This window comes from Spirochaeta isovalerica (assembly GCF_014207565.1).
Taxonomy (GTDB): domain Bacteria; phylum Spirochaetota; class Spirochaetia; order DSM-2461; family DSM-2461; genus Spirochaeta_F; species Spirochaeta_F isovalerica.
In genome coordinates, this window is the sequence record NZ_JACHGJ010000004.1 from 57,672 (window position 1) to 288,357 (window position 230,686).

220 protein-coding genes (2 of these 220 only partly in view) are annotated in these 230,686 nt (G+C 46.2%); 47 read left to right on the forward strand and 173 right to left on the reverse strand.

Annotation, left to right across the window (positions count from 1 at the left end):
- The 3 genes in view from HNR50_RS11680 to HNR50_RS11690 are tightly spaced (at most 5 nt apart) and all read left to right on the forward strand, a layout consistent with a single transcriptional unit that may run on beyond the window.
- Positions 1–720, forward strand: partial view of an aldo/keto reductase gene (locus HNR50_RS11680; RefSeq protein ID WP_184746956.1) — the 3' portion only. The gene continues 303 nt to the left of window position 1, outside the view; only the last 720 of its 1,023 coding nucleotides appear in the window; its start codon lies off the left edge, out of view; its stop codon occupies positions 718–720.
- Entirely contained in the window at positions 717–1,550 is an 834-nt protein-coding gene (locus HNR50_RS11685) for an amidohydrolase family protein (protein WP_221439864.1), read from the forward strand. The genes HNR50_RS11680 and HNR50_RS11685 overlap by 4 nt, the downstream gene beginning before the upstream one ends.
- 5 nt (positions 1,551–1,555) lie before the next feature.
- Positions 1,556–2,572, forward strand: coding sequence for a zinc-binding alcohol dehydrogenase family protein (locus HNR50_RS11690; RefSeq protein ID WP_184746957.1), 1,017 nt, complete (start codon positions 1,556–1,558; stop codon positions 2,570–2,572).
- Between the two features lie 71 nt (positions 2,573–2,643).
- Here the strand turns inward: HNR50_RS11690 and HNR50_RS11695 are convergent, their stop codons facing one another.
- The 10 genes from HNR50_RS11695 to HNR50_RS11740 all read right to left on the reverse strand — a co-directional run bounded on the left by HNR50_RS11695 (position 2,644) and on the right by HNR50_RS11740 (position 15,704).
- On the reverse strand, positions 2,644–3,750 hold the full coding sequence (locus HNR50_RS11695; RefSeq protein WP_246434000.1) for an ABC transporter substrate-binding protein: 1,107 nt from the start codon (positions 3,748–3,750) through the stop codon (positions 2,644–2,646).
- Between the two features lie 68 nt (positions 3,751–3,818).
- Complete coding sequence (locus HNR50_RS11700) at positions 3,819–5,024, reverse strand: ABC transporter permease (RefSeq protein ID WP_184746958.1); 1,206 nt, start codon at positions 5,022–5,024, stop codon at positions 3,819–3,821.
- A 3-nt stretch (positions 5,025–5,027) separates the two neighbouring features.
- Positions 5,028–6,536 (reverse strand): sugar ABC transporter ATP-binding protein, encoded by a 1,509-nt coding sequence (locus HNR50_RS11705; RefSeq protein ID WP_184746959.1) that lies wholly within the window; start codon positions 6,534–6,536, stop codon positions 5,028–5,030.
- A 103-nt stretch (positions 6,537–6,639) separates the two neighbouring features.
- The gene (locus HNR50_RS11710; RefSeq protein WP_184746960.1) at positions 6,640–7,623 is read right to left on the reverse strand and encodes a substrate-binding domain-containing protein; all 984 of its coding nucleotides are present in this window, start codon (positions 7,621–7,623) and stop codon (positions 6,640–6,642) included.
- A 1-nt stretch (position 7,624) separates the two neighbouring features.
- Positions 7,625–9,403 (reverse strand): cache domain-containing sensor histidine kinase, encoded by a 1,779-nt coding sequence (locus tag HNR50_RS11715; RefSeq protein ID WP_184746961.1) that lies wholly within the window; start codon positions 9,401–9,403, stop codon positions 7,625–7,627.
- The gene (locus HNR50_RS11720) at positions 9,400–10,965 is read right to left on the reverse strand and encodes a response regulator (protein ID WP_184746962.1); all 1,566 of its coding nucleotides are present in this window, start codon (positions 10,963–10,965) and stop codon (positions 9,400–9,402) included. The genes HNR50_RS11715 and HNR50_RS11720 overlap by 4 nt, the downstream gene beginning before the upstream one ends.
- 81 nt (positions 10,966–11,046) lie before the next feature.
- Positions 11,047–11,952 (reverse strand): arginase family protein, encoded by a 906-nt coding sequence (locus HNR50_RS11725; protein ID WP_184746963.1) that lies wholly within the window; start codon positions 11,950–11,952, stop codon positions 11,047–11,049.
- 54 nt (positions 11,953–12,006) lie between these two features.
- A complete protein-coding gene (locus HNR50_RS11730) occupies positions 12,007–12,903 on the reverse strand; it encodes a GNAT family N-acetyltransferase (RefSeq protein WP_184746964.1) in 897 nt (298 codons plus the stop codon).
- A gap of 60 nt (positions 12,904–12,963) precedes the next feature.
- Positions 12,964–14,460, reverse strand: coding sequence for an HDOD domain-containing protein (locus HNR50_RS11735; protein ID WP_184746965.1), 1,497 nt, complete (start codon positions 14,458–14,460; stop codon positions 12,964–12,966).
- Positions 14,451–15,704: a GGDEF domain-containing response regulator gene (locus HNR50_RS11740; protein ID WP_184746966.1), complete on the reverse strand. Its 1,254-nt coding sequence runs from the start codon at positions 15,702–15,704 to the stop codon at positions 14,451–14,453. The genes HNR50_RS11735 and HNR50_RS11740 overlap by 10 nt, the downstream gene beginning before the upstream one ends.
- Before the next feature lie 123 nt (positions 15,705–15,827).
- Between HNR50_RS11740 and HNR50_RS11745 the strand changes: the two genes are divergently transcribed.
- Positions 15,828–16,883, forward strand: coding sequence for an A/G-specific adenine glycosylase (locus tag HNR50_RS11745; RefSeq protein WP_184746967.1), 1,056 nt, complete (start codon positions 15,828–15,830; stop codon positions 16,881–16,883).
- Here the strand turns inward: HNR50_RS11745 and HNR50_RS11750 are convergent, their stop codons facing one another.
- From HNR50_RS11750 to HNR50_RS11775, 6 genes are read right to left on the reverse strand one after another with little or no spacing between them, the layout of a single operon-like run.
- Positions 16,884–17,861, reverse strand: coding sequence for a DHH family phosphoesterase (locus HNR50_RS11750; protein WP_184746968.1), 978 nt, complete (start codon positions 17,859–17,861; stop codon positions 16,884–16,886). It lies immediately after the preceding gene.
- A 44-nt stretch (positions 17,862–17,905) separates the two neighbouring features.
- Entirely contained in the window at positions 17,906–19,201 is a 1,296-nt protein-coding gene (locus HNR50_RS11755; RefSeq protein WP_184746969.1) for a hypothetical protein, read from the reverse strand.
- Positions 19,198–19,953 carry an outer membrane lipoprotein-sorting protein gene (locus HNR50_RS11760; protein WP_184746970.1) on the reverse strand — a complete coding sequence of 252 codons (756 nt, stop codon included), beginning with the start codon at positions 19,951–19,953 and terminating at the stop codon, positions 19,198–19,200. Before HNR50_RS11760 ends, HNR50_RS11755 begins: the two co-directional genes overlap by 4 nt.
- Before the next feature lie 38 nt (positions 19,954–19,991).
- Positions 19,992–22,757 carry an MMPL family transporter gene (locus HNR50_RS11765; RefSeq protein ID WP_184746971.1) on the reverse strand — a complete coding sequence of 922 codons (2,766 nt, stop codon included), beginning with the start codon at positions 22,755–22,757 and terminating at the stop codon, positions 19,992–19,994.
- Between the two features lie 11 nt (positions 22,758–22,768).
- Positions 22,769–23,068, reverse strand: a complete 300-nt coding sequence (locus HNR50_RS11770; RefSeq protein ID WP_184746972.1) for a transcriptional regulator — start codon at positions 23,066–23,068, stop codon at positions 22,769–22,771.
- Positions 23,061–23,672: a hypothetical protein gene (locus tag HNR50_RS11775; protein ID WP_184746973.1), complete on the reverse strand. Its 612-nt coding sequence runs from the start codon at positions 23,670–23,672 to the stop codon at positions 23,061–23,063. Before HNR50_RS11775 ends, HNR50_RS11770 begins: the two co-directional genes overlap by 8 nt.
- 260 nt (positions 23,673–23,932) lie before the next feature.
- On the opposite strand from HNR50_RS11775, the gene HNR50_RS11780 reads away from it, so the two are divergent.
- The 6 genes from HNR50_RS11780 (at position 23,933) to HNR50_RS11805 (ending at position 28,763) form a co-directional block, all read left to right on the forward strand.
- The gene (locus HNR50_RS11780; RefSeq protein WP_221439865.1) at positions 23,933–24,457 is read left to right on the forward strand and encodes a 2-oxoacid:acceptor oxidoreductase family protein; all 525 of its coding nucleotides are present in this window, start codon (positions 23,933–23,935) and stop codon (positions 24,455–24,457) included.
- Positions 24,444–24,749 carry a 4Fe-4S binding protein gene (locus HNR50_RS11785; RefSeq protein WP_221439866.1) on the forward strand — a complete coding sequence of 102 codons (306 nt, stop codon included), beginning with the start codon at positions 24,444–24,446 and terminating at the stop codon, positions 24,747–24,749. The genes HNR50_RS11780 and HNR50_RS11785 overlap by 14 nt, the downstream gene beginning before the upstream one ends.
- Positions 24,746–25,918 carry a transketolase C-terminal domain-containing protein gene (locus tag HNR50_RS11790; RefSeq protein WP_184746974.1) on the forward strand — a complete coding sequence of 391 codons (1,173 nt, stop codon included), beginning with the start codon at positions 24,746–24,748 and terminating at the stop codon, positions 25,916–25,918. The genes HNR50_RS11785 and HNR50_RS11790 overlap by 4 nt, the downstream gene beginning before the upstream one ends.
- Positions 25,915–26,808, forward strand: a complete 894-nt coding sequence (locus tag HNR50_RS11795) for a thiamine pyrophosphate-dependent enzyme (protein WP_184746975.1) — start codon at positions 25,915–25,917, stop codon at positions 26,806–26,808. The genes HNR50_RS11790 and HNR50_RS11795 overlap by 4 nt, the downstream gene beginning before the upstream one ends.
- Positions 26,809–26,869: 61 nt before the next feature.
- Positions 26,870–27,517 carry a GntR family transcriptional regulator gene (locus HNR50_RS11800; protein ID WP_184746976.1) on the forward strand — a complete coding sequence of 216 codons (648 nt, stop codon included), beginning with the start codon at positions 26,870–26,872 and terminating at the stop codon, positions 27,515–27,517.
- 64 nt (positions 27,518–27,581) lie between these two features.
- Positions 27,582–28,763 carry an aminotransferase-like domain-containing protein gene (locus tag HNR50_RS11805; RefSeq protein WP_184746977.1) on the forward strand — a complete coding sequence of 394 codons (1,182 nt, stop codon included), beginning with the start codon at positions 27,582–27,584 and terminating at the stop codon, positions 28,761–28,763.
- Between the two features lie 105 nt (positions 28,764–28,868).
- On the opposite strand, the gene pcp is transcribed toward HNR50_RS11805, so the two are convergent.
- From pcp to HNR50_RS11840, 7 genes are all read right to left on the reverse strand, one after another.
- Positions 28,869–29,510: a pyroglutamyl-peptidase I gene (gene pcp / locus HNR50_RS11810; RefSeq protein ID WP_184746978.1), complete on the reverse strand. Its 642-nt coding sequence runs from the start codon at positions 29,508–29,510 to the stop codon at positions 28,869–28,871.
- Positions 29,511–29,596: 86 nt separating this feature from the next.
- Complete coding sequence (locus HNR50_RS11815; RefSeq protein WP_184746979.1) at positions 29,597–30,625, reverse strand: sugar kinase; 1,029 nt, start codon at positions 30,623–30,625, stop codon at positions 29,597–29,599.
- On the reverse strand, positions 30,622–31,275 hold the full coding sequence (locus HNR50_RS11820) for a bifunctional 4-hydroxy-2-oxoglutarate aldolase/2-dehydro-3-deoxy-phosphogluconate aldolase (protein WP_184746980.1): 654 nt from the start codon (positions 31,273–31,275) through the stop codon (positions 30,622–30,624). The genes HNR50_RS11815 and HNR50_RS11820 overlap by 4 nt, the downstream gene beginning before the upstream one ends.
- The gene (locus tag HNR50_RS11825; RefSeq protein WP_184746981.1) at positions 31,268–32,053 is read right to left on the reverse strand and encodes an IclR family transcriptional regulator; all 786 of its coding nucleotides are present in this window, start codon (positions 32,051–32,053) and stop codon (positions 31,268–31,270) included. The genes HNR50_RS11820 and HNR50_RS11825 overlap by 8 nt, the downstream gene beginning before the upstream one ends.
- Before the next feature lie 127 nt (positions 32,054–32,180).
- The gene (locus tag HNR50_RS11830) at positions 32,181–33,548 is read right to left on the reverse strand and encodes a POTRA domain-containing protein (RefSeq protein ID WP_184746982.1); all 1,368 of its coding nucleotides are present in this window, start codon (positions 33,546–33,548) and stop codon (positions 32,181–32,183) included.
- Between the two features lie 87 nt (positions 33,549–33,635).
- Complete coding sequence (locus tag HNR50_RS11835; protein ID WP_184746983.1) at positions 33,636–34,577, reverse strand: aldose 1-epimerase; 942 nt, start codon at positions 34,575–34,577, stop codon at positions 33,636–33,638.
- A 49-nt stretch (positions 34,578–34,626) separates the two neighbouring features.
- Complete coding sequence (locus HNR50_RS11840) at positions 34,627–35,916, reverse strand: BamA/TamA family outer membrane protein (RefSeq protein WP_184746984.1); 1,290 nt, start codon at positions 35,914–35,916, stop codon at positions 34,627–34,629.
- A gap of 200 nt (positions 35,917–36,116) precedes the next feature.
- Between HNR50_RS11840 and HNR50_RS11845 the strand changes: the two genes are divergently transcribed.
- From HNR50_RS11845 to HNR50_RS11865, 5 genes are all read left to right on the forward strand, one after another.
- A complete protein-coding gene (locus tag HNR50_RS11845; RefSeq protein WP_184746985.1) occupies positions 36,117–37,301 on the forward strand; it encodes a M20 metallopeptidase family protein in 1,185 nt (394 codons plus the stop codon).
- Between the two features lie 33 nt (positions 37,302–37,334).
- Positions 37,335–38,081 carry a lysophospholipid acyltransferase family protein gene (locus tag HNR50_RS11850; RefSeq protein ID WP_184746986.1) on the forward strand — a complete coding sequence of 249 codons (747 nt, stop codon included), beginning with the start codon at positions 37,335–37,337 and terminating at the stop codon, positions 38,079–38,081.
- A 299-nt stretch (positions 38,082–38,380) separates the two neighbouring features.
- Positions 38,381–40,246 (forward strand): ribosomal protection-like ABC-F family protein, encoded by a 1,866-nt coding sequence (gene abc-f, locus HNR50_RS11855; protein ID WP_184746987.1) that lies wholly within the window; start codon positions 38,381–38,383, stop codon positions 40,244–40,246.
- Positions 40,247–40,483: 237 nt separating this feature from the next.
- Positions 40,484–40,762 carry a type II toxin-antitoxin system Phd/YefM family antitoxin gene (locus HNR50_RS11860; protein WP_184746988.1) on the forward strand — a complete coding sequence of 93 codons (279 nt, stop codon included), beginning with the start codon at positions 40,484–40,486 and terminating at the stop codon, positions 40,760–40,762.
- Complete coding sequence (locus tag HNR50_RS11865; RefSeq protein WP_184746989.1) at positions 40,752–41,063, forward strand: type II toxin-antitoxin system RelE/ParE family toxin; 312 nt, start codon at positions 40,752–40,754, stop codon at positions 41,061–41,063. The genes HNR50_RS11860 and HNR50_RS11865 overlap by 11 nt, the downstream gene beginning before the upstream one ends.
- A gap of 35 nt (positions 41,064–41,098) precedes the next feature.
- Here the strand turns inward: HNR50_RS11865 and HNR50_RS11870 are convergent, their stop codons facing one another.
- From HNR50_RS11870 to HNR50_RS11885, 4 genes are all read right to left on the reverse strand, one after another.
- Positions 41,099–42,871, reverse strand: a complete 1,773-nt coding sequence (locus tag HNR50_RS11870; RefSeq protein WP_184746990.1) for an NADH-dependent [FeFe] hydrogenase, group A6 — start codon at positions 42,869–42,871, stop codon at positions 41,099–41,101.
- Positions 42,868–46,002, reverse strand: a complete 3,135-nt coding sequence (nuoF, locus tag HNR50_RS11875) for an NADH-quinone oxidoreductase subunit NuoF (RefSeq protein WP_184746991.1) — start codon at positions 46,000–46,002, stop codon at positions 42,868–42,870. The genes HNR50_RS11870 and nuoF overlap by 4 nt, the downstream gene beginning before the upstream one ends.
- The gene (nuoE, locus tag HNR50_RS11880) at positions 45,999–46,499 is read right to left on the reverse strand and encodes an NADH-quinone oxidoreductase subunit NuoE (protein WP_184746992.1); all 501 of its coding nucleotides are present in this window, start codon (positions 46,497–46,499) and stop codon (positions 45,999–46,001) included. Before nuoE ends, nuoF begins: the two co-directional genes overlap by 4 nt.
- Positions 46,500–46,756: 257 nt before the next feature.
- Positions 46,757–48,463, reverse strand: coding sequence for a hypothetical protein (locus tag HNR50_RS11885; RefSeq protein ID WP_184746993.1), 1,707 nt, complete (start codon positions 48,461–48,463; stop codon positions 46,757–46,759).
- Between the two features lie 72 nt (positions 48,464–48,535).
- On the opposite strand from HNR50_RS11885, the gene HNR50_RS11890 reads away from it, so the two are divergent.
- Positions 48,536–49,240, forward strand: coding sequence for an ABC transporter ATP-binding protein (locus tag HNR50_RS11890; protein ID WP_184746994.1), 705 nt, complete (start codon positions 48,536–48,538; stop codon positions 49,238–49,240).
- On the opposite strand, the gene HNR50_RS11895 is transcribed toward HNR50_RS11890, so the two are convergent.
- The 7 genes from HNR50_RS11895 to HNR50_RS22735 all read right to left on the reverse strand — a co-directional run bounded on the left by HNR50_RS11895 (position 49,237) and on the right by HNR50_RS22735 (position 57,142).
- Positions 49,237–50,493 (reverse strand): hypothetical protein, encoded by a 1,257-nt coding sequence (locus HNR50_RS11895; RefSeq protein WP_184746995.1) that lies wholly within the window; start codon positions 50,491–50,493, stop codon positions 49,237–49,239. The genes HNR50_RS11890 and HNR50_RS11895 overlap by 4 nt on opposite strands.
- On the reverse strand, positions 50,490–51,254 hold the full coding sequence (locus HNR50_RS11900) for an outer membrane lipoprotein-sorting protein (RefSeq protein ID WP_184746996.1): 765 nt from the start codon (positions 51,252–51,254) through the stop codon (positions 50,490–50,492). Before HNR50_RS11900 ends, HNR50_RS11895 begins: the two co-directional genes overlap by 4 nt.
- A gap of 20 nt (positions 51,255–51,274) precedes the next feature.
- A complete protein-coding gene (locus HNR50_RS11905) occupies positions 51,275–52,576 on the reverse strand; it encodes an ABC transporter permease (RefSeq protein ID WP_184746997.1) in 1,302 nt (433 codons plus the stop codon).
- A gap of 3 nt (positions 52,577–52,579) precedes the next feature.
- Positions 52,580–53,947 carry an ABC transporter permease gene (locus HNR50_RS11910; RefSeq protein ID WP_184746998.1) on the reverse strand — a complete coding sequence of 456 codons (1,368 nt, stop codon included), beginning with the start codon at positions 53,945–53,947 and terminating at the stop codon, positions 52,580–52,582.
- A gap of 98 nt (positions 53,948–54,045) precedes the next feature.
- Positions 54,046–55,050: an NAD-dependent epimerase/dehydratase family protein gene (locus HNR50_RS11915; protein WP_221439867.1), complete on the reverse strand. Its 1,005-nt coding sequence runs from the start codon at positions 55,048–55,050 to the stop codon at positions 54,046–54,048.
- A 41-nt stretch (positions 55,051–55,091) separates the two neighbouring features.
- Positions 55,092–56,075, reverse strand: a complete 984-nt coding sequence (locus tag HNR50_RS11920) for a metallophosphoesterase (protein ID WP_184746999.1) — start codon at positions 56,073–56,075, stop codon at positions 55,092–55,094.
- On the reverse strand, positions 56,075–57,142 hold the full coding sequence (locus tag HNR50_RS22735) for an alkaline phosphatase (protein ID WP_221439868.1): 1,068 nt from the start codon (positions 57,140–57,142) through the stop codon (positions 56,075–56,077). The genes HNR50_RS11920 and HNR50_RS22735 overlap by 1 nt, the downstream gene beginning before the upstream one ends.
- A gap of 159 nt (positions 57,143–57,301) precedes the next feature.
- Here HNR50_RS22735 and HNR50_RS11930 point away from each other — a divergent pair, with 159 nt between their 5' ends.
- Positions 57,302–58,471, forward strand: a complete 1,170-nt coding sequence (locus tag HNR50_RS11930; RefSeq protein ID WP_184747000.1) for an ATP-binding protein — start codon at positions 57,302–57,304, stop codon at positions 58,469–58,471.
- Between the two features lie 8 nt (positions 58,472–58,479).
- Here HNR50_RS11930 and HNR50_RS11935 read toward each other — a convergent pair whose 3' ends face one another.
- A complete protein-coding gene (locus HNR50_RS11935) occupies positions 58,480–59,253 on the reverse strand; it encodes a hypothetical protein (RefSeq protein ID WP_184747001.1) in 774 nt (257 codons plus the stop codon).
- A gap of 3 nt (positions 59,254–59,256) precedes the next feature.
- Entirely contained in the window at positions 59,257–60,327 is a 1,071-nt protein-coding gene (locus tag HNR50_RS11940) for a WD40/YVTN/BNR-like repeat-containing protein (protein WP_184747002.1), read from the reverse strand.
- 176 nt (positions 60,328–60,503) lie between these two features.
- Between HNR50_RS11940 and HNR50_RS11945 the strand changes: the two genes are divergently transcribed.
- On the forward strand, positions 60,504–61,427 hold the full coding sequence (locus HNR50_RS11945; protein WP_184747003.1) for a glycosyltransferase family protein: 924 nt from the start codon (positions 60,504–60,506) through the stop codon (positions 61,425–61,427).
- A gap of 5 nt (positions 61,428–61,432) precedes the next feature.
- Here the strand turns inward: HNR50_RS11945 and HNR50_RS11950 are convergent, their stop codons facing one another.
- The 18 genes from HNR50_RS11950 to HNR50_RS12035 form a co-directional block, all read right to left on the reverse strand.
- A complete protein-coding gene (locus HNR50_RS11950) occupies positions 61,433–62,701 on the reverse strand; it encodes a CDP-glycerol glycerophosphotransferase family protein (protein WP_184747004.1) in 1,269 nt (422 codons plus the stop codon).
- 21 nt (positions 62,702–62,722) lie between these two features.
- Complete coding sequence (locus tag HNR50_RS11955; protein WP_184747005.1) at positions 62,723–64,366, reverse strand: CDP-glycerol glycerophosphotransferase family protein; 1,644 nt, start codon at positions 64,364–64,366, stop codon at positions 62,723–62,725.
- Positions 64,367–64,828, reverse strand: coding sequence for a glycerol-3-phosphate cytidylyltransferase (gene tagD / locus HNR50_RS11960; RefSeq protein WP_184747006.1), 462 nt, complete (start codon positions 64,826–64,828; stop codon positions 64,367–64,369).
- Between the two features lie 8 nt (positions 64,829–64,836).
- Positions 64,837–66,471: a CDP-glycerol glycerophosphotransferase family protein gene (locus HNR50_RS11965; protein ID WP_184747007.1), complete on the reverse strand. Its 1,635-nt coding sequence runs from the start codon at positions 66,469–66,471 to the stop codon at positions 64,837–64,839.
- Positions 66,472–66,506: 35 nt separating this feature from the next.
- Positions 66,507–66,926 carry an FAD synthase family protein gene (locus tag HNR50_RS11970; protein WP_184747008.1) on the reverse strand — a complete coding sequence of 140 codons (420 nt, stop codon included), beginning with the start codon at positions 66,924–66,926 and terminating at the stop codon, positions 66,507–66,509.
- A gap of 2 nt (positions 66,927–66,928) precedes the next feature.
- Positions 66,929–68,146: a DUF362 domain-containing protein gene (locus HNR50_RS11975; protein ID WP_184747009.1), complete on the reverse strand. Its 1,218-nt coding sequence runs from the start codon at positions 68,144–68,146 to the stop codon at positions 66,929–66,931.
- Between the two features lie 9 nt (positions 68,147–68,155).
- A complete protein-coding gene (locus tag HNR50_RS11980; protein WP_184747010.1) occupies positions 68,156–69,205 on the reverse strand; it encodes an asparagine synthase-related protein in 1,050 nt (349 codons plus the stop codon).
- Between the two features lie 37 nt (positions 69,206–69,242).
- Positions 69,243–70,706 carry an ABC transporter ATP-binding protein gene (locus HNR50_RS11985; protein WP_184747011.1) on the reverse strand — a complete coding sequence of 488 codons (1,464 nt, stop codon included), beginning with the start codon at positions 70,704–70,706 and terminating at the stop codon, positions 69,243–69,245.
- Entirely contained in the window at positions 70,707–71,483 is a 777-nt protein-coding gene (locus HNR50_RS11990) for an ABC transporter permease (protein WP_184747012.1), read from the reverse strand. It abuts the gene before it with no gap.
- Positions 71,484–71,501: 18 nt separating this feature from the next.
- Entirely contained in the window at positions 71,502–72,665 is a 1,164-nt protein-coding gene (locus HNR50_RS11995) for a CDP-glycerol glycerophosphotransferase family protein (RefSeq protein ID WP_184747013.1), read from the reverse strand.
- Positions 72,658–73,335, reverse strand: a complete 678-nt coding sequence (locus HNR50_RS12000) for a LicD family protein (protein WP_184747014.1) — start codon at positions 73,333–73,335, stop codon at positions 72,658–72,660. Before HNR50_RS12000 ends, HNR50_RS11995 begins: the two co-directional genes overlap by 8 nt.
- Before the next feature lie 22 nt (positions 73,336–73,357).
- On the reverse strand, positions 73,358–74,524 hold the full coding sequence (locus tag HNR50_RS12005; RefSeq protein ID WP_184747015.1) for a nucleotide sugar dehydrogenase: 1,167 nt from the start codon (positions 74,522–74,524) through the stop codon (positions 73,358–73,360).
- A gap of 9 nt (positions 74,525–74,533) precedes the next feature.
- On the reverse strand, positions 74,534–75,604 hold the full coding sequence (rfbB, locus tag HNR50_RS12010) for a dTDP-glucose 4,6-dehydratase (RefSeq protein ID WP_184747016.1): 1,071 nt from the start codon (positions 75,602–75,604) through the stop codon (positions 74,534–74,536).
- Positions 75,605–75,640: 36 nt separating this feature from the next.
- A complete protein-coding gene (locus HNR50_RS12015; RefSeq protein ID WP_184747017.1) occupies positions 75,641–76,765 on the reverse strand; it encodes an ATP-binding protein in 1,125 nt (374 codons plus the stop codon).
- A gap of 132 nt (positions 76,766–76,897) precedes the next feature.
- Complete coding sequence (gene rfbD / locus HNR50_RS12020) at positions 76,898–77,773, reverse strand: dTDP-4-dehydrorhamnose reductase (RefSeq protein ID WP_184747018.1); 876 nt, start codon at positions 77,771–77,773, stop codon at positions 76,898–76,900.
- Complete coding sequence (gene rfbC / locus HNR50_RS12025) at positions 77,770–78,321, reverse strand: dTDP-4-dehydrorhamnose 3,5-epimerase (RefSeq protein ID WP_184747019.1); 552 nt, start codon at positions 78,319–78,321, stop codon at positions 77,770–77,772. The genes rfbD and rfbC overlap by 4 nt, the downstream gene beginning before the upstream one ends.
- A complete protein-coding gene (gene rfbA, locus HNR50_RS12030; protein WP_184747020.1) occupies positions 78,305–79,195 on the reverse strand; it encodes a glucose-1-phosphate thymidylyltransferase RfbA in 891 nt (296 codons plus the stop codon). The genes rfbC and rfbA overlap by 17 nt, the downstream gene beginning before the upstream one ends.
- A gap of 68 nt (positions 79,196–79,263) precedes the next feature.
- Positions 79,264–79,782, reverse strand: coding sequence for a winged helix-turn-helix transcriptional regulator (locus HNR50_RS12035; RefSeq protein ID WP_184747021.1), 519 nt, complete (start codon positions 79,780–79,782; stop codon positions 79,264–79,266).
- A 181-nt stretch (positions 79,783–79,963) separates the two neighbouring features.
- Here HNR50_RS12035 and loaP point away from each other — a divergent pair, with 181 nt between their 5' ends.
- Positions 79,964–80,473 (forward strand): antiterminator LoaP, encoded by a 510-nt coding sequence (gene loaP / locus HNR50_RS12040; protein ID WP_184747022.1) that lies wholly within the window; start codon positions 79,964–79,966, stop codon positions 80,471–80,473.
- A gap of 38 nt (positions 80,474–80,511) precedes the next feature.
- Complete coding sequence (gene thiI / locus HNR50_RS12045; protein WP_184747023.1) at positions 80,512–81,690, forward strand: tRNA uracil 4-sulfurtransferase ThiI; 1,179 nt, start codon at positions 80,512–80,514, stop codon at positions 81,688–81,690.
- 30 nt (positions 81,691–81,720) lie between these two features.
- Here the strand turns inward: thiI and HNR50_RS12050 are convergent, their stop codons facing one another.
- The 8 genes from HNR50_RS12050 to HNR50_RS12085 all read right to left on the reverse strand — a co-directional run bounded on the left by HNR50_RS12050 (position 81,721) and on the right by HNR50_RS12085 (position 91,068).
- Positions 81,721–81,927 carry an FmdB family zinc ribbon protein gene (locus tag HNR50_RS12050; protein WP_184747024.1) on the reverse strand — a complete coding sequence of 69 codons (207 nt, stop codon included), beginning with the start codon at positions 81,925–81,927 and terminating at the stop codon, positions 81,721–81,723.
- Positions 81,928–82,028: 101 nt separating this feature from the next.
- The gene (locus tag HNR50_RS12055) at positions 82,029–82,616 is read right to left on the reverse strand and encodes a Uma2 family endonuclease (protein ID WP_184747025.1); all 588 of its coding nucleotides are present in this window, start codon (positions 82,614–82,616) and stop codon (positions 82,029–82,031) included.
- Positions 82,617–82,667: 51 nt separating this feature from the next.
- Positions 82,668–83,432, reverse strand: coding sequence for an imidazole glycerol phosphate synthase subunit HisF (hisF, locus tag HNR50_RS12060; protein WP_184747026.1), 765 nt, complete (start codon positions 83,430–83,432; stop codon positions 82,668–82,670).
- A gap of 16 nt (positions 83,433–83,448) precedes the next feature.
- Positions 83,449–84,051 carry an imidazole glycerol phosphate synthase subunit HisH gene (hisH, locus tag HNR50_RS12065; protein ID WP_184747027.1) on the reverse strand — a complete coding sequence of 201 codons (603 nt, stop codon included), beginning with the start codon at positions 84,049–84,051 and terminating at the stop codon, positions 83,449–83,451.
- A gap of 95 nt (positions 84,052–84,146) precedes the next feature.
- Positions 84,147–85,052, reverse strand: a complete 906-nt coding sequence (locus HNR50_RS12070) for a hypothetical protein (RefSeq protein ID WP_184747028.1) — start codon at positions 85,050–85,052, stop codon at positions 84,147–84,149.
- Between the two features lie 60 nt (positions 85,053–85,112).
- Positions 85,113–88,241, reverse strand: coding sequence for an isoleucine--tRNA ligase (ileS, locus tag HNR50_RS12075; protein WP_184747029.1), 3,129 nt, complete (start codon positions 88,239–88,241; stop codon positions 85,113–85,115).
- 117 nt (positions 88,242–88,358) lie between these two features.
- The gene (locus tag HNR50_RS12080; protein ID WP_184747030.1) at positions 88,359–89,300 is read right to left on the reverse strand and encodes a DMT family transporter; all 942 of its coding nucleotides are present in this window, start codon (positions 89,298–89,300) and stop codon (positions 88,359–88,361) included.
- A complete protein-coding gene (locus HNR50_RS12085; RefSeq protein ID WP_184747031.1) occupies positions 89,284–91,068 on the reverse strand; it encodes an aminopeptidase P family protein in 1,785 nt (594 codons plus the stop codon). Before HNR50_RS12085 ends, HNR50_RS12080 begins: the two co-directional genes overlap by 17 nt.
- Positions 91,069–91,342: 274 nt before the next feature.
- On the opposite strand from HNR50_RS12085, the gene HNR50_RS12090 reads away from it, so the two are divergent.
- Positions 91,343–92,398, forward strand: a complete 1,056-nt coding sequence (locus HNR50_RS12090; RefSeq protein WP_184747032.1) for a mannose-1-phosphate guanylyltransferase — start codon at positions 91,343–91,345, stop codon at positions 92,396–92,398.
- Between the two features lie 250 nt (positions 92,399–92,648).
- Here the strand turns inward: HNR50_RS12090 and HNR50_RS12095 are convergent, their stop codons facing one another.
- The 9 genes from HNR50_RS12095 to HNR50_RS12135 form a co-directional block, all read right to left on the reverse strand.
- On the reverse strand, positions 92,649–93,434 hold the full coding sequence (locus HNR50_RS12095; RefSeq protein WP_184747033.1) for a hypothetical protein: 786 nt from the start codon (positions 93,432–93,434) through the stop codon (positions 92,649–92,651).
- Positions 93,434–95,503 carry a sodium-translocating pyrophosphatase gene (locus tag HNR50_RS12100; RefSeq protein WP_184747200.1) on the reverse strand — a complete coding sequence of 690 codons (2,070 nt, stop codon included), beginning with the start codon at positions 95,501–95,503 and terminating at the stop codon, positions 93,434–93,436. Before HNR50_RS12100 ends, HNR50_RS12095 begins: the two co-directional genes overlap by 1 nt.
- 115 nt (positions 95,504–95,618) lie before the next feature.
- On the reverse strand, positions 95,619–96,605 hold the full coding sequence (gene cmoB, locus HNR50_RS12105) for a tRNA 5-methoxyuridine(34)/uridine 5-oxyacetic acid(34) synthase CmoB (RefSeq protein WP_184747034.1): 987 nt from the start codon (positions 96,603–96,605) through the stop codon (positions 95,619–95,621).
- A complete protein-coding gene (cmoA, locus tag HNR50_RS12110; protein WP_184747035.1) occupies positions 96,605–97,381 on the reverse strand; it encodes a carboxy-S-adenosyl-L-methionine synthase CmoA in 777 nt (258 codons plus the stop codon). The genes cmoB and cmoA overlap by 1 nt, the downstream gene beginning before the upstream one ends.
- 30 nt (positions 97,382–97,411) lie before the next feature.
- Entirely contained in the window at positions 97,412–98,143 is a 732-nt protein-coding gene (locus tag HNR50_RS12115; RefSeq protein ID WP_184747036.1) for a flavin reductase family protein, read from the reverse strand.
- Complete coding sequence (locus HNR50_RS12120; protein ID WP_184747037.1) at positions 98,136–99,014, reverse strand: YitT family protein; 879 nt, start codon at positions 99,012–99,014, stop codon at positions 98,136–98,138. The genes HNR50_RS12115 and HNR50_RS12120 overlap by 8 nt, the downstream gene beginning before the upstream one ends.
- Positions 99,015–99,869 (reverse strand): co-chaperone DjlA, encoded by an 855-nt coding sequence (gene djlA, locus HNR50_RS12125; RefSeq protein WP_184747038.1) that lies wholly within the window; start codon positions 99,867–99,869, stop codon positions 99,015–99,017. It lies immediately after the preceding gene.
- A 58-nt stretch (positions 99,870–99,927) separates the two neighbouring features.
- Positions 99,928–101,709 (reverse strand): YgiQ family radical SAM protein, encoded by a 1,782-nt coding sequence (locus HNR50_RS12130; protein WP_184747039.1) that lies wholly within the window; start codon positions 101,707–101,709, stop codon positions 99,928–99,930.
- Between the two features lie 80 nt (positions 101,710–101,789).
- Complete coding sequence (locus HNR50_RS12135) at positions 101,790–102,422, reverse strand: hypothetical protein (RefSeq protein WP_184747040.1); 633 nt, start codon at positions 102,420–102,422, stop codon at positions 101,790–101,792.
- Positions 102,423–102,644: 222 nt separating this feature from the next.
- Here HNR50_RS12135 and HNR50_RS12140 point away from each other — a divergent pair, with 222 nt between their 5' ends.
- Positions 102,645–103,067 (forward strand): thioesterase family protein, encoded by a 423-nt coding sequence (locus HNR50_RS12140; protein WP_184747041.1) that lies wholly within the window; start codon positions 102,645–102,647, stop codon positions 103,065–103,067.
- A 1-nt stretch (position 103,068) separates the two neighbouring features.
- Here the strand turns inward: HNR50_RS12140 and HNR50_RS12145 are convergent, their stop codons facing one another.
- Positions 103,069–104,469 (reverse strand): adenylate/guanylate cyclase domain-containing protein, encoded by a 1,401-nt coding sequence (locus HNR50_RS12145; protein ID WP_184747042.1) that lies wholly within the window; start codon positions 104,467–104,469, stop codon positions 103,069–103,071.
- A 128-nt stretch (positions 104,470–104,597) separates the two neighbouring features.
- Here HNR50_RS12145 and HNR50_RS12150 point away from each other — a divergent pair, with 128 nt between their 5' ends.
- The gene (locus tag HNR50_RS12150; protein ID WP_184747043.1) at positions 104,598–105,746 is read left to right on the forward strand and encodes a nucleotide-binding protein; all 1,149 of its coding nucleotides are present in this window, start codon (positions 104,598–104,600) and stop codon (positions 105,744–105,746) included.
- Here HNR50_RS12150 and HNR50_RS12155 read toward each other — a convergent pair.
- Entirely contained in the window at positions 105,743–106,300 is a 558-nt protein-coding gene (locus tag HNR50_RS12155) for a transposase (protein ID WP_184747044.1), read from the reverse strand. The genes HNR50_RS12150 and HNR50_RS12155 overlap by 4 nt on opposite strands.
- 119 nt (positions 106,301–106,419) lie before the next feature.
- On the opposite strand from HNR50_RS12155, the gene HNR50_RS12160 reads away from it, so the two are divergent.
- Complete coding sequence (locus HNR50_RS12160) at positions 106,420–107,259, forward strand: DnaJ domain-containing protein (protein WP_184747045.1); 840 nt, start codon at positions 106,420–106,422, stop codon at positions 107,257–107,259.
- A 62-nt stretch (positions 107,260–107,321) separates the two neighbouring features.
- On the opposite strand, the gene HNR50_RS12165 is transcribed toward HNR50_RS12160, so the two are convergent.
- The 6 genes from HNR50_RS12165 to HNR50_RS12190 form a co-directional block, all read right to left on the reverse strand.
- Positions 107,322–109,958: a putative PEP-binding protein gene (locus HNR50_RS12165; RefSeq protein WP_184747046.1), complete on the reverse strand. Its 2,637-nt coding sequence runs from the start codon at positions 109,956–109,958 to the stop codon at positions 107,322–107,324.
- A 15-nt stretch (positions 109,959–109,973) separates the two neighbouring features.
- Entirely contained in the window at positions 109,974–110,915 is a 942-nt protein-coding gene (locus tag HNR50_RS12170; RefSeq protein ID WP_184747047.1) for a hypothetical protein, read from the reverse strand.
- Positions 110,916–110,918: 3 nt separating this feature from the next.
- On the reverse strand, positions 110,919–112,910 hold the full coding sequence (gene cfpA, locus HNR50_RS12175; RefSeq protein ID WP_184747048.1) for a cytoplasmic filament protein CfpA: 1,992 nt from the start codon (positions 112,908–112,910) through the stop codon (positions 110,919–110,921).
- 127 nt (positions 112,911–113,037) lie between these two features.
- Positions 113,038–115,752: a prolipoprotein diacylglyceryl transferase gene (locus HNR50_RS12180; protein WP_184747049.1), complete on the reverse strand. Its 2,715-nt coding sequence runs from the start codon at positions 115,750–115,752 to the stop codon at positions 113,038–113,040.
- Positions 115,753–115,776: 24 nt separating this feature from the next.
- A complete protein-coding gene (locus HNR50_RS12185; RefSeq protein ID WP_184747050.1) occupies positions 115,777–117,288 on the reverse strand; it encodes an LA2681 family HEPN domain-containing protein in 1,512 nt (503 codons plus the stop codon).
- A gap of 56 nt (positions 117,289–117,344) precedes the next feature.
- On the reverse strand, positions 117,345–119,234 hold the full coding sequence (locus HNR50_RS12190) for a putative glycoside hydrolase (RefSeq protein WP_184747051.1): 1,890 nt from the start codon (positions 119,232–119,234) through the stop codon (positions 117,345–117,347).
- 92 nt (positions 119,235–119,326) lie between these two features.
- Between HNR50_RS12190 and HNR50_RS12195 the strand changes: the two genes are divergently transcribed.
- Positions 119,327–120,109 (forward strand): M15 family metallopeptidase, encoded by a 783-nt coding sequence (locus HNR50_RS12195; RefSeq protein ID WP_184747052.1) that lies wholly within the window; start codon positions 119,327–119,329, stop codon positions 120,107–120,109.
- Here HNR50_RS12195 and HNR50_RS12200 read toward each other — a convergent pair.
- The 20 genes from HNR50_RS12200 to HNR50_RS12295 form a co-directional block, all read right to left on the reverse strand.
- On the reverse strand, positions 120,092–121,798 hold the full coding sequence (locus HNR50_RS12200; RefSeq protein ID WP_184747053.1) for an ATP-binding protein: 1,707 nt from the start codon (positions 121,796–121,798) through the stop codon (positions 120,092–120,094). The genes HNR50_RS12195 and HNR50_RS12200 overlap by 18 nt on opposite strands.
- Before the next feature lie 90 nt (positions 121,799–121,888).
- Entirely contained in the window at positions 121,889–122,944 is a 1,056-nt protein-coding gene (locus HNR50_RS12205) for a PASTA domain-containing protein (RefSeq protein WP_184747054.1), read from the reverse strand.
- Positions 122,941–123,891: a methionyl-tRNA formyltransferase gene (fmt, locus tag HNR50_RS12210; RefSeq protein ID WP_184747055.1), complete on the reverse strand. Its 951-nt coding sequence runs from the start codon at positions 123,889–123,891 to the stop codon at positions 122,941–122,943. The genes HNR50_RS12205 and fmt overlap by 4 nt, the downstream gene beginning before the upstream one ends.
- Positions 123,888–124,388 (reverse strand): peptide deformylase, encoded by a 501-nt coding sequence (gene def / locus HNR50_RS12215; protein ID WP_184747056.1) that lies wholly within the window; start codon positions 124,386–124,388, stop codon positions 123,888–123,890. Before def ends, fmt begins: the two co-directional genes overlap by 4 nt.
- A gap of 168 nt (positions 124,389–124,556) precedes the next feature.
- Positions 124,557–125,918 (reverse strand): HAMP domain-containing sensor histidine kinase, encoded by a 1,362-nt coding sequence (locus HNR50_RS12220; RefSeq protein ID WP_184747057.1) that lies wholly within the window; start codon positions 125,916–125,918, stop codon positions 124,557–124,559.
- A complete protein-coding gene (locus HNR50_RS12225) occupies positions 125,912–126,589 on the reverse strand; it encodes a response regulator transcription factor (RefSeq protein ID WP_184747058.1) in 678 nt (225 codons plus the stop codon). The genes HNR50_RS12220 and HNR50_RS12225 overlap by 7 nt, the downstream gene beginning before the upstream one ends.
- The gene (locus tag HNR50_RS12230) at positions 126,586–127,068 is read right to left on the reverse strand and encodes a hypothetical protein (RefSeq protein WP_184747059.1); all 483 of its coding nucleotides are present in this window, start codon (positions 127,066–127,068) and stop codon (positions 126,586–126,588) included. Before HNR50_RS12230 ends, HNR50_RS12225 begins: the two co-directional genes overlap by 4 nt.
- Positions 127,069–127,112: 44 nt before the next feature.
- Positions 127,113–127,538, reverse strand: coding sequence for a hypothetical protein (locus HNR50_RS12235; protein ID WP_184747060.1), 426 nt, complete (start codon positions 127,536–127,538; stop codon positions 127,113–127,115).
- Between the two features lie 64 nt (positions 127,539–127,602).
- The gene (gene priA, locus HNR50_RS12240) at positions 127,603–129,558 is read right to left on the reverse strand and encodes a replication restart helicase PriA (protein WP_184747061.1); all 1,956 of its coding nucleotides are present in this window, start codon (positions 129,556–129,558) and stop codon (positions 127,603–127,605) included.
- Positions 129,548–130,171, reverse strand: coding sequence for a uracil-DNA glycosylase family protein (locus tag HNR50_RS12245; RefSeq protein ID WP_184747062.1), 624 nt, complete (start codon positions 130,169–130,171; stop codon positions 129,548–129,550). The genes priA and HNR50_RS12245 overlap by 11 nt, the downstream gene beginning before the upstream one ends.
- Complete coding sequence (truA, locus tag HNR50_RS12250; protein WP_221439869.1) at positions 130,146–130,913, reverse strand: tRNA pseudouridine(38-40) synthase TruA; 768 nt, start codon at positions 130,911–130,913, stop codon at positions 130,146–130,148. Before truA ends, HNR50_RS12245 begins: the two co-directional genes overlap by 26 nt.
- Positions 130,897–131,754, reverse strand: a complete 858-nt coding sequence (locus tag HNR50_RS12255) for a DUF2225 domain-containing protein (RefSeq protein WP_184747063.1) — start codon at positions 131,752–131,754, stop codon at positions 130,897–130,899. Before HNR50_RS12255 ends, truA begins: the two co-directional genes overlap by 17 nt.
- A complete protein-coding gene (gene acpS, locus HNR50_RS12260) occupies positions 131,747–132,130 on the reverse strand; it encodes a holo-ACP synthase (protein ID WP_184747064.1) in 384 nt (127 codons plus the stop codon). The genes HNR50_RS12255 and acpS overlap by 8 nt, the downstream gene beginning before the upstream one ends.
- Positions 132,127–133,092, reverse strand: a complete 966-nt coding sequence (locus HNR50_RS12265; protein WP_184747065.1) for a CdaR family protein — start codon at positions 133,090–133,092, stop codon at positions 132,127–132,129. Before HNR50_RS12265 ends, acpS begins: the two co-directional genes overlap by 4 nt.
- Positions 133,092–133,883 carry a diadenylate cyclase CdaA gene (gene cdaA / locus HNR50_RS12270; protein WP_184747066.1) on the reverse strand — a complete coding sequence of 264 codons (792 nt, stop codon included), beginning with the start codon at positions 133,881–133,883 and terminating at the stop codon, positions 133,092–133,094. Before cdaA ends, HNR50_RS12265 begins: the two co-directional genes overlap by 1 nt.
- Complete coding sequence (gene folP, locus HNR50_RS12275; protein WP_184747067.1) at positions 133,880–134,701, reverse strand: dihydropteroate synthase; 822 nt, start codon at positions 134,699–134,701, stop codon at positions 133,880–133,882. The genes cdaA and folP overlap by 4 nt, the downstream gene beginning before the upstream one ends.
- Before the next feature lie 3 nt (positions 134,702–134,704).
- Complete coding sequence (locus HNR50_RS12280) at positions 134,705–136,636, reverse strand: DNA topoisomerase IV subunit A (protein ID WP_184747068.1); 1,932 nt, start codon at positions 136,634–136,636, stop codon at positions 134,705–134,707.
- Positions 136,636–138,435 (reverse strand): DNA topoisomerase IV subunit B, encoded by a 1,800-nt coding sequence (locus HNR50_RS12285; protein WP_184747069.1) that lies wholly within the window; start codon positions 138,433–138,435, stop codon positions 136,636–136,638. Before HNR50_RS12285 ends, HNR50_RS12280 begins: the two co-directional genes overlap by 1 nt.
- 127 nt (positions 138,436–138,562) lie before the next feature.
- Complete coding sequence (locus HNR50_RS12290) at positions 138,563–139,813, reverse strand: hypothetical protein (protein ID WP_184747070.1); 1,251 nt, start codon at positions 139,811–139,813, stop codon at positions 138,563–138,565.
- 83 nt (positions 139,814–139,896) lie between these two features.
- On the reverse strand, positions 139,897–140,886 hold the full coding sequence (locus tag HNR50_RS12295; protein WP_184747071.1) for an alpha/beta fold hydrolase: 990 nt from the start codon (positions 140,884–140,886) through the stop codon (positions 139,897–139,899).
- Between the two features lie 192 nt (positions 140,887–141,078).
- Between HNR50_RS12295 and HNR50_RS12300 the strand changes: the two genes are divergently transcribed.
- Positions 141,079–142,413, forward strand: coding sequence for an acetate kinase (locus HNR50_RS12300; protein ID WP_184747072.1), 1,335 nt, complete (start codon positions 141,079–141,081; stop codon positions 142,411–142,413).
- Positions 142,414–142,459: 46 nt separating this feature from the next.
- On the opposite strand, the gene HNR50_RS12305 is transcribed toward HNR50_RS12300, so the two are convergent.
- A complete protein-coding gene (locus tag HNR50_RS12305) occupies positions 142,460–143,005 on the reverse strand; it encodes a DJ-1 family glyoxalase III (RefSeq protein ID WP_184747073.1) in 546 nt (181 codons plus the stop codon).
- 55 nt (positions 143,006–143,060) lie between these two features.
- Between HNR50_RS12305 and pgeF the strand changes: the two genes are divergently transcribed.
- Positions 143,061–143,867 (forward strand): peptidoglycan editing factor PgeF, encoded by an 807-nt coding sequence (pgeF, locus tag HNR50_RS12310; protein ID WP_184747074.1) that lies wholly within the window; start codon positions 143,061–143,063, stop codon positions 143,865–143,867.
- 50 nt (positions 143,868–143,917) lie between these two features.
- On the opposite strand, the gene HNR50_RS12315 is transcribed toward pgeF, so the two are convergent.
- From HNR50_RS12315 to murC, 7 genes are all read right to left on the reverse strand, one after another.
- Positions 143,918–145,681 carry a DEAD/DEAH box helicase gene (locus HNR50_RS12315; RefSeq protein WP_184747075.1) on the reverse strand — a complete coding sequence of 588 codons (1,764 nt, stop codon included), beginning with the start codon at positions 145,679–145,681 and terminating at the stop codon, positions 143,918–143,920.
- Positions 145,682–145,756: 75 nt separating this feature from the next.
- Positions 145,757–147,691: a 1-deoxy-D-xylulose-5-phosphate synthase gene (gene dxs / locus HNR50_RS12320; protein WP_184747076.1), complete on the reverse strand. Its 1,935-nt coding sequence runs from the start codon at positions 147,689–147,691 to the stop codon at positions 145,757–145,759.
- Positions 147,692–148,131: 440 nt separating this feature from the next.
- Entirely contained in the window at positions 148,132–149,013 is an 882-nt protein-coding gene (gene miaA, locus HNR50_RS12325; protein WP_184747202.1) for a tRNA (adenosine(37)-N6)-dimethylallyltransferase MiaA, read from the reverse strand.
- Positions 149,014–149,029: 16 nt separating this feature from the next.
- Entirely contained in the window at positions 149,030–149,236 is a 207-nt protein-coding gene (gene rpoZ / locus HNR50_RS12330; protein WP_184747077.1) for a DNA-directed RNA polymerase subunit omega, read from the reverse strand.
- Between the two features lie 58 nt (positions 149,237–149,294).
- Complete coding sequence (gene cmk, locus HNR50_RS12335) at positions 149,295–149,864, reverse strand: (d)CMP kinase (RefSeq protein WP_184747078.1); 570 nt, start codon at positions 149,862–149,864, stop codon at positions 149,295–149,297.
- Positions 149,854–150,720, reverse strand: a complete 867-nt coding sequence (locus HNR50_RS12340) for a YicC/YloC family endoribonuclease (protein WP_184747079.1) — start codon at positions 150,718–150,720, stop codon at positions 149,854–149,856. Before HNR50_RS12340 ends, cmk begins: the two co-directional genes overlap by 11 nt.
- A complete protein-coding gene (murC, locus tag HNR50_RS12345; protein ID WP_184747080.1) occupies positions 150,717–152,165 on the reverse strand; it encodes a UDP-N-acetylmuramate--L-alanine ligase in 1,449 nt (482 codons plus the stop codon). Before murC ends, HNR50_RS12340 begins: the two co-directional genes overlap by 4 nt.
- A 54-nt stretch (positions 152,166–152,219) precedes the next feature.
- Between murC and HNR50_RS12350 the strand changes: the two genes are divergently transcribed.
- Together HNR50_RS12350 and HNR50_RS12355 are read left to right on the forward strand one after the other, a co-directional pair.
- Positions 152,220–153,482 (forward strand): YihY/virulence factor BrkB family protein, encoded by a 1,263-nt coding sequence (locus tag HNR50_RS12350; RefSeq protein ID WP_184747081.1) that lies wholly within the window; start codon positions 152,220–152,222, stop codon positions 153,480–153,482.
- Positions 153,454–154,980: a DNA methyltransferase family protein gene (locus HNR50_RS12355; RefSeq protein ID WP_184747082.1), complete on the forward strand. Its 1,527-nt coding sequence runs from the start codon at positions 153,454–153,456 to the stop codon at positions 154,978–154,980. The genes HNR50_RS12350 and HNR50_RS12355 overlap by 29 nt, the downstream gene beginning before the upstream one ends.
- On the opposite strand, the gene HNR50_RS12360 is transcribed toward HNR50_RS12355, so the two are convergent.
- The 4 genes from HNR50_RS12360 to clpS all read right to left on the reverse strand — a co-directional run bounded on the left by HNR50_RS12360 (position 154,964) and on the right by clpS (position 159,348).
- Positions 154,964–155,923: a tetratricopeptide repeat protein gene (locus HNR50_RS12360; protein ID WP_184747083.1), complete on the reverse strand. Its 960-nt coding sequence runs from the start codon at positions 155,921–155,923 to the stop codon at positions 154,964–154,966. The genes HNR50_RS12355 and HNR50_RS12360 overlap by 17 nt on opposite strands.
- Positions 155,924–156,015: 92 nt before the next feature.
- Complete coding sequence (gene aat / locus HNR50_RS12365) at positions 156,016–156,750, reverse strand: leucyl/phenylalanyl-tRNA--protein transferase (protein ID WP_184747084.1); 735 nt, start codon at positions 156,748–156,750, stop codon at positions 156,016–156,018.
- Positions 156,747–159,041 (reverse strand): ATP-dependent Clp protease ATP-binding subunit ClpA, encoded by a 2,295-nt coding sequence (gene clpA, locus HNR50_RS12370; protein ID WP_184747085.1) that lies wholly within the window; start codon positions 159,039–159,041, stop codon positions 156,747–156,749. Before clpA ends, aat begins: the two co-directional genes overlap by 4 nt.
- 1 nt (position 159,042) lies before the next feature.
- Entirely contained in the window at positions 159,043–159,348 is a 306-nt protein-coding gene (clpS, locus tag HNR50_RS12375; RefSeq protein WP_184747086.1) for an ATP-dependent Clp protease adapter ClpS, read from the reverse strand.
- A 110-nt stretch (positions 159,349–159,458) separates the two neighbouring features.
- Between clpS and HNR50_RS12380 the strand changes: the two genes are divergently transcribed.
- The gene (locus tag HNR50_RS12380; protein WP_184747087.1) at positions 159,459–160,127 is read left to right on the forward strand and encodes a hypothetical protein; all 669 of its coding nucleotides are present in this window, start codon (positions 159,459–159,461) and stop codon (positions 160,125–160,127) included.
- Here the strand turns inward: HNR50_RS12380 and HNR50_RS12385 are convergent.
- The 17 genes from HNR50_RS12385 to HNR50_RS12465 all read right to left on the reverse strand — a co-directional run bounded on the left by HNR50_RS12385 (position 160,111) and on the right by HNR50_RS12465 (position 173,584).
- On the reverse strand, positions 160,111–160,419 hold the full coding sequence (locus HNR50_RS12385; RefSeq protein WP_184747088.1) for a CxxCxxCC domain-containing protein: 309 nt from the start codon (positions 160,417–160,419) through the stop codon (positions 160,111–160,113). The genes HNR50_RS12380 and HNR50_RS12385 overlap by 17 nt on opposite strands.
- Positions 160,420–160,436: 17 nt before the next feature.
- Positions 160,437–162,455, reverse strand: a complete 2,019-nt coding sequence (locus tag HNR50_RS12390) for a tetratricopeptide repeat protein (protein WP_184747089.1) — start codon at positions 162,453–162,455, stop codon at positions 160,437–160,439.
- A 20-nt stretch (positions 162,456–162,475) separates the two neighbouring features.
- Positions 162,476–163,144 (reverse strand): tetratricopeptide repeat protein, encoded by a 669-nt coding sequence (locus HNR50_RS12395; RefSeq protein WP_184747090.1) that lies wholly within the window; start codon positions 163,142–163,144, stop codon positions 162,476–162,478.
- Complete coding sequence (gene surE / locus HNR50_RS12400) at positions 163,141–163,893, reverse strand: 5'/3'-nucleotidase SurE (protein ID WP_184747091.1); 753 nt, start codon at positions 163,891–163,893, stop codon at positions 163,141–163,143. The genes HNR50_RS12395 and surE overlap by 4 nt, the downstream gene beginning before the upstream one ends.
- A gap of 3 nt (positions 163,894–163,896) precedes the next feature.
- Positions 163,897–165,057 (reverse strand): galactokinase, encoded by a 1,161-nt coding sequence (galK, locus tag HNR50_RS12405; RefSeq protein WP_184747092.1) that lies wholly within the window; start codon positions 165,055–165,057, stop codon positions 163,897–163,899.
- Between the two features lie 332 nt (positions 165,058–165,389).
- Positions 165,390–165,599: a 50S ribosomal protein L31 gene (rpmE, locus tag HNR50_RS12410; RefSeq protein ID WP_184747093.1), complete on the reverse strand. Its 210-nt coding sequence runs from the start codon at positions 165,597–165,599 to the stop codon at positions 165,390–165,392.
- A 45-nt stretch (positions 165,600–165,644) separates the two neighbouring features.
- Complete coding sequence (gene rho, locus HNR50_RS12415) at positions 165,645–167,420, reverse strand: transcription termination factor Rho (RefSeq protein ID WP_184747094.1); 1,776 nt, start codon at positions 167,418–167,420, stop codon at positions 165,645–165,647.
- A 134-nt stretch (positions 167,421–167,554) separates the two neighbouring features.
- Positions 167,555–168,049, reverse strand: a complete 495-nt coding sequence (locus HNR50_RS12420) for a CinA family protein (protein ID WP_343060180.1) — start codon at positions 168,047–168,049, stop codon at positions 167,555–167,557.
- On the reverse strand, positions 168,042–168,431 hold the full coding sequence (locus tag HNR50_RS12425) for a bactofilin family protein (RefSeq protein WP_184747096.1): 390 nt from the start codon (positions 168,429–168,431) through the stop codon (positions 168,042–168,044). The genes HNR50_RS12420 and HNR50_RS12425 overlap by 8 nt, the downstream gene beginning before the upstream one ends.
- 33 nt (positions 168,432–168,464) lie before the next feature.
- Positions 168,465–168,686, reverse strand: a complete 222-nt coding sequence (locus HNR50_RS12430; protein WP_184747097.1) for a tetratricopeptide repeat protein — start codon at positions 168,684–168,686, stop codon at positions 168,465–168,467.
- Positions 168,687–168,696: 10 nt separating this feature from the next.
- Complete coding sequence (locus HNR50_RS12435) at positions 168,697–169,434, reverse strand: response regulator transcription factor (protein ID WP_184747098.1); 738 nt, start codon at positions 169,432–169,434, stop codon at positions 168,697–168,699.
- A gap of 132 nt (positions 169,435–169,566) precedes the next feature.
- Positions 169,567–169,884: an HU family DNA-binding protein gene (locus tag HNR50_RS12440; RefSeq protein ID WP_184747099.1), complete on the reverse strand. Its 318-nt coding sequence runs from the start codon at positions 169,882–169,884 to the stop codon at positions 169,567–169,569.
- A gap of 26 nt (positions 169,885–169,910) precedes the next feature.
- Positions 169,911–170,177, reverse strand: a complete 267-nt coding sequence (gene rpsT / locus HNR50_RS12445) for a 30S ribosomal protein S20 (RefSeq protein ID WP_184747100.1) — start codon at positions 170,175–170,177, stop codon at positions 169,911–169,913.
- A 529-nt stretch (positions 170,178–170,706) separates the two neighbouring features.
- The gene (locus HNR50_RS12450) at positions 170,707–171,600 is read right to left on the reverse strand and encodes a PSP1 domain-containing protein (protein WP_246434001.1); all 894 of its coding nucleotides are present in this window, start codon (positions 171,598–171,600) and stop codon (positions 170,707–170,709) included.
- Between the two features lie 12 nt (positions 171,601–171,612).
- Positions 171,613–172,113: a DUF327 family protein gene (locus HNR50_RS12455; RefSeq protein ID WP_184747101.1), complete on the reverse strand. Its 501-nt coding sequence runs from the start codon at positions 172,111–172,113 to the stop codon at positions 171,613–171,615.
- Positions 172,101–172,562 carry a bactofilin family protein gene (locus HNR50_RS12460; protein ID WP_184747102.1) on the reverse strand — a complete coding sequence of 154 codons (462 nt, stop codon included), beginning with the start codon at positions 172,560–172,562 and terminating at the stop codon, positions 172,101–172,103. Before HNR50_RS12460 ends, HNR50_RS12455 begins: the two co-directional genes overlap by 13 nt.
- Entirely contained in the window at positions 172,562–173,584 is a 1,023-nt protein-coding gene (locus tag HNR50_RS12465) for a M23 family metallopeptidase (RefSeq protein ID WP_184747103.1), read from the reverse strand. Before HNR50_RS12465 ends, HNR50_RS12460 begins: the two co-directional genes overlap by 1 nt.
- A gap of 209 nt (positions 173,585–173,793) precedes the next feature.
- Between HNR50_RS12465 and HNR50_RS12470 the strand changes: the two genes are divergently transcribed.
- From HNR50_RS12470 to HNR50_RS12480, 3 genes are read left to right on the forward strand one after another with little or no spacing between them, the layout of a single operon-like run.
- Positions 173,794–174,576 carry a TatD family hydrolase gene (locus tag HNR50_RS12470; RefSeq protein WP_184747104.1) on the forward strand — a complete coding sequence of 261 codons (783 nt, stop codon included), beginning with the start codon at positions 173,794–173,796 and terminating at the stop codon, positions 174,574–174,576.
- The gene (dusB, locus tag HNR50_RS12475) at positions 174,566–175,561 is read left to right on the forward strand and encodes a tRNA dihydrouridine synthase DusB (RefSeq protein ID WP_184747105.1); all 996 of its coding nucleotides are present in this window, start codon (positions 174,566–174,568) and stop codon (positions 175,559–175,561) included. Before HNR50_RS12470 ends, dusB begins: the two co-directional genes overlap by 11 nt.
- A 48-nt stretch (positions 175,562–175,609) precedes the next feature.
- Positions 175,610–175,951 carry a TraR/DksA family transcriptional regulator gene (locus HNR50_RS12480; RefSeq protein WP_184747106.1) on the forward strand — a complete coding sequence of 114 codons (342 nt, stop codon included), beginning with the start codon at positions 175,610–175,612 and terminating at the stop codon, positions 175,949–175,951.
- A gap of 73 nt (positions 175,952–176,024) precedes the next feature.
- On the opposite strand, the gene HNR50_RS12485 is transcribed toward HNR50_RS12480, so the two are convergent.
- The 3 genes from HNR50_RS12485 to leuA form a co-directional block, all read right to left on the reverse strand.
- Entirely contained in the window at positions 176,025–176,528 is a 504-nt protein-coding gene (locus HNR50_RS12485; RefSeq protein WP_184747107.1) for an NUDIX domain-containing protein, read from the reverse strand.
- A 163-nt stretch (positions 176,529–176,691) separates the two neighbouring features.
- Positions 176,692–177,753, reverse strand: a complete 1,062-nt coding sequence (leuB, locus tag HNR50_RS12490) for a 3-isopropylmalate dehydrogenase (RefSeq protein WP_184747108.1) — start codon at positions 177,751–177,753, stop codon at positions 176,692–176,694.
- A gap of 23 nt (positions 177,754–177,776) precedes the next feature.
- A complete protein-coding gene (gene leuA, locus HNR50_RS12495) occupies positions 177,777–179,468 on the reverse strand; it encodes a 2-isopropylmalate synthase (protein WP_184747109.1) in 1,692 nt (563 codons plus the stop codon).
- A 338-nt stretch (positions 179,469–179,806) separates the two neighbouring features.
- Between leuA and HNR50_RS12500 the strand changes: the two genes are divergently transcribed.
- Together HNR50_RS12500 and HNR50_RS12505 are read left to right on the forward strand one after the other, a co-directional pair.
- Positions 179,807–180,115, forward strand: coding sequence for a hypothetical protein (locus HNR50_RS12500; protein ID WP_184747110.1), 309 nt, complete (start codon positions 179,807–179,809; stop codon positions 180,113–180,115).
- 6 nt (positions 180,116–180,121) lie between these two features.
- Positions 180,122–180,700 (forward strand): CPBP family intramembrane glutamic endopeptidase, encoded by a 579-nt coding sequence (locus HNR50_RS12505; RefSeq protein ID WP_184747111.1) that lies wholly within the window; start codon positions 180,122–180,124, stop codon positions 180,698–180,700.
- Between the two features lie 134 nt (positions 180,701–180,834).
- Here HNR50_RS12505 and rlmB read toward each other — a convergent pair whose 3' ends face one another.
- A complete protein-coding gene (rlmB, locus tag HNR50_RS12510) occupies positions 180,835–181,566 on the reverse strand; it encodes a 23S rRNA (guanosine(2251)-2'-O)-methyltransferase RlmB (RefSeq protein ID WP_184747112.1) in 732 nt (243 codons plus the stop codon).
- Entirely contained in the window at positions 181,563–181,979 is a 417-nt protein-coding gene (locus HNR50_RS12515) for a hypothetical protein (protein ID WP_184747113.1), read from the reverse strand. Before HNR50_RS12515 ends, rlmB begins: the two co-directional genes overlap by 4 nt.
- 103 nt (positions 181,980–182,082) lie before the next feature.
- On the opposite strand from HNR50_RS12515, the gene HNR50_RS12520 reads away from it, so the two are divergent.
- From HNR50_RS12520 to HNR50_RS12540, 5 genes are read left to right on the forward strand one after another with little or no spacing between them, the layout of a single operon-like run.
- Entirely contained in the window at positions 182,083–182,352 is a 270-nt protein-coding gene (locus tag HNR50_RS12520) for an autorepressor SdpR family transcription factor (protein WP_184747114.1), read from the forward strand.
- Positions 182,342–182,980 (forward strand): SdpI family protein, encoded by a 639-nt coding sequence (locus HNR50_RS12525; protein WP_184747115.1) that lies wholly within the window; start codon positions 182,342–182,344, stop codon positions 182,978–182,980. Before HNR50_RS12520 ends, HNR50_RS12525 begins: the two co-directional genes overlap by 11 nt.
- On the forward strand, positions 182,977–183,429 hold the full coding sequence (dtd, locus tag HNR50_RS12530; RefSeq protein ID WP_184747116.1) for a D-aminoacyl-tRNA deacylase: 453 nt from the start codon (positions 182,977–182,979) through the stop codon (positions 183,427–183,429). Before HNR50_RS12525 ends, dtd begins: the two co-directional genes overlap by 4 nt.
- A gap of 2 nt (positions 183,430–183,431) precedes the next feature.
- A complete protein-coding gene (amrS, locus tag HNR50_RS12535) occupies positions 183,432–184,448 on the forward strand; it encodes an AmmeMemoRadiSam system radical SAM enzyme (protein ID WP_184747117.1) in 1,017 nt (338 codons plus the stop codon).
- Positions 184,449–184,500: 52 nt separating this feature from the next.
- A complete protein-coding gene (locus HNR50_RS12540; protein ID WP_184747118.1) occupies positions 184,501–184,683 on the forward strand; it encodes a hypothetical protein in 183 nt (60 codons plus the stop codon).
- Here the strand turns inward: HNR50_RS12540 and HNR50_RS12545 are convergent.
- From HNR50_RS12545 to HNR50_RS12580, 8 genes are all read right to left on the reverse strand, one after another.
- Positions 184,673–185,164: an arsinothricin resistance N-acetyltransferase ArsN1 family B gene (locus tag HNR50_RS12545; RefSeq protein WP_184747119.1), complete on the reverse strand. Its 492-nt coding sequence runs from the start codon at positions 185,162–185,164 to the stop codon at positions 184,673–184,675. The two genes, HNR50_RS12540 and HNR50_RS12545, sit on opposite strands and share 11 nt — an antisense overlap.
- A gap of 21 nt (positions 185,165–185,185) precedes the next feature.
- Positions 185,186–185,533: a hypothetical protein gene (locus HNR50_RS12550; RefSeq protein ID WP_184747120.1), complete on the reverse strand. Its 348-nt coding sequence runs from the start codon at positions 185,531–185,533 to the stop codon at positions 185,186–185,188.
- Positions 185,534–185,716: 183 nt separating this feature from the next.
- Positions 185,717–186,571: a 5-oxoprolinase subunit C family protein gene (locus tag HNR50_RS12555; protein ID WP_184747121.1), complete on the reverse strand. Its 855-nt coding sequence runs from the start codon at positions 186,569–186,571 to the stop codon at positions 185,717–185,719.
- Positions 186,552–187,271 carry a LamB/YcsF family protein gene (locus HNR50_RS12560; RefSeq protein ID WP_184747122.1) on the reverse strand — a complete coding sequence of 240 codons (720 nt, stop codon included), beginning with the start codon at positions 187,269–187,271 and terminating at the stop codon, positions 186,552–186,554. Before HNR50_RS12560 ends, HNR50_RS12555 begins: the two co-directional genes overlap by 20 nt.
- The gene (locus HNR50_RS12565; RefSeq protein WP_184747123.1) at positions 187,268–187,906 is read right to left on the reverse strand and encodes a 5-oxoprolinase subunit B family protein; all 639 of its coding nucleotides are present in this window, start codon (positions 187,904–187,906) and stop codon (positions 187,268–187,270) included. Before HNR50_RS12565 ends, HNR50_RS12560 begins: the two co-directional genes overlap by 4 nt.
- Positions 187,907–187,928: 22 nt before the next feature.
- Complete coding sequence (locus HNR50_RS12570; RefSeq protein ID WP_184747124.1) at positions 187,929–188,657, reverse strand: hypothetical protein; 729 nt, start codon at positions 188,655–188,657, stop codon at positions 187,929–187,931.
- Positions 188,647–189,486, reverse strand: a complete 840-nt coding sequence (locus HNR50_RS12575) for a 4Fe-4S binding protein (RefSeq protein WP_184747125.1) — start codon at positions 189,484–189,486, stop codon at positions 188,647–188,649. Before HNR50_RS12575 ends, HNR50_RS12570 begins: the two co-directional genes overlap by 11 nt.
- Positions 189,487–189,617: 131 nt before the next feature.
- Positions 189,618–191,327 carry an ABC-ATPase domain-containing protein gene (locus HNR50_RS12580; protein WP_184747126.1) on the reverse strand — a complete coding sequence of 570 codons (1,710 nt, stop codon included), beginning with the start codon at positions 191,325–191,327 and terminating at the stop codon, positions 189,618–189,620.
- 224 nt (positions 191,328–191,551) lie between these two features.
- Between HNR50_RS12580 and HNR50_RS12585 the strand changes: the two genes are divergently transcribed.
- Positions 191,552–192,889 carry an FAD-dependent oxidoreductase gene (locus HNR50_RS12585; protein WP_184747127.1) on the forward strand — a complete coding sequence of 446 codons (1,338 nt, stop codon included), beginning with the start codon at positions 191,552–191,554 and terminating at the stop codon, positions 192,887–192,889.
- 66 nt (positions 192,890–192,955) lie between these two features.
- Here HNR50_RS12585 and HNR50_RS12590 read toward each other — a convergent pair whose 3' ends face one another.
- From HNR50_RS12590 to HNR50_RS12635, 10 genes are all read right to left on the reverse strand, one after another.
- Positions 192,956–193,810 (reverse strand): hypothetical protein, encoded by an 855-nt coding sequence (locus tag HNR50_RS12590; protein WP_184747128.1) that lies wholly within the window; start codon positions 193,808–193,810, stop codon positions 192,956–192,958.
- A 2-nt stretch (positions 193,811–193,812) separates the two neighbouring features.
- Complete coding sequence (locus HNR50_RS12595; protein WP_184747129.1) at positions 193,813–194,718, reverse strand: carbohydrate ABC transporter permease; 906 nt, start codon at positions 194,716–194,718, stop codon at positions 193,813–193,815.
- A 13-nt stretch (positions 194,719–194,731) separates the two neighbouring features.
- Complete coding sequence (locus HNR50_RS12600; RefSeq protein WP_184747130.1) at positions 194,732–195,568, reverse strand: carbohydrate ABC transporter permease; 837 nt, start codon at positions 195,566–195,568, stop codon at positions 194,732–194,734.
- 63 nt (positions 195,569–195,631) lie between these two features.
- Positions 195,632–196,915 (reverse strand): ABC transporter substrate-binding protein, encoded by a 1,284-nt coding sequence (locus HNR50_RS12605; protein ID WP_184747131.1) that lies wholly within the window; start codon positions 196,913–196,915, stop codon positions 195,632–195,634.
- A 358-nt stretch (positions 196,916–197,273) separates the two neighbouring features.
- Positions 197,274–198,065 (reverse strand): 2-oxo acid dehydrogenase subunit E2, encoded by a 792-nt coding sequence (locus HNR50_RS12610; protein ID WP_184747132.1) that lies wholly within the window; start codon positions 198,063–198,065, stop codon positions 197,274–197,276.
- 6 nt (positions 198,066–198,071) lie between these two features.
- Entirely contained in the window at positions 198,072–198,902 is an 831-nt protein-coding gene (locus HNR50_RS12615; protein WP_184747133.1) for an MBL fold metallo-hydrolase, read from the reverse strand.
- A complete protein-coding gene (gene fliB / locus HNR50_RS12620; protein ID WP_184747134.1) occupies positions 198,899–200,041 on the reverse strand; it encodes a flagellin lysine-N-methylase in 1,143 nt (380 codons plus the stop codon). Before fliB ends, HNR50_RS12615 begins: the two co-directional genes overlap by 4 nt.
- Positions 200,042–200,150: 109 nt before the next feature.
- Positions 200,151–200,318, reverse strand: coding sequence for a DUF3024 domain-containing protein (locus HNR50_RS22840; protein WP_184747204.1), 168 nt, complete (start codon positions 200,316–200,318; stop codon positions 200,151–200,153).
- Between the two features lie 139 nt (positions 200,319–200,457).
- Complete coding sequence (locus HNR50_RS12630; RefSeq protein ID WP_184747135.1) at positions 200,458–201,435, reverse strand: SH3 domain-containing protein; 978 nt, start codon at positions 201,433–201,435, stop codon at positions 200,458–200,460.
- A 13-nt stretch (positions 201,436–201,448) separates the two neighbouring features.
- On the reverse strand, positions 201,449–202,168 hold the full coding sequence (locus HNR50_RS12635) for an RHS repeat-associated core domain-containing protein (RefSeq protein ID WP_246434002.1): 720 nt from the start codon (positions 202,166–202,168) through the stop codon (positions 201,449–201,451).
- 389 nt (positions 202,169–202,557) lie between these two features.
- Here HNR50_RS12635 and HNR50_RS12640 point away from each other — a divergent pair, with 389 nt between their 5' ends.
- Positions 202,558–202,824 carry a type II toxin-antitoxin system TacA family antitoxin gene (locus tag HNR50_RS12640; protein ID WP_184747136.1) on the forward strand — a complete coding sequence of 89 codons (267 nt, stop codon included), beginning with the start codon at positions 202,558–202,560 and terminating at the stop codon, positions 202,822–202,824.
- A 7-nt stretch (positions 202,825–202,831) separates the two neighbouring features.
- Entirely contained in the window at positions 202,832–203,335 is a 504-nt protein-coding gene (locus HNR50_RS12645; RefSeq protein WP_184747137.1) for a GNAT family N-acetyltransferase, read from the forward strand.
- A gap of 168 nt (positions 203,336–203,503) precedes the next feature.
- Here HNR50_RS12645 and HNR50_RS12650 read toward each other — a convergent pair whose 3' ends face one another.
- The 8 genes from HNR50_RS12650 to HNR50_RS12685 form a co-directional block, all read right to left on the reverse strand.
- Positions 203,504–204,298, reverse strand: a complete 795-nt coding sequence (locus tag HNR50_RS12650; protein WP_184747138.1) for an NADase-type glycan-binding domain-containing protein — start codon at positions 204,296–204,298, stop codon at positions 203,504–203,506.
- An 18-nt stretch (positions 204,299–204,316) separates the two neighbouring features.
- On the reverse strand, positions 204,317–205,168 hold the full coding sequence (locus HNR50_RS12655; RefSeq protein WP_184747139.1) for an RHS repeat-associated core domain-containing protein: 852 nt from the start codon (positions 205,166–205,168) through the stop codon (positions 204,317–204,319).
- Positions 205,169–205,204: 36 nt separating this feature from the next.
- Positions 205,205–206,176 carry a tyrosine-type recombinase/integrase gene (locus tag HNR50_RS12660; RefSeq protein WP_184747140.1) on the reverse strand — a complete coding sequence of 324 codons (972 nt, stop codon included), beginning with the start codon at positions 206,174–206,176 and terminating at the stop codon, positions 205,205–205,207.
- Positions 206,173–207,090, reverse strand: a complete 918-nt coding sequence (locus tag HNR50_RS12665; RefSeq protein ID WP_184747141.1) for a tyrosine-type recombinase/integrase — start codon at positions 207,088–207,090, stop codon at positions 206,173–206,175. The genes HNR50_RS12660 and HNR50_RS12665 overlap by 4 nt, the downstream gene beginning before the upstream one ends.
- Before the next feature lie 187 nt (positions 207,091–207,277).
- The gene (locus HNR50_RS12670) at positions 207,278–209,932 is read right to left on the reverse strand and encodes a CHC2 zinc finger domain-containing protein (protein ID WP_184747142.1); all 2,655 of its coding nucleotides are present in this window, start codon (positions 209,930–209,932) and stop codon (positions 207,278–207,280) included.
- The gene (locus HNR50_RS12675; RefSeq protein ID WP_184747143.1) at positions 209,929–210,693 is read right to left on the reverse strand and encodes a ParA family protein; all 765 of its coding nucleotides are present in this window, start codon (positions 210,691–210,693) and stop codon (positions 209,929–209,931) included. The genes HNR50_RS12670 and HNR50_RS12675 overlap by 4 nt, the downstream gene beginning before the upstream one ends.
- Positions 210,690–210,941, reverse strand: coding sequence for a hypothetical protein (locus HNR50_RS12680; RefSeq protein WP_184747144.1), 252 nt, complete (start codon positions 210,939–210,941; stop codon positions 210,690–210,692). The genes HNR50_RS12675 and HNR50_RS12680 overlap by 4 nt, the downstream gene beginning before the upstream one ends.
- Positions 210,938–211,228, reverse strand: a complete 291-nt coding sequence (locus tag HNR50_RS12685) for a hypothetical protein (protein WP_184747145.1) — start codon at positions 211,226–211,228, stop codon at positions 210,938–210,940. Before HNR50_RS12685 ends, HNR50_RS12680 begins: the two co-directional genes overlap by 4 nt.
- Before the next feature lie 293 nt (positions 211,229–211,521).
- On the opposite strand from HNR50_RS12685, the gene HNR50_RS12690 reads away from it, so the two are divergent.
- Positions 211,522–211,869 (forward strand): helix-turn-helix domain-containing protein, encoded by a 348-nt coding sequence (locus tag HNR50_RS12690; RefSeq protein WP_184747146.1) that lies wholly within the window; start codon positions 211,522–211,524, stop codon positions 211,867–211,869.
- Positions 211,862–212,395: a hypothetical protein gene (locus HNR50_RS12695; protein WP_184747147.1), complete on the forward strand. Its 534-nt coding sequence runs from the start codon at positions 211,862–211,864 to the stop codon at positions 212,393–212,395. Before HNR50_RS12690 ends, HNR50_RS12695 begins: the two co-directional genes overlap by 8 nt.
- Positions 212,396–212,404: 9 nt before the next feature.
- Here the strand turns inward: HNR50_RS12695 and HNR50_RS12700 are convergent, their stop codons facing one another.
- From HNR50_RS12700 to HNR50_RS12745, 10 genes are all read right to left on the reverse strand, one after another.
- Positions 212,405–212,776, reverse strand: a complete 372-nt coding sequence (locus HNR50_RS12700; RefSeq protein ID WP_184747148.1) for a hypothetical protein — start codon at positions 212,774–212,776, stop codon at positions 212,405–212,407.
- A gap of 5 nt (positions 212,777–212,781) precedes the next feature.
- Positions 212,782–213,033 carry a hypothetical protein gene (locus HNR50_RS12705; protein ID WP_184747149.1) on the reverse strand — a complete coding sequence of 84 codons (252 nt, stop codon included), beginning with the start codon at positions 213,031–213,033 and terminating at the stop codon, positions 212,782–212,784.
- A gap of 592 nt (positions 213,034–213,625) precedes the next feature.
- Positions 213,626–213,946 carry a hypothetical protein gene (locus HNR50_RS12710; protein WP_184747150.1) on the reverse strand — a complete coding sequence of 107 codons (321 nt, stop codon included), beginning with the start codon at positions 213,944–213,946 and terminating at the stop codon, positions 213,626–213,628.
- A 92-nt stretch (positions 213,947–214,038) separates the two neighbouring features.
- Positions 214,039–214,968 (reverse strand): RHS repeat-associated core domain-containing protein, encoded by a 930-nt coding sequence (locus tag HNR50_RS12715; RefSeq protein ID WP_184747151.1) that lies wholly within the window; start codon positions 214,966–214,968, stop codon positions 214,039–214,041.
- Between the two features lie 36 nt (positions 214,969–215,004).
- The gene (locus HNR50_RS12720; protein WP_184747140.1) at positions 215,005–215,976 is read right to left on the reverse strand and encodes a tyrosine-type recombinase/integrase; all 972 of its coding nucleotides are present in this window, start codon (positions 215,974–215,976) and stop codon (positions 215,005–215,007) included.
- Positions 215,973–216,890 carry a tyrosine-type recombinase/integrase gene (locus tag HNR50_RS12725; RefSeq protein WP_184747141.1) on the reverse strand — a complete coding sequence of 306 codons (918 nt, stop codon included), beginning with the start codon at positions 216,888–216,890 and terminating at the stop codon, positions 215,973–215,975. The genes HNR50_RS12720 and HNR50_RS12725 overlap by 4 nt, the downstream gene beginning before the upstream one ends.
- 187 nt (positions 216,891–217,077) lie before the next feature.
- A complete protein-coding gene (locus HNR50_RS12730; protein ID WP_184747142.1) occupies positions 217,078–219,732 on the reverse strand; it encodes a CHC2 zinc finger domain-containing protein in 2,655 nt (884 codons plus the stop codon).
- On the reverse strand, positions 219,729–220,493 hold the full coding sequence (locus HNR50_RS12735) for a ParA family protein (RefSeq protein WP_184747143.1): 765 nt from the start codon (positions 220,491–220,493) through the stop codon (positions 219,729–219,731). The genes HNR50_RS12730 and HNR50_RS12735 overlap by 4 nt, the downstream gene beginning before the upstream one ends.
- Positions 220,490–220,741 (reverse strand): hypothetical protein, encoded by a 252-nt coding sequence (locus HNR50_RS12740; protein WP_184747144.1) that lies wholly within the window; start codon positions 220,739–220,741, stop codon positions 220,490–220,492. Before HNR50_RS12740 ends, HNR50_RS12735 begins: the two co-directional genes overlap by 4 nt.
- Positions 220,738–221,028, reverse strand: a complete 291-nt coding sequence (locus HNR50_RS12745; RefSeq protein WP_184747145.1) for a hypothetical protein — start codon at positions 221,026–221,028, stop codon at positions 220,738–220,740. Before HNR50_RS12745 ends, HNR50_RS12740 begins: the two co-directional genes overlap by 4 nt.
- Before the next feature lie 293 nt (positions 221,029–221,321).
- Between HNR50_RS12745 and HNR50_RS12750 the strand changes: the two genes are divergently transcribed.
- On the forward strand, positions 221,322–221,669 hold the full coding sequence (locus HNR50_RS12750) for a helix-turn-helix domain-containing protein (RefSeq protein WP_184747146.1): 348 nt from the start codon (positions 221,322–221,324) through the stop codon (positions 221,667–221,669).
- Complete coding sequence (locus tag HNR50_RS12755; RefSeq protein WP_184747147.1) at positions 221,662–222,195, forward strand: hypothetical protein; 534 nt, start codon at positions 221,662–221,664, stop codon at positions 222,193–222,195. The genes HNR50_RS12750 and HNR50_RS12755 overlap by 8 nt, the downstream gene beginning before the upstream one ends.
- A 9-nt stretch (positions 222,196–222,204) precedes the next feature.
- On the opposite strand, the gene HNR50_RS12760 is transcribed toward HNR50_RS12755, so the two are convergent.
- From HNR50_RS12760 to HNR50_RS12775, 4 genes are all read right to left on the reverse strand, one after another.
- Positions 222,205–222,576: a hypothetical protein gene (locus HNR50_RS12760; RefSeq protein ID WP_184747148.1), complete on the reverse strand. Its 372-nt coding sequence runs from the start codon at positions 222,574–222,576 to the stop codon at positions 222,205–222,207.
- A gap of 5 nt (positions 222,577–222,581) precedes the next feature.
- Positions 222,582–222,833, reverse strand: a complete 252-nt coding sequence (locus HNR50_RS12765) for a hypothetical protein (protein WP_184747149.1) — start codon at positions 222,831–222,833, stop codon at positions 222,582–222,584.
- A gap of 592 nt (positions 222,834–223,425) precedes the next feature.
- The gene (locus HNR50_RS12770) at positions 223,426–223,746 is read right to left on the reverse strand and encodes a hypothetical protein (RefSeq protein WP_184747150.1); all 321 of its coding nucleotides are present in this window, start codon (positions 223,744–223,746) and stop codon (positions 223,426–223,428) included.
- Positions 223,747–223,838: 92 nt separating this feature from the next.
- A protein-coding gene (locus HNR50_RS12775) for a SpvB/TcaC N-terminal domain-containing protein (protein ID WP_184747152.1) crosses the window boundary here: on the reverse strand, positions 223,839–230,686 show its 3' portion. 3,307 nt of this gene lie beyond the right edge of the window; 6,848 of the gene's 10,155 nt are visible here — the last part of the coding sequence; its start codon lies off the right edge, out of view; it ends in the stop codon at positions 223,839–223,841.

Genomic DNA, 230,686 nt, shown 5'->3' on the forward strand with positions numbered 1-230,686 from the left:
AAATCTCTGCAATACGATGCGGAACAATCCATAGGGAAAACAGGGATCCATGATTGCTGGAAACAGGGCAATGAACTTCTCGGAGCCCCTTACAAAGCCGATCTGGTATCGGTTCACGACCCCGATGAATACCTCGATGGAGCATCAACGGAGGCGGAGAAAGCAAAACGTCACGAAGATATTATTCAGGCATATCAGACCCTTTCGGAGCTGAAGAAAGCCGGAGAGGTAAAAGCCATAGGCATAGGTTCAAAGAACTGGAAGGTTATCAGAAGTCTTGCCGCGGAAATCGATTTCGACTGGGTCATGTTTGCCAATAGCTTTACCATTTACTCCCACCCTTCGGAACTTGTCGATCTTATTGATGAATTATCAAAAGAAGGCGTAGCCATAGTCAATTCCGCTGTTTTCCATTCGGGTTTCCTTGCAGGCTCATCATACTTCGATTACAGGGAAGTGAGCCGGGAAGAAGAACCCCGTCTCTATGAATGGCGGGACCGCTTTTTCAAAATATGCCAGGGCTATGATGTAAAACCCGTTGATGCCTCAATCGAATTCGGTCTGATGCTTCCCGGAATCGACGGGATTTCACTGAACACGACTAATCCCGAACGGGTAGACCAGAACCTTGCTTCGATCAGCCGCTCGGCCCCTGCGGAATTCTGGAGAGAAATGAAAAAGGCCGATCTGATAAAAATTGCGCCGGAGGATTTCCTGTGAAAAAGATAATCGATGCCCACCACCATCTCTGGCAGTATAACAACAGGGAATTCGGCTGGATAGACGAATCCATGTCTGTTCTGAGAAACAACTTTTCCATGGAGGATTTCAGAAAAGAGACCGCTTTTGCCTCAGAAGTGAAATCCATCGTCGTACAGGCTCGCCAGAGTCTCGAAGAGACCGAATGGCTTTTATCCCTTTCGGAATCGGATAATACAATTGCCGGTGTCGTGGGATGGGTTCCTTTGCGCAGCCCCGTAATCCGGGACCATCTGGACCGTATGAAAAACAGGGGCGGGCTGACCGGTGTGCGCCATGTGATTCAGGACGAACCGGATCGGGATTTCATGCTAAGAAATGATTTTAACAATGGGGTTTCCGCTTTGAAGGATTTCAACCTGACCTATGACATTCTCGTAAAGGAAAAACAACTTCCCGAAACGGTGGCTTTTGTTAAAAAACACGGAAATCAGCCCTTTGTCATCGACCATATAGCCAAGCCGGATATAAAAAACCGCTCATTCGATTATTGGGCTCGTTATATGGGAGAACTGGCCTCTTTCCCCAATGTCAGCTGCAAACTGTCGGGCCTGGTCACTGAAGCAGATTGGACGAAATGGTCCCCTGAAGATTTGAAGCCCTATATAGAGAGGATGCTGGAACTGTTCAGCCCCCGCCGGCTGATGTTCGGAAGCGACTGGCCGGTCTGCCTGGTGGCAGGAGGTTACGAAAAGTGGTTTAAAACCCTGGATTCCTTTCTGTCTGAATTATCGGAATCGGAAAGAGAAGGCATATACAGCGGTAATGCCGCGGAATTTTACGGAGTATAGAGAAAATGAAAGTTGTAAAAATCGACGAGCCCTATAAGATATCGCTTAGAGAAATGGATGTTCCGGCGAAGAAGCCGGGAGAAGCACAAATCCGGATAAAGCGGATCGGACTTTGCGGTACCGATCTGAGAAGCTACAGGGGACAGAATCCCATTGTGCAGTATCCGATTATTTTCGGCCATGAAATCGGCGGGGAACTGATGGAGGAAGCGACAATCAGCGGCATGAAATATCCTGCCGGAACAGTCGTCACCGTCAATCCCTATACCAATTGCGGGACATGCCCTTCCTGCCGGAGAGGAAGAGCCTATGCCTGCCAGTTCAATGAAACACTGGGAAATCAGAGAGACGGAGCGGCATTCGAGTACATGACCATCATGACAGAAAAAGTGTACCCCCTCCCGGGACTGAGTCTCGATGATGCAGTATGCGTAGAGCCTTTGAGCGTGGGATTTCACGCTTCGCGAAGAGGCGAAATAACATCGGGGGACAAAGTCGTGGTTATGGGTACGGGGATGATCGGCCTGGGAGCCGTCATCGGTGCGGCGGCTCGAGGCGCTGAAGTCATAGCGGTCGATCTCGACGATGATAAGCTGGAAACAGCCAGGATATGCGGAGCCGCTCATGTGATTAACACATCGAAACTTGAACTGGAAGCGGAAGTGGCGAAACTCACCGGAGGAGAGGGCGCCGATGTGGTAATCGAAGCTATCGGGTTACCTGCCACCTATCGGGCGGCTATCGATATTGTCGCTTTTACAGGAAGGGTCGTGTATATCGGTTATGCCAAAGAGGATGTTCCCTTTACAACCAAGTATTTCGTTGCTAAGGAACTGGATATCCGGGGATCGAGAAATGCGGCTCCGGAGGATTTTTCAGCTGTCATTGAAACTCTTAAAAGCGGTTCCGTTCCCGTTGAAAAGATTATTACCCACAGATACCCCCTACAGGAAGCCGATGCGGCTTTCAAGAGGTGGGCTGAGAATCCCGGCAATGTCATAAAAATGATTCTGGAAGCTTAATTTATCCCTTAAAAAAGGAAAGGCTGCCCCCAACACCGGGGCAGCCTTTTTTATCAGATCTTAATCAGATATCAATCGTAAAGGAGTCCTTTGATATCATCGTTGTCCATATTGGTTTTGTCATAGAATTTCGCACCGGTGTCGACATCCATAACGGGTTCGCCTTTGTAGGCTTTGAAAGCAAGCTCGACAGCTTTGAAACCGATCTGGTAGGGGTCCTGAGTGATGGAACCGAGGAAATACTGGTTTCTTACAGCGTTTTTCTGTCCTTCACCGGCATCGAAACCGATTACAACCAGTCCGGCATATTTAGCAGGAAGATCGGCACCGTCGTTCGTTGCGGCGAGAAGACCTTTTACCGTTGCTTCGTTGGAACAGAAGATACCGAGAACGCTATCATCAGCGACTTTGTTGAGAACGGCTGTTGCCGCTGCGGCAGAGTCGGTGGCGGAAGCGGAAGCGGGAACGACCATTTCGATCATGACTTTGTTGCCGCCTGTGGGGTTGCTGCTGTCTACATAAGCGGGGTTACCCATCACTTTGATGTCATTCATGGAAAGAGAAGATTTTTCAGCAATTAGTTTAACCATTGTGTCTCTGAATCCTCTACCGCGGCTGAGGAGAGATTCCCCGGCGGCGTCCTGGTTCATAACAACGATTTTTACAGGATTGGCTGCTGTAGCGGCTTCGATGTCCGATTTGATAACACTGAACATTTTTTCAGCGGCGAGACCGGCCGCGTTGTAGTTGTCTGTAGAAGCATTCGCATAGATGGAACCTTTGGGAGCGTTGGGAACACCGGAGTCGAAACCGATAACGGGAATGCCTTTGCTCAGAGTCTGGGAAAGCTGATCCATTACGGAGTTTGTATCGAGTGCCGCCAGAGCAATCGCCACGGGATTCTTAGCCATAGCGTTGTTGAGCATTTCGACCTGATCCTGAACATCGCTTTCCGAAGCGGGCCCTTCAAATGTGATATCAACACCATACTGATCGGCTGCCGCGTTGGCGCCTTTCTTTACCTGCTGCCAGAAGTCGTGCTGCTCTCCTTTAGATACAACGGCGATGTAGGGAGTGTCTCCTGCGCCGCCCTGCTGACCACCGGCGAAAACCGGCAGAGCTACAGCCATCATAACCAGAGCCAGAACCAATACACTTACATTTCTCAAAGATTTCATCAAAAATCCTCCTATTATTTACCCGGAACGTACGTTCCGGATTATTCACATATTCATTCAGTTGCCGATCAATCTTCGGCAAGACCTTGTTTCAGTTTTTTTTCTTCCTCTTTCAGCTTCTTGTAAACCTCATTCATTTCTTTCCTGGCCGCTGCGATTTCCGCTTTGATGCTCTCGGACTCAGGGGAATCGGCACCTTGAAGAGAGTTTTTCAAGGATTTTATCTTCTCGGTCATCTCACTCCTGTAGAGATCGGATTTAGCGGGAATTTTCACCTGGGATGCTTTTTTGTTCCTGTAGATATCGAGGAGTACCGCGCCGATAACCACGACTCCCGTAAAGAAAGTCTGGTAGTGGGCCTGAAGATCCATGGAAGGCAGACCGGTTCGCAGAACGCTCATGATATAAACACCGATCAATGTACCGAATACCGAACCGACACCACCGGAAAGAGAGGTTCCTCCGATGACTGCTCCGGCGATGGCATATAATTCAAATCCCTGCCCCTGTGCGGGCATAACCGTTGTGTAAACCGCGGCGAAGGCTATGCCGCCGATACCGGCGAGAAATCCGCTGACAACATAGGCCATCATTTCCCATTTGCGCACATTGACCCCCGAGAGTCTGGCGGCTTCTTTGTTGCTGCCTATGGCGAAAATATAGCGCCCCATTTTTGTTCTCGTAAGAATCAGCCATGCCAGAAGGGTTACGACGAGGAGAACCAGCGCTCCGGTCGGGAAAGAGGCTCCGTCTTCGTTGATATGTTTGAAAATGCTTTTAAACCATCCGTCAGCGTTTGATCTGGTGGGGAATGTGGCGCTCCGGACATTGGAGACGATAGACCCCACGCCCATGGAAATCATCATGGTTCCCAAAGTGGCGATAAAAGGCGGCAGATTGAGGCGGGAAACCATAATGCCGTTGAAAAAACCGAATGCCGTGGCAATAATCAGAATAAGAATGAGAGAGAGCCACATCGGCCAGCCCCATGACTTGTATGCCGTTCCGCCGATGATGGCGGCGCACATCATAACCGTACCGACAGAGAGGTCGATTCCTCCGGTTATGATGACAAAAGTTACGCCGATCGCGATAAATCCGATGTAGTAGGATGAATCGAGAATATTAATCAGCGTGGAGTAGGAAAAGAAATTCCGTCCGAAAAGTCCGAAAAATATATAGAGAATGACCAGAGCGGCAGGGGCCAGAAATTTCTGCAGGCCGATGTCTCTGAAATTCTCAAATAAAGTCTTGTTGTCGTTGCTATAACTCATTTATCAATTCTCCTGATTCCGCATTGTTGCGTATTTCATGATCGTTTCCTGGCTGGCTTCGCTGATATCCAGCTCTCCGGTTATCCTTCCTTCGCACATGACCAGAACCCTGTCGCTCATGCGGAGGATCTCCGGCAGTTCCGATGAGATCATGATGATTGATTTCCCCTCTTTAACCAGTTCATTCATCAGCGTGTAGATTTCGCTTTTGGCTCCTACATCGATACCCCTGGTCGGTTCATCAAAAATGAGGATGTCGCTGTCTTTGATCAACCATTTGGCAATGACCACTTTCTGCTGATTACCCCCTGAGAGGTTCTTCAGAAGCTGTTCCAGCGTGGGCGTTTTGACTTTAAGTTTATCTACATAATCTCTTGTGACATCATCGATTTTGCTTCTGTCTATCATCATGCCCGCCTGAAAATCGTCATAGGAAGCCAGAACGGCATTTTCCTTTACGCTCAGATTGACGGCCAACCCGTAACGCTTACGGTCTTCAGAGAGGTAACCGATGCCATGGGAAACAGCATCCATAGGTCCGTGGATTTTCACGGTCTGCCCGTGAATCTCGATATGGCCGCTTTCGATCCTGTCCGCTCCGAAAAGGGCACGGGCGGTTTCCGTTCTTCCGGCTCCCATCAGTCCGGCAAACCCCAGGATCTCACCTTTTTTGAGGGAAAAACTTACATCATTTACCATTTTCCCCGCATTGAGGTGTTCCACTTTAAGCACGGTTTCCGCGTCGGCGGGAACATTGTTGGCTGTCTTGGGCTTCTCATAGATGACACGACCGACCATCATATTGATGATCTCTTCTTTGGTCAGATCTTTGGTCAGACCGGTTCCCACATATTCGCCGTCACGCATAACCGTAACGCGATTGGTTATTCTGTTGATTTCATCCATTCTGTGGGAGATATAGATCATGGCGACGCCTTTCGAAGCCAGATCTCTCATAATGTTGAAAAGCTCATTGATTTCCGTTTCGGTCAGGGCCGCCGTGGGCTCGTCGAGAATCAGAATTTTCAGATCGTGGGAAACGGCTTTGGCGATCTCCACCATCTGCTGTTTACCTACGGTGAGCCGCCCCAGTTTGGCCGTGGGATCGATATCCATATTCAGCCTGTCCAGCAGCTCGGCGGTTCTTCTGTTCAGAGCTTTATCATCGAGAAGGATGCCTGATCTACCGACCGATTCCCTGCCGATAAAAATATTCTGGGCCACTGTGAGGTGTTCCATCATGTTCAATTCCTGATGGATGATACCGATACCTTTTTTCAGAGCGTGCTTGGGACTGGTGGGATTGAATATCTTTCCATCCAGCCGGATCTCCCCGGAATCTTTCGGGAAAATACCGGTGAGAGCTTTCATCAGAGTCGATTTTCCGGCTCCGTTCTCACCGACCAGGGCGTGTATCTCTCCGGGAAACAGATCGAAGTTGACTTCCTTGAGAGCGTGAACCCCCGTAAAACGCTTGTCGATATTCCTCATTGTAAGGATTTCTTCTTTCAAACTTAAACTCCTGTTAAAGATGACAAGAAAATTATCCCACGGGATTTTCTATGGCGTAATCGAGGATATTGCGGAGAATGTTGAATATTTTACGGAATATTTTCTACTGGCCGAAGGGAAAGAGCAGTTCCTGGTACTCCCGTCGGAACATATTGTCTCTGGTTATGAGAATCGAGCCCGTATCGACAAAAGGCGTTGTGGACTCTCCGGAAAGGTACTGAACAGCTGTTTTTACAGCAAGATATCCCATATTATAGGGTCTTTGAACCACTGTGGCTTTTAAAATGCCCGACTCAAGATAGGAAAGCTCCTGAATGGCATTGTCAAAACCGACGGCTATAACCTTATCGCTGAGCCCCAATTCCTCTATGGCTTTAGTTACGCCGAGAGTGGAAACCTCGTTGAGCGCGACGATTCCTCCGAGATTCTCGTTCTTTAACAGTTCCAGGGAAATTTTATAGGCTTTTTCCTGTTCAACATCGCAGAACCAGGTCCCGATTATGTTCATCCCTTCCAGAGCGGCCCGGACTCCCGCCTCACGGTCAATAGCTGTGGCCGTCTCCCGGATATGACTGACGATAGCCAGTTCTTTCCGGGGATTGCCTTCCATGAGCCTTTTCATTTCCTCTCCGGCTTTTTTTCCCGCCTCTATATTATCTGTGGCGATAAATGAAACGGGAATATCCGAATCGACGCCCGAATCGACGGTAATGACGGGGATATCCAGCTTATTGGCCCGCTTTATCGGTTCTACAAGTTTTTTAAAATCTGTTGCGGCTACGATAAGCATAGGCGGGGACAATTCTATGGCCCTGTTGATAATATCGATCTGGTCGTTGATTTCCTTTTCAAAACGAGGTCCTGTCACGACAACCTGGACGCCGAATTCCCGGGCCGCCTCATCGATTCCCCGGTTTACCACATCCCAGAAATCCATTGGTTCCCCATCGAGGGATTTGAGAATTATACGGATCGGGCTGTCCAGTTCGAGGCTTTTCTGAGTGTTCCTTCCGTAGAAGAGAGAGAGAATCAGAAACAGAGCCAATGCGGCCATAAGACTGATCAGCAGCAGATACCAGTTTTTCACATCAAGCCTCCCATTCCTTCAAAGGAAGTCGGATCGTCATGATCGTTCCCGAGGAAAGAGAACTCTCACAGGACAGGCCGTACTGAGGACCGAAATAGAGTCTGATCCTCTGATGGACATTTCTCAACCCCATTCCCTGCCGGGAGAGCTTGGGCCGGTTTTCCGGTGCCGTTTCAATACCGCTGATCAAATCCTCCAGCTCCATGGGGGTCATCCCCGCCCCGTTGTCCTTCACTGTTATAATGATATTTTCATCCCGGGCGTATCCGCTGATATGGATAAAGCCCTTCCCTTCCGATTCTTTAATACCGTGATAGATGGCATTCTCCACAAGGGGCTGCAGGGTAATTTTCAGAATGGGATAGTCGTGAAGTTCCGGATCGATATCGATAAGATAGGTAAATTTATCCTGATACCTCATTCCCTGAATGGTGAGATAAGACTGAACATGGGCGACCTCGTCGCGAATGGTAATGATCTCCTGTCCTTTGCTGATGCTTATGCGAAAGAGCTTGGAAAGAGCCGAAGTCATTTTAACGACTTCCCGGTTCTGCCCCATCTCCCCCATCCAGATAATGGAATCCAGAGTGTTGTAGAGAAAATGAGGATTTATCTGGGCCTGCAGAGCCTTGAGGTCGCTCTTACGCTTCAGTTCCTGTTCCCTCGTATTGGCGGCGACAAGCTCCCTTATGCGGCCGACCATAATATCGTAATCCCTCGCCAGCTCCCGGATCTCTTCGGTGGCTTTAATTTCCCCGACCAGATGAAACTCTCCTTTTTCCACGGTCTTCATTATATCCTGCAGGCGATGCATGGGTTTGGTAATACCCGAGGAGATGCGGTTTGTCGCCAGTCCCACTACGAGAAATAGTATAAGCCCTATAAAACCGTATGTGATCTGAACGTATTTCCAGTCGGTGATCATATCGCTGTCGTGGGATACTCCGACGATATGCCAGTCCGTCAATCCCGAAGTTTCAACCATGAAATATCGGTCGCCCTCTTTGAAGGCCCGCCCCTGATGGCTGCCCAGAAGAGCCAGGATTTCTCCGACGGGCTCTGTCCGAAGGTTGCTGTAGACAAGCTGCTGAGTGGGATGGAAAACATAATTCCCGTCGCGGTCAAGAATGAAGTCATATCCTTTGGCCCCCACGACCAGAGACCGGCAGAGCTCTTCGATCCTGTTGAATTTCAAATCCACGAGCAGCACGCCCAGCGATTCGCCGGTCCACTCGGAAATGATCTCCCTGCTGAGCGAAACGACCCAGGTATACCGTCCGGCCATGATATTCTGAACATAAGAGGAAGAAACGTAGGTCTGCCCGTTCCTCTCCAGAGCCCCCCGGAACCAGTCCATATCAAGGACGGAAACCCAGGGATTGACCTCCGCCTCGAGTTCTCCGGAGAGTACGGTTCCGTCGTGATAGACAATGAGGATATCGGAAATATCCTCGCGGGCTTTTATATAGTTGTTCAAGCTCTTCCTGATCTGCTCAGTCTCTCCCGGGTCGACAAATCCGTCATTCTCGAGAAAGTTCTGAATATCTCGGTCTCCCGATATTGAGCGGGTAATCCTCTCGACACTGCTGATATAGGAATCGATCTGAACGACAAGCTGCCGGAGAAGCGTGTGGTTATTCTCGAGAGTGGAAGAGCGGACCGTATCCATGGTAAAACGGAAAAAAACCATCTGCATAATAAAAATGGCGGCAAATACCATAATGGTAAAAATGGTGTAGATGCGGGCTTCCAGAGTTCCCGGAACGAAATTGATCTTCATGATTCCAGTTTCCTCCGGTATTCCATAGCCGTCAGACCGGTCTGCTTGCGGAAGATAAGAGAGAAGTACCTCGCATCCTGGTATCCTACTTTCTCTGCTATTTCATAGGCTTTCAGATCAGTACTCTTAAGCAGCTTCTTCGCTTCCTCAACGCGATAGGACGTCAGATATTCCACAAAAGTCTGTCCCGTTCCCTCTTTGAAGAGAAAACTGAACTGGCTTGTGGAAAGATACAGCTCGTTACACATATCCTGCAGAGAGAAACGGCTGTCGCTGTAACGTGCGGCGATGATATCCCGGGCCTTGTCCATTCTGGAAAGGATGGCATCATTCCGCCGTCTTTCGATTTTGCTCTCGATATCATTTATCATGGAAGCAAAGGCATCGCGTGCCGACTTGAGGGTGGGATAATAACCGGGCTTGTGAGGGAATGTATCATCATCGGGAGAGAGAAGCCCCATCTCCTTGAGAAAATTGTATATGACCATATGAATTCTTGTGTAGTAGGAAAAAACATCGTCCCGGGAAAGGTACTGCTCTTCGATAAATGAGAAAATAGTATCAAGAGCTTTCAGGGAGTCCTCTTTTCTTCCCTCTTTAAGTGCTTCCAGAAGAATATCGAGTTTCGCATAAAAAAGCTCCGGCGTAATCTGCCGGGAATCGCGCACATCTTCGATAAATACGATTCGGGTCAGGCCCAGTATTCTGGAGTACTCCACAGCGCCCATGGCTCCGCGGTGCGATTCGGGGAGCCATTCAACGGAATTGACCAGTTCACCGCATCCCGCATAAATCTGCTCCTTTTCCCGTCCTCCCGTATACTGGAAAATCTTCTCCAGAACCGTTCGGGTCCGCTGTTGGAGCTCCGTGTCACTGATTCCCTGAAAGATAATTACTATATTCTCATTGAGATTGAAAAAGACTTCGTCCGCTTCCTCAGTCAGGGCTTTTATCTGCTCCTGAAGAGTGAGCCTCTCGAGCTCATCCCAGCTTTCAGGTACGGAAATTAGCGAAACCTTGTAAAATGCTCCCAGATCGTTCCACTGAAAATACTCCCGGCGTTTCGCTAAGTCATCGCCGGATAGCCGGCCCGAAATAAGCCTGTTGAAAAACCGCTCCTTGAGGAGAGGAAAACTCCTTTTCAGCTTTTCACGCATCTCCTCCTGGCGAATCTCCTTTTCCCTTCTGGCTTCAAGCTCCTCCCGGACAGTCCCGAGCACATGACTAAGTTCTTCAGCTGTAATGGGCTTGAGAAGGAATTCCCGAACCTGGCTCTGAACGGCTTGTCTGGCATATTCGAAATCATCATAACCGGTCAGGAGAAGGACCGTTATGGAAGGATATTGCTCGGAAAGCACTTTGCTGAGAGTCAAACCATCCATCTTGGGCATATTGATATCGGTAATGACAACATCGACAGGGTTATCATGAATGTAATTCAGGGCTTCCCGTCCGTTTTCGAACATACCGGCCAGATCGAATCCGTTCGCACCCCAGGAGACGCATTGGGAAATGCCGTTGCGTATTATGGCTTCATCATCTACAAAGATCAATCGGAACATCTGGTAATTATATATATGAGATTTGCAAAAAGAAAAGCAAAAAGCTCCAATCACGGAGAGTCACATACTTTCTCTTCCTTTTTATTTCCCCTTGGATGATTGATTAAGAACGCCTCCCATAATATCAATGGCGAGTCTGGCGGCCGTTTTGGCCGTAATTCCTGCCGGATCGGTTTCGCCCGAGAGTTCGACAATATCGCACGAAGAGAGATGGGGGGCTATTCGGTTGACCAGATACAGGAGTTCCCGGCTGCTCAAACCACCCGGTTCGGGGTTCTCGACACCGGGAACCTCACAGCCGTTCATGACATCGAGATCCAGGGACATATACAGGGGATTTCCGTCAATGAGTTTTTCCATTTCACTCCGGACAAAGCCGATTCCTTTTTCCAGAATATCGTCCGGGGAGATCACTTTAAGTTTTTTATCTTGTATATAATCGACTTCCTCGGCTTCGGGAACACGGATTCCGATAAGTAATGTCCTCTCCTGATCAATAAGGTTTTCATCGACCAGCCTTCTGAGAACCGCCGCATGGGAATAAGGATTGCCGTCGACCTGATCGACCGTATCGGGGTGGGCGTCGAAATAGATAAGTCCGGGCGGGCGGCCGCACTTTGACACGATGGCTTTGATAAGGGGATAGGTGATCGAATGATCCCCTCCCAGAGTGAGCAGAAAGCGATCCCATGAATCAGCGGGACATTTCCCGGCTATTTCTGCTATCAATTCCGCTCCGCTTAATCCGTCGAGAGGAATATCTCCCAGATCACAGATTTTTCCGGAATGATCGAACTGATAGCCGGCCGATGTTCTGAGAGTGTTCCAGGTATGGGAGGCGATCCGGATTTGTTCCGGCCCTTTTTCCGCCCCCAGACGTCCCGTTCCTCCGCCGGCTGAGGTCGGCAGCCCCCAGACGGCAATTGCGCTTTCTTCAAATGAAATGTTTTCCGCTCCGGCGATCTGCAGGTCTATGTTTCTTTTCATATTCCGCTCCTACGAGTCAGTATGATGGGTAACCGGAACGAGGAGCAAGGAAAATTACAGTTTTTTGACCCAGAAGCTGTACTGAGGCAGCGGTGAGAAACCGATTGAATAGTAAAACTGCTGGTCCGAGCCCACATAGGCTTTTTTCGCCCCCAGGGCGGCGCAGCGCTTTATCCCCTCCAGCACCGCAGCTTTACCGCAGCCCCTGAGCCTGTAATCCGGATCGGTGGCGACCGGTTCGACCAGGCAGTAGTCGGACCCCGGTTCATACCACATGCCGCAATAGGAAGCGAAATTGCCATCGGGAGCCACCACGGCGATCTTCAGGTCCAGATCGTTGTGAGGTCCGGAAAGACTTGTCCGGCGGCTTTGAATCTGTTCCTCTGTTTCGGGCGGTTCACCCTCATGATTGAAACCGCGCCACAGCACTCGATTGTATTTGTAAATATCATGGTTTTCGGAAAGAGATGTTACGGAATAACCTTCGGGAAGTGTGTATGCCAGGGATGAAATGCCGATGGGAAATACCGAGTTCCCCTCTTTCTCAACAGAGGCTCTGTAGCCGCTTTCCAGTGCGAGATATTGAAACTCCTCATCAGTGTCCTGTATGAGAATTTTCAGCTCTCCCCCTTCATGCAAATTGGCTTCGCTATAGCGGAGCATATCCTCGCGGAGAAAATCGTATGAGGGATCGATGATAAAATATGCCCGCCCCGGCTCATCTTCATAAGTGACAAGAGCGACAATTTCATTATTCTCTTCCCAGATTCCGATCGTTGAGAGTTTCGTCTTATCCATATAAGGCAGGGAGAATATCCACTCCCACCTTTCCCAGGTGAAATCTGTTACGGTCATTTCCCGGCGGTTAACCCTTATGAGAAAGTCGCGGACTCTGTTAAAATCGCCGGTGAATCCCGGCTGCTCCGTATAGTGTCTGAAAGTTATAGCCATAATTTCATTGTCAGGCCGGTGAGGATTTGAGACAAGTTACAGTTCAGTTAAAACTGAAATCTACATAAGAAGACCTTCATTTTTCAACTCTTCAATCAGCAGTGAAAAGTTTTTCTTATCTTCCAGTCTGAAAAAAGAGAGGACCATGTGATTTATATCATCAAAATCTCTTTCTCCCGACTCATAGTGAAAAATCTCATTGGCCAGATAAACCGTAAAAACAAGAGCTCTGTATTCTTCTTCAACTTCCAGCGGGAGATGATGATACCTGATGGCCTTTACGAGTTTTTCCGGAAAATCCCACTTTTCAGCGACCTGGGCTCCGATTAGCGTATGGTTGTATCCTTCTGTCAACTCGTCGAGAAGAGACATGGGGATATGCTTGTCCCGGCATAAATCGGAAATTCGTTTTTCCAGCTCTCGGTTTAATCCGGCGACTATGATTCGTCCCAAATCATGAAGAAGCGAAGCGATATAGACATCTTCGGCTATCTTGCCGATCTTCATATGTCTGGCTATAAAACTGCCGATTAGAGCGACCATAAAGGAGTGCTGACTGATTTCATTGACAATCTCCTCTTTGTAACGCTGGCGCATTATTTTTGTCATTCCGTAATTGTAAAGTATGGATTTGACACCCAGCATACCCATTACCCGGACGGCCGAAGCGACATCGGTAATCTCGTTCCTGGTTCTGTAAACCGGCGAATTGGCTATGCGCAGAATTTCCGCAGAGAGAATGGGATCGGAATTAACAGCTTCGGCTATAGTACTGAAATTGCAGTCGGGATTGCTCAGCTCCCGCTGTAAAGTCTGAATATTGGCGGGAAACTGAGGCATCTGATCCAGCTCCGACGCTATGGTATCGGCGATCATCAGACTCTGGTCGACCGAAAGAAGATTGAGTGGGATATTCAGTCTGGTAACGCTTCCCCCATCGGTGTTTTCAAAGGAGATGGCTTTCTGATCGAGGTTCACTTTTCGAAGCATGAGCAGAACTATGATCAAACCGAATCCCGCACCTTCGGTCGAGTCAAAACCGTAAGTGAAAACTTCTCCCAGATTTTCAAATTTCTTTGCCATATCCATCCGCTCACCGATTCTTTCCAGTTCCTTCTCGACAAAAGAGGTCGGACTGGTAACTTCGATGGTGAAAAAATGATCGGAGATGATAAAACGGATAGCCACAAAGATGTTTCGTTTAATGTGTTCCTCTTCCATCGGCCTGAAATCAAGAAAAACTTCTTCCTTGAAATTTTTCATGGCCTCTTCATACTGGTCCGGATTATATATGTCCAGCCCTTTCATTTCAAAATAGATTCTCTTGGAGTTGGCTTTACTGGCATTGGTGGACAGCTCGTTTACAACATATTCCAGATGGGAGTGGAGATGATCCTGATTAATAATTTCAAGTATGTTCTTCAACACCTTGGAACAGAAGAGATCGGTTTCACGGCTCGTATAGGGAAAAATAAAGGAAAGCTCTTTTTTTTCTTCTATCTCTTTTCTTATTTCTTCTATGTCGACGTCTTTTATCTCGGAATATATTACAGACAAACCCTGTTCTTCCCCTTCTCTTTCGCTTCATACAGTTTGGCATCGGCTGCATTGATCATATCGGTCAGACTGTTTTTCTTCTCTATGCACAGACCGAAACTGGCCGTTACGGAAATTTTCTTTCCTTCATGACTGAAGTCGTAATCCTCTATTTTCGTCCTCACAGATTCGAATAGGAGAATCGCATCTTTGGGATCCATGTTATTTCCGATTATACAGAATTCCTCTCCGCCATAACGGGTGAGGATATCGGTGGATCTCAGGCTCCCCTGAAAGATTCTAGCCAGCGTTTTTATGACATAATCCCCCGCATCGTGACCGAATGTATCATTTATCATTTTAAAATTATCGATATCGATCATGGCTACCGTAATATAGCTCCCCGTGCGCCTGGCCGTATTGAATAAAAGTTCCCCTGTGTCGAAAAGATACCGCCTGTTATGTATTCCCGTCAGGTGATCGATAAGCGCCACTTCCCGGAGAGACTCGAAGTTTTCTATAAGCCTGATATTCTGATTGATACGGGTATAGAGAAGTTCGCTGACAAATGGCTTTGTGATAAAGTCATTGGCCCCGTACTTGATAAACTTGATAAGCATGGCATGGCTGCCCTTTGCGGAAATGCCTATTATAGCCAGTTTTTCCATGGGAAAATTCTTTCTGGCTTTGGTGGTGAATTCAAATCCGTCGCAAACCGGCATCTGGTAATCGACAAGGGCGAGCTTTATGTCGGGTGTTTTCTCCAGAATCTCCAGGGCGACAAGACCGTTTTCAGCCTCATAAACCTTGTACTGGTGAACATCGAGCAGCCCTTTCAGATGCTTCCGGCTCACAGTGGAATCATCGATGACCAGAACGCCTATATCCCTGTTTTTGTTGAAACGGTTGATCATTCCGAGAATGTAGCCGACGGAATGCGAACCTTCCTTTATAACGTAATCAATGACTTTTTTTGACCAGATGACCTCCTGAATATCAGGAGAGAAGGTCGAAGTCATAACCAGCGAGGGGATATTGTGGGAGAGGCATAAATCAACAATGGCGCCGTCCATGGCATCGGGAAGATGGTAATCGAGAATGGCCATGATGATTTCACCGCTTTCGACATGGGTCGGGAGACCGACCTCGGCCTCTCTGTAACTCTTGAACCAGATGACCTGAAATCCCAGCGAGTGACTGATGCTGTGCTTGAGCAGTTTGCCGTAAAACTCGCTTCCTTCTACTATGATGATTTTATGACTCATATACCTATATCTTATTGTTTTTTTGCGGCCAATACAAAGGATAGGCGCTTTTTTTGTTAGCCTTTTCTTTGTTTTTGTCTTTTTTTCCAGTATATTGACATAAGTACAAAATAGAGGGAAAAAATGACAACAGAACTGAACGCTGCAGCCCTTCTGGAATGGTTTGACAGGGAAAAACGGGATTTCCCCTGGAGCCGGGAGAAAACGCCCTACAGGGTGTGGATCTCCGAGATTATGCTTCAACAGACTGTTGCATCAACTGTTATCCCTTATTTTGAAAAATGGTGCAGGGACTATCCCGGTATCAGTGATCTGTCCGAAACGCCGATAGAAGAAGCCATGTCCCGCTGGGAGGGTCTCGGATATTACAGCCGCTGCCGGAATATCCATAAAGCGGCCGGATATCTGATGGAAAAGTGCAATGGCGTGCTCCCCTCTGATTATGAAGGGTTGAGACTGGTTCCCGGTATCGGTGATTACACGGCCAGGGCCATTCTCAGCATTGCCTATGGTAAGCCCTATCCGGTTCTCGATGCCAATGTCAGGAGGATTCTCCAACGGCTGGAAGGCAGGAAAGACTGGAAAAAAGCCGATGACGGAAGGGTTCTGAAAGAGCTGGAGAAGATAATTCCGGTGAATCGTCCAGGTGATTTCAATGAAGCGATGATGCAGCTTGGCCAACAGATCTGTTCGACAGGATCACCTCTATGCGGTCAATGCCCGCTTTCGGCAAACTGCAGAGCGCTGGAACAAGGAATAACTGCCGAAATACCGGCAAAGAAGGTTAAAAAGATAAAGATGAGCGAGAAAACGGTTCTTTTATTCCATTCAGAAGGGAAAATCCTCATGAGGAAGAAAAAGAAAGGGCTATTCCACGATTTGTGGTTACTCCCCACAGTGGAAGAGGACAGCTGCGAACGGATGAAGCGCATAAACAGCGAATGGTCTTTTCTCAATACGCAACTTCTGACTCAGCGGAATCATTTTTATACGGACAACAAAGACACACTTTCCCCCTGCCTGATCACTTCGGAGGAAATAGATCTCTCCCATATGACGCCGGGAGATGACGACACGTACGAACACAAATGGATTGAAGTCTCCGAACTGGACAAATATCCCTGCCCCTCTGTCTACAGAAAGATTCTCGATGAGGTTATTGAGTATCTGCAGCCCTGATCAGCGGTAGGAGTTTTCCACGAAACTGATGGCGCGGTGGCGCACGAAAGTATGGAGGCTTTTGTTTTTATCAAGATTTTTCATAGGGAGAAAACCGCCCGCCATGCTCTCGTGCCCTCCGCCGAATCCCACACCTTCAAGAATATTCCTGACAAGTCCGTTAGCTTTGATATTGTTATTAATGCTCCGGGTGGAGAATTTGATGCCCCCTTCCCGCGGAGAGTAAGCGACGACCACATTGACTCCCGCGATCGTCACGACGATATCGCTTGAAGCCCCCAGAAGGGAATCGTTCCCGCTCTCGAGAAAGAGAAATCCTATCTCACCGTATACCTCTACATTGTCAAAGGCTCTGGCGTAATCTTTCAGATCCTGCTGGCTGATCTGGTTTCCCTTCAGCGCCGTAATCAGTTCGATATCCGAATGGGTATAAAGATTGTAGAACATGTTGATATCCAGTTCGGAAACCCCTCTGGTCAGATTATCGGTATCCATAAAAATCCCGTAGAGCAGAGCCGTGGCGACAGCTTTGGGTATGGGGATGTCATTCTCGATAAAATATTCGGTAATGATGGTAGAACAGGCGCCGACTTCGGGACGGACATCGACCAGCCTGTATCCGTTGTCGCCGCCCCATTCATGATGGTCGATGACCGCCACTTCGTCGGTGACAAGATCGGTCATATTGGAATTGCCCTTCTGGCCGTCCACCAGTACCGTCCAGTCTTCCGCTCCCAGGGTTGAGACATTTTCCGCCAGGGACAGCTGTATATTGAACAGCTCCAGCATCTTGGAGGAATTGGCCTTTTCAATTTCGTTTTCGTAGACAATCTCCGCATGGACCCCCCGGGTTTCCAGAAGATATTTGAGGCCGAAAGAGGAAGCTATGGCATCGGGATCGGGAACATTGTGGGGTTGAATAAAGACCTCATCGGGTGCCTTTTTCAGCAGTTCAACCAGTTCATCGAGTTTTGTCATGATTTTTCTCCTCTTAATAATTGTAGACCGCGGATTCATCAGCTTCAATAACTGTATGTAAAGACAGTACTGATGATATGCTTAACCGGCAGCGCCGAAACTTCAGAGAAACCATCATTGTAAAGATCGAACAATCCGCTGTATTCAATCCGTCCGGAAAAATTCCCTGAAAAATTATAGGAAACCGATGGAAGAATCATGAGAGCTCCCGAATCAGGGGAGAAAATGGCTGTCAGATTCAGATCCGTATTGATGGAATACAGTGGCTGCATTAGCGAAAGCATAATGTAGTGCCGGGCGAAATATCCGCTTCGGTACATAGACATAAGATCCGTTGTGGGACTCAGCGCCATAGCCGCTTCGATTTCGTTTCTTTCATCATTATCGTACCCCTCTCCATTGTAGAAATACTCCACAACAGCGTACAGTTCACTTGGAAATGTGTATTCCACTCCCGCAAGAGCGGAGAAAATCCATTCTGTTTTCCTGCTGAGGTCGGTTCCGTCAACAAAATTGTTCCGGCTTCCCTTCCGGACCGCCGCTTCTCCGTAGAATCCCAGACCGAACAGATCGGCCAGAAATCCGGCTCCCAGAGACGGAACATAGGCATCGCTGCCTTCCGCCGCGTCATAATCGTACAATCCTGTCAGTTTCACCTCGAAGCCCGGCAGATAGAAAGTCAGTTCCCCTCCCCCCTTTATCTCTTCGAAATCGATTCCCGAAGCCAGCAGATCATCGGGAAGAATTCCGTAGACTTTCAGATTGGCGATATAACCGAAATCCGCCGAGAAAGCCAGAGCGTCGACACCGCGAAGCGCCGTGTCGGGATCAGAGGGATCCTTAAGCGGATTGGCGAAATCTATGGGGTTCCAGCCGTAGCCGTAGCCGGTGAGCATGCTCTGTCTTCCTACAATGAGAGAGACAGAATCGCCCAAAGCCACATTGGCGGAAAACCTCATGATATCGAGAGAGAAAATGGTATCGCCTGCCAGAGCTATGACCTCACCGGTTGCGGCCAGCGTCACGGAGTCAGGATCCGGGAAAGTATCGGAATTATACGCACTTGCCATCAAGGCCTGACCGATGGGATACTCCTTCAGACTGAACCAGGCGGAGAATGTTGTTTTCTCATCTCCCGCATCGAACCGGGCAATGAGCGATGTGTTCATGGAGAGGTCTTTCATCTCCATCATATTGCCGGGGTTGAGAAGACTGTCGAAATCGCCGTCGGTAATATTGGCGGAAAAGCCGATTTCCGCTGTCCCTGAGAATTCAGCTTGAGCCGCGGCGGGTATAAGAAACAGCAGAGCTGTCACCGAAATCGCAAATATCTTTTTCATCGGATCGTCTCCAGATAGCGGGTCGTAAACATGCGGTCCTGCACTTTGGGACTGTCCACTTCGAACTCTTCGATCACCACCTCGGTCCGGGAGGGTTTCGTATGGTTGAACATGGTGTAGGCGAAGGGGTAATCCTTTCCGTTCACCGTCCTGTAATCATAGAAACTCATGCTTTTGATATTGGCGCCGCTTTCGTAGTAATCGATTTTCATATAGCGGTACGTATCTTTTGTGATGTAAACCACCATTTTCTCGTAGGGCGCATCGGAACCGGAAGCGGTCAGCTCGATGACATGGCAGAGATCCCCTTCGACCTTTTCCTCGCCTATAAGCCGGGAAGTGTATTTTTCGGCGAGGCCCGATCCTCCCTCTCCCATATCGGCATAGGAGAAATCGGAACCGCCCGCTGAATTCTTTTTGGCGGAGCTGCTCAATTTTCGGACCCGTCCCGTCGAACTGAAACGGACCCAGAGATCGTCTTCGATCATCAGATTGGCCGTCCCCTTCATGCGGCGCGGTTCTACATAAATGGAGAGGGAATAGCTCTTTCCGTCCTTCTCCATTGTATAACCTTCTATCTTCTGCACAGGCTGAGCCTCATCGGACAGATAGACAGTCATGGTGCTGGTGCTGTATATTCTGTTTCCCTTGAACGCTTCATCAGCCCGGTTGACGATTTCATCGGCGCTCTGCCCGTAAAGGCCGGCGGCCGTTATCAGCAATGCAAATAGAATCAGCTGTAATTTATTCATTTTTTTCTCCTTTGGTCAGGTTGCATGGTCGGGAAGAATTACTTTTTCCGTAAAGACCATGGTTTGAAATTGAGATTCAGTTTTTCGCTCAAAAGAATGAGCATGCCCGGATGAAACAGCACTGAGAAAAGGAACGCTATGGCCATGGCTATGGGTAGGATTATCCCCGTGCTTCTCATGGCACGCATGGGCGATGGTATAAAGGAACCGAATCCCACCATGGTCGTCAGTGTCGTAATGAGCAGCGCCGTTCCTGTTTTCCCGATAACGGTCTTCATCTTCCCTTTACCCTCCAGCAGATAGCGGTGATTGATATGCACCGCGTCATCGACGCCGATTCCTATAAGCAGAGGCACGACTATGATATTGAGAAAGTCAAACTTGATCCCCGTCACAGCCATGAATCCGAAAAGAGTGAGAAAAGAGAGCAGAAGGGAAGTCATGGTCAGGACAACAAGTTTGATATTGCGGAAGTCCAGAAGAAGAATGAGAGACACAACGATAATAGCCACTATAGCCGAGAGAACCCCGTCTTTTTCCGCCATGAAAGAAAGCTGGTCCCCGGCGAGAAGCATGCCTGTCCCCCTGTCGGTTACGGTGTTCATCTGCTGCTGATAAATTGTCCGGAAATCGCCTTCCCAGGGGTTTTCCGTGGGAATGACATTGAGGAGGTAACTGGATTTATCCTTTGAGATATAGGAATCGCGCAGATTCGCCGGAAGCATATCGAAGGAAACCGGTTCGTCCGACGCCATTGCTTCGAGTTTTCCCTTCAGGAGCGGAACAAGAGTGCTCTGCAGCGCTTCCAGCCCCGCGGCATCCCCCTCGCCCGACTCGAGTGTGGCGAACAGCCTGTCGAAATTACTCTCGCCGATTTTGTCGCCCTCCGCACTGACACCGGTAACCGTTCCTATGGTGTTGAGCAGTTTGTGCATATTGCCGAGATAAGCCAGGTCGCCCATCTCCATCATATTCATTTCCAGGCGGTAGAGTTCTTCAAGCAGTCCCTCGCTGTCGACCCGGTCTGCAGGTTTCTCACTGTCCAACTCTGAAGCAAAATCGCGGATTAAAGCCCCCCGTCTCGCACCTTCTTCAGGCGGAACATAGTAATCGCCTATGGAATCGACCATTTTCACCGAGGAGAGATCCTCGAGCCTGTCGCTCAGATCCTTTACCTCGGCGGGATCGTGGGAAATGATGGATAGGGAGTCGGGTGCCATGCCGAACTCGTCAACCAGCACATCCTGAAGCTCGATCGATTCAAGCCCTTCGGCTTCCATCTTCATCAGGTTTGTTTCAAGTGAAACTCCGGGAGCTTTCAGGGCAAAAAAGAGTCCCATGGCCAGCATCAGCCCTGAAATCAGCAAAGGAGCTTTTACCAGCAAAGCTCCGATTCCCGATGCGGCATCGGACCGGATATTGATCTTTTTGAACAGGCTGTGCTCGCCTTTACCCTTTTTGACTCTTCTGTACTCCCGGAACCCCAGCATGGGAGGAATGATGAGAAGCATGGCGAGAAGTTCGCAGACAATTCCCATACCGGCGACCAGACCGAGCTCCCGGATCATCTGGGTTTCGGCAATGACAAGGGCGAAAAATGCGGCGGCTGTTGTCAGTCCCCCGGTTAGAATTCCCGAACCGCTTTTCTCGATAGCATGGCGGATGGCATCGTAGAAATCCAGCCCGGCATCCCTTTCCTGCCTGTAGGCTGTGAGAAGATGGATTGCGAAGTCGATACCCAGCCCCATCAGTGCCACCAGATACATGGCCGTCATCATATTGAGTTTTCTGATGACGAAGCCGCTCATTCCCATAGTCCAGAGTATCCCGATAATAAGGGGAACACCTGAAATAAGGGGAACGGAAAACATGCGGAAGGTTAGGATCATCAGTATGAGAATGGCGGCAAGCGCCAGAACAGAGGAAAGGACTATCCCCTGCTCGCCCGTCACCATTTCATCGCGACCGACGACGAGTATTCCCGTCAGCCCGGTCTTAATCCCCAGGTCGTTGCCGACATCCTTCACCGCGTCCTCAATGGAATTGACGTAGGGTGCCAGATAGAAATAATCATTCATGGAGAAGGTCGGTTCAATTAAGGCGATCCCCATCCTGTTGTCTTTGCTGAGAATATAGGTTTCCCCGAAAAGCCAGTTATCGAGCGCTGCATCCACCTCGGAAGAGGAGACGCTCCCGCCTCTGGCCGACCGGTCCAGGACTCCCAATAGCTGATCCAGTCCCCGGAACATCCCTACAGCCATCTGCTGGTCATCGGAAAGCTTGTCTCCGTCTCCTGCATACTCTCTCTCGAAATCATCATTCACAGCGGTTAGGAGAGGAACGAGATTCAGATCTCCGTACATGCGGGAGAAGCGCTTTATGTCTTTTTCCTCAGTAAACATAAGACCGTGTTTCTTAAAGAAATCCAGATCGGTCTTCCCCGTAACCCTAACGACGGAATCGCTGAACTGCTCTTCAGACAGTCTGGCGACAATGGCATCGATCCCCATCTTCACCTGTTTTTCCGCCTCGACGGGATCTTCTATATCCCTGGCATCGACAACGGCCAGAATGGAGGACGCCGCTGGAAAATCCTCTATGATTTTCTTCATATCCTTCACCTGGCTGGTATTCTCAGGCAGCATGGAGTAGAATGTCATATCCGCTTTCAGAATGGACAGCCCGACGCCCATGACCGCTGTGATTCCCAATATAATAAGAAAAGCCTTTCCCCAGTTCCGGGCTGACCACACAGCCCATCTCCCGAGAATCCTTTCCCTGAAATTTTCTTTTTTTTCTTTCATAAACACTCCGTTTAGCGGTTTTCCTTCAACATCTGTTCCAGAAAAGCCAGGTACTCTTTAAAAAGGGATTTCCCCTCTTTCGTTATTTTATAAACTGTCTGAACCGTGCTCCCGGCCAGTTCTTTCCGTTTTTCCACATATCCGGCCTTGATCAGCTTTTCCATATGGGTGTAGATCGAGCCGTCGGTCCCCCCGAGAAGAGATTTGAGCTGGTTGAATGAAACCATTTCATCTTTGTAGAGCACGGTCAGAATGGACAGTCTCGTTTTTTCGAAGAAGACATTGTCAAACCGCGTGTAAAGATCATCCATTACGGCTCCTTTCAATATAATGGACATGAAATCCCGTCAGAATGTAGGCGATCCCGACGGCGATTCCCGCGACAGCCGATCCCTGAAGGGACGAAACCTGATTGATGATAAAGAGAAATCCCATTCCCGTGAGAACCCAGGCTTCTATCATCAAAGACGAATAGGTGATCTGGCTGTACATGAACAGAGGGACGGCTCCGGCCATAAGATAGATCCCCGCATGGGGAATATCGGTCTGCAGAAGGTAGTACATCATGATACAGAGAATGACCATCGGCCCCAGAAATCCTACGGCCAGTTTTGTGAACCGGTTGGAGAGAAGCGGAGCCGACATTTTATCCATCCGCCTCACCCAGCCCACGGTCTCCGTAACGCCGGCCAGAAAAAAAGTCGGAAGCCAGACAGCCAGAAAAAGCGTCATGCGGCTCAGCTCTCTTGAAGCGACCAGATAATAGGAAAGCGCAGACGCCGCTATGATAAGAACACCATATACCCAGTAAACCCAGGTTTCAATAATCCCGTAATCCTCCGCCTGATCCATTACTTTTTTGATTTCAGTCAGATCCTTCAGATAATCTTCGATCTCCCTTTTTTTTTCTTCCATATGACTCCCTACCGGCTTTATCTTTCAAAGTTACTTTGCTTTACAAAGTAACTTCTAATTACAAAGTAAGCCAGATTAAAATGATTGTCAAGATATATATAATTATTTACCGAAGCATAAGCTTAAATGGCGATCCGTTGCTTTTCCTCTGACATGACTGATCTCATCGAAAAACTTGACAGTTATGATTTTCGCTTATAAAATCACTAATATACATGTGATATATTAGATGAATATCAATTTAAAAAGGAAGAAAAAATATGCTGAAAGAGATACGCTGGCACGGTCGCGGCGGTCAGGGAAGCTTCACAGGAGCCAAGCTCCTGGGAACAGCGGCATCGCTTCATGACGATCGGTTCGCCCAGGCTTTTCCTTCATTCGGTCCCGAAAGACGGGGCGCTCCCGTACTGGGTTTCAACAGGATAAGCGACAGACCTATTACCGATAGAAGCGAAATCGGCTTGTGCGATTTTATTATTTTTCTTGATGACACGTTGTGGAGCGACCGGTACTTCGGCGATTTGAAGAAAGATGCCCTGATCCTGATCAACACAGCAGATAAGAACCTTTCCGATGCGAGGATCCGGACCATTGACGCCACAGGCCTGGCTTTGGAAATACTGGGATTGCCCATAGCCAATACAGCCATGCTGGGAGCTCTGGCGGCTCTGTCACGGGAAACGGTTTCCTACAACGCCCTTGTGGAAGCTCTCAAATCTTCCCTGAAAACCTCTGTGCTTGAAAAAAACCTTATTCTTCTGGAGAAAGCCTATGAGAGATTTTAAGATGAGCCCCCGTCCCCAATGGAACAGCTTATCCGATGTCCCCATGGGCTCCAGCTGCTCCTCCTTCCATATATGCGATGCAAATGCCGCCTGGAGAGTTTTCCGACCCGTCATGGATTATTCCCTCTGCATTGGCTGCCATCAATGCTATCTGCTCTGCCCCGACGGAGCCATTCACAAAGAAGACGCGAAAGTTTTCCATATCGATTATGACTTCTGCAAAGGCTGCGGTATCTGCGCTCACCAATGCAAACCCGGAGCCATATCCATGGTAAAGGAGGACCAGGCATGAGCGAATTCGCATTTCTGAACGGAAACGAAGCGGTCGCCTGGGGCGTCCGCCTGTCGCGGCCCCATGTCATAGCCGCCTACCCCATCACTCCTCAGACGAAAGCAGTTGAAAAACTGTCGTCCTTTGTACAGAACGGGGAAATGGACTGCAAATACCTCCATGTGGAATCGGAACACAGCGCCATGGCCTGTTCCATCGGCTCAAGTTCCGTTGGTGCCCGGACCTTTACGGCTACATCCTCCCAGGGGCTGCTCTATATGTCGGAAGGACTGCCCTACGCCTCGGGAGCCCGGCTTCCCATCGTCATGATGAACGCCAACCGGTCCATAGCCACACCCTGGAATATTTACGGGGATCAGATGGACGCCATGCACGTGATCAATTCAGGCTGGGTCCAGCTCTTTGTGGAGGACGCCCAGGAAGCCCTTGATATGGTTATCCAGAGCTTCAAGCTGGCGGAGAACCACGACATCCTGACGCCGGTTATGATCAATGTGGACGGTTTTGTGCTGACACATACCTATGAAAAAGTGGATATACCCGGACAGGAATTGGTGGACAGCTTTCTTCCAGCCATTGAAAAAGCTCCCCATCTGATGAACGATCAGGATCCCATGAGCCTGTGTATTTCCGCGGGAAACCAGCACTACATGGAGTTCAAGATCAAACAGCACAGGGATATGTTCAAAGTGTTCGAACAGCTGGAAAGAATCGATCGGGATTTTGAAAAATCCTTCGGCCGGAGCCACGGAGGCGCTGCTGATGGATACAGGAACGAAGATGCTGATGTGATTCTGGTCACAACCGGGTCTGTGACCGGAACGGCACGGGTTGTCGTGGACTCTCTGCGGGAAAAGGGAATTAAAGCGGGACTGGTGAAACTCAGACTGCTGAGGCCCTTCCCTTCCGATGATCTGTACGAACTGATCGGGAAAGCAAGTGCGGTCGGTATTCTGGACAAGAATATCTCCTTCGGATTCGAAGGAACGGTTTATACCAATGTCAATTCCTCTCTTCTGCAGAAAGGCTACAGGGGACGGACCTTCAATTTCATTGCCGGACTCGGCGGAAGGGATATTACGAAAGAGAATATCGAAGAGATGTTTTCCGCTCTTCTCGAACAGAAAGGGGAAACGGTTCAGTATTTCAATATGGGGTGCGCCTTATGATAAAAAAACTCAACGCCCGGAACATCGATGCAAAGGAATGTTTCTACGGACACAAAGCCTGCGGCGGTTGCGGCGAGAGCCTGGCTCTCAGACTGGCCCTGAAAGTACTGGGAGAGGAAGCGTACCTGTCACTCCCTGCGGGATGTATGGCCGCTGTTTCCTTTATCTATCCCAATATGGCCTTTAAGAATAATGCCGTTATTACGCCTTTCGCTTCTACAGCCGCTGTGGCGACGGGGATTGCGGCGGGCCTGGAAGCGCTCGGAAAAGAAGCGCCCCTCTCCGTGGGATTCGCCGGTGACGGTGGAACCGCCGATATAGGGATCCAGTCCCTTTCCGGAGCGATCGACAGAGGAGAAAAGTTCATCTACATCTGTACGGATAATGAAGCTTATATGAACACTGGTATCCAGAAGAGCGGTCTGACTCCCTTCGGAGCGGCGACGACAACCACTCCAGCGGGCAAGGCCATTCACGGCTGTGTTACCGAAAAGAAAAACATGTTTGAAATAGCAGCAGCCCACGGAATCACCTACGCGGCCACAGCGAGCATCGGTTACCCCGAGGATTTTCTGAATAAAGTGCAGAAGGCCAAGGAATGCGACGGCCCCGCCTATATCCACATCTACACCCCCTGCCCTACCGGCTGGGGGCACGGATCGAAGATCACCGTCGATCTGGCTAAGGAAGTTGTGGATACGGGGCTCTGGTTTCTCGCAGAATATGAAGACGGCGAATTCCGTCTTAACAGAAAACCCGGAGATTTCAAACCTGTAGCCGACCATCTGAAGAGACAGGCCCGGTTCCGCCACTTATCCGATGAAGAAATCAGTCAGATTGAAGTGATGCGCGACCGGAAATGGGAAAAAATGTTGAAAAACTGGGGTTGAACCAAGGTAATATATCAGCAGTATACTTACAATTATTTGTATACGAGATCAGGAGAACCTATTGAAACCGTCCAACACCTACATATTTGAGACTCTGAAAAAAAGAATAATCAATCTTGAAATGAAGCCCGGTGATGCGGTTCAGGAAAAAGAGCTGATTGAGGAATTCGGTGTGAGCCGGACACCCGTAAGGGAAGCCCTGATAAAACTTGGCCAGATCGGTCTGGTGGAAACACGCCCCCGTGTGGGAACTTTTGTCACTCAGATCGATCTGAAGTCAGTTCAGAACGCCTATGAGGTTAAAAAGAATCTGGAGGGACTGGCTGCGGAACTGGCTGCGCGGAGGGCAAAGGATGATCAGATAAAAGAGTTATTTGTCATCATTGAACGATTTTCCGGCTACGATATCGTCCGCGATTACAAACTCTGTATCAATGACGATCAGCGGTTCCATCAGATCGTCCGCCAGGCTTCAGGCAACGAGATGCTTATCGAAATACTCGACCAGCTGAACACCAAAACAGCGCGGTTTCTTCAGTCGATCGAGTACGTTATAGATGATTTTGACTGGTTCTACGAGACTCTGAAAAACATGGCCCACGCCATAGAAGCCAGAGACTCCGAACAGGCGAGGAAAACAACAGAAGAGCACACTCTGAAATTCGTCAATCAGATGTCGCGGCGCTTCTTCGGTTATATGATGCCCTGATGAAACGGGCAGAACTGCCATAGCGAAACGTTGAGCTATGAACCTTGAAAAGGAGGATTTAAAAATGTTTTCAAAAAGAGTGGATGGTGTCAAAGCATCGGAAATCAGGGAAATTCTTAAACTGGCCGCCAGAAATGATATAATTTCTTTCGCCGGCGGGTTACCGGCACCGGAACTGTTTCCCGTGGAAAAGATGAAAGAAGTCTCCCGATATGTACTGGACAATATGGGAGAAGAAGCCCTTCAGTACAGTCCGACAGAAGGTTATGTGCCACTTAGGGATTTTATTGCCGGAAGAATGGCCAAAACAGGATACCCGACAAACCGCGATGAAATCCTTATCATCAGCGGATCTCAGCAGGGGCTCGATTTTGCTGGAAAGATATTTCTTAATCCGGGAGACACGGTTCTCTGCGAAAGTCCGACGTATCTGGGAGCTGTAAATGCTTTCCGTGCCTATGAGGGAAATTTCCGGGAAGTGGATACAGATGATGAAGGGATGATTCCCGAAGATCTTGAAAAAGCTCTTAAAGAGACAGACAATGTCAAGTTCATATATGTTATTCCCGATTTTCAGAATCCCTCCGGGAGGACGTGGTCACTGGAACGTCGAAAAGCTCTCATAGAGTTGGCCGGCAAATACAGAATCCCCGTTGTTGAAGATAATCCCTATGGTGAACTCATCTTCGAAGGAGAAAGACAGCCCTCCATCAAGTCTCTGGATACAGAGGGTCTCGTCATGTTTCTGGGCACCTTTTCAAAGACCTTTGCACCGGGGCTCAGAATCGGGTGGATCTGCGCTTCACCGGAAATTCTCTCCAAATGCATTATGGTGAAACAGAGCTCAGATGTGCAGAGCAGCTCTATCAGCCAGAGAGAAATCGCCGTTTTCATGGAAAAATACGACTTTGAAGAACATGTGGAAACCATAAAAAAGACCTATAAGAAAAGAAGAGATCTTATGATGGAAAGCATAGAAAAATACTTTCCCGAAGAAGCGAAATGGACCTATCCTTCAGGTGGCCTGTTTACATGGGTTGTCGTTCCCGAATCGATCGATACGAAAGAGCTGATGGAGAGAACCCTGGAAGAAACGAAAGTGGCCTATGTACCGGGCGCATCTTTTTTTCCGAACGGTGGTGTACACAACACTCTGAGATTGAATTTCTCCAATATGCCGGAAGATAAAATAGTTGAAGGGATCAGGAGACTGGGCGATCTTCTGAAAAAAGAAATCGCCCTGTAACCTTTTTATGTCAGGTATTTGACTTCCCAACCGCTCTCCCGCAATTCCATGGAGAGCGGTTTCATTTCGATCTGCAGGCAGTCGGTAAACGGCATGTTAATAAAATCAGCAGATCCTGCCCATGGGAACATTCAGATCCGGTTTTCCCGCTATAACTGCTTCCACCATGGCCAGCAGCCCTGTTCTCATCGATTCAAAACTCATGGAAGGAACATCGCCCTTTCCCGCAGCCTGATCCGGCAGGAAAGGCACATGGATAAATCCACCCTTAATTTTGGAATCTCCCGTATTTATCCTGTGAAGAATCCGGTACATGATATGGTTGCAAACAAAAGTGCCGGCTGAAAAGGACAGGGAAGCGGGAATCCCGGCTTCGATAGAAGCCCGAACCATTGCTTTAACCGGCAGGTTGGAAAAATAACCGTCGGGACCATCCTCGGTAATCGGCGAATCAACTGGTTGCCGTCCCCTGTTATCGGGGATTCTGCCGTCATCCAGATTTATCGCTACCCTCTCTACAGATAGTCCCGAACGTCCCCCGGCCTGCCCTACAGCCAGAACAATGTCGGGATTCTCTCTATCCCAGAGGGAATTCAAATTGTGGAATGATTCGCCGAAAGCTGTGGGAAGCTGTGTCTTGACCAGAATATGGCCTTTCAACGAATCGGGAAGCGACCGCACGACTTCCCAGGAGGGGTTGATTTCTTCCCCTCCGAATGGATCGAATCCCGATAATAAAACTTTCATTACCACAGTATATATCCAACGGACGGAACTGTTTATTATTTTTTTCCAGAGGGCTGTCTCATCCGGGACGGGACAGCCTTTCTTTACTACCGCTGGACCCTGCCGGAGCCGTCACCCTTCAGCAGATTCAGGACTTCCGCTTCCGAGACCAGCGCCACATCTCCGGGAATGGAGTGTTTGAGACAGGACGTCGCCACGGCAAACCTGAGAGCTTCCTCATGATATTCGTAAGAAGTCAGTCCGTAAATAAGTCCCGCTGCGAAGGAATCCCCTCCCCCGACACGATCGATGATATTTTTTATCTCGTATTTCTGAGACACGACAAAGTCTTTTCTGTCGTTGAGCACGGCAGACCAGCTGTTGTGATCGGCCGAATGGCTCTCTCTCATTGTGATGGCGATCATTTTCATTTCCGGAAACTTATCGAGCACTTTCTTCGAGATATCTTCGTAGCGGTCCAGACCCAGATCGGCTTTGCTGACATCGGCGTCGGACTCGATTCCCAGAGATTTCTGGCAATCCTCTTCATTGGCGATGGCGACATCGACGAATTTAACCAGCTCGTTCATAACTTCGGGAGCCCTTTTTCCGTATTTCCAGAGCTTCTTTCTGTAATTGAGGTCGCAGGATACGGTTAGACCTCTTTTTTTCGCTTCTTCCACGGCGCGCATGGACAAAGCGGCGGAGGATTCCGATAGAGCGGGAGTGATTCCCGTAATATGAAACCACGATGCTCCGGCGAATACGCCATCCCAGTCAAAATCTTCCGGACCGGCTTCGGCGATGGAAGAACCGGCTCTGTCGTAGACGACATTGGACGGTCTCTGGTTGGCGCCGGTTTCCAGATAATAGACGCCGAGTCGCTCTCCCTGAAAAACGATCTGAGAGGTATCAACGCCCCGCGCTCTGACAGTGTCCCGGGCGCTTCTCCCCAGCGGATTATCAGGAAGAGCCGTGACAAAGGAAGCCTCTTTGCCCAGAAGTGCCAGAGCGGAAGCGACATTGGACTCCCCACCTCCGAAAGTGGCTTCCAGCAGAGGACTCTGAAAAAATCTCTCATTTCCCGGCGATTTTAATCTGAGCATGATTTCGCCCAGGGTAACTATTTTACTCATTTGCTTCTCCATGTTTTAACCAGACCGACCGCTTCGACGCTCAGTTTCTCTATTTCATCAAACTTACCGCTGTTTATCAGATCTCCCTTAACCATCCAGGAACCACCGCAGGCCGCGACATAGGGAGACTCGAGGTAACTGATCAGATTAGAGGCGTTGATCCCCCCGGTAGCCATAAATTTCACTTTACCGTAGGGAGCGCTCATGGCGTTTATCATTTTGATGCCGCCCGAGGCTTCGGCAGGGAAAAACTTGAGAACGTCAAGCCCTCTTTCCAGAGCCGCCTCAATTCCCGATGGATTGTTGACTCCGGGATAGACTGGGATTCCCCTGTCGACACAGTAATCGACGATGCGGGGATTAAATCCGGGGCTGACAATAAAACGGGCGCCCGAATCGACAGCTGATTTCACCTGATCGATGGTCAGGACCGTCCCGGCCCCTGTTAAAACACCGGGAAACTTTTCGCTGATAATTTCGATGGAACGGGCGGCTGCATCGGTCCGGAACGTCACTTCGGCGGCGGGCAGTCCGGCTTTTTCAAGAGCTTCCGCCAGCGGAGAGGCATGCTCGGGGTTATCCAGTTTAATTACCGGAATTATGGCGATCTCCGCCAGTCTGGCTGCAATGTCTCGATACTCATTATTCATATACTTTTCCTCTTTCATATCCCATGGAACGGGAAATCATATCCGTACAGGCTTTAAGCCTCGATTTATAGTTTTCCGATTTGCTCTCAAAATCTCCGAAAAAGGGAATGCTGACCGCACCGGCCGTTTCTCCCAGTGAATTGAAGACCGGCATGGCGATGGCGTAAATGCCTTCCGATTCCTCCTGATGGTCATAGGCGATTTTTTCGACAGCGATGCGGTCGATGACCTCTTCCAGTTTAGCCTTGTCCGCGATCGTATAGGGCGAATAGGACTTCAATACAATAGAAGGCAGTACATTCTGGCGGTAAAGTCTCCCCTCTTCTGTCAGAGCGAGGAGCAGCTTGCCCGCCGCGCCGATATAGGGCGGATAGACCGTACCGGAATCAAGAGTGATTCTCACGGCTTTACGGCTCTCAAAACTGCACAGCGGATAGACAGTATCTCCCCTCATAATGCTCAATTTCACCATTTCATCTATTTCCCGGGCGAGTTCCTTCATATGGGGAGCCGCGAGCGCTGCGACATCAAGCCTTTGATTGACGATATTCCCCAGAGTCAGAAGCTTGGCGCCTAGATTGTACAACCCCGTCAGATGGTCCTGTTCCAGGTAACCCTGTCCTGTCAGCCGGTTGATCATTCTGGAAACGGTTGCTTTGGGAAGCTGGAGTTCCGAAGCGATAACAGACTGGCTCAACCCCTCGGGAGTCCGGGTCAGCAGATCGAAAATAAGATCCATTTTATCGAGAGCCGGAACGGCGCTGTTTTGTTTTTCCATAGCTTATTATGAAAGGGAAAGGATAAAACTGTCAATGTGTTTCATATATTGTTTTGCATTTCATATTTGAAACTAAGGTCAGTGCAAAAAAAAGGCCGGTATTTCCACCAGCCGCATTACTTTACAATTAGATTTTTATTCCCCAGAAATCCTGTCCCGTTTCGGGAAGGGCCCATTGAATATCTATATAGAAATAGAGCCAGGGAATGTTCGGTATGCGGAATCTCAGCCCCGTACCGACAGCCATTTTAGGTGCTGTACTGAAAAGATCAGCTGAATCAATGCCCGCTCTTGCAAGATCAAACCAGGCTACATGCTCCAAAGCGAACCAGTCAACGTTCACATAGGTTACATGAGCCTGGGCTGTCAATGAATAGAATGTAGAACCGTTTATTGTCAAGCCGGGAACTGATCTGTCTCTGGTATTATGAATCGGAATTCTGTAATTATTTTCAAGATTACTTACGCCGTAATTTAAATAACCGGCAAATTCCAACCAATTGAAGGCAAGCCAATGCGCTTCCGCGCCTATAGAGAAATCATGAATAAGGGGTTCAAACGAATTATCTCCCGCTGTTTTTATATCCATTGAATAATCGGCAAAAACTTTCCATCCGTTTTTCTGGAAATAGGAATTTTTAGTCCGGACCTCTCCGTATGTGATGCCTGAGCTCCAATACAAATAGGAATTCGCTCCCATAATTCCATCAAAGCCGACATCGACCAACCCCGTATCTCCGATTTCACTGGAATACCAACCGAATTCAAAGCGGGGATTCCATAATTTATCCCAGTCGGATTTGAATATTGTGTGAAGATCCCATTTACTATCGGAGTACCCGGATAACTTTACGCCATCTTCAGCATCATAGATAACATCGAGGCTTTTCGAGAAGTAAAACCGCCAGAGCCAATCATTAAACCAACGAGTAGGCAGAGAGAAATCTGTTTTAATCTCATGCTCCGCGTTCCCGTCCAAACCGATATTTACAACCTGGCCGAATGTGAACCCGTTAAGCAATGTATCGGGAAGTCCTACCGATCCCCGAATCCTTCGCTTTATGAAATCGTACTGTGAATATTGTTTTTCCTGCTCATAAGCCAAACTCAGATCAACATTGAAACCGAGGAAATTTTCATCAGCCGCTCCCAGCTTGATAGTGCTGGATGAACCGTCAATTGCGACAAGAGGCATAATCAGAAATTGATCCCTGGCCAGTACATGTAAAGTCGTTGTGCCGTCCTCTTCTTCATCCCAGGTGAACTCAACTTTAGAAAAGAGATTTAATCTGTAGAGCTCCTTTTCAGCTTTTTCCAAATCTTCCTGAGTAACAGAATCGCCTTCTTTGAATCCCAGCTTACTCAGGATAATAAAATCTCTGGTCATCCATGTGCCGTCAATAACTATTTTGTCAGCGACCTTCCCTTCTCCTTCCGCCCATAGGGACAGTGCCATTGTTATGAGGAGAATCAGGCATAATATATTTCTTTTCATCTTTTTTCCTCTAACTCCTTTTAAAGAGTGACTACTCGCTCATATATTAAAACAGTTTTCTCTATATGTGAAGAATTATTTTAATTGTCACTTCAATCTTAAAACGACACGACCGCTTTTTGTTTCTCCCGGAGCCAGCACCAGTCTTCCCAGATTTTCAATGTTAAAAGAATTGGTTGCGCCGGTAATCGGTTCGATTGCAATAGAATCGCGTTCGGGAGGGATATACAATTGGACAAAAGGAAATAAAGAAGTATCAAACTCCAGAATCAGCTGCTCCATTCCATTGGATAAAGAGATGGTTCCGTCCACTGAATTGGAAAAAGCGATATCCAGTTCTGAATCATTAATCGCGGCAGGAACAGTAAAATCCAGAGATGTTCCCGAAACGGATTTAATTTCGCCGGTGGGAATAAGCTGCTCATCGACAGCGACATACTTACCTCCCCCGCAAGTTAATATCCAATCATCTACTTTGTCCCCCAGTTTAAAATAAGGATGCCAGCCGAGAGCAACCGGCAATCTCTGAATTCCTGTATTTTTAATGTGATATGCCGTTTCGAATCCTTTTTCAGATAGGCGATAAGTGACATTAAGGTTTATTGAGAAGGGATATCCGGACCAATCTTCATCTGAAATAGAGAAGGAATAGGTTAACTCGGCATAATCGCTTTGAATGAGACAATGAATTTCATCAAAGAATTTATCATAAACAAGACCGTGGATCGAAGAATTATCGGACACTTCATTAATGGGAAGAAAAAAAACGGAATTATTAAAACAATACTTTCCACCGGGAATCCGGTCGTTGAAAGGAAACAGGACTCTTCCCCGATACATGGGGTTGCTTTCAAGCTCCCCGGGAGAATCATATCTCAGGATGTCCTTGACCTCTCCCTTGCCCGTTTTCAGCGCAAGACGGTATATCATTGCTCCCAATTGAGGAATTATATCAACAAATGACCCCTTATCGTTATCGAGTCGCACGACTTTGTATTTTCCCGCAGAGTATTCCGATCTTTTAAACATAGAATTTTTTTTACAGGTTCCGATTTGTTTTGTAAAGAGCCGGACTGATTCAGTAAGTCAATCCGATCATAAAATTGAAGTCATGGTAATTGGAAACCGGATCATATCCGTATTTCCCCTTCAAATCAACACTTCCAACCATAAGAAGAACTTCAGCGCCGAAGCCGATTCTGAACTTGTCGTCAAAGGAATTGTATTCTTCCGTATTCAGGGCTATACCCATATCGACAAAGGGATGAAGCTGTATATGTAATGTGTCAATACTCCATATTTCTATAGCGATGGTATTAAGCCAGAAAAAAGCCAGATCGCCGCTCATGGAACTGTTCAGGACCCCTCTGAGCCTTTCGCCCAATTCAGGAACGAAGTTATTTACCGACCAGAAAATTTCAGCAAGGGAATAATAGTTGAAGATTTTAAAAAACGGGAGATAGACTTTGGCATTTAATGAAAAGGCTGGAACGAATTGAAGCCAATCAGTTCCAGCCTTTTCATTCACGATTTTTAAAATAGAAAGAGAGTTTTTCAAAGAAACAGAATATCCCTTCCGAAAAGACTTTACCCAATCGAGCCGGCTGACTGCGAATCTATTTTCAAGAGTAAAGAAAAAGGGGATTTCATCAACGGAGCCGTTATTCTGAACAGTAACACCCTCAAATATATCATGGTAGTTGTACATATAATTAAAACCGAACCCGGGCGAAAGGAAATAAGTCCAATCCCCTCCCAGATGAAATACTGTTGATAATTTCAAAATACTGGAATAGTTGGAATAATGCTGTTGCAGCTGCAGTTCCTCCTGCAGTTCCGGTTTCGTAACTGCAGTCGTGTCAAACATCTGGGAAAAATCAGCATTGAAAACAACAGGACCTAATTTAATGTTCCTTAATTGCGGAGAAATCTCCCACATCTTCAGACGGATAGATTCGCCGAAGGCGAGATTGGCAATCGCATCAAGGGTAAAATCTGACATGGTTCCGAAAAAGTTGTCATACTCTAATCCCAAACCGGCAGACCATCCATTCGTTCCCACATCGGAATTAGGTAGCATGTAAGGTTTCGGAAGTATGGTCCAACCATCTTCAAGAATAAAAGTAATATGGTAATAATTCTGATTTTCCGTTTCCTCGATAACATATTCCACTGACTTGTAATATCGGGTATTCAGCAATATGACTTTTTGCTTTTCAAGAGTCTCTTCCATATCTTCGTAAGATGGAAAGATATCACCCTCGTTAAGATCAATATAAGCCCGGAGAGAAACTTCATTGGTTTTTTGCTTTTCCAGGAATCGGAATGAAATTTCTTCAATTCCAACCGGCTCGGTCTGAGCAGACAAACAAACTGTAACCCAGAATAAAACAAGCAGAATTAAATATGTACGGTTCATCATCTTGTCCACTAATACCATACCATTGATTCATAAATAGATCGATATAATATATTATTTTACACAGACTGTAAAAGAGATAAGAAACAGTTTTATGAAATTATTATTTCTTTTGTAAAGTCTCCCCTTCTCCTGTATAGTGAATGATTATGAACGATTTCTACAGCATCATGGATGACGAACTGAACAACCTTATCCCCGGGATCAAAGAGCTCAGAAAAGAACTGCACCGCTATCCCGAAATAGCCTGGAGTGAAAAAGAGACGAGGCGGCGGCTTGTCGAGTTTCTCAGCGAATGCGGCATGACCCCTTTTGAAAGCTTTCTGGGAACCGATCTGGTCTATCAGATTAACGGCGAAAAAGACGGGAAGGCACTGCTTCTCAGGTCGGATATGGATGCGCTGAAGCAGAAGGAAAAGGGAAACATCCCATGGAAATCACTCAATGAAGGAGCCGCCCATAATTGTGGACACGACGGACATATGAGCATGCTCTGCGGCGCGGCCCTGCTGATAAACAGAATGGTTAAGAGAGGATATAAACTCCCCCGTCCGGTTCGTTTTGTCTTTCAGCCCGCAGAAGAAATAGAATGCGGGGGATCCGATCTGGTCGATGCGGGAGTCCTGGACGATGTGGGCGAAGTTCTTGCCATTCACGGCTGGCCGGCACTACCGAAAGGGGAAATTTTCTCAAAATCCGGACCCTTCTTCGCCGCTGCCGCGACCTTTGTGACAAAGATAAAAGGGATAGCCACTCACGGGGCACTTCCCATGAACGGATTGAGCCCCTTCCCTTCCGCCGCGAGGATGATCGACGAAATCGAATTGATAGCGGAGCGGTACAGCGGAAGGGCTGTCGTTTCCTCATGCATGATCAACGGCGGTTCCAGCGAAAACATCATTCCCGGAGAGATAGAAATCCGGGGGACTATCCGCTACTACCACAGGGATCATTTCAGCGAGATTCAGGCTCTTTTCGAGAGGGCCGGGCATACCGTTGCAGACCAGACAGCATGCGGAATCAGCACGGAATACATCTCTAAATATAAAATTCCTCTCTATAACAGCGAAGCATTTCTGGATAAACTCTCATCAACTCTGAAAGATGCCAACAGCCAATATAGTGATATTCCCGGCGGTATCAGTTCAACCGAGGCGAAAACGGTTTCGGAAGACTTTTCATTTTATACGGACAAACGCCCCGGCGCGCTGGTTTTGCTGGGACTGGGAGACGATGTCCCTCCTCTCCATGCCCAGAACTTCGACTTTCCCGACGATGTCCTCAGCAAAGGGGTGCTCCTCTTTACCGAAGCAGCTTTTCATTTGCGCTCTTGATACAAAAAGCGGTTTCAATTTATATTTATTTCCATGAAATCTCTATTAACATTTATTCTGACAATTTACGAAGTAACCCTCTTTGTTGCAGTGTGTGTCGTATTTTATCCCATAGCTCTGCTGATCTTTATCTTTACCGCACCCTTTGATAAAAGAAGAACGCTTCTTCACAAGTTCTCCTGTGTCTGGGGCAGCATATACATATGGCTCCAGCCCTTCTGGAAAGTGACCTGGGAAGGAAAGGAAAATATAAAAAAGGATCAGGCTTATGTCTTCGTTTCCAATCACCAGTCTCTTCTCGACATCATCGTTCTCTACGGGATGTTCAAACACTTCAAATGGGTTGCTAAAAACTCCCTGCTGAGAGTACCGTTCGTGGGATGGAATATGGCTCTGAACGACTATATCATCATCAAAAGAAACGATGCGAAAAGCCAGATCGATATGATGAAAAAATCGGAAAAAATGTTGCGCGAAGGCAATTCGGTTATGATCTTCGCGGAAGGGACGCGGTCTATCGACGGCAATCTCGGCACATTCAAGCGCGGCGCTTTCATTATGGCGGAAAAGGCCGAAGTCCCGGTCATTCCCATAGCCCTGGATAATATGTATAAGGCTGTAAAGGGAAAAAGCCTCTGGATAAATAAGGTCACGGATATGAAAGTGAAAGTCTTTCCTCCTCTTAATCCCAAAGATTTTAAGAACACCAAGGAAATTACGGCAAAAGTACAGGAAATCATCAGCGGCCAGCTCGATGAATGGCGTTCTGCAGAAAAATAAAAGTAGAGGAGCGGAGGAGGACTGTTTACTGATAATTGTTTTTTCCCAAGACAGTTTTCAGCTACTGTGATAATTTAATAAGGTATCGGCCCGTTTTCGGCAGATACCTTTTTTTTGAAGTCTAAGGGAGGAGCAAAATGCCATATATGATCAGACGGACTGCAGGATACTCACTCTGGCTGGTCGGTGCAAGCACCTGCTCGCCCATGCCGCCGCAGGAGCTTCAGTCCCTAGGTTAAATCCCAATCTATAACCTGACCCTCTGAAGCTCAGAACGGAACTAAAGAGGAGTCTCTGTAATGATCAATATAATCAATCTGTCAAAATACTACGGCACAGAAACCGTATTTGACAATATCTCTCTAAAAATCAATCCCAACGAAAAAACAGGTCTCGTCGGGCCGAACGGATGCGGAAAAACAACTCTCATAAAAATGATAACCGGCGGGGAAGAACCGTCCCGCGGCAATATAATCGTGGATAAAAACGTCCGGATCGGATATGTCCCCCAGTATATTGAATTCGACGAAGCTCTGTCGGTCAGGGAAGTTATGATGCTTCCCTATCAGTCGCTGTCCACTGAACTGAGGGAGCTCGAAGACAGGATGTCATCGGCGGAAGAAACGAATCTGGAAAAAATACTGAACCGCTATCAGCAGGTCAGAGATGAATATGATGCCATCGAAGGCGATACAGCGGACCTGAGAGCGGAAAAGATTCTCGATTCCCTCGGCCTTGAAGGGCGGCTCGAACAGCCGGTGGAGACGCTATCGGGAGGAGAGAAAAACGTACTGGCCATGGCTAAAGCGCTTTTGCTCAAACCGGATCTTCTGATATTGGACGAACCGGGGAACCATCTGGATTACAAGGGCCTGGCATGGCTGGAACAGTTTCTCTCCGATTACCGGGAAGCGGTGCTTATCGTCAGCCACAACCGATACCTCCTGGACCGGGTCTGCGAGCGGATAATCGCCGTGGAGGGAAATAAGACAAATGACTTTGCCGGCAATTATTCCTACTACAGGATGAACCGGCTTAAATCTCTGGTCAACCAGCAATCCGACTACGTCGCTAATCAGAAGAAACTGAAGCGCATCGAAGCACTTGTAAAAAAATTCCAGCAGATTGCTACGGCCACCTGCGACCCGGCCTGGGGACAGAGACTTAGAGCCATGAAAAGCCGCTACTCCCAGGAAGAGAAAAATGCCGTGGACAGGCCGGAGGTCTTCGAACAGAAAATAAAGATGGATTTCCAGGCGGATAAAACCAAAGCCGATATAGCCTTGCAGATAAACGGCTATTCAAAAGCATTCGGAGAACTGAAGCTTTTTAATGATGCTTCGGCAGAAATTCACTGCGGAGAAAAGGTGGCTCTGATCGGACCGAACGGCTGCGGGAAAACAACTCTCATACGGGATATCGTAAAGGAGGGGAACTGGGACAGCGATATTCTGCGGGTCGGCCCCAGCCTGACGATCGGCTACTGCTCGCAGCATCAGGAAATATTCAATCCCGAAGAAACAATTGAAGATGAAATCCGCGGCCTCGGACAACTGAGCCGCAGCGATGCCTTTAAAATCGTCGCGCCATTCAATTTTACCTGGGAAGATATGGAGAAAAAAACCGGTTCCCTATCGGGAGGTGAAAAAAACAGGCTGCAAATGGCCAGGCTGATCTATCTGAAAACGAATTTTCTCATTCTCGATGAGCCGACCAACCACCTCGACATACTCTCCAGCGAGGCAGTAGAAGAGGCTCTGGCAGATTTTGAAGGAACACTTCTCGTCGTATCCCACGACAGGTATTTTCTGGAAAAAACTGTAGACCGGATTATCGAAGTCAGAGACGGGAAACTGGTCTCCTTCGACGGGAGCTTTTCCCGATGGTGGGCATCAGCCAATCCGGTCCGGCCGAAGTCGAGCGGGCGGATATCAACCAGAGGATCTGACAGACGGGAAGACCGGAAAAACAGTTCCGATAAAGGAGCTGAAGAGGAATTGAAAGTTCTGGAATCGCGGATCGAAACGATGGAAACCGAAAAAAGTGAGTTGGAAAGTTCTATCAATGACGCCTTCACAAAAGGCGATCACAAGAAAGGACGGGAACTGTCGGTCAAACTGGAGAAGCTGAGCCGGCAGCTCGACGAATTGTGGAATAATTTGTAAAACTCTACACCAGCTTCTTCCGGTCTCTTTTGCCATTGAGAATACATAGAGCAGTTACATTGAACTCCACCTCATCGATTGAAAAAAAATGAGGTGGTACTCTATAATTATTTTGGATATACAACATTTCACCAATATCATCATTGTAATTCACAAATCACCCCCAAACCGAATTCAGACAGAATTCAGTTGTATCAATCACAGCACTGTAATATGCTGTAATTGAGGTGTAAAGAAATGAAGATATCACTGAAAGAAGATATTACTTCGCTTTCCTATTTCAAAGCGAATTTCAATCAAATTCTTGAGAAAATGAATCATAACCATCGCCCGATGATCCTGACACAGAATGGAAAATCCGCCGGTGTTTTTATGGATATTGAAACCTGGGAGACTTTGCTCAAAAAAATACAGGTTTTGAAGATGATTAATGAAGGCGAACGCTCTCTTCAGAAGGGAAATGAAGTATCTCTGGAAGCAGCTGAAGAATCTTTGAAAAAAAAGTATGGTCTATAATATCAAGCTTTCTCCTATCGCAGAATCGGATCTCGATTCAATAGTTTCCTATTACCATACGTTAAATCCATCCACCGCTAAACGATATTTCAGAGAGATTTTTATAAAAATCAGATCATTGAAGGATTTCCCTCTCATTGGACGGATTGTTCCGGAATGCATGGATATTTACTATGACAAATACCGTGAATTGATTTATGAGAATTACAGAATCATTTATCGTATTGAAGCAGATGTAATCTACATTATCCGGATTCTCGATGCCAGGATGGATATGGATTTTACAATTTTCGGATTATAAAGGAACTCCTCACCCGGTGGGGGTGAGGAGCTATATCAAACAATGGAGCGCTTTTCGTATTCCGTATGAAGAAGATGATGAGACCTCTCTCCGAGCGGTTCCTTCAGATAATCAGCATAAATCGCTTCTATCGTCGGGTTCTTATGGGACTTGCGTATCGGCTTGCCCTCATCCTCTCTGTAAATCGCGGCGATTCTGGCGCGGCGTTTGGCATCATCGGTAAAACGCGGCTGCCCGCCTCCGCCGATACATCCGCCGGGACAGGTCATGATTTCAACAAAATGCCAGGATTTCTCACCGGACCGAATCAGCTCCATGACTTTCTCCGTATTGCCCAGACCGTGTGCCACAGCCACTTTTACTTCTACGCCGTCGAGGAATTTCCAGGCATCGACAGGATCCGTAATGAGAACCGAAGCCTCTTTGATTCCCTCCAGCCCCGTTATGGGAGCGACATGAAGGTTATCCATGGGGAAATCCCTTCCCGTAACGATTTCGTAAACCGTTCTGAGGGCCGCCTCCATAACGCCCCCCGTATTGGCGAAAATATCCGCCGCTCCCGAAGAGAGACCGAAGGGCGAATCCATGGCCGAGTCGCCCAGGTTGCGGAAGTCGATGCCCATGGAGCGGATCATCTGCCCCAGCTCCCTTGTGGTAAGTACATAATCCACATCGGGAATACCGTTCTGCGTCATCTCGGGACGGGCGGCTTCGAACTTCTTGGCCGTACAGGGCATAACCGAAACGACGACCAGATCTTTCGGATCGACGCCGATCTGTTGGGCATAGTAGCTTTTGGCCAGCGCCCCGAACATCTGCTGGGGCGATTTGCAGGTTGAGAGATTAGGCAGAAAATCGGGATGGAAGTATTCAGCGTATTTTATCCAGCCGGGACTGCAGCTGCTGAACTGAGGCAGGGCCGCCGGTTTTCCATCGACCAGAGTCTGCTTAAGGCGTTTCAAAAGCTCCGATCCCTCTTCCAGAATGGTCAGGTCGGCAGTGAAGTTCGTATCGAACACGCCGTCAAAACCCATGAGCTTCAAAGCCGTTACCATTTTGCCTGTGACCAGAGTTCCCGCTTCGTAGCCGAAACACTCGCCGAGGGCCGCGCGGATAGCCGGCGCGGTCTGAACGACAACGGTTTTTTCAGGATTATCCAGGGCCTGATGAATCTGCTCGATATGGCTTTTCTCGGTGATGGCTCCGACGGGGCAGACCGCCGCGCACTGGCCGCACTGAACGCAGGCAACCGTGTCGAGATCCCTGGTAAAAGCCGGACCTATGACCGTATCGAAACCGCGGTTCTGCGGGAAAAGCGCACCGACATTCTGCACCTCATTACAGACCATAACGCAGCGTCGGCATTTGATGCATTTGCCAGTATCGCGAACAAGGGCGGGCGTCGAGAGATCGAAAACTGAAGGCGGTGTTTCTCCCGCGTACATAGGCTCCCGGAGCCCCAGCATATTGGAGAGGTCCTGCAGTTCGCAGTCATCTCCTCTGTCGCAATATCGGCAATCGCCCACATGTTCGCTCAGCATTAGATCCACAACAGTTTTCCGGGCTTCGCGAACCCGCCTGTTCTCAGTCTGAATGACCATGCCGTCGCGAACAGGAGTCGAGCAGGAGGCCACGAGCGCATTGGCTCCGGCGACTTCCACGACACAGACCCGGCAGGCCCCCTGGGGATGATTTCCCTCGAGATGACAAAGAGTCGGGATGTGAACGCCGATACTCTTCGCCGCTTCCAGAATGGTCAGAGAAGAATCAACCTTATATTCCGTACCGTTGAATGTTATTCCGATCATTTGCTTACCTCCTGATGCTGGCAGACCTTGCCGTAATCGCAGCGAAGACAGCGTTTGGACTGTCGGATCGCGACAGCCTCGTGCCAGGGCTGCTCCACTTCATCGAAATTGTTTTTCCGCCTCTGGGCATCTATCATCTGAATCTGTTCCCTGTGATAAGGAACCGGATCGGAATCGGGGTCGTAACTGGTTTCGATGATCTTATCATCCCTCCAGAAGACATTGTCTTCGCCGGTAAAGAACTGATGGATCGCCACGGCTCCCTTCTCTCCTCCAGCTATGGCCTCGACAACCGATGATGGACCGGTCGTCACATCTCCGCCGGCGAAAACGCGATCCTTACTGGTGCGGCAGTTGACCGGATCGGTAAAGACAAAATTGTTCATACCCAGCTCCAGTTTCTGCTCGTCGATCAACTGCTGATCCAGTCTCTGGCCGGCTGCGATAATCAGCTGATCCGTCTCGATGATATCAGTCTTCTTTCTGTTGACCTGAGGCCGCCTTCTGCCGCTTTTATCGAAATCTCCCAGTTCGACGGGAGAACATTTCAGACCTCTGAGATTGCCATCGCCGTCGCGGATGATTTCAACGGGCTGTGTCAGATCCTTGAGAATGACCCCTTCGCTGAGTGCCGCTTCAATCTCCTCATCGTAGGCGGGCATTTCGCTTCTGGAACGTCTGTAGACAAGGGTGACTTCTTCCGCTCCGAGCCGGATAGCGGTTCTCGCCGCATCGACAGCCGCATTTCCCCCGCCGACCACGACGATCTGATGACCGACCGGAACGGAACCTCGGATATTATACTGCTGGAGGAAAGGAAGGGACTGAACGACGCCCGGCCCTTCTTCGCCCGGCAGGCCGAGAGAAACCGAACCGGCCGCACCGGTGGCCAGGAAGACAGCCTCATAACCCTGAGCTTTCAGGTCATCACAGGAAAAGTCCTTCCCGAGCCGTTTTCCCGTTTCGATATCGACTCCCAGGCCCTCGATCATACGGATTTCTCTGAATAAAGTTTCCCGGGGCAGCCTGTAGGCGGGAATAGCCTGAACAAGCAGACCGCCCGCACGATCTTCTGCTTCGAATATCTTCGGTTTGTATCCCAGTCTGGCCAGAAAATAAGCACAGGAAAGACCGGCCGGACCGGCGCCGATAATGGCGATTTTTCGCTTTGCGTATTCGGCATTTTCCCGAACTTCCGGCAGCTGAACGGTTATCTCCTGATCGACGAGGAACCTTTTGACCCCCCTTACGGAAACCGGTTCGTCTATTGTTGACCGGCGGCATTTCTCCTCGCAGGTGTGAAAACAGACCCTGGCGCAAACAGCAGCGAAAGGATTTCTCTCCCGATGGAGTTTCAAGGCCTCGGCATAGCGCTTTTCGCCTGTGAGCGAAATGAATCCCGGAATATCGACACCGGCGGGACAGGCGCTCTGACAGGGTGCTCTGACAAGATCGGGACAGACGCCGGCGCGGCAGTGCTTATCGCGGATATGTTCCACATACTCGTTTCTGAAATGGCGGATCGTCGACAGAACGGGATTGGGAGCCGTCTGCCCCAGGCCGCAGAGTGCAGTCTGCTGAATCTGATGGCCCAGTTCGACCAGTTTATCGATATCGCCCTCTTCGCCGTCTCCTTCGCAGATCCGGTTCAGGATTTCCAGCATTCTCTTGGTTCCGACCCGGCAGGGGACGCATTTCCCGCAGGATTCCTCCTGTACGAACTCAAGGAAGAAACGAGCCATATCGACCATACAGGTGTCTTCATCCATAACGATAAGGCCGCCTGAACCGATAATGGCTCCCAACTCTTTCAAGGTGTCATAATCGAGGGGGACATTGAGATATTCCCGGGGGATACATCCGCCGGAGGGACCGCCGATCTGTGCAGCCTTGAAGTGTTTCCCTTCCTTCATGCCATCGCCGATATCATAGATAACCTCACCCAGAGGCGTACCGATAGGAATTTCCACCAGACCGGAATTGTTTATGGAACCGGCCAGGGCAAAAACTTTGGTGCCCTTGCTCTTTTCCGAACCGTAAGTGCCGTACCAGGCTGCTCCCCTCTGTATGATGGGAGCGATGTTGGCGTAGGTTTCCACGTTGTTGAGAAGAGTCGGTTTCCCCCAGAGACCTTTCTGAGCCGGAAAAGGCGGTCTCGGCCTGGGCTCTCCCCTCTTCCCTTCAATGGAATTGATAAGCGCGGTTTCCTCACCGCAGACAAAGGCTCCGGACCCCATCCGGATACCGAGGTCGAAGTCAAAACCGGAACCGAGAATATTTTTACCGAGAAGGCCGGCTTCCCTGGCCTGGTAGATCGCCTGATTCAGCCTTTCAACAGCCAAAGGATACTCAACGCGAACATAGACATAGCCCTGGGACGAACCTATGGCGTAACCGGCGATAATCATACCCTCTATAAGGCTGTGAGGATCGCCTTCGAGAACGCTTCTATCCATAAAAGCACCGGGATCGCCCTCGTCGGCATTACAGAGAACGTATTTGATATCACTCTTTTCAAGAGCCGTGAATTCCCATTTTTTACCAGTGGGAAAACCGCCGCCGCCCCGGCCTCTCAACCCGGACTGGATGACCTCTTCGATGACGCAAAGAGGCTTCATCCCCTTTAGAGCCATTGCCAGCCCCTGATAACCATCGTGGCCGATATAGTCATAGATATTGGCGGGATCGACATTGCCGCAATTTCTCAAAACGATCGGAGTCTGTTCCTTGAAAAAGGGGATATCCGGCTGCCTGGCAAAACTCTCTCCGTCCGATACATTCTTCCATGTAAGAGATTCGACTACTCTACCATCTCCGAGATGTTCCTTTACAATAAGATCGATATCTTCATCATGAACATTCTCATAAATGACCGAATCGGGATTGACCTTGAGAACCGGCCCTTTAGAACAGGGTCCGAGGCAGCCTGTGAGCTTGACTGTGGCATCAATACCCGAGTCGGCGATTTTCTTTTCCAGTGATTCCTTGAGAGACAGGGACCCGGAGGCAATACAGCCTCCGCCGCCGCAGACGCAAACCTGCAGCTTCTCTTTTTCATGCTCCCTCTTTTCCCGCTCAAGATCCCGTATTTCCGTTAACTGATTTACAGATGTGATTTTCCTGACTTTCATGAGTGTACCACCTCCACCGATTCTTTGTAGGAACTGAGAATTTCCTTAAGCTTGGAAGGCTTCACCCTCTGGTGGACATCGTCGTTGATCATGACGACAGGCGCCAGGCCGCAGGCGCCGAAACAGCGCCCCACTTCCAGAGAGAACTCTCTGTCTTCGGTCGTTCCCCCCACCGGAATTCCCAGCTGATCCTGCAGGGCTTTGAGAACATCCTTCCCACCGCGGACATAACAAGCGGTTCCCAGGCAAACCCTGATGATGTTCCTTCCCCGGGGAATCGTGGAAAACCAGGAATAAAATGAGACGACTCCCGTCACTTCGCTGTAAGGGATTTTCATGGATGTGGAAATGTGTTTGAGGACAGATTCGGGCAGGTAGCCGAAGAGGTTCTGAGCCGACTGGAGCACGGGGATTAGGGCCCCCTCCACTCCTTCGAAATTGGCGATGATGTGATCAAGACTCTGCATCATTTCCGCTTCGGTTGTTTCTTGGCACATGAAATTACTCCTTCTCGCATTTTTGAGGGGTTATTTCATTTACGCCGGATCGGGGTAATGGACGCAGTAATTTTTGTTTTGGATGGTTTTTTAAATTTTGATAATCTCGATTCGGTGAAATTTCCCCCGCTTGCTTTTTGTTTCTTATTTATAAGATACACCCGAAAAAGCAATAGGGGAATAATTATCTATTATTTTTTATCTATATTGTTTTATGGATAAAAGTTTGGCGAAGTCCAATCGCTGAACCTCAACTTTTAAGGGAATATATGTAATTTCATACCCAAAATATTTCTTCTCATAGTCTTACCTTCAATGGTCTCGAAATTAGTGGTGTAATTGAAGGAATAATCGATTGATACCCAGATAGGGAGATTCTCGAACTCGTAGGCGGCCGCCAAAGTTGCTATATGAATCTTTTCATAAATGCCATCATTCAAAAAGTCTTTAGTCAGATCTTGACTTCTTTCGTAGCTGACATTATCAATAGCTCCATATCCATCTCCATCCACTCCGTTATCACCATGACGGATAAACTGATATTGCAGCATAAAATGGAAATTCATATAAGGCATGGATTCAATGCGAATCAGGAATTCATCTGAGTTCGGTGGCAAATGATAACCCAGGTTCTCATTGTTATTAGTCCAAGTTAGATCAAAAGTATCTCCCTCATCGGAAAAATAGTATTCCTGGGGCCAGTGGTCATAAGTATAGGGTTCAATCCTCGTATACTGAAAGGAAGCCATTGTGAACGGAAGCCAGGGAATTGCCCACTTGGCCCCCCCCTGCGCTGCCCAGGGCATTATAGGATCGGATAACAATCCTTCGTTTGAGGTTATTTCATCCAGGTAGACATTGGCGTAAATTTTAACACCAGCCGGCGGTATTTTAAAAGCCAGAGAGAAATCCATGGAAATATTGTCCTGGTCTCCCGTCAAGCTCTGCCCGATAACCGGAGGCAGAAGAGGATTCAGATAGGCAATTTCAAACCGTTTACCCCAGATAGCTGAAGAGGAAAAGGAAAAATAGATCCAGTTGACCGGAAGAAACTCAAACAACTGAGAGGTCAGCATCTTCTGCGAAATAATATCATCAGATCCGTAGGAATCGGTTCCCTCCATCCAGTTATCCAGCGAGCCGGTACTGAAATACAAATTAAACCAGTCCAGAGGTCTGAAACCGAGGTCTAACCCGGAATAAGGTCTGGCGCTGGCTGATATGGAAAGATTTCCAATGCCATTTCCATGATCCCGACGAACTCTGGCATAATTGAGTTTTATCTTGTTTTCCCTGAAACTGAAATTCAGCTCCGGCATGGTCATAAGAGAGAAACTTGTTCCATCTTCATCACCATCTACCAGTCCTCCGCCATTCAACCCGCTACTGAGAGCAATATAATAGCCATCCGTTGCAATATTTGTGTAGGCGTAGGGAGAAAATGCATCGACATTGACATCGTTGACGCCGACGCTCGCATTCATATCATAGGATCCGTAGGTAGAGAGATCGCCTTCCAGATTGAGTGTGGTAAAATTAGTGCTGTGGATTGTGCCGGAATTGAGATCGCCCCTCAGTTCAAAATCAAAATATATTCCGATTGCAACAGGAAATGTAGCGTCAGGTTCGTTATTAAACTGCACTTTACCCTGTTTTAATACATTTATAGCTGTTATTTCGCGGTCCTGAGGACTATATTTCTTAAGCGCGCTGTCCAGAACAGTCTGTTCCATACGGCTCAGTTCGCTTCTTTTCCGGTCCATCTGGTTTAGATAGTCCAGAATCTCCGCTTTGTAAAAGGGACGCATTTGAGAGAGATTTTCGATGATGCCCCTCATTTCTGCCATTTCAAGGATCTTGTAGACCGACTCATCAACATCTACAGTATTATATGTCTGCCCCTGAATGGTCAGTGAAAATATGATTGAAATAATAAATATTAAGAGTGGTTTTTTGTTTTTCATTTTCCCAATATATCAGATTCGAACAGAAGGAAACAACTATATTAAGTGAAACAATTGTGCTAAAATGCCGCTATGGCAATTATTGAACTGGAAAACGTCAAAAAGAATTATCAACTGGGAAAAACAGAAGTTCCCGCCCTACAGGGGGTAAGCTTTAAAATAGAAAAAGGTGACTTTGTTTCGATCGTCGGACCGTCCGGATCGGGAAAATCGACCATCCTCAATCTGCTTGGATGTATTGATACAGCTTCATCGGGAGTCGTCAAAATAAATGAGACCGCTACATCCGAGCTTACAGATATGGACTTGACCCGGATTCGCCGTCAATCCATCGGATTCATCTTCCAAACCTTTAATCTCCTACCTACATTGAACGTCTATGAAAATATAGAATTCCCCCTACTTCTTAAGAACCGCAAAATATCAAGGCAGGACAAGAAGAAACAGAAAGAGTATATCGATCATTTAGTAGAAGAAGTGGGTTTAACAGGACGGGAAAATCACCGCCCCAGTGAATTGTCGGGAGGACAGAGACAGAGAGTTGCCATAGCCAGGGCGCTGGTTACTCAGCCTCAGATTGTTCTGGCCGATGAACCGACAGCCAATCTGGATAGCAAAACCGGTGAAGAAATTATTGATCTGATGAAGAGAATAAACAGAGAGCTTCAAACCACTTTTATTTTTTCAACCCATGATCAATCTATAATGGAAATCGCCGATCACATAATCCGTCTGAAAGACGGATCAGTTGTGGAAAACAGAAGGAATAATCCTTAAAAATCAGTTTTCAGCTCCAGTTCCAGGGCAAGGGCTATCCTGCGGCCTTCGGGATCTGCATTATTCTGCATAGCCCAGGAATTCTCATTGCCATAGACTATAGGCAACCCTATATTCATTCGCAAATAAGGTAATATTTTCTGAGTCAGACCCAGTGTAACAATCCCGGACCAATCACTGAAATTGTTTTCCACCTGGGCAGCCAGATCGAATTTGGCTCCGAAGGGATTGTCCCACTTCACAGCCAAAGCCGCAATATGCTGATGCCCCGGACCGTCGGCTTTGCCATTCCAACCATAAGGGAATTCATCATAAAGCCCGACATCCCAAATGCTGTCGTCGGGATCATACCAGTCACCGATCCAGCTATAGCGGTATTCTCCATAAAGTTTCACTGAGTCCCATTCCCTGTAGAATCCGGTAACTACAGCTGTCAAATGAAAGGCATCCCGGAAATTGGTTGTGAAATCGATAAAAATATCGGTTTTACCTATAACCTGTTTAAACGATAAAAGAGTGTGAATCCCTTCATTGTAATTGTATTTAACCGCAGGGGTTATCAGGGTTTCACCGAACACAAAATCGACCTTTACGGCATAGGAGAAGTCTTCTATATCAAGGGTATTTCCTGTCATCATTACCAGAGAAAGTCCGGATAATGTGGGGAAAGAGAATCGGGCATTAATATAGGATCCAGAGCTTATAGCAAGCAAATCACCGTTATTGTAGAAACGGGCCTGCCCCCAGGACATATTGTATTTACCAAACCGGGTGAAAAGAAAATCTTTCACAATATAGTCGACGTAGAGCTCTCCGATGGAAGGGATGTCCCAGGCTTCATCTCCATCGCTCCACTCACTGTCATCGATCAAAGCCAGAGGATCGAATCCAGTAAGTAAACTTCCGTAAAGGCTGATCTCCGGAGCGGGACGGGCATTAAAAAAAAGTTTAAGATTACTTTCCAGACCTACCGAAGGTTCCACAGAATCTTCACTAATCTCCCAATCCAGAAGCCCAACGCCACCGATAGCGCTTAGAGAAAAAGTACCGCCGAACTGAATTTTATCGGATTCTTCGAACTGACTGTGCAGATCTTCTTCCGGTTCTTCGACGACTATATCCTCATCCGGTGCGGCAAAAAGATCATCGAGATTATCCATGGGTATATCTTCAGAATCACCTGTGTCTTGGGCAAAAATAGTAAACCCTAGCAGGAAAATCAGAGGAACAATTAAACTTTTCTTCAATCTCATTGATTAACCCTTTCAAGATATTCCTTGGTGAAAAGCGAATCAGGAAGTTCCGATAGAGAAGGCTTGCTAACTGTTATAGTCGTTCTCTCATACTCTGTTTTTCCGTTTATAGTTCTGGATCGCAAATAGTCAAGCATAACCAGATTATAAGGCAACCATTTGTCTTCGAGTTTCTGATATCGGGGAATGGCTGTCACTCTCATCCGCTGCCCCGACAAACTGTAATCTTCCATTTTTCTGATCAAATTATCTTCGGAAACCCATAACTTTACCTTTGGAAAGGAAACTTCATCGTTTAGGGCCTCAAGTTCGAGTACTGTACAATCCCATACTCCAAGTTTTTCTTCATAAGAATTGACGGCTTTGTAATCAAGAGAGAAGTCCGAACGAGTAAAATCGGAAATACGGGCACTGGAATTCTGAAGTCGTTCTTTTGCACTGGTAAATGTGAAGCTTCTCCCAACCGGGTCGTACAACCAAAGGTTGTCATCTATTTTCAGATATCCCTTTCCTTTATCAGCATCGGGTTTGAGAATAAGAATCATGAACTTATCTTCACCGTCACGGCGGAAGATAGTGGCGACGGTCGATTCGGTCGCACCGCCGGGTTCCCGTTTTACAATCGTATATTCAGCGGAAAGATCATCTTCCTGAAAAGAAATAAGCCTGTCAACAGACTCAAGAAGCCGCTGAGCCTCCGATTGTGCGAAGAGTCCTGCGCTAATGGTCAGGAAAAAACATAACCAGATTATCTTTTTCATTACTTTTCCTCGTATATCAATCAATTGTCCACCCGGAACGCTTCAACAGGAGAGAGCTTCGATGCTCTGTCAGCTGGCCCTGCCGCGGCTAAAAGCACAGCAAGCAGCATAAGCAATACCGTAATCAATGCCATGGCTGGATCTATCCGGGGAACCATATGCCCCTGCTCAGTAAAAAGTCCGGCTCCAGGAAGCATGGATATATTAATAACACCAAATAATTTTTTTAACAGATAATAAAGAACAAAACCACCGGCAGAAGCAGCGATATCGAGAAAAAAGGCTTCATAGAGAAACATAGCTCTCACCTCGTTTCTCGTCATTCCCATAGCTCTGAGCGTTCCGATTTCCTTCGTTCTTTCATAGACAAGAACACGGTAGGTATTGAGGATACCCACCATCAATATAAGCATAAAGAGTACCTGAACCAGCCAGGCGACCAGAGTCACAGCATCCATAATGGTCGTTATCTCATCCAGATGGGCATTAAGAGTCAGAGGAGCGAGAACCGGCCCCAGATTCCAGTCGTATTGACTCAGTTCTTCACTCAACTGTCCCTTACTGTACATGCGGGGAAGAACTTCAAAGGAAGCGGATAGATAATCGGTCAGATCATCGACAAAAGCGCTATCATTGACACCGGATTTCGTATATATAGCCAAATCTGTGGCATAATCATCCTCTCTGACGAGAAGATGATTCAAATCGGCTCTGTTCATATAGGCGACATATCCAAAAAGTCCTGTTTCACTGAAAATTCCCTGAACAATAAGTGTTGCCGTATTATACTGACCGGAATCAGTTGTTAAAGCCAACTGTACACCATCCCCAACCCTGGCACCGAGAATATCAGCTGCCGCTTCACTGATAAAAACTCCCTGTCCATTATATTCAAGCATCTGTTCCAGAGAACCCTCTTTGAATTCAAGGGAAGATAGAACATCCTTCTCACCATCAAAATCAATGCCGATCAAACGTCTCTGAACAACTGACTGACCACCGAAAAACAAAGAGGCATCTTTTTTGTAATAAATAGTTCGAGGAGAAATACCAGTTATAGGTAAAGAAGATTCCCGAATATAAGCTTCGACTTCCTCAGCATTAACAAGAGCCTGACCGGATTTTCTCTTTTCATAGCCGGTAATGCTGACGTGACCGGAAAAGTATCGGGCCGCTTTACCTTTAACTGTCTCCAGGGCCCCGAAAGAGATGGAATGTACCAGAGTCATTAGTGAAAAGCCCAGGAGAATGGCAATAAACATAAGTAGATACCGCTTCCACTGTAAAGCGACATTCCGTAATGCAAAAAATAAAACAGTCAATTATCACACCTTATTTATTGCCGATACGGGTTGAACCCGCATGGCGACTGAAACAGGATAAATCCAGGCAAGAGAGCCCATAACCACGGCAATCACTAAATGCCCCAGAAGGCTGGTAAAGGTTATCTGCGGTGTAAGAGAGGTTCCTCCGAACAATGTAATCAGCAGAGAATTGCTCAGCTCAATATGCAGACCTTTTACAATCCCAACAGCAATTATGCCCAGGAATATACCAATCACAGCTCCTCCTATAGTGATAATCATGGATTCCCACATAAAAAGGGCGCGTATAAAATGGGGAGAAGCTCCCATGCTTCTCATAGTTCCGATCTCCCCTGTCCTTTCAAGCACGGAAAAAACCAGTGCATTCATTATGACCAGTACAGCCCCAAGTCCAAGGAAACCAAGCCCTACATAAAAAAGGGTTTGTACGGCAAAAACAATTAAAGCCGTTGAACCGGCAGCTCTTCTCCAGGAGAGGAATTCCGCTTCACCTTCAAAATCGTCAACAATACGGTTGATTTTCCGGTAGAGAGCACTTCTCTTTCCTTCAACCGCTTTCATCAGTATGAAACTCCAGGCTCCCGTATCGGTTTCCACAAGAGTATCTCGAACATCCGTATCAGCCAGATCAGCTTCAAAATCGTCAAAATCAAAATCTTCCAGAGGATCGGCTTCAATATCCATATCCTCCGAGAATAGGGAATCAAAATTGAAGTCATCAACTTCTCCATCTCCGGTAGCTTCATCGGAAATTGAAGAGCCTAATGTATAATCGGCCAGATAACGGACAGTGGTCAGATCGGCAAGGACAACTCTTTCCAGAACTTTCGTATTGCCGGGATATCTGTGTATTCCCAGATAAGGCGCTTTTTTCACTCGGAAACTGTTGCCCGAAGCTATTGTAAAACTGACCGGCTCGCCTCTTTTTAAGGGCCGATTGAGTTCATCTTCAATTTCTTGAGCCAGATCAGAATTGAGAAATACTCCGCTCTGAGAAAGTGCATCAAAATCACCAGAAAGAACGTCAATATCAGTACAGACCTGCCTGTATCCAGCCGGATCTACACCGAAAATCGGAATGTTCTTTTTAAATCCATCAATTTCCATCCTCACCGGGACCGATACGATGGATGTATAGGCTTTAACGGCCGGTTCCTGTTCAATCGCTTCGATAAGTCTGTTGTGAGAGTATAGAGAGGGAATGAGTTCGAGATTACTGATTATGGGGATTTCATTACCGAACAGACTGAAGGCTCCACCGCTTTCCGGACCGATGGCCGCATCACCGGTGAAACTGCCGACGAATGTCCGCTCCAGCCCGCTATTTGTACCCAGAAACAGGGCATTTCCCACAAAGAGAATAGCCATACCCGCCATAATCAACGAGGCTAGAAGAAGACTTTTTTTGTAATTTCGGATTAGATTGCGCCAGGCAAGCTTAAATATCAGATTCAATCAATCCTCGCTTATTCGGAATAGAACAGTACCTGATCCCGTTCCGCATTTTCCAGAAACTCATAGCGGATCGTACGGCTTATCCCCTCTTCCAGGGAAACAGGTGCTTCAAAATCTGTCGATTTCCGGTTTTCTCCGTTAAACAATGTGTCTGAACAGAATTTTTTGATCCGAATTCGGCTTATGGGGAATTTTTTCCCTGTTAAAAAGGCAAGAAAATCAAAAACCGCTCCCCCGGAGTACCCGAGAAAATAGGGCCAATGAATACCAGTCCGGGCTTTCTTCCCGAGAGAGCCCCGCACAAGTTTAACCAATTCATTCATATTAAAATCAGGCTTATCAATATAATTGAAAAGATGTTCACCCGGCTTATTATTCAGATTAAAATGAAGAAAGGCCGCAATATTCTCAACATAGGCCATGGATTTTACATTTTTTCCGCTTCCGATCATGGGGAAAAGGCCGGTAGAGATCTGCTTGAACAGGTTATAGACATTACCCCGGTTTCGTTCTCCGAACACAACAGTAGGCCGAACAATGGTCAAAGATCGTTTTTCCCTGTCTTTTTCCAGCCATTCCCTGTAGACTTTTTCGGCTTCCCATTTGGTGCGGCCGTAATCGTTAAAATAATTGATTTCTCCGGTTTCATCTGTCCCGGGAGTAGCAAAACCGTATACAGCGACGGAACTGGTAAAAATGATGTTTTCGATGGAAAGTTCGTCGCAGAGTGCAACAAGGTTTTCAGCTCCGTTGACGTTCACTTCGTCGTAAAGGCTTTTAGGCGTCACATCATCGCGGTGCTCCGCGGCCAGATTTATTACTGTATGGGTGTCCCGAAGAGCTTCGCGGAAGGAATTGATGTCGCGAATATCCATTTGAATGGTTTGATCGGGGAAGAAAGGTGATATATTTTTATCGAGGATTTGAAATGGAAGTCCTGCGTCAGAAAGACGTCTGCAGAGGCGGGAGCCTATAAATCCCGATCCTCCGATGATTGAGATCATGTTTTTTTTCATTGGATCATATTAGCACAAAGGGTATTTTTTGTCTTTACTCTTCAAGGACCGGGATCGAAGCGGTAGATGAATCGGCTGGTCATGTCGTAGTGTAATGAAAAAGTATGATCCTTCTGGAAAGGAGCAGAGTCATAAGATGTCTGAAAAAATCTGTTTACATCTTTCTCGACAGACAGGGTTTCCACATTAATGCGATTCTGATCGGGATAGAATTGGAGTACACGAAGCCAGCCGTTTCCGCCGTTAGGCTCATTCTGAAAATCAGTGAGGATTTGGTGAACAGAATTTCCATTCAACCCTTTTGAAATGCGAAGTTCGCTATCTGAAACATGACCGCAGAGAACCATAAAAACATTACTGTGTTTCTTAACGAATTTGTCCCAGATCGTCTGTCCATCGGCACCTTCAATATCGTATTTGCCGGAACCGTTATCATACCTATCACCACCACGTTTCATATAGCTGTGGGTCACAACAATTACCCTTGTATCATAATGCTCTGCAATAACACGATTCGCCCATTGCAGTACCTCTTGGCGGGGAAGAAATTCAAGGGACAGAACCATGAAATGGAGGTCCCCGACTGAAAAAAAGGTGTAATTGTTTTCATTCCCCTCTTCGTAATGACCGCCATACCACTCTTTACCAGAAAAACGATCCGGCCCGAAATAGCGATTGAATCGACTGGTATTACGTTTTTTCCCATGAAGGGGATTGTCGTGATTTCCAGGTATAACACTGTAGGGGATATTTGCATCATCAAGAATGGTATGAGCTCTGTCGGCGACACGCCACTGGCGAAACGTGTTGTCATCTGTCAGGTCTCCGAGATGAATGACGAACTGTATATTATTCTCAGCCCGGTTATCTGCAATCCACTGAGTCTGTCTGTAATAGGTTTCGGGGTGGTATTGTGTGTAATATTGGGTGTCGGGGAGGAGGACGATGGAGAAAGGTGTTTCATTACCCCATATCTGAGCAGTTGATATAATTAATGCTATTATAAAGAAAATTTTAGCTTTCATTATTTAATCGAACGGCCTATTAAGAAATCATATATATCCGTATTATCTATTATTGACCCAACTGATCCATTAACTTCGCCCTGGATATAAAAAGGGATATTGACACCGGTATGATAAACAGTGCTCCAGCTAACTGTCGGCAGGTTTCCCTCTCCGTTATCACCGATTACATCCAGACCACCGGTTTCATGATCTGCCGTTACAATAAGAAGGATGTCGTCTCTCTGCCCTACCCACCCCCGAACAGCGGTTACGGCATCCGAAAAGGATTCCATTTCGAATATCATTCTCTGTAAATCGTTGTCATGACAGGCGTGATCGATCCGGGCGCCCTCGATCATAAGAAAAAAACCATTATAATCTGTATCAAGCAATTCAAGGGCTTTGAGCGACATTTCTGCCAGAGTCGGGAACTCCCCCAATCCATCGTAGACATAAGGCATATGGCCATCGCCGAAGAGAGCGCAAACCTGTTCTCCAGAAAGAGAATTCATCTCCACTTCGTTAAAAGCAATAGCATAACCAGAGATAAGCGGCAAATTGCTATCGATTCCGGCAGAAATACCTCCTCCGCCGAACAGGACATCCGGTTTTGTGCGGTTGAATATCTCCACTGCAATATCTTCATAGTTTTCTCTACTGGTATTATGGGAAATAAATGCGGCCGGTGTGGCGTGGGAGATCATGGCTGTCGTTACTATCCCGGTGCTTTTTCCAAGATCCTGATGGGTTTCCAGTGCTGTTTTGTACGAACTGCCGTCACCGGGAATGGCTTTGCTGATTACACCGTTATTGACTTTATGGCCTGTTGCCATGGCGGTGGCAGCGGCTGCCGAGTCGGTTATACTGCTGCTTGCCGACCTTGTGGTAACGGAACCCTGGACTGGAAGATCTTCGAATCCCAGTCTGCCTTCTTCTCCATAGAGGTACAAATTAGCAGCTTTTATTTGTTCATATCCCATTCCGTCACCGATCATTATTATTACCGATTTCGGAGGGTCTATCTGCGTACAGCCGATTAGAAGGAGAAATAATATAAAACAGGAAAAGAAAATTTTTTTATTCACTCTATTGGTAATTATATCACAAGTTTGATTTCTTCATTTTTTGAAGACTATTAAAATTAGAGGATTTTAAGGTTAGTTGAAGAAACTGGAAACTGATCTTTCTATACATTTTCAACATCTTATATTGAATTTGTATACATTAACCCCTATACTTACATTATGAGTAGAAGATATATTCCTCGAAAATCTGAAAAAAATATAAAAAAAGCATCGGAGCAATTTCCCGTTGTCGTGCTGACCGGCCCCCGGCAAACCGGAAAATCTACACTTTTACAGAAACTCTTTCCCGATTATGATTATGTTACATTCGACGATCCAGTCTTAAGAGAAAGCTGTCGTAGTGATCCCTCGACATTTATTGACCGCTTTAACACCCCCTGCATTATTGATGAGATTCAGTATGTTCCGGAAATTCTTCCATACATAAAGATAAAAGTTGATAAAAGGAGGGATATATCAGGGCAGTTTATACTGACGGGATCTCAGATTTTCCCATTAATGAAAGGTATGACAGAAAGCCTTGCGGGCAGGGCGGCTGTTTTTGAACTCTTCGGATTCAGTATGGAGGAATATGACCTTGACGATCCTTCCAGGCTATTTGACAGAATCCTCTGCGGAGGATATCCGGATCCATTAATCCATCAGGTCGACAGGATTAGTTTTTATTCTTCCTATCTGCAAACTTACCTGGAAAGAGATATCAGACAGATTCAAAACGTTCAGGATCTATCAATATTTCTATCCTTCCTGGAGCTACTGGCCGGAAGGGTCGGTAACATCCTAAATCTTTCAGAAATTTCCAAAATTCTGGGAGTGAGCCAACCGACTGTAAAAAGATGGTTATCTCTACTGGAGAGTTCGAGGATTATATATCTGCTGAGGCCTTATTTTAAAAACATCAACAAAAGAATTGTTAAATCACCCAAAATATATTTCACCGATACAGGATTGCTGACCTATATCCTCAGATATCCCGACAGCGCGACTCTGGCTGCAGGACCTGCGAATGGAGCTGTCTTTGAAAACTTCGTAATTATGGAATTTCTTAAACAAAAAGCAGCCAGAAATTCCATGAGTGAGTTCTTCTTTTACAGAGACAATAATCAATCGGAAATTGACCTTATTATCGATTATGGTTTTCGGCAGGAATTATTCGAAATAAAACTAAGCAAAAATCCTCAAAAAAAACAGATTTATCAATTACAGAGATTAAAAAGCTTATTTACAAGTCCCTCTTTGTACCTTATCAGCACATACGAAAACGTTCTTAAATTATCTGACGATGTATCCAATTTGCCTTTTTTCAGAATTCCTGAATTAGCGGAATAATAATTAGATTACAAATCTCCGCCATAGAGATATTTGTAAAATCCGTACGATTTCCGATCTTCTCCATAATCCATTTCAAACCCGAACTCGGTTCCATTAAAGGAAAGGACATAGAAAAGATTATAGTTCTCGGAATTATCCTCCAATCCGGGATTACAATAAAAATAAATATCTTTTTCATCAGCTGCTGTTATTTCTGAAAGCTGTTCCGTTGGTGTGTAAACATCTCCACTTCTCTCTGCAAGATGGAGGGTTACAGTTTCACCAATAGTAAAAGATATATATGTTCCATCCAGTTCAATATGAACAATTTTATCTTCCCCGTTGGGTCCTACCGGATGTAGAGTACAATCAATCTCATTCAATTTGCCTGTTCCAATATTTAAACCCTTTCCTTGATTCAAATACATAGAATTGTGTTCGGGATGGTTGCAATACCCGTCCGGGTAATTATAGAACAAATCATAAGGACCTCCCGGAATGTCGAAAATGTAGAACTGTCCCTGATCATCGGTAATTGTATCTGCAATACTGTAATTAATTGCATCATCGATCCAATCCTCATCTGCAGATGAAGTATTTTGCAGGAAATGGGCCGATTCTACAAAATCCGCAGGAACAAGATAGACATGAACTCCGGGTACTGCAATCCATTCAATGGAATTATCTACTATAACCGGCTGAATGTATTTCCCTTCCAAGATTGTGTCTGAGAAATCACAGGAAAAGATATATAACAAAATGGCAGTAGAGAAAAATAATACAGTTAGTTTTTTAAACACGTTTTAATTCCCTTGAAGTTCTTTAGTCCAACTAGAACCACCATCGGTAGAATGCCAAAGAGAATACCCCTTTTCAAGTGCCCAGATATCTGTTCCGGTTTCTGAATAAAAGATTTCATATTCCGGCCAGCCGGAAGGATTTTCGGTTTCCGGTTTATCAATCTGAGTCCAGGATTCACCCTGATCGTCTGAAATGACGATAGGTTCATCTATCAGATTACCGGAAGCGATAATTATGTCTCCATCATCAAAGATACAAACATCAGTTATTCTGGACAGAGCGGTAATAGTATTGTATTCCCAGGTAGTTCCGCTATCCTCCGAATAACTTATTCCCGGAGACAGGGGATCAATAAGACCGCCGAATTCGGCAATAACAATATGCTCGCCGTCTGCACTGAGTGCCATATCTTCCCATTGCCTGTTTTCCAAAGAAATTTCGTTCCAGAGAGCCCCGCTATTTGAAGATAGCCATAACGGGCCACTATAAGTTAATGCCGCCATTATTCTGCCATTTGATGAGACTCCAATGGAATCGAGATTTCCTCCTCCGAGAATTTTATCAGTCCATGTATAGCCGTAATCAGTAGAAAAATTGACTTCATCAACACGATGAACACCCATTGTCAGTAAAGTAGATCCATCATTGGATAATTGAATATTAGCGTCTCCGTCGTAGCCTTCCCCGTAATCATAAACACGCCATGTTTTGCCAGAGTCGGAAGAAATATACAAGTCCTGACCAGCCACATAGAGATATTCTCCGTTTTCTGAAACACCTACGCCTGTCCAGTATTCCTGTTTTTCCAGGCCGTTTACTGTGTACCAGTCTTCACCACCATTTTCTGACAGATAGAGAAAACTATGGGCAGCTCCCGCCAGAACAATATTGCCATAAGAAGAGAAGGCCATAATATTAAATCCGCCATCAGCTTCTGGAGTTATGGCATTAACCAGAGATTTGTTTCCATTAATCACATAAGGGTTTGATAGATCCGGCGTTTCTATATCACATGAAAGGAATAAAATCCCCAAAAGAAGAAGCAATGGAATGACAGATGAAATAGATTTCATAACATCCTCACTTAATATATGTATCCTTTATTATTATATCTCAATTTTTCACTTTTTCAGCAATATTTATAAAACACAGAATGGAATAATTCTTTACATTTTCCGTAACATAAGACACCATATCTAACAGTACAAAAAGCTTCGTTTATTAACACTAATCAGGAGAACTAAGCATTATGCTCGTTTTAAAAAAAAATGCATCTATCAATTTTACCAGAGCCCTTTCAAAAGATTATGAGCTGGTTCAGCGAAATATTTATGGACTTATTACCAGGAATTTATCCCAAGATCAATATACATATTCAAGGAATACTCCCAGAAAAGGTAAAATCAATATGACGTTGTTTATCAGGGAGCCTGGTGATGTTATAATGTCACATGGTGTCGCCGATAAAAACTATTTCTTAATGAGACATAAAAACGGATCAATGTTAGCCAATAGTTTTAAACATATATTTGTTCCCGGTCCCTGGATGAAAAGGAAACTGCTGGAAAAAAATGATTTGAATTTCAGCGAGGAGAATATTCATATTGTGGGATGGCCCCGTATAGAATTTCTGAATGAATTAAAAAGAAAAATATGGTCTGATGAGAGCGTCAGGATTTTGTGGGCCCCGACTCATGACGGAAGAAGACGGGGAGCTGATAAGGTTTCCACATCCACATATCCGGGATTTCTGGAAGACGCTGAAAAATTGAAAAAAAATTACAGTTTTGAAGAGTCTCTGCATCCGCATAACAAATTAATAAAAACAGTGACAGGTCAACAACTTGTTGACTGTGATGTTGTGATTTCGGATTTCGGGACTATGGTTTATGAGGCCTGGGCTTTAAACAAGCCGGTTATATTTCCCAGATGGATTTTAAAAGATTATATTCAGGAGTTTCTACCAGGCAGCGCGGAAGCCTTTATTATGGAGAATAGAATAGGGTTTCATCCTGATAGTTACGATGAGATGGTAGATATGATTAATTCGGGGTTGAAGTTAACTGATGATGTGAATGAGTTTATGGAGGATTATTTACCTTCGGAACTATATTCCAGTTCAGGAAAAAAGATTGCAGAAACACTGCTACGGTTGGCAGAAAAGACAAGCTAGATATATCAATTTATTTCTTTCCATAAATTATCAAGAACTCTTTTAGAGGCATTTCCATCATCTAAATTAGTGAACTTTTTCTTAAAAATCTGAAAATGACGATCTGAACTTATATCTCTATCTATTGATTTTATTATAGCTTCTACAAGGGCTTCTTCGGTTTGTACAATCGGACCAGGTAGTTCGTTGATATCGAGATAGAAACCTCGAATTTCATCACGATATTCCTCCAGATCATACATATAAAATATAACAGGTTTTTCAACATTAGCAAAATCGAAAAAGACACTGGAATAATCTGTAATCAATAAATCACTTACTAAATAGAGATCGTTTATGTCATCGATATCGGAGACATCAAAAACGAAGCCTTTATAATCATCAAATCTAAAAGAGTTAGCGACAAGATAATGTGCTCGAAAAAGGATTATATATTGATCGGAAAGATGCTTTTGCATCTTATTAAAGTCGGCTTGTAAATTGTAGGTAAAACCGAAACGGGAGGAATATTGGTTATCCCGCCAGGTTGGGGCATATAATATGATTTTCTTATCTTCGGGGATTCCCAGTTTCTGCTTGATTCTTTCCTGTTTTTGAGGAATAAACGAATTGAGAATATCATTTCTAGGATAACCGGTTTCCCAAATTATTTCTTCCCGATTTAAGTTAATCAGATTAAAGGCGGATTTCAATTTCTCTGTTGCAAACGGAGAAGGTGAAATTAAATGAGTTATTATTTCTCCCTCTCTATTGTAGCTTTTAAATATGTCAGTCTCATCATTTATGGCATTTTTGGTAAAATCTAAATCACAACCAATTCTTTTCAGAGGTGTGCCATGCCATGTCTGGATATAAATCTGTTCTTTTTTAGGGAATACATAGGGTGGTACAGCCATATTGAAAATCCAGACTTTTGATGAAGCCAATATTTTATAATATTCTTTAGAATAATACTTTACGACTTTTGTTCTTAAATTATTAAACAGATTTTCAAATAAATTTGGTTCTTCAAAAAACCAAACAAAATTGAAATGTGAAAATCTATGATCTTTGATTATTTCTTCATATATTGCTTTGGGATTACAACTATAGGATCTACCTCTAAAAGAAGAGAAAACCATTAAGTTTTGTTGAATTTTCTGTTTTTGAGTAATACGAAAATACATCTTTTCTTGTTTTCTAAGAATAGTACTGATACTAACCCGTTTAATAAGCTTATTTTTTGATAGAAAACTCTTTAGAATTTTTTTTATACTAAAATTAACTTTAATCATTTTTAAATATCCGATTATTACTTATAAAAGTTCATTAATTGCAGATATAAAACTATCCTTCATTGATATTTCATGTACTCCAAGTGAATAATGTTTTACATCAACCCTCTTTTGAATCATTATATCGTTTTCCTCAATTTTTTGAACAAGAGATAGTAAAGACATATCTTTCTTTAAAATATAACAAGCTTTAGAACTGGGGAACTCAATAGAAGAGAACGAATCAGTTTGGTTAATATTTGTTAGAATAATTGGCTTTTCTGTAAAGAGATAGTCATTAAGAACACTTGAAACATCACTAATCAATAAATCAGATTCATTCATTAATTCATGAATATCAATATCTTCATAAAACTTGAAATTACTGGATTTATCAGAAAGAGCTTTAAATTTTGATAAAATATTCTTTAAATCCTTAATTCTATTTCCAGTGTAAGGATGAGGTTTAAAAATAACTTCAAAGTTGTCCTCAACCAGACCTAATATACCTTCAAATAGATTTTCAGATATTGAGCAGTAATTAACTGAGTCATTGAATCCTTCCCAGGTTGGTGCATATAAAATTTTACCTATTGGACTGCCATCACTTTTCACAATATTGAGTTTATCTTCAAGTTGAGGACGACCAACATACTTAATTGCATCATTATTGATTTTTATTCCGACATTTGAAAAGCGATCATATGCCATTGGACCTGCAAGAAAAAGTAAGTCATAAGCTTTTAAAAATTTACTGATATTAACAGCTTTATCACTTTCTCCATGATTAATAAAAACATGGGACAAATTAAAATATCTTAACAACTGGGCGTTCTTTTGACCATTTGCCGGATAAAATATAGCTTTGACAGACTTAACAATTCCCAAATCAGTATCTTCAACTTTTCTTGAATATAGAATTGGTAAATTTGTATTATTTAGTCCTTTAAGATAATCCGATTCTCTTAACATGATTAATGTTTTAAAAGGCAATTGCTCAAAAAAACACAACCATTGATTCATCTGGTATGAAGATCCTTTCATTCCACTTCCATAAAGAATCAATTGAGGACTATATTGTTTTACTTGTTGTCGAATAAAAGTTTTAGAACCTTCATTCTGTAAATAATTCGTTGTCTTTAAAATATAATTACAAATATTTATAAATATAAATAATAACCAAAGGGAATATACTATTAAAAATATATTTCCATAATGATTAGAATAATAAAAGAAATAGACGATTAATGGTAATCCTAGAAATTCTGTATGAAAAGAAAATACTGACTTTGTATCAACAGATAGTTTTTCTATAAATAATTGAGTCTCTTTTTGTGTTTTGAAAAAGCCTTTATCGAATACTTTTTCCTTTATTCTTGATATAAATCTAATTCCAATAATTGATACTTCATTAAGAAGATAAAAGAATAGAAGTAATAGAAATGTATTATTTTTGTGAGTTACTAGATAAACCATTAAAAAGGAAAACCTAAAGATAAAATCAAATCCATTAGATTTCAGTAAATAGAGAACTTTACCAACTTTTGATTCATTATCTGTTAAATCGATCAAATATTGTATAATCAATGAAAAAGAAATTAATGATGATATTAGAAAAAAATCATCATATCTAATAATAGGTAAAATGGGTAGAATTAATAATAAATATAATATAATTTTTTCCATTTACTCTAAGTCTTTTCTTAAGGTCTCCAAAACATCAAAGGCCTGTTTTAGATCATCTTGTGATATTGTTAATAAATGCTTCAATGATTTTTTCAGTTCCGTAGTTGAGACATTAGGGGTACGCTCAAGGTATACAACTTCACATTTATCTTTTAAAAAGTCAAACTTGCCTTTCCAATCCTCGCCAATTGCAAAGATATCGACATTATACTTTTCAACATCTTCAATCTTTTGTTCCCATCTAGTTTCAGGTATAACTTCATCAACAAATTTTATAGATCTAACTATTTCTGCTCTATGTTTATATGGTATAAGAACCTTCTTTCCTTTTACTGAATTAAATTCATCTGTTGAAACAGCGACTATTAATTTATCCCCTAATTTACTAAGTCTTTTAAGTAATTTTAAATGTCCTATATGAAACATATCGAATGTTCCATATGTTATAATTGTCTTAGCCATAACCAACCTCAGCTTTTTCCATGGGCAAAAATGATATTTTCCCTAGGTATATAATTTTTAATATCATATGATGTTTCATGATCATCAACATCCAGATTCTCAAGCACAGATATGAAATTGTCTTCAATATTACTCAAATGAAAAACATTTTCTCCAAAATAATGCTTTGCAATATCTGATGCAAACGGATTTGGGTTCTCAAAGGCATGTCTTATGGTATCGATAACATTAAAATTATTGTTATTATAGTTAAGCATAATTGCACCTTTCCAGAACGGAACAGCTTTGCTTATGCTTTCATTTTCAGGATCGACATTAAAGGGATTAGTAGCAACAAGAGGCTTACCTGTTGATAAAAAATCTACACTAACACTTGAAACATCGCCAATCAGGAGTGAAGCTTTTGATAAATGCGGATATAGTTTTTCATCTTTATCAAAATAACGGTGTCCTGATTGACTATTTATTGAGATCAATCGCTTAATTTTCTTCATTTCAATTCTGAAATTCTGAGCATATTCTCCTGTATATGGATGAGCCTTAAAGTAGAGTATGAATTCATTGGATTCAATAATATCGCTGACTATCTTGAATCCCATTCTGTAAAGTGACGAATAACAATCTGAATTTCGATGTCCTTCATAAGTTGGAGCATAAAAAATAATTTTCTTTTCTTCACCAGAATCTTTTTTTGACATTTCTGTAAGTTCTTTTAACTGAGGTCTTCCGACTTGATGAATTTTTGAGAGATCCCATCCTGCTTTTTTATATCTTTCTAATGCAGCATTGCCAGCAATGAATATATAATCATAATCTTTTGAAGTGTGTAAGGCGTTTGCTGCTTTATCGCTATCTCCGTGATTCAAATGGATATGTTTGAACTTTCTTAATACGAGAGAAGAAGCATTAAAAACACCATTATTAATATAAAATACTGCCTTTATAGGATTAGTTCCATCTTCTCGATCAAACCCAAGCATATAGGAATGAAGTTTTCCTGTATCGCCTATGAAAATACTTGGTACTTTAAGTGATCTGCAATAATCTAATAATGACTTAGAATATGCTATTACTACAACATTATATTTTTCGTTAATTCTTTCTAAGATCGTTTCCCATTGCTTTAATTGATATGCAGTAGCACTGGACCCTGCACTAAATAATATATAATCGGGTTTATACTCTTTCCTAAATTTTTTAGATATTTTTAAAAGCTGAGACCTATAATACTCTAGCAAAGGAAACTGAATAAGACCGATTACTGTAAGAAATACTATATTCAAAAGTTTAAATAGTTCAATAATGTATGTTAAATTAATTAAATTATTATTTTTTTCAATAAAACATGATGTGATAGCTGTAACAAATAAGAACGGTATAAAATATTTATATGTTAACTTATCTATTCTTCTTTGAAGGAGATAGTATCTTGAATAGTTTAAGTTATCTGCTGAGTATGAATTCAGCAATAAACCACTTTTCCCTAAGTTAATAAATTTATTTCTTCTCATATATTTTATTTTCAGAACAAGATTTACTATGAGAGGCATACATATAAAATAAAAATCACTATTTACTGAAAATGTTCCTATCGTTAATAGAAGGAGTGTATATTTATCAAATATTTTCTTCAATTTTGACATTTAATTGACCTTTATAATTTATTTAAACTTTGAATTTATTTAGACCTTTGATCAACTAGCATTGCATTCAATTTAGTTGATGAGACGCCTTTTGTATATGGAAAATAAATAACTTGAACATTGACGTCTTTCAATTTTCCTTCGATAGTTTGCCACTTCTCTGTATTGTGCCAATCATCCCCTACAAACAAGACATTAAATTTCAATTTTTCCCATTGTTTCAATTTATCCATATCGACCTGAGGAACAACGGCATCTACATATTTAATTGATCTAACAATCTCACACCTTTCATTAAAAGGTATAAAAGTTGATTTTTTTTTATAAACGAGCATAAGCTCATCAGTAGTCACACCAACTATCAATTTATCGCACATGCTTTTTGCATTTCTAAGAAGATTTAGATGACCTATATGAAACAAGTCATAAACACCTGATGTATAACCGATAACCATTATTAAGTCTCCTCGAAATCTTTAAGTAACTTCCAGCTGGTAGGAGTTCTGTAATCAAAATACAATTCATCCTTTTCCAGGATTCTACCTAAATCTGTCTTATTCTGTCCCAAAACTGAAATTTCTGATAAATTCATCTTTTTCTCTTTAACTAAATTCCATAAATATGGTATTTTTTTAATATTAAATCCCATAAGCCTTGATGTTACTAAATCGACCTCGAGCAAATCTTCTCCTGCAATTAAGACTTTAGAATTTTTAGATCTAGGATAAAAAGGTCCATTGACATCTCCACCTATGATACCGTCAACTACTGAAAATGTTTTTCGTTCCCTTATTTTATTGAACGAGTTGTAAAGGTCTACAACCATTCTCCAAATAGTATCATTTCCTGCCCAGGCTCCCCTCTTTTTAATCTTCTTAAATTTATAAACAAACCATTCTTTAAAACTAGAATATTCATCCCCACCAATTGCTGGAAAACCGATTCTCCAATGTACAAGCAAATTTTTATTTGCCTGAGTGCCTACCATACCCTTAAGATTTAGAGTCGTACCCACTTTATGATGTGTTTTCATTTTTGGTATGGAGATGTATACATCAGCATTTGCCAAAGATGCAGAAAATTCATATTCTTGTAAGTCCTTGCTGTGTCGTCTAATTGTCTCGGTTCGATCTGTATAAACTCCACGAAACAGTTTGTTATTTATCTTAAAAAATTTTGAATCCTTTCCAAGATTGACCTTCACGACCCCTTTCGGGTCTCCTTCTTGTTTTACCATCTTATGTTTGATTCCGTAATTTTCCAGATTATCACACCATTCAGGTCTAAGATCGAGAATTTTAACGGTGGTTTTAAGCTCTTCATGCAAACTGGATAAATCTTGAAGTTTCATTAGCTCTTTAAAATCACAATCGATAGAAGGATTATCACCTATGATTATTTCACCGTCCCCATCTAAAGCTACATCAACGTATTTCGCTACGACTTTAATTACCGACGGATGCGTTATAGTTGAGAAAACATCATCAATTTCTTTAGCTGACTGTCTATACTCATGAGCGACCCAATTAGGTTTAATGAAAACAGTATTCCCTTTTTTTATAATATCTTTAAATGGATTTTCCGAATCCAAATTTAATTTATCGCAAAGGCCCAAGAAGGATTCTTCGACAGTTTTTAATGAATAATTATCGCATCCATTATAGGCTACATTCATAACAACTCCTTAATTATTAAAACCATACAGATCCAATAATCTGTCAATATTATATATAAGCCATTTTTGATCACCTCTTAAACTTGAATAATCAAAATTCTCTTTAAACACAGAGCTTGCAGGCTTATTCCAATCTTTAAGCCATACGTCCATAGGACGTGCAAATGCAATTTTCTCAGGAAGGGTCAAATTGGGATAGAGTTCATTATATATATCCCTTAATATATATTTACTTTCTCCATTTCTGATTCTCTGCAAATCTAGAGGTTCGTCCATCTTCAGCAATTCATATGGCTCATAAATATCTAGTCCGGACATCCTTATCGCATTATTAAAGGCTTCAATGACTCCATAGCCATGAACATATTTCAAAAAATTTATGTAGTCATATTCATGGCCTTCAAGGTCATATTTTTTATATATGTAATCAATGCTCTTCGGTTCCTTCAAGACATTTTCTGGATTTATAAAAGAATACCGCTCAATAAATGGATTCATCTCCCAATCTTTGGAAAGTAATTTATCTAAGCCCCCGAATGTTGAATCAGCCCCGTTTCCTAATATCAAACCTTCAACGCCATGACTTCTTGCAACAATTGAAGCTTTGTACAAGGCGACTTCGACAGGATGGAGAATTGATTTTTTATTCATCGTTAAAGCATCGGTATATTTTAAATAATCATTCCATGTTACTTCTACGACATGATGGTTTAAGCCATACACCTTAGCGAATTTAGATGCCATTATCGATTCATCAATAGCACCATCTGCTATAAATTTGATTGTGTATGCATTAGTTCCAACGGGCAAAAAAGCTGCTAAGATAGCTGAATCAATACCACCACTTAGTAAAATACCAGCATTCTGCTTTTCAACTGTTTTGTTTACTTCATTTTTGAGAAAATTCTTTACTTCCAAAGAATTCTTTACTGCTGTTAATTCATGAGATTCATCGTCGACTGGCAATGGTGACAATCCATTTTCCCAGCAATATTTAGAATCAGCAATATAGCGGAATGCTAGACATGAGCTTATGCAAAATTCATTAGATTTAACCATTGAATACCTCTCTTTATTTTTGTTAAATACCTATAAACTAGGACTTTGAATACGGACTTATTACATCTGATGGAATACCATCTAAGACGATCTTACCATTTTCAAACCAGATTGCACGGGTACATACTTTCTCAACAAAAGCCATACTATGCGTAACAACAATAACAGCCTCAGCCTTCTTAATCATCTCCTGCATAGTCAAACTAGCCTTTTTCTGAAAAGCAGCATCACCGGGACTAAGCGCCTCATCAATAATAAACAATTCAGGCTGAACCGCCTGCGCAATACTGAAACCCAAACGGGACTTCATACCGCTTGAAAAACTCTTTACCGTTTTATACTGATGCTTTTCCAAACCGGAAAACTCAATAATCTCGTCCTGTAGGGCCTTAATCTCTTTCCTGGATCGTCCCAGCATTAGCCCATTGAGAATAATATTATCACGGGCAGTCAACTGCCTGTTAAACCCGGAGCCAAGCTGAAGAAGTGCCGAAATCTCACTATTTACCGTAACAGAACCATTATCCGGCTTATAAATCCCGGTTAAAGTCCTGCATAAAGTAGTCTTGCCAGCTCCATTGGAGCCAATAATCCCCAGAATCTCTCCCTGCTTGACAGAAAAACATACATCATCCAAAGCCTTGAAAATTTTACCTTTTGACCGAAAACTGACAGTCAGATTCTTAACATCTACAATAGTCTTGTCACTTTCAATAAGCTTAGTCTGTACAAAATCAATACGGGCTTTTTTCTTTACCGGTTTATATTCGGGAACCTGAGAGCTATATTCCTCTGCGACTTCTTTCGGATCTCCATCCATCCGGACGACTCCGCCATCGATCCAAATGGCCCGGGAGCAGTTCTGCTCAACAAAGTCCATATCGTGAGTCACAATAACAACCATTCTGGCTTTATCGACAAGTTCCTGGATTTTAGCTCCAGACCGCTTCCTGAAATCCATATCTCCCGTAGCCAGAGTCTCATCCAGAACCAGAGTCTCCGGCTCCAGCATGGCGGCTATACTAAACCCCAATCGCGCTTTCATCCCTTTGGAATAGTGTTTAACAGGTTCATCGATAAAATCTCCCAATCCGGAAAACTCATGAATTTCTGCAAAATATTTCTTTACTTCCTTCCGGGTCATCCCCATCATCATACCATTGAGAAAAACATTCTCTCGCCCGGATAGCTCATCATTAAAACCGGCTCCCAGAGAGAGAAGTGCAGAAACATCTCCATTAATATCAATATCACCCTTATCAGGCTTCAATAAACCACCGAGAATCCGGCAGAGAGTTGTTTTCCCGGCGCCATTTGAACCAATTACCCCCAGGATTTCCCCTTCACAGGCAGAAAAACTGATATCGGAAAGAGCCCAGAAGGGATCTTTTTTCCAATCCCCTTTCAGAGTTCTGAACAGGATGGATTTGAAATCATCCCTTTTGCCATCCTCTTTGAAAGATATACCGATATTATTCGCTTCAATAACATTCTGATTCATCTATAAAGCCTTGATAATTCTATGTTCATTTCTCTGATAAAAGAAAAGCATAAGGAAAATAAACAGTAGGGAAGAAACTCCCACATAAGCCAGAGCCATTAAATTAGGTAGCCGATTATACATAAGAATGGAACGGTAGCCATCGAGAATCCAGGCAAATGGATTATATTCAACAACCCAGCTGTATTTTGCCGGCAGCCTATCGGCTTCCCAGATTACCGGAGCGGCATAACGCATTATCCGGGTTATATGACTTATCAAATTCTCAATATCCCTTATAAATACACAAAGATAAGAGATAAGCAGAGCCAATGCCGCCTGAAACAGGACCTGCATCAGCAACACATACGGCAACCAGAGAACTTCCCAACCCGGTATGGTTTGAAATATAACAAGAAAAATAGCAATAACCACCAGACCGAAAAGGAAGTTTATACTCTGAGTTAAAGTTGTTCCAAAACCGAAAATGGCTTTAGGAAGGTATATCTGCGAAATTATCCCGGCGTTTTTTGTAATGGCTTTAGCAGATGATGCCAACGTCGTACTGAAAAAACGGAAAACAACAAGACCAATAACCAGAAAAACCGGATAATTTTCCCCGCCGCGCCCCAGAACGACAGATACCATAAAATAGTAAACCACAACGTTCAATAACGGATCGAGCAGCCACCAAAAATATCCTAAAAAGGAATTTCTATGCTGGGCTTTCAACCCTGAAGTAACCAGATATAACAACAGATCTTTTCGCTTCCAAAGATCCTTCAGATACTTAATCATCTTTCCTCACCTTAACACTCACACACCGACTTTTTCCAGAAGGCTTTTACAGACATTGGATCTATCCGTTTCGATCAGCTTTAAAACAGGAATCCGGAACTTCTGAAGATTTTCCTCACTTTCGAGAATTATTCTTAAATAACCCAGAAGATCGCCAATCGCTGAAACAGCCGGACCGGCGGCAAGTTTCTCAAATGAATCGGTAAAACCGATTTGTATTTCATATTTATCAATATCTTTCGTCCAGAACAAAATTGGCCTGTCGAAAAGTAGATAATCAAAACAAACACTGGAATAATCCGTAATCAAGGCATCAAAAGCACCCAGTACATCATTAACTTCAGGAAAATTTTCGGAACTGAGGACTTTTATGGATTTACTGGATGCAGCTCGTTCATAAACTTCCGCTTTCTCAAAATAGGGGTGCATTCTTATAAAAAGAACAGCATTGTTCTGAAACAGGAAATTGTCGATTGCTTCGAAATTCTCTCCCTCCAGCATCCCCCAATCCAGTTCTTTCACCCATGGTTTCCAGGTCGGCGCATACAAAATTCTAAAATTATCAGAATAATCTTTTAATACATCCCGCTGCTGATTGAGAAGAACCTGGTTCCGCGGCTGCTCATTGACAAGTACGCGTTTTTCAGAAACCCCGGCAAAGTTTGCAATAATCGGTTTAAAATAATCTGAAACTGCCAGGAACCAGGTAAAATTGCCAGTTATCAGTTTGTAGTAAACTCGTTTGACGAAACTGATGTTTTTTTCCAGAAGACCGATGTTCTTCAACGGCGCCCCATGGCCTAAATGAACAACAGTTCTCTTCCAGCGATGCAAAAGACCGCCGACAGGAGTCTCCATTGACGAGGTAAACCAAAAGCCGGCCTTCAATACAAACCACATACCTCTGAAACTTTTTGTTTCAATAAAATAGGGTCCGATCTTGCGATTCAATTCTTCTCTTTTTGCATCATCGTTAATCACATAAAATACATCAAGATCTTTGCGATTTTGTATCAAATACTCAAAAAGGAATTTGGAGTTGAAGTTATAATGTTCGTTTCTGGTTGATGAAAGGATTACTCTCTTTTTGTCAGTGGGAAATGGCCAAAAAAGCAGACCGGGGATAATACCTTTAATTAAAATTCCGAATCTTTTCAGATTATATTGTCTGCTGTTACCCATTGCCGAGAGAGCCTTTCACTTCCGATTCTTTTCTTATACTTCTATCGGTATATGTCCAGTTTCCGTCAGGTATCATATAATCCTCTCCATACGCCTCAAGCAGATATGACTCTTCTTTAGGGCAAAGAAAGGACATTCCTTCCAGTTCACATCTATCCAAAGAAAATGAAGTAAAGCTGTTTTCATACAAAACCATATGACCGGTTTTCCGTATTTCATTCAACAGACCTGTATTTCTGTTGATATTAACATGATCGTAGCAAACTGTTCTTCCCAGTTCCGGATAATGAATAAATATATCAACAATGACTTTTTCTTTAATGTATTTAGCCAGAACTGGATGTTTTTCCGAAGTATTTATCATCAATTTTCTTTTAAAACCATATGATCTGAACAATTTATCAAGTTTATCGAAGTCAGCAATAAAAGCTCCGAGATCGAAGTCATCATCTCCAGGAATTATTCTTCCATTGCGCTTTGCACCGAGAAAAGTTCCAAATGCCAGAAAAAAAAGACCGCCCGCATCAGAAATCGATGACAGGTCTTTTAAAATTCGGTTTTTATTCTTATTAAAGGCTTTCAGTTTCCGGGACTTCAAAAACGGGCCGAAAAGTCTTTTAAAAAAAACAAACAGCCCCAATCGGCTGACAATTAATTTAAGCTTATCCATATCAATACTTTACTATATCAGACTAATCCCGTCTGTACAAATCCCGCGTATAAACTTTCTCCTCAACATCAAAAAGCTCTTCATCCATCCTGTTAGCCAGTATGACTTCCGATCTACGTTTGAACTCATCCAGATTCCGCACAACTTCAGACCGGTAAAATGTATCCTCTACCAAAGCCGGCTCGTAGATAATAACCTGAATTCCTTTAGCTTTGATCCTTTTCATAATCCCCTGAATGGAAGAATCCCGGAAATTATCCGAATCTGTTTTCATGGTCAAACGGTATACACCTACAACCGCAGGATCTCTCTGCCAGATCTGTCTGGCGATATGATCTTTCCTGGTTGTATTGGCATCGACAATGGCACCGATTATATTATTGGGAACGGTGAGATAATTAGCCCTGAGCTGCTTCGTATCTTTTGGTAAGCAATATCCCCCATACCCGAAGGAAGGATTATTATAATGACTTCCTATCCTGGGATCCAACCCTACCCCTTCAATGATCTCTTTCGTATTGAGCCCGTGAGTTTCCGCATAAGTATCCAGTTCATTAAAATACGCGACACGTAGAGCCAGATATGTATTGGAAAACAATTTAACGGCCTCTGCTTCAGTGGAATCTGTAAGAAGTACATCTATATTTTCTTTTACAGCGCCTTCGACCAGAAGAGAAGCAAAAGTCTTCGCTTCTTCTGTTTTAGCGCCGACGACAATTCGTGAGGGATAGAGGTTATCGAACAAAGCCTTCCCTTCCCGCAAAAACTCGGGAGAAAAGATAATGTTTTCTGCTTTGTAACGCTTTTTTATATCCTTTGTGTACCCGACAGGTACTGTCGATTTAATGATCATGGTCGATGTTGGATTTATAGCCAGGACATCTTCAATTACCGTCTCAACCGTGGAAGTATCAAAATAGTTTTCCTCGGGATCGTAATTAGTAGGCGTAGCGATAATGACATAATCGGCTTCTTTATAGGCTTCCTGCTTATCTGTCGTTGCCATGAGATTCAGCTCTCTTTCAGCGAGAAATTGCTCAATCTCTCTATCAACAATGGGAGATTTTTTGTTATTTATCAGTTCAACTTTATCTTTATTGATATCCAGAGCGATGACTTCATTATTCTGAGCGAGGAGCACAGCATTGGCCAGTCCTACATATCCTGTTCCCGCGATTGCAATTTTCATATATCCAAACTATCTCCCGACATAATTCTTATCCATCCAGTTCCGGTATTCCCCGGACTTAATGCTATCCACCCACTCCCGATTCTCGAGATACCACTTCACCGTATGCTTCAAACCTTCATCAAAAGTCACCGACTGTTTCCAGCCCAGTTCACTCTTCAGCTTATCGCAATTGATGGCATAGCGTCTGTCATGACCCGGTCTGTCCTTGATATAAGTAATCAGTTTTTTGTAGTAATCTTTATCTTTCCCTTTTTCGTCAGCGACGATTTCGCAGAGAGAATTGACCAGATGAATATTCTCCCACTCGTTTTCCCCTCCGATATTGTAGGTTTCACCGAGTTTTCCCCTTTGCATAACAGCCCAGACCGCTGAATTGTGATCCTCGACAAACAGCCAGTCACGGATATTTCTACCATCTCCATAGACTGGAAGAGCTTTCTCATCCAGCATATTCTCGATCATGACCGGGATGAGTTTCTCGGGGAACTGATAGGGTCCGTAGTTGTTGGAGCAATTGGTCATGGTAACCGGCAAACCGTATGTGTGAAAATAAGCCATGACCAGATGGTCGGAAGAGGCTTTGCTGGCGGAATAGGGGCTGCGGGGATCATAAGGGGTGTCTTCAAAGAAAAAGCCCGTTTCGCCCAGCGATCCGTACACTTCATCTGTGCTGACATGATGGAACAGCTTGTCTTCCAAATCATCACCCCAGGCATGCCTTGCTACATCCAGAAGAGTAAAAGTCCCTATGATATTGGTATTGATAAACGCTTCGGGACCTTCGATGGAGCGGTCCACATGGCTTTCAGCCGCCAGATGGCACACCGCATCAATCTTATATTTTTCGAAGAGAGATGACACCAGCTCCCTGTCGCAGATATCGCCATTAACAAATACATACTGATCGGGAAAAGCTTCAGCCACATCGTCGAGACTGGCGGCATTGCCCGCATAGGTAAGTTTATCCAGATTGATGATTCTTCCGGTATAACCGCTTTTAACCAATAGGGTTCTGATGAAATTGCTGCCGATGAATCCGGCGCCGCCTGTGATGAGAATGTTTTTGAATTGTCTCATGTTTGTTCCTTTCAGCATTAACTTATAATGGTCTCGCTATCGCCCCATACAGATAAAATCCCTGAAATTCGATCTGTCTATCACTGACGATTCAGCAGAATATGTCTCTGTAAATGTCTTAGGCAGCCGGGTATTCTTCCTGGCGTTCCACTTGAACTCCCAGCCATGGATCTGACCATCCCTCTCTTCAACAAAATCGACTTCCTGTTGCTGCCTGGTCCTCCAGAAGTACATTTTTGAAAAAGTATTCCTGTAAAGATTCTGTTTTACCCTCTCCGAAACCAGAAAATTTTCCCATAACAGGCCTTTGTCTGCACGCAGATCCAGATTGGCAAAGTTTCCGATTACCATATTGCGTATACCGTTATCATAAAAATATATTTTTTTATTCTTCTTGATTTCATTCCGCAGATTCCGGCTGAAACTGCTCAGTCTGAAAACAACATAGCCCTTCTCAAGGACATCGATATAGTGCGCGATTGTATTCTTGTCTACTCCGACCTGAAGGGCAAGTTCGGTGTAATTGACTTCGCTGCCAACCTGCAAAGCCAGAGACTGAACCAGTTTGTCCAGCACTTCCGGTTTCTTTAAACCGGAATAGGCAAGTATATCCCTGTATAAATAACTTGTTGCCAACTCTTTCAGTATTTCCCTTTCTTCACCCGGATGATTCAATACATCAGGATATAATCCGTACAGAAGGCAATTCTCAAGTTTTTGTTCAGCTGCGAGAAAGCCAATGGAGGTTTCTAACTCTTCCCAACTGACAGGCAGTAGTTCGTATTCCCATTTCCGCCCGGTTAATGGTTCATTCAAGGCATTGGACAAATCAAAGGAAGATGATCCGCTTACTAAAAGCCTGACATCATTCAGCTGATCGACGATAATCTTAAGAGTCAAACCGATCCCTGGAATCCTCTGCGCCTCATCGATAAAAACATATTTATGATTGCCGATCAGTGTTTTCAGTTCCTCTGTATTAATGCTGCTTAATACAGACCGGACTGTCGGATCATCACAATCCAAAAAAAGATAATCTTTTCTTTCCAGAAGTTTTTTTATCAGGGTCGTTTTCCCGACCTGCCTAGGACCGGTAACAAGAATGGCTTTTCCGGAAGGAATTTTTTTTAGAATTTCTGACTCAAGATATCGAGCAAACATCAAGTACCCCTAAAAAAACATAACTATTGGTGAATTGATTCACTAATAGTATACACTATCCGGGAAACCCTAGCAAAGATCAATTTTCATCAATCCAGGCCAAGAGAATAAACAGTCGGTAGTTTCTTATTTTCAGATGATATCACGCTCTGTAATTTCTTCTATAAATCTCCGCAATGAAGCCCGCCATTCAGGAGGAATGAAGTGTATTTCAGATTTTACTTTTTCTTTTGACAACAGAGAAAATGCCGGTCTCTTCGCTCGAGTTTGAAATTCAGCTGAAGTACAGGGCGCAATGTCACATTCCGATTCAACCATTCCTTTCTGCCTTCCCAGACGGTATATTTCACAGGCGAAGTCGTACCAGCTGCACTGCCCTTCTCCTGAAAAATGGTAAGTACCGTATTTATTTGATTTATCACTAATAATCCGAAGAATCAATTGAGACAAATCTCCCGTCCAGGTAGGAGAACCGACCTGGTCACTGACAACTTTTATCGAATCCCGTTCATTCATCAGCTTGAGCATAGTATAGACGAAATTAGGCCCGTACTGCCCGTACAGCCAGGCCGTCCGGATAATAAAATGATTTAGGCACTGATCTCTCAGTACCTCTTCCCCGGCCAGCTTACTCTGACCGTAGACTCCGATCGGCCCTGTCGGTGCATCTTCTTTCAAGGCAACAGCCGATGTCCCGTCAAAAACATAATCAGTCGATATGTGAATTATCGGGATATCCCGTACCGCAGCAATTTTAGCGAGATTTTCAACCCCGTCCCGATTGATTTTAAATGCCGAATCCCTGTCATCTTCCGCTTTATCAACAGCTGTATAAGCGGAACAGTTTATAATCCATTCGGGATTATACTTTTCAGCATGTTTTTTTAAAACTTCTGTCTCCAGAATGGATAGTTCTCTGTCCGTGCCTGAATAATCGATTTTTTCAGTATCGAAAAGCCGGCACAGCTCCTGCCCCAGCATACCACCGTTTCCCACGACCCAGATCATCGTAGGGTCTCCAGTTCCGGCAGTGAGGCATCTTTCCCGGAGATCAGCGGAAAATCGATCACCCCTTCCAGAGGCCAGTGAATATTAAGCTCCCGATCATTCCAGATGACTCCCCCATCCGATTCCGGTGCATATTCTTCCGTGCACTTATAGAGGAAATGGGTGTTGTCTTTCAGAGTCAGAAATCCGTGGCCGAACCCCGGCGGTATATACAGCATGGTTCCGTTTTCCTCTGTCAGTTCAATCCCGAAGTGCTTTCCGAATGTGGGAGAACCTTCAATCAGATCCACAGCCACATCCCAGACAGCCCCTTTGACAACCCGAACCAGCTTTCCCTGGGCATGAGGAGCCGATTGAAAATGGATACCCCTCAAAACGCCTCTTGAAGAAAAGGAGTGATTATCCTGAGCAAAACTCTCATGAATCCCGGCTTTGTCAAAATCGCTTTTCTTGTAGGTTTCCATAAAAAAACCGCGATCATCTCCGAATTTTTTCGGCTGAATGATCAGAACACCCGGAATCGGCGTCTCCTTAAACTCGAAAGGCATGGGATTCCTCTCGATCTATCATTTTTAAAAGATATTCGCCATAAGTCGATTTTTTTAATTCATCTGCCAGAACTTTAAGCTGACCGAGACTGATAAATCCCTCTCTATAGGCGATTTCTTCAATACATGCGATTTTCAAACCCTGCCTGGCTTCCAGAACTTCGACATATTGCGAAGCTTCGAGAAGCGATCCGTGGGTTCCCGTATCAAGCCAGGCAAAACCACGGCCCATCAGCTCTACTTTCAGCTTCTTCCGTTCCAGATAAACCTTATTGACATCGGTAATCTCCAGTTCGCCGCGGGGCGAAGGCTTCAGGTTCACAGCGATATCAATCACATCATTATCATAAAAATATAGCCCGACGACGGCGTAGTTTGATTTGGGTTCAGCCGGTTTTTCCTCAAGAGACAGGGCATTACCCTTTTCATCAAAATCAACCACACCATATCTTTCCGGATCGGTCACGTAATATCCGAATACAGTGGCGCCTTCCTGCTGAGATGAGGCTTTTTTAACCATTTTCGCGAAGTCGTGGCCGTAGAAAAGATTGTCTCCCAGAACCAGGGCTACGGAATCATCCCCTACAAAATCTTTACCGATGATAAACGCTTCAGCCAGTCCGTTGGGAGCATCCTGAACTGCGTAGTGAAAGTTCATCCCCAACTGCCTACCGTCTCCCAGAAGCTCCTCAAATCTTGGAGTATCCTGTGGAGTGGAAATTATCAGCACATCCCTGATCCCCGCCAGCATAAGAGTCGACAGAGGATAATAGATCATCGGCTTGTCATAAATGGGCAGCAACTGTTTGCAGATCGATTTTGTCGCCGGATATAACCTCGTACCGGAACCGCCGGCCAGTATGATTCCCTTCATGATGTGCTCCTCATTTTTACGACTAGATTTGGGTCCCGACGCTTTCGAGTCCCCCAAAATATCTATTATTAATAAACAAGACTATTGAGCGAATAGCTGTAAGAATTTTCCACAGGCTGTTTCAACTCATTCTCAGCAAAAACTATATAGCTTTTTTCAGAAATTTCTTCTGTTTTTTCATAAGCAACCCGAAAGGGTATACCCAATTTATAACATTCATGTTCGACAATGAACTCAAGATCGCTGCTGCCGACAAGAACGACTTCATTATATCCGTCAGCTTTTGCTTCGCGGAGTATGCCATTTATGGCTTCACGGTACACGACGACATTCCGGATGGTCCGTTTGAAATATCTCCAGGACTTCTGCCCTATCTGCTCCAGACCTTTTGCCGTCAAGGCATATTGGATATTCCGGTTGTTGACCTTCTTAATCGTAATGAGTCCCTTCTCGGCAAATCTTTTCAGAATGGAATTGGTCATGCCGAGGGACAGACCGATTATGCGGGAGATATCGCGCTGGCTGATATCATCCTTGCCCTGTGAGATAAGTTCGAGAATTTTCAGTTCGTTTTCTGGGTTTTTCATTTATGGTTTTAATTTGGATAGACCTGGTCCATTGACAGGACTACGGAATAGATAGGAAAAACCGACGCGGCCGGAACCTGCTGACGGTATATTGTTCAATCTGTGAACAATCATATCGCATTTTCCAAAACACTTCCAGTTTTTTGTTCACTAAATGAACGATAAAAGATATATTTTATCCATGCATTATTTTGCCCTTCATATCAAAACAGGATCGGAAGAAAAGATCAGAAAAGCCATCGAAGAAGAACTGGGAGATGATCTGAAAGTTTTCTGTCCCATGAGGGAGCTGATGATCCGCAAAAAGGGGAAAACGACCAGACAGCTGAAACCGATGTTCGGCGGATATATTTTCGTGGAATCCGAGGAGATCAGTGCGGCGTCTCTGACAAAGCTCAAGAAAATTCCCGATTTTTTTCAGGTCCTGCCTTCCAACAAGGATATAAAACCCGTTCGTCAGGAAGATATGGAGTTCCTCCGGTCTCTTTTTACGGGCAATCAGATAGCTGCCCTCTCCAAAGCCAAATTCGATGAAAATGACCTTATTCAGATTATTTCGGGCCCTCTGAAAGGCAAGGAAGGCATGATCGTGAAGGTCGACCGACGGAAAGGACGGGCCAAGATCGTTATCAATGCTTTTGACAGAGAGCATTTCGTCGACCTGGGTTTTGAGGTGATGGGCGAAGTTTAACCCTTCATTATTCCCCGCAAATCTGTTATTTTACCCACATGAAAGATCTCTATTTAATCAAAATCGGTGAAATATCCCTGAAAAAAGGGAATAGAAAGATTTTTGAGAAACAGCTCAAAGACAATATAAAGAAAAACCTCAAACCCTATGGCAGCCATGTCAACGTGCGAAGCGGCCGCTTCTATCTTGAAGTGGAAGATGTGCCGGAAGAAGTGGTGACCAAAGTTCTGGCTTCCACTTTCGGCATAGTCGGCTTCTACAAAACCCACAGCTGCGCCAAGGAGCTGGAGCCAATTTCCGAACTGGCAATATCTCTGGCTAAGCAGAACCTGGCTTCAGGATATGGCAATAAATTCAAAGTGGAGACAAGAAGGGTCGATAAAAGCCTCCCCATGGACTCCTATGATTATTCCCGGGAAATCGGAGGGATGATTTTCGAAGCGGTTGAAGGACTGGAAGTCGATGTCCGCAACCCCGACTGGGTTATCCATGTGGAACTGCGGGAGAAAGCCTATGTTTACGGCTACGGTGTTAAGGGACCGGGTGGACTTCCCGTCAGCACGGCGGGACGGGGAACGCTTCTCCTTTCGGGAGGGATAGACTCTCCCGTCGCCGGTTATCTGATGGCGAAAAGGGGACTGAAGCTCGATGCGGTTTATTTCCACACGCCCCCCTACACATCCAACGAAGCTCATGAGAAGGTCAAGGAACTGGCGAAGATTCTCGCACCCTGGTGCAGCGGGATCAATCTCTTTTCTGTTCCTTTCACCGATGTACAGGTTAAAGTGAACCAATCCGTCGAGCCGTCATTTACGACACTTCACGCCAGAGCGGCCATGATGACGATTGCGGAGAAAATCACGAAAGAAAGGGACGGCGGATGTCTGATTACAGGCGAAGCTCTGAGCCAGGTTGCCAGCCAGACAATGGAATCGCTCGCCTTTACAAACAGTTCTGTCACCCTGCCGGTTTTCCGTCCCCTTATCGGAATGGATAAAGAGGAGATAATAAAGATATCGAGAAAGCTCGGCGCTTTCGAAACCTCAACCCTGCCCTACGATGATTGCTGCGCCATGTTTGCGCCGCAGCATCCGGAAACCAGGCCTGATTTTGAGAAAACCAGAGAGATGTTCAACAATATCGATTTCGGTGATCTGCTTGATCAGGCGGTTGCCAATGCAGAACGGACATGGTTCCCGGCTACGGGAAATGACTAAACAAAAAAGCTCCCTCGTCGGGAGCTTTTTTCACTTGGAAGAACTGCCGCTGGTGCTTTTCTTCGAATCGGTAACATAGAATCCACTGCCTTTGAAGATCAGTCCAGATCCTCCGCCAATCATCCGCTTTACTTCTCCGCCGCATTCGGGGCAGACAGAAAGTGGCTCATCTGTCATGGCCTGGAAGTATTCGAAAACATGGCTGCACTGATTGCATTTATAGTCATATGTCGGCATTTTATAGACTCCTGACTCAAGAGATATTCTTAACTGTATTTGGTATTGCTAATATACAAATTTTACAGCTGAGGGGCAAGTGTCAGGAATAAGTATTCTCTTCAGAGGGATTCAAAAAGACCGGAAATATCCAGCTCAAATCCTTTGAGAACAGGGCTTTCCCAGGTCCCGGTTTTTCTAAAGCTGACTGGTGCTTTGAATTTTTCACCTTCCAGCAGGTAGATCATTATGATTTCCGTTTCAGGATTAATGATCCAGTACTCCCTAACCCCCGATTTTTCATAGAGATTCAGTTTGTGGGTTTCATCTTTAAATGATGTGGAAGGACTGAGGATTTCAATGACGAGATCAGGAGCGCCTTTACATCCTGTATCATCCAGTTTGTTCGTATCACAAATGATTGAAAGATCGGGCTGGACAACATTGAAAACGCTTTCCTCGATGTGATTCTCTGTTTCATCCAATCTGACATCAAAGGGTGCGGCATAGACCTGGCATGTTTTACCTTTGAGAAATGTGAATATCTCAGCTGTTAAATAGGCGGAAATAAACTGATGCTTTCTGATCGGTGCGGGGCTCATATCCCAGACTTCGCCGTCAATAATCTCCCACCTCTCCTCATCGGGCCAGGTCAGATAATCGGCATAGGAATATTTTCCCTCTTTCGGTTTCAACTTCGGATCTCCCATATGACCTCCTGATTGAATAACAGGATCAGGAGATCTGCTGCTTCAATTATATCACATTCGCACGGGAATTTTTTGAGTGGTCAGGTGCTTTTTTATATCCTCAACAGTATAATCGCCGAAGTGCACCATCGAGGCGATAAGCGCCGCATCGGCCGATCCTTCTTTGAGAACCGCAGCCAGGTGTTCAGGGCTTCCCGCGCCGCCCGATGCTACGACGGGAATCCCGACCGATCGGGATATCATTTTCGTCAGATTGATTTCGTAACCTGTCTTCATCCCGTCGGCATCGATGGAATTGAGCACGATTTCCCCTGCGCCGAGACTTTCCGCCTGTTTCGCCCAGGCCAGAGCGTCCAGATCCATAGCTTTCCGGCCGCCATTGATAAAGACCCGGTACCCCGAAGGCATGTCAGGATCGGCAGCGGCATCCATCCCCAGAACAATGCACTGGGAACCGAATAGCGACGCGCCTTCTTCAATAATCGAGGGATTGCGCACAGCCGATGAGTTGACGCTGACTTTTTCCGCTCCCGCCAGAATAACATCTTTGATATCATCGAGAGTGGATATGCCTCCGCCGACGGAAAAGGGAATAAAGATCTGTTCGGCCACTTTGCGGACAACATCGATCATGATGCCTCTTTTCTCATGAGAGGCTGTAATATCGTAAAAAACAAGCTCATCGGCGCCGTCGCGGTAGTATTTAGCTGCCATTTCGACAGGATCGCCGACATCAATATTATCTTTGAATTTGATTCCTTTGGTGCATCTGCCTTCTTTTACATCAAGACAGACGACGATTCTTTTCTGAAACATATTTTTTTCCTTTGCCTCAGTAGAGCTCTATAAAGTTCTTCAGGAGCTGCAGTCCCGGTTCCCCGCTTTTTTCCGGGTGAAACTGGCAGGCCAGTATATTGTCTTTTACAGCCGCGGCCGTAAAGGGAATGCCGTACTCGCAGATAGCGGCTACATTTTCATCATTTTCCGAGGCAATATAATAAGAGTGGACAAAATAGAACGATGAGTTCTGCGGAATATCTTTAAAAAGAGGCAGTTCCCTGTATTCGATTGTGTTCCACCCCATGTGAGGCACTTTCAACCCCATATCCGGAGCAAACCGTTTGACTTTACCGGGAATGATCCCCAGACAGGGCGTGTCCCTTTCCTCCGAGTGGTCGAAGACGATCTGAGCTCCGAGACAGATTCCCAGGAGCGGTTTTCCTGAGGAGGCGAATTCTTTAACGGCTTCTCCCAGTCCGGTGGACCGGAGGACTTCCATGGCGGAATAAGCTTCCCCCACACCGGGAAAAATCATTTTATCGCATTTCAGCAGTTTTTCCGGATCGTCGGAGATAAAGAAGTCTCCATGAAGATGAGACAAAGCTGAATCCACGCTTTTCAGGTTTCCCGCTTTGTAATCGACAACTCCGATCATATACCTCTCCTTCCGATTTTGATTCTATGAAAAGATACACTAAATGAGAAAAACGGTAAAGAGCTGATTTTTCTGTGAACAGTTAACCTCTGACCTTATTTCTCGTAGATATCCAGCTTGATAACATTGGAAATCATATCGCTGGCCATTTCCAGAGACAGGTTGAGCCCGCTCAATTCCACATCGTTCCATTGCGTATCGATTTTTATCGTTTTAAGGAACTGCTTGGTGTCGGGGTTTTCCGATGAAACGACGACGCCGAGGATAACCCATTTGAGCGCTGTGGAAAATGGCCTGGTCTTGGTAATGTCCTTCATTCTCACCAGTCCCATGATTTCGTATTCAGGCTCTTCGCCTTCAGCAACAGGTTCAACTTTGTTCATGGATATGTAGAAGAGATCGACCTCGAGGTCAGCCAGATTGGGAGAAAGAGCCGTCAGAACGTCCCGGGACGGCTGGGGATAATAGAGAATGATGTCCGATTCTATGAAATGGTCGCGCACGTCCCTGGGCAGATAGACCGGTACGGGATCGACGCGATTGGTCAGGATTTCATCGATTTTTCCTTCGGAAAAAAGGATTTTCCCTTTTTCGGGAACGATCTGAATACCGGCTTCCGCATTGGTAATGGTCCCCGACTCCCTGTCGGTTTGCGCCCAGTCCTTCGAAACTCTCAGGCCGAGCTTCATCATCCCGCTGTTATATTCCCCTTCGGATATCATATGAATGCCGGGATCAGCCAGGTCCAGGGGATTCTCCAGTCCGAGACAGACCGTATGGCTTCTGTCGATTATGGACTGGAGGTCTTTGTTGTCAATTCCCATCTTCGTAATGGTGCGATTGAACAATTCCCGGTTTCCATCGATGTTGACGTTCAGGAAGACCTTGGAGTCAGCAGGCAGCCAGGTTATGCGCTTGTCAGCCGGCAACAGAGCGGGCATGCTCCTGCAACCGGTAAAAATTACGATGGTCAGAAGAATTATCCCGCTCAGTTTTTTCATGGTAGCTCCCTTTTGGTCAGTTCTTTTAAAGAATAAAGCGGAGCCGGGCTCCGCTGCAAGTTAATTTTTTACAAGAGAGATCATACAGGTTTCGTCACCGCAAGCGGCTTCGACAGCATCATCTTTCTTTTCCCAGGTCCACTTCGATGTCAGCGTTTCCTGCATCAGGTGCTCTTCGAAGGCTTCCACGGCGATTTTTACCGCTTCGGAACCATCAATGGAAAGGCTGATCCGGTCTGTTACGTCCAGATTGCTCTCTTTTCTCAGATTCTGAACTGAACGGACGATGTCTCTTACGATACCTTCGTTTTTCAGTTCCTCGGTAATTTCCGGATCAAGCGCGATGGTCAGAGATCCTTCGTTGAGAACTTTGAGGTTCTCTTTTTCCTGTCTCTGAATCATAAGATGCTCTTCAGTGATGTCGAGGTTTGTATGCTCAGTTCCTTCGAACTCGATATTGAGAGTCGAGCCCTCGAGAACGGTCTGGATCTCATCCATTGTGAGTGTTTCAATTCTCGAAGCGGCGGCTTTCATATCCTTTCCGAGGATTTTTCCGAGCACGCGGAAGTTGGCCTTGGCGGAGTATTCAACCAGGTCTTCTTCGTTTTCACGGAAAAGGACTTCTTTGACATTGAGCTCTTCGCGGATGATATCCACCATCTCGAAAAGGACTTTCTTCTCGTCTTTGTCTCTGGTAACCAGATGCATAGCCTTGAGGGGCTGTCTGGTTTTCAGGTTGTGTATGCTTCTGAGCGCCCGCCCCATGGAAACAGCCTGCTGAGTCAGAGCCATTTTGAGCTCCAGCTCCTCATCTCTCGCCGATGTATCCGCTACGGGATAGTCGCAGAGATGAACCGAATCGGGCATATCATCGGTCTTCAGATTGAGATAAATCTCTTCAGTCACGAAGGGGATGATAGGTGCGGCGATTTTTATAACCGTCATAAGGGCATGGTACAGCGTTCCGTATGCCTGGAACTTGTCTCCGTCGTTTTCCGATTTCCAGAAACGCCTTCTCGACCGTCTGATGTACCAGTTGTTGAGCTGATCGATAAAGGAAACGATCGGACCGATGGCTTTCTGCACTTCATAAGCTTCGAGCTGTTCCGTTACTTCGGCAACCATTTTTTCCGTTTCCGAAAGAATCCACTGGTCGAGGGGATTCTCGGGATTTTCCGGTTTGCCTTCCGGTTTCACCATATCGATATTGGCGTAAGTCACGTAAAAGCTGTAGGCATTCCAGAAAGGAATGATGATGCTTTTGAGAACTTCTTTAACACCGTCATCGGAATATTTCAGGCTCTCGGCCCGAACGCAGGCGGAATTCATCAGGAAAAGCCTGAGAGCATCGGCTCCGAAGTTGCTGATGACAACCATGGGGTCGGTGTAGTTTCTCTCGGACTTGGACATTTTCTTTCCGTCTTCAGCCAGAACCAGTCCGTTGACGATGACGTTGCGGAAGGCCGGTTTGTCGAAGAGCGCCGCGGCCAGAATGGTCAGCGTATAGAACCATCCTCTCGTCTGGTCCAATCCTTCGGAGATGAACTCGGCGGGGAAGTTGGCTTCGAACTTCTCCTTGTTCTCGAAAGGATAGTGGTTCTGCGCGTAAGGCATAGCCCCCGATTCGAACCAGCAGTCCAGAACTTCGGGGATTCTCTTCATTTCGCCGCCGCAGTCGCATTTGAATGTGATATGGTCGACAAAATGCTTGTGGAGGTCGGTCACATCCTGACCGGAACGGTCCTTCAGTTCCTGGCGGCTTCCGATACAATCCGTTTTGCCGCAGTCGGGACATTTCCAGACGGGGATGGGGTTACCCCAGTATCTGTTTCGCGAGATGGCCCATTCTCTGGCATCCTCCAGCCATTTTCCGAATCTCCCCTTCTGCAGATGCGAGGGAACCCAGTTGATGGTATCGTTGGCATCGAGCATTTTCTGCTTGATGCTGGGAACATCGACGAACCAGGAGCTTACGGCTCTGTAGATAAGAGGAGATTTACATCTCCAGCAGTGGGGATAGGAGTGAAGATACTGGTCTCTTTTGATCAGTTTCCCTTCCTCTCTCAGCCTGGTGATGATGTCTTTATCGCAGTCCTTTACGAAACGTCCTTTGTACTCGGGGATTTCACTGGTAAACTGACATTCGTCATCAATAGGACATTTTACATTGATATCTGTTTTCTTCAGAGTGTTGTAGTCGTCTTCACCGAAACCGGGAGCGGTGTGGACCATCCCTGTACCGTCTTCGGTTGTCACGTAGTCGGCCAGATAGACTTTGAAGGCGCCATTATCCGCTTCTTCGGCGAAATAGTCGAAAAGCGGCTCATAGGCCAGGCCTTCAAGTTCCGTTCCCTTGTAACGGGCGACGATCTCGTAATCCTCTTCGCTCTTGTAGTAAGCGGAAAGTCTTTCCTCACCGAGAATGAAGAACTCCTCACCGTCTTTTACCTTGACGTACTCGATGTCCGGTCCGGCAGCCAGCGCCAGGTTGGACGGAAGGGTCCAGGGCGTGGTCGTCCAGGCCAGTAGATAGGTATTATCTTCGCCTTTAACTTTGAACCGGATGGTGATGGCCGGATCGTGAACGTCCTGGTAGCCTCCGAGATTCAGCTCGTGGTTGGACAGAACGGTGGAACAGCGGGGGCAGTAGGGAAGGATTTTATGACCTTCATAAACGAGACCTTTGTCCCAGAGCTGCTTGAACACCCACCAGATGGATTCCATGTAATCGGGATCCATGGTTTTATAGTCATCTTCGAAATCGACCCACCGGCCGAGTCTGTTAATTACGGTTTCCCATTCGTTTGTGTAGCGCAGCACGATCGAGCGGCACTGTTCATTGAACTCGGTTACACCGAATTTCTCAATTTCCGTTTTTCCGGAAATACCGAGTTCCTTCTCCATTTCGTATTCTACAGGAAGTCCATGGCAGTCCCAACCGAAACGGCGTTCCACCTTATTACCTTTCATGGTCTGGTAACGGGGAATGATATCTTTCAATGTACCGGGTACGAAATGCCCGAAATGGGGCAATCCAGTAGCAAATGGAGGTCCGTCGTAGAATACATATTCGGGAGAGCCTTCTCTCTGTTCAATCGACCGCTTGAAAATTCCCTTGTCTTCCCAGAATTTGAGAATGGCTTCTTCCATCTCGGGAAAGTTTACACGCGGGTCTACAGGTTTGTACAAGTTGTCCTCCAAATATGATTATCTAAATCTATCCGCATATAATATTTAAATTTCCAAGATTAGACAAGTCTTAGCGAGATGTTAAACCGGGTATGGATTCCCGCTATTAATGAGAAACTAGGCGGAAATACGCTTTCTTCCGCTGAAGAAAAGAATAACCGATAACCCTATGGCAAACATGCCCGTCAGAGACAGCGGATCGGGTGATTCTCCGGGAATGATGATCCAGCTGAAGACTGCGCCTGCTACGGGAATAATAAATTTCCAGATGCTTAATGTGGGAACGGGAACGCCGCGGTCTTTGAGAAGATAGAACCAGATGGAAAAAGCTGTCGCCGACAGAAAAGCCAGATAGATAAGAGCCGTGAAAAATTCCGGTTCAGGATCAAGGAAGATATCGCTGCGGAAGGTTCCCGAAACCAGCGATGCGAAAAAGAGGATCAGTCCGCCAGTAGATATCTGCAGAGAATTGAGCAGAACCGGATTGATAGGGCTTCTCTTCCTGGCGATGTAGATGCTGGAAAAGGCGCTTGAGATACTCCCCGACAGCATCAGGACGATTCCCAGAATCTCCCTCCTTCCCCCGATCGTAGACAGATCTCCCTTCCCCGCTCCGATAAAAACAATGCCTGATACGGCGATGAGAAAACTGAGGATTCTCCGAAAGGTCAGCCTGTTGCCCTCTCCGGACAGAAAGTAGTGGGCCAGAAGAGCTCCGACAAGAGGAGAGATTCCATTGACGATAGCTCCCGTTGATGCTTCGACCATATCCATGGAGATAAAGAAAAAGGAGTACAGGAGAACCGTCTGCAGAAAAGAAACCGTAAGTATCATCGGCCAGAACTTTTTTATCTCCACAAGGATCCGGGCCGGCGAACCGCAGAGGGGAAGAAGTATTAATCCCGCGAGAAAGAATCTCATTCCGGCAAAAGAAAGAGGATCTGTGTACTGCAGCCCTGTCTTCACGCCGGCGAAAGCTGTCGCCCAGAGGAGACAGGCCGCCACAGCCAGAGGGGCTGTGGGGATTCTGTCAATGAATGATCTAAAGGGTGAACTCAATAGTTCTCCCCTTCAGCCAGCTCTTTTCCTGGTCATCGAGGTAAGGGGCGATTCTGTTGTAGACATCCTGGTTGTAACTGTTGATCCAGCTCCGCTCTTCATCGGTCAGCAGGGAGAGATCGATCAGTTCGGGATCATAGGGGCAGAGGGTCAGAGTTTCGAATTCATAGAAATTTCCGAACTCGGTTTCCCTGTCCTTCTTCACGAGAACCAGGTTTTCAATTCTGATCCCGTGGCTCCCCTCGCGGTAAATTCCCGGTTCATTGGAGATAACCATACCGGGCTCCAGAGCCACATCGATCGGTTTGGGACTGATATTCATAGGGCCTTCATGGACACTGAGGTAATGTCCAACGCCGTGCCCGGTTCCATGTCCGTAGTCGATCCCTTCGCGCCACATATCCATTCTGGCCAGCAGATCGAGCTGATAACCTCGGGTCCCCCGGGGAAATTTGGCCAGAGATAAGGCAATATGCCCTTTCAGGACAAGGGTGTAATCGCGGATTTCCTGCTCCGTCGGATTTCCCAGAGTCAAAGTTCTGGTGATATCAGTCGTTCCGCCGGGATACTGTCCGCCCGAATCGATAAGGAACAGACCGCCCTTCTCGTCAACCGAGAACTGACCTTCTTCATCGGCGCTGTAATGGCAGAGAGCCCCATGAGCCCTGTAGCCGGGAATCGGCGTGAAGCTTTCTCCTGCGAACTCATCGCCCATTTTCCTGAAGGATAGGAGTTTGGCTGCAAGAGACAGTTCCGTTTGACCTGTGAGAGAGTTTTCTTTTATCCATTTTATGAAACGGACCATCGCCGCTCCGTCACGCTCCATGACTTTCCGGAGATTCTCAATCTCCACTTCATTTTTCAGAGCTTTCATCGATGTGGTCGGGTTTGTTTCATATCGCACTTCCGCGCCTTCCCCCAGGGAATTGACCAGACTCACGCTCAGTTTGGAACGGTCGGCCAGAACCAGAGATCCTTTTCCGATTGCCCCGAGAGCTTTTGTGATTTCATCGTAGGGGCGGATGGAAATGCGGTCTTTTTTCAGTGCCTCCTTAACTGGCGCGGCTTTCTTTTCATGAATGAAAAGTTCGGCGCCGTCCATAGTTATGACGGCATAGGAAACAGCGACGGGAATGGTGTCGAGGTCCTTGCCTCTGATATTGAAAAGCCAGCAGATATCTTCCAGAGCGGAGAGGACATGATGGGTCGCTCCGTAACGCGACATGACGTCCCGGAGAGCTTTCAGTTTATCAGCCCGGCTTCTGCCGTTGTACTTCTCATCGTGAAGGAAAAGACTGCCCATTGGCAGAGACGGTCGGTCTTCAGTCCAGATCCCGTCGATCAGTGGCGCTTCAGTTTCCAGGCGTATCCCGGTTTTGCCCAGGAGAGTTTCCAGTTTTTCCGCACTGCCGACCGACAGATTCTTACCGTCCAGACCGACGATCTGTCCTTTCTTCATGTTTTCAGAGAGCCACTGTTCATAGGAGGGGACTCCGGGCATACCGTATTTGAATAATTCTATTCCCGAATCTTTCAGCTCTTCCTCCGCCTGAATATAGTACCGGAAATCGGTCCACAATCCGGCGGTATCCATGGTGACGACCACTGTAGCGGCGCTCCCGGTAAAGCCGGAAATCCACTTGCGGCACTGCCAGTGGGGCGCTACATATTCCGATCCGTGGGGATCTTCCGAAGGGATGATATAGGCCTGAAGCCCCTTCTCCTCCATCTTCATCCGGAGAGCTGAAATTCGTTCGTGAATAGTCATAGTTTTTTACCTCTGTTCGGGAAATTTCCCCCTATAAGGTATACCTAAAAATAACTTTGTTCAACTTTTTCCTAAACCGGAGATTTCCATTGCCGATAGTAATACTGTAGCGGGTCGGAGACTTCCCCTCCCAATCGAATATCCACCCGCTGATCTACGAAGTTCCGGTCCCCGCCGGAACTTTTTTTTTATAAGAACCGGACTCCGATGCTGTCGCGCCGACGAAATACCTTTTTTGCTTTTAATCCCTTCTATTTTTGTTATACTCAACGGTATGATTGATCATGTTATAATTATGGCCGGCGGCGCGGGCACCAGACTCTGGCCGGCTTCTACCAATACCCGACCCAAACAGTTTATGAAAATCGGCGGCAATGATTCTCTGATAACTTCCGCCATAAAACGAGGTTTTGCCCTGGATCACCGGGGGTATGTCATTATCGTGACACACAGAGATCATCTGAAACCGGCCCTCGATGAGTGCTCGGCATTGCCTGAGGAGATGAGAAAGCGAATTGTCATCCTCCCGGAACCATTTGCCAGAAACACGGCTCCGGCTCTGATGCTCGCGGCGGCCTGGCTGAAATGGAAAGGCGAGGAAAACTCTTCGGTCATCGTTCTGGCAGCGGACCACATAATAAACGATACCGACGGTTTTATCGCGTCTGTAGAAAAAGCTTCGCAGCTGGCCGAAAAAGACAGACTTGTTCCCTTTGGAATTCCTCCTGTCAGCGCCGAAACCGGATACGGCTACATTGAAGCGGGAAAAACTTTCCTTCCCGGCCTGGAAGTGGTCTCATTCAAGGAAAAGCCGGATCTGAAAACAGCGGTGAAGTTTGTTGCGGCGGGCAATTTCTACTGGAACTCAGGTATGTTTGTCTATCCGGTCAGCCTGTTTTATGATGAACTGAGGGTTCACACTCCGGAAGTTGTTGAGCCTTTCGATAGTATTGACTTCCGCGACGGGCAGTTCGCCGCGGAAAAAGACTTAACCTACCTGAAAGATATCGATGCGATAACTCCCGTTTACGAAAAAGTCCTTAAAATTTCCATTGATTATGCGCTTATGGAAAAGAGTCATAAAATCGCCATGGCTGAGGCTGAATTCGACTGGAACGATGTGGGAAGCTGGGATGTTATTTCCGAAATAGACAAAAGCGAAAAAAACACCCTAACGGTCAAGGGCCGGAATAATTTTGTCTACGGCGACGACGTACAGGTGGCATTCTGCGGAGTGAGTGATCTGATAGTGGTTGTGGAAGAGGGAAAAATACTGATCTGCCGCAAGGGAGAATCCCAGCTGGTCAAAGAGGTGACCGAAAAACTTTAATCCCGACAGGTCCGGCTTTCAATATATCTCCTGCCCCTTGCCCCCTTTTGTAGGGGATTCAGAGAGTCGTTCTCTTTTTCAAACCCTGCGTTTATGCGAATAAGTCGAAGACTCAAATGCTCTTGTTCGCCGCTGCGAGTCTCGCGGCTCATGTTCGGACCGGTTCATCCGTTTAAGGGTCGGCGGCTCAAATGATCTTGTTCGCCGCTGCGAGTCTCGCGGCTCATGTTCGGACCGGTTCATCCGGTCCTCACATATTACGGAAGAATTTGAAGTTATTATGTTCTATGTCGTCGAGGGGCGGCATGGCGAAAAACTTCATTTCCTCTCCCCTGGCGAATGTGAACCCCCGGTCAATCTGTTTATAGGAAACAGTTGAAAGAGAACTGTTAAGACAGAGCCCCTTATTGTGCTTGTCCTTATATTTGCTCAACTCTTCAACAGCATCGCGCAAAGCCGAAGGATGGATGCTGCTTATGGGAGAATTCGTAAAGGGATACTGCTTGAAATATTCGATAAACCCCAGAATATCGACGTTCAACTTGGTGTAGAACTGGGCGGGAGCGCTCTGAAAACTGCCCGGGTCGGTAATGAACCGGCCGAACTGGCGATTGTTCAGATCCGATAGAATGAGCATGGTCATCGGGGAAATTTCCGCGTATATGGCCAGTCCGTCATCTTCCGACGCAGGCGGCATTTCCTCAGCTTCGAGGGCCTGCACATATCCCTGCGCTGTCGCTATGAAAAGCTTATCTATTGCACTGAGCTCTATGTGCTCCAGCACGCGGTAATTGGAAATAAACTTGGTCGCCTTCGGCCTGCCGTCGGGATGGGGTTTGACATGAGCCAAAGCCTCGTTTATGGGAAAATAGGGATGGCGATACGCAGGATCCAACTCGGCAAAAATGACTTTGCCGTTATAGTGTTTATCCGATCCGACTGTATAATGATCGGCAAACTGCTCCGGCTTCAATTGAGATGCGATAAGAGCATTATTGGGATAGAGAACTTTATAAAGGTGAACAGGATAATCCATTAGAGCCTCCAGAATGATTTAAGCATGGGCGCTATAACCAGCGACACCACAGCCATCAGCTTGATGAGAATATTGAGAGAAGGACCGGCCGTATCCTTGAAAGGATCGCCTACCGTGTCTCCTACAACAGATGCTTTATGAGCGGCCGAACCTTTACCTCCCGCGGCTCCCGACTCAATCATCTTCTTGGCGTTATCCCAGGCTCCGCCGGCGTTGGACATGAAAATCGCCAGAACGACACCGGAAACAGTTACGCCGATAAGAAGGCCGGAAAGCATGAACACGCCGCCGGTAAATCCGACAAGAACAGGAGTCAGAGCTGCCGTCAGCCCGGGAAGAATCATTTTTTTCAAAGCCGCCGAAGTGCTGATATCGACACAGCGCTCGTAATCCGGTTCTTCCGTTTCATCCAGAATACCCGGTTTTTCCCGGAATTGTCTCCTGACTTCTTCGATCATGGCAAAAGCCGCATCGCCTATGGCATTCATCGCCATGGAGGAAAAAAGATAAGGTATAACTGCCCCTATTAAAACACCGGACAATGTCTTCACATCCATCAGATCGATCACTTTCAACCCCAGCTGTTCCCGGAAGGCCGTAAACAGGATAAGAGATGTCAAAGCCGCTGAACCGATGGCGAACCCCTTCCCGATGGCCGCCGTCGTATTGCCGACAGCATCCAGCTCGTCGGTTATCTCTCTAACGGCCCGGGGGAATTCCGCCATCTCCGCCAAACCGCCGGCATTATCGGCAATAGGACCGTAGGCATCGACAGCCAGCTGGACACCCAGAGTCATGAGCATACCCAGTGCGGCAATGGCAATGCCATAAAGCCCGGACAGCTGGTCACCGGCCAGTATCGCCGTTACGATAATGAGGACAGGCGGCAGAGCCGAAAGCATCCCCATTCCCATACCGGTAATCAGCGTCGTCGCCGGACCGGTTTCACAGGCTTTGACAATGGCATTGACCGGCCTCGTGTCGACTCCCGTGAAATATTCCGTAATCAAACCGATTGAAACGCCGGCCGCCATACCGAGAAGCGCTGAGAGAAAAATACGGATCGGAGACATGGAAACCGGAAAAATCTCTCCTCTGAAATAGAGAAGGCTCATTATCAGAACAAAAAGAGCCGCCAGAATCGCTGCTCCGAAAGTGCCTTTATTCAAGGCTACCTGAGGGGACTGCCCCTTCCGGACTTTGACAAATTTAATACCGATAAGCGAAGCCAGAACTCCTGCCGCCGCAATGAGAAGAGGGAAAGTGACGAGTTTCATCTGAAGAGAAGCGGTTCCCTCGACTGCCGCGCCGAGAATCATAGCCCCGACCAGTGATCCCACATAGGATTCAAAAAGGTCGGCCCCCATTCCGGCCACATCGCCCACATTGTCTCCCACATTATCGGCAATAGTGGCAGGATTGCGGTGGTCATCCTCGGGGATTCCCGCTTCGACTTTACCCACAAGATCCGCCCCGACATCGGCCGCCTTGGTGAAAATCCCTCCTCCCACACGGGCGAAGAGAGCCATGGAGGACGCTCCCAGACTGAAACCGGACAGAATGGGAAGGATAGATTCCCTTAAATACAGGACTGTGATATCTGTTAAAACCAGGGAGACACCGAGAATAATGAAAACACCGGTCAGAGCCAGCCCGACGACAGTCATACCCATGACGCTGCCGCCGGAAAAAGCGATATTCAAAGCTTCATTTATACCGGTCCTGGCGGCTTCTGTTGTTCGGGAGTTGGAAGCCGTAGCCACCTTCATTCCGATAAAACCGGCCAGAGCGGAAAAGGAAGCCCCCAGTACAAAAGACAGGGCCTGATATCTTAAAACCCCTTTGTTACCGACAGCCAGAAAAGCCGCGGCGATAAGAACGAAAGGAACGAGTACCCGATATTCCCGGGATAGAAAAGCCATAGCCCCGCTGGAAATAGCCTTACCGATTTTCTGAAGTTTTGCATCGTGCACCGGCTGTCTGAAAATCCAGCGGCTTCTAAATAGTGAATAGAAAAGAGCCACGAGACTCCCGAGAAGAATGATCAGCAGTGAAAACTCAAGTATCATGTCATTATCCCCCACAAAAACCAGTATAATAGGGGTTTAATTAACAGACCTATAGAATAAATTATTATTCTATGCGCATTAACGCAGGAACCGGGCCAAAGCCAGGCCCGCCCGGTTACTTTTTTATGGCTTTTATGTAGATCCGCTGAGGGGCCGGATACCCTTCCACCGTCTTGGTCGGGTCGTCGGGATCGAGAAAATCCTCCAGAGATTCCCAGCGCGACCAGTCGGTCTTCCTCTGTTCATGAATATCCAGGGGGAACTTGTCGAATGTCTCAATCTCGATAAAATTGGTCTTCTTCAGCATATTCTCCATGGCCTTCCAGGTGGGGAGAAACCAGTATCCCCGGGCTTTCATATAGCGGTCTTCGGGGAATAGGCAGTAGGGCTCATCGCCGTCGATGCCGCTGACTTCGAGAATCAGGGTTCCGCCTTTTTTCATGGATTTGTGGATGTCGACCAGAGTCTGAATGGGATTTCTCCTGTGATAGATAATGCCCATAAAGAAAACTACATCGAAAAATCCTTCGAAGAGATGCATATGCTCTACGCCGAGAAGGTCGAAATGCATATGAGGTTCAGCGGAAAACCGCTGGAGAAGGAGATAATTGAAGTAATATTTTATCATGGGATCGATTCCCAGAACAAATTCGGGATCCTGCTCCAGCATGCGGTACATGTAATAGGAGTTATTACACCCCACATCGCAGATTCGTTTGTATTTCAGGTCCGGAAGCATAGGCTTGACCCTGTCCCACTTCAAATTACTGCGCCATTCCGCATCAATATGGGTTCCGAAGATTTCAAAGGGGCCTTTGCGCCAGGGAATGAATTCCTCCAGACACTGATATACGAGCTTGAACTGCTCTTCGGTCAATTCATCACGGGCTCCGATTTTTACAGCATCGCCGCTGTAATCGCGCAGACGGCTCTGAAATTCCGGAAGCCGGACCAGAGTCCTGTAGAAAGGCTCTACTGTGGGGCGGTCCAGATTCGGTGCGATTTCCTCCCGCGCTTTCTGAATCTCATCATAACGAGGCAGCTGGTCTTTCCATTTTTCGTAGAAATTGTCTCCCAGATAGATTTTTGAATACTCAATCATCAGTAATCGCCTATCTCATCATTTTTTTTGGTGCAGATAAAGGAGGAAAAATTGTACCAGGTGAAAAACATATCTATCGCTTCAAATCCGCAATTGCGGAAAAGCGCGACTTCTTCTTTGACGCTGTAGGGGATGAGAACATTCTCCAGAGCTTCTCTTTTCTGACTGATTTCCAGATCGCTGTATCCATTGGACCGTTTCATATCGTAATAGTTTTCAATGAAGATCCGGCTGGAATCGGTATTGGACTGGAGCATTTTATCGCTGACAAGAAGGATGCCGTTATGGCGGAGTCCTTTGTAGATGCGGCGAATCAGCTTCTCTCTTTTCAGAGGGTCGATAAACTGAAGGGTGTAGTTCATGATAACGACTGATGCGTTCTCGATGGGAAGGTCGAACAGATCACCTTCTTTTATGGTTATCTTGCTCTTATCGGCTTTGACCGAATCGAGCTTGACCTCGGCTTCATGGCACATGGCCGCCGATGAATCGATGCCGATCATGGAGTAATCTTCGATGTCGTGATCCTTCATCCCCTGGCTTATCAGACTGATAGTCGTAGCGGTCGAACTTCCCAGATCGTAGATGACGCTGCCTTCCTGAAAATACGTCAGAGCCAGAGTGGTTACCATTTTTTGAACTTCCTTGTAAAAGGGAATGCTCCTCTCAGCCATATCATCAAATACGTGGGCGACATTTTCATTAAATTCGAAAGGCCGGATATTGGTTATCTGCTCTGCGAAAACTTTGTCCTGTTTTTTACTATCTTTTGCCATTGTCTCGTCTTCTCCGGGATCGATTTTTAACTATTTTTTTCTGCTTCTCTTCTTCACGGAACTCTTTTTACGCTCTGAGCTCCAGCGCGGCTTTCTCTTTTCTCTCCCGGAAGAAGCCGGCTCCTCGTTTGCAGACTTTTGTTCCTGTTCCGCCTCCGGTGACTCATGAGAACCCGTTTTCTCAGTTGCTGCGGGAGATTTTTCCACGGAATAGCCGAATTTCCCCAGAGGAACAGTCGAAGAACCATAATATTTTCCATGGATGTAGGAGATTAGTCCAGTGGCTGACATATTAAAGGTTCCGGTTTTTTTATCCAGATAATCATCGGAGACATTCACAGCCAGCACCTCTGCCAGAAACATATGATGAGATCCCAGTTCTTTTATTTCCTTCAGACGGCACTCGATGTTGACCGGGCTCTCCTCAATCAGCGGCGCTTTGACTTTCGTTGCCGGAACAGCTGTCAGATTCATCTCTTTGAACTTATCAAAATCCCGACCGGACCGGACGCCGCACCAGTCAGTCGCCCTCGCCAGTTCATTATTTGTCAGATTGATAACGAAATCTCCGTTTTTCCGGATGATATCATAGGAATATCGCTCCGGTCTGACCGATATATAGACCATGGCGGGATTCGTGCAGACCGTACCGGTCCAGGCAACCGTTATGATATTATATCCTTCCCTGTCATTCCCGCAGGAAACCATCACGGCCGGAACAGGATAGACCATATTGCCCGCTTTCCAGGTTACTTTAGACATGCCTTGAAAAACCTTCACCGAGCACTTCCCGCACATCGGTCACGAAAATAAAAGCATGGGGATCGAGAGAAGCGACCGTGCTCTTCATATGGGGCAGATCTCGCCTTCTCAGAATGCAGAGGAGCACATTCTTTTCTTTTCCCGTGTACATACCCTTTCCGCTCAAGCTGGTCATGCCGTGATTCATTTCATGTACCAGAACGGGTGCGATCTCCTGAGCTTTATCGGAAATGATATGGACCGCTTTTGTATAATTGACTCCGACAATAACCGTATCGATCACTCTGGAGGTGATAAAAAGCGTAATCGTCGCATACAGCCCCAGTTCGTAATTCCTGAAAACCAGAGCGGCCGTGAGAACAATGAGCGCATCGATCATAAGGAGCAGCTGCCCTACGGAAATATAGGGAACCAGTTTGTGGAGGATTTTCGCTCCCAGATCCGTCCCTCCCGTGCTGGCGTCCTGCTTGAGAACAATACCGAGTCCGAGTCCGACCAAAAGCCCGCCGAAAATGGAAGCCAGGAGCAGATCGTCGGTAAGAGAGCTGAGAAAGGGCGCCAGAGCATCGATAGCCAGAGAAAGGGAAAACGTGGCGAACAAGGTTTTGATACCGAAACTCCTTCCCAGAACTCTGATCCCTATGAGAAAAAGGGGGATATTGAGAAGGAGCATAACCGTACCGACAGGCAGTCCTGTCAGATAAAAGACGACAGTTGCCAGACCGGTCACGCCGCCGGCGGCGATCCTGTTGGGAACGAGAAAGAGATTGACGCCGAGAGAGAGAACCACTGATCCGGACAGTACGGTCAGGTAGCTCTTCCAGTCCTTGATTTCCCGGAGAAAGGCCTTCTTGACATTTACGGCGGCCATTTAAAGGTTCCTGGCCTTTTTGATTGCTTCATAAGCTTCCTGGATTTCACGGAATTTGTCATTGGCGAATTTGGTAAACTCCGCGGGAAGACCTTTAGCGGCGATTTTGTCAGGATGAAATTCCGCTACTTTCTTTCTGTAGGCTTTTTTGATTTCCGCATCGGTACTGCTGCTCGAACAACCCAGCACGGCGTAATTGAGATTGGATGCGCTGCTGAAAGATGATCCGGAGGAGCTGCCCCTATAACCCGAATCGCTCCCGCTGTAGGAGGAGCCGCCGCTATATGAAGAACCGCCCGATGCATACCGGTTTTTCAAACTTTCATAGGTATATGAGGGCACGCGGAAAATCCGGACGGCCGAATCGAGCAAATGCTGTTCCGCCGGATGGATCTGTTTATCAGCATAGGCGACCCTGAGAAGAGCATCGAGCATCAGCTGGATAAACTGAGGACGCCCGCGGAAACGGATATAAAACTGCTGGGCATACTGCTCGAAACTTTCGGGAGAGTTGAGGGCATTGTTGAAAATCATCATGGCCTGGCTCTGGAGCTGACTGTCGAGATTGAGGTCACGGGACATAAACTGCCGGACCGTATTCATCTCCGAATCGGAAACGGAACCGTCTGCCTTTGCCATCTTCCCCAGCATGGAAAAGAGTGAAACGAAAAACATATTATCGGAACCGCTCGTACCGGCCTGGGAGTTAAAGGCACCCCTGTTTTCAACGACATGGAGCCCCCGGCCGAGAGAACTTCCAATAATTGCTCCGATAATACCGAAAATCGGTCCTCCGACAAAGGAACCCAGAAAAAAACCGACGAAACCGCCTATAAAACCGCCAAATGCAAACAATTGTCTCTATCTCCCATTCATAACGCTGAATATCAGTAAAAAAATAACCAAGTTTATTCTAATTGACCAGACATTTCGGCCCCCGGCCGATGAGGTCTCCCCGTCCTGCTTTGCGAAGGGCTTTGCGCACCAGAGTCAAGTTTTCCTTCTTCCTGAACTGGAGCAGAGCTCTCTGCATCGCCTTTTCTTCGGAATCCCGCGCCACATACACTTTTTCTCCGGTCAGCGGATGAATGCCTGTAAAGTACATAGCAGTGGAAAGCGTCCCCGGCGTGGGATAAAAATCCTGAACCTGATCGGGGGTAAACTTCATATCTCTCAGATACTCGGCCAGCTCAACGGCCTCTTTCAAACCCGATCCCGGATGGGAGGATATGAAATAGGGAATGATATACTGGTCTTTATTCAGCTCTTTATTGATCTTTATATATTTTGCTGTAAACTCTTCAAAAACCCTGTGGTCCGGCTTACCCATCAGTTTGAGGACCCTGGATGAAACGTGTTCGGGAGCAATCTTCAACTGCCCGCTGATATGATGGCGGCACATCTCCCGGAAAAAGGTGTCATCTTTGTCGGCAAGTATATAGTCGAACCGGACACCGGAACGGATAAAAACTTTTTTAATGCCGTCGATATCCCTCAGTCGTCTCAGCAGATCCACATAGGAACTGTGGTCGGCATTGAGATTCCTGCAGGGTTTCGGATAGAGGCATTGCCTGTCGGGACAGGACCCGCTTTTCTCCTGCCGTTTGCACGACGGGCCGGTAAAGTCGGCCGTGGGGCCGCCCACATCGTGGATATTCCCCTTGAATCCTTTCAGATTCCTGAGATTTTCCGCCTCCCGCACAACCGAATCGTTGGATCGGTCCGTTACAATCCGCCCCTGATGAAAGGTCAAGGCGCAGAAGCTGCAACTGCCGAAGCATCCCCGGTTGTGTATCAGAGAAAACTTAATCTCTTTCAACGCGGGAATACCGCCTTCTTTTTCATAGACGGGATGGGCTTCTTTGACATAAGGCAGTTCGTACACCCGGTCAAATTCATCTGATGAGAGAGGGAATTCCGGTGGATTCTGAACAGCCCACTGGTTTCCGGCTTTCTCCACAAGGATTTTTCCGTAATGGGGATCCGTATTGCCATACTGAACCGCAAAACTGCGGGCGTAGAGCTTTTTATTATCCTTAATATCCTCATAGGATGGAAGAACTTCATGCTCTTTGATCTTCTCAAGTGATGATGTTCGGAAAACCGTCCCTCTAATATTGGTCATATTATTCAGCGGAACGCCTTTATTCATAAGCCCGGCAATGGTCCTGATCTGCTTCTCACCCATACCGTATATGAGCATATCCGCCTTGGAATCCAATAGTATGGAACGGCGGACTTTATCGGACCAGTAATCATAATGTGAGAGTCTGCGCAGAGATGCTTCAATACCTCCGATGATAACGGGAATCCCCTTATAGGCGGCTTTGCACTGTCCCGTGTAGACGATTGTAGCTCTGTCGGGTCTATATCCGCTCTTCCCGCCGGGGGAGTACAGATCATCGCGGCGCGGTTTCTTGCCGACAGAGTAATGATTGACCATGGAGTCTATGTTTCCGGCTGTCACCAGAAAGGCGAGGCGCGGTTCTCCCAGACACCGGAAAGCATCTGTATTTTTCCAATCCGGCTGGGCGATTATCCCGACACGAAAGCCCTCGGCTTCCAGAACCCGGGAGATAACGGCGCCGCCCCAGGAGGGATGATCCACATAGGCATCTCCGGAGATGAGAATGAAATCGCACTGATCCCATCCCCTTTTCTCCATATCTTGTTTATTGACTGGTAAAAAACTCATATATCCTCATATGGTGAAATACAGATCAGGTCGGATTGTTACAGAACCGGGGAAATATAAACGGAAATTTAATTCCGCTCCTATTCCCGGTCGGCAGAGGTGATCACTATAGTGACATTGTTGCTGAGCGTCACTTCTTCCTGAACGAATTTCCCGTCGCGGCTGTCCATGCGGATATCGTAATCGATAAACTCCTCACGGCCGCTCATATAAAACTGACGGGTCGATTTGTTTTCCATGAAATCGTTTTCCAGGAGATTCCCGCCCCAGCTGTTTGACGCGTGAGGAGAAATATAAAGTTCCTGAACTGTACCGCCCGTATTGTTCCTGACCGAAACGACCCACTCATCCTGCCTTCCGACCTGCTCCGCGTCGAGTATATAGGACAGGTCGTCGAGAGTCACTACGACTTTGCGGTGCAGGTTGAGATCGACATTTTTCTTAATATATTCATCCCCGTCCACATCGACGAAGCGGAAATCAAAGAGGAATTCCCCGTTGTAGGACTTGAGATCAAGAATCCTATAGCTGTCTTTCAGAATGACATCAAACGGCTGAAGATCGTCGCTCCAATCTTCCATTCCCGTAGGACTGACATAAATATTGTATAAATCAAAACCGGTTTTATTGATAATTACCGCTTCCTGTGAAAAAAGGAGTGTTGACATTAAGAGATAAAAGGCTGAAATGACTATGATTTTTATCCGGTTCATAGGTTAAGGATATAGTATTTTGACAATGTTTCAAACTTCAGTATTTTTATTTAGTAGATAAATTTCTGAAAATATGATTAAAATTTAAAGAGGCCGGCCGAAAACTTCGGTTTCTGCTCGCCAATGAGTCGTACCGCAGCTTGCGAGGCTGGCCGCAGACCAAGTCTGCTGCTCGCCCATGCAACCAGGGGAACGATCTCAAAGCAACCTAAGGAGGATACTATGGCACAATTTCACAACATAAAAGTGGGAGACCGGTACCTGCGCCAATACAAACTGACTTCTAAAGATACTCCGGCGAATTACGGTGATGGAAACCTCAGGGATCTCTTCTCAACAGGAAGTCTGTCCACAATGATGCTTCACGCCGCCACTCAGGTTATCGATCAGAATCTGCCGGACGGCGTTGTCAGCATCGGTTCCATGCTTCAGATCAACCACGAAGAACCGACGCTGATCGGCATGATGGTTACGGTGGAAGCCACAGTCAAGCAGATCGAAAACAACAAGATTCTCGTTGCGATAAAAGCCTACGACGAAGTGGGAAGCATTTCCCACGGACTGAATGAACGGAAAGTTATCGATTTGCAGTCGCTTATGTCATTAGCTGAAAAACGGGCTGAAATCGTAGGGCGATCGGTTTAATTCACAATTCCTCGATGTCCTCGATATCATCCATTCGTTGTTGATATTCGAGGATACTGGACTTGATGTTCTTGAAGATGAGGGGGAAGATCACATCGTAAAAATAGGTTGACTGCTTGACCGATCCGATTTTGTTATTGAAGTGAGCCAGAATCCACTCTTTTTCCCTTTGGATATATTCATCATAATTTTTATAAACGAACATTTTTTCTTCGTTTATCTCGTTTTCCTTAATTTTGTCCTGTAAAGCCCCCAGCACCTCGAAGACCCGGAAGAGAGAATAGTCTCTGTTTATTTTTTCCGCCGCGATCTCTTCATCTCCCCCAAGATTCGTGAGAAACGCCTTGAATTTCTCCGGGATAAGAAGCCTGAGCAGATTGTTCTTTCTGATATTGATATGAAGAGAATCAAACAGCTCTTCCGCTTTGTTGATGATAAAGCGGTTTCCCCTGTAATAGGTGAACATTTCGAGGATGCGGTCCGCCCCCGCCTCGCCTTTCTGTAGAAGAAGAGACATCTGGTTATGAATATCCTCAGGCAGCCCCGGATTGACCTGGACGCTGTATGTATTGAAGGAAACATTCTTTTTATCTTTGAGATAAACCTTGCTTTCCTTGAAAAGCTCATCTTCCGTAATATTTTTATAGGCCCCGAAAAGAGCACCCGCTTCCCGGCGGAAACGCTCCAGATAAATCCGGGTAACCCCTTCCTCTTTGAGGATCTCGTACATTTGTCTGGTAATACGCAGTCCGCCGACCGGAGCGGAAGACTCCATGCGCTTGGCCTCGATGACGGGATGACCGATAACATCCCAGTGTTTGGCCCCTTCAGGACCGAAATTGCCGATCATAACACTGCCGACATTACAACCGATGCGAATGCGGATCTGAAAAAGGGCATTGAAGGTCGCCGATAAATCGTTGCTGTTCCTCATGGCTTTGATCAATTTGTAAGCCATCTCAATATCCGTTCTGGTACTCTGATCAAAGGAGTTGAGAAGGAAATTGTCATTGGCATGATTGAACAGGGTACAGACCCGCTGCATCTCAACTGACGTATAGAACAGCTCGCGGGCAACATAGTGCCGCTGCTCATCTTCCGTCATATTTTTTGCTTTGGGATCGATAGGGCCGCCGTAGTGGAACATAAGGCTGTCGCCTTCAATTTTATTCAGATACCCGCCGTGTTTTTTCAGCACCCAGTTGAAAGCCGAATACAAACCGTTGAGAATGGTCTGGTTTTCCTGGGCGCTCAGGAATTTTGCCAGATAGGAATAATCGGAAATATCCAGGAAGCCGATGCCGATGATCCGCTCCTCGGACTTGCGTGGAATGGCACCGATATCAGAAATGGCATCGATCAGCTGCTTGGGGAGATAATACTCTTCAATTTCTTTCTGCAATGCTAGAATACTTTTTTGGGAATCATTTAACTGCATACTCTCTTAAATATAAGCGAGGCTCTGATCATTGTCTACTTTAAGAAAAAGGATGTTTGCAATTTACCGGCCTTTGCGGATATTATGAAATCATGGTTATCAACGAAAATGTGGAGCGCAAGATAATTCCCGTCGCGGGAGGGAAAGGCGGAGTGGGAAAATCCTTTCTCAGTACAAGTATCTCACTCTCTCTGGCGACGATGGGAAAAAGGATCATTCTTATAGACCTGGATCTGGGAGGATCGAATATCCATACATGGCTGGGGCTGAAAAACTCCAACCCCGGAATCGGAGAATTCCTCAACAGCAAATCGGTTCTCCTGAGCGATCTGGTTGTCGATACGCCCTATAACAATCTTCAGTATATTCCCGGCGATGTCATGCGTTTTGATATGGCCAACATTACATTCGCCCAGAAGAAAAAGATCATGAAAGCCATACTTCAGCTCGATGCCGACTATATCGTCATTGATCTCGGTGCCGGGAGCAATCACAACGTCATCGACTTTTTCCTCATTTCCAATTCGGGTTTCATGGTGATAACCCCTGAAACGACATCCATCATGAATACCTATAATTTTACAAGAAATATGGTGTTCCGTTTTCTTCAGCGTCTCTTTTCTACGGACAAAGAGGTTATGAAGTACCTGAAGCAGGTTGTGAAACACAATATTCCCGGAGATCCCCAGAGCGTTGATTCCCTCATATCAGGCATTGCCGAATTCGACGGAGCCGCAGCGGAAAAAGCGAGAAACTACCTCTCCATTCTGACACCGGGAATTATAATCAATATGGCGGAGGAGCCGGATGATATTCATATGATCCATGCCCTGCGCAGCCTTATAGAGAAGAACCTCAATGTGCAACTGGAATGCCTGGGCATGATCTTCTACGACAAAGATGTCAAGACGTCATTGAAGGAAAGAGTCCCCCACCTGGTGGAAAACAGCGAATCCATAACGGCGTCCCAGATTTTCCGGATTGCCCAGAAAATCGCCCTTTCGGAAAATTTCCCCGAAATGCCCTATGATCACACGGCTTTCGACAGCACTTTCGATATCACCGAAATTGAAGCGGAAAATGATTTTGAGATTCTGAAAAGCCAGGGATTTTCCAGCGAGGATTATGACGTGGAAAAGCTTCTGGAACTGATAAGAAAACAGAGAGAGATGATTCACGAGCTTCAGGGGACGATCAGCATGCTGTCGAGCCCCGGAAGCGGCGCGGGATTCACTTTTTAATAAACAGGCAGCTGTAATTTTTTAAAGAGAGCTTTAATTGTCACGCTGACCGTTTTGGCATCGGCACGCGGTACATTGGAATTCTGGTTAAGAGCCTTCTGGAAAAATTTCTCCATAAGATCGGCAATATCCTCCACAGGATAACAGACATAAGAGTTGTTCATTCCCGTTTCATTGAGGACGGTAAAAGCCGTATAGGTCTCGACCGGTTCCTTAGCAATGTAGATCCTGTCCTGTCGTTTGGTCCTGTGTTCATCGAGCTCTTTAAAGCGATAGGGTATTTTATGAGCGTCGTCGCGGTAGCAGGGTTCGATCTGCTTATGGGTGTAGCTCACAGGTTCCACAAGAATATAAATTTTCTTACCGTCAGCTTTAAAGACTATACCCTCCTCGGTAGCATAGATATCTTTAACATTATTGTATGCGATGACTTCGTATCTGGTGTAACTTGAGTTCTGATCAAAAAATGAGGTGATGATATAACCGCCTTCCATGGGCAGTTCCTGATCGCTGTATGCACTGAACAAATCTTTAATTCTGAATTTCGGTTCCATTTTTTTCCTCCATTGGAATTAAGTTGAATTTTAATATACTAAGATCAACCTGTCAATTTTCTCATTGGTTTTCACTTGTTCACCCTTGAGGAAAGTTATAAAATTGATCATATCCGACTATGGAACAGAAAGAATCGCTCAGGGTCCTGGGACTCTCGGAAACGTCAACACTGCAGGATCTCTCAACGGTTTTCAGAAAACTGGTCAAAAAATACCATCCGGACCTGAACAGGGACAGAGAGGAATGGTCCACCCGGCAGATGCATCAGCTCAACGAGGCTTATGATGCCGCTTTTACCTATCTGTCCATTCCTGTAGCGGAAAGGATCATTTCCTCTGCCATAAAATCGAGACCGGAGCCGCAGCAACCGCAACACAACTATCGGCGCAAACGCGACCCGCAATTCAGCAGAACGCTGGAAACAGCGCTTCAGTACATGTATTCAGCCATGGAAACCTACTACCAGTACGGTCTGGACAAGATCGCTCTGAGGCGCGAGGGAACGCGGAGGAGCCGGTACAGCTCAGTTATCAGAAAAGTAAAAAAAGGATTTCAACTGCTAAAGCCTCTGGCCGGATCGCCCATGACTGCCGGAGAAGAGGAAGAGCTCGAAATCACAGTAAATTTTTTCCGTTATTTCTACAAAAACATCCATATATTCTCCATTCGCCCGGCCGACAGTACGGCCTATGAACGGAAAGCTTTCCGCCATTTCACCCACGGTTCGGACCTGATTGACAGAATTATAAAAGAAATCATGTTTATCGATTTCGTGGAACCATTCAGAAGAGGGAGACTGAGCGAAAATATCAAACTGGCCGAAGCGGAGCTGAACACAATCATCATTGACTATTCAGAGGCTCTCTGCCTGAGAGAAGCGGAAATAAAGAAAGAGCTTCTCTATACGTTCCTGGACCTCACAGATCTTCAGGACGACGGACGCATCGCTTTTTACTGAAATTGAATCACCGAATTATCATTCAGGCAAAAAAAGCAGCCTCCCGTCAGGGAGGCTGTACATCAACCGTTAAATGCGCTGCGCTGACCCGGCGCGGGATCAACATTCATCTGCGCGAGAGCCAGTTTCGCTATGGGAATGCCATAGGGAGAACAGGACGCATAATTTAGTCCGCAAGATCGGATAAATGGCAGGTTGGCAGGCTCTGCGCCGTGCTCACCGCAAATACCCATTGTAATATCCGGTCTCGTCAGGCGCCCTCTTTCCGCAGCGATGGAAACCATTTCCTTAACCTGTTTACCCAGAACCTTAAAGGGATTTTTCTCCAGCAGGTCAAACTCGTTGTAATTTGTAAAGAAAGAGTTAAAGTCATCTCTGGAAAGCCCGTTGGTCGTCTGGGTTAAGTCATTGGTTCCGAAACTGAAAAAATCGGCATATTTGGCAATCTTGTCCGCATTGAGAACCGCAGCCGGCAACTCAATCATAACACCGACGCGATATTCGATGGCGCGGGCTCCGAGAGTATCGCGAACCTGTTTCTCAATTTCATTGATACCGATAATTTCCGTGCCTTCGATTTTTTTGCCGAAGCGGACAGCCCGGACTTCATTGGCATCCATAATGATGGGAATCATAATTTCCGGAACGACATCAACTCCTTCTTTCTGAAGCCTGTAAGCCGCTTCAAAAATAGCCGAAACCTGCATATTGTAGATTTCCGGATAAGTGATGGCGACACGGACGCCGCGATGACCGAGCATGGGGTTTTCCTCGCCGAGCATATCGCACCGCTGTCGGATCTCCTCTTCAGTCAATTTCGGATTCTGCTTTTTGGCAAAATCGATAAAATCAAGCATACTTTGTCTCGTGTGAGGCAGGAACTCATGGAGCGGAGCATCGAGCAGCCTGATGGTTACGGGATGGCCTTCCATGATTTTAAAGAGGTTATAGAAGTCATCGACCTGCATTGGTCTGAGCAGATCGAGAGCTTTCAGACGTTCCTCAACGGAATCGGCTATTATCAAAGTCCGGAATATGGGAATTCGCTTTTCATTGAAAAACATATGTTCCGTACGGCACAGACCGATACCATCAGCTTTGAAAAGCTTGGCCAGTTCGGCATCTTTGGGCTGATCGGCGTTGGCATGAATATCAAAGTCACCAATATGTTTTTGTATTATTTCCAGAAACTCGAGAATACCGCAATCATTGATACTCGGCTCAATAAGAGCCAGTTTGCTGAAGTAAATCTTCGGCGTATCGTATGAAGGCACATCGAGAGAGATTTCATCGCCTTCTTTAAACTTCTGTCCGTTGATCACTATGTGATCTTTCCTGAATTCCATTTCAGGAAAAACCATGGCCACTTTTCCCAGACTTCTGGCAACAACAGGCGCATGAGAGGCGTATCCGCCCTCTTTTGTCAGAACGCCCCTTGCCACTTCGATGGCTTTAACGTCTTCGGCATAAGTAGAAGGCATAACCAGTATAAAGTCGAGAGGCTGATTCCTCTGCTGGGCCATTTTATACTCTTTCAGGAGCTCATCAGTGGAAAAGTATACTTTTCCCACAGCCGCTCCCATAGCCCCGGCTATTCCGCCCTGAACATAAGGAACATCTTTAGCGGCTTCCTTATCCAGTACAGGATGAAGGATTTCGGCAAAACGCCCCGGCTTCAGCGCGTGAATCAGATAATTATCTTCAATAACACCCTCGCTGTGCAGATCGAGGAGAGTCTTCATCTCGGCCTGTGTCGATTTATCAGAAGCCTCGAACTGGTCGATAACCCAGAGACTTCCATCTTCAATCGTAAAAGTTATTTTCCGGATTTCCTTGAAAGCTCTCTCCAGTTCCGAAGCGATCTGTTTCAAACCATCCAGATAGGGTGCTTTGATCAGAGTGATCTTCTTTCCTTTCTTGCCTTTCGAATCGAAGGAGTTTTCAAAGAACTCCCCGGAAAGCTCGTTCTCACCGGTAACGATATTTCTGGTGTAATAGCTTCCGAAGTAACTTTCCTTACCGTAGTTACCGAAAGTCATAGCCTGTACCAGCAATGCTGAATCGTTTAGTGCTTCATTTCCCTCAAAAAACCGTTTGTAAAGGTTTTCCGCAAATTCAATCTGTTTCCAGGCATCGGTAAAAATATCGAGGGGATAATACTCTTTAGCCTCTTCGATTATCTGTTTGATTTTCGTAACGGCTTTCGCCTTCTGCACTTTACCCAGAAGAGTCTCGAGAGTCTTCTTTCTATCCTCTTCCGTGGTGCTCTTTAGATCCAGTTCGATTATTCTCGATATAACATTTCTGTATTCGTGATAGGCAAAACTTTCGCCGACATAGGCAGCAAACCCGTCAATTGTCGTATCGCAAAGCCCGATATTGTGCAGGCTGAATACAGTATAAACCATATTCAGCATAGGACTGACCACCATTTTAATCAGAAGCGGATTCTGCGGATCTCCGAATTTTTTGTCCAGAAGTTTTCCCATTTTATTAACAGCCTGCTTAATATTAGCGGCATGTTCTTTCGGGGAGTCCTCTTCTGTCGCCAGAAACTCGTTGCTGAGAATGAATCCGGGCAATGTCGGAACGCCCAGCCTCGCCAGATCCATGATTCTCTTTCCGCGGATGCCCATGGTTTCAATCATGTCGGGATCATTTGTATACTCTTCACTACTGAAAGAATAAATTTCGTTCATCTGCCCTTCCCTTTATCAGAATAGATCCAGAGTACTGCCCACGGCGCCTCTCAGAAAAGCTTCAAAGCGGGGGCTTGCACCTTCAAAAAGATATTTCTTCAGTTTTGATACATCTCTGATATCTTCTCCGGCTACGCTGAACATAATCGGGCAGCCGTGTTTGACTTTACCCCATTTGAACAGGGCATTAATGTCGTTTATCTTTTCATCTTCATACCAGACCAGGATTTCCGTACCCGGATGGGATGTCGTATAACTATCGATAATTTTCTTCCAGGCTTCCACATTACCATTATGGAATACCTCATTTGTTACCTGCACTCCGTATTTAGTGGTAACCCGTCGTTTACCGGGAGCCGACTTCGGCGCGGGAGCTTTCGGTTTGCTAACCGGCTCGGGTTCAGGCGCAGAAACGGGAGCGGAACTGCTCTTGTAATCGTCTCTCACAGGAATGTCTTCGCCGTAAAGCAGTTTCAGGAAATCCTCCGCCGCCGCTTTCAAAGTCGCCTCCGGCACTTCTTCACCGGCAGAACCGGCATAGGCAACGAGAAGTTCATCTTTTACCAGCCGTAATCCGTTTTCCAGATTAGCCTGATTTTTGGGATTGATTACAGAGATTTCCGAAGAGGGGTTATAATACAACAAAACCAGCTCTATGGCTGTCCACTGCTTCAATGTCTCTATTAGTTTTTCTGAAAAATTCACTGACTCAATCAGATTGTGGGACTTGAATTGGTAATTAAATTTCTGAATCAGCAGGGAACTTATTATCGGTCTTATCTGATTTTCCTGAATTTCACTTTCATCAAGCGCCTCATTTAAAAGATCGGCCAGGTTTTCGCCTTCATCGATTTCAGAAGAAAACGCCAGTACTCTTTTAAAGTGACGCAGAGCGAGGTTAAACCCCGCTCTGCTTGAAAGTAGATTCAGTTTATTAGCACTGTCTACTTCTATCATAAATTAAAGCTCGCTTAATTCATCCATATTGATTTTTTTGCTGCGTCTCTTGGGAGTCACATCCGCTTTGCCCTTAGCTTCATCGGCAGATGCACCTTTAGCTTTAAGCTGGTCCATGGCATAGCTGCTCTGAGCCACTTCGGAAGCTCCGGGATCAGAAGCAAAACTCTGATTAATATCTTCACGAACTGTCGATCTTCTCCGTTTGAAGGAAGCGAATGCCGCATCCTGGAAACCTTTGGAAACACCGTTAAGGAATTCGTTCAGAACGTTGGCCATCAGGTTAAGAGTGAATTTCTTTCTCTTGATACTTGTGATGTCAACATCGAGAACAAGACCGGGCTGTACGTGATAGGGGTTGATGGCGTAGTCGAAAGATTCGAATTCATTTTCAAGAAAGTCGATTCTCTGATCCATAACCACTCTTGTTTTGGGGTTTTCATAACCGAAAGTTTCGCTGACTTTGCTTCTGGATCTTCTGAGCATTTTTTTGAGAAGCTCTTTCTCGTGCAGATAAGTCTGGTTGAGTTTTTCAACTTCCGTATCATCCGCCTTGAGGAAAAGGATTTCGTTCCAGAGCTTGACTTCCTCTTCGTAAAGAGTTTCAGCATGAGTATTGTGAATACCTTTGTCCTTCAGTACTTTGGTCAGTTTGGGTTTTACTTTAAGCGCCAGGTCATCGAAATCAGTGATCTGTCCCCATTTCTTCTTACCCTGGTACACAACTTCAGCAACATCCCAGATATGAACGACTTCTTTTCTGAACTCTTCCATCTGTCTGTCGTAGTTTTCTCTCAGTTTAACAAGCTGGCTGTGATCGTAGTATTTCAGAGTGATCTGATAGCGCTCATCGGGAAGCACATCACCGTTGGTATCTTCATACTCTCTGATTATGAGCTCTCTGGCGTTTTTCAGGTTCTCGATGTACTGATAACCCATTTTACTGGTGTCGAGAATAGCCGTAATGTTGTTAACAGCAGTATTGAAACCTCTGTTTCTGATGTTTTCGATATCAACGATTTTCTTGATGTTCTCTCTGATGTTCTGAGAATCGAATTCATCTTTGGGTATTTCCGCTCTCAGGCCTTCGATCTTATCAACAAGCTCTTTTGCCATGAAAGTGTATCTTCTGGAATCGGCGTTCTCTTTTTCATCATCAGTGAAATCGGGAACACGCTTGATTCTTTCGAACATCAGTTCGGAATCGGCAAGCTCTTCTTTTCCTTCATCGACGAGCTGGTCCTGGAAGACTTCAACTTCCTTGTCGATCATATCGATGATCGTTTTGGAAATCTGATCTTTGATGATGTACTCTACGGAAGCCTGATACTGGAAGATCGGAGAGATAAGCTCCGAATCCAGGATATTGACAGACAGTTTCACATCAGTGATTGTCTTGGGTTTGATGGGGTTGTCTTTGAAAGCACATTTTACGATGGAGTAAGCGTTTTCACCTCTGATGAAAGCTCCTACATCGGTTTTCTGTCTGAGAAGCGAGTTAGTCTCGTTCTCGAGGTCATTCATACCTCTCTGCATGTGTCCCTGAAGGTGACCATACATGTTGATCATCGATTTCTCGATTTCTCCGGTATTGAATTTATCAGCACCACCGACCTGGTCGAGGAGTTCCGCGATCTCTTTCGGCGTATACCGCGCCAGAGCTTTCGTTTCCTCTTTGTCGACAAAGTTCCTGATTTTTTTAACCATTTCATCTTCAGTTGTGACGATGTAACGGTTGAACATGTTCTGGTAGTTCTGGTTGTAGTAGTTGTAAACTTTCTGTTTCAAACCACCCATAACATCCAGTTCTTTCAGAACTTCAGGAGGCAACTTCGTGGTTACTTCCTTGAGGACTTTTTCAGATTCTTCGGATATTAACCGATCGAATTCTTCATTTTGCTCACGTCCTTCCTGAGCAAGACTGTTTCTAGAACCTACAGCTGAAGGTTTAGTTGGGTGAAATACATTTGGACTTCTAGGAAGATCTCCTGCCATTTGACTCTCCTCGATATAAATTTTTTTATATATTACACAGTAAAAGCACTAAAAAGAAATTTTAGTTGATTGCTCTACTATTTGCCACTTTTACCAATCAAAATACCCCATAATTATGCTTTTTTCTTTAATTTTTTAAAACTTCATGTATTTTTTCACTAAAAGCTTCACATGGTGTATTCTTCATAAGCTTCTCCAGGATACTGACAGCAGCAGCATCACCGGCCTGTGCCGCGCCCCTGTTCTCTTCAAAAACAGGGATATCCCTATCAAGCGTCGTTCTTATATAGCGCGCGGCCATATACCAGATCGCATCGCCCTTTACCACCAGATGAACCGTACCATCGGGCAGCACAATCTCGTTTCCGGGATAGATCCAGTCCGGATCGGCTCCATCGTAAACTTCATAATCCAGATCGCGGTAATTGTTATCCACAGCGATTTTATTGGACACGAGATGAATATCCGCCAGGGAGATGTGATAATCACCCACATTCAGATAAGCCTTCACCTCTTCCGCATTTACTGGCCGGCTCTCCGTTTCCATGACGATCTGACCGGACTGCATCTCCCTATTATCTGTTTCGGAGGAAGAATCCTTAAGCTTTAGTTCCGAATTATTATTTTCTTTATTTTCTTCTTCGGCTTCTGAGGGCTCTCCCTCATTTTCTCCGGGAGATTCGAGGATGGAGCTGCCGGAATCTTCAGTTTCAGCATTGGCTGAGCTATCGGTTCCCGCCGCTCCCGGGGAATCGGAAGTGCCTGTCCCGGCAATGCTCTCTTCTGTATCTGCACCGGCAGGACTTTCAGGTGAACCATTCTCCCCTTCTCCGGCTTTTTCATCAGCAGAGGAAATATCTTCAGCGGTATCTCCCGCAACAGTAGACGAATCCGCAGTTTGACTTTCCTGATTACCGCCTCCCGAGTCTACCGGTCCCGCAGCAACCCTGTCAGCACGGCTTCCGGCTCCGGAGAGGCCTTTATATCCGCCCCAGAGAGCCAATGCCAGCAGAGGGATCAGCAGGAGAAGCAACCAGGCTCTGCGGTTCTTGCCTGAACCCGATTTGAGTCCTTTTCTGCTTGAACCGGGAATTTCGGCATCGCCGGTCAGCTTTTCAGAAATCATGCCACGCTCGTCTTTGATTTCCTGCGTCCGCGTCCGGGTCGGCTGGGCTGGTTTATGCGTTTCGAGGATTTTGTCCACTTCCAGATCGGTCGCCGATTCAAGCATGCCGATCAATTTCAGGAGCCTCTCTTTCTCCTCCTGATAGTAGCGGGGAGAAAGATCCTTATCTGTAAGGATTTCCGATGCCAGCTGGCTGGCCAGGACGTAATCGGCTTTCTTAGCAGTGCTTTTTACAGAGCGGTAGAAAAGACGCGGTGTTCCCGCTGTATAAATATCGGCCGCGACAGGCAGCAGAGGATCGGCTTTAGTCGATTTTATAAGGATGCCTTTAATATCATTCTGAAGAGAATGGATATTCTTGAGAATCTTTCCCTCAATGTCTGCAGACCTCTCCAGTGCCAGGTCGAGTATGCCTAAGGAGTTTTCAAGAAAAAACGTGAGAATGGAATCGGCTTTGAGGGTGAGCTGCTTAAGCATATCGGAAAAATTGAAGACCGAGCTTCTCATGATCAATCCCGATTTAGCTGTTCCGTCGACAACAGATGAAAGCATTTTGAGCAGCTTCTGAATGGCAAGAGAAACTTTATAGTCATCCTCCGTTGAGAAGCCTTTTATCAGAGGCACGAATCTTGATATGTAAAAATCAGTCATTTCATCCAGGCTTCCGGGGGCACCTTTCAGGTTGCAGAGAATACCCTGGGGAATGTGAATGTCCTCGACAGTCCCGTCATGTCTGACGGAAAGGGTTTTTGAATGGCTATTCAGGCCGATCTGCCCGTCGTTGACTGTTTTATCACCTACAAGAAGGGGAAGCGGATATCCCGTGCTTTCGACTTCAAGGTCCCTGCCGCTCTGCCTGACTTTAATTCCGTAAAAGGGTGACGCCCATTTTTCAGAGGTAGCGAGAACACTGGCCCCGGGAAAAAGGGCGCAGATCTTTCTGGCGTAATCGGGGTTTTCGGCCATAACCAGAAAGGGCGTGTTGCGGTAACTGCTTCTCTTAAGCATTTCGATAAGCGAATGAGACGCGTCCTCCCCCTCATCTCCCCCCTTGATCCGGGTGTAATGAACGCTGATCTGATCGGGATCGACTCCGGCGGCCGCGAGGCTGGAAAAGTAATCCCTGTCGAGAGAAGCAGCGAAAAACCTCCCGTTGTGAAAAAGAAGCGTACTCTTTCCGGCGAGAAGAAAACCGCTCTCCCTGAAATCGTGCTTCGTATAGCGCAGAGGATTGCGGGCGAAACTCTTTTTAATTTCATCGCACTGATAAACAAAATGAAAATCCGACTCGGAGCGCTTGTAGAGATCGAAAATCGGTTCTTCTTTGTAATTGAGTTTTATATTTCCATTGTTATAGAAATAAACGACGTCCCGCTGCTCCCGGTCCTTGATTTTATGATAATCCTGCGCACCTTCCGACGGCAGCTCAAAACTGTCCAGATAGGTCTTCATCCGCCCGATAACAGCAGTATCGCCGATATAGCTTATTTCCCGTTTCTTATCGAGTTTCAATTCATAAAGGGGGTTTCCCGTAAAACGGGCGGATATGACCGTATTGGATATGACATCGAGAATTCTGTCATCGATATTCTCCGTATTGCCGACTCTCAGAAAAGGCTTTTCCTCATCGGATTTAATTCCCAGATAAATGATATAACACTCATTGGCAATGTGAAAAATTCTCGAGTTCCGTTTCATGTTCAAACCAGCTGTCATTTTCTTATCCTGTCCGCTCGAAGTTTATAATAGTATAGCATCGGGTATCTCAAAAGAGTAAAGAGGGAAATTGATCCGGAATTCCGAATCATCATTTTCCTCGCTATCCAGCATCTGCATAAGAATCATAAGGACGTGGCGTACCACCTGAAATAATTCAATGGTCAGCGCTTCTCTGTCCAGATCCTCTACCGAACCCGCTTTACTAATAATATTACGGTTTCCGCTGAGGATTTCAAATAAGAGAGGGAGTTTTTCAAAACGTCCCTGATACATGTCACAGTAAATATCATACACCGCATTGAGAAGAAGATCTTTTTTTTCAATGATTTCTTTCTTCACATCTCCGTCCCGGTGCCAGATATCACGGATCCGGATATGTCCCTGTATGTTCAGCCCTGCGTAGATGTTGAGGAAAGCGGCGATGCCGTCCCAGATTCTCCAGAGAGAGAGAAAGGACTGATCGAGTAGTGATTCTTTAATATCGAGAGGCTCTTTTCCGGGGATCTCGATCATTGGAGCCATCGTGTTGACGAAGTCGATATCAAAATCGTCATAGCGGGACATAATCAGGAGGAAACGGGCGCCCACATACTCGGCCTTAAGCTGATTGTAGGCTGAAGAGAGACGGAGAAAGCGCCCCCGGTCCTCTCTGGCGATAGAAATATCCTCTTTTCTGATCACCGCATAATCCCCCGCCGCATAGTCACATTTTCTGCAGAAGTTGCATAAATTGAGATAGAGTTTGTTTTTTACACACCAGGTTATATAAAAATGTTCGAGATCGCTGGAGCTCTCGAGAGTCCAGTTGGGCAGCTCCTGCTCCTCTTCCAGATAGGCTTTCCTGTTGATGAGCTTTTGAATTCTGGTACGGCTTTTATCGAACACATCCTTCCGCATGACCGCGTCTTCCCGGTCCATAACCGTACCGATAAGATCCCAGCTTTCCTTGAGGATTTCATCGCGGCGGTCCCTGTAGAGAGAGGAAAGGCCTATCATCAGCTCCGTTTTGTTATCCAGCGCCGTTATGGAGGAAGGATCGACGGCCAGGGTGGCATTGTAGTTTTCCAGAGCTTCTTCAAAGCGCCCCAGAGTCCGGAAGCAGTTTGCCAGCCCGATATAAATATCCCGTTTCAAGTCGGGACCGATTTTTTCCGATTCCAGAGCCAGATAGTAATAGTGTTTGGCCTTCTGCAGCTCGCTTCTGGAAAATGAACTGTAATAATCGTTGTCAAAAGATTTAAGGGTCGCCATGTTGGCGTACTGATTGGCCAGGTTGTAGTAGACCAGAGCCCGATAATCGACGAGAACAATGATTTCACTGTGGTGCTCTTCAAAAAGATAGATGCCGTACCGGAGGACTTTCTCATCGCGCAGGGCGAAACCCGCATCGATGAGGATAGCGATTTTGTTGAAGAGTTCCCTGACGCTGGACACTTCTTCGTCGATGATTAAAGCCAGAGCCTCTCTGTATTTGCCCGCCGCGGTGAGCTCGTGCGCTTTTCCGAGTTTCTCTCTGAATGTCCGGTTGCCCATAGCCCCATTATAGGTAATGTTCAACGGAAAGTCACTAATTTAAATTTTAAATGACTTTACCGGAAATAGTCTGTAAAACTGTCGCTTACCATGTAATACCGGTTTGAGGCGTTCCAGAGAGAGAATCCCGAGGTGGCCGATTCCTCGGTCCCTTTGATCTGGCGGTTGAGGTACATGGTGTACTCCTCGTCCTCCATTTTCAGTTCCGGTCCCATCAGAAAAGCCTGCACATAGGGACGGATAAGGCTTCTCTGACCTGCCAGAAGAGAGGATCGACGACTCCCCTCTCTGTAAATCTCCTCGGCCCTGTCCAGATAGGAAAGATCGCTGAGGAATTCTCCCGGGAAATGGGAAGGATAGTACATGGGACTGATGACATCGACGTAATGACTGACCATTTCGATATTCTGTCCGTTCCAGTTCCCCATGCGGTACCACGAATTGAATCCGTAAAGATCGGTACTGATGGGTATATGGATTTTCTCCCTGGCCATGACCAGAAAGGATTCGAGAGCTTCGATCCTCAGCATGCCCGGTCTGGCGAAGCTGTATTGAATGGCCGATAAATCTCCGTCAGTGGGAAAGCGGATGTAATCGAACTGGATTTCATCGACGCCGAGCTCCTGCAGTTCCTCGGCGATCCCCACATTGTATTCCCAGACGAACTCCGAATAGGGATCGACCCAGAACTCCCTCTGGTCCCAGGTGATTTCCCCGGTTTCCTCATCCTCGTTTTTGAAGAGTTTCCCCCAGGTCCCCCCGGTGTTTTTATCTTTAAGGGCGTAACGGCCCTCATCATAGCGGTAGAGAACAGAGTCCTTGAATACGGGAAGCCGCGCAATAACGTAAATTCCTTTTTCATGGGCTTTCTGAAGCAATTCTTCAATGGAGAACCGGGGAGTGACGGCGCCGGTCTCCAATGCGGAGGAAAACCGGCTGTCATAGGTCAGATATCCGTCGTCATCTTTCATATCGACAATGATGGAGTTCATTTTTTTGTCGATGACGAACTGGAGGTGTTTGTCCAGTCGCTCGCCCGATGCGTGCCATGAGGATATATAGATTCCGTATTTTCCGGAAGCTTTTTCCAGTCTGAACATCTTTCCCGGATCAGGTGAGTAATCCGCCGGCAGAGGCATGTCCTTGCGCCACCACCAGTTCCTCCCGGGATTGTATACCCATGAGGCTTTGTCCGTATTGATCTGAAGGATATAGGCCGGTGAGCCCGGTGTGTCATTATCATCGGAGCGGATGAAATTCATAGATAAAGCCCGTTCTTCCTTACCGAAGGGGAGATCGATATTAATCCAGGTTCTGCGATCGGTATCGGAGAAATACAGCTCACCCGTAGGACCGCACAGATAATACAGGACGCCGTTATCGTAGGGGGAGAGGGCAACAGCTGTAATCTCTTCGTAAAATCCGGCCCCTCTGTACAGTTCCGGTATGACATCGGAAATACGGGTCCAGGTCTGCCCGGAATCGGCCGTTTCAAAAATACCGCTGAAGGACGTTCCGACAACTATGGACCGGTTGTCCAGGGGATTGAGAGCCAGAGATGTTATGTAATTTGAATACTTGAATGGGTATGAGAGAGAGACTTCGGACCAGGAATCGCCGCCGTTTTCCGAAAGGAAAAGTTCCCTTGGAGAAGAGACGAGAACCCTCCGGGGATCATTTACATCATATGTCACGGAAGTGAGCATTTTGACGCCGCTGCCCGTAAAGGGATATACCATACGGGGGGGAAGCCCCTCATTATAACCGACCCAGCTCCTGCCTCCGTCTTCGGATTTGAGAAACCCGTTTCTGAGGGAAACGCCGTAATGAAGATCCGGTCCGACTTCCTTAATGATATCGGGCCGGCTGTTTATATTTCCAGTGGCGGAGAATAGGGGGATTCCCGCCATTGCTATCAGTATGACAAAAAAGGCTGATTTTTTCATGCTCTGCTATTTTCCCTGCCCGACTGCCTCCCGTCAAGGGGCGGCGCCCTCTTTTCGTAAGATTCACAATGGAGTAAAATAATCATATGCGAATGAAAATTTTCTTTTTTTTACTGCTGAGTCTGACAGCATCGGGCTGTTTCGGAGGAGATTCGATGCTTCATCCCTCTTTTGACATGGATAAAGATCAGCTAGCCGGGCTTCTGTCCGATCAATCGGAAGAAATCCGTAATAATATTCTGGCAGCACCGGGGCGGTTTCTCGAACTGGCGGACAGCCTGCTCGACCAGCCGGAGGAGCTGTTTTATCTGGCCGATAAAAATCATGCCCTGACAAGGGATCAGGGTCCCGCTGAAACAGTCAGGCCATCGGACTACGGAATCCCGTACACAAGAAAGGAACGGGAAGTGAGTTCCCTGATTATAGAACCGTTGAAAGATCTGGTTTCCGCGGCGGCAAAAGAAAACTTAGAGATTGTTTTCGCTTCCGGATACCGCGATTATGACTATCAGGAGATGCTCTACAATCGCTATGTGTCAAATTACGGCCAGACAGAAGCGGACCGGTTTTCCGCCCGTCCCGGCACGTCGCAACACCAGTTGGGAACCGCTGTCGATCTGGGAACGATTGACGATTCCTACGCGCTGACTCCCGAAGGGAAATGGCTGGAAGCCCATGCGGGCGATTTCGGCTTCTCCCTATCCTATCCCAGGGATATGGAAGAGGTAACCGGATATATGTGGGAATGCTGGCATTACCGTTACATAACAAAAGAAGGAATTGCCATGCAGAGAGAATTCTTTCTCGATATCCAGCAATACATGATGGAGTTCTGGCATTATCACAAAGAGGATCTATCAGCTGCCAGACGGTAGGTCTATGCTGAAACGGCTTCCTTTTAGCCTTTCAGTTTTTACCGCAATCTTTCCGCCGAGCCGGGCGACGCTTTCCTTCACGGCAGCAAGGCCGACGCCCCGCCCGGATAACCCCGACATCTGATCCCGCGAAGAGAATCCGCTGCTGAACATGGTCCTCACAAGGTTCGCCTGCCCGGGGGATTCCTCTTTCTTGATGAATCCCTTTTCAACGGCAATTTCTCTGATTCTGTCGAAATCTATGCCGGAGCCGTCATCCTCAACGGTGATCCTGACTCCATTATCATTCATCTTTCCTATGACAAGAGATATCTTCCCCTTTTCCTCTTTGCCGCCGGCCAGTCTATCCTCGGGAGTTTCAATACCGTAATCAACGGCATTTCTGAGAAGGTGAATGATGGGATCTTTTATATCTCCGATTTTCTCATAATTTTCAAAATCACTGGAAAAGTGGAACTCGACCTTCTTGTTGAGTTCATCGGCATGACGGGCCATCATGATTTTCAGCGTATCAAAAAAGTGTTCCTGTTCGTTTTTACTGATCTCATAGGCTCTGCCATGTTCGGAAGAGAGGAATTCCTTAAACCTGCCGATCAGTCCCTCAACACTTTCAAACTGAATGTAGATATCGTCAATTATGATGTCGAGAGCTTCTTTCCGCGAAAAATTGCCCTCCCTGAACCCGGAGAGAATGTCCTCCAGATTGTTGCAGAGTTTTTCCACAGCTCTGAAGTCAAAATAGGCAGCTGAACATTTCATGGAACTGATGTCCCTCAGAGACTGCTCCAGAACCTGCCTGTCCTCGATTTCCTGTATGTTTTTGCGGAACCGGGAAAGCCTGGCATCGCTGTCTTCAATAAACTGTATAAATGGTCCGGGACCGGCTCTGAGTATGGCTATGATGGTATCCAGTTCAAAATCGGATCGCATATCGCTTTCATCGAGCTTCTTTTCGAGGATTCCCTCATCGGTCCTGTCGCGGAATATGATCATGAGCTGGACGAGTTCGCCGTCCTCCTCCACCTTGCGGAACGATCCGTCGACGAGAATCCGCCGGCCGTCGTCACGGGAAATCCATATATGGCAGAGAGGGTTGTCTTCATCGTCGATACTGTCGATAAGCGACGGATCGTGAAAGAGATTCAAGATGAATTTTTCCAGAACTTTTCTTTTTTCCCTCGCTTCATTCCTGTCGGGATAGAGAAAATCCGACAGATGCTGGCCGCCGATTTCCTCCCGATCAAATATCTCCCCCAGCGCCCTGGAGTGATACTTGGATATAATTTGTCCATAATCAATGAAAAGAAGACCTTCATTGATATTGAGAAGGTATTTATCGTTCTCGGCAGCTTTGATATGGCTGATCAGTTCCTCTCTCGCTGCGTTCTCTCTTTCGCTGCCGGAGTCAATTCTTCTGTTTAATCTTTCAGCCAGTTCCGAAAATTCATCTTTACCGGAAAGCGTGAAGGGATCTTCTCCGTCCGCTTCCCCTTTCATCCTGAAAATGGGCTGCAGTACAGTGAAGCGGACAATGATGCGGAAAACAATGACTGACAGCATAAGGAGAAATGCAGAAACGGCAATTCCAAGCCATAGGGGACGAATGAGAAAAGGAGCAAGCCCGGCGGCAGCTGACAGGATGAGAGGAGGAATAAACAGGACGGTTAATTTAGAAAGAAGCGATTTCATATTCAGGAACACCCCGTATTAATTATTTTACTTTGGGCGGTCCCAGTCAAATAAAAATGCTCCGGCTTTAAAACCGGAGCATTTCAGTCATTACTGGTTCGTGACTTTGTAACGGATTACCTCTTTATCCAGAATGGAGAGAATCAACTCCGTATCCACCGGAACCTTGTAGGGAATGGCGATCTTGCCACCGGGATGTTTCGTCTCGAAAATAGTTCGTCTCTCTCTCGAAGATGGAGAGAAGGACTCGAACTTCATATCCACATAAACAGGATACTCCGGGACGGAATACTCGAAGAGACCGAACACCATGCCTTCGACAGTTTCCTCTGGAGGAGCAATGGTAAAGCTGAGAACCGAACCGGTTTTAACCGACTCACCTGCCGCCGGCTCCTGCTCGATAACATTTCCGTTTCCTTCCGCTTCATAATCAACAGAGAAAACGAAGGGGATATTGGCCCTCGTCAGCCTCCTGACCACTTCGCTCCATGACATATCCATATAATCGCCGACAACCATCTCTTCACCGGGTTCACCGCGGCTGACGACGAACTCGACTTCGGTCAGACCGGAAATGGCTGTACCGGGTTCGGGATTCTGAGCGATGATTGTGCCGGGCGGTGTTGAATCATATTCATAAATAACCGGTTCCTTGATAACCAGGTTCGGTTTATAAGTCGTAAACTGGATCTGGAAGTCGACTTTGACATCATTGAGATCCATACCGATATAATCGCCGACTTTATCGACAACAGCCCCTTTACTGACCGTTATGGTCACGCGGCGTCCCGCTTTTACAACAGCTCCGGCGGGCGGGTCCTGTTTAATGATTGTACCCTTTGTCATGGGATCATCGGAATAACGGACCTGGACCCGGGGGTAAAGTTCCTTTACCTGCAGATCGATAAGGGCTTCGACAAGTTCCATCCCCTCAACATCGGGAACGGCTGTTTTCTCCTCTCCTCTTATGGAGAGAAAAAAGGTTATGGAAAAAGAGAAAAACATGACCGCAAACACGGCGATGATGATATAAAGAGCTCTTTTGAAAAACGTCGATTCCTCATCGGTTATCTGTTCCGATTTCTCATTGAGGGAATCCCCGGGAGCCTCCTTCCCTTTTAGTTTAAATAACGATTTGATATTCATGCACTGTCTCCTGAGGGGCTTTGTAATATTGATCCGACAAAATCGCGATTGCCGTTGACGAATGATTTGTAATCCATTGGTTTTTTCGACTGAAGCTGCAGACGCTTGACAGCCAGAACTCCCGACCCCGCCGCAACGAGGATTCCATCCTTCTTGCTGTAGGACAGAACGGTTCCCGGTTTTCCGGAAAGGGCATCTCCCCGATAGACTTCCGCTTCCAGTATATTGATTTTTTTATCGCCGTACCAGCTATAGGTTCCCGGCCAGGGGTCGTTAGCTCTTATATTGCGCTGGATCTGCTCCGCAGAGGCAGTCCAGTCGATCTCTCCGTCCTCTTTGCTGATCAGCCGGCAGAATGTGGCCTGTCCATCATCCTGGGGATGTCCCGCACCGGGATCAGCCATAAGGAGCTCGACAGCCTCGACCATGAGAGGCGCGCCGAGTTCCGCCACTTTTTCCGTCAGAGATCCTGTCGTCTCGCTTCCATCGAGCTTCAGTTCCGGCTGGAGGAGGATATCTCCGCTGTCCATTTTCAGGGCGAGTTTCTGGACGGTGATCCCCGTCAGAGCGTCGCCGTTTCTTATAGCTTCGTTTAAAGGAGACGGTCCTCTGTATTTCGGCAGAAGCGAAGGATGGAGGTTGATTCCCCCCAGGGGAAAGAGATCGAGAAAGTTTTTTCTGAATATTTTTCCGAATGCGATTACGGCCAGAAGATCGGGCTTGAGCGCTCTGACTTCGTCGAGAAATTCTTCATCGAGCTTTTCCGGCTGCAGGATATTAAGACCCAGTTCCCGCGCCGTTTCATAAACCGGAGAGCTGACAATCTTTCTTCCCCGGCCCGTTTCCCTATCGGGATTGGTAAGGACCGCGCAAATTTCAAATTTCTCTGCAAGTGCTTTTAAAGAGGGAACAGCTATGTCCGGTGTTCCGGCAAAAAGAATTCTCATTTCTTTTTTTGGGCCTTTTCAAGTTTCTTCAGGAGTTTTTCCCTTTTCTTTTCCGGCAGATAGTCGACAAAGAGAGTTCCGTTCAAATGATCCAGCTCATGCTGGACACAGGTTGCGAGCAACCCTTCCGCCTTAACCTTGAAAGGGCGGCCTTTTTTATTAAATGCCTGAATGACAACTCTTTCCGGACGTTCCACATCGGCATAGATTCCCGGAAAACTGAGACACCCTTCTTCGTAAACAGATGTTTCAAGAGATGTTTCAATAATTTCCGGATTGATAAAGGCCACGGGTTCGCTGCCGTCCACCGAACAGACGAAAAGCCTCTTTTCAACACCGATCTGCGGAGCTGCCAGTCCTATTCCCCTGTTCTCCACCATTGCGTCACACATGGCTTCGATCAGTTCAGCCAGTTTATCATCGAATTCGGTTATGGGTTCCGCTTTTTTCCGCAGAACGGCCAGCTCCTCATCTACACCTGCATTATATATATCCATTTTTTAAACCTCTTAATACAATCGGGACAGCCTCAGACAGATTCTTCTTTTTATGTCCAGCAGTCCAAATCGAGTTTAACAGGAATAATCCGGTCAATCGAATGGGAGATTCCTGTTTTTTCTAGACTATCATACTCATATAGAGAGGAGAAAGCAAGTATACAGAGGTTACAGAGGGATAGAGAGAGTGAAAGAACTGCCCTTTCCGGGTCTGCTGAAAACTTCAGCTTTTCCTCCGTGCAATTCAGCGATCTGACGGACAATTGACAGCCCCAGACCGCGTCCATCAACAGTACCGCTTTCGGCAAGTCGCCCGCGGTAGAACCGGTCAAAAACTCGGGATTGCTCGTCTCTTTCCAATCCCGGACCTCTGTCGCGGACAGTCAAGAGAGCATAAGAATTCTCCCGGGAAAGGGTTATCTCCACAGTTTTTCCGGTTCCGGAGTATTTAATGGCGTTTTCTATCAGATTTCCCAGAGCTTCGGTGATGCGTATACGATCCAGACTGACAGGTGGAATCCCGGCATCGGGCAGGATCAGTTTAAGACCGATTCCCGAGGCGGCCGCCTGGTTATCCCAACGGGAAACTTCAGATTCCGCCAGCTCTTCGAGAGAACAGAGTTCTTTCTGCAGGCGGTACTCTCCCGAATCGGTTTCGGCCAGCCAGTTCAGATCGTTGACAAAATTCTTCAGTTTGTCCACTTCCCTGATGATCAGAGTCGATCCTGTTTCAGGAGATGACAACCCGTCGAGGAGTCCCCGGGCTTCCAGCCTGATGACATTGAGCGGAGTGGCTATATCATGGGAAACATTCCGGATGAGATTTTTCCGGAGAGATTTCTGTTTGTTAAGAGCATCGATCATGGAGTTGAACGCCTCGGTCATACGGCCCAGTTCGCCTGAATATGATGCGGGAAGATGTGAACTTTCCCCCTTTTGAGCCAGTTTTTCTGCCGCCCTTGTCAGTTCCCGGACCGGCCTGCTTATCCATGCAGAGAGAATAGCGGCAACAATAACCGCGATGAACAGAACCAGAAGGGACTGGAAGACCCGGGTTTTAAAAACGGACAGTATGTATTCTTCAGCTTCCCTGTCCACGTAGAGAGAGCTGATATAAACGGTGAGAGTGCCGATCGGCTCACCTGTTCCGCTGTCTCTCAGGACCGAGGAATTCCCTTCGCGGAGGGGAATGTCGATTTTCTCTGTCAGAATAGAAAAGCTGTTATATACCGTTCTGCCTGAACTGTCTTTGACAATATACCGGAGATGCAGGTCGTCGTCCCCTTCGCTTCTCTGGAAGCCGGACTGACGGAAGACCTCGCTGTTGAGAAAATCCCAGCTTTTGTCTCTGCTGTAATTATCGGCGATCTGCAGCGCAGCGCTTTTCGATCGCACATCCGTCAGAAGACCGGGCATTTCATTAACCGCGGAAAAATACTCCGTAACGATGCTGACGGACATTGTCAGAATAATTATGAGAATAAAAGAGAAAAGGATCCTGGCAAACAGAGTATCGGCCTTTTTCAGCATTGGAATCTGTACCCTGCTCCGTAAACAGTTTCTATCGGACAATAGGAGTCGCTGTGAATCAGCTTTCTCAGTCTCTTGATATGCGCGTCGATAGACCGGTCGTATATATCAGGCGAACCTTCAAGAGCCTGTTCCATAAGCTGAATTCTCGTAAAGACCTGACCGGGGTGTTCCATAAATAACTTGAGAATGAGAAACTGATAATGACTCAGCGCAACAGTTTTTCCGGAAAGTCTGACGAGCTCCTTCCCGCGATCCATTTCCAGAGGACCGCATGTCAACAGGGCTTCTTCAGCTCTTGAAGATCTCCTTAAAAGCGCTTTGACCCTGGCGACAAGCTCATCCGGATCGAAAGGCTTAACCATATAATCATCCGCCCCGCCTTCCAATCCTTTCAGCTTGTCTTCCTTCGCACCTCTCGCGGTTGTCATAATGACCGGGACATCGCTTTCCTTCCTGAGGATTCGGCAGAGTTCGATTCCGTTAAGCCGCGGCAGATTGAGATCGAGAAGAATAAGATCGGGATTGGATTCTCTGGCCAGCTTGAGCCCTTCTTCACCGTTCCCGGCTTTTCCGGCGGAAAAACCCGCCCGTTCCAGGTAGACCTTAATCCATTGGGCTGTACGCGGCTCATCTTCTATAATCAGAATTTTTTTAGGGAGACTGCTCATCCGCCGCCCTTGTTCGGATTGCCCCTGTTGGAAGACTGGTCGGAAGGAGGGTCCGAAGGCTGATTTGATTGGGGAACGGAGGGAGGATTCCCATCCTGTGACAGGCTTCCCTGAAAATCCCCCGGCGAGCCGGAAGCTTTCTGCTCCTGCCTGTAGGTCATCAGTTTTCCTTCTTTGAGAAGCGAGAATTCATAGAGGGCTTCACTGGCGGACAAACGGGACTCAGCTATCCGGTCGATAAGCGATTCGAGAATCCCGTCGGTGTCCGTAAAGGGGCGGCCGAAACGGTCGCGCAACTCAGCCAGAACTGATTTACCCTCTTCCGGTGCGAGATCGCCTTTTTCGAGATCAGAAAACAGGCTCTCACAGGTAGTTTCAAGCTCCTGAAAATATTCCCGATCCCGGTCAAGTGATCCTCTGGCAGCAAGAGAGAGAAGAGGGAGAATGAAAAATATAATGATAAATCTCGCTTTTTTCATAAATATATTTCCATTATAGCACCGGAAGAAGTTCCAGACCTCAGTTATTTCTTTCCGGCCTGACCGTTTCCGGGATTTTCGCCGGCACCTTCTCCGGCAGGCTCTCCGCTACCCGAACCGTCGCGGGTCTGCAGTTTCTCTTCGGTCTGAAGCTGTTCCATTTCCCGTATTCTCTCACGGACCTGTTCGCGGGTCATATCCCCTTCCTGCAGCTGGTCAACACAGTTCTGATATTCTTTCAATTCCTGTTCATTGACCATATTCCGGCTTCTCTGGAATTCCCGGACCTGGGCCATTACCTCATCACCAGTCATTTCACCGGCTTCCATTCTATCAAGCCAAAGCTCGAACTGAGTCTGAAGCGTTTCGCCATCCACGCCTCTGGCATCGACATTCCCCCGGGCGGCAAGGTTGGTTCCCAATGTCAGCAGAAATACAGCTGTTAGAAATACATACATTTTTTTATTCATTTTAGTCTCCTTACTACAGAAGATAGAGCGGGAATAAGGCAGAAATATGACAGTTTGATTTTTTTTACAGCAAAGAAAGGGGATCAATATCTATTTCACAGTAAATGCGGGAGGGGAAGCGGCTGTTGCGATAGACCTTTTCCAGCCTGGCGTGGGTTCCGGAAAAATCCCCGCTGCGCAGAAGGATCTGAAAACGGTGATTGCCCGAGATAATCGACAGAGGGCATTCAGACGGTCCGAGGAGCTCGAAAGTCCCGCTATTCACTTTCATCAGTTCCCGGGAGAAGGAGAAAGCCGCTTCTTTTACTTCTCCCGGATTCTTACCCCGGAATACGATTCTGAACAGACGACAGAAAGGGGGAAAATCAAGCATGTGGCGCAGTTCCAGCTCCCGGCTGTAAAACTCATCAATATTACCTTCCGCCGCGTTTCTTACAGCATCGGTACCGGGTTTGAAAGTCTGGATATAGACCTTTCCGTCATCGGAAAAACGTCCCGCGCGACCGGCGACCTGGGTAATGAGGGAAAAAGTCCGCTCCGAAGCCCGGAAATCGGGAAGATTGAGTCCCGTATCGGCCAGAACGATCCCCACCAGACTGACATCGGGAAAATTCAAGCCTTTGGCAACCATCTGCGTCCCCAGAAGGATATGGGATTCTCCCTTTCTGAATGCCTTAAGCGTTTCCTGCATCACCCCTTTTTTTGAAGCGCTGTCCGTATCGAGCCGGCTGACTGTCAGATCGGGAAAAAGACGCTGGACTTCCTCCTCAATCTGTTCGGTTCCGAATCCCGAATATCCCACATCAAGCGATGAACATTCGGGACAGGTGTGCACCGGCCTCACCTTGTAGCCGCAATAATGGCAGACCATGAAATCACTGTTCTTATGATAGGTCAGAGAGACCGAGCAATTACGGCACTTCATCTCATATCCACAGCTGCGGCAGTGAAAGAAATAGGAGAACCCTCTTCTGTTGAGAAACAGAATGGTCTGTTTGCCCCGGTTATGCGTCTCCCTTATGGCGCCGATGAGCTCGGGGGACAGGACTCCTTTCTTATCCTTCATATCGATAACGGTGATTTCCGGCAATCCTCCGCCGGCCAGCCTCTTCGTCAGAGTCAGCTTTTTAATCACCTTTTTTTCCATGAGATGCCAGGCTTCCACCGAAGGAGTGGCGCTACCCATAATCAGAGACGCGCCGGAGGTTCGGCACCGCTTCATGGCGACCTGCCGACCGTGATAGCGGGGCGTCGAACCGGATTTGTAGGAGTTTTCGTGTTCCTCATCAATAATGATCAGCCCGGGATTTTTCACGGGAGCGAATACGGCACTTCTGGCCCCGATAACCAGCAGGGCTTCGCCGCTCTGGATTCTCCGCCATTCTTTGAGTTTCTGCGATGGAGTCAGATGGGAATGCAATACGGCGCTTCCGCAATCAAAACGCCCCCTGATGACATCGACCAGCTGGTGGGTAAGGGATATTTCCGGTACCAGATATATGACAGACTCGCCGCGATCAATGGCTTCGCGGGCCGCCTGAAGAAACACTTCCGTTTTCCCGGAACCGGTTATGCCGTATAAATAGTAAAACCCGCCTTTCTCTTTCCGGATTTCCTCCAGTGCGACGGTCTGCTCCTCGGAAAGCCGCATGTCCCCGGAGGCATCGACGGGATCATCAAGACCTAAAGCGGGAATGTCTCTCTCCTGACGGCCGCCGGGCAGCATGACGGCAAGTGCTTCGCCAAGAGAACAGAGAGACAGAGAAGCCAGCCACCGGGCCAGTTCCAGCAGGTCCTCATCAAAAAGAGGTTCGCCGTCAACGACTTTCTCGATTTCCTTCAGCTCGAATCCCGAAGGGGCGGCTTCCGGCAGGCCGATCACCCAGCCGGTCAGTTTGCGCCTTCCGAAAGGAGCGGTTATCCGGCAACCGATCTTCACTTCTCCGTCTCCGGTCCACTTATAGGAGAAACTCTGGTTGACCGGTGTGTTAAAGGCGACCTCGACGATCTTATCTTCCAACAAGCGCACCTTTGAGTTGTTTCAGGCTTTCCCAGACGGGCCGCTTCAATTTTCCGTTTATGAGAACGTCTGAAGGATGATATGTTCTGAATAGGGGAATGTCCCCCGTTCTGCCGGCAAGAGAGCCTTCTTCATCGAGGCCCAGCTGGAGAACGGCGATCGGCTCCACCGCTTTCAGGGTTCTCTCGAAATAGGGAAGGCAGGCTCCGAGGGCCTCGCTTCCGGGTTTCGCGGGATCTTTAACGGGACAGGAGACCCGGGCGATAACGGCGCAATCCCGTTCCAGTTCGAGATCGATAGCTTCCAGCCATTTGGAGAGAAAAAGATTCTCGTCGGCAGTAAAATGCCGCCCTTCCTCTGCAAGCGCCCGGGGAAGAGATCTGTTGACAATAAGCAGCTTTTTTTTCTCTCCTGAAGGATAGGGGGCCCGCAGCTCATTGTGCTCATGGAGGGAGCAGGCCCTGCACTCCCCGGGGTCCTTCGGAAGATCCACTTTCAGCTGCAATTTAAAGTGGGGAATCTCTCCCTTTTCAACGGAGAAACCGCCGTTCATATAATCCTCGAAATCATCGAGGATTTTCCAGTATTCAGTAAAGATCTGTCTCTGATTCATACAACACCCTATGTAAAAATAAGCCTCTTGCCGGAGCTGTCGGCCCTGCGGAATTCCTGTCTTTTGAAGCGAGGAGTTCCGCCATCGCCGCCCCGTCTTCGCCGGCTTCCGCCAGCTGCAGAATGGTTCCGGTCAGAGAGCGGACCATCCTCCAGAGAAAAGCGTTGCCGGCTATGCGGAAAACAATAAAATTTCCTTCGGGATAGAAAGAAGCGCTGGAAATATGGCGGACTTTCGATTCGTTTTCATCTTTAACTGCGGCAAAAGTCGTAAAATCATGGACGCCCACCAGCGGCGCGGCAAGACGGTTAAGCTGCCGGATGTCAAATTTCCCCCTGGTAAGATAACAATAATTCCTCAAGTGGGCATGACCCGCATCGCTGTGGAGCAGGTAATACTTGTATATTCTGAGCCTTGCATCGTACCGGGCGTGAAATTCATCGTCCACCTGAAAACTTTTCATGATGCGGATATCTTTGGGCAGATGAGAATTCACGGCCTCGCGGAACTTCTGGGGAGGAATGGAAGCGAGGTCACTGTGGAAATTGGCAACCTGGCACGTGGCATGGACACCCGAATCAGTCCTGCCCGATCCGATGAGCGGTGTTTCCTTCCGGTGAAGGGCTTTCAGGGCTTTTTCGATTTCCCCCTGTACCGTTCTCCCTTTGCTCTGAATCTGCCAGCCCTGAAAATCGGTGCCATCGTATGAAATGTCGATCCGGATATTACGGGTTGTTTTCAAGCTTCTTAATTTCCTCTTTAATTTTCCCGTGCAGTTCTATGGCGTTCTCCACGAGAGTGGACGGTTTTGATTTGGATGATTTCCTCATTCCTACAATACGTGAAACTACGGTCATGGAGTTTTTCAATCTCTGCAGGCGGACCTGAACATTTTCTCTCGGGCCGTAATAAAACTCGAGAAGACCGGCGAGGTACATCACCCCGTCGAAACCGTAGTTATTGTCGATATCAGGTCCGAAATTGCCGATTGTTTCAACCGATTCTTTTCCCGTCTGTTCATTCTCTACTACCTGGCGATAGAAAAACGAAGCCTTCCGGTAGAAGATTCTGGCAAGATAGTCGAAATTCTCTCCCGGCTCCTCCTCTTCCTGATGACGGCAGAGCCAGGCGGCACGCAAAGTGCACATGGCCTGTTTGAAAGTCGGAGTAAATTCGGCAGGAAAAGAATCATAGGTGATCATGGCCAGTATATAGGAGGCTATGCCCTCTTTCAATCCTCTGTTCTGAGTAAAGTCGATGCCGGGGAAAAGCTTTTCCACACTCCCCTTTCTGTCATTCCGGGTCGATTGGAGGCGGGTGACTGTTGCGTTCTCCATCTCCAGAAAATCTTTTTCGAATGCGGCTGTAAAACATTCGGGACAAACAGCCACGGGATACAGCAGAGGATATACCTTGCCGAATTTCTGTGTCGGTTCATAGAGGCGGTGCATCTCGAGTGTCAGCTGCCCCGCGTTCATCCGCCCTCCCCCCGAAAGGAGATTCTCCCGGTAGAATTCGGTTCCGCAAACCGGACAGACCGTTTTGTTTTTTGCGAAGAATGAAATTTTGGGATTTTCAGCCATTGTCCACCTCAATTATTACCTGAGCTACAGCCAGACCAGCTTCATGGGACAGAGAGAGATGCACGACAGGATTTTTCCCGCAGGCCTCGACCCGTCTTTGTACCTCACTGCCGAGACGAAAACCGGGTTTTCCTTTTTCATCTCTCAAAACGGTTATTTCTTTAAGGGGGAGACCGTCAAAACCCGAGCCCAATGCTTTGCAAAGGGCTTCTTTGGCGGCGTATCCGGCGGCGAGAGAGTTCACTGCGCCTTTCCCCCGGGAGCGGATATAAGCCATCTCTTCAGGAGCAAAATATTTGTCCGTAAAGCCGCTGTCATTTATCCATTTTTCAAAACGGCGGATCTCCGCCAAATCAATTCCCGTTCCGAATATCACTGGCCGGCTCCATCGGTTTCCGAAATATTTATAACGCTTATCTCTACTCTGGTCGGAGAGTAACTGAGCACCGTCAGATCATCGGGAACTTCAACCATGACCGGAAGTGTGTACTTTCCGGGCAGCCTGATACGTGAGCAATCTACCGTGAATTGAAGGTTCTGCAGTTTGACTCTGTCCATCCTCTGCTGGGTACCCTGGATCTGAATCGTCGCATCGGGCAGCAGCTCGTTGATGAGGAGATTATCGGCCAGATCGACAACGACGATATCGATATCGGAGATGGCCCGGATCAGAATCTTTTCGGAAATAAAACCGGAAAACTCAATGACATCGCCGGCCAGAAAGGAAATGTCATCGCTGACGTGTATCAATCTCGACCGGACGGAGAAATCCTCATATCGACCCATGAGGTCAATATCCTCCGTGGGGATAAACTGCAGATCCTCGACCTGTGACCGCGGCCCCGTAACGGTAACCTGTGAAGGTGTTACGAGATACTGCTCCATCTCATATCCCGCCAGGGGAAAACCACTCAGTTTGGGCTGGACCGGAATGGATCGCGTCAGCTTCTTCTCCAGATGGGTGCGGGCGTTTATGGGGTCCACATTTATTTCCAGGTTTTTGACATTGAGAGCCGAACCGGATTTACGGATCAGAATAGGAGCCTGGAATTCCCCTTCGATTGTCCGGGATTTCAGGTCGATATACACTTCGATATCCTCTTCCAGCACGGAATAAATCTCCTCCTGGTTTCCCCGTATGCGGACCCTCACTTTTTCGACCGTATTATCTACGGCGACATAATTCTCATTGATCAGAACCTGGAGAGGGAGTGTGAAAAACCGCTCTTCCAGCGTATTGATCCGATAGAGAGCGAAGAGAACGATCGCAGCAAAAAGACTGAGTACTTTTACAGGCCAGTTATCGACCAGGTGAAGAAAAAAGGAACGTTTCAACATTATACGGTCTGCTCCTCCTTGATCTCATCGGAAAACTGGAGGAGTTTTTTCAATTCCCGCCGGATATCATCTGTCTCCAGATCATAATAGATCGTTCCGTCATAAGCCAGGGATTTGGCACCCGTCTCTTCGGAAAGGATCAGGACGACGGCATCAGATTCCGAAGCCATTCCCAATCCGGCGCGATGCCGCGTTCCCAGGCTTTTCTGAAGATCCGGTTCGTTGGCCAGAGGCAGAAAACAGCCCGCCGCGACGATTTTCCCCCCGGCAATAATGACCGCACCGTCGTGGAGAGCCGTATCGTGGGAAAAAATGGACGTGATAAGGTTCGTTGTCAGGTCGCCATTGATTTTAGTCCCTGTATCGGCAATATGCTTGAGACCGACTTTCCGGGAGAAAATAATCAAAGCCCCTCTCTTCATTTTTGAAAGGATTTCCACGGCGTTGAGAACCGATTCCACAAGAAAGGGCTTCGACCGGGACTGAAGAGTGAACAGGTCCCCCTGCCCTATTGATGTGAATATTTTTCTCAATTCGGGCTGGAAGACGATGGCCAGACCGATGACGATTCCGGGAGCCAGCATCTGCAGTATCCAGAGCATGGTATTCAGCTGGAGAAAATAGGCGACAGCGTAAATGAGAAGGATGATAACAGCCCCTTTGATAAGCTGGATCGCCCGCGTCTCTTCGAGTATGCTGTAAGTTTTATAAATTATGACCGCCAGAAGCAGAATATCGAGGAGCGGCCGGATTATCTCCCGAATGACTGAAATGTCGGTAAACCAGTTCATAGAAGGGCCTTTAACATTTTAAGGGCGTCGACTGTCTCGGGTACGTCGTGAACCCTGAGAATGTCGGCTCCTTCCATTGCCGAAAAGAGATTGGCGGAAAGAGTCCCTGCCATACGGTCAGCCGCGTCGCGACCGGTAATATGTCCGATAAACCGTTTTCTCGACAGGCCGATCAGCAGAGGAAAACCGGATTTTTTCAGTTCTTGTATTCCCTTGATAAGATCGAGATTATCTTCCGGGCGCTTTCCGAAACCTATGCCCGGATCGAGAATGATGTTTTCCCTGTCTATACCCGCGGAAAGAGCCCTTTCGACCGCTTCGGACAGGGATTTTTTTACCGCCGCCACCGCATCTTCGTAAAAAGGGTCATTCTGCATGGTTTCCGGAGTCCCCTTCATGTGCATGAGGATTACAGGCAGTTTCTGTTCCGCCGCGAACGCGCCCAGTTCGGGATCGTCGGCCAGTGCTGAAATATCATTGACAATGTCTGCTCCCGCCGTCACGGCAGCCCGGGCGACGACAGCTTTGCGCGTATCTATGGAAATGAGAATGTCTGATTCGGACCGGATGGCTTTGATTACGGGAACGACGCGTCTGAGTTCCTCCTCGGCTGATACGTAAGCGGAACCTGGGCGGCTTGACTCGCCGCCGATATCGAGAATATGCGCACCTTCGCGGATCATCATCCTCGCTGCAGCCAGAGCATCCTCAACAACCTGTTTCCGGCTTCCCTCGTAAAAGGAGTCGGGCGTGCAGTTGATAATGCCCATGACAAGAGGCGCTTCTTCCCTGATCAGTTCAGCTAGAGTTTTTCCCATACCTTAACTGTTCTCTATTGTCGACGTTTTTACAAACTTGGCCGAAGTAAATTCTTTCGCTTTCAGCCTCACGCCTCTGGCTTTTACACCTTTCACGAGATATTTCTCAACGGGAAAGGTATCGCCGAGAGAACGCATGAGGCTCTGCTGTTTAAAATCCACTACGGCAGAGACATCCTCTTTGGTCGTGAATTTGATCAATTCACCCTCTTCCGGTATCAGTTCATAGGTTTTGTTCATGATGAACTGGGTAATTTTACAGCGCTTGATATAGGGGAATTCGTTCTCTTTATTGCGGTAAACCATGGTAAAGACCGTGCTCTCCATCGTTTCCTTATCGGCCAGTCCGGCGTAGAGCATCCCCTTGCCGATAAATGTCTTGTCGGGAACGTTCATGGCCATATAGGTGGCATCTTTTTTAATGACGATGACTTTGTCATAAATGGACGCGTCGAAAAGAACCTTTCCGTTTGAAACATCATATCCGAGATACCCGGTTTCCTTGTTGTATTTCACTTTCAGATTCTTCTGTGCGGCGTCGCGGATATCCACTTTTTCAAAAGACTCGATTTCCGCTCTTCTGACGAAGCGTTCGCCGTCGCTTTCCAGAATGCCCTTGAGGAATCCGATTCCGTATTCCGTCAGATTGGCCAGATGGTACTTGATCTCTTTGAGCCGGGCCAGGATCTCCTCGATCTCTTTCTTCATCTTGTTGATATCGTAGAGAGAGATTCTTCTGATGGGGATCTTCAGCAGACGTTCGATATCCTCTTCGGTAATCTCCCTTTTTATCTCATTCAGGAATGGTTCGAAACCCGTCCGGACAGCCAGGTAAACAGCCTCTTTGGATTTCATCTCCTCGATTCTCTTATAGATTCTCTCTTCGATGAAAATCCTTTCCAGGGTTCTCGCATGGAGCCGGTCGCGAAGCTGTCCCTCCTCCAGTTTCAGTTCTTTTTTCAGAACGACGAGAAGCTGCTTGGCATGGTATTCGACGACCTCTGTCACTGTCATGATGACAGGCGTGTTGTCCCTGATAACCAGGAGATTGGTGGAGATGGAAACCTCACAGTCCGTAAAAGCGTAAAGCCCGTCTATCACTTCATCGGCATGAATCCCACGGGGAAGCTTGATCTCGATCTCCACTTCTTCCGTCGTATAGTCGTTGATAGCGCCTATCTTGATCTTGTTTTTGCGGGCCGCCGCTTCGATAGAGGCGATAAGCGACTCCGTATTGGTTCCGAAGGGGATCTCCCGGATTATGATTGTCTTCTGATCTTTGGTTGTCTCTATTTTGGCCCGGGACAGGACTTTTCCGTTTCCGTCCTTATACTCCGAAACGTCACAGTAGCCTCCCGTGACGAAATCGGGGTAGAGCTTGAACTCACGGCCTTCGAGACAGGCGATTTCCGCTTCCAGAACCTCAACTAGGTTATGGGGAAGAATCTTGGTCGCCATACCGACGGCGATACCTTCGGCACCGAGAATGATGACCAGAGGGATTTTAGCGGGGAAAGTGACCGGCTCGTTCCGCCTGCCGTCGTAGGACGGCTCGAATTCGGTTATCTGCGGATTGTAGAGAACCTTCTTCGTAAAAGGGAGAAGACGGCATTCGATGTACCTGGCTGCCGATGCGGGGTCTCCTGTGAAAACGTTTCCGAAGTTCCCCTGCTTATCAATAAACAGATCTTTGTTGGCCAGATTGACCAGTGCCGAATAAATGGACGCGTCCCCATGGGGATGGTACTGCATACAATGGCCCACGATGTTGGCGACCTTGTTGAATTTGCCGTCGTCCGTATCGATAAGCGACTGGATGATCCTCCGCTGAACAGGCTTGAAACCATCGTCGATATGGGGGATCGCCCTGTCCTTGATAACGTAGGATGCATATTCTATAAAGTTCTCTTCAAATAATTTCTGTACGTAAGCCATTATACGAGGTTCTCCATGATGTAATCTCTTCTGTCAGGTGTGTTTTTCCCCATGAAGAACTCGAGCGTTTCGGGAATGCTCTTGATCGTCTTCACATTGACCGGAACGAGACGGATATTCTCCCCGATAAACTGACCGAATTCCTTGGGCGAAATCTCACCCAGCCCTTTGAACCGGGTGACTTCCGGCGATGAAATCTCTGCCATAGCGATATCCCGTTCTTTTTCGCTGTAGCAGTAACGGGTCTCCTTCTTGTTCCTCACCCTGAAGAGCGGCGTTTCCAGAATGTGAATATGTCCGGCGATAACCAGTTCCTCAAAATAATTGAGGAAGAAAGTCAGCAGCAGATTCCGGATGTGAAAGCCGTCGTTATCCGCATCGGTCGCCACGACGATCTTCTCATATCTGAGATTTTCAATATCGTTCTCGATGCCGAGTGCCATCATCAGATTGTAGAGCTCTTCATTCTTATAGATTTCCGTCCGGCGCTTTCCGTAGGAGTTCCAGGGCTTACCGCGGAGCGAATATATGGCCTGATTGTAAACGTCCCGGCAGGAAACCATGGAGCCGGTCGCCGACTGTCCCTCAGTGATGAAGATGGTCGATTCCTTGCCCTTCTCCCCATCGGTCAGGTGGTTTTTGCAGTCCTTCAGTTTGGGAATTTTCAGGCTGATCTTTCTGGCGGCGGCTTTCGCTTCCTTCTTGACCGTATTCAGCTCTTTTCTCAACTTCTCATTGTTGATGATTTTCTCTTCCAGAGCCTTGGCCGCGTCCTCGTTCTTGTGAAGAAAGTCCGACACTCCGGCTTTTACTTCGTTAACGATCCAGCTCCGGATATCGGTGTTGCCCAACTTGTTCTTTGTCTGGCTTTCGAATACGGGATCTTTCAGCTTAATGGCAATGGCGCCGGTCATACCCTCGCGCACATCCATCCCGCTGTAGTTCTTCTTGTAGTACTCGTTGACCCCTTTAAGAAATCCCTCGCGGAAAGCGCTTAAATGGGTTCCTCCGTCGGAAGTGAACTGCCCGTTGACAAAGGAGAAATGATTCTCCCCGTAATTGAGCGTATGGGTAAAGGAAAACTCGACCTGCTCTCCGGCGAAGTAACCGATCTCATAAACGATATCCTCGCCGACTTCCGCTTCCAGAAGATCGTAGAGCCCCCGTTTGGATTCGAATTTCTGTTTATTGTAGTAAAGCCTGAGATTTCTGTTGAGGCAGGCATAGTTCCACATTCTCTGTTCGATAAACTCGTCGACAAAGGCATAATCGCCGAATATTTCCGAATCGGGGATAAACTCGATCAGAGTACCGTCGGAAACACCCTCGCATTTTCCCTTCCTCTCCTTGATGAGCTTTCCCCGTTCAAACCTCGCTTCCGTAAACTGGCCATCGCGGTGAGAGCGGACGAGGAACTCCGAAGAGAGAGCGTTGACGGCTTTCGTACCGACACCGTTCAAGCCGACTGAGAACTGGAAAACATCATCGTTGTATTTCCCCCCCGTATTGATAACGGATACACATTCCACCAGCTTCCCGAGAGGTATCCCCCTTCCGTAGTCGCGGACCCTGACGCGATTCTCTTCAATGGTCGTTTCGATCTTTTTTCCGACGCCCATGATAAACTCGTCAACCGAGTTGTCAATGACCTCTTTCAGAAGAATGTATATCCCGTCATCGGGATTGGATCCGTCCCCGAGACGGCCGATATACATACCGGACCTGAGGCGGATATGCTCAAGAGAACTGAGCGTTTTGATTTTACTTTCGTCGTAGATAACCTGATTCTTCTGTTCCATAGGGATAAATAATAACAACTATACATAATTGTTGTAAAGCGCACTTTCATAAGTGTTCAGAGTTCGTCAAAGCAGCGACCTGAGAGCTGTTATGAGCGCCAAATAAAACACAATTACAGATAGTTGTCTATGAATTATCTGTAAAGGAACGGGAAAAATCCGCTTTTATTTTAAATTCGATGGAGAAAGCCGGTTTCCAGTCTGAAACCTGACGGTTGTACAATCCCAGATCTTCAAAGGAAGCTTTCCCCGTAAGAACCCAGTTGTCCCGGCTGCAGGATAATTTTACTCCGCCTTGCAGAGTAACCTCTTCATCGATACCGACTCCCAGATTCACAGAAGCCCTTATATCTCCGGAACTGATTTCTCCTCCCGCTTTGATTCTGTATTGATAAATTCCCTCTTCATACGCTGCCAGAAGTGATCCGCTCAACGAAAGGGCTGCAAACTGCTCTTCCCAAAGCGCTTCGAGAGAATAAGCCGGCTCCCGGTCTCCTTCATGGTTTCTGAAAATCGACCATTCCAGAACCGAATAGAACCGATGTCCGTTCCACTTCTTTTCCAGGCGGATCTCCTGATTGAAGTCAATTTCACGCCATTGCCATGGCAGGAAATCTCTTCCGATACGGAAATGAAAAATTGTTTCAAGCCGTAACCGGTGATATTCCATTTTTCCCTTACCCCGCAGGATAAATGCTTCGTCGGAATGAACGAAATCACTGGAAACAAAAAAGGGACTGAACCAGAGAATCTCACCTCCGCCGGAAAAGAGACCTCTCTCTCCACCGAAGCTGAGCAGAAGGGACACTCCTGTTCTATCGCCAGAAGATGTATTGACGATCAGCCGACAACCGGCATGGGCGCTGTCATCACCGAGATCCAGCCCGACCAGGCTGTGTGAAACCATTGAAGAATGGAAAGGAATCTCATCGGAATACCACGATTCCTCCTCCTTATTTTCATATTTAAGAGAGAGGGATTGGCTCAGAACCAGACTTGCCGATTCAAATTCACCGGGAACGATCCACAAAAACGCCGAGTTGTAAAGCTCCTCATGAGAAAATGCAAAGCCACCTTTCCGGCTGCGGGGAGAAAAAATAACACCGATCTGAGAGGACGGTTTCCCCTGACGGTCAATCACGGCTCCCTCGACTTCATTCCTTTCATAAAACGAGGCATGTCCGCTCTTCAACCCTTTAGAAAAGCCGGAGAAATCCACTGTGCCGATTCTGATTCTGTCACTGATAAAGTAAAACTGAGATAAGGAGGTTTCCTCATTATCATTTTGAAAAGAAATGGAACTCTGTAAAGACTCATTGATCAGACTCACCCCCATGAGAATCCCGTCGGGATAAGTGAGGGTAGTCTGTAAGGTCAACCCGTTCTGTTCAGAAAACAGAGAAGGAACAAAGACCAAAATCAAAAGAAGAGTAAAATGTAAAGATGATTTCACATACTACATTACGTAGACGGCTGCTCTCCTGCTTTAAGATCTTCATCATTTTCTCCGGAAACCGGAAGATGGTCGATCAACCAGCGAATAAAAATTTCATAAACGTCCTGACGGTTTGTCTCATTGAGGCTTTCATGACGTCCGCCGGGATTCAATATCATATTTACATCGGACAAACCGGCGGCTTTGTATTGATCATATACTTGCTTGACAAGAGATCCTTTCTCGCCGCCGACGGGATCTTCTTCACCGGAATAGAGCAGAACAGGCAGATTTTCAGGAACTTCGCCGTATATTGAGGGCGAACAGACGCGTTTAAGTCCCGTAGACAGATCCCTGAAAAAACTGGAAGTGCAGATAAAACCGCAAAGCGGATCATTAACATAACGGTCAACCTGCTCACGATCTCTCGATAACCATTCAAAAGGTGTCGGAGCTCCGGGTTCAAAGGGCTTGTTGAAGGATCCGAAAGACAGATTATCAAAAAAGGTGCTTCTGTGCCGCATTCCCCGGAAGAGGATTTCCAGGCGGGTCAGCGCACCCAGTACGCTCATAATGAGGGGAGCCTGATTTCCCGTTCCCGAAAGAATAACTCCGCTCACATCGTTTCCCCATCGGGAGATATAATCTCTGGCAATAAAGGAACCCATGCTGTGGGAAACTATAAAAAGCGGGATATCGCCATGCTGGTCCCGTATCTGAGTCGTGACTTTCCGCGCGTCATTGACTACTTTTTCCCAGCCGTCTTTTTCTGCGAAAATACCCGTATCGCTTTCGTTTTCAAGTGATTTTCCATGGCCCCGGTGATCATGACCGACGACGACAAAACCTTTGCTGTTGAGATAAAGGGCAAAATCCTCATATCTATCGATATGCTCAGCCATGCCGTGGAAGATCTGAACGGCTCCCACAATGGAATTTTCATCCTCCGGAATCCATTTCACGGCGGAAATATCTCTTAAATCCTGACTTTTGAAAGTGTAGCGGCTGCCTTTCACGAACACATCCTCCTCAAATGCGAAAATCACTCTTTTTTTATCTTTGTTCAGAATAGCAGATTTTCCCGATAAGACCAGTTTTTTCTTAAATGGACCGTTTCAGGTTGTAATGAATAAATAATAAAAGTTACACTATTTACGGTTGGATCTGATTTTTGTCAGAAATAGTGGTTGAACAGGAGAGGAAAAGAAATGGTAATTTTAACCCTGAACTGCGGAAGCTCGTCTGCAAAATATCAGGTATACGACTGGGAAGAGAAGAAAGTGCTCGGCAACGGAATTGTCGAGAGGATCGGAGAGAACATCTCTACTATCGAAAGCAATATGCCCGGGAAAGAGCCGCTAATCAGACAGAGAGCCTGCCCATCACACAAAGAGGCGGTCGAATTGATCATCAAGACGATTCTCGATAAAAAAGGCGGCTGCATAAAAGATATCAATGATATCAAAGCGGTCGGGCACAGGGTCGTTCACGGCGGAGAAACCTTTACGAAATCGGTTATCGTCACCGATGAGGTTCTGGCGACACTACGGGAATTGTCTCCCCTCGCGCCGCTCCATAATCCAGCCAATATTACAGGAATCATGGGCGCGAGAGAGGTGCTACCCAAAGTGCCACACTGCGCCATACTCGATACGGCCTGGCATCAGACTATGCCTGACAAAGCGTTCATGTACGCTCTGCCCTACAGCTGGTATACGGACTACAACGTCAGACGATACGGTTTTCACGGAACATCCTACCTATATACAGCGAAGAGAGCCTCGACGCTCCTTGGAAAAGACCCGAAAGATACCAATGTCATCATCGCCCATATCGGTAATGGAGCGAGCATGTGCGCCGTGAAAAACGGAGTCTGCGTCGACACGTCCATGGGACTGACACCTCTCGAAGGACTGATAATGGGAACGCGAAGCGGAGATATGGATCCCGCCATCATTCCCTATATCATCAGCCGGACAGACATGAATTCCAAAGCTGTAGACCGGATACTTAACAAACAGAGCGGACTCCTGGGTATTACCGGACAGTATATAGACCGGAGAGATATCAACGACGGCGTAGAAGACAACGATGAGCGATGCATCCTCGCTCAGGATATGGAAGCCTACAGAATCAAAAAATATCTGGGGGCCTATTCAGCAGCTTTGGGCCGGGTGGATGCCATCGTATTCACAGCCGGAGTGGGAGAGATGTCTCCTCCCGTCAGAGCCAAGGCCCTTTCGGAGCTGGAGAGCATCGGGGTTAAAGTGGATATGGAAAAGAACGCCCTTTCCAAGTCCCGGAACTGCGAGACCTGCATTTCCGCCGACGATTCCAAAGTAAAAGTGTTCATTATCCCCACCGATGAAGAACTGGTGATGACCGAAGATACTTTTGCCCTTATGGACGGCTCCTATGATGTGCATACCAACTTCACCTACTCTTTCCAGAGTAAGGATTATGTCAATAAAAACAGAGAGGAATCCCTTCCGAGAGACCTGGAAAGAAGGCCCGGGCTTGAGAAGATTATTGTGAAACCATAAAATCTGATAATAGTCAGGAAAAGGCTGTTCATATGAGCAGCCTTTTTTATTTCTGAATCGTCCCTTTGTGGATCTGATCTCTCGATTCCTTTCCGCAGAGATATTCTATAAGCGCCAGAGAAAATTCAGCTGCCGTCCCGGGTCCCCGGCTGGTGATGAGATTACCGTCGTAAACAACCCTGTCCTCAGAGAAAAATGCGCCGGAGAAACTGGTTTCAAATCCGGGATAGCAGGTAAAATGACGCCCTTCGATAAGACCGTTCAATCCGAGAACGACGGCCGGTGCGGCGCAGATGGCCCCGACGAGAGCACCATTCTCCAGAGCTGCCTGGATTATTTTCATGGAAGCCATGTCGGATCCGATATTGGATGCTCCCGGCATCCCCCCGGGGATGATAACGCCGTCAAGGTCACCGGTCAGTTCGGAAACTTCCACATCACAGGTTATTTCGATTCCGTGGGATCCTGTCACTTTTTTTCCGGTCACACCTGCCAGAATGACATCGACACCGCTTCTCCTCAAAAAATCCGCCGGAGTAATGGCTTCAACTTCTTCAAATCCTTCAGCGAGAAATAATGCAACTTTTTTCATATATACCTTCCTGAAATTATTTCAGCTGAGAGTCAGCCTGTGTTATTTTTATTTTATGTATAAATCCTCAGAATATCCATTCCTATATCATTTTTCCCTATTCGATTCATTTTCCGCCAGCCTTTCCGCCGGCGTAACGGGAAGAAAGGGAGGTATAAGCAACGCGCCTTATGACAGTTTCAATACAGCCCTGCACTGCGGAGATGAAACTGAAGCTGTTATCGAAAACAGAAAAAGGCTGTGCGAGGCCCTCCATATAGACTTCTCAGCCTATACCTGCTCCGAGCAGATTCACGGTTCAGAATCAGCCGCTGTAGCGGAGAGCCAGAAGGGAGCCGGCTGCCGCGATTACGGATCAACGATCAAAGGCACAGATGCTCTGATGACAGACCGGAAGGGAATCCTTCTCAATATCCATCTCGCCGATTGCGTTCCGCTCATCTTCTATGACTGGAAAAAGCAGACGGGAGCTCTTGTTCATGCGGGATGGAAAGGGACGGCAGCGGGAATTGCAGGAAAGACAGTCAGGGCGATGAGAGAGGCTTTCGGAAGCAGCCCGGAAAGCATATTGGCAGCTATAGGGCCGTCAATCGGACCCTGCTGTTTTGAAATAGGAAGCGATACGGCCGATAAAATTGAATCAGGGTTTAACTACTCTACCGATGTCATCAGCAGAGAGGAGAATGGAATCCATGCCGATCTGTGGAAAGCTAATGAAGAACAGCTACTGGAAGCCGGATTGAAGCAGCACAATATCGAATCAGCCGGGATTTGCACAAGCTGCCATAATGACGAGTTTTATTCCTACAGAGCCGAGGGTGGACTGACCGGAAGGTTTTCCGCTTACCTGCTTCTCAAATAAGGCATTAAACAGTGTATGAAAAAGGGCTGCCTTATGCGGCAGCCCTGATTTTATTTTCCGAATATCCGTGACAAGAATCCCTTCTTCTCCGGTTTTTTATCAATCTTCTTTTTAGTGTTTTTTCTCTGTCTTTCTTTATCAACCTTAACAGTCTTCTCATCGACTTTGAAATCTTCACCGTATTTATCCCGGTAGTAAGCCAGTCTGTCATTGATATTGTTTTTTCCGGAAACGCGTTTCGGATCCTGTTTTGTTCTGGACGGCGCGTTCTTATTGTACTTAGGCTTCTGGTCTCCCGAGCTTTTTCTGTAATTCCGGTTTTGGCTCTTTTTATTCTGAGCGCTTCTCTTAATGTTTCTGCTCTCGTTCTTCTTACCCTGGGAAACCTGCGGTTTAGAGCCGTCCTTGAGAAGATCCAGTCCGCCGGACGCTTCCAGAACCAGGTTCTGAACATGCTTTTCGCTCTGCTCGAGAGGCCGTCTGTTACTGGGATACTTTTTATTTGCCGGTCTGTTTCTATCGCGGTTTCCATCCCTGTTCCGGTCACGGTCACGGTTCGCCGGTCTGTTTCCACCACGGTTGCCGGGACGATTGCGATTATCATCTCTTCTTCCCCGACCGTTTCTGTCAGCGCGGCTATTGCTGTCCCGGAGATGGAACCGCATCCCTTCGCTTTTATCTTCCACAAACAGACTCTCGTCCGCCCATGCCACGGGGATTTTCAGATCGATGTATTTTTCCACTGCAGGCAAACCGTAGACATATTTCTCACAGGCGAGGGAAATGGCTTTGCCGCTTTTTCCGGCGCGGGCCGTCCTTCCGATTCTGTGGACATAATTCTCACAATCCTGGGGTATGTCGTAATTGACAACCATAGCCAGGTCGTCAATATGTAGTCCCCTTGCCGCGACATCGGTAGCCACGAGGAATTTGACTTTTCCAGCTTTGGTATCTTCGACGATCCTGAGCCGTTTTTTCTGAGGGAGATCGCCCATAAGACATTCAGCTCTGTAACCATTGTGCTCCAGTCTTTTTGAAACTTCATAAGCGGTGTGTTTTGTGTTGGTGAAAACAATGGCCGTTTCGGGATTCTCTTTCTTCAGGATTCCCAGGAGAAGCTGCATTTTCTCATTAGTGCCAACGTGGTAGAGTTCCTGGGTAATGGCATCGACCGTAACATTTTCCGGTTCAATGACGATTTCTCCGGGATTGTTCAGATGCTCCCAGGCCAGATTACCGACCTTGGAACTCAGCGTCGCACTGTAAAGCATGGTTCTCCGCTCTTCCCGGGGCGGCATTCGTCTGAGAATGTTTCTCAAATCGGGCAGAAACCCCATATCGAAAAGACGGTCAGCCTCATCGATAATACAGATTCCGAACTCCTTATAGTCAATCTTTCCGGACTTTCCGAAATCGATAAGACGCCCGGGAGTACCGATGACAAGGTCGCAACCATCGCTCAGCTTTTTCTCCTGGCTGTTGTATCCGACACCACCATAAAAGGACCCGATATTGAAATCCATCTCCTTACCCAGAAGCTCGGCTTCTTTCTCGATCTGAACGGCCAGTTCTCTCGTCGGAGCAATGACCAGGGTTTTCTTCCCTTTAAAATCCTCATGTTCGGCCATGAGATGGAAAGCGCTGATAATAAACGCGCCGGTTTTTCCCGTACCTGTCTGGGACTGGGCATAAATATCCCGTCCCTCAAATAGAAACTTGAATGTTTCCGCCTGAACGGGAGTACAGTCTTCAAAACCGGCTCCCGCTATACCTTTCTGTAAATTCTCATTAAAAGCAAATTCGGTAAATTTCATATATTCTCTTTTATACACATCCGGATTCGGGGAGACTGAACCGGGTTTTCTCGAAAATGAAGAGGAGATTCATTGTCAACGCCATGAATCGTTTCGAACCTGTTTTACGACCTCTTCGAATCGGTAATTGTGCAGAATTTCATCAATTCTGCCGGCGAGACTCTTTCCGTCGAGTCCGCACTCTCTGATAAGCTCCTCCCTGGTCGCCTGACCGAGGAATTCATCGGGAGCTCCCAGATGCCGGAAATGAAAATTTCTGTCATGTTCCAGCATGGCGGCGGCTATCTTTTCTCCCAGGCCGCCTGTTTTTACACCGTCTTCAATTAATACTGTCAGATTATAATTACTAACTAAATCCAGAAGATAATCAATATCCAACGGCGCAATAAATCTCATATTGTAGACATCGCAGGGGATCCCTTTTTTCTCCAGAATGAGAGCGCATTTCTCCGCTTCATTCAGAAGAGAGCCCAGACTGAGAATCAGGGTTCTGTTTTCCTGATCTTCACCTTTCCGGAGAAAGACTCCCCGTCCGATTTCAAATGGAACCGCTAACTCATCACATTCAGGATAGCAGTTATCTTTGGCATAACGGATCATAACCGGTCCGTCGGCTTCCCGCGCCATTTCCACGGCCAGCTCCATCTCAGCCTGGTTGACCGGAGCGACAAATGTCAGCCCCGGAACATTTTTAAACAGGGAGATATCATAAACCCCCTGATGGGTTTCACCGTCGCCGGGAACCAGTCCTGCCCGATCCATGACAATGGTTACGGGAAGGTGAGGTATGGCGACATCGTGTATAACCTGATCAACAGCCCTTTGCATAAATGTGGAATAGATGGATACAAAGGGTTTTCTTCCGGCCACGGCCATACCGGCGGCATAGGTTATTCCATGAGGCTCGGTAATTCCCACATCGAAAAACCTATCGGGGAATTTTTCGGAAAAAGCTTTCAATCCGGTCCCCGATGTCATGGCAGCCGTTAAGGCTACGATTGATTTATCTTTCTCTGCCGCATGCACAATAGCCTGTCCATAGGCTTCGGTCATCTTTATTGTGTCCGCAGATTCACCGGTTTCCGTTTTTTCCGGTACTTCAGGAGAGACTCCGTGATATCCGGCGGGATTTTCCTCTGCATCGAGAAGCCCTTTCCCCTTGATCGTCGCCACATGAATGACAAGCGGCTGATTGACCTCTTTAGCCACTTCGAAAATCTTTTCCATCCGATCAATATTATGGCCGTCGATCGGACCTATATATTTAAAGCCCAGATCGGTAAAAAGATTCTCTTTAAACAGAACGCTCTTGGCTCCCCTTTTCAACCGGTAGACGAACTTCAATATAGCCTTTCCGAAAAAGGGAATGGTACTGATGGCCCTGTCGATAAAGCGCCGCATATTCATATAGGAACCGGTTGAAGTAAGCCGGCTCATATAGGATGAAATGGCTCCCACATTATTCCCGATAGACATATTATTGTCATTGAGAATAATTATGAGATTCTTTCCCAGGTGACCGGCATAATTCAATGCTTCGAGAGCCTGCCCCCCTGTGAGAGATCCGTCTCCGATAACAGCGATAGCCCGTCCTCTCGTTCCGGCAAGCTGCTCGCCTACGAGTACACCGAGCGCCGCTGATACGGATGTGGATGCATGACCCGTGTTCATTATATCGTGCGGGCTTTCCTCTCTCTTGGGAAAACCGCTCAAACCGTTCATCTTCCTGAGTGTCTTGAACTCTTCAAAACGCCCAGTTAAAAGCTTGTGGGTATAGCATTGATGGCCCACATCCCAGACAATTTTATCTATGGGAGAGTTGAAGGACCGGTGTAGCGCGATGGTCAGCTCTACAGCGCCCAGATTGGATGCCATGTGGCCGCCGTTACGTTGAACCGTTTCTATTATATATTCCCGGATTTCTCCTGAGAGAATCTTCAGCTCTTCGGACGACAGGCTTTTCAAAGCCGCCGGACTGTTCATGCCGGGAAGAATGGAAAATTCAGACATTAAAACCTCTACAAATGCAATATAACATAAAAAGGCATAAAACCATAAGGCGGTACCGGAAAAAAAATACCCCGGATGAAACCGGGGTATTACTACCGGAAACCTGCATTCAGAAAGCCTATGCATCGGACCTTTCTCAAAATAATAAGCGGTTTCCAGCACTACAATCCCCGACACTCCGCGGAGATTCATGATAAGAATGACCAAGCCGCAAAATCTATATGCGGCTTAAAAGAACCTATTTATGTTTGTGTCTGTTCTTTCTAAGCTTTTTCTTACGTTTGTGCGTAGCTATTTTTTTTCTTTTTCTTTTTCTACCGCAAGGCACGTGCTTACTCCTTTACATATTGGGACCCCGAAAGGGTTAATACAGTTAACTGAAAGTCCTCATATGGAGAACTTTATAGATTATGCAGAGACTCCCCACATAAGTCAAGGGTTTAGGGGAAAACCTCTCTCATTATTCCCCCTCTGTCCAGAGGGGAAAACCATTTAACCCCGTCAAGGGATTTGAAAAAAGTTATCTGCCTCTTGGCGTATCTCCGGGAATCCTGTTTTATTGTATCTTTGAGGTCTTCCAGGGTCATGCAGCCCCGGTTCATCATATGGAAAAACTCGCTGTAACCTATGCCCTTCATAGCCGGCAGATCTGCGGTTAAGCCCCGGGAGATCAATCTCCTGACTTCCCCGACCAGTCCCTGATTGAACATTATGTCGACCCTTCGATCGATACGGCTGTACAGTTCAGAGCGATCTCTTTCCAGTCCGATGATCCTGACACGGTAAGGCACCCGCTGTTCATGGGAGACTTCAAAAGCAGACAGGGGCTTTCCCGTTCCGCGGAAGACCTCAACAGCCCGGACGATGCGCGAACTGTCGTTCCGGTTCAGCCTTTTTGCTGTAGGAGGATCGCAGATCTGCAGTTCTTCATAAAGCGGACCGAGTCCTTTTTTATTGACAAGCCTGTTGAGTTCATCGCGTATGGAGGGATCAACAGAGGGAATCTCCGGCAATCCATAGAGAAAATTTTTAAAATAAAAAGCCGTTCCGCCCGAGAGAACGGGGATGCGATCCCTTGATAGGATTTCTGGGATCAGCCTGTCGGCCTCCCTGACGAAATCACCTGCTGTAAACTGTTCGTGAGGGTCTCTCACATCGATAAGATGGTGGGGAAGTTTTTCCAGATAAGCCCGGTCGGGCTTGGCACTTCCGATGTCCAGTCCCCTGTAGACCTGCATGGAATCGGCACTGATGACTTCTCCTCTGCCTTCAAAAAGCTGAAGCAGAAGATCGGTTTTGCCGACGGCAGTAGGTCCGAACAGGAGGACGGGAACATGATCAGCGCTTGAATTCGTATTTTACCTCTTCGGTAACAATTTCGCGGATAGCTTTGGAAATGGTTTTGCCCTCGGTTTCCTCTGCCTCGTTTCCGCCGGTAATAGCGATCTGCTCGGCGCGGTGAATTGCCGCGTTAGTCAGCTCGTACATGTTTTTATCTGTATTAACCAGTCTGTCCATGGGGATGACTCTGCTTTCGTCTGCCATTGTATTCCTCGTAAAAATGAATGCTGACTTACATTATATCCAATGTAACCCTTTAGAATCAACCAATCCTTGTTTCAGAACGGCCTTTTTCCTTCAGAACATTGATAACGGCAGCAGAGATTATCTCGGTTATCTCCTCGGGAGTCATCCGGTCCGTATTGATTATGAGGTCGGCGAATCCGTACTCGTTATTATCAATATCATAAAGTTTCAGATACCGGGCGTGGTCTCTGTTGTCCCGCTCTTCGGTCTCCATCATTCTATCCTGGAAGGAGCCCCCTTCCCGCTGATGTATTCTCGACGCCCGGACCTCGGGAGACGCGGTGAGAAAGACTTTCAGATCCGCTTCCTTCAGCATCCAGATAGCCAGCCGCGAACCCAGTATGGAATCGTCCTCCATAGCCAGCTTGACCTGCTTTTCATCGACATAGCGGTCCCAGCTCGTGTCCTTTTCCGCCATCCTGCAGAATTCATGAAAATCAATTCCCTTCTCCTGGGCTATATTGCGGAAGGTGTAATTGACCATTTTGAACTTGAAACGCTCCGAAAGCATGCGGGTCACCGTGGTATTCCCGCATCCGCTTCTTCCCGATATGGCAATTCTCACTCTATTTGATTTATTCGACATTGCGCAACTGCTCCCTTATCTTCTCCAGCGCATCTTTCATATGGACAACTGACTGGTGCACCTCCACTATAGGAGATTTGGATCCGATTGTGTTGATCTCCCTGTTCAGCTCCTGACAGAGAAAATCCAGTTTCTTGCCGGCGCCCGCTTCATCTCTCATGATTTCGGCAAACCGGGCGAGGTGACTCCGCATGCGGATTATCTCCTCGTTTATATCATATTTTACGAGATACATGGCCGTTTCCGCAAGTAAACGGGTTTCCTCAATCTCGTCTCCGGTGATTTCCCGGAATTTTCCGCTTAGCGTTTCGCGTATCTGCCTGTCAACTTCGGGAGCTTTGGACTCGACAAAGGAAAGATTCTCTTTCAAAACATCGATCTGATCGGCAATGTCCTTCTCCGTATTCTTCCCTTCCCTCACGCGATTGTCTTCAAAGTCCCGGAAAGCTTTAGAGAGCATGGGTTCCAGTTTTTCCCAGATGTTTGAAAGATCCCTTTTTTTATCGGTCTTGATAATTCCGTCCATTCCCAGAAGGTGAGAGAGTCCCGGCTTTTCTTCCAGGCCGGCGATGGATACCATCTGATTGAGAACGGACGTGTATTCCCTGACGACATTTTCATCGAGGATGACCTTCATATCCTCTTCAAGTTCACGGTAACGGATGTGGACTTCCACCCGGCCTCTGCCGATCCGGGAAGACAGCCATTCGCGGATCGAGGGTTCCAGCGGATTGAGAATGGAGGGAATATTGGTAATGATATCCAGATACCTGTTATTATAAGATTTCAGATCGAGGGAGATGTGGGTTTTCTCATCCTGAAATTCACTGAATCCGAAACCTGTCATGCTTTTCATGAAAGAGACTCCTTTTTAAATTGATTGTATAAATTTTTTCCGATATTCCAGTTGTTGCCGGCGCCCATGGTAATGAAGAGGTCGCCATCTTTGAGATGGCTGCGGCAGAACCGTTCGGTTTCTTCAAAATTATTAAAATACCTGACATTGCCGTGACAGGCGGCCGTTCTCTCATAAAGATCCCGGCCTGTAATCGTTCCGTTAAATTTCTCCCGGGCTGAGGCATAGATATCCTCGAGCAGCACAAGATCGGCAGAACCGAATGAAGCGGCGAACTCCTCGAGAAGGGCTGCCGTGCGGGAATAGGTATGGGACATGAAATCTACGACAATCCTTCTGCCGGGATAAAACTTTTTCAAACCTTCAAGAGTCGTGTTAATCGCCGTCGGGTGATGAGCATAATCGTCCATAAAGAGAATTCCTCCGGCTTCTCCCACAATCTCGCTCCGCCTCCGGCTTCCTGCAAATGAACGGAGACCTTCAGCAATTTTATCCGGCAGAGATGGATCGTCCCCCCTCCCTTCGCGCTCGAGAGTCCGAACGACAAGAGCCACCGCAGCGGCGGCATCCAGGACGAGGTGATGGCCGGGTATTCTGAGAGCCATATCGCGACTGAACCTATCGAGGCGGAATGAGGAGAGTCCGCTTTCCTCGCGGACCGAGGATATCCGGTACGGCCCGTCCGCTGAAGTGCCATAGGGGATATAATTGATATCCGCTCTTCTGCTTTTCATAATATCCGCGGCTTTAACGGCGCCTTCATCATCGGCGCAGTAAATCAGATCCCCTCCGGCAGGAAGCCTGTCGATATAGGAGAGAAAAGCGTCGAGAATATCATCGATATCCTTGAAATAATCGAGATGGTCCGGCTCTATGCTGGTGAGGATAATGGAGCGGGGATGAAAAGCGAGAAAATGTCTCTTATATTCGCAGGTTTCAGCTATAAAATACTTCTCACCGAAATGAGCTGTGGAAAAACCGCCGAAAGAGGGAACGGCACTGCCCACGAGAACCGATGCTTCCAGCCCCGCGGCGCCGGCGACAGTTCCCGCCAATGCCGTAGTCGTCGTCTTTCCGTGTATCCCCGCGACTCCGAAGGATTCCGTGAGGGAGGAGATATAGCCGAGGGCTTCCGTGTAGACCATTACGGGAATATGCCGTTTATGAGCTTCGGAAAGCTCGGGATTGTCGGAACCGTAGGCAGCCGAATGAATAACCAGCTGAACCTCGTCATCGATATTTTCCGCTCTGAATGATTCTTCATAGGGTATACCAAGGCGCTGCAGAACTTCATCGGTATAAAATTTTTCATCGATATCGGAACCTGAAATGTCAGCTCCGCGACGCTGCAGCAATTCGGCGAAGGCGGCCATTCCCGTACCCTTAATGCCCACCAGATGCACTCTGAAGCCTTTCAGCGAGGCGGGCAGTGTTTTCTTATCCATAAAAGAACTATACAGCCGATTCCCCGTTATGGCAATTAGAGGTATACTGGTTCCATGAGCACCCGAACTTTTTACAGAACGATCATCAGCGAGGAAAAAGTCTTTCCCTCTCGACTCAAGACATTTTTCTACTCGCTCATGCGCATAGTACTGCGGATTTCCGACAACTTTTTCCACGACAGCTGTCTGATCCGCGCCTCCGGTCTGGCTTTCAACAGCCTTCTGGCGCTGGTTCCCCTATCGGCAGTGCTTTTCGCTTTCGGAGGTTTCAACAGCGTCGGAGGAGAGCTCTATAATTATCTCGTGGAAGTCCTCCTCCCCTCAAGCCTGAATCAGGTTCTCGACGCTCTTAGCGGCTTCACCGAGAATTCCGCAAAGCTGGGAACTTACGGTCTTGTTTTCTTTCTCATAACCATTCTCTTTCTGATGAACAATATTGAAAATAATCTCAATGCCATCTGGCACTGCAAAAGAAAGAGGAAATTCTTTCAGCAGTTTACAATCTACACAACGGTAATCGTCTTCACTTCTCTTCTGGTCGGGGGGAATTTTTCCATTTCCGGAGACCTGCTGGCCATATTACCCGATTATACGGGAGCCCTGAACAAACCGTTTATCGTCAAAACCCTTTACAGAGTCTCATCGATTCTTTTTATAACAACCACGTTTCTGCTTCTGATTATGCTCATCCCGTCCACACGGGTCTCTTTCCTAAGCGCTCTGACCGGAGCTCTTGCCGGCGCGGTAATCTGGGAGCTGGCCAAATGGGGTTTTAAAACGTGGGCCAGCTATTCGGTTCGAAACTCGGTAATCTATGGGTCTCTTTTTCTGATCCCCCTGCTTCTGATCTGGCTTTATGTGGTCTGGTTGATCATTATGATCGCCATGGAAACAGCATACGTTCATCAACACAGGAAGGAAAAGCACATCCGCTACCAATCTGAAAAGATGACCTGGGAAGTATTCAATCTCAAACTTGATCTTTATCTGGCCATAGCGCGCTTTTATCTTGATGGCACGGCCGGAGCCGATGACAGTAAACTGTCGGAAGCTCTGGGGATAAATGAAGAGGAAACACGGGAAGGAATCGCTGTACTTATTAATGAAAACCTGGTTGCCCGGACTGAAAACGGGACTTATCTGCCCGTAAGGCCTCCGGAAAAAATGAAGCTTTCAGATCTTTACTACAAATTGTCAGGGATCGATGAAAACCCGAGCGCCGCCCTTTCGGACTTTAAGAGAGGCGGAGACAGAGAGCTGAATAATAAAACCGTTTCAGATTTATTTGATGGTATCAGGAGAGAGGATTCTGTCTGAGTTAGAACCCATTGGAGCTGTTTTCACACCCCTTCTCCATGCACAAAAAACAATAATCGATACAGGTCTCTATGAGAATTGGCTTCATGGCGCATCCATTCTCGATCCCACAGCCGGAGGCGGTCATTTTATTGAAGCTTTTATAAAAACGGCAAAGGAAAAAGGCGACAGGCTTACAGATCAAAGGCTCAGCCGGCTCTGCGCCGTGGAGATGCAGTCCCGATTCATCGAGGATTTTCACCGGAAAATGAAAAGAGAATACAAGGTTGATTTTCCCGGAGATAGGTTTCTCCAGGGAGATTATCTATTTACCCATCACAGGGAAGAATTCGATTTTCTCCTCGGCAATCCCCCGTGGCTCAATTTCTGCGATCTCGAAAACGGATATAAGGAGAAAATTAAGCCTCTCTTTATAGATTCAGGATTAACAGGCAGTAAAAAAGATCTGCTGCTGGGAAGTTCACGCATTGATCTGGCGGCGCTAATCGTAACCGAAGCAATCAGAAAAAATCTGAAGACTCAGGGAACAGCCTATTTCTTTCTTCCCCTGTCCCTTTTTCTGGGCGAAGGGGCACACAAGCAATTCAGGTTTCTATTGGAAACAGGTGCCTTTTCCTTGAATTATATCGATGACTACCGCGACGCGCCTCTTTTTCCCGGCGTGGCGACCCGCTACGGATTCGCTTCTTTCACTAAGGACAGGAGAACGACCTACCCCGTACCGTACAGGAGGATTCGACCGAATGGCACATTCAGAGAGCTGAATGCGGCTCCCCTCGCCGGCAGCGGATCCCCGCTTATTGCCGGAGGAATGGATGATTTGAAAGAACTCCCGCGCATATTCATTCCCCCGAAATCCAAACCGCGGCAGGGACTCAACACCTGCGGAGCCAACAGCCTTTTCATTTTTGATGAAATTACCGGTAGAAATAAAAACATTCTGACCCTGAAAAACAAAGAGAGAGAAGCAACCCTTCCGGAAGAGCTTATTTATCCCCTCATAGGTTCAGGGCAGTTCAATGCGAAAAAGCACCACAGATACGTCTTTCTTCCATACAATCTCAACGGCCGGGCATTATCAGAGACCGAGCTGGCACACTATCCCGAAGCGGAATGCTATTTAAGGGAAAACAGAAGCCGTCTCGAGAACAGAAAAGGAGTCCTCATTGGAAGCGCCATCAAAAAGGGGCTCTGGTGGTCACTTCTTGGAGTCGGCCCCTACTCATTTGCTCCCTGGAAGGTTGTCTGGGAGGCCTACGGAAAAAGAGAATTCCACCCCCGTCTCTTTTCGTCGGAAAATAAGCAGCCATGGCAGCCGAATCAGGCTCTTCAAGCCTTCATTCCCTTTAATGAAGAGAGAGAGGCAAAGCGCGTTCTGAAAGAAATGGAAAATTCCCCAATCGGAGAAATTCTGAAAATGCAGGGAATGGAAGGGACCTGTAACTGGGCCCAACCGGGAAAAATGATAAGGTTTTTCTCCTTTAAAGACGAAATCTGAAATTGATCCCATTCATCCAGATATATTTGGATTCATCGGGAGTGATGACAGAATAAGCTCCGAAATGAAGCCCCGCGCTGAAATGGTCGAACTGAAGTCTCGCCTCAATCTTAAAATCAAAAAGATTAAGTGTATTCATCTCAGGGAAGAAAAGGAGATTCATATCAATTCCCATAATAAATTTTTTCAGTCCTTCGTTACTGCGGAAAAGATATAATAGCGGTCCTTCCAGGTTGACTCCCATATTAAAACCGTTTAGCCAGCCCTTGTTCAACGTATAGAAGTTGTAACCGCCCGCATAATACCCCCGGTATCCGGCTCCGATTCTGAGAACAGTCTTACTGTCCACCTCCTCCTGGAAAAAAGTCCGGAAAGTAATAAGGGCATCAACAACATGGAGTCTGGCATCGGCGAAACTCCCCCATTCGGGATCGAGCAATAGTAGGGAATACCCCCCGGAGATGCCGACTATGCGATTCCACTTACTGAAATAATAGTTCATTTCCGAAGAAACGCTCGCCGAATAGGTACCGACTGAGGGAAAAACCTCCCCCTCTTCTCCCACATCCCAGGTATAAACGAGGCTCGGAGAAACAATCAGCTCGAAACGACTTCTCGTTTCTTCTGGCTGAACGAGGTCATCTTCTTCGTTGATGGAAAAATCCGGCTTGTTAAGCTCCTCGTCTTCCTGGGGATCCGTTTCCTCATCCCGGGTCGGATTAACACTGAAATCCGGCCTTTGAGCTGTAAACTCTTCATCATCTGTGTTATTTGTTTTGCTTAATTCACGCTCCATTCTATAGAGTTCCCTGACAGAAACAAGAAGATCGGCGGCCCTTTCGTTTTCCGGGTCAATAATCAGAACCGCTTCAAGGAGACTGATTGCTTTCTCATAATCCCCCTGTCCGAAATAATCGAGGGCCAGGTTTATCTGGGCGTCCATCTCCCCGCTTGAAATGCCAGTCGTGCTTTGCCCAAAAAAAGAAAAAAGAAATAGGAGTAAGAGAAGAAACAGGAGAACAGTTTTTTTTGTATTCATTTAAGGATATCCCTTAGACCTTCGGAATCGGGAAATTCGGGAAAGATGCGGTTCCACATGCCTCTATAATCGGGAAAAGAGAGCTCTTTCTTCAGAATTCCGTAAAAGTCTTCCCGCCTAATGTTCTCTGCACCCAGACTTTCAAGGTGGTCCGTATGATCCTGACTGTCTATGATTTTAAAACCGCGGTCCTTAAGGAAAAGAGTAAGAAGAATAAGAGCGGTTTTTGATCCGTTGGGAACGCGGGTAAACATGGATTCACCGAAAAAGACCCTGCCTATGGATACGCCGTAAAGACCCGCGACAAGATTTCCCTTATCCAGAACCTCGACAGAATGGGCCCATCCCATTTCATGTATGGCGCAGTAAGCCCGGAACATATCTTCGGTAATCCACGTGCCTCTCTGCCCCTTCCGGACAGAATCGCGGCATGCTCCTATGACCTTTTGGAAATTCCGGTCCAGCACCACCTCATATTTCTTTTTACGGATCTCTTTTTTCATGGATTTAGAGATTTTCAGGTTTTCCGTGAAAAGGACGAAACGGGGATCGGGGCTCCACCAGAGAATGTCCTGCCCTTCGCTGTACCAGGGAAAAATTCCCTGGCGGTATGCCGAGAGCAGCACTCCGGGACTGAGATTGCCGCCCACGGCTACAATTCCCTCTTCTGTCGATTCTTCAACGGGAGGGAAGAAAATGTGTTCTTCTTCGCTGAGCCAGGGGAAACTCAAGTGAGTTTCCGCCTCGAGATTCGTATTTTCACATCGTCATCAACAATATCTGCGACAGCGTTTCCGCCTTCCGAAAGATCTCCGAAGAGAACCTGATCCACAAAGATAGTTTTGATTTTATCTTCCACGAGGCGGGCGATATTTCTGGCGCCGAATTCCGGGGAGTACCCCTCTCTGGCCAGCCAGCTCACACATTCATCGCTCACTGTGAGCGTAACTTTTTTCGCTGTGAGCATTTCACGGAAATGTTCGATTTCCTTATGGACGATTTTTTCGACAATTTTCTGATCGAGCCGTTCAAAGAGCACGACTTTATCGAGCCGGTTACGGAATTCCGGTGTAAAAGTCCTTTCGATGGCCTTTTCCATAGAACCGACCTGAACCATATTGTCTCCGAATCCGATAATGGCCTTGCCCAGCTCGCCCGCTCCCGCGTTGGAAGTCATGATGATGATAACGTTGCGGAAATCGGCTTTGCGGCCCATATTATCCGTCACAGTGGCGTAGTCCATCATCTGCAGAAGAATATTAAAAATATCGCGGTGCGCTTTTTCAATTTCGTCGAGAAGCAAAACCGCATGGGGCGTTTTCCTGATAGCATCGGTCAGAAGACCTCCCTCTTCAAACCCCACATAACCGGGAGGAGAACCGATTAAACGGGAAACTGTATGCTTCTCCTGATATTCACTCATATCGAAGCGATGGATGGCAATTCCCATTTCATCGGCCAGTGTTCTGGCCAGTTCTGTTTTCCCGACTCCCGTAGGACCGACGAAAAGAAAAGAGGCGATCGGTTTATCGGGGTTACGGAATCCGGCTCGGGACCGTTTGACAGCTTCGACAACAGCAGATACGGCGTTGTCCTGACCGTAAATCTGTTTGCGCAGAAGAGCTTCCAGTTTTTTCAGCTTGTCCGTTTCACTGACGGAAACGCTCTTTTCCGGAATTCCGGCTATTTTTGAAATAACCAGTTCAATGTCTTTCTCCGAAACTTCCGGAATAAGGCTATCGCCGTTCTTCTCGCTGAAAAGCCTCTTCCAGGCTCCCGCTTCATCAATGACATCGATGGCTTTATCGGGGAGCTTCCGCTCATTTATGTACTGCGCTGAAAGATCGACAGCCGATTGCAGCGCCTCATCGCTGTACATGACTCCATGGTGCTGTTCATAAACGCTCCTCAGTCCCCTGAGAATCTGGAGCGTTTCATCGGTTGAGGGCTCATTTATATCAATCTTCTGAAAACGGCGCACAAGTGCGTGATCCTTTTCAAAGTGCTTTTTATACTCATCAAAGGTGGTGGAACCGATACACTTCAGCGTCCCGCGCACCAGGGCCGGCTTGAGCAGGTTTGAAGCGTCCATAGCCCCTCCCGACACGGCACCCGCTCCGATAATAGTGTGTATCTCGTCGATAAAAAGAATGGCTTTTTCCAGATCCTCCAGTTCTCCGAGAACAAGTTTCATCCTCTCCTCAAAATCACCGCGGAACTTGGTTCCCGCAAGGAGAGACCCCATATCGAGAGAAAAGATGGAATAGCCTTTCAAGGGACCGGGAACATCGCCGGCAACGATTCTCTGGGCCAGCCCCTCGGTCACGGCCGTTTTACCGACTCCGGGATCCCCGACATGTACGGGATTATTTTTAAGACGGCGGGAGAGAACCTGAATGGTCCGCTCGATCTCCTCTTCCCGGCCTATCAGGGGCTCGAGCTTCCCTTCTTCCGCCAGCGCAGTGAGATTCGTCGTGTATTTATCCAGATTGGTCTGTTTCTTTTTGGAGGTGTTTTTTCCGGTGTCGGCGCTCTTCATGTGATCGCGGACAAACTCATAGTCATCCTCATTAGCTTCGTCGGATTCGATTTCCTCTTCTTCGTCTATCCTGTGGGAGAGAAAATCAAGAAGGGTCAGTTTTTTCAAACCGGCTTTCTTCAGAAAGTAGGAGCCGTAACTCTCTTCCTGTTCCAGAATGGAGACAAGCAGATCGCCGATTTCGATAGTCTCCTTTCCGGCAGCTTCCATGTGAATCATAGTCCGTTCGATAACGGTCTGCAGCCCGACAGTCTGAAAGGGATCCAGATCTTTGACCCGGGGTATGTGTTTTTCGAAATACACTTCCAGTTCCTCGACCAGTCCATCCGTATCAATGCCGCACTGTTCCAGGATCTCTTTCGATTTATCAAAGGTCAGAGCCGTATAGAGAACATGCTCTGCTGTAAAATACTCATGATTGCGGTTTTTTGCTTCATACCAGGCCGAATTGATAACAGTCTGGACATCTTCGCTGATATTCAATCTATACTTTCTCCATTATGCATTTGAGGGGGTATTCCCTATCCCTGGCAGCGGAATGCACCTGGGCTATTTTCGTCGCGGCTATATCATGTGTGTACAGACCAACGACACCTTTTCCCTTTTTATGAACATCCATCATAATTTTGGCCGCTTCTATGGGCGGTTTGTGAAATATTGACACAAGGACCTCGACAACAAAATCCGTCGTCGTGTAATCGTCATTGAGCAAAATGACCCGATACATATCAGGTTCTTTGATTTCTTCTCTTATCTCTTCTTTCAGTTGCCCGTCATACTGTTCCGACATATCCTTAATTTATACAATTTTTACGCTATTTTCAATAAAAGTAAGGGTTTTACAAAAAATAGCAGGTGGAGTATATTTATTATTGAACCATCTGATTTCAGGAGGATATTTTGAAAAGAACTCTCACTATCGCTTTATTTTTTCTTACAGCCATGAGTCTCAGCAGTCAGTATTTTTTTGACGATTTCACCGATTCCCAGAAACTGGATACAGCTCATGCCTACCTGATGGTCAGTGAACAGTTCGCCAAACTGGGAGATGCCAAACAGGCAGCCAAATTCAGGGAAATGGCTTTATTCATTTATCCGGAACTTCTTATAATGGATAAAGAAAAGATTGAAGAAGTCGTGGAAGCCGCGGCTCAACCGGAAAGGCCCCGGATAACCGGACCGGACAGGAGCGGTATGATTCGGTATTACTTCTCCAAACTCCTGCGAAGCGTCACCACAGGTGATCTGGAAACGGCTGATTCGCTCATTGCCGAAAGATTATATCTGCCCGAATATGAAGGCGGTCTGACAAAATCCCAATTAGCTCCCATGGTCTCGGAAATCTATGCAGAGTATGATCTCTCCTCGCTTTCCCCATCGGATCTCTACGATCTTGATTCCATAAGAGTGGATAAAGTTGAAGAAGGGACTTATCTTCTCACTATCAACGGAGCGGACGATGAATCGCTTTACCGCACAGGAATAACCTTCTTCGGCAGAGTCCAAACTTTCCGGTTCAGACAGTTTGATACGGGTTGGAAAATCGATAAAATTACGGCTCTTTTCTGAAAGTTTCCACATAACCGCAATCGGGGGGGAGCCAGCGGGCGAACAGCGCGTGCCTGGCTCCTAATCTCGAACAGTCCTTGCAGATTTTAAATCTGTTCTCATATACAGTGCATTGATTGGTATAGGTATCCAGATAGGTACAGGGACTGTTGAAATCAATGTATATAACACCTTCATCTGTTTCGTTTTTCTGGTAACAGCAAGCTCCGCACCCTTTGCAGATCGAATCCCATTCCCCTCTATAACACGTCAGAAAAGACTTTATCAATAAACCGAGATTTTTGTATTTCAAGATTCGCTATCCTCCGGTTACTGGATGGGCGGGTAATAACCGGACTCGTCCCGCCCGCTTTTATTGACATAAAGAACTTCGAGCTCAACCGGTATATAAGCCCTGCCGAAATCGGGATCGCTGTTCGACTTGTAGCTGGCTGTATAAATAGCGCTCGGAGTGTACTTCATATCCTCGAGAAGCGGTGCAATCCCTTCGGGCCTGAACATGTAGACAGTCTGGCCGCCTGTAGTCTCTGACAGATATTCCAGCTCTCTGTTCTGTCTACCCGAAACCGTATAAACAGTATTGAAAACAATATTATTGTTTTTATAGTAGGCCGCCAGGTCAATAACATCGTATCTGTCAAATGCATTGGCAGGAAGATCTCCCTGGGTAATAAACAGTACCGATCGTCTGTCACGCCCCGGAATCATCTGCGAAGCAGCCAGACGTATTCCCGTATCGGCTACCCAGTCGGAAGACCACTGCGAAGTGGCTTCTTCAATAGCTCCGGAGACTGAATCATCATCGAATGAACTGATAACATAGGGCGTCTCGCCAATTGAGATAAGAGATTTCGAACTGCCGGTTCCGGAAGAATAGATCTGCTTGAGCAGTTCCGCAACAGATTCGCTGTAAGGGGACATCTTCTGTGATCCATCAACCAGAATCGTCATGTAGGAATCTGTACCGCTGAACCCTTTGAACTCCAGTGAATATCCTTCAACCCCGCGGGATTTCTCCGTGATAATAAAGTTATCCTTATCGAGTCCCACAACAGCCTGTCCATCGCGCCTTTCAATGGAAAAATCCACGATTATTTCAGGAAACGAATCGGCGTTGATTCTGTTGATCCTGACAAAGAGCCCTCCGTAGACAGATGAAAGCTCCGTGAGAACGGCTATGCGGTTCGTATCGTAATCAGCCACTAGAAGATTCCCGTTTTCATCCAGCTCTCCATCCATGGAGCGGAGACTGTTGCCGGTTCTGTCCACCATAAAGGAGAGATGATCCATTTCCCGGTCATACCTGCGAATATACGGCCCGTCGGCAATGAGCAGATCATCACCATAGAGACTTAATCCCTCGGGTTTGTCGAGCTGCCCCTTTAACAGCGTCTCCAGATAGTTGCCGCTGTCATCAAAAACAAAAAGGGATTTTGCCACGGCATCGGCAGCGTACAATCTGTCCCCGTCGAGGACGATACCGGTCAACCACTGAAAACCGGGGAAATCACGATCAGACCGACCGATTTCCAGAACATAATTTCCTTCGAAATCATACTTAACGATTTTTCTGTTTCCCGCATCGGTTACGTAAAAGTATTTCCTTTCGTCGGAAGCCAGATATTGAGGACCGAGAAGCTGTCCCTCGCCGATTCCCTTTTCTCCGATTTCCCGTTCCCGGGAGCCGCCGGGCCGGCAGAGAGAAACCCTGTTACCCGTAAACTCGCTGAGAAGAAAACGACCGTCCCTGAGGGGATATATATCAAAGGGGTGATCATAACCTTCAAAACCGCCGTCAAAAGTCTCTTTGAGAGAACCGTTTGCATCGTAACGGAGTACCTGATTCGTTGCGAAGGAAACGACATACATTCCCCCCGAACCGTCCGTAGTCGGAACAGCAGCCGTCGGTCTGTTGAAGAGAGTAAATCCGCCGAGCCTGTTTTCAAGTTCCATATGGACGACCCATTTTTCTTCCTGTTCCGGCTGTATAGACAAAAGCTGCCGATATTTGACAAGCTCGGCAAGATTTATCAGCGATGCCCCGGCTTGCCCGTTCGAGATGATTTTATCCCATTCGGCCAACGCGGCATCCTCAAGACCGGACATATAGTAACTGCGCCCCAGCCAGGAAAGGATAGCGGGATTTTCCGGTTTTAGAGCCAGTGCTTTTTCCAGAGATTGAACCGCTTTATTATAAAACCCGTTATTGAAAGCGATAACACCCCATCTGAGATTCTCTTCAGCTTCTACAGCCTTCATATCTATAGCCTGACCGTAAAGTCCGGTTACAAGAAGCATTAGTATTAACAGTAATTTGAAGGTTTTCATACGTTCATGTCTCCCGGACCCTAAAAGCGGGATTCCACAGTTTTAAGATGTGAAGCAATATCCTCATCATCAGGCCAGACTTCTTTTGCCCTGCGCAGAAAACGGATAGCTTCGACAATATTCCCGTCTTTGTAATAAGCCCATCCCACAGAATCGAGATAAGCACCGTATTCGGGATTTTTCTCCAGAGCTTTCAAACAGAAATCTACCGCTGAACGAGTCGATTTGCCTTCCTCCGCCAGAATAAAGCCATAGGAATTGAGGCTGTTTGGATTATCCGGTTCCAGTTCCATAGCCTTTTCAAGATAATCCAGAGCTCTGGAGAGATTCCCGCTCCCGTAACAGCAGTAAGCCAGAGTAGAATAGATCTGAGCTGACTCGAATCCCTCATCAATCACCTGCAAAATCAGATTGATAGCCTGATCGTACCGCTCGGTTATACTGTAGAGATAACTGAGCACCATGGAACTCTGAAAAACTCTCAGAATATGGATATCATAGCGGATGACAAGATCGAAAAACCTCTCCGCTTCTTCGAAATTTCCAAGCTGAGTATAGCATAAACCGAGATAATATGCTGTTTCGGGATCTTCTTCATATACGGCATCGATTGCCAGGAGCGCTTTGACCGCTTCCTCGTAATCTCCATTGTTGTAGAGGTTTTTGCCTTTATCTCTTCTGGAAATCATGTTACTACTCTCTTGAACTCAGCCGCTCTGTACAATTCGTCCTCTTTGTGATTAACAGGATGAAGAAAAACGGGAGAGATGGATATATTTCCTTTCAGTATAGCAGAAGAATCCTCACCTGACAGGTCAGAAGATTCAATTCCCTTGCCGGAGAGAAAATAATAGTTATATCCCCGGGGAGCCTTAAAGGTCACCAGCTCATCGTCGTAAATCCTGATCGAGGGGTGGGTGATTTCCACATCCCAGTCCCTTCCTAACTGCTCAGGAATATTGATATTGACGAAATGATCCTTATGCCACAGTTTCTGTAATATCTCAAGGTTTCCTCCGATAAAAGCAGAAGCTTGAGAAAAATCAAAAGGTCCATGCTTTTTAGCCAGAGAAACAGCGATGCCCGGGACATTGTTGAGCGAGGCCTGCCGTGCTGCTGCAGCCGTACCGGAATAGAGAATATCAGTACCGAGATTCGGCCCGAGATTTATTCCGGAAATCACCAGATCGATAGAATCGGGTATTGCACCGAGAAGAGATATGGCTACGCAATCAGAAGGGGTCCCGCTGCAGGCGAAAACCTGAGGTTCGATTTCAACGGTTCTGATGGCATCATGAAGAGTAATAGACTGTGATTTTCCGCTTCTGTCGCCATCGGGAGCCATGATCCAGACATTGTGTTCTTTTTGGAGAAAAGCATGAAGAGATCTGAGACCGGGACTGTCTACACCGTCATCGTTGGTCAGTAGAATCGTCAACCGTCACCTCTCTTCGGGATAGATAATTTTAACCCCCGAGGAAGGTTTGCAGATAAAATCTTCCGCTTTAAAACCGAATATTCTCTCGTACTCTTCCAGGTGTTCTTCGTACGTACCGATTTTATCTTTTTCGATCAGAGTTACCGTACAGCCGCCATAACCTTTACCGGTCAATCGGGAGCCGAGAACGCCCTGCGTTTCCAGCGCTCTCTTTACAAGCCAGTCCAGCTCGGGACAGGAGACATCAAACTGATTTCTCAGACTATCGTGGGACCGGCTCAAAAGCCGACCGCACATAACCATGTCTTCCTGTTCCAGAAAACCTTTCATATCGAGAACTCTCTGATTTTCATCCAGGATATGCATGGACCGGCGTCTCGTATCTTCACTGACGCCTTCTATGCTGAGGCTGAGATCCTTCTTGGTAAAGTCCCGCAGGGAAGAACCGCTCTTCTTCGATGAAAGAGCATCAACGATAGTTCGAAAATCTTCATAATAATCTATTTCGTCGTCTATCTCGATAAGAGAAGGTGGTATTCTGGTATCGGTAATGAGGAAACAGTGATCCCTGAATTCCAATGGAATATATTCGTACTCAAGACTCCGGGTGTCCAGAAACATAGCCTGTCCCTCCCGGGCATAGTAAGTCAACAGAAAAGAGGAAATACCGGTTTTCTGTCCGAGGAAAACCGATTCAGACTGCCTTGCCGCTTCGATAACCTGAACGTCAGTCAGTTCCAGTTCGAAGAGTTTCTTGAGAGCGACTGTCAGAGCGATAGCCATAGCTGATGAAGAGGCTAAACCGATACCTTCGGGAATATCTCCCCAGATAGTAATATCAACACCTTTGAGGACGCAGCCGATGCGTAGAAGCGAAGAGATGACACCTTTGGGATAATTAGCCCAGCGGTCTTCTCTTTTCTTTTTCAAGTTGGAGATCGTTGTTTTTTTTCTTTCATCGTAATTCACGGAATAAAAGCGGAGAGAGTTATCATTTCTTCTGGAAACAGCGACCTGGACATATCTGTCTATGGCCACAGAAAGGACATACCCTTCTGAGAATTCCGTGTATTCCCCAAGCAAATTGATCTTCCCCGGAGCTGATGCAATCACTTCCGGTTCAGAGCCATATTCTTTTTTATGAAGGGAAACAATCTCATTCATAATCAAGCACCTGATGTTTAAGCTCTAATACACTATTCATCTTAAGTCTGAATCACCTTTTTATCAACAGAATTCCCCCTGAGAAGCCCGGCCTCCCAAAACGGAGTTACGCAAACAAGCTCCCCGAGCCACTATTAGATTATATTCCATTTAAAAGATAATTGAAAGCACGCTAATTTGCACACACACAACACCCCGATGCACGGGGTGTTGCCGATGACGCGATCTTTAGAGCGTCAAACATTTCCCGATGCACGGGGTGTTGCCGATGACGCGATCCTCTGAGCAAAAAAAAAGCCGTCCCGAAGGACAGCTTCTCAAAGATTTTAAAATCAGTCTTTGTTTTTGATACCGTATCTTTTGTTGAACTTTTCAATTCTACCGGCTGTATCGACAAGCTTCTGCTTACCGGTAAAGAAGGGGTGACAGGCTGAACAGATTTCCAGTTCGAGATCACCGTTTGTGTTTTTCACTTCGAAAGTGTTACCGCAGGCGCAGGAAATCTTGGCCAGCTCATATTTCGGATGTATTCCGTCTTTCATTTATATTTCCTCCAAGGGGCTCCGTTTCAAAGACCCCGTTTTTAATCAGGCCGTAGTATTCATTGACCTGAGGAACGCTTCATTATTCTTAGTTTTCCTCATTTTGTCAACAATCATCTCAGTGATCTGTATATCATCCATAGGACTGATTACTTTTCTCAGGATCCACATCTTGTTGAGCTCTTCATTCGTCAGCAGAAGATCCTCTTTTCTGGTTCCCGATTTCTTCAGGTTGATGGCAGGATAGAGACGTTTGTCCGCCATTTTCCTATCCAGAACGACTTCCATGTTACCGGTACCTTTAAACTCTTCAAAAATAACTTCATCCATACGGCTTCCTGTATCGATAAGCGCCGTGGATACGATTGTCAGGCTACCGCCGTGTTCAATATTTCTGGCCGCTCCGAAAAACCGTTTCGGTCTGTGAAGTGCATTGGAGTCGACACCGCCGGAAAGAATTTTTCCCGATGTGGGAACGGTCTGGTTATAAGCTCTGGCAAGACGGGTAATGGAATCGAGAAGTATGACGACGTCTTTTTTATGTTCAGTCAGCCTTTTAGCTTTTTCGAGAACCATCTCCGCGACCTGTACATGACGGGAAGCCGGTTCGTCAAAAGTGGACGCGACAACTTCACCCTGTACGCATCTCTTCATATCCGTTACCTCTTCGGGACGTTCATCAATAAGAAGTACGATAAGATGTACTTCCGGATGGTTTTCCGTTATGGCATTGGCTATTTTCTGCAGGAAAATTGTCTTTCCCGTTCTCGGGGGAGATACGATAAGACCTCTCTGTCCCTTTCCGATCGGAGAGAAAAGATTGATCATCCTCGTAGAGGGATCAGCAGATTTCGTCTCCATATTGAGCCTTTCCTGGGGAAAAAGAGGCGTCAGGTTTTCAAAGGCGACGCGGGACTGGGCCGCAATGGGATCATCGTAGTTGATAGTTTCAACCCTGAGCATGGCAAAAAAGCGCTCGCCTTCCTTGGGGGACCGGATCTGACCGTATACAGTATCCCCTGTCCTCAGATTAAAAAGCCTAATCTGCGATGGCGAGACATAAATATCATCGCCGCCGGGAAGATAGGAATTATGCGCAGACCGCAAGAAGCCGTATCCATCTGGAAGGATTTCCAAAGCGCCTTCGGCGAAAATGACACCATTTAAATCTATATGGGCTTTAAGAATGGCGAATATTAATTCCTGCTTCTTCAATGTTATCAGATCATCGCGGTCAAGCCCCATATCGATGGCGAACTGCCTGAGATCGGGCATGGTTTTATTGCTCAGTTCATTTATTGTGATTCTGGGTTGATCATCAGTGGGTAGCGGAGCCTGTTTAGGAGGCTTGGATGATGACTCTCTTTTGGATCTGTTATTTCTATTTCTGGAATAATTTCCCCGTCTCGATGAAGAACGATTGTCATTTCTTTTTCTGGAATCGTCATTTGCATCATCAGAGTTATCAGAGCCGGATTCAACAGGCTGCTGTTTTTCTCTATCATCGGCAGACGACTCTGCGGGATTCTCATCAACCGGCTCTTCCGCAGCGGCTTTTTTAACAGTGCGCTTGCGTTTGGCAACAGGCTTCGCCGGTTCTGAATCTTCAGTATTATCAGAAACGGAGTCGTCTCCACTTGTCTCATCGTTCTCTGTTTCAGTCTTTTTGGATTTAACTCTAACCGCTCTTTTACGCTTGGGTTTGACGACTTCTTCCTGAGCCGTTTCGACTTCGAGATCAAGTTCCGGTTGAGACGAATCTGAAATTTCAGCCGTGTTTTCTTCAACTAAAGGAGACTGATTCTTACGAATAATAGCCATGATTTCTCCAAATTATTTTCTATGTATATATAAAATATTGATTATTTTTTAGTAAATGATGTGAACCGGTATGCGGGAAGCACAAAAGAAATTCATTATTACTTAATTCAATATATTGATTCATTTATTAACTGTCAATAGTCAATATGCGAAATCAAATCAATAAGCATGGAGATAGCCTGCTTTGCAGTCTCACCTCTTATTGCGGCTCTATCGCCCTCGAAATGATAAATCCGGCTCAGGACCGTCCCCTTTTTTAAGGCGACACCTATCCAGACCGTTCCTACAGGCTTCTCAGCCGTTCCTCCGCCGGGACCGGCGATTCCCGAGACAGCTAGGGAACAATCAGCAGTGCTGCGCTTCAGCGCACCTTCAGCCATTGCCCTGACGGTTTCATCGGAAACAGCGCCGAAATGCTCCAGAGTCTCAGCCGGGACTCCAATCAGTTTCTCTTTGGAATCATTGGAATAGGTGATAAAACCACCCCAGAAAACTTCGGAACTTCCGGCCATATCGGTCATTATCTTGGCAATAAGCCCGCCTGTACAGGACTCGGCAGCTGTCATTGTCATATGTCTCTCCAACAGGAGGTGATAAAGCGATTTTGCCGAAACCGAAAGATCAGACACTCTTAACCGACTGTTTCAGCTGAGATACCGTAGCGGAGAATATATCGATGTCTTCCGGGTTGCGGATCATCTCACATTCCCCATCAAACTCAACACCTTCGGCCACTTTGAGATTAGGAGTCCGGATATTACCGAATATCTTTCCGCTTTCCAGCATTTCAAGCTTTTCGGAAGCCTCAATGTTTCCGATAACTTTTCCGCCGACAATAATGGTGCGAACTTTAATCTGAGCTCTCACTTCAGCGTCTTTTTCAATATATAGGAAACCGTCCGATTCAATATTCCCCTCAAAAAAACCGTCAATTTTCAGAGAGTCATTAAATCTCATCGTTCCTTTAAAGGATGTTTCACTTCCGAGTACTGTTGAATTGTTTTCTGTCATTATTCTATAACCTGTCTGCCAGCCCCGAATGGACTACTTTGATGTCATTACGAACACGCCATCCCAATCTTCAGATGGCGGATTGCTCATATAATGTTTACATCTGGCATAATACACTTTCGAAGGACCATCGTCACTATCAATTTTCAAAGCCTGGGCGAATTTTTTGATGGCTTCACCGAAAGACCGCTCTTTATAGAGGACTCTACCCTCTTCGAATAGAGCGATTACTTTCTTTTTCTCTTCGGAAACCATATAAACTCTCCTAATTCAGGACTTTACTGTCGGTATTATTCCATTTACTGAAATGTTTTTCAAAATGCTCGTCGAGATCCTCGAGAGACAGCTCGTATTTTTTCAACTCCGCATCACGGCTCTGAAGCTGAATGATTTCATCTTCGAGACCGGCTATAGCCGACAATGTTGTTTCACATTCAAGCTTAACGCTTTCAGAGAACTTCTGCACAGCCTGGGCATCTTTTATATCGAGCTTCTTGACATCTTCGAGAAGATCGGTAACAGGTTTTTTAAGATGCTCTGTAAGATAAACAAGCGATTTATTTAAAGACTCATAGACAGCCATTCTTCTCTCTCTGTGAGAGATCTGATTAATTACGGCGCTATGACGCAAAACAGCTCTGATGCGCGCCAGAACTTCCGAAAAGTTGAAGGGTTTAATTATATAATCGTCAATACCGAGTTCAAAACCCTCGACCTTGTCTTTCACTTCATCCATGGCGGAAAACATGATTATCGGTATATTCTTGTACTCTTTATATTTATCGCTTTGCTTGAGAAGCTTAGTGATCTCCCAGCCAGTAAGTCCCGGCATAATATTATCAAGGAGTATCAGGTCCGGATTTTCATCCACGACTTTCTGAAGTCCGGATTCGCCGTCATCTGCCAGGGAAACGTCAAACCCCAGTCTGGTCAGCATAACTTCAAAGAGTTCGAGATTGATTCTTTCATCGTCTATAATCAGTATTTTGTTGTTAGTATCCATGTCATACCCCTCTTTGCTATTGTCCTATACAACATTTGACTTGTCAACTTATCAGTTGTCTGCAGGTGAATATCAATTGAACGGATAAAAAAAAAGACTCAGTCCAGGTTTCCCCGAACGGAGTCTTTGTTTTTATTGAGCATCGGGTTCTTTTCTCAGATCCCATGCCAGGGTTTTCAGCTCTTTACCGGGCCTGAATACTGTCACTCCGTGGCTTTCCACGGGAACGACTTCGCCGGTTTTCGGATTTCGGGCTTTTTCCCGCCCTTTCCGGGTCCTGATTTCAAAGGTCCCGAATCCGCGAAGTTCAACGATGCGGTCATCTTCAAGCGCTTGTTTTACTTCTTCAAAAAACTTATCAATTACAGTGTGTATATCTTTACGGCTGATTCCTGAATCTTCGTAGATATGCTCAATAATCTCAGCTTTTGTTAACTTGACATCTGTCATGCGTTACTCTGGTCTGCACTCAGACTTTAAGAAGCCATTCCTACAAGAACTTTGTGAAGTCTTGATTTCTTACGTGCAGCAGTATTTTTGTGATACACACCTTTACCGGCAGCCGTGTCGATAAGCTTAACAAATTTCTTGAAGTTTACCTCCGCAGCTTCGCGGTCATGTTTTTTTACGGCAACCTCAAAAGCTTTGATGCTGGTCCGCACTGAACTCTTGATAGTTTTATTCCGCATTCTGCGTGTGAGACTCTGTCTGTGTCTCTTCGCAGCATTGAGTGAATTAGGCAAATTCTTACCTCCAATATTTTAATGCCCTACATAAAGTACGACGTCTGAAAAAATTACCAAATAAACCGCCCCATGTCAATATGAATTGCATTAGTGACCGTCTATTTACCGGATAGAACATTCTGGGCTGAGATTGGATCTAAATCAAGGCAGGGCAACGAGTACGATGCGAGTGTACAAAAGTACAGGAGCAACGCACGCAGTTGTTCTAACGCAGAGTTAGATTCAAGATCAGCGCAGAAAAAAAAAAGGGGTGGCCTTTGACGCCTCCCCTCTCATTACTTAAACAGAAATTATCTGAAATCGCTAGGTTTTCTTTCCTGTCTATTGCATTTGTCGCATTCCGCGTGATGCTTCATTTTTCCATTAGCAAAAATGGATCTCATTTTAACTTCTCCACCACAGGGGCAGAAGAATTTATGTGTACCCGAAGTGGTACGGGCGTTTTTACTGACTCCAGCCATGATAAAACTCCTTATACAATACGGGGCATCTTATAAGAATAAAGTTACCCTGTCAATATACTATATCAATTTTCAGGAGAGACCGTCAATTTCCAGCTTCTCTTTTCGCTGTTGTATTCAAAAGAAGATGCGGGAATATCAAAAAACCTGCTACCTTCTCCGGAAACTTTTACTGTTCTAGAGAAGATATTTATCTCTTTGACAACATAATACACTTTGCCGAAATAAACTTTATTGCCTTCGGAAGGCAGTTTCTTTCTCTCTTCCTGATAATAATCATACTCATAGGAAAGACAACAGAGCAGACGGCCGCAGGGGCCTGAAATTTTCATGGAATTGAGAGAGAGGTTCTGATCCTTAGCCATTTTTATGGAAACCGGCCTGAGGTCATCCATGACACCGTGACAACAGTAGTCACGTCCGCATACTCCGAGACCGCCTAGAACACGGGACTCATCGCGGACTCCGATCTGTCTCAATTCTATCCTCATCTTAAAAATGGAAACCAGATTTTTTACAAGTTCGCGGAAATCAACCCGGGCTTCAGCTGTAAAAAAGAAAAGGACTTTTGCCTCATCGACCAGGTAGTGAGCCCCTACAAGCTTCATATCCAGTTTCTGCTCCCTGATGCGATCACGGCAGATTTTAAAGGCTTCTTCTTCCTTCTGGTTATTTTGCTCTTTCTTCTCAAGATCTTCTTCGTTTGCCTTGCGTATATAACGTTTCAGGTCTTTTTTGCTGCAGTTTTTCTGGCCGCAGCACACGGGACCGAGAGCGGAGACGAGATCTCGTCCATACCTGGTTTCGATGATGACTTTCTCCCCTTTTTCAAAGGAGATTCCCGCATCAATTTCGCAAATTTCAGTTTCACCTGAATAATCTATTTTAAAACGATAGGGAATTTTTTCTACGGTGGATTCCACCATTTCATCCCTTTCGACTACTGCTTCCTTTTCCAAAAGAAAACTCCTTCAACTCGTAAAATTCACCAGAAGACCGTAAATCTCATCAACTCCCCGAAGAATATCCATCTGATCCTTCTGGGAAGTGAGGATATAGGCTGCAAGTTTTTCCAGCTTCGTATCCACAACTTTGATAAGAGTATACTGCTTCTGTTCCATTGTCCTGGGATTTCTTATCCCCGCAACGGTTTCGGCTTCTATGCCATTTTTGACTACGTAATTGAAGAAATGCTTGATCGATTCACGATACTTCTTCAAATTGGCTAATGTCTGTTCGCTTTTCAGCGTTTCTCCGATCTGATACAGATCATCCAGTATTTCTTCCAGCTTTTCATGTTCTGCCGACAGAGTCCCGAGGGTTCCATTTCCCGAAACAGAATCCTGAGAGTCTGCAAGGAGTGACCCGAAGGTATGTACCTTACCGGCTTTTTTCTCATCTTTCTTTCTCTTCCCCTTTTTATCGGGATTAAGATGGAACGCCGCGGATGAAGGAAATCCTATTTTTTCCACGAGAGAAACTCAGCTTTTGCCTTATCCTCTTTTTTTTCCTCTGATGTACCCCAATCGGGTTTATACTCCGAAACAGCTGCACCTTTTCTGTGCTCGTAAGTGGAGGCTTCACCAGAGAGGACCCGGCATTTACCATTGAAGATGACGCCCTCTTCGATAATTATTCCCGGAGCTTCTATATTTCCGAGAACCATACCGGTTGAGAGTACCACGACTTTCCCCGTTGAATAAATATTTCCTTTAACGACTCCGCCTATTACGACTGAGCCGGCATTTATACTGCACTTGACTCTTCCCGATTTGCCGATCAGAACTTTTCCGTCTGTATTGATGCTGCCGGTAAAATCACCGTCGATTCTGAGGAGCCCCGATAGATTCAGTTCACCGTCAAAACGCGTGCCTTTACCGACAAGGGAATTGATATAGGAGTTATCTTTGCTGTTACTCATTATTTATACTCTTCAATCGTCCATTTAATGACTTCATATGCATTGTCCGTCATATTGATAAACTTGGCGGGATCAAGAACCTGAGAACCGATCCGCACTTCGTAATGAAGGTGGGGACCGTCGGACAGACCGGAGTTACCCATTGTTCCGATAACATCCCCCTGTTTCACTTCCTGACCTTCTTTAACGTATATATTCTGCATATGGGCGTATTTCGTATCAAAACCGTACTTGTGCTGAATGACCATATAGTGGCCGAAACCGTTCTTCTCATAATCGACCAGAGTCACCTTGCCGTTTGCCGTGGCGACGATCGGCTGACCCATTCCGTATCCCAGATCAAGTCCCTTATGAAGATACCATTCTCCGGTAAAGGGGTGAATCGCCGGACCATAGGGATTCGTAACCCTTCCGCGAACGCCTTTCAGAGGCCATAAGGTAGGGATATCAGTCAAAAGGGCTTTCTGAGAGAGAAGCACATCGGTTATCTCATTGAGCGGCTCAATGGAATTATCGAGAGACATTCTGAGTTTTTTCAGATCTCCCACTTCATTGTTTGAATTGCTGTCCGTTTCGATCATATTGACGAAATCGGAAAGGTCGCCCTGAGAACGGGCCAGAGATTCGTTGGCACTGCTGTCGATTCCGAGAGAAGTGAGCGTTTTACTCAATGTCTCATTAAACGAACCGGCAACTTTCATAAGTGAATCGATCTCTTCCCGGACGACTTCCAGACTGGCTTCGCTGTTCCGCAGATTGCTCCGGCTGGCCATGAGCTGCTGACGGTTGCCTGTATAATGGGTTGAGAACCAGAAAAAAGCTCCAAGCAGAGCCAGAACGAAAACTCCCGAAAAGACGAGAGTGAAAAGAGATATCTGAATATTAACAACTTTTTCTTCGGAATGAGGAATGAACATAACTGTCAGTTTCCGGCGACCCGCTTTAATGAAGCGGACAAAAAAATTATCCCGTCGACTTGTCATGGAAAGGAGATTATCGTCCTTTTTCTTTCTATCCCTCATGGTTTTTTATATCCTGATCGCATAAAAGATGCTCGCATGTATTATAATAGATTTTCGGCACTTGGATTTTATACCATAATAGCTTATTTAAGCAAGATTATCCCATCTTTTACCAATTAAGTCAAATTTAATAGTATTGGCTCTGTACAACCCAGGCTTTTGATACGATAATAAGGCCATCATCCATTTTAAATTATAAGCGGTACAATATGAATTATTTTGATACTCACGCTCATATCGGGCTTATACACGAAGATCCGATCGAACAGTTACTCATAGTGAAAGAAGCAGCCAGAGAAGGTGTCAAAGGCATTATAAGCATCTGCAATAATCTGAGGGATTTTCCCGAAATTTACGATAATCTGTCATCTGCATCCAATGTCTATTTCAGTGCCGGCGTATCCCCTTCTGAAGTTGATCATCCCGGTAAAGACTGGCAATACGTGCTGACCGGATTTCTCAAACAGAACAAAGTTGTCGCGCTAGGCGAAACTGGTCTCGATTATTTTAAAAAATACGGCGATAAGAACTCCCAGGTGGAGCTGTTCATTCAACAGCTTGAGATTGCCGATCACTACGAACTCCCCGTTATCATTCACAACAGGAATGCGGGAGATGATATTCTCGATATTCTCAAGACGAAGCTTCCCGACAGAGGAGGTGTTCTCCACTGCTTTTCCGAGGATTGGGGCTTCGCGAAAAAAGCTCTGAGCCTGCACGATAATCTCTACATCTCTTTTGCGGGAAATCTGACATACAAAAATGCCAAGAACCTTCATGAGACAGTAGCCAATATGCCTCTGGACAGAATCGTAATAGAGAGCGAAAGCCCCTTTATGATCCCTGCGGAACATCGCGGAAAGAGAAATAAACCCAAATATCTTCCATCTACAGCCGATTTTGTAGCCCAGATCAGAGATACAGACCTTGAAACGATTTGCGAAAGCCTTTATGAAAATTCATTGAGGCTATTCAATATCGATGGAAAATAGAAAGAATTTATACAAACCTGTTAAAATAGGAAAGCTGGAGGTGCCGGGAAATCTTTTTCTGGCACCTCTTGCCGGTTATACGGACCGGGCTTTCCGCAGAATCTCCCGCGAAATGGGAGCAGACTTCACCTACACAGAAATGATCTCTTCGGAAGCTGTCGTCAGAGGGAATGACAAAACACTCGACCTGGCGGAAAAAGCGCCGAATGAGGAGATTTACGGTATCCAGATTTTTTCCGGCAGCGCGGAATCCGCCGCCGGTTCTCTGGAAAAACTCCTGCCCTTCAACCCCTCGGTCATTGACCTGAACTGCGGCTGTCCCGTTCCCAAAATAATCAAATCCGGTGCGGGATCGGCTCTTATGCAGAATCCTGAAAAAATCCGGGAGATAGTCAGAGCGCTGACATCTCTGACCGATATTCCCGTAACAGTTAAGATCCGTTCCGGCTGGACTTCCGACACAATCAATTATCTCCAAGCGGCGGAAATGGCATTGGAGGGAGGCGCCTCTCTCATATCAATCCATCCCAGAACGAGAGCGCAGGCTTACAGCGGGAAGTCGGACTGGTCATGCATAAAGAAGCTGAAAGAGGAGTTCGATGTTCCGGTTATCGGTTCAGGTGATCTCTACTCCGGTGAAGATGCCAGAAGGATGCTGGAAGAAACGGGTTGCGACGCCGTGATGTTCGCCCGGGGAGCCATCGGCAATCCTTTTGTTTTTGCTGAATCCAAAGCGGTTCTGACAGGAGAATCCCGGACCGCACCCACAGAAGAGGAAAGAGTCGAAGCCGCTTTCCGCCACTTCGATTACGCTGTAGCCTACATCGGTGAAGAACGGGCAGTCAAAGAGATGAGAAAGCATCTCTGCGCTTATACAAAAGGCATTCAGGGCGGCTCGGCTTTCCGGAACAGGATCGTCCACGGCACTTCGGTCCGGGAATACAAAGAAATGTTTGATGAATTTCTCGGGAGCCTGCGCTTGTGACCGGAAAAAAGAGAATCAGAGATCGCAGGAATCCGGGATTCCATCATAATGACTGAATTAGAACTTTTAAAGTTTCGGAAACAAATCGAAGAGGGTATTGAAGAGATTCTCCGGCGCATGCCTTTTTTGAAAGAGGAAGCCAGGGGCAATCCCTACAGCTGCAGTATTGGAAAAGTGAGTTGGATGGATTCCCAGAATGACAAAGGAATCAGCGAGCAGCTCCTCAGGGAGAGCAAACTCCGCCTTGAAAAACTGCGGAACGCCATGATGCGCATAGAGAACGGTACTTACGGCATATGCATCCGCTGCGGGAATGCTATCCCCCCCGGCCGTCTTGAGATTATCCCCGAAGTTCTTCTATGCCTTTCCTGCGCCGAAAAGAAAAAGTGATTATCTGATAAACCTGTTCTGCCCCGGGAACAGGGAAAGCAATTCTCCAGGCTTAAAAATGAGCGGTAAATAATTATTCCAGACTTTCAAGAAAGAGGATTTCCCTCCTGGTCCACCGGGGCGGAGAGGGATTGTTTTTCAGGACGGATCTGTTCAGTTCCAGCGCTTTAGCGGGCTCTATCCAGACAGGTGTCATCTCTAGCGCCTTTTCATAATCATCGAGGTTCTGAACCGTCTGTTCTCCTGTATCAACTTCGCAGGAATAATAATGAGAATTCATCCGGAAAAAATCCATATCAGGTTCCGCGGCCTCGGAAAACTCCGAAATTAATGCAATTTGCGGCCCCATATCCGAAATGATATAACCGCTTTCCTCCAGTATTTCCCGGCGAAGAGCCTCTTCGTGATTTTCTCCTGCTTCGATCCCGCCACCGGGAAGTTTATAGTCTCCGTTCTGAGGCGAATGAATAAAAAGGACCCTGTCTCCGCTCCTGATATAAGCTCTGACAGCTTCTCTGGTAAAACTGTTTCCCTGAAGATTAAGCGATTTCTGATGATGAAGTTTCAGTTCTATCATGATTCCTTCCGGTTTTTATAAAATACTGCCACATGACCTCTAAACCGGTCTATATAAAGGCTGACATCAACGGTTCAATAAATTAAAAGATGTCAGATAGATTTTATAAATCAGACAGCCTCTATACTGAGGCTGTCCTGTTAATGCAATAACTTAATACAGATTAAATGAAAGAACAGATGAGATCGCCCATCGAAGAGGTGCTGATGATCTCATCGCCTGCTTTTGCGATATCGCCGGTCCTGTGTCCATCGGCAATCACTTTATCGACAGCTTTCCTGATAGCCGTTGCCGCTTCAACTTTTTCGAAAGATGTTTCCAGCATCATGGCGAGCGACAGAATCTGGGCGATTGGATTGGCCTTACCCTGTCCGGCGATATCGGGGGCACTTCCTCCCGCCGGCTCGTAAAGGCTGATTTCCGCCCCGAGAGAGGCTGAAGGGAGCATGCCCAGAGAGCCGCAGATGGCCGCGGATTCGTCGGAGAGAATATCTCCGAATAGATTGGAAGTGAGTATGACATCGAACTGAAGCGGATTGAGCATCAACTGCATGGCCGCATTGTCCACATACATATGCTCGAGCGTCACTTCGGGATAGTCCTTAGCCACTTCGATAACGACTTTTCTCCAGAGCTTGGAACTGGAAAGAACATTGGCTTTATCGACCGATGTCACTTTTCCCCTTCTCATTTTCGCCTGCCGGAAAGCGACATGGGCGATCTGCTCAACCTGCTCCCGCGTATAGATCATCGTATCGAAAGCTTCTTCATCGGTGAGTTTTTTCGGCTGGCCGAAGTAGATGCCGTGGGCCAGCTCCCGGACTGTAAGCAGATCGACTTTCCCTGAAAGCACTTTGGGAGAAAGAGGAGAGCTTTCCTTCAGTTCTTCATAAACGACTGCCGGTCTCAGGTTGATATAGAGGCTCAGGAGTTTTCGCAAAGCCAGAAGTCCTCCCAGTTCGGGAGTTAATTCCGGTGCCAGGTTATCCCATTTTGGCCCGCCGATACTGCCGAGCAATACGGCATCGGATCCCAAAGCCAGTTTCTGTGTTTCTTCGGGAAGGGGATGACCTGTGGCATCGATGGCCGCTCCGCCAATCAGCCCTTTTTCTATTTCAAGCTTGAAGCTGAATTTTTCTTCAGTTTTGTGAAGCACTTTCAGGGCTTCATCCATAACTTCCGGGCCTATACCGTCTCCCGGCAATACTGCAATTTTATCTGCCATTCTATATGTTTCCTTTCTTCTGATTAGTCCATTTTATCCATGCGGTCCAGCGCACAGAGAAGAGCTTTAAGCGAAGCGCCATTAATGCTCGGGTCGACTCCGACCCCGAATCGTCCCTGTCCGTTTTTATTGACCATCTGAATATAAGCCACAGCCTGGGAATCGGCTCCTTCGGTCAGAGCGTGCTCGCTGTAGGAACTGAGTCTGACGCCCTCCTCAAGATGACCCGATTCGATAAGTGCGTGGAAAAAGGCGTCGATAGGACCATTTCCATGGCCGGTCATCTCAAATCTCTCACCCTTCTCTTCCATTGTGGCGATGATTTCAACGGCATTGTGAACGTCGGTTGCTTCATCGTCATCGAGTATAGCATTGATTTTATACTTGTGGAGTTTCAATCTCCGCCCGTCGGTGAGATACTCTTTGTTGAATACATCGTATATCTCATCGCCTTTGAGCTCATCGCCCCGTTCATCGGTGATTCTCTGAATAATGGCGCTGAACTCGGGATGCATGGCTTTGGGAAGCTTGAGACCATACTGATCTTCCAGAACGAAGGCAACTCCGCCTTTTCCGGACTGACTGTTGATTCTGATAATGGCCTCGTATTCCCTCTGCAGGTCCGCCGGCTCGATAGGCAGATAAGGAAGGTCCCAGATCCTGCTATCGGATTTCCTGTATTTTTCCAGACCTTTCCGGATAGCGTCCTGATGGGAACCGGAGAATGCCGTATAGACAAGTTCTCCTGCGTAGGGATGGCGCGGAGGAACTGTCATCTTTGTGCACCGCTCGTAGACTTCGATCAACCTGTTGATGTCACTGAAATCCAGTTCAGGGTCGATTCCCTGGGAGTAAAGATTCATGGCCAGCGTGATGATATCCACATTTCCGGTTCTCTCTCCGTTTCCGAAAAGCGTTCCCTCAACCCTGTCCGCTCCGGCAAGAAGTCCCAGTTCCGAGGCGGCTGCTCCGGTCCCCCGGTCATTGTGAGTGTGGAGGCTTATTATCAGGTGCTCGCGCCTGTTGATATTGCGGCACATCCACTCGATCTGATCAGCATAAATATTGGGAAGTGACATTTCCACGGTGGCGGGCAGGTTTATTATCAATTTATTCTCTTCATCGGGGTCGATAATCTCAATGACAGCATCGCAGATCTCTTTGGCGAAATCGAGCTCCGTTCCGGTGAAACTTTCCGGTGAGTACTCATAGCGGATTTCCGTATCGCTGTGTTTCGCGGCAATCTCCTTTATGAGTCTGGCGCCCTCCACAGCTATTTCTATAATCTCTTCGCGGCTTTTATTGAATACCACATCTCTCTGAACTGTAGAAGTTGAATTATAGAAATGGATAATCGCTTTTTTGGCCCCTTTAATGGCCTCAAAAGACCGCTCTATCAAATGAGCTCTTGCCTGAGTGAGAATCTGAACCGTTACATCCTCCGGTATGCGGTTTTCATCTATCAGACGTCTGAGAAACTCAAACTCTGTTTCGGAAGCGGAGGGGAATCCGACTTCGATCTCTTTGAACCCCAGGGACAGGAGTAGTTCAAACATTTCAATCTTTTCTTCAACGCTCATGGGAACCGGCAGCGCCTGATTACCGTCGCGTAGATCCACACTGCACCAGCCCGGTGCTTTCGTGATTGATTTGTCTGGCCATTGCCGATCGGGAAGATCGACAGGCTTGAATGCTCTGTACTTCCTGTAATTCATAATGTATCTCCTGTCTTTTAGGGGTGTCCTCTTCTCTTTTTTAAGAAGATGATGCGATATTCGCTGTCCTCTCAAAATAATGAATGAGAAAAAAGGTGTCCAAACTTTTATCACATTATTTTTGAACATAGCTTTTTTGTCCAGTTTAAAAGCGTACTTTTTTTAAAAATACTAATGTCTTTGAAGTATTTGTTAAGAAAATAAAAAATCAATGGGTTTTGAACATGGGAAATCGTGCTTCTGTGAAAACTCTCTACGTTTTTCGGAGTGAAAAAGAATTGACTCAATTAGATATTTAGATTATTTTCTAATCATCTAACCAAAAAGAGGAAAACATCATGTCCAATAAAGCGAAATTGTTTGTATTGCTGACCTTTGCTTTCAGCTGGTCTATTGTTCTGATTTTTAAACTGAGCGGTCTTGAATGGACCGGAACCACCTCTCTGTCCGTAACCCTTCCTTTTATGTTTACTCCCCTGCTGTCGGCAATAATTGTCAGGAAGGGGATATATAAGGAGAAAAAGATATTCTCTGAGGCGGTGTTGATCAAGCCCAACCGCTGGTTTGCCGCGGCATGGATAATTATGCCTGTTCTCGCCCTGGCAACCATGGCTGTCAGTCTTCTTATGCCGGGAATATCCTTCTAACCTTCCATGGACGGCTTACTTGATCAGTTCAGAGGCAGAATACCGGCAGACCAGTTACTTCTGATCGAAGAACAGATCCTAAACGCACCGATACACCCGATATGGATCGCTCTCATTCAGGGTATGATCGCCGGAATAACAATCAATGCCATAGCGGGATTCGGCGAGGAATACGGATGGAGGGGACTTCTATACTCTGAAACCGGACATTCAGGATTCTGGAAAACATCGCTGTTAACCGGACTGATATGGGGAATCTGGCACAGCCCGATTATACTCTACGGCCACAATTATCCCGATCATCCCGTCATCGGGGTTCTGATGATGACTATCTGGTGTCTGCTTCTGGCACCGGTTTTTACCTATATCCGGTTCAAATCCCGCTCTGTGATTGCCGCATCGATTCTGCACGGAACCCTCAACGGAACGGTTGGTATGGCTGTCATGACCGTATCGGGCGGGAGTGATCTGACCAGAGGAATGACCGGACTTTCGGGATTTATTGTTCTAGCCATAGTCAACCTGATTCTGATTCCTCTGGTACAAAAAGAAAAGGAGCTCTGGGAGCTCCGGTTCAATCCATAACCGCCGTTAACCGGCAGACCAGTGATGCCCTCTGGTTGAATACACAAGCCTCCATATTCGGAGGCTTGCCAAAGACTGCGATCATTTGAGCAGTCGTCCTTCTTGATAATAATGATTCCGTGTAATGTGAAGAATCACTTTGCAGACCAGTGCTGCCGTCTGGTTTCATACATCAATATCCCCGCAGCAACGGAAACATTGAGAGAATCGACATGACCTTCCGTGGGAATCTTGATAAATCCGTCACAGTTTTCCCGGACAATCCGGCTCATCCCCGAGCCTTCGCTGCCCATGACAATGGCGGTTCTGCCTTTCAGCTTCAGATTGTAACAGGCCTCCCCTTCCATATGGGCTCCGTAAATCCAGAAACCGCTTTCCCCCAGCTGCTTCATGGCTCTTGTCAGATTGGAGACAGTCGCGACGGGAACCCAGTTATTGGCTCCGACTGAGATTTTTGAAACGACAGCGTTATCCGATGCGGAACGCCTCGAGGGAATGATCACCAGATCGGCATCGAACTGATCGGCCGATCTCAGAATGGCAGCGTAATTGTGAACATCGGTTATGCCGTCGAGAATCACCACGAGGGCATTGTCCTTATCAAAAGTCCGGAGGAAAGAATCGAGATCCACATCGGTCGAACTGCCGCCGGTTTTTTTCCCGTAGAGGGCGAATCCCTTATGTCCGGGACATTTTTTATCCATTTCCTCGCCACTGATCGACTCGACTCGTACCGAAGCCTTTCCGGCAAGCTCTCTCAGCTGATCAATTCTTTTGTTCTTTCGTGAGAGAAACAGTGTCCCTTCAAAGTTCTTCTTTTTCAGAGCTTCCTCTACTCCGTGGAAACCAGTTATATATTCGCTCATTCCGATCCGTATTCCTTTTTCTGATCCACAATTCCGTCGAAGTCGGTATCACGTTCATAGGATTTCATAAACATCCCTTTGTATAGATGAACCCAGATATCGATCTTGCCGTCTCCGTTGGAGTCAATTTCCTGTCTTTCCAGGCCTTCTTCGCCGTAAAAATAATAAGTATCGATTAAACCGTCCAGATCAAAATCATATTCCTCGTAATCGGTTCTGCCTTCGGAATCGAAGCGTATGACCCGGTCGACTACGCCATTGTAATCGGAATCCACCGTAATCTTCATATGACCGTCGGCAAAATCTTCTATCCACTTGTCAGCCTCCCCGTCGTCATTCGTGTCATAGGCACTGACAGCCTGACAGACAAGCGGAGTCGACAGAAAGAATAAAAGATATAAAATATTTTTCATATAAACTGCACCTCATGACTATTTTCGGCATATGGGAAATTTCCTTGACATCACCTATTATTTAGATTATTTTCTAAATATCTAAACCTAGAGGGAGACAGATATGAACGATTTGTTCAAAGCCCTGGCTGATCCGACGAGAAGAGCTATACTCGACGAGCTGAAAAAGGGTGACAAGAATGCCGGGGAAATACGGGACTGTTTCAATATTACCGGCGCCTCTATCAGCCATCACATGTCCATTCTTCACAATGCCGGACTGGTTCTGAGGGAAAGGCAGGGGCAGCAGATTATCTATTCTCTCAATACAACGGTCTTTCAGCAGCTGATCGAATGGATTTATAATATAAAAGGAGAATCAGATGAAAATTAATAAATTCATCCTGGCGCTTATAGTGCTTTCGATGGCGGGAACAGCGGTTATATACGGGAGTCTTCCGGAGAGAATCGCTCTCCACTTTAATATCAACGGAGAGGTAGACCGGTGGGGAGGACGGGCTTCCATATGGATAACAGCCTCTATCCCCCTGGCTGTTTATCTGCTTCTGCTCTTTGTTCCCCGGATCGATCCCCGCCGGGACAGCTACAGTAAACACACGAGAGGCTACGCCATCCTCGCCAATACCATCACTCTCTTTCTCATCGGACTGAACTGGTTTACCATCCTCTATTCCCTGGGATATGACTTAAGCGTTCAAATGTATGTTCTTTCGGGAATCGGCATTCTCTTTATGATCATAGGCAACCATCTTCCCAATGCCAGGCAGAACTACACTTTTGGAATCAGAACGCCCTGGACTCTGGCCGATGAGACAAGCTGGGTAAAAACCCATAGGCTCGGGGGAATCGGATTTGTCGCGACAGGAGTAATTGCCATTGTAGCGGCCTGGCTTCCCGGTCTTTTCGCTTTCATCATTTTTCTGACAGCATTGGTTATCCTGCTCGCGCTGATCTTCATCTACTCCTACCTTGTATTTAAAAGACAGAGGGCCGGGAGATGAGGGTTGTCATTCAGCGGGTGTCCCGCGCTTCTGTTGAAATCGAAGGCAGGACCAAAGGTCAAATCGGAAAGGGTCTGCTTCTCTTTGCGGGAGTCGGTCCTGAGGATAAGGAAGAGGATGCCCGCTGGCTGGCGTCCAAGATTACAACCATGAGGATTTTCGAAGACGGCGGTGGTAAAATGAATTTGTCTGTGAAAGATGTGGAGGGCGATATTCTTCTAATCAGCCAGTTTACTCTCTACGCTTCGACCCGAAAGGGAAACCGCCCCTCCTTTAACGGCTCTGCTCCACCGGAAGTCGCTGTTCCTCTTTACGACATTTTTCATAGGGAACTGACAGGGATTATGGGTAAGGATGTTCCCTCGGGAGAATTCGGCGCCCATATGAATATTGACCTGCGCAATGACGGTCCGGTAACGATTATAATGGACAGCAGAGAAAGGAAATAATTTTGACAGAAGCTCTGTATTACGAGAAAAAGAAGAACGGTTCGGTCCGCTGCCGCCTGTGCCCCCACAACTGCCTGATTGAAAAAGGGGAAAAGGGGTTCTGCGGCGTCCGGAGAAACGACGGCGGCACTCTATACGCTCTGACCGACAGCCGCGTGATTTCCGTCGCCTGCGATCCGGTTGAAAAAAAACCACTCTACCATTTTCTTCCCGGCTCGCAGGCCTTCTCCCTGGGAGGTTTGGGATGCAATCTCATTTGCCGCCATTGCCAGAACCATGAAATATCCCAGACGAGAGACGACCGGGCCATAGACAGTCTTTACACTCTTGAACCGGCTAAGATTGTCAGAGAGGCGCTGGCCCGCAATTGCGCCATGATCGCCTGGACATACAACGAGCCGACGATCTGGTATGAATATATTAAATCCACCTCTCTTCTGGCGAGGAAAGCCGGAATCAAAACGGTTCTGATAACCAATGGCGTTATCAACAGAGAACCTCTGGAAGAACTTCTGCCGTTGATCGATGCCTACCGGGTCGATATAAAGGGATTCAGCAATGAATTTTACAGAGATCTGACAGGCTTTCCCTTTCTGGAAATTGTAAAGAAAAGCATCGAAACGGCTTACGCACAAGGCGTACACATCGAACTGGTTACAAATATCATCCCCGGTATGAACGATCGGGAAGAAGAGATCGATCAGTTGATTTCCTGGATAAAAACCGGCCTTTCCCCCGCAGTTCCCTGGCACGTTACCGCTTACCATCCGGCCTATAAAATGAACAGACAGGCCACACAGGCTTCGTCTCTGGAAAAAATACGAAACCGCGGACTTGAGGCGGGTCTGAAACATATTTATCTGGGCAATGTGTACAGCGATTCCGGTTCGGATACATTCTGCCCCTCATGCGGCTCGACTCTGATCCGCCGGACGGGTATGGCCATAAGGGAAAATATCATGGAAAAAGACTGCTGTCCCCAATGCGGACATAAACTGGAAATGTTTCAATATGTATAATTTCTCTGACACGAGCTTTGATTTTTTGCATTTTTGATAGTACTATACATTCATGGATATCAAAAAGTACAAAAGAATGTATGACGAAATATGGCCCTATGCCCAAACATTCAAGCTTGACCTGAAGCAGGAGTGTCTGAACAAAGGGATTCCAGAAACGCTTATTGATAAGTTTATGAAAGCCGACAGCCAAATCGATTTCCTGACGGAAATAGACGATAAATTCAGACGCTGATTATTTTTTCCCAGTATCCCACATCGATCCATCTACCGAACTTGAAACCGACCTCATGGAAATGACCGCATTTTGTAAAACCCGATTTCTCATGGAGTCCCGAGCTGCCGTCATTGGGAAGAGCGATGACCCCGTATAGACAGTGGAACCCCCGTTCCTCCATGTTTTTTATAAGGTGATTGTATATCTTCGAACCGACACCCCTGCCTGTCCAGTCTCTGTGGACATAAACCGTGAGTTCGGCGGAAAACCGGTATGCAGACCTGACCCGCCAGGGTGAAGCGTAGGCATAGGCAATGACATTTCCATCCTCTTCGAGAACGAACCAGGGGTGAGTTGATGTTATCTTTTCAATACGCCCGGCCATCTCTTCTTCCGATACAGTCTCCTCTTCGAAAGTGATTACCGTATCGGTCACATAGTAATTGTATATGCCGCAAATGGATCGGGCGTCTGTCAGTTCAACAGATCTTATATTCATAAAGAATACTTTAAATGAAAATCAATTGAAGTAGAAGACCATATTATCGTCATTCTGATCGGAGTTTGTTCTGTAAGCCATGGACATTACATTTTCAAGATCCAGTTTCGCATAAACGGCTCCGAGCTGCTCCTTGGTCTCATACATGCGCAGCGATTTCTTTTTATCTTTCAGATACCGCTGAAAAAATACGAGGGAGCCTGCAGCTTCTTCATTGAGATGTTTTATATTGGATAGATCAAGTATGACCAGATTGTGCTCTTCCGATTCCTGATAGAGAGATTCCAGGGTGTTGTAGAGATGGCTTCTGTTCAAATCGTTTCCGTTAAATATAACAACTAACAGATCATTCAGTTTAACGCTTTTCATCCTGTCCTCCTTAAAAAGGTTCTAATAATTAATAAGCAAATTTCATACCATCCTTTAAAGTCCCATCAGTGGCATCTAGAGAAGCAAATAGAGGGAAATGTGCAACCAATTCATACAGGGAAGAGCAAAATCAGCAATTATTCTTGACAGAGAGAGTCATTATGACACACATTTTCATACTGGTTAAAAAAAGAGGGATCGAAATAGCCCGATATCCCTTGACCGGATGCTGTTTATTTCCAGAGATTCTTCAAGCGAGATAATTCTGAAGTTCATATATTCTCCGGGAGAAAACTGGGCGACCTTGTCCAGATCGGCGGATATGACCTGAAAGATGCGGGGATAGCCGCCTACGGTCTGGCGGTGATAGAGCAGGATGATGGGACCGCCGGGCGTATACTGAATTGTTCCGTCGGATACAGCGTCAGAGACCATGTTCCCCCTTGCCGGGTAGCTGTTGCGCTTCCGTTCCAACCGGTACCCCATTTCATTGGAATCGCTGCTGATTTTCCAGGGATAGCTGGAAAAGTCTCGAGGGTCGGGAAAAGCTGACGATTCCGGTCCAGGGAGTATACGAATTTTCCCTTCCCTATCGTAGAAGGTAAAGGAAGCTGAAAAATCCCCTCTGCTCCGCCCCTCCAGTTTCTTCTTTTCTCCGCTATCGGTAACAGCTTTCCAGAGAAAATATGTCCGGAATCCTCTCCGGGCTTCGCTCATACGGATATATGTGCCGGCTTTGACATATGCAACCTCGCCGTGGTGAACGACAGTCCTTTGTCCGTCACAATCCAGAAAGACGTCTCTGACAGCTCCCGTTATGACAAAACAGAAAGGTTCAAGAACCTTCAGAACAGGCGGAATGATAATTTCCAGGGATTCTTCATAGTCATCACGGCCGAGCATGATATTTCCCGAAAGTACGGCGAGCCTGTCCATCGGACCGCCCGGAGAAATCCCCACATCCTGAAAACCGAATACAGGAGCTGACCTGAAATAAACAAGGCCCTGTTCCAGGATTTCAAAGGGTCGTTTCAGCATGGCGGTATAACCTTTGAGCCAGAACCAGGGCAATGGGAGAGTCGGAGTGGATGCAAATTGTTTGAGCCTCTATGGGATAATCTTTTCTCCCTTGAGCCGTAACGGCCCTGACGGAGCCTTTGTTAACCATTTGCTCGTACTGCTCCCAGGCTTCTTCAACTGTGGACAGGAAGGCCTCCGGTTCGCTGCGGGGGGTCAACACAAGCCGACGGGTGTTTTCATCCCAGGTATAGGTCCTTTCGGCAAAGGCTTCTTCAAGTACGGAGATTCCCCTTTTCGCACAGGCAAGGGCAAGGGCTGACCGGGAGGGACACAGGACGCGTTCTATCTCTTTCCCGCGGAACCACATGGCCAGCTGATCGGCCAGATCCTGTTCCGATGCCGAAAGGTTGTACAAGGCTCCATGAAGCTTAACAGTGCGGACATCCCCCATAAGCTCCAATTGTTCCTCAAGGGAATCGATCAGAGCTTCCCCATCCAGGCTGAGGGCTTTCCGCCCGAAGTTGTCCTTATCGGGAAAGGAAAGATGGGCGCTGATCTCCATCCCCTTTTCTCCGGCCAGTCTTGAGAAAAAACTGACAGACTCCCGGTCTCCCGCATGACCTCCGCAGGCAATGTTGGCTATGTGGATATGATTCATCAATTCAAGATCCACAGGATGAGCGATTCCCCGCTCGCCGATATCGCAATTTATTTTCATAGACGGGAAACCTCACAGAATTTTAGGGTATCCCCCGGACTTAGTTCCTTGAGCAGTTGAGGATCGGTATACCCGATAATATTCCAGCCTCCCGGTGAATCTTCAGGATATACGCCGGTTTGAGAACCTCCGATACCTACGGATCCGGCGCAGATTTTCAGACGGGGCGTATCGAGCCGGCGGGTTGCCAGTTTCCTGTCCAAACCGATCAGATACGGGAAATGGGGCCGGAATCCGATCATGGCGACCTGATAGGAGGGATAGGTGTGGCGTCTGATAATCTGTTTCACTGTCAAACCGGTCAGCCTGGATACGCGGTTCAAATCTTCTCCGCGATAGATAACGGGAATATGAAAACTTTTCCCTTTCCCGGAGGATGATTTTGCCTTCCGCAGTTGTGAAGCGATGACCGGCCAGAGCTCCTCTTCCATTACAACGCAATCGGTTTTCAGAGGATCGAAATGAAATGTAAGGGAACAATAGGAGGGAACGATATCATAAATAGACAGCTCCCCGGGCAGGGAGCTGTTTTTCATAGTTTTATAGAGCTTTAGAATTCTTCTGCTGGTCTCACGATCAATGCGGTCCCCTATTACGAAAGAGAGCGAACCGTCACCGAGGTTCTGAACATACATGAAAAGAATTCTACACGATGCCTTACATACTGTCGAGCAATTCCTGAAGCGGTTCCTTGACGGTGGAAAACTCGATTTGATTTTCCGTACAGAAATCCCGGACAGTCTGTGTTCTGGGACCGGCGGCCATCTGGAGAACAGTTTCGACCTGTTCCACTGTCAGCCCCCAGTCATAAAGATCGGCAAAGGTGGTTTTGCCTTTCACTTCCGCCAGTTCCGTTTCATCGTGATCTTCTGTTTCAGTCAGGACAGTTTCTCCCATATAATCATCGAGCGTCACAGCCCGTTCTTCCGCGATGGCCAGTTCCTCCTCCGTCAAAGCGCCCTCTTTTCTGAGAATGGCAATGGCGGGACGGGGTAAAGCGGTCGTTACTTCAGGAGTGTAAGGCAGCCCTTTATAGAGGGAGACAAAATAGCGCATGCTGTCGGTTCCGATTTCCATACCGTCTATAATGCCGAACGTGTCTTCAAACAATTTTATCTGGATAGCGACGGGGTTTTCCTCTGATGACAGACCGAAAGCCGCGGCGAGCGTATCAACGGGAATAGCGAATGCATTCTCGATATCTTCAAAAGAATAGGATCCCCGTATATCGGCGGGATTATACTCTCCGGCAAAATCTCCAGTTTCATATCTAACCGGTTCCTTTGAGCTTTCTGTAGCCCAGTAACCCGCTGCGACTGATATGGCGATGCCTCCGATCATGAGAATGATAAACGTCAAACCGGCTGTCAGACCTTTAATTTTCATCGCTTCCTCCTTTAAGAGCTGAAGTGTTAAATTCCAGTGTTCCGCTTACAGGGCAGACTCCGTCAGTAGATGTACACTCGAAACAGCTGATGCACTGATGGTTCATGATTTTTCCCTTCCGGGAAACCGGAATATTCATGGGACAGGCATTATCGCAGGCACTGCAGCTGATACAGGTGTCGGCATTTCGCCTCAACGCGAAAATCCGGATAAAATTGAAGAGGCCCAGCACCGCGCCGTAAGGACAGGCGTATTTACAGAAAGGCCTTTCAACAAACAGGGAAAGCAGAACAACAAGAAAGAGCGCGATAAAACCGGTTACAGCGACTTCTCCTGTCCAGAACTGAAAGAGAGCATAGTAAGGATCGAAATCGGCGAATATGATTTTCCCCGACCAGGCGGTCATAACGACGGCCCAGATAAGAACCAAATAGCGCAGAAATCTGAGATATTTATCATATTTATAGGGTATGAATTTGTTGTACTTTTTTTTGAAGATCTTACGGCCCAGTTTTCCAAGCCACTCCTGAAATGTACCGAAAGGACAAATCCATCCGCAGAAAATAGGTCCGACCAGTATAGCCGCTCCGAAAACGATCAACATGAGAACAAGACTTGATTCATGTATTTTTTGTACGAAAGTTCCCGTTGTAGCCAGATTGTAAAGCGTGACGACACCGCCGAAGGGGCAGACGGCATGTAGTGAAGCCTCCGCCACAAAGGGAATAGCCGTACCCGATTCAGCAAGGGTGTGATTGACGGCAATGAGCGCCGCCACAACAAAAAAAGCGATTTGTATCCATCGGCGCGCTTTGGCCTTTTTTTTCATTGCATGACTCCTTTTAGATTTCCGGCGAGGGGAACCATAAACCCGTACGCCATAAATATATTTTAGTAGAACGAAGATATTATTTCTTAATATATATGAAGGAAATGTGAACAGGGTATAAAGAGAATGTATTATTGAATTTTAAGCGTGCGAAGCCGGTTGATGGCTCCGGCCAGTTCAATCATTCGGAAACCGGCCAGATTTCCCGAGAGCAGAGAAGACAAACCATCCAGGCCGGCTCTTTCGATCTGTTTCTCAACAACTGCAAGAAGCTCTTGTATTGTCTTTTCACCGTTAAGTTTATCCTTAAGAAAGAGAATCGCTTCAGTTATCGCTTTTGTCTGAGACAACTCTTCCAACTGTTCCAGATCGGTCAGATCGATTACAGTCCGCCCCATATTTATCCGGCGAACCTCTCTGACAAACACGCTTTTCTTTCCATAATGGTTCAAAGGGTCGACAGAACCGGCAAGGGGAATTCTCATAGTAGGAGTAATATGGGTATCATTTCCCTCCATTCTCCGGGGAGAAGGAAAGGTACGGACTAATTCTCCGGCCCGCCCGGTTACATCGAGAGGAAGATAATCTTTCATCTGTATGACTGTCGTGGAATGAGAGAAATAGTCGCCCGATCCGCCCAGAACCAGAATGGTTGATACGCCGTTATCCTGGTAAAGCTGATCCACTCTGTCTATAAAAGGCGTTATAGGCTCATCTTCTTTAGCGACCAGTTCCTGCATCAGTCTGTCGCGAATCATGAAATTTGTCGCGCAGGTATCTTCGTCCATAAGCAGAACTTCCGCCCCGGCTTCCAGTCCTTCCATCAGCGCGGCGGCTTGAGATGTGCTGCCGCTGGCATTTTGAGTGGAAAAAGCATCTGTTCTTATGCCGCCCGGAAGATGATCGATAAAAGGAGAGATATTGACTTTTGCAACCGGTCTTCCGCTATATGAGCGGATTTTCAATGCGCTTCGCAGCGAAACAGCCATTTCCCGGCCGTCTCCGGGAATGTGATTATACACACCGGCTGCCAACGCTTTAAGCAGCGTCGACTTCCCGTGATATCCACCGCCTGTAATCAACGTAATTCCCCGTGGAACTGCCATTCCCCGGACTGCTGTTCCGTCGGGTAATGAGATGTTTTCCGCAAGACTTTCGGGAGAGGAGAAAGGCACGGCACAGCGGGATTCAACCGGTTCATCGCTGTCACCGCCGGTCCGGGGAAGTATAGAACCGTCGGCTATAAAGGCTACAAGATTTTTCTCCTCAAGACTGGAACGGAGGAACTCAGACCGGAGTGCTGTATTCAGATGATTCAGACAGGCTTCTGGTTCAATATTCTCCCTGAAAAAGGCTTTCTTCATAATACGGGGAACTTCTTCCAGAATCATTAATTCGGCCAGTTTCGCATTGATCAACCGCCCTTCTGCAGGCAGCCCGACAAAAAACCTGAGTTCCAGAGTATCATCTCTCACTAAAAATGAATTTCTCTCAAGTATCGCCTGCCCCGGTTTATCCACAGTGATCAATCCGCTGTTTCCCGTTCCGCGGATAAAAGAATAGGCTTCACTCTCCCGGAAGAAACGGCGGATCATGAAATCACCGAACGCTGTCACCCGGAGAGGATTCTCTCCAAGTCCCGGAGGAATATAGGTATAGGATTTATTAAATACTGCGCGATAGAGTCCCGTGAAGGACGGAGCATAGGGATCTTTCGGGATTCTTTCGATGATAAGACGAAAATCACCAAAATCATATTCCCCGATTAAAGACTGATAGGCACCGTAATCCCGCCCATTGATTCCGGCGAGAAAAGACCTGATCGAATCATTATTTTTCATGGCTCCCTACTTCTGAAAATTTTAATTCAACTCATTTTTTTCATCAACAGTTAAAAATAAACACAGAGTCACTTGATATTTTTTTATCTATACAATAAGTTAGTAATGGTTACTATTATTAGCCAAGCCAACACTACCTGAATGTGTTCGGGAGTGCGGGCTGTAATTTGAACAAAGGGGAATACCCGGTTGCCGTATCGGGATTCCTTATTGGAGATATAAAAATGAAAATTGCTGTGATTGGTTGTACCCATGCCGGGACAGCGGCTATTGTAAACGCCGCAAAACTGTACCCCGATGCCGAAATAACTGTTTATGAAAGAAATAACAATATATCGTTTCTCTCCTGCGGGATAGCTCTTTATGTGGGAGGATTTGTCGAAGACCCGAACGGACTTTTCTACAGCTCTCCGGAAAAACTCGTTGAGCTCGGAGTCGATACGAAAATGGAACACGAAGTTCTCGGGGCCGACCTGGACAGAAGAACCCTCCTTATCAGAGATATAAAAGGAAACAAAGAGTTTGAAGATACATATGACAAACTGATTATTACAACCGGTTCATGGCCCCTGACTCCCCCGATAAAGGGAATCGACCTGGAGAATATCGTTCTTTCCAAAAATTTCGATCACTCCAATGTGATTATAGAGAAATCCGATAAGGCGGAGAGGATTGTCGTTATTGGAGCCGGTTATATCGGTGTCGAACTTGTAGAAGCTTTCCGCCACAAAGGTAAGGAAGTGACTTTAATAGATGCGGAGGAGAGAATCCTCAGCAAGTACCTCGACAAGGACAATACCGATGCGGCGGAAGCGGCTCTCAAGGCTGAAGGGATCAATCTGGCCCTGAATCAGACGGTTCAGTCCTTTGAAGGAACAGAGGGCAAAGTGAGCAAAGTCATAACCGACAAAGGGGAATACGAAACCGATCTGGTCATTCTCTGTATCGGCTTCCGTCCCAATACGGGCCTGTTCAAGGATCAGGTAGAAATGCTCGGCAACGGCGCCATTGTCGTAGACCGCTATATGAGAACCAGCCGGGAGGATGTTTTTGCTGCAGGAGACAGCTGTGCCGTTATCTTCAATCCCACAGACAGTTCACGGTATATTCCTCTGGCGACCAACGCGGTGAGGATGGGAACTCTCGTGGCAAAGAATCTGATGGAACCTCAAGTCCGCTATATGGGAACCCAGGGTACTTCGGGGATAAAAATTTACGATCTGAATATTGCCTCTACGGGACTGACCGCCGCCGCGGCTGAAAGTGAAGGTCTGATCGTCGATTCGGTAACGATCGAGGAAAACCACAGACCCGAGTTTATGCCGGATTTTGAAAAAGTAAGGCTGACTCTCGTATTTGAAAAAGAGAGCCAGCGGATTGTCGGCGCACAGCTCAGGTCAAAAATCGATCTGACACAGTCCATCAACACCATATCAGTTGCCATTCAGAATCACATGACGCTGCCCGAACTGGCGCTGACGGACTTCTTCTTCCAGCCCCACTACAACAAGCCCTGGAATTTTATCAACCAGGCTGCTCTGGCAGGGATGGATAAAGTCTGAATTTGAAAATTGCGGTTCCTGCTCATGAATGCGGAGCGGGAACCGCTTTTCAGAATCCAGTCTCCGCTAAAAGATCCTCTGCAAGGTGAAATCCACCCAGAAAAAACCGTATTGCTGCTTTAAATCTTCAGTCAGCAGACGGCTCAGATCTTCTACTGGATCTTCGAGAGTGCTCCACAGCTCACGGTCCGCTTCGTATCCCGTCTGTATAAAAATCATATTGGGATAAAAAATGTCCCCCCAGACCCGGAACTCCTCTTTCATGGCGTTGAGAGAGGAAAACTCCTGAGAATCATTGACGAAAATTATATCGCCCCGGAACTGCGGCGGCATCCAGCGGGCATCCCAGTGCTTGAGAAAAAGCCGGTAATCATCATTATAGGATCTGACGAGAGATTCCCACTTCTGCGCTGTCTGATCATCAGCCCTGGAACCCCATCCGTCGGTACCTTTAATTCTGTACCACTCCAGATCCACGCCGAAACCGACCACCGAAGGATGATCTCCGTACTTATCGAGAACCAGACGTATAAGATCTTCGATATCGCCGTCACCCGGCTCAACCTGAAGAAAAACCTCAATCCCCTTTCTGTCAAAAAGATCGAGAAACACTTCATTTTCATCATAAGTGGAAAAAAGGACATTCTCAGACAGCGCTTCATCTCCCGGGAAATTCAGTCGGCAGAGAGACTCTCCCTTATCGCTGACAATCTCTCCGACAATCCAGATAAGCGCCGGAGAAACCGCATCTGTATCCTTGGCAATGCTTTTAACCATGGAGCTCCATTCTTCTGGATCGGGAAAAGGCCTTATTCCGTAACGGGAAGACCGGGCCCCGCCGTAGACCATTTGACTGTCGGAACCGGCGCAGGAAACCAGAATAAGAATTAACGATAAGAGCAGTATAAATCGGCTTGTCATTTCTACTCCTTGGTATAATCCAGTCTGTCAGAGATGTATTTATTTGTGAAGGTCAAAATGAGAATCACAAAGAACATCAGCCAGGAAACAGCTGCAGCCCGACCGAAACGGGCCATTCTGAAACCGAGAGTCATAAAGAGAAGAGTCGTTGTCAGCCCCGAATTCTGAACACCGCCGAACTGTCTGTAATCTCCGCACAGCATATAGGGTTCCGCAAAGAGCTGCATACCGAAAATGAGACTCATGGAAACAGAAAAGAAGATGATGGGAATCATAAGAGGAACGGTAACTCTCAGGTGTTGGGAGAATTCCGATGCTCCATCGATCCGCGCCGCTTCATAGAGCTCCGGAGGAATGCCCTGAAGTCCCGCCATATAAATAATGGTGTAATAACCGATAAACCGCCAATTGAGAATGATCGAAATAGAAGCCTTGATGGCAACAGGATCTCTGAGCCACTGAATCGGCTCAAACCCGAGGTTGTTTACGATAAAGTTAAGCGGACCCGAACCGGTGGGATTGTATAGCTGCTGAAAAATGATGGCGACAGAAACCGCACTGGTGATATAAGGGAGAAAGTAGACCGTCTTGAAGAAATCCCGCCCCCTGACAAACTGTCTGTTAAGAAATATGGCCAGTGGCAGAGAGATCAAGTGTTGAAGAAGAGAACCCGTGACCAGTAGAATCAGGGTATTTTTCAGGGAGATCCAGAAGAGCGGATCCCGTTCGGCACCGAAAAAGCGGCTGTAGTTTCTCAATCCCATAAACTGGACAGCACCGGTGTTCCCCCATTTAAAAAAGGAGATATAGGCGGAATAGCCGATCGGATAGACTCCGAAAATGAGAAAAAGGATAAAAAAAGGCAGGATATAGAGATATGGTGTAATTTTCATGGAATTCAGTTTCATAATTTGTCTCCTGTCAGCCTTTAATGCTTCCTGCGGTGAGGTTGGAAATCATCCTCTTTGAAAAGAAGATGAGTACGAGGGTCAGCGGCATAACGGCGATGGCGTTTCCAACCATCATAGCCCCTGTACCTCCACCGGAACGGCTTCTGATCGATGCCAGAATAATGGGCAATGTGGTGATCTCCGTTTTTCTGAGAAGAATGAGGGGCATGAGAAAGTCGTTCCAGGCTCCCAGAAAAGTGAGCATTCCCAGTATGGAAAGCCCCGCTTTAGCGAGAGGAAAGACGATTGTCAGGAGAATGCGGAATTCTCCCATGCCGTCGATTCGGGCCGCATTGAGCAGATCCACGGGAACCGATGTTTTAATGAACTGGGTCATGAGAAAGATTCCGAAAACATTAGCCATTCCCGGAACGATCAGGGGATACCAGGTATTCATCCACCCCAGTTTGATAACGATCTGGAAAAAAGGGATAATGTTGAGCGAAGCGGGAATCATAAAAGTGACCAGAATGATTTTAAAAAAAAGCTCCTTGCCTTTGAAACGGTAGAGGGCAAAAGCCGCTCCGCCCATGGTACAGAAAAAAAGCACAGAAACTGTAGCCAGACTCGAAATGAGAATACTATTGATAAAATTCCGCCAGAATGAGGGAACTTCATTGAAAAGGTGTGCCCAGTTCTGCGCCAGTCCGTCTCCAAAAAAGATATGGGGCGGGATAGTAAACATATTGGAATCGGGCCAGCTCGCCATTACAAAAATATAGTAGAAGGGAAAAATAAATATAAAGGCGAAAAGGAAAAGGAAGAAATAGGTAAAAACTTTTCCTGTCAGCCCTTTAAATGGGTTCATAAAATATCCTTTGGTGAATATGAGAGAAAAGGGGGCCGAGAGAGCCCCCTTTCAGAGAAAGAATCAGTCCATGCTGGCTTTCAGATTGTCGACAACATACTGATAGGCTTCTTCAGGTGTGTATTCTCCGGCAACGACTCCGTTGACGGCACTCTGCCAGAAACCTCTGGCCATCTGGTCATATTCTCCTGATGAAACGGCGGGAATGTGCTTTGCGACATCGGCATAGATAAGTTTAACTTCCTGGCCTCCGAAGTATTCATCTCCGCCGGCCATGCGGGGATCATCGAAGCAGGATACGAGGGCCGGGAAAGATCCGATCATATCCAAAGTGGACATCTGGGCATCCTGATTAGTACAAATATACTTGAGTATATCGTAGGCAAGTGGTTTCTTTTCTTCATTGACGCTTTCGGGAATTCCCATAAATGAACCGCCCATATTGATATAGGAACCGCCGGGAATGTATCCGACTCTCCACTCCCCTACCTGGTCGGAAGCCATCCAGCCTTTAAGAGCTCCGGCGAACCAGGCACCCATAAGAGATGTGGCAAAACTTCCGCTTGAGTACCCGGCTTCCCATGGCTCGGTCCAGGCCTCGTAGTCGGCGTGAATTCCCATTTCATCCATTTTGGCAACCATTCCGAGAATATTTGTAAACTTTTCTTTCGGCTGAAGAAGCTGTCCCTTATCGTCGATCCAGCAGCCGATACCGTTATTGATGGAAACGAGGGCCAGTTCCTGAGCGGAGGAAAGCATCCACTGATCAGCGGAACCATCGTTGTCCGTATCTTTTGTCACAACCGAACCGGCTTCCAGATACTCATCCCAGGAAGCCATTCTGTCAAAATCATAACCGCTTTTTTCAGCCATTTCTTTTCTATAAAACATTACCGCAGGAGCGATATCGACAGGAAGCGCGATAAGGGCGTTATCTTCCGTTCTGGCGTTGGCCGCCGCAAAAGGAGCCAGTTTTTTGACATCGGCTTCACCTGTATAAGGAGCCTGGGAGAGATCGGTAAATCCCCCGCCTGTTACAAACTGCCCGATAAAACCTTCATCGATGACCTCGATATCATTGGCACCGGCACCAGCGGCGATTACGGAGACCAGTCTTTCATGATGTCCATCCCAGTCCATTTTTGACAATTTAACAGTGACATCGGGAAATTTGGCTTTAAAATCGTCTGAAGCGATAATAGCTCCGTAAGCATCTTCGAGTTCATCAAACACCCCGATGGTGATGACATTGGGATTTTCAGCATCTCCCTGCTGGCCATTGGCCATGAGGAAACTGAGAGGCAGGAACATGAATATCAGTACTGCCGGAATAAAACTTTTTTTCATTGTAACAACTCCTTTGTTTTTTCATTTTTACGTGAAAACAAAAAGGTAAAAAAAATCAGAAAGGAGAATTACAATGACCTGTCCTGACTTAATCACTTTCATTTTCACGTAAAAACAAATACAGAATAGCGTCATTCGATAATTTTGGCAAGAATTAATTTCATCTGTTTTAGATTTATCAAAGCAATGGAAAAAAATATAAGGAAAGAGCTAATGGAACAAAGAGCATAAACCGAGCCCCGAGAACTATAAGAAAAACCTGTAGAAAAAGCTATTCGGCAAGATACATATCCCGGGACCGGGACTCGATGAACTCTGAAACAGTGGCAGGTTTTTAAATGTTTCAATGATGTGTGCTTTAATCATTTTCATTTTCTCCGGTTTTCAATAAATTGCCGCTCATAATCTCCCGGCTGAGAGCTTCCATAAAACGGGCAGCCGGTGCTCCGTCAATAATATCATGATCAAATGATACGGTCAGGCACTGGTGAATGCGGGATTGAAAACCTTCGGGAGTCTCAATGACACGATTGATTCTACTGCCCACGGTGAGCAGGACAGTAGCCGAACCATGGGGAATAAACCACACAGGCTCCCGGCAGAACATGCCGACAGAAGTGATGGCCAGTTTTCCGTACTTGGCGCCCATGGCTTTGTTTCTGTCAGCCATAGAGACGAATATCTTAAGCAGGAATCCGGGAATGTATTTTATCAGTTTCATATTCCCGAGACTTCCGAAGTCCTCATCGACCCGTTTCTGAGCCTCACGGATTTCCTTATGAATATCCCCGATTCCTTTTTCCTGACAGGTTTTTAGGGCAAGAGGTTCGGGTACATACTCCTCCCCGATCTTCCTCTCCATAAGCACACTGATATTTACGTCCTTGAGAAGAACCAGCCTACGTCCGGATATGAAGGAATTAAAACGGGGGAATTGTTCGATTGTTTTTGCAAGACAGGACACGAGATATGCCGTAAAAGACAGCTTTTCCTTCCCGTTTTCTCGGATCTGTCTGATCAAAGACAAGGGGATTGAAATATCCACTTCGGTCATGCTGTGAATGGTGTTTTTTTTCGCCGTTATGGCAGCCGATGCTCGAACCATTTTCCTGAGGAAACTGAGTGTCTCCTGTGTGTATTCCTTTCCCATAAGCTACTAAAACTCCAGTTTCAAACCGACACCGGCCTCTTCAATAGAGACAACTGATGATAATTCTATCTTTGACTTCAAATCAGTACAGTGACAGGGGTGCATAGTTTCGATATCTGAATCTTTCAGATACTTCTTTGTCTGATCCATCGTGCTCAAATCAGGATTCTGAAGATGAAATCCGCCGATGACATCTCTGATTTTTTTCTCATGGCAGACCTCTTTTGCATACTCTATGATATTGCAGATTCCCGAGTGGGAGCACCCTGTCAGAATAACCAGCCCTTCACGACTTTTATAGACAAGAGCCGAGTCATCGGGAATCGAATCACCAAGATCCTGATTTTCCTTAAAACCGATTGTATGCAACCCCTCAAAGGTATTTCTCCGGGGGATTTCTCCGAGGAAAACGATCCTGTCATTTATCCAGTAAGGCTCTTTAAAAAATTGCAGTTTGAAAAATTTCCTCAGCTTATCCTCTGATATGAGAGAGCCGATATCGTAATAGCCCTCGAGGTTGATATCCGTGAAAACCAGGGGATGAGCTATGAGAACGGGCTGTTTTAATTGATGACCTTCAAAAGCCTGTTCCGCATAAAAGCGAATGAGGGGATCAAGCCCCCAGGTGTGATCGAGATGCCCGTGAGATAGCACAATGTAATCGGTTCGGGAAATATCGATTCCCATCTTTCCGGCATTATCCATAAAGATGCGGGAATACCCGACATCAAAAAGAATAGAGGTGTCCTCATCTTCCAGATAAACGGAAAACCCCGGCTCTCCGAGAAAGTATCTATCAATGAGTGTATTGTTATCGGTCAGTATGGACAGCTTCATAGTATTACCCCGGAAAGGAATGACATGGAATCAAATCCCTTTCTTTTAATCTCCTGCAGAATATTATAGCTGAAAGATTTGTGATGATTGATGATTTTTGTGTGAACCTGAATCATAGACACAACATCCTCAAAGGTTATTTCACCATTTTTAGCGGCAATTCCCGTGAGATAGAAGAGAATCAGCGTATAGCGGAGAATCAGCATGACATAGCCGTCGAATGAATTTTCATTAACGGAAAAGGGGAAATTCTCCTGAAAAATCATATTGACCAGAAAATGCTCAAAAAGATGGGAATTTTTATCAATAAAAGGTCTTAGCACTCTCTCTACAGTTGCGAGAAATTCGTTAAGAGATGATTCGGGAAATGAATCCAGAACAAGATGTGTGTACCGGGTAAAAACAAGGCTGTCGTCTTCTCCAATCAACCCCAGAGACTCTATTGTGTATATCAGCAGATCCAGGTGATTGGCTGAAAAGGAGGGTTCACTCACAGAGGAGGCTTCTTTCCCGGAAAGCTTTTCCATTTCCAAACCGAGCTTTATCAATCTATTTCCCAAAGAAAGAGTCCGGTCCTGCATAATTTCGATTGAACGGAATCTTAACTCGGCTAGATTTCTAATGGGTGAGTTTTTCCAGGTTTTGTCTGTTGTACAGATTTCACTATTGATTATGAATCGTTTTACGTTGAACTCACTTTCTATAAACTCTATGGGCTCATTGTACGCCAGAAGCTTTCTTACCGCTTCAGGACAGGACATATAAAAAGAGAGCTCGCAAATTCCGTTAAGAATATTGTAATTACGGGGAAAGGTGTAACAGACATTGGAAAGTGAATCTTCACCAATGGAACTCTGGATTTTACAGAGCTTCTTATTATCGAGAAAAGGACACCACCGGTTCTCTCTGATAGCGATTTTCCCGTAGTCGACCTCTTTGCTGTAGCTTGATTTATTCCGGTAGACATTTTCTGATATCAAAGGCTTCAAGTCAGGATTCTTCGATTTTCTGTAGTCTTTGTATGTTTGTTTGTCTATTTCGATATCCCATCCTATGCAGCAGCTATCTTCGCAGGTTCCGCCTATGCATTTGAAGTCTGAGATATAAGATGGCGATATCAATTTTAAGGGGTCTTTCATTTCGAGCTCCGTGGTATCGGGATGAATATATTGTAATGCAAAATAGTGAGGTTGTCTTTGGAGCTGAGATGATAGACTGATGATTAACCGGGGTTCTTCTCAGTAATGTTTATCCCCTAAAACAGAAATGGGTATCCTCATCTAGAACACGAAGAAACTCATCCAGTGATTTGACAACCGGAACCGGATCATAGGATATCCATTTCATGTTGGATCGCTGCCAGAAGATCTTCCAGGAATCCGATTTTCTCTCATAGGTTGACTTGGCAATCGGGATTTCCCTGTGAGGAAGTTCCGTTCCGGCCGGGCGTGGCCGTCACCGACAGAGAAGTGAAAAGATCCTCAGAATGAGCTTACTATAACGTAAATTCTGTCGAAGACCGAAGCCATGACGGCGGGGGGATGGACCTGCCGGATTATTGCAAATCTATAAAATGTCCATATGCCCAGCCTTCTAGACCATCCTCGGTTCTTATTTTATACCAAACAGAATTCATTTCACCGATCTGCATTGGTTCTTCTGTATGATCAAGAATTCGGACCTTTTGGTTTTTATCAAGATATCCTATTTGTTCACCATTTAGATTCGGTTGAGTTCTGATACGAACTCTGTAGTTGTTTAGGATACCATATGAAAAATTATTCTGTTTACTTGAGCTTTGTCCCAATCCGACTTTTATAGAATCAAAAATCAGATTCCATCCACAAAAGTATTTTGAGTACTCGGGAATATTTTTTAATACACCTTCAGAAATTTCATTATAGAAATCATATTCAAAACTCTTGGTATACCAATAACCTTGTCTTTCTTCAAAAAAACTAGGATTTGCAACAGGAATCTTATACAAAGGATCATTAAAACTATAAAAAAGACGATATAGTTTTTCATTTTTGATAAAGATTATTTCAAAATCAAAATCAGAAGGATAGAAACTGTTCTCCTTTGAATATCGAAAAATTATTTCTCCAATTGTATTTCCATCTAGAGTAAACTTCTCATATTCAAAGTATTGACTACCATATTCGGCTGAGAAAGTCTTATATTTTCCAGGAGTTTCCAAATAGGAATATATCACAGAATCACTTACTGAGTTACTTCTAATCAATGACTCAAAATCAGGATTAAAAACTCTATCAGGAAAATCATCAATTATTGAACTGATATTAAAAGCTTCAATTCTATAGACATACATGTTTTCACTTTCAAATTTTTTAACCATTTCAGATTTAAGCTGTCTTTCTGACTTAGTTCCCATAACTCTAATATCATGATATTTTACAGCAAAATCAGGGATATCTATCAGAAAGGGGAGTTCATCAGGACTGATTGATTCTGAATAGAACATCGAATTTATCAAGCATATAAAAAGCAGTATAATAATTTTATTTTTCATATATAATAAACCCTTAATATTTAAAATTTAAGATTCTGTATTCACCTAATCCTTTAGTAGCAAGAGGGAGTTGCGTGGCATCTATTATAGAATTGTCCCACACGTCATTTGCTAATAAGCCTCCAGGCAATTCATTTACAAAATGATTTACTTTCCCAGAACCTGTCTTATCCCATGCAAGAATTGTATGAAATCCTTTATCACTGAAAGACCACTCCCCATAAAGATTTAAAGTTCCCCACATTGCATTAGCGGCTCCACTCCAATCTTTAACATAGGCATCTTTGCCATCGATCATTCCTGCATCTATTGCTGCTCCCATCATAGTTTCAGCTTTGTCTAGAGAAAGAGCATCTCCAGTTATAGAAGTATACTCCGTTGACAGTTCATTCAATAAAGAAGTAGCAGCACATGCTGTTTTTTCATCAAACTCCCATCCAAGCTTTTGCCCTGTTGGATCAGTAAAGTCTAGTTGACTGAAATATTTTGAATCGGTCATTTCAGTTTCTGTAACAATTTCGCCGTCATATTCTCCGACAACAGAAACCAATCCACTAGGATCTTTGAACTTCAACGGATTATTACCAACATAGGAATAAGGATACATAGATTCAAAAAGATTAAAACCACTGCGAAGATTTCCTTTATCATCCATAGGACTCACTAATGTGAAGATTGCCGGATCCGCACTCATCCACTTGCTCGTCATTGGATTCTGATACCTCGCACTCATGTAATACAGCCCGGTCTCCTCATCCCACTCCTTGCCGGTAAAGCGATAAGTCTCTCTCTGGAGGCCATCAAAGCCACTTAGAGCATACTTTTTTCTTTAGAAATTAAACGATTAAGCTATCACTTTTCACAGTCTAACCCCATAGAATGAGCTTTTCAATCATTTCTTTGCGTACTTCGTCACATGCTCCGCTCTGTCATGAAGATTCTGTCTCAATGCTTTCAGGCTTTTTATATACTCCAAGTCTTCGATAATTTATCTATCGAAATAGCGACTTACAACTGGTTTAAGCAAGTAATTGAAATAAAACATCCTTTGGAGAAGTACTTTCAATATAATTGTATGTACATTTACCGTACAAAGAGTTATATTATTCATAGGAGGAAGATATGGTTAACACAAAAGCCAGCCGAATTGAAATTAGAGCTAACGAAGAGGCCAAAAATCTAATCGAAAAAGCGGCGAGCATCACCGGAAAAACAATTTCTGCGTACATGCTCAACAATGCTCTGGCTTCTGCCAAGAAAGATATTGAGCAGATGGAATCCATTTCCTTGGGGAATAAAGACAGAGACATGTTCTATTCTCTGATATCTAATCCTCCTGCACCTAACGAAGCTCTTAAAAAGCTATTCAACTCCGATTCAACGCAGTAGTGGTTTCATGGATATAGAAATCATACCGATCTCAAAACACATAAAGATTAAGGATTTCGATTGCGGGATAGAAGATCTAAACCGCTATCTCCGGCAATTTGCCATTCCCAACGACAGGAAGAATATCGGCAAGTCTTTTGTCGCTGTTGATAAATCGGATCAGACCAAACCAGTCGGATATTACACGGTCAGCATGGCTCAGATCCTGTTCAACGAACTGCCGGATTCGATAAGGAAAGGTCTTCCCAGATACCCGATTCCCGCTATGAGAATCGGAAAACTGGCAATTGATTTGAAATCCCAAGGTCATTATATCGGGGCGAAACTTCTGAAAGACGCACTTTTAAGAGCTGTAAATATCTCTTCTCAAGTTGCCCTTCATTTTATCGTTGTTGATGCTATCGATGAAAATGCAAAGGCATTTTACCTCAAATATGGATTCACGGCATTTGAAGAGCCCCCACTGACATTGGTCATATCACTGAAGACGGTTAAAGCGGCTATTTCTTGAAAAAGTAACCATGATCAAACCTGCACCGCTCGCAGTATCTGGTTCAGCGTTCTTGTTATGAAAAATCCATTTCCGTGTAAAATACTATGAAAGAACATAAGATGGCAGCTGAACCTGACAGCGCCCGGAATACCGGACTCTGCAGGTTAACTATTTCCTTATGTATTTCTAAAATTTTATTTCATAATAATCTGGATGCATATTTGCATACAGTCCATTTATTGCTAAATCAGAGTATTTACTACCTGGATAAGAACTGAGAATCGTTAAAATAAAACTGTTTGATTTCTCTGGTAAATATACGATTTGTTCATTTGGAGAATCTTCAAGTGTAAAATTGTATATCTCTCCACTATCTATTTGTATTGAAAAATCCTTTAGCCGAGCATTTTTATAGAATAAATCAATATTTCTTGGTTCAATGAATCCGTTATAGAAAATCAGACTACTTGTTCTACTTTTATTCTTGAGTGAAAAAGAAAGTGTCTCCCCAATTCCATCACCACGAGCTCCTTCAACCCAACCAGTTCTAATATCCCAATCAAGTAATCGACTTGGATCATACTGTATCTCAATATTTTTTAACTCTTCAACAAAAAAGCTCGATGACTCAAAAGCACCAAACCGTTTATATATACCCTCTGTTGGAGCACGATCATCTTGATTTCGTCTGGCACCATGAAAAATAGAACCATCTTTTCCAAGTAAATAGATCCAGTAATCAGATTTAAACACAACGAAAGATTTATCAAGAACTTCATAAAACGTAAAATCTCGATATTTATTTATGTGGTAATTACCTTCTATTTCAAAATAATTATAATCATCATCGTATCCTGAAATTTGAATGTTTGAATCGTTTAACTCAATTGTAGTATCAGGAAACAATTCATAAACTTCATTCATTTGACTAAAAACAGGATGACAAAGCACAACTAATAACACATATTGAAAAATCTTCATATTTCTCCTCTGACTTCTTTACTCACCTACAATTTCTATTTCTTGATTTAGCTGTACAGGAATGACTGTTCCATCATCAATACCTTGCTCTTGGAAAAAATTAAGCAAGTTGTCAAAATCCTCTTGAGTTGCGGGAATTACACAGCCACCGCTAAATGGTTTCCCATCATGACCTAACCACCGGGCAGTTGACATTTCATTACCATTCTCATCAAGTTCATGTCCATTCGGTCCAATTATTATGCCACTCAATGTTTCTGCATTAGCTATTAGTAATACTGGATTATCAGAAATTGAACTTTCGCTGTATGCTTTAAAATCAAAATCTGTTACAACAGTATTTCCTATTGGGTACTTACTATGATTCGCTACTGATTGAACATTTATAGTTAAAGAATCTCCAGTATACCCATTTGTAATTGTAAAGGTATCAATTCCCCTGAATTCTGGAAAACTTCTTGAACCCCATGAATTACCATCCCGATTTAATACTCCAGTAAATTGAGGAGGAATTGTATCATGATTTAATGAATGAGACTCTATTTCTCTATTTCCTGTGGGGTCTAAAAACCTTACTGGGTTATTGGAGACATAAGAATACCAATTCATAGATTCAATCAAACTGAATCCGCTTCTCAGTTCCATTTTTCCTTGATTATTTCTTTGCATTGGGGTGATTAATTGTGCCCCACTTGGATCCGCACTAATCCATCTCGACGTCATCGGATTCTGATACCGCGCACTCATGTAATAAAGCCGGGTCTCCTCATCCCACTCCTTGCCGGTAAACTGTAAAGTCTCCCCCGGAGAGGCCTGAACACCACCTAGAGCATATCTTTTTCTGTTGGAATTAAACGTTTTGGCGGTCACTTTTCACAGTGTAACCGCACAAAGAGGCCTTTTCAATCATTTCTTTACGTACCTGGCCACATGCTCGGCTCTGTCATGAAACTTTTCTCTTAAGGCTTTTAGCTGTTTTCTGTACTCCCGGTCAATCTCCCTGTAGTAGCCGTTTTCCCTCGGGTGATACATCCTGTAGGCCCGTCTCTGGCTCTCCTCCGTCGGATGGGTGTAGCGTACCGTCGTTTCCATGCTGTTGTGGCCAAGAAGTTCGGAGACATAGCGAACATCAGCACCGGCTTCCAGCAGATGGGTCGCCGTGCTGTGGCGGATCGAGTGGATCGATAACCCCGGCTTTCTGATTCCTGATTCAAAGAGGTACTTTCTAAAACGTAATGACATGCAGTGGTAGGTCAGATGCCCGCCAGAAAGTCCGGGAAAGATGTAGTCGTTTTGAGACGAGGTTGTTCTTTGTTTCCATTTGCTCAGGAAGAAGGCAGCAGAACTGCAGAAAGGCACATAACGGTCATAACCGCCCTTGCCCTGCTCCACTTTAAGTTTTCTTGAATCGATGAATACATGTTTCCATTTGAGGCTCAAGGCCTCCGAGCAGCGGAGTCCAGAAGAATAGAGGAGTTCAAAGAATGTCCTGTCCCTCAGGTGTGAACCAACGGTGTCGAGGAAATATTCCATCTCACAGGTAGAAAAAATCGGCTTCTCCCGGCTTGTTGATTTTACTTCCGGGATAAGCTCCGCCACAGGAGAGAGAATCAGATCATTTTTGTAAAGCCAGGTGAAGAACTGACGGACACTGCTCACATACTGGGCGATTGTGCCTTCTGTAAGTTCCTTCTCTTTCAGGAAAGAAATGTAACGGTTAAAGTTCTTTTCTCCAATTTCCCGTAGATCAGAAGGACTGTCAGAAAGTGAAGAGAGAAAATAAAGAACATGGTTCAGCTTTCGCCTCACCGTTCTTTTCTTCAAGCCTTTTCCGGCAAGGTAATGCTCGTAATCGGTCCGGCATTCAGAGAAGGTCATGACTTGTGACCTCCTCTTGGATGGTACTGATCAAGAATGTTCCGCAGGGCCTCAGTGTCCACTTTCGTGTAAACTCCTGTCGTACTTAATCGGCGGTGCCCCAGAAACTTCTGGATCTTCCGGATGTCGCAACCTGCTTTCAGCATGTGGTAGCCGAAGGAATGGCGGAAAATATGGGAAGTAACCTTCTCCCTTCCCATTTCCCTGCAGACCTCTTCCAGTACGCCGTTGAGCCATTTCTTCAGGTTGGTAGAAGCGCCAAAGAGAAGATTGCTTTCTTCTGCTCTCCACAAAACCCTGTCTCTAAATTCCTCTATGTAAACGGTCAGATTCTCTTTCACATAATCATTGAGGTAGGCAGTTCTCTCACTGTTTGTCTTAATGTCATGAACCAGAACGGTTCCACCAGAGAGATCGATGTCTTCCAGCCTGACCGCCGCCGCTTCGGATATCCTCATCCCCGTCGAATAGAGCAGTTCACACAATAGGTGGGCTTTGTAATACCTCTTGTAATCCCGAAGGTTCTTTCCTCTGGTAAAGTCGGCAAGAAACATAAGAAGTTCATCCATTTCCTTCTCGTCGGGAATGTTTCCCGGCAACTTGGAAGGAGCCTTGATCCGTTCGATCAGCCGGAAGGGATTAACCGAAACCAGCCTTCTTTTTTTCATGTAGTCCCAGAATGCAGAAAGAGGACCGATAATGCTTAAGATAGAGGCATGGGAATATCGATTCTCCTGTCCAGTCATCCAGCTTTGAAAGTTCTGGGCTTCCCGGTAGTCCAGGGACAGGAAGTCTGAACCGTTAAGATACTCGGTGAGGATGTTGAAGGAGTGGCGGAAGCCTTTGGTCTTCTTGCCGGAGGCCAATAGATGGGAATAATAAGCTTTAACAAGGTTTTTATCTTCTTTTTTCATACCCTCTCTCCCTGAAAATCACGACCCACTCAATCCTGAAAAAGTCAAATCATTGCCAGCTAAGGACTTATGAAAACAAAAGTGGGTCATATGGTTTTGACCCACTTGACCCACTTTTATGTAACTATCGGGATAGTAAGGATTTAAGACTTCTAATCGATTCTGACCCACTTTGAACCACTTACCTTTACGATTTAAGTAACTTACTCATATCCAGAAGTTCGATAGACTCATCAGCCACCAATCGGTAGGCATTCCGGCTTCCTCGGGTTCGGCTTCCGGTGCAGATCAGATATTCAAAATCACAGAGAGTTTTTACATTCCTCTTCACAAACATCTGATTGAGTCCTGTCAGCTCTCGGAGTTCTCTCTGAGTGACAGAGACCTCTTTAGGAAGAAGATTCTCTTCCTTTGCCTTGTCCCGAATAACCCGCCGGATCTCCCCGTAGAGAGTGATGGCGGACTTGGGAAAGTTGGTCAGTGTGGCCGGAAGGATCTCTTTGATAATACGGGCGGCAATCTCAAGATCGGTTTCGTCACACTCGATGTACTTCACTCCGTTTTCTTCCTTTTCTTCCTTCTGGTACTGGCGCAGGAAAGCAACGGAAGCTATCAAGTCCATAAACCTGTCGTGGTCTCTTCTGGACCGCATCAGAGTATCGGGAAAGTTGATCTTCTCGGCCAGCGGATTGATGATAAAGACCTTTTTCAGAAGCCTCTGCGCTGCGTGATGAGCTTTGATGATCCGGGGGATCTCATCCCGCTTCACCTGCAGACGGTCGGTAGAATACTTTTTCTTCTGTGAGGCGTGGATCCGCCGTGTCTGATCGGTCGATTCATCGGTGTTAACGACAAAGCTACGGGAAGTGTTCTCGGCGTTCAGATCGTAATCGGTAGAACTCATCACGGCGGAGACAATAACCTCTTTTCTCACCAGCTTACTGGTCATCTGACCGGTTTTCTCATCCTTGGAAGTCACAAGCCGGCTCAGTTCATGAGATGACAGCATTTCCCTTATCTGGTGCTCCACAACTTCCGAGTGAACCGCTTCCCCCATAACCAGAAACTTGTGTTTCAATCCCCCCTCCGGCAGATAGTTGAGAGCCTGATCCGAAAGGCTGGTCATTGATACCACGTCCTCCGGCGGGATCAGCTTTTTCACCGTGTCGATAAGATAGGATTTACCGGCGGCTGACTCAGACATAACAATCACAGAGATAGGATCATCAAGTTTTCGGGAGGAAGCGGCTAAATAGATAAGGATTTTGTTGATCTCTTCGCCTACGTATCCGAGAAGTTCCGTGTCCTGGACAATCCGGTCGAACAAGTCGGCAGAAGTAAGGAATTCCATTCCCATTTCAACTTCCTGTTCGGTCAGTTCGATCTCTCTGTCTTCGTCTCCCGCCAGTGCTTTGTCCCTCTCCTCTTCCAGATACTCGACCATGCGGATCAGGTCCTTCTCAATCCTCTTTGATTCCACATCAAAAAGGCGGGAGAGTTGTAGAGAGAAACCGGTACGGGATCGAGCGGAATAGAGATCACAATTGTCGATAAAACTCTGTTCATTCCTCTCAGCTCTGACGTTTACCTTCAGGTTGCTGACAAACAGTTCTTTGACTCCTAGGAGCCGATAAGTAATGTCAGAGGCAGAGATCAGATACTTCCCTTTGTCCTTCTTCACCGAGAAGTCAGGGCTCTTCCCTTTGGGATAGATAACCTCCGCAGAATCCAGGAGTGGTTTAATATCTTCTTTTCTTCCATTTAAGGTGAGAAGCTCATTCCAGTCTTTGCAATGAGAGGGATAGACCAATTTAACAGGAATCTCCTCTTCAAGGAGACGCTGACCTAGCTTCTCAGCAGCCGTACTACCGGCAGCGTCATTGTCAAAAGCGATTGTTGCCAGTTTCACTCTCTCATCCTCCAACAGAGAAAGGTGATCGTCAGTAAAACCGTTGGTTCCATAGCAGGGAATGACATTCTCTACACCCATCTGGATGAGGGATAGAGCATCGATGACAGATTCAGTGAGGATTATCTCTCCTCTGTAAACAGAAGCGGCTTTCCGGTTCAAAAGACCGTGGTGCGGACCTTTGAGGTAGAGGTGTTTAATCTTGGTCGATTCTTTGATCTTCCGGCCATAGAGGCTGACAACCTTACCAGTAGAATCGAGGAGAGGGAAAACAACACAATCTTTGAAAGTCTCGTATCCCTTTTCGTTGAACACACCGATTTCTTTAAGAGCTTTCTTCTGTCCGGAGCTGACAAGATCTTTCAGTTTCCCATTGGAGTATCCGACAGAGAACCGGGAAAGAACCTTCAGTCCTATCCCTCTGGATTTAAAGTAGTCCATAGCTTCCCGGGAAGAGGAAAGAGACCGCTGGTAGAACTCCATGACTCTTTCCAGATCGACACTGTCAAAAGCACTCTCGTTTTCTACACTACCGCCCTCCGGTTGGTGAGACTCTGAAGGTACCGGCTCTGCCGGAACCTCCAAAGTCTTGGGAAAGGGAACAATAGAACCGTCAAATTCTTTCAGGTACTTCAAGGATTCCTTGAAATCAATCCCTTCCATCTTCTGAACCAGGTCGAAAATATCACCGGATTCACCACAGCCGAAACAGTTGTACAGTCCTTTCCCTTGATCGATAGACAGACTGGGAGTATCGTCGTCATGCCAGGGACATTTAGCCATATGAGAACGGCCTTTCTTCTCATAGCTCACACCGAAGGATGAGAAAAGGGACAAAATATCGACCCTTTTCTTGATCTCATCCTTCTCGAACTCATCGAGAAAGCCCGATACTTTCAGGGTTTTCACCCCGCCTAATCGGTCTGAGCTCATACAATTCCGGCCTCCACGCCGAGACGGGAGAGGATTTCATCGCCTAGGGCTGAAACCTCAGAGCGGATCTTCACTTCCTTTCCGGGAAGGTTGACCACGCCGTCTTTCAGAGCGATAGCCTCTTCAATCTTGATGCTCTTGGAGATAACTGTGTCAAAGACTGTTCCTCCAAAAGCTCCCTCTATCTCTTCTCTGATCTGTCTTGTGATGATGGGAATGGGATTGAACTCATTGATAATAACGCCGAGGATTGAGAGATCGGGGTTCAGGTTCTTTTTAACCTTGCTCACGGCGTTCATAAGGTCGTTGGTTCCCTGCATGGAATAGAGAGAAGGCTTCATGGGAAGAATCAGGTGATCAGCTGCAGAAAGAGCGTTGAGTGTCAGAATGTTCAATGATGGCGGAGTGTCGAAGAGGATGAAGTCAAAACCTTCAAACTCTTCTGCAGATAATAAATCCTGTACTCTGGAATAAGCATCTACTTCTCCGAGGTACCGTTTTTCAAGTAATGAGAGTCGGAAGTCTCCGGCGAGAAGGAAAAGATTGTCGGCGATACTCTGAGTTGAGATAATGCCGTCCTCAAGGGCTTCAAAGAGTCCCTTGATCTCTTCATCTGAGAGGCTCTTGGTAAGGTTGCCTTGAGGATCACAATCTATGAACAGAGTTCTGTAGCCTCTGGAAGCCAGGTAAAAACCACATTCTCTACAGGTGGTACTTTTACCGACGCCGCCTTTCTGGTTGGTGAATATAATCTTTTTCATAAGGCAGTCTCCTGATCTTTCCAGATCTGGTTACTGATGGCTTCCATCGTCTTCGGTATCATGGAGACAGGCATGATACTGCCGATCAGGAAGTTCTTGTGATCCAGTTCGACCATTTCACCTTCTAAAGTGATAAACAGTTCAGTAACGTCGTAGGCTCCAGGCTTTGCCTCCACGGCAGTGATCCGGTTGCCCATTTCCAACAGGTAAGTGATTTCAATAAGATTTGAGGTGCTAAGTGTTTTCATAGCGGACCTCCCGCTACCCTCTGGTGTTTCATCTGCAGCTTGTACTTCCGCTTGGCATCCCCCACCAACTTGTGAAGCTGGGCGTAGGTTCGACGGAAATCAAAGAGTTTGATTTGTGCTTCGCCTGAGAAATAGGCGGCCTGTAGAGTGTGGATAGCAACGCCGGAGATGGTCAGCCGGCAGTTTACCTTGCCGTCGACATCGACGGCCTCGACTGTAACAATCTGACAGTTTCGACTGAGGTAGTACGATGCTTCGTACAGGTCAAAGGTCTGAATTTCCTGCATGGGAAACTCCTTATGGAGAGGAGAGACTTCTTTGACTGGAAATTGAAAATTGTGTAAAATGATTTAGTCATAGAGGGTTTTCTCCTCGTGATGTATGGGCCTTGTTTCGATCAGTTTGGCGACGGATAGGAAACAAGGCTTTTTTTATCCCCATCGACTCAGGGGTAGTAACCTTTATTCAGGTGTTTTTTTAAACAGTGTCAAGTAAAATATTTGAATCTTGAATGTACTTTAATGTTACGATATATTGCACACAGATGTCAAGCAGAACATTTCACCTGTATAATTTCCTTGTGAAAAATACTTTTAACAACAACATGGCTCTATTCAGAAAAAGAAAAGGATTGTCTCAAAGAGAGTTGGCTCAGATTGTAGGAATTTCTCACAGAACCATAGCCTACTATGAAGCAGAAACCAATAGTATTCCCCTCGACAAGTTGGAAAACATTGCAGAAGCATTAGGTGTACTTCCCGGAGACCTGGTCAATCCCGTCGATGAAAAGGTCAGAGAGAAAATTGAACTGGATCTAAAACTCGTGAAGAAATTACAACAGATAAAGCAGCTACCAGATAGGGATCAAAGAGCCATTTCCAATCACATCAATGCTCTGATCGATAAAAATAGAGGAGCAAATGGGTAAGAAAGTAATTTTCGGCCTTAACAGTCCTGTGGATTTACTCGAGAAAGTAATATCTGAAAGGTCAGAAATTTCTACAGTATCTACTGACATTAGTAACCACTACATGGTTATCAATATCATCCTTTCAGTCAATCATCTCTTCGATTGGGCTCTCAAGTCTGAGGAATACTGTTTGGACAAGAAGAAAGCTATTGTGGTTGAGTTAAATCCCTATTCGGAAACTGAAAGAATCCCTTGGGATTTCAAGGAATTATACAGTCAAATTGTACCTCATCCACCAGTCAACAAAGATCAGAAGCTCATCCGGGAACTGAGCAACAACTTCAAGCATTTCAAGCAGGAGAAAATCAATACACGGTTTTCAAAGAAATATCTGTCGGTCGCCGGGAATATGGTGGCAGGCGGGGCTACAGCCTGCTGTGGCTACTATGAAGAATATGGTTTCTTTGTCGATGAAGGATCATCAACAATCGATCTACTGGCTTCATTCGACCGAAGCATCTCCAATTGGCAGGCTGTCATCTAAAAGGAAACTCTAATTTAACTCCGACAACTTCACCTTATCATACCCGCCACGCTTCTTGTCCTCCGGGTGCGGCTCGATCCCGATTATCGTAATATCCTTTTGATCCGGTCCATAAACCCAGAAGATCCGACCGGCGGAAGGAGTGTTGTTTTCAAGATACGATTCCCAAACCTTCATTCCATATCGGCGACTTAAATCTGAAATCTCATGAGAGGACAGCCCCGGGTGTCTGGGATTCTGACTGAGAAAACCGAAAGCTTTCACCAGTTTCTTGAAGAGCTTCTGCTCTGTCTTGCTCAAACTCCCCTTATCCGCTTTTTTTGTGAGGTCATTCCAGAAGAGCTCCATCTCAGGAACCCCCATTCGTATGCTAAATGCCATTCCTATCAGTCTTCCAGGTATTTGGAAAAATCAATGGGCGCGGAGACTTTGCCCTTTTTCAGGTTCTCGACCGATTTGTCCATCATTTTCAGAGTGTTGGCGGAGATCAGGGTCGGATCGACGAGAACTCGGGGAATCATCTCGATTCGTCCGTCGTTAAACTCCATCACGTGATAGTAATCGTACTTGGCTCCACGGACTGTAAAGCGGTTCTTCGAGTCGATTTTTGTATCGTATTCTTTTAATACTGCACTCATATTTACCTCAACAAGTGGGATATCCCACTTACAAGATACAGCGGAAAAGAGAGAAATACAAGGTTTCTAATAGAATGTTGGGGGAAAAACACAGGCTGACCGCTGCTGGCCTATCCCCGTGAGGAAGTTCCGTTCCGGCCGTCCGTCACCGACAGAACAGCGGTTATAGTCAGCTAATCGCCATCCTGGCGGCAGCCGATAATCGAGGTTCTGTCGACTTCATCACTAAGAGTGAGAGATTTTCACAATCCATTCACGTGATAAAATCCCGTTTGAAACGCCGACAGAGCAGGGAAAAGATCCTCAGAATGAGGTTTTTTTACCAGGGCTGTCGGCGGATATAAAAGGTGAGGGTTTCGAAGAATCCCGGTGCTGTTGTAACAAATAACCGTTTTACAAAATATGCTGACAGTCTGCTAATTCTTCAATCTCAGAATCAACTGACCGCACCTGAACCACGCGCAGGTAGGCAGAATCTCCGTTATCGGGTGAGCGTCAGCGAACGGACCGCCGACAAGGACGTCGGCTGACGATAACGTAAATTCTGTCGAAGACCGGAGCCATGATGGCGGAGGGATGGACCTGCCGAGTTTTATTTGCTATCCTCAATAGTGCTTTCAATATATTTATTAAAATCCACATATGGATTTTCCATATCTTTCATTGAACTCCCTTTTACTCGAGTAAACGGATTAGCATTCATGTCCTCTTTAAAATTCCAGTTTTGATATAACGACATATCATCAATAATCTCAAGATAATAGACATCCTCTCCGGTATCAATGACTAAATATCCTTCATCATCAATAGAACCGGATGTAGCAAAATCAAACTGATGCTCGTTGAATGGATCTACAAAAATGACAAAATACTCATCGTCGTTAACCTTCTCTATTCCGAGAAATGAATCCATCTTTACATCTCTTGTATTATGACAACGCCAGATCCCTTCAAAAAGATCGGAACTATAAATATTGATGCTACATGAGATCAATAATAAGACTACTAGAAATCTGTTCTGAAGTTTCGCCAAGAAGAACCTCCGTTATTAGTAAACTTGAATACAGTATCTGATGCTCTCATCGTGTAGGGATTAACAAAGTTGGTACCATTCGCTATCTGAAAATGAAAATGAGGAGCAGTACTTGATACATCATTGTTGTTTTTCATTGGAAATGGCATTATCGCCTGGCCTGGTTTATACAGACCTCCAGAAATCCTTGACCAAGATCCTTTATCACCATGAGAGATTTGCATGTTTAAGTTTGTTCCAATGATGCTTAATGTCATTGTATTTGAACGCCCCTCATCAGCATTGGTCATTTGTGTGTAAAAAGGTGTTTTAGCCGAACCTCCAACACCGTCAATTCCAGGATGAGCAGTAGTTTGATAGTCACCTGTTAAACCTTGATTATCACCAAATCCACCGGTTTGAACTCCATTTGTTATATAGTCAGTTATATCCAAATTCCCTTCATCAATTACGGCCTGATTGTACTGTCCCATTAAATCAAGAATCTGATCTTTCAATACACCCAACTTCTCACCTGATTCTGGAGAATCATAATCTGGACCCATGAATATATCACGAAATTGAGCTTGTGCTTCAGTAATCTGATTTTGAAGATCATCAGTCAACTCACTCATTCCCGTAGGATCAATGTAATTCACAGGATTGTTTGAAGTATACGAATACCAATTCATCGATTGTATTATTGAAAATCCTTTCTGATTTGGGTTAACTAAAGCTGGTCCAGCCGGATCCACACTAATCCACCGCGACGTCATCGGATTCTGATACCGCGCGCTCATGTAATAAAGCCGAGTTTCCTCATCCCACTCCTTGCCGGTAAACTGTAAAGTCTCCCCCGGAGAGGCCTGAACACCACCTAGAGCATATCTTTTTCTGTTGGAATTAAACGTTTTGGCGGTCACTTTTCACAGTGTAACCGCACAAAGAGGCCTTTTCAATCATTTCTTTACGTACCTGGCCACATGCTCGGCTCTGTCATGAAACTTTTCTCTTAAGGCTTTTAGCTGTTTTCTGTACTCCCGGTCAATCTCCCTGTAGTAGCCGTTTTCCCTCGGGTGATACATCCTGTAGGCCCGTCTCTGGCTCTCCTCCGTCGGATGGGTGTAGCGTACCGTCGTTTCCATGCTGTTGTGGCCAAGAAGTTCGGAGACATAGCGAACATCAGCACCGGCTTCCAGCAGATGGGTCGCCGTGCTGTGGCGGATCGAGTGGATCGATAACCCCGGCTTTCTGATTCCTGATTCAAAGAGGTACTTTCTAAAACGTAATGACATGCAGTGGTAGGTCAGATGCCCGCCAGAAAGTCCGGGAAAGATGTAGTCGTTTTGAGACGAGGTTGTTCTTTGTTTCCATTTGCTCAGGAAGAAGGCAGCAGAACTGCAGAAAGGCACATAACGGTCATAACCGCCCTTGCCCTGCTCCACTTTAAGTTTTCTTGAATCGATGAATACATGTTTCCATTTGAGGCTCAAGGCCTCCGAGCAGCGGAGTCCAGAAGAATAGAGGAGTTCAAAGAATGTCCTGTCCCTCAGGTGTGAACCAACGGTGTCGAGGAAATATTCCATCTCACAGGTAGAAAAAATCGGCTTCTCCCGGCTTGTTGATTTTACTTCCGGGATAAGCTCCGCCACAGGAGAGAGAATCAGATCATTTTTGTAAAGCCAGGTGAAGAACTGACGGACACTGCTCACATACTGGGCGATTGTGCCTTCTGTAAGTTCCTTCTCTTTCAGGAAAGAAATGTAACGGTTAAAGTTCTTTTCTCCAATTTCCCGTAGATCAGAAGGACTGTCAGAAAGTGAAGAGAGAAAATAAAGAACATGGTTCAGCTTTCGCCTCACCGTTCTTTTCTTCAAGCCTTTTCCGGCAAGGTAATGCTCGTAATCGGTCCGGCATTCAGAGAAGGTCATGACTTGTGACCTCCTCTTGGATGGTACTGATCAAGAATGTTCCGCAGGGCCTCAGTGTCCACTTTCGTGTAAACTCCTGTCGTACTTAATCGGCGGTGCCCCAGAAACTTCTGGATCTTCCGGATGTCGCAACCTGCTTTCAGCATGTGGTAGCCGAAGGAATGGCGGAAAATATGGGAAGTAACCTTCTCCCTTCCCATTTCCCTGCAGACCTCTTCCAGTACGCCGTTGAGCCATTTCTTCAGGTTGGTAGAAGCGCCAAAGAGAAGATTGCTTTCTTCTGCTCTCCACAAAACCCTGTCTCTAAATTCCTCTATGTAAACGGTCAGATTCTCTTTCACATAATCATTGAGGTAGGCAGTTCTCTCACTGTTTGTCTTAATGTCATGAACCAGAACGGTTCCACCAGAGAGATCGATGTCTTCCAGCCTGACCGCCGCCGCTTCGGATATCCTCATCCCCGTCGAATAGAGCAGTTCACACAATAGGTGGGCTTTGTAATACCTCTTGTAATCCCGAAGGTTCTTTCCTCTGGTAAAGTCGGCAAGAAACATAAGAAGTTCATCCATTTCCTTCTCGTCGGGAATGTTTCCCGGCAACTTGGAAGGAGCCTTGATCCGTTCGATCAGCCGGAAGGGATTAACCGAAACCAGCCTTCTTTTTTTCATGTAGTCCCAGAATGCAGAAAGAGGACCGATAATGCTTAAGATAGAGGCATGGGAATATCGATTCTCCTGTCCAGTCATCCAGCTTTGAAAGTTCTGGGCTTCCCGGTAGTCCAGGGACAGGAAGTCTGAACCGTTAAGATACTCGGTGAGGATGTTGAAGGAGTGGCGGAAGCCTTTGGTCTTCTTGCCGGAGGCCAATAGATGGGAATAATAAGCTTTAACAAGGTTTTTATCTTCTTTTTTCATACCCTCTCTCCCTGAAAATCACGACCCACTCAATCCTGAAAAAGTCAAATCATTGCCAGCTAAGGACTTATGAAAACAAAAGTGGGTCATATGGTTTTGACCCACTTGACCCACTTTTATGTAACTATCGGGATAGTAAGGATTTAAGACTTCTAATCGATTCTGACCCACTTTGAACCACTTACCTTTACGATTTAAGTAACTTACTCATATCCAGAAGTTCGATAGACTCATCAGCCACCAATCGGTAGGCATTCCGGCTTCCTCGGGTTCGGCTTCCGGTGCAGATCAGATATTCAAAATCACAGAGAGTTTTTACATTCCTCTTCACAAACATCTGATTGAGTCCTGTCAGCTCTCGGAGTTCTCTCTGAGTGACAGAGACCTCTTTAGGAAGAAGATTCTCTTCCTTTGCCTTGTCCCGAATAACCCGCCGGATCTCCCCGTAGAGAGTGATGGCGGACTTGGGAAAGTTGGTCAGTGTGGCCGGAAGGATCTCTTTGATAATACGGGCGGCAATCTCAAGATCGGTTTCGTCACACTCGATGTACTTCACTCCGTTTTCTTCCTTTTCTTCCTTCTGGTACTGGCGCAGGAAAGCAACGGAAGCTATCAAGTCCATAAACCTGTCGTGGTCTCTTCTGGACCGCATCAGAGTATCGGGAAAGTTGATCTTCTCGGCCAGCGGATTGATGATAAAGACCTTTTTCAGAAGCCTCTGCGCTGCGTGATGAGCTTTGATGATCCGGGGGATCTCATCCCGCTTCACCTGCAGACGGTCGGTAGAATACTTTTTCTTCTGTGAGGCGTGGATCCGCCGTGTCTGATCGGTCGATTCATCGGTGTTAACGACAAAGCTACGGGAAGTGTTCTCGGCGTTCAGATCGTAATCGGTAGAACTCATCACGGCGGAGACAATAACCTCTTTTCTCACCAGCTTACTGGTCATCTGACCGGTTTTCTCATCCTTGGAAGTCACAAGCCGGCTCAGTTCATGAGATGACAGCATTTCCCTTATCTGGTGCTCCACAACTTCCGAGTGAACCGCTTCCCCCATAACCAGAAACTTGTGTTTCAATCCCCCCTCCGGCAGATAGTTGAGAGCCTGATCCGAAAGGCTGGTCATTGATACCACGTCCTCCGGCGGGATCAGCTTTTTCACCGTGTCGATAAGATAGGATTTACCGGCGGCTGACTCAGACATAACAATCACAGAGATAGGATCATCAAGTTTTCGGGAGGAAGCGGCTAAATAGATAAGGATTTTGTTGATCTCTTCGCCTACGTATCCGAGAAGTTCCGTGTCCTGGACAATCCGGTCGAACAAGTCGGCAGAAGTAAGGAATTCCATTCCCATTTCAACTTCCTGTTCGGTCAGTTCGATCTCTCTGTCTTCGTCTCCCGCCAGTGCTTTGTCCCTCTCCTCTTCCAGATACTCGACCATGCGGATCAGGTCCTTCTCAATCCTCTTTGATTCCACATCAAAAAGGCGGGAGAGTTGTAGAGAGAAACCGGTACGGGATCGAGCGGAATAGAGATCACAATTGTCGATAAAACTCTGTTCATTCCTCTCAGCTCTGACGTTTACCTTCAGGTTGCTGACAAACAGTTCTTTGACTCCTAGGAGCCGATAAGTAATGTCAGAGGCAGAGATCAGATACTTCCCTTTGTCCTTCTTCACCGAGAAGTCAGGGCTCTTCCCTTTGGGATAGATAACCTCCGCAGAATCCAGGAGTGGTTTAATATCTTCTTTTCTTCCATTTAAGGTGAGAAGCTCATTCCAGTCTTTGCAATGAGAGGGATAGACCAATTTAACAGGAATCTCCTCTTCAAGGAGACGCTGACCTAGCTTCTCAGCAGCCGTACTACCGGCAGCGTCATTGTCAAAAGCGATTGTTGCCAGTTTCACTCTCTCATCCTCCAACAGAGAAAGGTGATCGTCAGTAAAACCGTTGGTTCCATAGCAGGGAATGACATTCTCTACACCCATCTGGATGAGGGATAGAGCATCGATGACAGATTCAGTGAGGATTATCTCTCCTCTGTAAACAGAAGCGGCTTTCCGGTTCAAAAGACCGTGGTGCGGACCTTTGAGGTAGAGGTGTTTAATCTTGGTCGATTCTTTGATCTTCCGGCCATAGAGGCTGACAACCTTACCAGTAGAATCGAGGAGAGGGAAAACAACACAATCTTTGAAAGTCTCGTATCCCTTTTCGTTGAACACACCGATTTCTTTAAGAGCTTTCTTCTGTCCGGAGCTGACAAGATCTTTCAGTTTCCCATTGGAGTATCCGACAGAGAACCGGGAAAGAACCTTCAGTCCTATCCCTCTGGATTTAAAGTAGTCCATAGCTTCCCGGGAAGAGGAAAGAGACCGCTGGTAGAACTCCATGACTCTTTCCAGATCGACACTGTCAAAAGCACTCTCGTTTTCTACACTACCGCCCTCCGGTTGGTGAGACTCTGAAGGTACCGGCTCTGCCGGAACCTCCAAAGTCTTGGGAAAGGGAACAATAGAACCGTCAAATTCTTTCAGGTACTTCAAGGATTCCTTGAAATCAATCCCTTCCATCTTCTGAACCAGGTCGAAAATATCACCGGATTCACCACAGCCGAAACAGTTGTACAGTCCTTTCCCTTGATCGATAGACAGACTGGGAGTATCGTCGTCATGCCAGGGACATTTAGCCATATGAGAACGGCCTTTCTTCTCATAGCTCACACCGAAGGATGAGAAAAGGGACAAAATATCGACCCTTTTCTTGATCTCATCCTTCTCGAACTCATCGAGAAAGCCCGATACTTTCAGGGTTTTCACCCCGCCTAATCGGTCTGAGCTCATACAATTCCGGCCTCCACGCCGAGACGGGAGAGGATTTCATCGCCTAGGGCTGAAACCTCAGAGCGGATCTTCACTTCCTTTCCGGGAAGGTTGACCACGCCGTCTTTCAGAGCGATAGCCTCTTCAATCTTGATGCTCTTGGAGATAACTGTGTCAAAGACTGTTCCTCCAAAAGCTCCCTCTATCTCTTCTCTGATCTGTCTTGTGATGATGGGAATGGGATTGAACTCATTGATAATAACGCCGAGGATTGAGAGATCGGGGTTCAGGTTCTTTTTAACCTTGCTCACGGCGTTCATAAGGTCGTTGGTTCCCTGCATGGAATAGAGAGAAGGCTTCATGGGAAGAATCAGGTGATCAGCTGCAGAAAGAGCGTTGAGTGTCAGAATGTTCAATGATGGCGGAGTGTCGAAGAGGATGAAGTCAAAACCTTCAAACTCTTCTGCAGATAATAAATCCTGTACTCTGGAATAAGCATCTACTTCTCCGAGGTACCGTTTTTCAAGTAATGAGAGTCGGAAGTCTCCGGCGAGAAGGAAAAGATTGTCGGCGATACTCTGAGTTGAGATAATGCCGTCCTCAAGGGCTTCAAAGAGTCCCTTGATCTCTTCATCTGAGAGGCTCTTGGTAAGGTTGCCTTGAGGATCACAATCTATGAACAGAGTTCTGTAGCCTCTGGAAGCCAGGTAAAAACCACATTCTCTACAGGTGGTACTTTTACCGACGCCGCCTTTCTGGTTGGTGAATATAATCTTTTTCATAAGGCAGTCTCCTGATCTTTCCAGATCTGGTTACTGATGGCTTCCATCGTCTTCGGTATCATGGAGACAGGCATGATACTGCCGATCAGGAAGTTCTTGTGATCCAGTTCGACCATTTCACCTTCTAAAGTGATAAACAGTTCAGTAACGTCGTAGGCTCCAGGCTTTGCCTCCACGGCAGTGATCCGGTTGCCCATTTCCAACAGGTAAGTGATTTCAATAAGATTTGAGGTGCTAAGTGTTTTCATAGCGGACCTCCCGCTACCCTCTGGTGTTTCATCTGCAGCTTGTACTTCCGCTTGGCATCCCCCACCAACTTGTGAAGCTGGGCGTAGGTTCGACGGAAATCAAAGAGTTTGATTTGTGCTTCGCCTGAGAAATAGGCGGCCTGTAGAGTGTGGATAGCAACGCCGGAGATGGTCAGCCGGCAGTTTACCTTGCCGTCGACATCGACGGCCTCGACTGTAACAATCTGACAGTTTCGACTGAGGTAGTACGATGCTTCGTACAGGTCAAAGGTCTGAATTTCCTGCATGGGAAACTCCTTATGGAGAGGAGAGACTTCTTTGACTGGAAATTGAAAATTGTGTAAAATGATTTAGTCATAGAGGGTTTTCTCCTCGTGATGTATGGGCCTTGTTTCGATCAGTTTGGCGACGGATAGGAAACAAGGCTTTTTTTATCCCCATCGACTCAGGGGTAGTAACCTTTATTCAGGTGTTTTTTTAAACAGTGTCAAGTAAAATATTTGAATCTTGAATGTACTTTAATGTTACGATATATTGCACACAGATGTCAAGCAGAACATTTCACCTGTATAATTTCCTTGTGAAAAATACTTTTAACAACAACATGGCTCTATTCAGAAAAAGAAAAGGATTGTCTCAAAGAGAGTTGGCTCAGATTGTAGGAATTTCTCACAGAACCATAGCCTACTATGAAGCAGAAACCAATAGTATTCCCCTCGACAAGTTGGAAAACATTGCAGAAGCATTAGGTGTACTTCCCGGAGACCTGGTCAATCCCGTCGATGAAAAGGTCAGAGAGAAAATTGAACTGGATCTAAAACTCGTGAAGAAATTACAACAGATAAAGCAGCTACCAGATAGGGATCAAAGAGCCATTTCCAATCACATCAATGCTCTGATCGATAAAAATAGAGGAGCAAATGGGTAAGAAAGTAATTTTCGGCCTTAACAGTCCTGTGGATTTACTCGAGAAAGTAATATCTGAAAGGTCAGAAATTTCTACAGTATCTACTGACATTAGTAACCACTACATGGTTATCAATATCATCCTTTCAGTCAATCATCTCTTCGATTGGGCTCTCAAGTCTGAGGAATACTGTTTGGACAAGAAGAAAGCTATTGTGGTTGAGTTAAATCCCTATTCGGAAACTGAAAGAATCCCTTGGGATTTCAAGGAATTATACAGTCAAATTGTACCTCATCCACCAGTCAACAAAGATCAGAAGCTCATCCGGGAACTGAGCAACAACTTCAAGCATTTCAAGCAGGAGAAAATCAATACACGGTTTTCAAAGAAATATCTGTCGGTCGCCGGGAATATGGTGGCAGGCGGGGCTACAGCCTGCTGTGGCTACTATGAAGAATATGGTTTCTTTGTCGATGAAGGATCATCAACAATCGATCTACTGGCTTCATTCGACCGAAGCATCTCCAATTGGCAGGCTGTCATCTAAAAGGAAACTCTAATTTAACTCCGACAACTTCACCTTATCATACCCGCCACGCTTCTTGTCCTCCGGGTGCGGCTCGATCCCGATTATCGTAATATCCTTTTGATCCGGTCCATAAACCCAGAAGATCCGACCGGCGGAAGGAGTGTTGTTTTCAAGATACGATTCCCAAACCTTCATTCCATATCGGCGACTTAAATCTGAAATCTCATGAGAGGACAGCCCCGGGTGTCTGGGATTCTGACTGAGAAAACCGAAAGCTTTCACCAGTTTCTTGAAGAGCTTCTGCTCTGTCTTGCTCAAACTCCCCTTATCCGCTTTTTTTGTGAGGTCATTCCAGAAGAGCTCCATCTCAGGAACCCCCATTCGTATGCTAAATGCCATTCCTATCAGTCTTCCAGGTATTTGGAAAAATCAATGGGCGCGGAGACTTTGCCCTTTTTCAGGTTCTCGACCGATTTGTCCATCATTTTCAGAGTGTTGGCGGAGATCAGGGTCGGATCGACGAGAACTCGGGGAATCATCTCGATTCGTCCGTCGTTAAACTCCATCACGTGATAGTAATCGTACTTGGCTCCACGGACTGTAAAGCGGTTCTTCGAGTCGATTTTTGTATCGTATTCTTTTAATACTGCACTCATATTTACCTCAACAAGTGGGATATCCCACTTACAAGATACAGCGGAAAAGAGAGAAATACAAGGTTTCTAATAGAATGTTGGGGGAAAAACACAGGCTGACCGCTGCTGGCCTATCCCCGTGAGGAAGTTCCGTTCCGGCCGTCCGTCACCGACAGAACAGCGGTTATAGTCAGCTAATCGCCATCCTGGCGGCAGCCGATAATCGAGGTTCTGTCGACTTCATCACTAAGAGTGAGAGATTTTCACAATCCATTCACGTGATAAAATCCCGTTTGAAACGCCGACAGAGCAGGGAAAAGATCCTCAGAATGAGGTTTTTTTACCAGGGCTGTCGGCGGATATAAAAGGTGAGGGTTTCGAAGAATCCCGGTGCTGTTGTAACAAATAACCGTTTTACAAAATATGCTGACAGTCTGCTAATTCTTCAATCTCAGAATCAACTGACCGCACCTGAACCACGCGCAGGTAGGCAGAATCTCCGTTATCGGGTGAGCGTCAGCGAACGGACCGCCGACAAGGACGTCGGCTGACGATAACGTAAATTCTGTCGAAGACCGGAGCCATGATGGCGGAGGGATGGACCTGCCGAGTTTTATTTGCTATCCTCAATAGTGCTTTCAATATATTTATTAAAATCCACATATGGATTTTCCATATCTTTCATTGAACTCCCTTTTACTCGAGTAAACGGATTAGCATTCATGTCCTCTTTAAAATTCCAGTTTTGATATAACGACATATCATCAATAATCTCAAGATAATAGACATCCTCTCCGGTATCAATGACTAAATATCCTTCATCATCAATAGAACCGGATGTAGCAAAATCAAACTGATGCTCGTTGAATGGATCTACAAAAATGACAAAATACTCATCGTCGTTAACCTTCTCTATTCCGAGAAATGAATCCATCTTTACATCTCTTGTATTATGACAACGCCAGATCCCTTCAAAAAGATCGGAACTATAAATATTGATGCTACATGAGATCAATAATAAGACTACTAGAAATCTGTTCTGAAGTTTCGCCAAGAAGAACCTCCGTTATTAGTAAACTTGAATACAGTATCTGATGCTCTCATCGTGTAGGGATTAACAAAGTTGGTACCATTCGCTATCTGAAAATGAAAATGAGGAGCAGTACTTGATACATCATTGTTGTTTTTCATTGGAAATGGCATTATCGCCTGGCCTGGTTTATACAGACCTCCAGAAATCCTTGACCAAGATCCTTTATCACCATGAGAGATTTGCATGTTTAAGTTTGTTCCAATGATGCTTAATGTCATTGTATTTGAACGCCCCTCATCAGCATTGGTCATTTGTGTGTAAAAAGGTGTTTTAGCCGAACCTCCAACACCGTCAATTCCAGGATGAGCAGTAGTTTGATAGTCACCTGTTAAACCTTGATTATCACCAAATCCACCGGTTTGAACTCCATTTGTTATATAGTCAGTTATATCCAAATTCCCTTCATCAATTACGGCCTGATTGTACTGTCCCATTAAATCAAGAATCTGATCTTTCAATACACCCAACTTCTCACCTGATTCTGGAGAATCATAATCTGGACCCATGAATATATCACGAAATTGAGCTTGTGCTTCAGTAATCTGATTTTGAAGATCATCAGTCAACTCACTCATTCCCGTAGGATCAATGTAATTCACAGGATTGTTTGAAGTATACGAATACCAATTCATCGATTGTATTATTGAAAATCCTTTCTGATTTGGGTTAACTAAAGCTGGTCCAGCCGGATCCACACTAATCCACCGCGACGTCATCGGATTCTGATACCGCGCGCTCATGTAATAAAGCCGAGTTTCCTCATCCCACTCCTTGCCGGTAAACCTGTATGGAATCTTATCCAGATCCTCAACAGATTGGTCCTCAATCCACATCTCTCCATAAGGAGTATACTCCAAATGCTCATACACCTGCCCGTCAGGATCGGTAATAACCGAGCTGCTGCCGAGATGATCACTGTGATAATAATAGGTGTTCAACGACTCATAACCGGTATCAGCCGAATCTTTAAAATTCAGTTTTGTTGCTATCCGGGTTTCTCCGACATAGATGTTCTTGCTCTGCCGCAGTCCCTCACTGGCCCACGTATCGGCAACACTCCACATGCTGTTGAAGTACATGGTTTCTCCCAGGTCGGAGTACTTAACGGTTCTTTCCCCTTCATGGTCATAGCTGTATTGAGTCCAGTGAGACGGATCAGTTGTTCCTTTCAAACGGTTTTCTTCGTCCCAGACATATTGACGGCTGTATACGTCATCACCAGAGCCGCCTTCATCCCGTTGCCAGGCAAAGGCTTTGTCAGCCATAGTCACGCCATCGCGATAGGTGTAATCAGCCGGATCATTCTGAGAAACTTCTCTATGACCGCCGAGACGTTCTTCTATGGTATTGCCGTTCAGATCGTATCGGTAATACATATTGCCGATCTGTTCAACACGGTGAGGAGCATCGCTGTAGTAACTGTAGAGACTATTGTAATCCAACGGGCTAACGCCTACAGAAGGACTGGTCGTCTCATTGCTGACCTTACTCAACATATTGCCGATTTTATCATAGGTAAAATCCTGCGTATAGTGACTTTTTAAGGTCGTAATCCCTCCATTTTTGTGATAATCATATAATCCTTCGGCTCCCGTCAATTGATAAAGAGAATCATAACTGTATTCCTGCCGCGTCGTGTGATTGTATGTATTGTTTTCAGTCATTTCGATATTGCCGGCTAAATCAAACTGATAGTTCATATTCTGATAATTGATCATTGAATTTTTCAGGCCGGTCCTGATTGATGTAAGCCATCGCCGCTCTTCATCATAACTATACTTGGTCTCTGTACCGTTTCCGTACTCGATATAAACCCGCTGGCCGTATTCATCATACCCAATGTCGTTTATATAGGGGAATTCTGTTCCGTTTTTCTCACCCACAGCACCGGTGATCTGCCCTCCTCTATCATAACTGTAGGTCAGGACCTCACCATCGGGATAGGTTATACTCTCCATACGGCCAAGATAATCGCTTATATAGGACATTCTGGCAATTTCATCTGTGCTATTAGGAGTCATTCTTTCTATGGTTCGTTCGATTGAAGTCACCTCTCCCATCTCTCCGTATTCATAAGTTGTTGTTCCCGATTCATTGCTTACCGATGAGAGTCGGCCGATATTATTTTTCGAAGGATCACTTCCATAACTGTAAATAACATCCTCTGATTCCGGATAGAGAATCCGGCTTATTCTGTTAAATTCGTCGTATTCGTATTCAATCCATAATCCGGATCGTCTCAAATTGCTGTTATTTTTCCGCCAGAGGAGCCCGGCTTCGTTGTATAGGAACTCCTGACGTCCCATATCGGGAGACTCGACTGAAAGCTGACGCCCCATCAGATCATAGGAAAAGTTGACTTTATTTCCCTCAAAGTCACAGCTTTCAAGCAGTTCTCCCAAGAGATTGTAATGGTATGACGCTTCTGTCAGAATCTGCTCTGAACTATCCCGCTTAATAATGGCAGTTACCATCCCCCGACTGTTTTTCCATGTTTCCGTCACATTCCCGAGCGGATCCTTCTGGATAATACCCATATGGACTTCTCCATCAGAGTACTCTTCTCCATTGCCCTCAAGGGTGTATTCTGCAATAGAATAAGAGGATATGATTTCGGAATCATCAGGTAATACGGCCCGGATGACCCTGTCCTGAATATCGTAATATTTTTCTGTGTTCAGCTTCGGATCCAGTTCCGTAGCAGAGGGGAAGTCCTCTTCGGAAAGAGGAAGCGAATAATCGCATTCTTCAAATCCGGTTTGTCCTTCTAAAACGGATCGACCCTTCCAGTCATAGACAACCCGGCCCGATTTACTCCAGCCTCTCAGTTTTTTGCCATCTTCCCGGGTTATTTCACTCTCTTTGGCTGTCTGGCTGATCCTTCCCAAACCATCGATCGTCACGAGAGTTTCAATAGTCTCATGATTGGATGGATCAAAGGAAACTTTATTGGAACTCAAAGCCCTCCAGGGAAACGAGTTGGTAAAATACTGATAGCTTACTGCCGGAGTCATTCCCGTATCATAAGATGTCCGGATTTCAACCAGTCTGCCGAATCCATCGTATTTTTTCTCCTGCCTGTTGCCATTTATCTCAACCGAGGCTGTGTCCAGTCCCAGACAATAATCCCATTCCATTGAGGAATCATAGACAGGACCGCCATTTTCATTATAGCTGAGAATCTGTTGGACATACTGATTTTGAACATCATCATAGATATACTCCATAGTATAGCCTACAGGATCGATAACTTTGGTGATGTTTCCGAACTCATCATACCCCAATTCCGTCCGGACGGATTCTCCGGAAGCATAGAACTGCTCCAGTGCCGTCATATTTCCTCTGTTATCGTATTCAGCTTCTCGTTTCCGCAGTAGCCTGGAACTATCTTCAGAAAGACCAGTCCATGTTTGGAGCGATTCGGGCAGTCCGACAATGTATCCGGGTTTGTCACAGTAATCTATCTCCAGATAATAGTTTTGAGTATTGTCTGCTCCTGCAACAGAGCTCTTCAGAGATTCGATATTCCCCTTTGGATCGTAACCATATTCTTTCACGGTCTCCATAAAATCGGAAGAATCTTCATCATAGGTACGGGTTGTCTCCCTCAGAAGATAATAAAATACCGAGCCGTTTCCTGACAGAAACCGGGAACCGTAGTCATAAAGGGTCTCTCTAAGAACATTGTTCTCACTGTCGGTAAAACTGGTCCTGATGATTTTTCCTTTAGATTCATAGGTTTGATTCAGATATTCATTTATCAGGCAGCTCTCGTCTACTTCATTGGTTGTAGTTACATATTTGAATCCCAGGAATTCCCTTTCATCTCTGTCATACTCTCCTGATTCATAGGAAAAGAGCTGAGTATAACTGTGTACACCAAGGCTTTCCGGATCATTCTCATATCCATCCGCCCTCGTCAACGATGTGAGAATCCATCTAGAATGAGGATCGGGAACGCTGTTTTCCGATCTGTCAAACCCGAGAGTGTAAGTACCTCCCTGAGGGAGATTGATTTTTTTCAGGAGTCCCACTGTGTCCATCCGGTTGACTCTGAGATGAAGCGCTGAATCTCCGGGAGCTTTAAATATATGCTCCGGTGCGCCATCGCCGTTCATATCCATCATTTTGACTGATGTTCCGGTTGTGGCAACCGATCCGTTCACCCCCGGCTGAATGGTAAAGGTAAGAAGAAGGTAACTGAGAGAAATCTTCACATTTGCTCCCAGATTCAGAGCTATTCCCGCAGATGAATTGAGTGTGTCATTAACTTTGAAGGGATTAATCTCATTATTTCGATTCCCATCAATCAGTTCGTCAATTTTTACAGCATCAGTGACTTCATTATCCGTCTCCATGGAGCCGATTCCCGAACTGGCCAAAGTTTCCATATCGGCGGTCAACCCGTTTATAAAATCCTGATCGCTGTAGGTCCATTCGGGACAATAAACTTTGGTAGTCTGCGGTGCGAACTCATCTCCGTAATTAAAACGGACTTCAAAATAATCCGTATCATCAACTTTCTTAACCTGATCGGCCAGACCGTCTCCGTTGATATCCATCAGTTGATAATCAGTATAGCTGACAGTACCGCTCAAGCCGGCACTCAGCCCTACCACACTGGCACCAAAAGACAATGTCCCCCCAAGGCTACCGGAATTAGAATGATTCAGATTGTTTTCCATTGCGTTATTCCAGTTCATCAGGGAAAATTGATCTCCCAGATTCATCATAGCTGATATATCACCGGAACCATTTCTTTTCAAATGATCAGGCAGTCCGTCGCCATTGATATCCTGCAATCCGATATTCTGACTCGAAGTTGTTATCGATCCATTGATACCAAAAGTGGGACCACTACCGGGTTGAGCCTTGGCAATTGAGGCCTTTACTTTTCCATTGGAAGAAAATACGACTTCCTCCGATCCGCCGCCGCCAAAGGAAATGCCGAAAGAGGCCGTATTATTTGTAAACGAATTAAGATGCGACCAGGCATCATCAATTACGGTTTTGCCGGAGAACCCGGACCCCGTTCCGGCGATGTACGTGATTTCCCCGTCATTGTCATTGGTTACCAGATCGGGGTAGCGGTCACCATTCATATCCATAAGGCTCTTGTATCCACGGGATACTCCGAAACTCATGCTCTGATTGATACTCGCGGCACTGAAATTGACTCCGCCGGATGTCGAATAACTGGCCTGAATATCCTGAAGAGTCTGCCCCCCTCCTCCGGAAGAACCTGTTACCGGAGTTTTATAGTAAACCGGTCCGCCTTTTCTCATAGGATGCCAGATATTCTCTTTTGTCATATAAGGGGCAAAATCATAATCGCTATAGAGAGTTTCCACTTCGCTGCCGTTGACAACAAGCTCTGAATCCTGAAAATTGGAAACCGATCCGATCCAGGTATAAGAGGTCAGAGCATCTCCGTCCATTCCCTCTTCAGCGACAGGCAGTTCATCCGGTTCTTCGGTATTGATATTGAGTGCGGCTGCAACCAGGTAGGGCGGAGGTGTTACATTATCAGTTTCAGCATCGGGAACGGCAGTATCCTCCGTCACCGGTTGAAAATCATATTCCTCCTGACCGATGAGAGAGGGATCCCAGTCATAAAATCCACTCCAGAAACCGTATGTCCAGTTTCGGAATCCCCCGTTTAAATACTCTTCCTTCTCATCAAAAGTACAATAAGCTTCGATGTCATCGGGAAGCTCTGATTCTGTGTATTTGTAGTCTTGACTGAAAAAGACGTCTACTTCACTTTCCGTATAGGAACCGAATTCTCCATTCATTTCATCAGCTCTGTAATCTTCAGAGGAATTAAAGACGTGAGTGGCCACCTGCTTTAAAACGGAACTGTTACCTTCAATAGAGAGATATGAAAAAACTGTGCATTTATCGCCGCTCTCAAGAGAAATGGATTGTCCGTCTCCAAAATTCACAGGAAGCGTTGATAAATCTTCATCCGCAGTCATTGTTTCCTGTGGGAATAAAGCATTTTCTCTATAGTAATATTCAGTTTTCATGGATGTTGGAATAAGTATATTCAGGTCATCGAAAAAGGATGCCAGAAAGTTCTCATCGCTGGAACTCAAACCGGAAGTGGCAAGATAAACGTCATTATCCTGAATGTAATAGGGAAATTTCTCTACGAATAAGCGATAGGAATCCATATTTTCAATTTTTTCAGTAATGGCCACCAATTCATTTTTGGGTTTAAGCAGATAATAGGTGCCATCATAACCTTCCGGTAACATTTCCATATCAACTGGAAGGAAATCATCTGCGGAAAATGCTGTCTGGCTATTGAGAAAACCGTCGATCTGGTCCTGATTCTGCAAAAAGAAGCCGTATTGCAGATCATCATTATCTGCAAAACCCCAATATAGAGAATCATCCCAGTTCGTGAAATCTTCAGCCATGGCCAGGACAAGAGAGACATAATCATCTATCGATACCGTTTCAGAAAGAAGATAATTACCTGAATCGCCATTAAACAGATAGTTATCGGCATAGATAGCATAAGCTTCTTCCGCCTCCTCATAGGCCGTCAAGGCATCCGCTAAAGGTGTTTCCAGAGCATCACGGGCTTCAATCAATAGATCGACAGCTTCCTGAAAGGGAATGATATCCTCTTCTGTCAGATTGGCATCAGCCAGAGCGGCATCAAGGGCGTCCTGAGCTTCGGACAGATCAATCAGAACCTGATCATATTCACCCAGCATGGTTTCGTAAGAACCTTTTTTAGTGAGATAATCCAGTTCGAAAGGGTCTGCCA

Coding starts and splice junctions, on each gene's coding strand:
- HNR50_RS12155 (WP_184747044.1), bottom strand. CDS start 106,300: ATGGAACCGAAATTCAGAATTAAAGATTTGTTCAGTGCATACAGCGAT.
- HNR50_RS12050 (WP_184747024.1), bottom strand. CDS start 81,927: ATGCCGACATATGACTATAAATGCAATCAGTGCAGCCATGTTTTCGAA.
- HNR50_RS12150 (WP_184747043.1), top strand. CDS start 104,598: ATGGTTATCAACGAAAATGTGGAGCGCAAGATAATTCCCGTCGCGGGA.
- HNR50_RS11850 (WP_184746986.1), top strand. CDS start 37,335: ATGAAATCTCTATTAACATTTATTCTGACAATTTACGAAGTAACCCTC.
- HNR50_RS12465 (WP_184747103.1), bottom strand. CDS start 173,584: ATGAGGGATAGAAAGAAAAAGGACGATAATCTCCTTTCCATGACAAGT.
- HNR50_RS11945 (WP_184747003.1), top strand. CDS start 60,504: ATGCTCGTTTTAAAAAAAAATGCATCTATCAATTTTACCAGAGCCCTT.
- HNR50_RS12740 (WP_184747144.1), bottom strand. CDS start 220,741: ATGAAAACACTTAGCACCTCAAATCTTATTGAAATCACTTACCTGTTG.
- HNR50_RS12730 (WP_184747142.1), bottom strand. CDS start 219,732: ATGAGCTCAGACCGATTAGGCGGGGTGAAAACCCTGAAAGTATCGGGC.
- HNR50_RS11995 (WP_184747013.1), bottom strand. CDS start 72,665: ATGGGTAACAGCAGACAATATAATCTGAAAAGATTCGGAATTTTAATT.
- HNR50_RS11870 (WP_184746990.1), bottom strand. CDS start 42,871: ATGATCGGAATAACATTCAACGGTACGGAATATAAGGTTGATTCTTCT.
- tagD (WP_184747006.1), bottom strand. CDS start 64,828: ATGGCTAAGACAATTATAACATATGGAACATTCGATATGTTTCATATA.
- HNR50_RS11985 (WP_184747011.1), bottom strand. CDS start 70,706: ATGAATCAGAATGTTATTGAAGCGAATAATATCGGTATATCTTTCAAA.
- HNR50_RS12580 (WP_184747126.1), bottom strand. CDS start 191,327: ATGAAAAATAATGATTCGATCAGGTCTTTTCTCGCCGGAATCAATGGG.
- HNR50_RS12720 (WP_184747140.1), bottom strand. CDS start 215,976: ATGACCTTCTCTGAATGCCGGACCGATTACGAGCATTACCTTGCCGGA.
- HNR50_RS11770 (WP_184746972.1), bottom strand. CDS start 23,068: ATGGATGATCTTTACACGCGGTTTGACAATGTCTTCTTCGAAAAAACG.
- HNR50_RS11700 (WP_184746958.1), bottom strand. CDS start 5,024: ATGAGTTATAGCAACGACAACAAGACTTTATTTGAGAATTTCAGAGAC.
- HNR50_RS11790 (WP_184746974.1), top strand. CDS start 24,746: ATGAGCGAATTCGCATTTCTGAACGGAAACGAAGCGGTCGCCTGGGGC.
- HNR50_RS11845 (WP_184746985.1), top strand. CDS start 36,117: ATGAACGATTTCTACAGCATCATGGATGACGAACTGAACAACCTTATC.
- HNR50_RS11865 (WP_184746989.1), top strand. CDS start 40,752: ATGGTCTATAATATCAAGCTTTCTCCTATCGCAGAATCGGATCTCGAT.
- cmoB (WP_184747034.1), bottom strand. CDS start 96,605: ATGATTGAGTATTCAAAAATCTATCTGGGAGACAATTTCTACGAAAAA.
- HNR50_RS12195 (WP_184747052.1), top strand. CDS start 119,327: ATGAAAATTTTCTTTTTTTTACTGCTGAGTCTGACAGCATCGGGCTGT.
- dusB (WP_184747105.1), top strand. CDS start 174,566: ATGGAAAATAGAAAGAATTTATACAAACCTGTTAAAATAGGAAAGCTG.
- HNR50_RS11915 (WP_221439867.1), bottom strand. CDS start 55,050: ATGAAAAAAAACATGATCTCAATCATCGGAGGATCGGGATTTATAGGC.
- HNR50_RS12135 (WP_184747040.1), bottom strand. CDS start 102,422: ATGAACCGGATAAAAATCATAGTCATTTCAGCCTTTTATCTCTTAATG.
- HNR50_RS12280 (WP_184747068.1), bottom strand. CDS start 136,636: ATGGCTTACGTACAGAAATTATTTGAAGAGAACTTTATAGAATATGCA.
- HNR50_RS11725 (WP_184746963.1), bottom strand. CDS start 11,952: ATGAAAAGAAACATAGACCTGCAGATCGCCGGAGCGGAAAACATTTCA.
- HNR50_RS12000 (WP_184747014.1), bottom strand. CDS start 73,335: ATGGATAAGCTTAAATTAATTGTCAGCCGATTGGGGCTGTTTGTTTTT.
- HNR50_RS12395 (WP_184747090.1), bottom strand. CDS start 163,144: ATGATTTCCAGAAGAGATAAAGGCAAAAACCTCTACAACAATGGAGAT.
- HNR50_RS11825 (WP_184746981.1), bottom strand. CDS start 32,053: ATGGAAAAACAAAACAGCGCCGTTCCGGCTCTCGATAAAATGGATCTT.
- HNR50_RS12660 (WP_184747140.1), bottom strand. CDS start 206,176: ATGACCTTCTCTGAATGCCGGACCGATTACGAGCATTACCTTGCCGGA.
- HNR50_RS12670 (WP_184747142.1), bottom strand. CDS start 209,932: ATGAGCTCAGACCGATTAGGCGGGGTGAAAACCCTGAAAGTATCGGGC.
- rpmE (WP_184747093.1), bottom strand. CDS start 165,599: ATGAAAGACGGAATACATCCGAAATATGAGCTGGCCAAGATTTCCTGC.
- HNR50_RS12130 (WP_184747039.1), bottom strand. CDS start 101,709: ATGAGTTTTTTACCAGTCAATAAACAAGATATGGAGAAAAGGGGATGG.
- HNR50_RS12725 (WP_184747141.1), bottom strand. CDS start 216,890: ATGAAAAAAGAAGATAAAAACCTTGTTAAAGCTTATTATTCCCATCTA.
- HNR50_RS12710 (WP_184747150.1), bottom strand. CDS start 213,946: ATGGATTCATTTCTCGGAATAGAGAAGGTTAACGACGATGAGTATTTT.
- fmt (WP_184747055.1), bottom strand. CDS start 123,891: ATGAGAATTCTTTTTGCCGGAACACCGGACATAGCTGTTCCCTCTTTA.
- HNR50_RS12070 (WP_184747028.1), bottom strand. CDS start 85,052: ATGAAAAAACTGAGCGGGATAATTCTTCTGACCATCGTAATTTTTACC.
- HNR50_RS12225 (WP_184747058.1), bottom strand. CDS start 126,589: ATGAGCAGTCTCCCTAAAAAAATTCTGATTATAGAAGATGAGCCGCGT.
- HNR50_RS12265 (WP_184747065.1), bottom strand. CDS start 133,092: ATGTTGAAACGTTCCTTTTTTCTTCACCTGGTCGATAACTGGCCTGTA.
- HNR50_RS12645 (WP_184747137.1), top strand. CDS start 202,832: ATGGATATAGAAATCATACCGATCTCAAAACACATAAAGATTAAGGAT.
- HNR50_RS11920 (WP_184746999.1), bottom strand. CDS start 56,075: ATGAAAGCTAAAATTTTCTTTATAATAGCATTAATTATATCAACTGCT.
- HNR50_RS12140 (WP_184747041.1), top strand. CDS start 102,645: ATGGCACAATTTCACAACATAAAAGTGGGAGACCGGTACCTGCGCCAA.
- HNR50_RS12285 (WP_184747069.1), bottom strand. CDS start 138,435: ATGGAACAGAAGAATCAGGTTATCTACGACGAAAGTAAAATCAAAACG.
- HNR50_RS11860 (WP_184746988.1), top strand. CDS start 40,484: ATGAAGATATCACTGAAAGAAGATATTACTTCGCTTTCCTATTTCAAA.
- HNR50_RS11990 (WP_184747012.1), bottom strand. CDS start 71,483: ATGATTAAGTATCTGAAGGATCTTTGGAAGCGAAAAGATCTGTTGTTA.
- HNR50_RS11820 (WP_184746980.1), bottom strand. CDS start 31,275: ATGAATAATGAGTATCGAGACATTGCAGCCAGACTGGCGGAGATCGCC.
- HNR50_RS12765 (WP_184747149.1), bottom strand. CDS start 222,833: ATGAGTGCAGTATTAAAAGAATACGATACAAAAATCGACTCGAAGAAC.
- HNR50_RS12430 (WP_184747097.1), bottom strand. CDS start 168,686: ATGGTTTCCGAAGAGAAAAAGAAAGTAATCGCTCTATTCGAAGAGGGT.
- HNR50_RS12770 (WP_184747150.1), bottom strand. CDS start 223,746: ATGGATTCATTTCTCGGAATAGAGAAGGTTAACGACGATGAGTATTTT.
- cmoA (WP_184747035.1), bottom strand. CDS start 97,381: ATGGCAAAAGATAGTAAAAAACAGGACAAAGTTTTCGCAGAGCAGATA.
- HNR50_RS12680 (WP_184747144.1), bottom strand. CDS start 210,941: ATGAAAACACTTAGCACCTCAAATCTTATTGAAATCACTTACCTGTTG.
- HNR50_RS11955 (WP_184747005.1), bottom strand. CDS start 64,366: ATGGAAAAAATTATATTATATTTATTATTAATTCTACCCATTTTACCT.
- HNR50_RS12550 (WP_184747120.1), bottom strand. CDS start 185,533: ATGAAAAGCGTTAAACTGAATGATCTGTTAGTTGTTATATTTAACGGA.
- HNR50_RS11965 (WP_184747007.1), bottom strand. CDS start 66,471: ATGTCAAAATTGAAGAAAATATTTGATAAATATACACTCCTTCTATTA.
- HNR50_RS12220 (WP_184747057.1), bottom strand. CDS start 125,918: ATGCTGAAAAAGGCCGATACTCTGTTTGCCAGGATCCTTTTCTCTTTT.
- HNR50_RS12590 (WP_184747128.1), bottom strand. CDS start 193,810: ATGACAAGCCGATTTATACTGCTCTTATCGTTAATTCTTATTCTGGTT.
- hisH (WP_184747027.1), bottom strand. CDS start 84,051: ATGATCGGAGTTGTCGATTACAAAGCGGGAAACCTGAAAAGCGTGGAT.
- HNR50_RS12170 (WP_184747047.1), bottom strand. CDS start 110,915: ATGATAGAAGTAGACAGTGCTAATAAACTGAATCTACTTTCAAGCAGA.
- thiI (WP_184747023.1), top strand. CDS start 80,512: ATGAAAGATCTCTATTTAATCAAAATCGGTGAAATATCCCTGAAAAAA.
- HNR50_RS12545 (WP_184747119.1), bottom strand. CDS start 185,164: ATGAATATAAGATCTGTTGAACTGACAGACGCCCGATCCATTTGCGGC.
- HNR50_RS12610 (WP_184747132.1), bottom strand. CDS start 198,065: ATGGGAAAGGAATACACACAGGAGACACTCAGTTTCCTCAGGAAAATG.
- folP (WP_184747067.1), bottom strand. CDS start 134,701: ATGGGAAAAACTCTAGCTGAACTGATCAGGGAAGAAGCGCCTCTTGTC.
- HNR50_RS12505 (WP_184747111.1), top strand. CDS start 180,122: ATGGACGGCTTACTTGATCAGTTCAGAGGCAGAATACCGGCAGACCAG.
- clpS (WP_184747086.1), bottom strand. CDS start 159,348: ATGTCGGAACAGTATGACGGGCAACTGAAAGAAGAGATAAGAGAAGAA.
- HNR50_RS12480 (WP_184747106.1), top strand. CDS start 175,610: ATGACTGAATTAGAACTTTTAAAGTTTCGGAAACAAATCGAAGAGGGT.
- HNR50_RS12525 (WP_184747115.1), top strand. CDS start 182,342: ATGAAAATTAATAAATTCATCCTGGCGCTTATAGTGCTTTCGATGGCG.
- HNR50_RS12305 (WP_184747073.1), bottom strand. CDS start 143,005: ATGAAAAAAGTTGCATTATTTCTCGCTGAAGGATTTGAAGAAGTTGAA.
- HNR50_RS12735 (WP_184747143.1), bottom strand. CDS start 220,493: ATGAAAAAGATTATATTCACCAACCAGAAAGGCGGCGTCGGTAAAAGT.
- HNR50_RS11895 (WP_184746995.1), bottom strand. CDS start 50,493: ATGAGATTGAAGAAAAGTTTAATTGTTCCTCTGATTTTCCTGCTAGGG.
- HNR50_RS12585 (WP_184747127.1), top strand. CDS start 191,552: ATGAAAATTGCTGTGATTGGTTGTACCCATGCCGGGACAGCGGCTATT.
- HNR50_RS12595 (WP_184747129.1), bottom strand. CDS start 194,718: ATGAAACTGAATTCCATGAAAATTACACCATATCTCTATATCCTGCCT.
- cfpA (WP_184747048.1), bottom strand. CDS start 112,910: ATGGCAGGAGATCTTCCTAGAAGTCCAAATGTATTTCACCCAACTAAA.
- HNR50_RS12200 (WP_184747053.1), bottom strand. CDS start 121,798: ATGAAATCGCTTCTTTCTAAATTAACCGTCCTGTTTATTCCTCCTCTC.
- HNR50_RS12115 (WP_184747036.1), bottom strand. CDS start 98,143: ATGTCTAAAGTAACCTGGAAAGCGGGCAATATGGTCTATCCTGTTCCG.
- def (WP_184747056.1), bottom strand. CDS start 124,388: ATGGATATATATAATGCAGGTGTAGATGAGGAGCTGGCCGTTCTGCGG.
- HNR50_RS12675 (WP_184747143.1), bottom strand. CDS start 210,693: ATGAAAAAGATTATATTCACCAACCAGAAAGGCGGCGTCGGTAAAAGT.
- HNR50_RS12160 (WP_184747045.1), top strand. CDS start 106,420: ATGGAACAGAAAGAATCGCTCAGGGTCCTGGGACTCTCGGAAACGTCA.
- HNR50_RS11980 (WP_184747010.1), bottom strand. CDS start 69,205: ATGGTTAAATCTAATGAATTTTGCATAAGCTCATGTCTAGCATTCCGC.
- HNR50_RS12015 (WP_184747017.1), bottom strand. CDS start 76,765: ATGTTTGCTCGATATCTTGAGTCAGAAATTCTAAAAAAAATTCCTTCC.
- HNR50_RS12245 (WP_184747062.1), bottom strand. CDS start 130,171: ATGAATCAGAGACAGATCTTTACTGAATACTGGAAAATCCTCGATGAT.
- leuA (WP_184747109.1), bottom strand. CDS start 179,468: ATGAATTACAGGAAGTACAGAGCATTCAAGCCTGTCGATCTTCCCGAT.
- HNR50_RS12705 (WP_184747149.1), bottom strand. CDS start 213,033: ATGAGTGCAGTATTAAAAGAATACGATACAAAAATCGACTCGAAGAAC.
- HNR50_RS11910 (WP_184746998.1), bottom strand. CDS start 53,947: ATGGCTATTCTCTTTGTGGGAAATGCCCTGTTTCTGGGTACAAATAGC.
- HNR50_RS11775 (WP_184746973.1), bottom strand. CDS start 23,672: ATGGAAGAAAAAAAAAGGGAGATCGAAGATTATCTGAAGGATCTGACT.
- HNR50_RS11795 (WP_184746975.1), top strand. CDS start 25,915: ATGATAAAAAAACTCAACGCCCGGAACATCGATGCAAAGGAATGTTTC.
- HNR50_RS11695 (WP_246434000.1), bottom strand. CDS start 3,750: ATGAAATCTTTGAGAAATGTAAGTGTATTGGTTCTGGCTCTGGTTATG.
- HNR50_RS11815 (WP_184746979.1), bottom strand. CDS start 30,625: ATGAGTAAAATAGTTACCCTGGGCGAAATCATGCTCAGATTAAAATCG.
- HNR50_RS11745 (WP_184746967.1), top strand. CDS start 15,828: ATGACAACAGAACTGAACGCTGCAGCCCTTCTGGAATGGTTTGACAGG.
- HNR50_RS11740 (WP_184746966.1), bottom strand. CDS start 15,704: ATGAGTCATAAAATCATCATAGTAGAAGGAAGCGAGTTTTACGGCAAA.
- nuoF (WP_184746991.1), bottom strand. CDS start 46,002: ATGAAAGTCAGGAAAATCACATCTGTAAATCAGTTAACGGAAATACGG.
- HNR50_RS12685 (WP_184747145.1), bottom strand. CDS start 211,228: ATGCAGGAAATTCAGACCTTTGACCTGTACGAAGCATCGTACTACCTC.
- HNR50_RS12100 (WP_184747200.1), bottom strand. CDS start 95,503: ATGATACTTGAGTTTTCACTGCTGATCATTCTTCTCGGGAGTCTCGTG.
- HNR50_RS12120 (WP_184747037.1), bottom strand. CDS start 99,014: ATGGCCGCCGTAAATGTCAAGAAGGCCTTTCTCCGGGAAATCAAGGAC.
- HNR50_RS12230 (WP_184747059.1), bottom strand. CDS start 127,068: ATGAAAAAAGCGAGATTTATCATTATATTTTTCATTCTCCCTCTTCTC.
- HNR50_RS12745 (WP_184747145.1), bottom strand. CDS start 221,028: ATGCAGGAAATTCAGACCTTTGACCTGTACGAAGCATCGTACTACCTC.
- hisF (WP_184747026.1), bottom strand. CDS start 83,432: ATGTTTCAGAAAAGAATCGTCGTCTGTCTTGATGTAAAAGAAGGCAGA.
- cdaA (WP_184747066.1), bottom strand. CDS start 133,883: ATGAACTGGTTTACCGACATTTCAGTCATTCGGGAGATAATCCGGCCG.
- HNR50_RS12035 (WP_184747021.1), bottom strand. CDS start 79,782: ATGAAAAACCCAGAAAACGAACTGAAAATTCTCGAACTTATCTCACAG.
- rfbA (WP_184747020.1), bottom strand. CDS start 79,195: ATGAAGGGAATCATACTGGCCGGCGGTTCCGGTACGAGGTTATATCCG.
- HNR50_RS11720 (WP_184746962.1), bottom strand. CDS start 10,965: ATGTTCCGATTGATCTTTGTAGATGATGAAGCCATAATACGCAACGGC.
- cmk (WP_184747078.1), bottom strand. CDS start 149,864: ATGTCGAATAAATCAAATAGAGTGAGAATTGCCATATCGGGAAGAAGC.
- murC (WP_184747080.1), bottom strand. CDS start 152,165: ATGGATAAGAAAACACTGCCCGCCTCGCTGAAAGGCTTCAGAGTGCAT.
- rlmB (WP_184747112.1), bottom strand. CDS start 181,566: ATGAGCGAATATATAACTGGTTTCCACGGAGTAGAGGAAGCTCTGAAA.
- rpoZ (WP_184747077.1), bottom strand. CDS start 149,236: ATGGCAGACGAAAGCAGAGTCATCCCCATGGACAGACTGGTTAATACA.
- abc-f (WP_184746987.1), top strand. CDS start 38,381: ATGATCAATATAATCAATCTGTCAAAATACTACGGCACAGAAACCGTA.
- rho (WP_184747094.1), bottom strand. CDS start 167,420: ATGGCTATTATTCGTAAGAATCAGTCTCCTTTAGTTGAAGAAAACACG.
- HNR50_RS12485 (WP_184747107.1), bottom strand. CDS start 176,528: ATGATAGAACTGAAACTTCATCATCAGAAATCGCTTAATCTTCAGGGA.
- HNR50_RS12095 (WP_184747033.1), bottom strand. CDS start 93,434: ATGGATTATCCTGTTCACCTTTATAAAGTTCTCTATCCCAATAATGCT.
- HNR50_RS12355 (WP_184747082.1), top strand. CDS start 153,454: ATGGTATCAGGAGAGAGGATTCTGTCTGAGTTAGAACCCATTGGAGCT.
- nuoE (WP_184746992.1), bottom strand. CDS start 46,499: ATGTGCCAAGAAACAACCGAAGCGGAAATGATGCAGAGTCTTGATCAC.
- HNR50_RS12180 (WP_184747049.1), bottom strand. CDS start 115,752: ATGACAGCTGGTTTGAACATGAAACGGAACTCGAGAATTTTTCACATT.
- HNR50_RS12630 (WP_184747135.1), bottom strand. CDS start 201,435: ATGAAAAATAAAATTATTATACTGCTTTTTATATGCTTGATAAATTCG.
- HNR50_RS12615 (WP_184747133.1), bottom strand. CDS start 198,902: ATGAAGCTGTCCATACTGACCGATAACAATACACTCATTGATAGATAC.
- HNR50_RS11835 (WP_184746983.1), bottom strand. CDS start 34,577: ATGTTTAAAAGATCGGAATACTCTGCGGGAAAATACAAAGTCGTGCGA.
- HNR50_RS12005 (WP_184747015.1), bottom strand. CDS start 74,524: ATGAAAATTGCAATCGCGGGAACAGGATATGTAGGACTGGCCAATGCT.
- loaP (WP_184747022.1), top strand. CDS start 79,964: ATGCATTATTTTGCCCTTCATATCAAAACAGGATCGGAAGAAAAGATC.
- dtd (WP_184747116.1), top strand. CDS start 182,977: ATGAGGGTTGTCATTCAGCGGGTGTCCCGCGCTTCTGTTGAAATCGAA.
- HNR50_RS12165 (WP_184747046.1), bottom strand. CDS start 109,958: ATGAACGAAATTTATTCTTTCAGTAGTGAAGAGTATACAAATGATCCC.
- HNR50_RS12435 (WP_184747098.1), bottom strand. CDS start 169,434: ATGGATACTAACAACAAAATACTGATTATAGACGATGAAAGAATCAAT.
- HNR50_RS12760 (WP_184747148.1), bottom strand. CDS start 222,576: ATGGCATTTAGCATACGAATGGGGGTTCCTGAGATGGAGCTCTTCTGG.
- HNR50_RS11900 (WP_184746996.1), bottom strand. CDS start 51,254: ATGAAAAAGATAATCTGGTTATGTTTTTTCCTGACCATTAGCGCAGGA.
- HNR50_RS12700 (WP_184747148.1), bottom strand. CDS start 212,776: ATGGCATTTAGCATACGAATGGGGGTTCCTGAGATGGAGCTCTTCTGG.
- HNR50_RS11755 (WP_184746969.1), bottom strand. CDS start 19,201: ATGAAAAAGATATTTGCGATTTCGGTGACAGCTCTGCTGTTTCTTATA.
- HNR50_RS12520 (WP_184747114.1), top strand. CDS start 182,083: ATGAACGATTTGTTCAAAGCCCTGGCTGATCCGACGAGAAGAGCTATA.
- HNR50_RS11760 (WP_184746970.1), bottom strand. CDS start 19,953: ATGAATAAATTACAGCTGATTCTATTTGCATTGCTGATAACGGCCGCC.
- HNR50_RS12540 (WP_184747118.1), top strand. CDS start 184,501: ATGGATATCAAAAAGTACAAAAGAATGTATGACGAAATATGGCCCTAT.
- HNR50_RS12340 (WP_184747079.1), bottom strand. CDS start 150,720: ATGAAAAGCATGACAGGTTTCGGATTCAGTGAATTTCAGGATGAGAAA.
- HNR50_RS11690 (WP_184746957.1), top strand. CDS start 1,556: ATGAAAGTTGTAAAAATCGACGAGCCCTATAAGATATCGCTTAGAGAA.
- HNR50_RS11715 (WP_184746961.1), bottom strand. CDS start 9,403: ATGAAGATCAATTTCGTTCCGGGAACTCTGGAAGCCCGCATCTACACC.
- HNR50_RS12315 (WP_184747075.1), bottom strand. CDS start 145,681: ATGAAATTTACCGAATTTGCTTTTAATGAGAATTTACAGAAAGGTATA.
- HNR50_RS12665 (WP_184747141.1), bottom strand. CDS start 207,090: ATGAAAAAAGAAGATAAAAACCTTGTTAAAGCTTATTATTCCCATCTA.
- HNR50_RS11890 (WP_184746994.1), top strand. CDS start 48,536: ATGGCAATTATTGAACTGGAAAACGTCAAAAAGAATTATCAACTGGGA.
- HNR50_RS12055 (WP_184747025.1), bottom strand. CDS start 82,616: ATGGGAGATCCGAAGTTGAAACCGAAAGAGGGAAAATATTCCTATGCC.
- HNR50_RS11730 (WP_184746964.1), bottom strand. CDS start 12,903: ATGGCTATAACTTTCAGACACTATACGGAGCAGCCGGGATTCACCGGC.
- HNR50_RS12460 (WP_184747102.1), bottom strand. CDS start 172,562: ATGAGTAACAGCAAAGATAACTCCTATATCAATTCCCTTGTCGGTAAA.
- HNR50_RS11750 (WP_184746968.1), bottom strand. CDS start 17,861: ATGACAAAACTCGATGAACTGGTTGAACTGCTGAAAAAGGCACCCGAT.
- HNR50_RS11830 (WP_184746982.1), bottom strand. CDS start 33,548: ATGAAAAGAAATATATTATGCCTGATTCTCCTCATAACAATGGCACTG.
- HNR50_RS12695 (WP_184747147.1), top strand. CDS start 211,862: ATGGGTAAGAAAGTAATTTTCGGCCTTAACAGTCCTGTGGATTTACTC.
- HNR50_RS12555 (WP_184747121.1), bottom strand. CDS start 186,571: ATGCTGAAACGACCCTTTGAAATCCTGGAACAGGGCCTTGTTTATTTC.
- HNR50_RS11780 (WP_221439865.1), top strand. CDS start 23,933: ATGCTGAAAGAGATACGCTGGCACGGTCGCGGCGGTCAGGGAAGCTTC.
- HNR50_RS12570 (WP_184747124.1), bottom strand. CDS start 188,657: ATGAAAATTAAAGGTCTGACAGCCGGTTTGACGTTTATCATTCTCATG.
- HNR50_RS12500 (WP_184747110.1), top strand. CDS start 179,807: ATGTCCAATAAAGCGAAATTGTTTGTATTGCTGACCTTTGCTTTCAGC.
- HNR50_RS12390 (WP_184747089.1), bottom strand. CDS start 162,455: ATGAAAACCTTCAAATTACTGTTAATACTAATGCTTCTTGTAACCGGA.
- HNR50_RS12575 (WP_184747125.1), bottom strand. CDS start 189,486: ATGAAAAAAAAGGCCAAAGCGCGCCGATGGATACAAATCGCTTTTTTT.
- HNR50_RS12470 (WP_184747104.1), top strand. CDS start 173,794: ATGAATTATTTTGATACTCACGCTCATATCGGGCTTATACACGAAGAT.
- HNR50_RS11765 (WP_184746971.1), bottom strand. CDS start 22,757: ATGAAAGAAAAAAAAGAAAATTTCAGGGAAAGGATTCTCGGGAGATGG.
- HNR50_RS12600 (WP_184747130.1), bottom strand. CDS start 195,568: ATGAACCCATTTAAAGGGCTGACAGGAAAAGTTTTTACCTATTTCTTC.
- rfbC (WP_184747019.1), bottom strand. CDS start 78,321: ATGCCTTTCGAGTTTAAGGAGACGCCGATTCCGGGTGTTCTGATCATT.
- HNR50_RS12185 (WP_184747050.1), bottom strand. CDS start 117,288: ATGGGCAACCGGACATTCAGAGAGAAACTCGGAAAAGCGCACGAGCTC.
- HNR50_RS11885 (WP_184746993.1), bottom strand. CDS start 48,463: ATGAAAAACAAAAAACCACTCTTAATATTTATTATTTCAATCATATTT.
- dxs (WP_184747076.1), bottom strand. CDS start 147,691: ATGTCTGAATTTTCCATTCTTCCCGGCATGAACAGTCCGGCGGCTTTG.
- fliB (WP_184747134.1), bottom strand. CDS start 200,041: ATGAAAGACCCCTTAAAATTGATATCGCCATCTTATATCTCAGACTTC.
- rfbB (WP_184747016.1), bottom strand. CDS start 75,604: ATGAGACAATTCAAAAACATTCTCATCACAGGCGGCGCCGGATTCATC.
- HNR50_RS12300 (WP_184747072.1), top strand. CDS start 141,079: ATGGTAATTTTAACCCTGAACTGCGGAAGCTCGTCTGCAAAATATCAG.
- HNR50_RS12085 (WP_184747031.1), bottom strand. CDS start 91,068: ATGACTATTCACGAACGAATTTCAGCTCTCCGGATGAAGATGGAGGAG.
- pgeF (WP_184747074.1), top strand. CDS start 143,061: ATGTATAAATCCTCAGAATATCCATTCCTATATCATTTTTCCCTATTC.
- HNR50_RS11970 (WP_184747008.1), bottom strand. CDS start 66,926: ATGGTTATCGGTTATACATCAGGTGTTTATGACTTGTTTCATATAGGT.
- HNR50_RS12235 (WP_184747060.1), bottom strand. CDS start 127,538: ATGAATAAAAAAATGTATGTATTTCTAACAGCTGTATTTCTGCTGACA.
- HNR50_RS11950 (WP_184747004.1), bottom strand. CDS start 62,701: ATGATTAAAGTTAATTTTAGTATAAAAAAAATTCTAAAGAGTTTTCTA.
- galK (WP_184747092.1), bottom strand. CDS start 165,057: ATGAATGAGATTGTTTCCCTTCATAAAAAAGAATATGGCTCTGAACCG.
- HNR50_RS11930 (WP_184747000.1), top strand. CDS start 57,302: ATGAGTAGAAGATATATTCCTCGAAAATCTGAAAAAAATATAAAAAAA.
- rfbD (WP_184747018.1), bottom strand. CDS start 77,773: ATGATCTGGGTCGTGGGAAACGGTGGTATGCTGGGGCAGGAGCTGTGC.
- HNR50_RS12360 (WP_184747083.1), bottom strand. CDS start 155,923: ATGGACGCCCAGATAAACCTGGCCCTCGATTATTTCGGACAGGGGGAT.
- leuB (WP_184747108.1), bottom strand. CDS start 177,753: ATGGCAGATAAAATTGCAGTATTGCCGGGAGACGGTATAGGCCCGGAA.
- HNR50_RS12350 (WP_184747081.1), top strand. CDS start 152,220: ATGAGCACCCGAACTTTTTACAGAACGATCATCAGCGAGGAAAAAGTC.
- HNR50_RS12650 (WP_184747138.1), bottom strand. CDS start 204,298: ATGAAGATTTTTCAATATGTGTTATTAGTTGTGCTTTGTCATCCTGTT.
- HNR50_RS12190 (WP_184747051.1), bottom strand. CDS start 119,234: ATGAAAAAATCAGCCTTTTTTGTCATACTGATAGCAATGGCGGGAATC.
- HNR50_RS11940 (WP_184747002.1), bottom strand. CDS start 60,327: ATGAAATCTATTTCATCTGTCATTCCATTGCTTCTTCTTTTGGGGATT.
- HNR50_RS12605 (WP_184747131.1), bottom strand. CDS start 196,915: ATGAAAAAAAGTTTTATTCCGGCAGTACTGATATTCATGTTCCTGCCT.
- HNR50_RS11805 (WP_184746977.1), top strand. CDS start 27,582: ATGTTTTCAAAAAGAGTGGATGGTGTCAAAGCATCGGAAATCAGGGAA.
- HNR50_RS12755 (WP_184747147.1), top strand. CDS start 221,662: ATGGGTAAGAAAGTAATTTTCGGCCTTAACAGTCCTGTGGATTTACTC.
- HNR50_RS11975 (WP_184747009.1), bottom strand. CDS start 68,146: ATGAATGTAGCCTATAATGGATGCGATAATTATTCATTAAAAACTGTC.
- HNR50_RS12565 (WP_184747123.1), bottom strand. CDS start 187,906: ATGTATGTTCAGAACCTCGGTGACGGTTCGCTCTCTTTCGTAATAGGG.
- HNR50_RS12440 (WP_184747099.1), bottom strand. CDS start 169,884: ATGACAGATGTCAAGTTAACAAAAGCTGAGATTATTGAGCATATCTAC.
- HNR50_RS11785 (WP_221439866.1), top strand. CDS start 24,444: ATGAGAGATTTTAAGATGAGCCCCCGTCCCCAATGGAACAGCTTATCC.
- HNR50_RS12635 (WP_246434002.1), bottom strand. CDS start 202,168: ATGAGTGCGAGGTATCAGAATCCAATGACGAGCAAGTGGATGAGTGCG.
- HNR50_RS12205 (WP_184747054.1), bottom strand. CDS start 122,944: ATGAATATCAAATCGTTATTTAAACTAAAAGGGAAGGAGGCTCCCGGG.
- pcp (WP_184746978.1), bottom strand. CDS start 29,510: ATGAAAGTTTTATTATCGGGATTCGATCCATTCGGAGGGGAAGAAATC.
- HNR50_RS12090 (WP_184747032.1), top strand. CDS start 91,343: ATGATTGATCATGTTATAATTATGGCCGGCGGCGCGGGCACCAGACTC.
- HNR50_RS12255 (WP_184747063.1), bottom strand. CDS start 131,754: ATGGCTGAAAATCCCAAAATTTCATTCTTCGCAAAAAACAAAACGGTC.
- HNR50_RS12425 (WP_184747096.1), bottom strand. CDS start 168,431: ATGACAGAAAACAATTCAACAGTACTCGGAAGTGAAACATCCTTTAAA.
- HNR50_RS12515 (WP_184747113.1), bottom strand. CDS start 181,979: ATGAAAAATATTTTATATCTTTTATTCTTTCTGTCGACTCCGCTTGTC.
- HNR50_RS12560 (WP_184747122.1), bottom strand. CDS start 187,271: ATGAAAATAAATTGCGATATCGGCGAGCGGGGAATCGCTCATCCTGTG.
- HNR50_RS12640 (WP_184747136.1), top strand. CDS start 202,558: ATGGTTAACACAAAAGCCAGCCGAATTGAAATTAGAGCTAACGAAGAG.